Origin of the sequence: Citrobacter sp. On2M (assembly GCF_018035235.1) — a bacterium.
Taxonomy (GTDB): Bacteria; Pseudomonadota; Gammaproteobacteria; order Enterobacterales; family Enterobacteriaceae; genus Citrobacter; species Citrobacter meridianamericanus.
In genome coordinates this window covers 1-230,686 of sequence record NZ_WPCV01000001.1, presented here as the reverse complement: position 1 = coordinate 230,686, position 230,686 = coordinate 1, and the positions used below count along the sequence as shown (strand labels likewise).

The following is a 230,686-nucleotide window of genomic DNA, read 5'->3' as shown; positions in this document are numbered from 1 at the left end:
ATCAGACCACGTTCCTGCCAGGCCGAAAGCTGGCGGCATGTCTCTTCCAGCACCCAGTAACCTACCGTCACCATCAGACCACAGGACTCAATCCTGTCGATTAGCCCTTCAGGCAGTTCCCAGCTTCCGTCCGGCTGCTGCATGCGCAATAAAGCCTCTGCGCTCAATATTTTACCGCTGGACATTTCCACCTGCGGCTGCATCCACAACGCAAACTGATGGTTATCCAGCGCGGTAAGAATATCGTTCTCTTCCGTCAAACGCTGCTGCGCTTCTTCCATCTGCAACGGATCAAAGAACTGAATCTGGTTTTTACCTTTATGACGCGACGTTAACACGGCTGAGAGCGCGCGGCGGTATAGCTGTTCTGCGGTCAAATCGCCATTAAACATCGCCACCCCAATGTTGCAGGTGGGACGGAGTTGAATCCCCTGAATCGGTAACCGCTCGTTAACGATAGTGAGTACTTGCTGACCTAACGTAATCGCGTGCCAGGGCTCCTTTACGCCATGTGCGATAATGGCAAAGTCATAGCCGCTCACCTGGGTAAGTACCATTCTGGGGGCCAATACTGATTTCAGTTTTTCAACCAGCGTAAGCAACAGGATTTCCCGCTGGGTCTCGGATAACACCCCCGCGGTATCACGCAGGGTTTCGCAGGTGACAATCATCAGCGCCGTCGTCTGCTGGCGGGTAACAACCTGCTCCAACAGCCCCATCAGGAACGACTTGTTGGGCAGTTCGGAAACCGGGAACCGCATTGAATAGTCGCTTTGTTCGTCAGTGTAGCGCTGAATCTGCTGCTGATTAAGGTTGTAGCTACGCACCAGCAGGCCAATCTCATCGTCCTGATGCAGGCGCGGCAACGCCAGCTGATAGCCAATCAGATCCTGCTGAGGGATATCGTTCAGCTCGCGAGCGATTTTACGTAATGGATGCAAAATCAATCGGTTAATGCACCATGAGATCGCCACCGTGAGTACCAACGATAAAAGTAAGTAAATGGTCACTAACGTTGAAAGCGTGCTCATTACGAACTTGTACATACGGTACGAATCCGCCTGCAGCACCAGATACGCCAGCGGTTGCGGGTTCGCTGAGCGCTCGAGGGAATATACCGGCAGCGAAATTTGCACCGGAAGTTCAAACAGGCGAGTTACCGTAACAGGAACTGGGCGCTCAGGAATAAAACTCATCCGTAGAGCCTGAAACTGATTGGGCAGCACCACATCGGCGCGGCTGACCACGCCTGCTGGCCGAATACTTTTTAAAATGGCTTCCGCTTCAGGAATATCCCCTTTCAAGATAGTGCCCGACAGAGGCTCACGGACGGAGCGAGCGATACTTTCCAGTTGCGTAGCCGTGTTATAGCGGTTCTGCTGTACCAGATGGAACAACAAAACGGTGCAAAAAATAAACACAAACACCATGACAACGGCCGCAACCATTGCCATCTGCTTAATTGTTAACGAGCGGCTGACACGCAAACTGACTCTCCACGGATAGACGAAACTGCCGTCAGAGTATACCCGATCGTAGCGGTATTAAGAGAGGCGGTATCTGAAAACTTCCCAACGTGCATTATCGCGACAGGATAGGCACGTGGCGACGAGATTTATCTGCATTTAAGCCGAAAAAGGCCGCAAGGTCGCCTCTTGCGGCCTGGTTCGGGCGCATGTTGCCGTTACGGCAGGCAGACGCCCGCAAAGTGCATTACTTCCTGGTATGCATCCTGCACGCTGGAAAGATTCTTGCCAGTTGGCAACATTCCTGCCGACAATTAATGCCAGCAGATACATAACTCATTGATATCTATTAGTTCACTTTCTGGCACAGCGATTGCTATTTGACTGTGAGCTGTTCTGTTCCGAATCAAAGGAGATATCATGTCTGACTGTCGTACTTACGGATTCAATACCCAGATCGTTCACGCGGGGCAACAACCCGACCCTTCAACTGGCGCGCTTAGTACGCCTATTTTCCAGACTTCAACGTTTGTATTTGACAGCGCCGAACAAGGTGCCGCCCGCTTTGCGCTCGAAGAGTCCGGGTACATTTACACCCGTTTAGGCAACCCCACCACCGATGCGCTGGAGAAAAAGCTGGCGGTGCTGGAAAGAGGTGAAGCCGGGCTGGCCACCGCGTCCGGTATTTCTGCCATCACCACCACGCTGCTGACGTTGTGCCAGCAGGGCGACCATATCGTTTCCGCCAGCGCGATTTACGGCTGCACCCACGCATTTCTGTCGCACAGCATGCCGAAGTTCGGCATTAACGTCAGCTTCGTCGACGCGGCAAAGCCTGAAGAAATCCGCGCCGCCATGCGTCCGGAAACCAAAGTGGTGTATATCGAAACGCCCGCCAACCCGACGCTGTCGCTGGTCGACATTGAAACGGTAGCCGGTATCGCCCATCAGCAAGGCGCACTGCTGGTCGTGGATAACACCTTTATGTCGCCCTACTGTCAGCAGCCTTTGCAACTGGGCGCGGATATTGTGGTGCACAGCGTCACCAAATATATCAACGGTCACGGGGATGTGATTGGCGGCATCATTGTTGGTAAGCAGGAGTTTATCGACCAGGCGCGGTTTGTTGGCCTGAAAGATATCACCGGCGGCTGCATGAGTCCTTTCAATGCGTGGTTGACGCTGCGCGGGGTTAAAACGCTGGGTATTCGAATGGAGCGCCACTGTGAAAACGCGTTGAAAATCGCCCGTTTTCTCGAAGGGCATCCGTCCATTACCCGCGTCTATTACCCTGGTCTGTCTTCGCACCCGCAGTATGAGCTGGGCCAGCGGCAGATGAGCCTGCCAGGAGGAATTATCAGCTTCGAAATCGCCGGCGGCCTCGATGCTGGCAGACGGATGATCAATTCTGTAGAATTGTGCCTCCTCGCGGTCAGTCTCGGTGATACCGAAACCCTCATTCAGCACCCAGCGTCTATGACACATTCGCCCGTTGCGCCAGAGGAACGGCTTAAAGCAGGTATTACCGACGGGCTTATCCGTCTTTCTGTGGGTCTTGAAGATCCAGAAGATATTATTAACGACCTTGAACACGCCATCAGAAAGGCAACATTCTGACCATTACGACCTGAACCGACGCCGATCGGTTCAGGTCGTTGAGAATCAAGGCACAACAGTCTGGCTATACGCACAATCCTCTTCCGGGGAGCGCGCGTATTTTGGGCAGGGGGTTCTATGCAGGACAACACAATACAATTAAGCAACAATACAGCAACCGCCGTACCATTCTCAAAAAAGATACCGTTTACGAAATACGATTTTGGCTGGGTATTACTGTGCATCGGCATGGCAATTGGTGCCGGAACGGTGCTAATGCCAGTACAAATTGGCTTAACTGGCATTTGGGTGTTTATCGTTGCCTTTATTATTGCCTATCCGGCAACCTATATTGTGCAAGATATTTATTTAAAAACATTATCAGAAAGTGAAACCTGTAATGACTATACCGATATTATCAGTCATTACCTAGGAAAGAACTGGGGCGTATTTCTTGGCGTCATCTATTTTCTGATGATTATTCACGGGATATTTATTTATTCCTTATCGGTGGTTTTTGACAGCGCCTCATATATCAAAACTTTTGGTTTGACCGATGCCGATCTTTCGCAGTCAATAATCTACAAAGTAGCCATTTTTGCAGTGCTGGTCGCCATTGCTTCCGGGGGAGAAAAATTGCTGTTCAAAATTTCCGGCCCGATGGTGGTGGTCAAAGTGGGTATCATCATCGTGTTTGGTTTTGCGATGATTCCGCACTGGAACTTCGCTAATATCAGCGCTTTCCCTGAAGCCTCTGTTTTCTTTCGCGACGTGCTGCTAACCATCCCGTTCTGCTTCTTCTCTGCGGTGTTTATTCAGGTGTTGAACCCTATGAACATCGCCTACCGCAAACGAGTGGCGGATCGAGTGCTGGCCACACGTATGGCTATACGCACGCATCGGATCAGTTACATTACGCTGATTGCGGTCATCCTGTTTTTCTCTTTTTCTTTTACCTTTTCCATTAGCCATGAAGAAGCCGTATCAGCCTTCGAACAAAATATTTCCGCATTGGCGCTGGCGGCACAAGTCATTCCCGGACAGATTATTCATATCACCTCAACGGTGCTAAATATCTTCGCCGTATTAACCGCGTTCTTTGGTATTTATTTGGGATTCCACGAGGCGATTAAAGGAATCATTCTTAACGTTCTGAGCCGCGTTATTGACGTGGAGAAAATTAATCCTCTGGTGCTTACGCTGGGTATTTGTACCTTTATTGTTATCACCCTGGTGATTTGGGTATCGTTTCGCGTATCGGTACTGGTGTTCTTCCAGTTAGGCAGCCCGCTATACGGGATTGTGTCGTGTATTATTCCGTTTTTCCTGATCTATAAAGTCACGCAGCTGGAAAAACTGCGCGGGCTGAAAACCTGGCTAATCCTGCTGTACGGGATCCTGCTGTGCCTGTCGCCGTTACTGAAGCTGATTGAATAATCCGTTTAGCGCCGTCAACACCTGGCGGCGCTTAGCTCACACTCTCCAGTTGATAGCTGCGAATTTTATTCAGAACCGTGGTATGTGACACCCCCAGCGCTTTGGCGATATGCCGCGACGAGACATTCTCCTCCACCATCTGTTCAATTAGCTGGCGTTCAGCACACAAAACCTGCTCTTTAAAAGGACGTTCTGTTGAGCCTTGCTCAACGACAGGTAGATTCAGCATCCCTAATTCTTCCCGCGTAATAACATCGGATTCCGCCATTAGCATCAGACGAATAATGGTATTTTCCAGTTCGCGCACGTTTCCCGGCCAGCTGTGATGGTGCAGGGCATCAAAACAAGCTTTATCCAGAATGATCCGCCGCTGGAATTCCTTTGCGTATTTCTGCACAAAGTGGCGAATCAACAGACTGATATCCTGCGGGCGCTCCCGCAAGGGTGGAATAGTCAGAGAAAGTACATTGATGCGGTAATAGAGATCGGCACGCAGCAGGCGTTGTTCCACCATATCTTCCAGATTGGCGTTGGTTGCCACAATAATGCGTACATTAACCGGAATAATTTGTGCCCCGCCAACGCGACGGATCCCGCCATCCTGCAGTACGCGCAATAATTTAGCCTGTAAACCCAGCGACATTTCACCAAATTCATCGAGAAAAAGGGTGCCTTTATCGGCCATTTCAAACAACCCTTTTTTACCTTTACAGTCCGCGCCGCTAAAAGCCCCTTTCTCATAGCCAAAGAATTCACTCTCCATCAACGACTCAGGAAGCGCAGAGCAGTTAACCGGAATAAACGGATAAAAACGCCGCTGCCCGGAATTATGGATAGCCCGGGCCAGCAGCTCTTTGCCTGTGCCCGTATCGCCACGGATCAGAACGGTATATTTGCTGTCAGCAATTTTTATCGCCTTTTCGATAAGCGAGTGCATGCTCTGGCTGCTGCAAATAATGTCAGAGAAATAGCGCGGGCGTTCCGGCTCAGACATCGACAACTCGCTTATCTCTTCGCACAGGTAAGCGACATTAATAATATCGGCACGCTGGCTTAAACAGGATTGCACGCAGGAAATATCCTGTAACTGGCGGCACCAGGATTTTATCAGGATCCGTCCAGGCGTGACTTTCATGGAGATGATATTGATATCGCAGCAGGAAAATTCCTTCAGGACATCCTCAACCATCGACAGACGATCAATTGTTTTAATATCCCAGCGTATCGTAACCACATTTGCTCCTGATAGTTAGCAACTGCGAAATAGATATTTCTGTGACGAGAGGAAATCTGACTACATTTTATACGCTGCGGAATAATGTTCTGCCATAGGACTCACATTGTGGACGGAAAAACAAAATATAAAAAAACCGGAGCACAAGGCTCCGGTTATTGGGTCATAACCCACGTTTATTGCTGTGGGTTTTCATCCTGGTCAACGGCGAAACAAGCTACCAATTGACCGCCATAGTCTTTTAACTGTGGCTGAAGCTGAGTACACGGACCAAAGCGACGACGGCAACGGGCGTTGAACGCGCAACCTGGTGGCGGATTCAGCGGGCTTGGCAGCTCACCGGTCAGCTTGATACGCTCGCGGCGATCGTCGGGGTTCAGACGCGGCGTTGCGGAGAGCAGCGCCTGAGTGTACGGATGCCGTGGATTATTGAAGATCTGATCCTTGGTTCCTTTTTCCACGCAGCGGCCTAAATACATCACCATCACTTCATCGGCAATGTGCTCTACCACCGACAGGTCGTGCGAGATAAAGACGTATGACAGCCCCAGTTCCTGTTGCAAGTCCATCATCAGGTTCAGCACCTGCGCACGTACGGAAACGTCCAGCGCCGAGACCGGTTCGTCGGCAATCACCACATCCGGGTCAAGCATCAAACCGCGGGCAATGGCGATACGCTGACGCTGGCCGCCGGAAAACATATGCGGATAGCGGTCGTAGTGCTCGGTTTTCAGCCCCACTTTCGCCATCATCGCCAGCGCTTTTTCACGACGCTCCTCTTTGCTGAGCGTGGAGTTGATCAGCAACGGCTCTTCCAGAATCTGCCCGACTTTCTTACGAGGGTTCAGGGAACCGTATGGGTTCTGGAACACTATCTGGATTTTCTGCCGACGCAGCTTCTGCGCCTGCGGGTCGTGCTTAAGCAAATCCTGTCCCTGGTAATACAGCTCACCGCCGGTCGGGATTTCAATCATCGTCAGCAGACGGCCAAGCGTGGATTTTCCACAGCCCGACTCACCTACCACCGCCAGCGTTTTACCGCGCTCCAGGGTAAAGGAAACACCATCCAGCGCTTTCACCAGGCGTTCCGGGGCGAACATGCCCTTCTTCACCGGGTAGTGTTTTTTCAGGTCAATTGCCTGCAACAGCGGCTGTTGCGCGGCGGCCTTTTGCGTACTCATAGCCCAGGCCTCCCGGCATCATCAAGTGGGTAGTGGCATTTCGACTGACGACCGCCTTCCAGCAGGTTCAGTTCAGGTTCTTCAGCGCGGCATTTGTCGGTCGCATAGGGACAGCGCGGGTTCAGTAAACAGCCGTTCGGACGGTCATATTTACCTGGTACCACGCCCGGCAACGAGGCCAGACGCGCTTTGTCCTGAGCAAACTCCGGCAACGCTCGCAGCAACGCCTGGGTATACGGATGGCGCGGCGCACGGAAAATATCCTGCGCGGCCCCGGTTTCCACGACCTGCCCGGCGTACATCACGATGATTTTGTGCGCCGCTTCGGCCACCAGCGCCAGATCGTGGGTAATCAAGACCAACGCCATGTTCTCTTTTTGCTGCAGTTCCAGCAGCAGCTCGATGATCTGCGCCTGAATAGTCACATCCAGCGCCGTTGTCGGTTCATCGGCAATCAGCAGCTTCGGACGACAGGCAATCGCCATGGCGATCATCACGCGCTGGCTCATCCCACCGGACAACTGGTGCGGATAGACATCCAGGCGCGAGGCCGGATCGGGGATCCCCACCAGCGTCAACAGGTCGATCGCCCGCTGAATACGCGTTTTTTTATTGCCACCCTGGTGCACCTTGATGGCTTCCATAATCTGGTAGCCAACGGTGTAGCACGGGTTAAGGCTGGTCATCGGGTCCTGGAAGATCATTGCCACTTCCGCCCCCACCAGCTGGCGGCGCTCATTCTCAGAGATGCGCTTCAGGTCGCGACCATTAAACTCCAGATTTTCAGCCATAACGCGGCCGGGGTAGTCAATCAGTCCCATAATTGCCAACGAGCTGACGGACTTACCAGAACCAGATTCCCCAACAATGCCAACCACTTCACCCTGGTTCACACTGTAGCTAATGCGGTCCACGGCACGGAATTCTGAACCCACATCACCGAAGTGCACCGATAATTTATCTACATTTAATAACGCCATCTCGAACCTCTTACTGCTTCAGTTTGGGATCGAGCGCGTCACGCAGACCGTCACCCATCAGGTTAAATGCCAGTACCGTCAGCAGGATCGCCAGCCCCGGGAAGGTCACGACCCACCAGGCACTTTGAGCGAACTGCAGCACGTCAGAGAGCATGGTGCCCCACTCCGGCGTCGGCGGCTGTGCGCCCATCCCCAGGAAGCCGAGGGCAGCCATATCGAGAATGGCGTTCGAGAAGCCAAGCGACGCCTGAACAATCAGCGGCGCAAGACAGTTAGGAAGAATGTTGACGAACATCTGGCGCATCGCACCGGCTCCCGCCACGCGGGATGCGGTGACATAGTCGCGGTTAACCTCCACCAGTACGGCAGCGCGCGTCAGACGCACATAGTGCGGCAATGCCACGAACGTCAGCGCCAGCGCGGCATTGCCAATCGAGGGACCAAATACCGCCACCAGCACCAGCGCCAGTAACAGGCTCGGCAGCGCCAGCATAATATCAACCACACGCATGATGACGTTATCGACAATCCCGCCAAAATAACCGGCGATAAGCCCGAGAACCACGCCCATCAGCAGGGAGAGCACCACCACCAGACAGCCAACCAGCAGCGACAGACGCGCACCGTACATCAGGCGGGACAGCACATCGCGGCCCACATCATCAGTACCAAACAGATGCGCCATGGAACCGCCTTCCTGCCATGCAGGCGGAGCCAGCAGCGTATCGCGGAACTGGTCGGCCGGGTTGTACGGCGCGAGGACGTTGGCAAAGACCGCAATCAGGATCATCACCACCACATACACCAGCCCAACAACCGCGCCTTTGTTGCGTTTAAAATAGTGCCAGAACTCCTGCAGCGGGGTCATGGGCACCGGTGCAGCAATAACTTTATTTTCAGTAACCTGTGACATGATGGCCCCTTACTTCTTATGCCGAATACGCGGGTTCACCACGCCGTACAGCAGGTCTACCAGTAGGTTGACGAGGATAATCATCGTCGCGACCAGTAATACCCCGCCCTGCACTACCGGATAATCGCGGCGTTGCAGCGCATCGATCAGCCAGCGCCCCAGACCCGGCCACGAGAAAATGGTCTCAGTCAGGATCGCCCCGGCCAGCAATGTACCGACCTGCAGGCCGATAACGGTCACAACGGGCAGCATGGCGTTGCGCAGAGCATGAATGATGATGACGCGCATTCGGGTCAGGCCCTTGGCGCGCGCGGTACGAATGTAATCCTCACCCAGCACTTCCAGCATCGATGAACGGGTCATACGCACAATGACCGCCAAAGGTATAGTGCCCAGTACCATTGCCGGCAGGACCATATGCGCCAGCGCATCGATGAAGTTGCCCTGTTCACCCCAGATAGCGGTGTCGATCAGCATAAAACCGGTCAGGGGGTTGGAATCATCAAGGAACACCATGTCGCTCACCCGACCGGAAACCGGCGTCAGGTTCCACTGTACGGAAACCAGCATGATCAGCATCATGCCCCACCAGAAGATCGGCATGGAGTAACCGGTCAGCGCAAGGCCAACGGCAGTATGATCGAAAATGGAGCCGCGCTTGACGGCAGCGAGAACACCCACCGGAATACCTACTGCGACGGCGAAAATCATCGCGCAGACGCCGAGTTCCAGCGTCGCTTTGAAGCGAGGTACGAACTCTTCCCACACCGGTAAGCGGCTTTTCAGCGAAATACCTAAATCACCATGCATAACCCCCCAGATATAGTGGAGGTACTGTTGCCACATCGGTTTGTCCAGACCGAGTTCAGCCAGCAGTTGAGCATGACGCTCAGGGGAGATTCCACGTTCACCCGCCATGATCATTACCGGATCGCCGGGGATCATATGGACAAAGGCAAAGGTGAGAAGAGTGATACCGATAAACGTGGGGATGACGAGTCCCAAACGTCGGAGAATGAACTGCAACATAACCCGGATTCTCTCTAATGACGCACGGCCTGGAACCGTGAGTCTGTATTGCTCACAAATCTTATCTCCCCCTCCAACGAGAGGGAGATAAAGCATTACTGTCAGGTGGCGCTACGGTGACCCGACTTAACGGTCCGTAGCGCTGCCTGGCTTGCTTTTAATTATTCGACAGAGACGTTTTCGAAGTGGTGTTTGCCTAATGGATCAACCACATAGCCTTTTACTTCTTTACGCACTGGTTCATACACGGTGGAGTGAGCAACAATCAGAGCCGGGGCCTGATCGTGCATAACAACCTGAGCTTGCTTGTACAGTTCAATACGTTTGTTGTGATCGTCGGTCGCTCGCGCCGGTTGGATCAGGTCTTCAAACGGCTTGTAGCACCAGCGAGAATAGTTAGAACCGTCTTTCGCTGCCGCACAGCTGAACAGGGTGGCGAAGAAGTTGTCCGGATCCCCGTTGTCACCGGTCCAGCCCATCATCACGGCCTGATGCTCACCCGCTTTGGCGCGTTTCAGGTACTCGCCCCACTCATAGGTCACAATCTTGGCCTGAACGCCAATTTTCGCCCAGTCAGCCTGAACCATTTCCGCCATACGGCGCGCGTTCGGGTTGTAAGGACGCTGTACCGGCATCGCCCACAGTTCAACGGTAAAGCCTTTGTCCTGACCGGCTTCCTTCAACAGCGCTTTGGCTTTCTCAGGATCGTAGGTGTAGTCCTTAACGTCGTCGTTATAGCCCCACATGGTCGGCGGGATCAGGTTCTTCGCGGCGACGCCAGCGCCCTGATAAACCGCTTTAATGATCGCTTCTTTGTTAACCGCGTAGGTCAGCGCCTGGCGGACTTTCACGTCATCAAACGGTTTCTTCTCGGTGTTGAAAGAGAGGTAGCCAACGTTCAGACCAGCCTGCTCCATCAGGTTGATATTTTTATCCTGCTTCATGCGCGCGATGTCAGCCGGGTTCGGGTACGGCATTACCTGGCACTCGTTCTTCTGCAGTTTTGCGTAACGCACGGAAGCGTCAGGCGTAATGGAGAAGACCAGACGGTCGATTTTAGGCTTAGTGCCCCAGTAACCTTCGAATGCTTTATACAGAATACGGGAGTCTTTCTGGTACTGCTGCAGCTGGAACGGACCGGTACCGATTGGGTTCAGATCCACTTTCTCCGGGGAACCGGCTTTCAGCATGTTGTCTGCATATTCTTTGGAAAGAATAGAAGCGAAGTCCATAGCCAGGTCAGCCAGGAATGGTGCTTCCGGGCGAGTCAGCACGAACTGAACCGTTTTATCATCCACTTTTTTCACTTCGGAGATCAGGTCTGGCAGCCCCATCCCTTCGAAGTATTCATAGCTGCCGCCAGACACTTTGTGGTACGGGTTCTGGGCATTTTTCTGACGATCGAAAGAGAACACCACGTCATCAGCGTTTAAATCGCGCGTCGGTTTAAAATCTTTGTTGTCCTGCCACTTCACGCCCTGACGCAGGTGGAAGGTATAGGTTTTACCGTCTTCGCTGATTTCCCACTTCTCAGCAAGGCCCGGGACCACTTCAGTTGTACCGGTTTTGAACTCGACCAGGCGATTATAGATCGGCACGGAGCTGGCATCATAGGTGGTACCAGAGGTGAAAAGCTGTGGGTTAAAGCCTTCAGGAGATCCTTCTGAACAATAAACCAGAGTTTTAGCCTGTACGCTTGCTGCGACGGTCATAGCCACCAGGCTCAGACCAAGCTTCAGCATCCCTGACTTCTTCAAGGAAATACTCATTCTTCTGCTCCAAATGTGATGTTTGTTGTTTTACCCTTTGCAGTGGGTTTGCACCGCCTGGCCTTTTTTGTTTTTTACCCGGCCGGGTCAGCGTTAAGAGGATGGGGATTCCGTTCACATAAGCGACTGAGTTGCAGTGCGGATTCTCCATGAAATGCCCCTCATGCCCTACAATCTGTCAACAGAATGTGAAAACGTCAATACAGGTAGCCGCGATTTGCACCAACGGTGAGAATTGGCAGACAAAGATTAAAAAAAGTGCAAGCGGGTATTTTCAGCAGGGAAATTTGTGCTACGCGCACTATGCCAGAATAAACATCTTCATACTTCTCAACATTTAGTGATTAACATTTATGCAATTTATTCAAATTTTCCCAATGAATGCTGCATATCTGAGCGATTAATGCCATGAACGTTAAAACGCACAGCGGAAAATGCCAGCGTCAGCCATAAGTAGCGCAAAAAAAGTTTCATGCAAACATAAAAAAAGGCAATGGAATATGTCACAGAATCGTTAACAGTCAGTGGGAAGTGGTGCACAATTTTTACAGATAAAAGGAAGGTCAATTTAGGTCGGTGAGAGCGGTACTTCTTCCCCCGGAGGTTCTCATCCTCTCGGGCTATAAAGCAAAAAACCCTGCTCGTTGAGCAGGGTTTCAAATTTGGTCGGTGATAGAGGATTCGAACCTCCGACCCCTTCGTCCCGAACGAAGTGCGCTACCAGGCTGCGCCAATCACCGAATGCGGGGCGCATCTTACTGCTCAGCCGCGCGCCCGTCAATCCCTTAGTAACAAAATGCCATTCGATCGGCGAGAAAGTCAGCAGGCCTGTTACTGGGCCGCTGCTTTCTCCCCATCCGGGATACGGCACCAGTTGTTATTCTCGTTAATACCGCCATTTGGCGAGGTATAACCGAGGCAACCCAGAACGGTATCGTACAGTTCCACATGACGACGCGGCACCTTCATCTCAGCTTCTTGCTTCAGGTGCGCAAACGCCTTCGCATGGTCAGGGTCTTCCAGATATTTGTCTGACATCCACACCATCATAGGAACGCGGAACTGCTCTGGCGGCGCCATTTTACGCGGTGTACCGTGCAGGTGCTCCCGTTCATTAATCGACTCGCCGTGATCGGCGGCGTAGAACACGACCGCTTTCTTATCGCGCAGCTGATCAAACACCTGAGTAATAAAGTGATCAACGTAGGTTACCGAGTTATCAAATGAGTTAATCATCTCCTCTTTCGAGCAGCCACTATCTACGTTGACACACTCCGGCTTCCACTGTGCATATTCACGGGTGTAACGCTGGGTGTAGTTAAAGTGCGAGCCTTTGGTGTGCAGAATAATCAGACGCTTTTCACCATCATCAGTCTTCTGTAAAGATTGCTGCATCTCATTAATCAGCAGCATATCGTCAACGTTTTTGCCACGGTTACGCGGCTCAGCGCCAATCTGCTCACGGTAGGCGATGTTCTCCGCCATGGTATTGCTGTAGAACCACATCTCACTTTGCATTGCGTAGAGGTCTGTCTTGAACCCTAACTGACCGAGCACGGAAAAGACGTTTTGTTCTTTCAGAGTACGCTGAGGGTTTTCTTCCGCCCCACCTTCGCGCACAAACATACAGCGCAGCGAAAGTTTGGTCGCAGTGTCACAAGAGTATCCACGGAATGCGGCCAGATTTTTCTCCTGGGCGAGCCTTGGCGTGGTATTTCGTTCATAACCAAAAATCCCCATATGATCCCAGCGAGTCGTTTCGCCGATAATAAAGACCACATAAGTGTCGTCGAGGTTTTTGGGCGCAACATACGTAAACTTCTTCGCCGGGTTCATCAACGATTTGTTGTCTGAAGATTCATCCACCTGTGCCCAGGCGTACAAACCCAGCGCAGAGAGCCAGTTAGACGGCAAATAGGAGTTCGCAACGACCCCACCGTAGCTGGGTAAATCAATGCCTGTTTCACGCTCAACGCTTTTCTGTTGCATGCTGAGCAGACGAATGGGCACCCACACCATCAGGCCAGCCAATAAAACCGCCGCCACGCTACGCCATCTCATGCCTGGCGTACGAATCTGCCTCATCAGGGTATAACGACAGCGGTTACTCCAAATCAGCACCAATGGGATAATACTGACTGAAACCAGCCACGCGATAAAATGCCAGCCGACAACTTCTTTTGATAAATCAATATCGGTAGTCATAACCGAGGCAATAATACCGTAGCCAATGACCACGTTCAGGAAGGTCATGTAATAGCTGGCACCGGCAGAACAGAGCACCACAAACGTTGCCAGTACACGCCAGACTCGTCGGCCAAATAAAGAGAGAATACGGAGTAAAAAGAAGGTCACCAGCACAGTGCCTGCTAATTCAACAACCGCAGAAAGTCCTTTCCAGACGGTAAACTCGTGCGCATATCCGCTAAAGCGGCGGAAAAACACAGCGCAATTCATAAAGAGACCGATATAGATCGCGAGCAAGAAACTCAGCTTCTGCTGCGTCATCGATTTGATATATCTCATGCAAACAAACCCTGGAACAAGGGATAAAAACACCCTGTGTAAAGGCCTGTCAGACCCTACAGGGGAAAAGTGCGACAAGTGCAGATAATAAGAAAATTCTACAGCGCAGGTAAGTAGACCACAGGAGGGAAGAAAAGTGCTTATAGAGAATGCAAAGGGCGCATATATTTTTGTAAATATATGCGCCGGGTATTAATCAAACCACTAATAGATTCAGGCGTGTGCCTCGGTATAGACGCTACGCTGCGGCTGACGAATAGTGGTAGAAAGCGCCAGCGAGATGATTAACAGCGCAAAGATAACGCAGAAGGTGACATAGAAACCGCCAAACAGCGAAGCGATAATCGAGCCACAAATACTGCCGATACCAAAACCAAGGTAGATAACACCGTAGTTTTTCGCCAGGTTATTCAACCCGAAGAACTCGCTGACCAGTGATGGGAACACGGTGATAGTGCCACCAAAGTTGAAGGCAACACAGGCAATTGCGGTAAAGAAGGTTATGTCATTCAGCGGCGCGAACAGCAGTGCGGCCATACCCACCAGCGAAACGACCTGACCAATAGTGATAACGCGAATACGGGAGATTTTATCGGACAGAATACCCAGAACCAGACGACCAGACAGGTTAGCGATAGAAATCACGGTCACCGCGTTTGCCGCCGTTGCCACATCCATATGTGCCAGACTTTGTGCGATATCTTTTGCCACGCCAATTACGTACAGCCCGCTCATACACGCCGTCAGAAACATCACGGCCAGCATCCAGTACTGCGGTTTACGCATGGACTGCGCCAACGTGTAGTCGTTCTCCATTACGCCATTTTTGGCCTTCACTTCCTGATTCGGCGCATCTTTCATCAGCGTGGAGCCAAAGACGATCATCACCAGCACAATCGCGCCCCAAATCATGAAAGTTTTTTCCAGACCCACGGTGCTCAAAAGTTGGCTGTCGATAAATTTAAAACCGAGGCTGCCAAGGCCATAAGAACCGATGGCGAACGCAGAAATCAGTCCCTTACGCTCCGGGAACCATTTTACGCAGTTGGAAAGTGTTAACAGATAGCCCGCACCATCCGCCAGACCAACCAGCACGCCGGCGCTCAACCACAGCATAATCAGGCTGTCAGAATGGGCGGTTAAGAAGAAGCCAACGCCGAGTAAAATACCGGACGCCATGGTGACGCGCTTCACGCCAAAACGTTCCTGCAACTTCCCGGCGACGGAAGAGGAAATCGCCAGCCCAAGGCTCAGCAAACCAAAGGAAAATGCTACCTGGCTCACTGGCGCATCAAGCTTAGAAGAGAGCGCACCGTTAAACAGGCTCCAGGTATAAACAGAACCTAAGGCAAATTGAGTAATGATGGTGCCGATCAGTGTCAGCCAGCGGGTACGCTGATAATCAGTAGTTTTCATGGCAGTCTTCCTGCATAAACAAAATGGGAAATTCTCTGCCAACAACCATACCGAAGCGCTTTTATAGCCAGGGGAAAATGGCATGAAATGCCGCCAGGATGGAATGAACTGCCTGGAATGCGGAATGAATGACGAGACAAAAAGTCCGGTTACTGAATTTTATCGCATGAGTTAGTACACACTATCGCTGAGATGCGTATAATTGTTGATATCAACATGTAATCAAGATGTTTATTTGATGATTTTTTCGCGTTAAAATTTGGCGCTTACTCCCATGGTGTACATATAGTCGCTGTTGTTGGCACTATTTTCCGCCTGCGAGAGCGCCGCGTAAGCCGCCATGTGCGGGTTCAACAGCATATCCGCACCCACAGTAACATCCACCCAGTTACCGTCCTGACCCACCGCCGTCATGCGGCTGAGGCCCGACTGCGCTTTCCAGATATTTTCGCCAAACTGCTGGTTATAGCTGATTTGCGCCCACGGTCGCACATCGCCGAACTGCGAATTGACGCGCCAGCCTAACGTGCTGACGCTGGCATGCCACAGCGGATCGGTCTGCGTTACCGACGTCGCACTATCGCCAAATTCATTATAAGTAGAGGTGGTCGAACCGTCATAATGCAGTGCCGCAACCGGACCGGTCGTAACTTGCCTTGAGAGCGGGAAGTTCCAGCCCATACTCATGCCGCTGGTTGCATCCATTGGCGTATCATCGACCAGATTCACCACGGGACCCGCCACGTTTTGAGTGGAGCGAATACGTTCTTCCAAAATATCGTTATAACGCGGTTGGTGATCGCTGTCCCATGTATAACGTTCAGCCGTATGTCCTGACATTGCATCAACGATATATTCTTGTTGCCAGCCATATGCTGTATTGATGGACAGCGCACAAACTACAACGCTCGCCAGAGTTAACCTCTGACGACCACTACTGTTTCTTATAAGCATCAACGCGACTCCAGAAAAGAGCCGAATTCGGCGATATTATTGTCATTGTGTGAAGTATTTGGGCCTGAAGGCCTTATATTAAATATTGTCTTTTTAGCTGGCGCGTCAAGGCGGGCCGAATGAAATTTTTACGCCAGTAAAAACAGCGAGGAAGAATATGCAGCGTTGCGGATGGGTCAGTCAGGATCCACTTTACATTGCCTACCACGACAAGGAATGGGGCGTCCCGGAAACCGATGGCAAAAAGCTGTTCGAAATGATCTGCCTCGAAGGCCAACAGGCAGGGCTATCGTGGATTACCGTACTGAAGAAACGGGAAAACTATCGCCACGCCTTTCACCATTTTGACCCGGAAAAAGTGGCGGCCATGACTGAAGAGGACGTGGAAAGGCTGGTACTGGATGCCGGCATAATTCGCCATCGCGGAAAAATTCAGGCCATTATTGGCAACGCGCGCGCTTACCAAACGATGACGCAAGACGGGGAGTCATTTAGCGAGTTCGTCTGGTCATTTGTTGATCACCAACCGCAAGTGACCCGCGCCGCCAACCTGAGCGATATTCCCACCTCAACGCCTGCGTCAGATGCGCTATCTAAGGCGTTAAAAAAACGGGGGTTTAAGTTTGTCGGCACCACCATCTGTTACTCCTTTATGCAGGCGTGCGGACTGGTCAACGACCATGTCACCAGCTGCATCTGTTACCCGGGAGAACAACATGATTCGTGAATCAAAGGCTGATGATCTACCGTCAATTCTGGCGCTGTGGATGGAAAGCACGATCCATGCTCATCCGTTTATCGAAGAACGTTACTGGCGCGAAAGTGAATCCATCGTGCGGGATGTTTACCTGCCCGCCGCACAAACCTGGGTGTGGGAAGAAGAAGGTGCGCTCAAAGGTTTTGTCAGCGTCATTGACGACCGCTTCCTCGGCGCCCTGTTTGTCGCACCTACCGCCATCAGAAGCGGGATCGGCAAAGCGCTGGTACACCATGTGCAGCAGCGCTTTTCGTTACTCAGCCTCGAGGTGTACCAGAAGAATCAGTCAGCGGTGAACTTCTACCATGCGCTCGGTTTTCGCATTGAAGACGGCGCATGGCAGGAGGAGACTCACCATCCTACGTGGATTATGGGCTGGCAGGCGGATCAAACGCAGTAAGCGCCAGGTTCGGTCCGCTGTATTTTTCGAGCCACACCAGCGCAGTGTTGCCCGCGCAGCCATTCCCCAGCTTCGAGCTGGGGAGATCTTTGGTCAGCACGTTGACGGCGCCATTTTTACAAATACCGTCAGCTGTCGGCTCCAAATCAGGCCAGGCACCTTCATGAATACAGATGACGCCAGGTTTGATGCCTTCCGTCACCACGGCCCCCGCCAGAACGTGTCCACGTTGATTCCACACCCTGACCGTGTCGCCATCCGCAATGCCGCGCGCGTTGGCATCCTGCGGATGAATCGTTACCGGCTCACGATCCGCTACTGCATACTGCTCACGCAACGCGCTGTAGTTAAGCTGGCTGTGCAAACGGTGCGCCGGATGCGCGGAAAGCAGCTGTAACTGATCCGGCTCGGCGTTACCGAACCATTCATCCGGCTCCAGCCACATCGGGTGGCCCGCACAATCCGCATAGCCGTAACCGGCAATCTTCGCGGAGTAGATTTCAATTTTGCCGCTGTCCGTTTTCAGCGGATGCGCCTGCGGGTCGCGGCGAAAATCCGCGAAACGGATAAACTGCGCGCTGGTGGCGTTTTCCGGCATTTCAATCAGCGCATTTTGCTGCCAAAACAAGGAGAATGGCGGCAACGTCACCTGCTGGCTGGCCCCACGCTGCCCGGCAATATTGTAAAACGTCTCCAGCCATTCCAGCTCGCTTTTGCCTTCGGTGAATCGCTCATAACCGCCCTCTTCCCAGCGTTCACTCAGTTCGGCAAAAACATCATAATCATTTCGCGCTTCATACTGCGGCGGGACGACCTGCTTCATCGGCACCAGGTGCTGGTTGCTGTAATCGCCAGTCATGGTCAAATCATTGCGCTCAAAAGAGGTGGTCGCTGGCAGCACGATATCGGCATGCTTCGCTGCGGCGGTCCAGAAACATTCCGAGATAACCACCAGCTCCGGTTTTTGCCAGGCGCGAATCAGACGGTTGGTATCCTGATGATGCGTGAAGTTGGCACCGCCCGCCCACCACAGCATCCGGATATCCGGGAAATGGCGATCCATACCGTTATGTTGGTAAAAACCACCCGGGTTTTCCAGCGCTTCGACTATCCGCGCCACCGGGATTTTATCCACTGCATCGGTGCCGCCTTTAACGCTGCCCAGCATTGAAGCCAGCACCGCAGCACGGCGCGTCGGGTTCCCGCCGTTGGCAAAATGGTACGATAGACCAAAACCACCGCCTGGCGTCCCAATCTGCCCAAGCATGGCGGCCAGGGTAACGATCATCCAGTGTTTCTGCTCGCCATACTGCTGACGCTGCATGCCCCATCCCGCCATCAGCATGGTAGTATTTTGATGAAATATCGCCGCGAGTTCACGTATTTTTGCTGCCGGAACACCACAAATTTTAGCCGCCCACTCCGCCGTTTTCGCAACATCGTCAGATTTACCCAGTAGATAATCCGAGAAAAGGTCATATCCCGTCGTACACCGGGCGAGAAAATCGACATCGTGCCAATCGTTTTCCACCAGCGTATGCGCGATGCCCAACATCAGCGCCACGTCGGTCCCCATATGCGGGGCAACCCATTCCATCTTATCGCCAAAGAATTCGACGCTTTCCGATCGCATCGGATCGATACAGATCAAACGTTTGCCGCTGTCGCGCAAAGCCTCAAAGTAAGTAAGACCCTGTTCGTCGGAGGCATTCCAGGCGATCTTCAGGGTATTCAGCGGATTAGCGCTCCATAACACCACCACCTCGCTGTTCTCCAATACCACAGGCCAGCTGGTTTGCTGCTGGTAAACTTCGTTACCGCCCACCACGTAAGGCATGATGGCCTGCGCAGCCCCCGTCGAATAATCCCCCAGATGCCCGGTATAACCGCCTGCCAGCGCCATATAACGCTGTAGCAGAGTTGCCGCTTTGTGTAACACGCCGTTAGAGCGCCAGCCATAGGAACCGGCAAAAATCGAGGCCGGGCCGTAGCTGTCACGGATACGTTTATGCTGCGTATGGATAAGATTCAGTGCCTCGTCCCAACTGATGCGAACAAATTCATCCTGCCCGCGCACGCCCTGCGGGTCCTCCGGCGAGGCGAGAAAGCCTTTACGCACCATTGGAAAACGTACCCGCGTTTTACTGTGCACCTGGTTATGCACCACGGTTTGCAAAGAGTTGGGATGGGAAGTGGGCAGCGCGCCACGCGAGGAGAAAACCGTCTCTCCATCGGTTTCGACGAGAACAGGTCCCCAGTGGGCGGCGGTTAACACCGAGTAATGTGCGGGTGAATTAGCCAAGATGGCGCTCCTGAATGCGATGTAACGGCTTATTTATTATGCCGTTCAATGTTACTTACAAATTTCAGAGTCTTCCCTGGAATTTTCTTCATGTTCACACGTCATAATCAACCGCCACGGTCGCTGTGGCAAAGAAGAAAAAGTCATTAAGGAATTAAGATGAAGAAACGTGTTTTTGTTATTGCTGCCATCGTGAGCGGCGCCCTGGCGGTTTCTGGCTGCACAACAAACCCTTACACCGGCGAACGTGAAGCGGGTAAATCCGGCATTGGCGCGGGTATTGGTTCTCTGGTCGGCGCGGGCATTGGCGCACTCTCTTCTTCGAAGAAAGATCGCGGCAAAGGCGCACTAATTGGCGCGGCGGCGGGTGCGGCCGTTGGCGGCGGTGTCGGTTATTACATGGACGTGCAGGAAGCCAAACTGCGCGACAAAATGCAGGGAACGGGCGTCAGCGTGACGCGTAGTGGCGATAACATCATTCTGAATATGCCGAATAACGTCACCTTCGACAGCAGCAGCGCCAACCTGAAACCTGCTGGTGCCAACACCCTGACCGGCGTGGCAATGGTACTGAAAGAGTACAATAAAACCGCCGTCAACGTGCTGGGCTTCACCGACAGCACTGGCAGCCAGGATCTGAATATGCGTCTGTCGCAGCAACGCGCGGACTCCGTGGCCAGCGCCCTGATCACTCAAGGAGTTGCAGCTAACCGTATCCGCACTCAGGGTATGGGTCCGTCAAATCCGATCGCCAGCAACAGCACGGCGGAAGGTAAAGCGCAGAACCGTCGCGTAGAGATTACCTTAAGCCCTCTCCAGTAACGTTTTGTGCCGGATACTGGCAGTGCCCAATCCGGCATGTAGCACTTGCCATCGTTGATTTTCGCGTTAAGGTGTTCACACCAAAGTCAGGGAAATCAGCGATGAGCAAATCAACAAGGGCAACCATCAGCGATGTGGCGAAAGCCGCAAAAACCGGCAAGACCAGCATTTCACGCTATCTCAACGGTGAAAAGCACCTGCTTTCCGACGCGCTATTGGCCCGCATTGAACAAGCTATTGCCGATCTCGATTATCGTCCCAGCCTGATGGCAAGAGGCCTTAAACACGGTCGTACCCGTCTGATTGGCCTGATCATCGCCGATATTACTAATCCCTACTCCGTCAACGTGCTAAGCGGTATTGAAGCCGCCTGTCGCGATAAAGGCTTTACTCCACTGGTGTGCAACACCAACAACGAAGTGGATCAGGAGTTGCATTATCTCGACCTGCTGCGCAGTTACCAGGTCGAAGGGATTGTGGTCAACGCCGTAGGGATGCGCGAAGAAGGGCTAAACCGCCTGCAGCAGTCTGCTCTGCCAATGGTGCTGATTGATCGCAAAATTCCGGATTTCGCCTGTGATATGGTCGGGCTGGATAACACCCAGGCGGCAACGGTTGCCACGGAACATCTGGTTGAGCAAGGTTTTGAAGCCATTTTGTTCCTCAGCGAACCGCTGGGCATGGTGAATACCCGCCGCGAGCGCCTGAGCGCTTTTCGCGCCACCCTCGCACAGTACCCCGGCGTTATCGCGCAAAATGCCGAAGTCCTACTAACGGACAATACACAACTGGATGACACACTGCGCCAGTTTCACCAGCAGCATCGGGGAATGCGCAAAGCCGTTATCTCAGCCAACGGCGCCCTCACGCTGCAGGTTGCCCGCGCCCTGAAGCGCATTGGCCTTAACTGGGGCAGCGATATCGGTCTACTCGGTTTTGACGAACTGGAATGGGCCGAACTGGCGGGCGTTGGTATTACCACGTTGAAACAACCCACATGGCAGATTGGCTACACCGCCGTTGAGCAGGTTGTACGCCGGATCGATGGCGGCTCTGCTGCCATTCAGGAACAGGTCTTCTCCGGCGAACTGATCGTTCGCGGCTCTACCGCCCGTTAAATTTCCTTCGTGATGGTGATCATAAATTCGACATCATTAACTTTTCTTTGGAACCGGTTCCATCTAGCGTTATAGCAAGAACGCTAGTCTGGAGTTTCCATGAAAAGAAAAATTATGGTGGTCACTGCCGCCTACGGCCACGACCAGGTACGGATCGCAGGCGGGCAAACGGCAATGTTGCCTATTATTGCCGAAGCCGGTGCTGACGGCGTCGAAATTCGCCGCGAGTTGCTGACCGATGCCGAGCTGCACACGCTGTCCACGATGGCCTCTGCTATCGAAATTTTCGGCCTGCTGGCCTGTTACTCAGCCCCTGAGTCACTGTTCCTTAAGGACGGTAGCCTCAATCCCCGACTTCCCGCGTTACTCGAAGAAGCGCAGACCCTTCAGGCGCTGTGGCTAAAAGTCTCCCTCGGTCATTTCTCCCATACCGAACAGTTCAACGTTTTACGTGAATGGCTGGACAACAGCGGAATGGAACTGGTTGTCGAAAACGATCAGACAACCTGCGGACGCCTGCAGCCGATGCAGCGCTTTAACCAGGCCTGCCAGACGCAGAATCTGCCGATATCTCTGACCTTCGATATGGGCAACTGGCTGTGGGTGGGCGACTCCCCGGAACTGGCGGCGCAGAAACTGGCGTCAACCGTTGGGTATATCCATGTCAAAGCCGCAGTGACGCATCGCGATAGCTACCGTGCCGTGCCGCCTGATGCAGCCGATCCGCGCTGGCTGGCGCTGTTGAAAACGCTGCCCGGCGATGTCCCACGCGGCATTGAGTTTCCCCTGGAAGGGCAGGATTTGACGGCGGTTACCCGCCATTACGTCGAGCTGTTACGCAAGGAGTAACGCATGAAAAATTCATTGGATGTGGTAACGATTGGTGAAGCGATGGCGATGTTTGTCGCCACGCAAACCGGCGAACTGGCGGATGTGGAGCAGTTTATCAAGCGCGTTGCTGGCGCTGAACTCAATGTGGCGACCGGTCTTGCCCGGCTGGGCCTGAAGGTCGGTTGGGTAAGCCGCGTTGGCAACGACAGTTTTGGCCGTTTTATCGTTAAGTCGCTGGAAAAAGAAGGGATTGATGCGCAGGGAGTCACCCGGGATGGCCGTTACGCTACCGGCTTTCAGCTTAAATCTAAGGTCGAAAATGGAACCGATCCCATTGTGGAATACTTCCGCAAAGGTTCTGCTGCCAGCCACCTCAGCATTGAGGATTATCACGAAGCTTACTTCGCCAGCGCACGCCACCTGCACCTGAGCGGCGTAGCGGCTGCGCTTTCTGCCAGCTCTTATGAACTGTTAGCCCATACCGCCCGCACACTGAAAGCGCAAGGGAAGAGCATCTCGTTCGACCCGAATTTACGCCCAGTGCTGTGGAAAAGCGAAGCTGAAATGGTGGAAAAACTGAACCGTTTGGCGTTCCAGGCTGACTGGGTTTTACCTGGGTTAAAAGAGGGCATGATTTTAACCGGTCAGCAGACGCCTGAAGCCATCTCCGACTTTTATCTGCGCCATGGGGTGAAGGCCGTGATTATCAAAACCGGGGCTGATGGTGCCTGGTACAAAACCGCCAGCGGCGAACAAGGCTGCGTCGCACCGGTAAAAGTCGACAACGTAGTCGATACGGTCGGCGCAGGCGATGGCTTTGCCGTTGGCGTTATCAGTGCCCTGCTGGAAGGGCGTTCGCTGCATCAGGCGGTGACTCGTGGCAATAAAATTGGCGCACTGGCCATTCAGGTTCAGGGCGACAGCGAAGGATTACCCACACGTGAACAATTAGGGGAATAAATTCCCGACCAACTCTGTCTCTGTACCCTACATTCAGAGGCGGCGTATCAGCATAACCAGAGGGCAGTCTATGAATAGCTCAACCAATGCAGCAAAACGCTGGTGGTACATCATGCCAATCGTGTTTATCACGTACAGCCTGGCGTACCTTGACCGCGCGAACTTCAGCTTCGCCTCCGCCGCCGGTATCAATGAAGATCTCGGCATTACTAAAGGGATCTCTTCCCTACTGGGCGCGCTGTTTTTCCTCGGCTATTTCTTCTTTCAGATCCCAGGCGCAATTTACGCCGAACGCCGCAGCGTGCGAAAACTGATTTTTATCTGTCTAATTCTCTGGGGCGCATGCGCATCGTTAACCGGCATGGTCAGCAATATTCCAATGCTTGCCGCCATCCGCTTTATTCTTGGTGTCGTTGAAGCCGCGGTCATGCCCGCAATGCTGATTTATATCAGTAACTGGTTTACGAAGTCCGAGCGTTCGCGTGCTAATACCTTTCTGATCCTCGGTAACCCAGTCACTGTCCTGTGGATGTCTGTGGTTTCCGGATATCTGATTCAGGCGCTGGGCTGGCGGGAAATGTTCATCATCGAGGGATTCCCGGCCATCATCTGGGCATTCTGCTGGTGGGTACTGGTAAAAGACAAACCGTCTCAGGTCGGCTGGCTGTCAGAGTCTGAAAAAGCCGCCCTTCAGGCACAGCTGGAAAAAGAGCAGCAAGGCATCAAAGCTGTGCGTAACTATAGCGAAGCCTTCCGCTCACGTAACGTGATCCTGCTGTGCATGCAGTATTTCGCCTGGAGTATTGGGGTCTATGGTTTTGTTCTGTGGCTGCCGTCCATTATCCGCAACGGCGGCGCAAATCTGGGGATGGTTGAGGTTGGCTGGCTGTCATCCGTACCTTATCTGGCGGCGACGGCAGCAATGATCCTCGTCTCCTGGGCCTCCGATAAACTGCAAAATCGTAAGCTGTTTGTCTGGCCACTGTTACTGATAGCTGCTTTCGCTTTTATCGGCTCTTGGGCCGTGGGTGCAGACCACTTCTGGATTTCTTACACCCTACTGGTGATTGCGGGCGCGGCCATGTATGCCCCTTATGGTCCTTTCTTTGCCATCATTCCTGAAATGCTGCCGCGTAACGTTGCCGGGGGTGCAATGGCGCTGATTAACAGTATGGGCGCGCTAGGCTCATTCTTTGGTTCATGGTTTGTCGGCTACCTCAATGGCGCAACCGGCAGCCCGTCCGCGTCGTACATTTTTATGGGGGTAGCGCTTTTTGTCTCAGTGTGGCTAACTTTGATCGTTAAGCCTGCTAATAATCAACAGCTACCTATTGGCGCACGCCACGCTTAAATTTTAACTTACGGAGATTCGCATGAAACCGTCCATTATTCTCTATAAAGCGTTACCTGACGATTTACTGCATCGCCTGGAAGAGCATTTTACTGTGACACGTGTGCCTAACCTGCGCCCGGAAACCGTCGCACAGCACGCCGAAGCTTTTGCCAATGCGGAAGGTCTACTGGGCTCCAGTGAAGCCGTCAATACCGCTCTACTGGAGAAAATGCCGAAACTGCGTGCGACCTCCACGATTTCCGTCGGCTATGACAACTTCGACGTCGAAGCTCTTAACACCCGTAAGGTGCTGCTGATGCACACGCCAACCGTACTGACGGAAACCGTCGCTGATACGGTGATGGCGCTGGTGTTAAGCACCGCTCGCCGCGTGGTGGAAGTGGCTGAACGGGTGAAAATTGGTGAATGGACCAAAAGTATCGGGCCGGACTGGTTTGGTACGGATGTGCACCACAAAACGCTGGGGATTGTTGGCATGGGCCGTATTGGGCTGGCGCTGGCGCAACGGGCGCATTTCGGCTTTAGCATGCCGATTCTCTATAACGCCCGCCGCCATCATCAGGAAGCGGAAGAGCGCTTCAACGCGCGCTACTGCGATCTTGATACGCTGTTGCAGGAGTCCGATTTTGTCTGCCTTATCCTGCCGTTAACCGAAGAAACGCATCATCTGTTCAGTCGCGAACAATTTGCCAAAATGAAGTCTTCCGCCATTTTCATAAACGCCGGACGCGGGCCGGTGGTCGATGAAAAAGCGTTGATTGCTGCCCTGCAAAACGGTGAAATTCATGCTGCTGGCCTGGATGTGTTTGAGCAGGAGCCATTACCGGCAGACTCACCGCTGCTGTCGTTGCCAAACGTGGTTGCCGTGCCGCACATTGGCTCAGCCACGCACGAAACACGCTATAACATGGCGGCCTGTGCGGTGGATAACTTAATCGATGCGCTGCAAGGACGCGTTGAGAAGAACTGCGTGAACCCGCAAGTCACGCGATAAACAAAAGGCCGGGTAGCACTTACGCTCACCCGGCCTTCCATATCTTACAGCTCTTACAGCGGCTTAATTACTGAGCGGCATTCACCGCAGCAGTCCAGGCCTGGTTAAATGCCTGATGTTGAGAAGCCAACGGGCCAATCAGCGTGTTGTACTGACTTGCCTGCTGCGACGTTGGGAACTGGATACCGTTGGCGACAAAGCTCACCTGCGTATCCTGCTGCGCCACAAAATCACCAACCTGCACTAACTGCTGCGTGAAGATTTGCGCGGCAGGGATCAGCGGCTGTAACGCCTCTGCAGGTACAGTGACAACTTTATTGTAAACCTGGTCAAAGACCGGCTTCAGATCCTCGCCCTGCTTCAGTGCGCCATGCGCAGCATCCGCCTGCAGTTTCGCATTCTGCAACTGTTGCCCTAACACGCCCAGCGCACCATTTGCCTGACGCAGCGGTTCACGCTGAGTCACATAATCCTGAGGAACACGAATCGCATTCACGCTATCAACCACCGGGCGCAGACCGGAGTCCATCGCCTGATTAACCTGCTGCGAATAGCCATACAGAATCGCGTAATCGGACACAAACGGGCCAAACTGTTTTTTCTGATCTGCGGTCAGCGTTGGTAAACGCTCTCCACTACGCATTGCAGTATTCTGCAGAAAATCGATAAACGCTTTGCGCTGATCGCCTTCTTTATCAAAACACCCACTCAGGCCAACTACCATTAAGAGCGCCAAAACAGGCGCAAACCAGCGAGAGCAGGACTTACCTGTCGCCATTTTAATACTCCTTTCACCCAAAAATGCGCACAACGACACCCGCGTGCCTGACGTTGACAAGGATAGTCCAGGTCAGCCCCGCAAGATACCCTTTCCGCGTAATCTTGTGGGGGAAAATAACCGTTCTGGCCATCCTGCGTTTTGCGAAACAATGCGCCATTCACTGCGCGTCATCATATTTTAGTCATCTTTACAATCGGGGTCGATCGTTCGAGATCCCGACCTTTATCAGTTTGTTAGCCTGCGAAAGATTGTTACCCACTACCTGCTGAAACGAATCCACCTCTCAAACCCCAAATCCGACTTCATTTTTTGCGACTACTCTTAATGAGCTTCGAGAAAATTCACGATCCCGCTGTGTGATTTATAGGAGTTCTCAATGGAATACAAAGATCCTATGTTTGAACTGCTAAGCAGTCTGGAGCAGATTGTTTTTAAAGATGTATCGCAGACCGTCGCTCTGACGCAAAAAACCAACCCTTTCACTGAATTTGAACAGCTACGACGAGGGACAGGTTTAAAAACAGACGATTTTGCCCGGGCAATGGGCGTGACGGTCGCGATGGTTCACGAATGGGAGTCTAAACGCGTTAAGCCTTCCAGTACCGAATTGAAGCTGATGCGTCTGATTCAGGCAGACCCGAGATTAAGTAAGCAATTGATGGATTGAACTATTTTTTAATTTTACTTCATAACGGTCCTGTAAAAGGGCCGTTCCCTTAAGAAGGTTATCCACAAAAAAGAAAATAGTAGTTGCATCCACATGCGTAAAATGAGTTAATGCCCTCAACGGTTTGACGTACAGACCATTACAGCAGTTAGTAAGGCAAGTCCCTTCAAGAGTTATCGTTGATACCCTCGTAGTGAGCATTTCCTTTACTGTTAAAAAATCTGTAAAGCACGCCATATCGCCGAAAGGCACACTTATTTTTTAAAAGGTAATACACTATGTCCGGTAAAATGACTGGTATCGTAAAATGGTTCAACGCTGACAAAGGTTTCGGCTTCATCACTCCTGACGATGGCTCTAAAGACGTGTTCGTACACTTCTCTGCTATCCAGAACGATGGCTACAAATCTCTGGACGAAGGTCAGAAAGTTTCCTTCACCATCGAAAGCGGCGCTAAAGGCCCGGCAGCTGGCAACGTAACCAGCCTGTAAGCTTAAAAAGCTCAAAATTCTGAATCCCTGCCGAACGGCGGGGATTTTTTTATTTATAGTTCGTACAACGCCTCGCCCACACGTCTTTGCATTACTTTACCCGTCGCCCCTTTGACCTTTCCCTAAGGGCAAGCTTTATAGTGAGCCAGTCTGTATTCCACAACGTTCACAAGGAATTGAAGCTATGTCGAAATCCTCATTGCTGCTGGCTTTAGGTTTACTCACCACCGGTAGCGTGTTCGCGGCAACTCCGGAAGCCACTTTTTTGGCGGAACACGGGCTCAGCGGAAAATCCGTCGAGCAAATCGTCGAGGCCATTGACCAGTCTCCCCAGAGCCGCCCGCTGCCGTACTCGGCATCCATCACCAGCACTGAACTGAAGCTCTCTTCGGGCGATCAGATCTATACCCTGCCACTCGGTGACAAGTTCTATCTGTCATTTGCCCCTTATGAATGGCAAACACATCCTTGCTTCAACCACAGCCTTTCCGGTTGCCAGGGCGAAATGCCGGAGCAGAAATTCAATGTCAAAGTCACGGATAACAAGGGTGATGTGGTGCTACAAAAAGAGATGAAGAGTGGTCGAAATGGCTTCGTCGGGGTTTGGCTACCGCGCAATATGGCAGGCACAATCGCAGTAAGCTACAACGGCAAAAAAGCGGAGTATCCCATTAAAACCATGGAAGACAGCCAGACCTGTCTGACTAAATTACAATTGCGCTAACAACAAAAAAAAGCCGGATGGCGCAATTGCTTATCCGGCATTTTCTAAGTCAGCTCAGGACCGTTACTGCAGCAGCGAAATATCCGCCACGCGCAGGAACAGTTCGCGCAGTTTTTCGAGCATGGATAGACGGTTAATACGCAGATCTTTATCTTCTACATTAACCATCACTTTTTCGAAGAACGCATCAACCGGTTCACGCAGTGCTGATAACTCAACCAGCGCTTCCTGGTAATGTCCAGCGGCGAAAACAGGCTCCAGCTTATCGCGCAGCACCACAACCTGCATCGCCAGCGCAATTTCTTCCGGCTCTTTCAGCGTTGCCGCATTCACACGGTCATTCAACGTTTCTTCAGACTTCGCCAGAATATTTGATACGCGCTTGTTCGCGGCAGCCAGCGCGGACGCAGCCTCCAGCGTACGGAAGTGCGAAACAGCCTTCATACGCGCATCGAAATCAGCCGGACGAGTCGGACGACGCGCCAGCACGGCCTGGATGGTATCGACGGTGTAACCTTCATCCTGATACCAGGCGCGGAAGCGACCGAGCATAAAGTCGATAACGTCATCCACCACGTTGGCGTTGGTCAGCTTGTCGCCATACAGACGAACAGCCTCTTCCGTCAGCGTTTGCAGATCCAGATTCAGGTTCTTCTCAACGATGATACGCAGCACGCCCAGCGCGGCACGACGCAGCGCAAACGGATCTTTGTCGCCTTTCGGATGCTGACCAATACCGAAGATACCCGCCAGGGTGTCCATCTTGTCAGCAATCGCCACGGCACAAGCCACCGGGTTAGACGGCAGGTCATCACCGGCAAAACGCGGCTGATACTGCTCGTTCAGCGCCACGGCAACATCTTCCGCTTCGCCATCGTGACGCGCGTAGTGCATTCCCATCACGCCCTGGGTGTCGGTGAACTCGAAGACCATGTTGGTCATCAGGTCGCACTTGGACAGCAGGCCAGCTCGCGTTGCGTGGTTAACGTCAGCGCCAATTTGACCAGCAATCCAGCCCGCCAGCGCCTGGATACGGTCAGTCTTGTCGCGCAGCGTACCCAGTTGCTGTTGGAACAGCACGGTTTGCAGACGCGGCAGATGGTCTTCCAGACGTTTTTTACGGTCGGTATTGAAGAAGAATTCGGCATCCGCCAGACGCGGACGAACCACTTTCTCGTTGCCAGAGATAATCTGGGTCGGATCTTTTGATTCGATGTTGGCCACAAAGATAAAGTTCGGCAACAATTTGCCGTCGTTCGCATAAACCGGGAAGTACTTCTGGTCACCTTTCATGGTGTGTACCAGCGCTTCAGACGGAACAGCGAGGAATTTATCTTCGAACTTCGCGGTCAGAACAACCGGCCATTCCACCAGTGAGGTGACCTCTTCCAGCAGGCTTTCACTCAGATCGGCGTTGCCGCCAATTTTACGAGCCGCCTCTTCAGCATCGGCTTTGATTTTCGCTTTACGTTCAGCGTAATCCGCAATCACTTTGCCGCGCTCACGCAGGATTTCCGGGTACTGATCGGCAGAATCGATGGTGAATTCCGGCTCGCCCATAAAACGATGGCCGCGGATCACGCGATCGGACTGGATACCCAGAATCGTTGCCGGGATGACTTTGTCGCCCAGCAGCAGGGTCACGGTGTGAACCGGACGCACGAAGTGAACGTCAGACGCGCCCCAGCGCATCAGTTTCGGGATCGGCAGTTTCGCCAGTGAGGTGGCGATCATGTTCGGCAACAGCGTTTCAGCGCTTTCGCCTTTCACATGCGCGCGATACAGCAGCCATTCGCCTTTGTCGGTGGCCAGACGCTCAGCCTGATCAACCGTGATACCGCAACCGCGCGCCCAACCTTCTGCCGCTTTGCTCGGTTTGCCTTCCGCGTCAAACGCCTGGGCAATGGCCGGGCCGCGTTTTTCAACTTCACGGTCCGGTTGAGATTCAGCAAGGGCAGCTACTTTCAGCGCCAGACGACGTGGAGCGGCGAACCACTCTACGTTGCCGTGTGCGAGGCCAGCGTTGTCCAGCTCCGCGGTAACGTTCGCAGCAAAGGACTCAGCCAGGCTGCGCAGTGCTTTTGGTGGCAGCTCTTCAGTGCCGATTTCCACCAGAAAAGTTTTCTCAGACATGGCCGCCTCTTATTTGTCTTTGTTGCACATCGGGAAGCCAAGGGCTTCACGGGAAGCGTAGTAAGCTTCTGCCACTGCTTTGGTCAGGGTGCGAATGCGCAGGATGTAGCGCTGACGCTCGGTGACGGAGATGGCTTTACGCGCATCCAGCAGGTTGAAGCTATGGGCGGCTTTCAGAATGCGCTCATACGCAGGCAGCGGCAGCGGGTTTTCCAACGCCAGAAGCTGCTGCGCTTCTTTCTCGTACTGCTCGAAGCAGGTGAACAGGAAGTCCACGTCAGCGTATTCAAAGTTGTAGGTGGATTGCTCCACTTCATTCTGATGGAACACGTCGCCGTAGGTGGTTTTACCCAGCGGGCCGTCGCTCCAGACCAGGTCGTAAACACTGTCTACGCCCTGAATGTACATGGCCAGACGTTCCAGACCGTAGGTAATTTCCCCGGTCACGGGTTTACATTCCAGACCACCAACCTGCTGGAAGTAGGTGAACTGCGTCACTTCCATGCCGTTCAGCCACACTTCCCAACCCAGACCCCAGGCACCCAGCGTCGGGTTTTCCCAGTTATCTTCCACGAAACGAATATCGTGAATGGTCGGGTCCATACCCAGCTCTTTCAGAGAACCCAGGTACAGCTCCTGAATGTTGTCCGGTGACGGCTTAATCACTACCTGGAACTGATAGTAGTGCTGTAAGCGGTTCGGGTTTTCGCCATAGCGGCCATCGGTCGGACGACGGGAAGGCTGCACATAAGCAGTCGCCATCGGTTCCGGCCCTAGCGCACGCAGGCAGGTCATTGGGTGAGATGTCCCCGCGCCGACTTCCATGTCCAATGGTTGAACAATGGTGCAGCCCTGGCGAGCCCAGTAATCCTGTAAGGTCAGGATCAAGCCCTGGAAGGTCCTGGTATCAAACTTTTGCATATTATTTCGTGCTGGATACGTGTGGATTTAAAGGAAGCGGTCAGTATACCCGCTGGCTGCAAGATATACAGTACGAAACGGGAAAAAGGGGGAACTTAGCGCATGGAAAGGTGCAAAAACTGCCCGTCTGCATCAAAAGAGCAGACAAAACTCTCTTTACGGAAGGTCGAACCCCGCATCTCATAGCTGCCCTGGAATTGTTCCAGGCCGGAGATATCAATTTTCAGCGCGTCAGTGTTATAAATCTGTGCCGCCTCATTTTTGCACAGTGACTCCATATCCAGCGAGCGCGTTGCATTGACCTTAACCTTTTGCGCCTTCTGCGCGGGCGGCGGTGTGTCGGCGCACGCCACCAGCAAAAGGGTCGCGAACGCGGGAAAGAAATACTTCATCATCATTTTATTACCGCCTGGTTTGCTGGTCAGTCTTATTATTAGTGTCTGGAAACGGATCCTATTTTCAGAATCTCATCAGACCATCTCAAGCTTTAGCGTAAGAACTCGGATTATTCCAGTGAGCTACGCATGCAAAATTTCGGTCAGACTTTTTTTAATGGATACAGAGGAACTGATGCAGCCCAAAATTTACTGGATTGATAATCTGCGCGGGATCGCCTGTCTTATGGTCGTGATGATCCACACCACGACCTGGTATATCACTAATGCGCAAAGCGTCAGCCTGTTGAATTGGGATCTGGCCAACGTGCTCAATTCCGCCTCTCGCGTCAGCGTCCCGCTGTTCTTTATGATTTCGGGCTATCTGTTTTTTGGCGAGCGCAGCGCCAAACCGCGCCATTTCACGCGCATCGCGCTCTGCATTTTGTTTTACAGCAGCGTGGCGTTGGCCTATATCCTGCTGTTTACCTCGATCAACGCTGAGCTGTCGCTGAAAAACTTGTTGCAAAAGCCGGTGTTCTATCACCTGTGGTTTTTCTTCGCGATCGCCGTTATCTACCTGATTTCGCCGCTGATACAGGTAAAAAACATCAGCGGCAAGATGCTGCTGGCACTCATGGTGGTGATAGGTGTGATTGCCAATCCCAACACCGTCTCGCAAAAAATTGGCGGCTTTGAGTGGCTTCCGGTCAACCTGTACATCAGCGGCGACACTTTCTACTACATCGTGTACGGCATGCTGGGCCGGGCGATTGGCATGATGGATACGCAAAAGCGCGCGCTCACCTGGCTCTGTGCGGCGTTATTCATCACCGCCGTGTTTATTATTTCTCGAGGCACGTTGCATGAACTGCGCTGGCGAGGCAATTTTGCCGATACCTGGTACCTCTACTGCGGCCCGGCAGTGTTTATTTGTGCAGCCTCACTCCTGACACTGGTCAAAAATACGCTCAGCACGCGCACTCTGCCGGTACTGGGCCTTATTTCCCGCCACTCATTAGGAATTTATGGCTTTCATGCGCTGATCATTCACGCGTTGCGCACCAACGGTATAGAATTCAAGAACTGGCCACCGCTGGATATGCTGTGGATTTTCAGCGCCACGCTGGCAGGAAGTTTACTGTTGTCCATATTGTTGCAGCGCATCGATACGCGCAGGTTGGTAAGTTAATCCCCCATATATTGCAGACGCAGCAACAAAACTTGCCCCAGTAGACATATGATGAATGCCACCGGGTACAGCCCCTTTTCGAGGGACGATACCGGGGCATTCCATACGCCCACCAGCAACAATCCAATCGTTATGAGCGCCACCATCTGACACACGGAAGCGAAGCGTTCGTCGTTCTGATTGAGATTTACAGCACGTTGATAAGCGTAGGTCACAAACATTCCCGTCATCAGCACGCCGAAAAAATAGCCTTTGCCGCTCAATAACGGGCACGCCCGCCATAGGCCAATAACGTAAATCAGTGCGCCAGAGAGGAATAGTATCCATGGCAACAGCCTTGTCGTCTTCATTGGGATCTCCTTATCCATCAGAGATACAATATGAATAACCCACTACAGACAACACAGAAAAATGCCACTACGCCGGACTTTCAGAATAAATTCATGCGTGATGGTTATTTGTTTGATTGAAATATACATTTGATAAATCCCCTCTGTTTACCAGAGGGGATTTAGGGTCAGGACATCAGCGGCTGTAATTGCTGATAGATTCGGCGGAAGGTTTCCCGACGCTGTTGGTACAGCGCGTGGCGCCCGGCGTCAGGATAATGCGCCTGCTCCAGCGTAAGCTGAGGCAGTAGGTCTGATAAAGGCCGCTGCGTATTCATGGCAATTTGCGCCAGTCGCGCCGCGCCGAGTGCAGGGCCGACATCGCCGCCGGTACGGTAATCCAGCTGCAATCCACTGATGTCAGACAGCATCTGACGCCAGTACTCACTGCGTGCCCCGCCGCCAATCAGCGTAATACTGGCAGGCTGCACGCCGCAGGCATGTACCACGTCCATACCGTCAGCCAGCGCAAAACCCACGCCTTCCAGCACCGCCTGAGCCAGTTCCGCCGGACCATGCTGATGCGTCAGACCAAAAAATACACCCTTCGCCTGAGGGTTGTTGTGTGGCGTACGTTCGCCGGACAGATAGGGTAAAAACCAGACCGGCTCAGCGTGTTCATCCGCCTGTTGCGCTGCGGCAATCAACGCAGGAACGCTCGCCAGCCCGGTTAATTTTGCCGCCCAGTCCAGGCAGGATGCCGCACTTAGCATCACGGACATCAGGTGCCATCTTTCAGGTAAAGCATGGCAAAAACTATGGACCGCGCTTTCCGGTTTGCTGAGAAAACCATCACTGACCGCAAAATAGACCCCTGAAGTCCCCAGCGATAACATTGCCTGACCGGCATTCATCATGCCGACGCCAACCGCTCCCGCCGCGTTATCACCGCCTCCGGCAACCACCGCAACCTCCTGCATTCCCCAGGCCCTGGCGACCTCCGGCAACAATGTTCCGGTAATCTCACTACCTTCATAAAGCTCAGGCATATGCGCACGGGTCAGTTGACAGGCGGCCAGCATGACATCACTCCAGTCACGCTTCGCGACATCCAACCACATGGTACCTGCCGCATCGGACATATCGCTGGCGAAATCGCCGGTCATACGCAGGCGCAGATAATCTTTCGGTAGCAGGACTTTATCAACCCGGCTGAAAATCTCCGGTTCGTGGCGCTGCACCCACAGCAGCTTTGGCGCGGTAAAGCCAGGCATCATCAGGTTACCGGTGATGCCACGCGATTGCGGAACCCGCTCCTCAAGCATGACGCACTCTTCAGCACAGCGACCATCGTTCCACAGAATAGCCGGACGCAATATCTTCTGTTGCTCATCCAGTAGCGTCGCACCGTGCATCTGTCCGGCAATCCCCAGTGCTTTCACCTCGCGAAGTGAATGCTGGTGACCCAATGCTTTCACAGCCCGATCCGTTGCCAACCACCACTGCTCAGGGTCTTGTTCAGACCATAATGGATGCGGGCGCGAAACGGTGAGTTTCTCCGTGTGCGAAGCGACCACATCCCCCAGCTCGTTAAGCAGAATGGCCTTTACGCCTGATGTGCCAAGATCTATCCCGATATACATAAGGCATCGTTCCTTAAAGAAAGGCCCGGTAGCGCGAGCTTACCGGGCTTACGGACGCTCTCAGAGACCCGTTATTTATCGAACAAATAATGGTTCACCAGATTTTCCAGCAATTCCTGATGACCGCTCTGGTGCACTGGCGCCAGGTTATGTTGTTCAGCGTACTGCGCAATTTCCGTCAGCGTCATCTGCCCTTTCAGAATTTGCTGGCCCAGCTCACCATTCCAACCGGCATAACGTTTTGCCACGCGCTGGTCCAGACCACCGTCTTCAATCATGCGCGCTGCAATTTTCAGCGACAGTGCCATGGTATCCATCGCGCCAATATGACCATAGAACAGATCGTATTTATCGGTACTCTGACGACGCACTTTGGCATCGAAGTTCAGGCCACCGGTGGTGAAACCGCCCGCTTTCAGGATTTCGTACATCACCAGCGCATTCTCTTCTACGCTGTTCGGGAACTGGTCAGTGTCCCAGCCCAGCTGCGCGTCACCACGGTTGGCATCGACAGAGCCAAACAGACCCAACGCAATAGCGGTGGCGATTTCGTGATGGAACGAGTGGCCCGCCAGCGTGGCATGGTTAGCTTCAATATTCAGTTTGATCTCTTTTTCCAGACCGAACTGCTTGAGGAAGCCGTAGACGGTCGCCGCATCGTAATCGTACTGGTGCTTGGTCGGTTCCTGCGGCTTCGGTTCGATAAGCAAGGTACCCTGGAAACCGGTTTTGTGTTTGTGTTCCACCACCAGTTGCATGAAGCGACCAATTTGCTCACGCTCCTGACGCAGATCGGTATTCAGCAACGTCTCATAGCCTTCACGACCGCCCCACAGGACATAGTTTTCGCCACCTAACTTATGTGTGGCATCCATGGCCGTAACCACCTGCGTGGCGGCCCAGCTGAATACTTCCGGATCCGGATTCGTTGCCGCGCCCGCGCCGTAGCGTGGGTTGGTGAAGCAGTTTGCCGTTCCCCACAGCAGCTTCACGCCGCTCTGTTCCTGTTTTGCCGCCAGCACATCAACCATCTGCGCAAAGTTGTTTTTGTACTCTTTCAGTGAAGCCCCTTCAGGCGAGACATCCACGTCATGGAAGCAGTAGTAAGGCACATTCAGCTTGTGAAAGAACTCAAATGCCACATCCGCTTTGCGTTTCGCCAGCGCCAGTGCTTCACCAGGCTGCTGCCACGGACGATCGAAAGCGCCCATGCCGAACATATCCGCACCGTTCCAGCAGAAGGTATGCCAGTAGCAGGCAGCAAAACGCAGATGATCTTCCATGCGTTTGCCCAACACGATTTCGTCAGGATTGTAATGGCGAAATGCGAGCGGGTTAGTAGATTTAGTCCCTTCGAAACGAACGCGATCGAGTTGGTCAAAATAAGCCGGCATAATAAGCTCCATAATCAGGTAATACGGTAAGTAAACTGCGATATGGCTATACTGGAATTTCCTGATTTATTGCTCAATTACGTTATTTCACACCGCTATTAAGAGAATACCCAAACGTGCGCTGGCTCCCAAAAAAACGCGATGAAAGAAGAAATAAAAAAGCGATCGCGATCGAAGGTTAGCCATTAAACAAAAAACCGTAATGCGTAGATTAAAAATGACAATTGCCTTCCCGCTGGCTGTATGTAAATTTTGCCTGGCCTCAGGCAATCAGGAAATTTGTCACGCTTCATCAAGCAGTCGTACCGGCGGTTTTGCTAGTATCGACAGGCCCACGTTAACCTTTCCAGGACAGGTTCTTATGTTTGATAAACGTCACCGCATCACTCTGTTATTTAATGCCAATAAAGCCTATGACCGCCAGGTGGTAGAAGGAGTGGGTGAATATTTACAGGCATCGCAATCCGAGTGGGATATATTCATTGAGGAAGATTTCCGCGCCCGTATTGATAATATTAAAGACTGGCTCGGCGATGGCGTTATTGCCGATTATGACGATGATGACATTGCACAATTACTTGCCGATGTCGATGTTCCAATCATCGGCGTTGGGGGTTCCTACCATCGGGAGCAAGATTATCCCCCGGTACATTACATTGCTACCGACAATCACGCGCTGGTAGAAAGTGCTTTCCTGCATCTGAAAGAAAAAGGGGTAAACCGCTTTGCGTTTTACGGCCTGCCTTCGTCAAGCGGTAAACGCTGGGCCGCGGAACGTGAATATGCGTTTTGCCAGTTGGTGGCAAAAGAAAAGTACCGCGGCGTCGTCTACCAGGGGCTGGAAACTGCGCCGGAAAACTGGCAGCACGCGCAAAATCGTCTGGCAGACTGGCTACAAACGTTGCCGCCTCAAACCGGCATTATCGCGGTCACCGACGCGCGGGCACGACACGTCCTGCAAGTCTGCGAGCACCTGCATATTCCGGTACCAGAAAAGCTGTGTGTGATAGGAATAGACAACGAAGAACTGACCCGTTACCTGTCGCGGGTAGCGCTGTCATCCGTGGCTCAGGGAGCCAGGCAGATGGGCTACCAGGCCGCAAAACTCCTGCACCGCTTGCTGGCGAATGAAGTGCTGCCTCTACAACGCATTCTGGTTCCTCCAGTGCGCGTGGTAGAGCGGCGCTCAACCGATTACCGCTCCTTGACCGATCCTGCCGTAATTCAGGCCATGCACTTTATTCGCAATCATGCCTGTAAAGGGATTAAGGTTGAACAAGTGCTGGATGCAGTGGGAATTTCACGTTCGAATCTGGAGAAGCGCTTTAAAGAAGAGGTCGGAGAGACCATCCACGCCGTGATTCATGCCGAAAAGCTGGAAAAAGCGCGCAGTCTGCTCGTTTCTACCACGCTTTCGATCAACGAAATTTCACAGATGTGCGGCTATCCGTCGCTGCAGTATTTCTATTCAGTCTTTAAGAAAGAGTACGATACGACGCCAAAAGAGTATCGCGATGTGAACAGTGAAGTGTTGCTATAGAGGGAATTGCCGGATGGCTACCTGGTCTGATCCGGCCTACAAGGTGATTTGTAGACCGGATTAGCACACGAAATTACATATGTGCGGCGATTAAGCGTTGGTTATCCTGATACATGGCGAACAGATAGTTGTTGTAGCTCTGTCCTTTCGTGGAATACCCCTTCAGCTTATGGATCATCGCGGTAGCGGTGACTTCCTGATCGGCCTTACGCAACTGCGCGCGTGACTTACGGAAAGAAGAGTAAGCCGGGTGCGTGTTCAGGTTAATGACGTAGGCATTTACCGACTCTTTCACCGATTCAAACTGTGAATAGCCTTTCACCTTACCCGGTGCGTTATTGCAACTACCTTTGCCACATTTCATGCCAAACAGGTTGTTGTTGCTACGCGCCAGCTTCGACGTCCCCCAGCCGCTTTCGGCCGCAGCCATGGTTGCAACCATGCTAGTCGGGATAATGTCTACGCGCTCAAGCAGCGTATTCCACGGAATTTTACGCGTGTTGCCAGACCAGCTCACCTTGTAGCGCTTCGCGATGTCTTTCATACGCGTGCGCTCAGTGGGTGACCAGCGGTTCTGGTACTGTTTTGAAATCAACCAGTTACGATCCGCCGTAATGGCAGCATTTTGGCTGGTAATATAAGGCATAACCGTCCGGAGAAACGCTTTTTTCCTTGGTGTTCCGGAAGGGTATTTTCGCAAATCAGGAAGTGAACTACTCTTTGCACTATTGCGAGAATACTCTTGTTTACTGCTTACCTGTTTATTACTTGCCTTGATTACCTGAGGCTTGTGACTCGTTGTCGCCGTGTGTGTCTTTGCCAGCGCCTCACCCGAAAATACCACGGTGAGTAACATAAGAATCATTGCCCCATATCGTCGAATGGGAGTCAATATCATTAGGTCTCCTGGTCGGATTTATGCATTCCAACACCTTATATTTTTCACAAAAATGAGAGATGAATCTCAAATCATATCAAAAATAGCCGTCAAGAGCACCCAAAGGAATAGTCCAATTCTGAAACTATGTCACGCATTAACGGTTCAGGGCGCCATTAATTCGAAGAAAATGTGGAGGTTATCGCAAAATCAGTTCATTTTTTGAACGCGTTAGCTCCCCCTCACTTCTCCTCCTGGCGGAATCGACTCAAAGGAGGAGTTTCCGGCCTGATTTCACTGGCAAACTGGCGAAAATCGCAGCATCAAGGACAGCATTATGAAACTTGCCGCCGTTGCGCTGGCGCTGATACCCGGCTTTGCCATCGCCTCATCATGGACTTCTCCAGAACTTCCCACCTTCGAAGCGGAAGGTACGGGTAAATTCGTCAGCCATGCAGCGTTGACGAAGGGTACTCGCCCTTTGATTCTGAATTTTGACCAACAGTGCTGGCAGCCTGCCGATGCGATAAAACTCAACCAGATGCTATCGCTAAAACCGTGTGAAGGCGCGCCGCCGCAGTGGCGTTTATTCAAAGACGGCGATTACACGCTGGAAGTCGATACCCGGTCCGGCACACCGACGCTAATGCTCTCGGTCAAAAACACCGTAGGGCCCGCCACCGTCCAGATTCGCCAGTGCCCAAAATGGGATGGTTCGCCGTTAACGCTGGACGTGAGCCAGACCTTCCCGGAAGGTGCCGTGGTGCGCGATTTCTACAGCCAGCAAACGGCAACAGTAAAAAACGGGTCGATTACCTTACAACCCGCCGCAACCAGTAACGGACTGTTGCTGCTGGAACGGGCAGAAACCGATGCCCCCGCCGCTTTCGACTGGCATAACGCCACGGTATATTTCGTCCTGACGGACCGCTTTGTGAATGGAGATCCGAGCAACGACCACAGCTACGGACGTCGCAACGACGGCATGCAGGAAATTGGCACTTTCCACGGTGGCGATTTGCGCGGCCTCACCAGTAAACTCGACTACCTGCAACAACTGGGCGTCAACGCCCTGTGGATCAGCGCACCGTTTGAGCAAATCCACGGCTGGGTTGGGGGCGGCGCCAAAGGAGATTTTCCCCACTACGCATACCACGGCTACTACACCCAGGACTGGACCACGCTTGACGCCAACATGGGTAATGAAGCGGATCTGCGTGCGCTGGTTGATGGCGCACACCAGCGCGGCATCCGTGTCCTGTTGGATGTGGTGATGAACCATACCGGCTACGCCACGTTGGCGGATATGCAGGAGTATCAGTTTGGGGCACTGTACCTATCGGGCGATGAGCTGAAAAAAACGCTCGGGGAACGCTGGACGGACTGGAAGCCCGCTGCCGGACAGAGCTGGCACAGTTTTAATGATTACATCAACTTCAGCAATAAAGCCGGCTGGGAAAAATGGTGGGGGAAAAACTGGATCCGCACCGATATTGGCGATTACGACAATCCTGGCTTTGATGACCTGACCATGTCGCTGGCGTTCCTGCCCGATCTGAAAACCGAATCCACCACACCTTCCGGGCTGCCAAACTTTTATCAGCACAAGCCGGATACGCGCGCCAAAGCCATTGCTGGTTACACCCCCCGGGATTATCTGACCCACTGGCTCAGCCAGTGGGTGCGAGATTATGGGATTGACGGCTTTCGGGTCGATACCGCCAAACACGTCGAGCTTCCCGCCTGGCAGCAGCTAAAAACACAGGCCAGCGCGGCACTGCTCGAATGGAAGAAAGCCAACCCGGACAAAGCGCTGGATGATAAACCCTTCTGGATGACCGGCGAAGCCTGGGGTCACGGCGTAATGCAGAGCGATTATTACCGTCACGGCTTCGATGCGATGATCAATTTTGACTATCAGGAACAGGCGGCAAAGGCCGTCGATTGTCTGGCAAACATGGATCTCATCTGGCAGCAGATGGCGGATAAACTGCAGGACTTCAACGTCCTGAGTTATCTCTCCTCGCACGATACGCGGTTGTTCCGCGAAGGTGGAGACAAAGCCGCCGAGCTATTGCTGCTGGCGCCGGGCGCGGTACAGCTCTTTTATGGCGACGAGTCGGCCCGACCTTTTGGCCCAACCGGCTCTGACCCATTACAGGGTACACGCTCAGAGATGAACTGGCAGGAGGTGACCGGCAAATCTGCCACCAGCGTCGCGCACTGGCAGCGTATCAGTCAGTTCAGGGCCAGACATTCCGCTATTGGCGCCGGTCAACAAACCACGCTGGCTTTGAAGCAGGGATACGGATTTATCCGCGAACATGGCGATGATAAAGTCATGGTGGTGTGGGCTGGCCAGCATTAACCAGGCTAGCGTCCGGTGTCGTCATCTGGCCGGACGCAGATCAAAACAATTCACCAGCCTGATACGTTTAGGCAGCATAAAACATCAATCCAGCCTGATACCCCTGATTTGCACCCTGCTATGGGTAGCGCTATGGTTAGCCACTTTATTACTCAGTTCGACAGACCACCAGCTATGACATTCTCACTTTTTGGCGACAAATTTACCCGCCATTCAGGCATCACACGCCTGATGGAGGACCTCAACGACGGTTTACGCACCCCTGGCGCCATCATGCTCGGCGGCGGCAATCCAGCGCAAATTCCAGAGATGCAAAATTACTTTCATTCTCTGCTGGCAGATATGCTGGAAAACGGCAAAGCCACTGATGCGCTTTGTAATTATGACGGTCCACAAGGTAAAACCGAGCTACTGTCTGAGCTGGCGAAACTGCTACGTGAGAATCTGGGTTGGGATATTGAGCCACAAAATATTGCACTGACAAATGGCAGTCAGAGCGCGTTTTTCTACTTATTCAACCTCTTCGCCGGACGTCGCGCCGATGGAACCACCCGAAAAGTGTTGTTCCCATTGGCACCGGAATACATTGGCTATGCCGATTCCGGGCTGGAAGAAGATCTCTTTGTCTCCGCGCGTCCGAACATCGAACTGTTGCCGGAAGGTCAGTTTAAGTATCACGTTGATTTTGAACACCTGCACATCGGTGAAGAGACAGGCATGATCTGCGTGTCACGTCCGACCAATCCGACAGGTAACGTGATCACCGATGACGAGCTGATGAAGCTGGATCGGCTGGCCAACCAGCATGGGATCCCGTTGGTGATTGATAATGCCTATGGCGTACCGTTCCCTGGCATCATCTTTAGCGAAGCACGCCCGTTGTGGAACCCCAACATTGTGCTGTGCATGAGTCTTTCGAAGCTGGGTCTGCCGGGTTCCCGCTGTGGCATCATTATCGCCAATGAAAAAATCATCACAGCTATCACCAATATGAACGGCATCATCAGCCTTGCACCTGGCGGAATGGGTCCGGCAATGATGTGCGAAATGATTAAGCGCAACGACCTCTTGCGTCTGTCCGAGACGGTTATCAAACCGTTTTATTACCAGCGCGTACAGGAGACAATTGCGATCATTCGCCGCTATTTACCTGAAGATCGCTGCCTGATTCATAAACCAGAGGGCGCGATTTTCCTGTGGCTGTGGTTCAAAGATTTACCCATCACTACTGAACTGCTGTATCAGCGCCTGAAAGCGCGTGGCGTGCTGATGGTTCCCGGCGACTACTTCTTCCCAGGGCTGGATAAACCCTGGCCGCATACGCATCAGTGCATGCGGATGAACTACGTGCCAGAGCCGGAGAAAATCGAAGCGGGAGTGAAGATTCTGGCTGAAGAGATCGAACGCGCCTGGCTGGAAGGCTGATGATAAACCCGACCCAGGCACGGGTCGGGCTACTTTCACAGCGGCTGGGAACGTAGACGCTGTTTCTGGACGCTGACCGCATCTATACACTGCAACGCGCTGGTCGGGCAGGCTTCGACACACGCGGGTCCCGCCTCACGGTGCCAGCACAAATCGCATTTTATCGCCTGCACCCGTGACGAGCGGGCGACGACATTCATTGCCCCAAACGGACAAGCCAGCATACAGCTTTTACAGCCAATACAACGCGCCTGTTCAACGAAGATATGTCCATGTTCACGACGAATAGCGTGCGTTGGGCAAACATTCGCGCAAGGAGCATCTTCACATTGATGACAAGCGACCGCCGTCGTAAAGGCGTCATCTTTAATCACGCGGATCCGCGGAGTAAACGCAGTGGAAGAGACCGACGCACAATCCTGGTTTTGCTGATGCGCGACGACACAGGCCACTTCGCAGGTACGACACCCAATACATTTTGCCGCATCCGCCATAATAAACGCGTTCATTTTCCCCTCCCTCTGCGTGAAAAACACAGAGTGCCAGAGAGGTCACCCTTGTCGCTTTGATCGGACAGGGGAAACGGTTAAATTTTGTCAGGTGCCTGAACGACGCCAGGCATGCGCCTAATCGCGAACGGTAAAGCCCAGCTCATTGGAAATGGCCTGCGCGGTTTCCCGCAGCGGCTTGAGTAAATTCTTTTCTCCGACCTGCTTCAGGCGCGAGGTAGAGAGTGAAATCGATACTGAGTACGGCACCCGCCCATGAATATCAAACACCGGCACGGCAATGCAGGAAACCCCCAGCTCGTTCTCTTCCCGATCCATTGCCATGCTGCTTTCGCGAATCTGTGCCAGCTCATCGTACATGGCCGGTAAACCAGTAATCGTATTGCGGGTCAGCGGCTGAATCAGATCCTGGTGGCTCTGCCAGTAAGATTCCACATAGTCCGGATGACCAAACGCCATATAAATTTTGCCCATCGCTGAGCAATACAGCGGCATATGCTGACCGATATAAGCGCGGGTACGCAGCATGCCCGTTGTCGGTTCCAGCTTATAAATCAAAATCGCATGGTCGTCTTCACGACTGGAGAAGTTGATGGTTTCACCGGTGGCGATATTCAGCGCTTCAAGGTGCGGCGCAGCAACATGGATGATATTCAGTGACGACAGTGCCTTCTGACCCACGGCAATAAATTTGGTGGTCAGGCGATAACTCCCCGCCGCTGGCGCGGGAGTGACATATCCGCAGGATTGCAGCCCTTGCAGCAGTCGATGCACGGTACTTTTGTTCAGCCCTGCCAGTTCAGACAAATGCGCCAACGGGCAACCATTCGGATAGTTGCTCAAAATCTCAATCAACATCAAACCACGGAACAGGCTCTGACTTCCGGCTGGCCTCTCTTTGTCTTGCGTCATTTCACTCTCTTTAGTGCCCATCGCTTCCGCTCCCCTTTTCGTCGCGCTCTGATGGTAGCGCAAAGTGTGTTTCAGTTCACGATCTGAACCGAAAAAACACAACCGTTTGATTTTGATGATTTTAAAAAACAAGCCGCCCCGTTGATCTGTCAAAATTTGATCGCTATATTTGAAATCAGATTTCGCATAGTGAAATTTAGAGATAAAAAAGCGATCAAATTTAAACAAGGAAACAGGAATGAAAGTCACTTTTGAGCAGTTGAAAGAAGCGTTCAATCGGGTACTGCTGGCACGCGGTATCGCCGTTGAAACCGCCGATGCCTGTGCCGAAATGTTTGCCCGTACCACCGAATCCGGCGTGTATTCGCACGGCGTGAACCGTTTTCCCCGTTTCATTCAGCAACTGGATAACGGTGACATCATTCCTGAAGCCAAACCGCAGCGCATTACCAGCCTGGGGGCGATTGAGCAGTGGGATGCCCAACGTTCGATCGGCAATTTGACGGCGAAAAAGATGATGGACCGAGCCATCGAACTGGCCTCCGATCACGGTATTGGCCTGGTCGCGCTACGTAACGCCAACCATTGGATGCGCGGCGGCAGCTATGGCTGGCAAGCAGCGGAGAAAGGCTACATTGGTATCTGCTGGACCAACTCCATTGCCGTGATGCCTGCATGGGGTTCTAAAGAGTGCTGCATAGGCACTAACCCGCTGATTGTTGCCATCCCCTCCACGCCGATCACCATGGTCGATATGTCGATGTCGATGTTCTCCTACGGCATGCTGGAAGTGAATCGCCTGGCCGGTCGTGAACTGCCGGTGGACGGCGGGTTCGACGATGAAGGTAACCTCACCAGAGAACCTGGCGTTATCGAGAAAAACCGCCGTATTTTACCAATGGGTTACTGGAAAGGTTCTGGCCTGTCGATTGTGCTGGATATGATCGCCACCCTGCTTTCAGACGGTTCTTCCGTGGCCGAAGTCACCCAGGACAACAGTGATGAATATGGCGTTTCACAGATTTTCATCGCCATCGAAGTAGACAAGCTGATCGATGGCGCATCCCGCGACGCCAAACTGCAGCGGATTATGGATTTCATCACCTCCGCCGAACGCGCCGATGAAAACACACCTGTTCGTCTACCAGGTCACGAGTTTACAAAGTTGCTGGATGAAAACCGCCGCAACGGTATCACCGTTGATGACAGCGTCTGGGCCAAAATTCAGGCGTTGTAAGGAGTCAGAGTATGATCTTTGGACATATCGCTCAGCCTAACCCGTGTCGTTTACCCGCGGCGATTGAAAGAGCGCTCGACTTTCTGCGCAGCACAGACTTCCGCAAACTGGAACCGGGCGTAGTGGAAATCGACGGTAAAAACATCTTTGCGCAAATTATCGATTTAACCACGCGTGATGTTGCCGAAAATCGCCCGGAAGTGCATCGCCGCTACCTGGATATTCAATTTCTGGCCTGGGGTGAAGAAAAAATCGGTATCGCGATTGATACCGGGAATAACCAAATCAGTGAATCGTTATTAGAACAGCGCGATATTATTTTTTATCACGCCAGCGAACATGAATCTTTCATCGAAATGATTCCGGGAAGCTATGCCATATTTTTCCCGCAGGATGTTCACCGTCCTGCATGTCATAAAACTGTCGCCACACCGATCCGCAAAATAGTTGTGAAGGTTGCTATTTCAGTTTTATAAAAGGAGCACAACATGAGCGTTAATAATGCCGGTTATATAATCGGTGCGTACCCCTGTGCACCCTCATTTCACCAAAAGAGTGAAGAGGAAGAGAAGGAATTCTGGCGACAGCTCGCCGATACCCCGGATATTCGAGGGCTGGAGCAGCCCTGCCTTGAACATCTTCACCCGTTAGGCGACGAATGGTTATTGCGCCATACGCCGGGCGACTGGCAAATCGTGGTCACCGCCATTATGGAAACCATGCGCCGTCGTGGCGCAAACAGCGGTTTCGGATTGGCTTCCAGCGACGAAGATCAGCGTAAAGCCTGCGTGGCGCATTACCGTCATCTGCAGCAGAAAATCAACCATATCAATACGGCCCACGCCGGAAAAGTGATTGCGCTGCAACTACATGCCGCTCCCAATGCCAGCAATCCAAATGTTGCGCAGGCCACCGACGCACTCGCCCGTTCGCTTAAAGAGATAGCCAATTGGGACTGGTCATGCGATCTGGTGCTGGAACATTGTGATGCTATGACCGGCATTGCGCCGCGCAAAGGCTTTCTGCCGTTAGACAATGTGTTGGAGGTCATTGCCGGGTATGACATCAGCGTGTGCATTAACTGGGCGCGATCGGCCATTGAAGGGCAAAATCCCGCCCTGGCGTTGACCCACACGCAGCAGACCAAACAGGCTGGAAAATTGGGGGCGCTGATGTTCTCCGGCACCACAATAACGGGAGACTACGGCGAGTGGCAGGACTTGCACGCCCCGTTTGCTCCGTTCTGCTCACAAAGTCTGATGACCATCGACCATGCCCGCGAATTATTCGCCTGCGCAGAAGCCAAACCATTGCAATTTGCTGGTATTAAATTGCTGGAAATAAACGCCAATGCAGATGTGAACCATCGCGTAGCGATATTGCGTGACGGTATCGCGACGTTAAATAAAGCAAAAATATAAAAATAAAATACTACTCTACGAGAATATTAATATGAACATGACCTCTCGCCCTACACTAAAAGATATACCCCGTCAGCGCTGGCTGCGAATTATCCCACCTATTTTAATCGCCTGTATTATTTCTTATATGGACCGCGTCAATATCGCCTTTGCGATGCCGGGGGGTATGGATGCCGAATTAGGTATTTCCGCCACCATGGCAGGACTGGCTGGCGGTATTTTCTTTATCGGTTATCTGTTTTTACAGGTTCCCGGCGGAAAAATTGCCGTTCACGGTAGCGGCAAGAAATTTATCGGCTGGTCACTGGTTGCCTGGGCAGTGATATCCGTCCTTACGGGGTTGATCACTAATCAATATCAACTGCTGGTTTTGCGCTTTTTACTCGGTGTAGCCGAAGGCGGCATGCTGCCGGTGGTGCTGACGATGATCAGTAACTGGTTCCCCGACGCCGAGCGTGGTCGTGCCAATGCGATCGTGATTATGTTTGTGCCGATTGCCGGAATCATTACTGCCCCGCTCTCGGGTTGGATTATCACCATTCTCGACTGGCGCTGGCTGTTCATCATTGAAGGTTTGCTTTCCGTCGTTGTACTGGTGTTGTGGGCCTATACCGTTTACGACCGTCCGCAGGAGGCACGCTGGATCTCTGAGGCCGAGAAAAATTATCTGGTCGAAACACTGGCTGCCGAGCAAAAAGCCATTGCCGGAACGGAAGTCAAAAACGCCTCGCTGGGCGCGGTGCTTTCCGATAAAACCATGTGGCAGCTCATCGCGCTGAACTTCTTCTATCAGACCGGGATTTACGGTTACACCCTGTGGCTGCCGACCATCCTCAAAGAGTTGACGCACAGCAGCATGGGACAGGTCGGTATGCTCGCCATTCTGCCGTACGTCGGGGCCATTGCCGGGATGTTCCTGTTCTCTTCTCTCTCTGACCGCACCGGTAAACGCAAGCTGTTCGTCTGCCTGCCGTTGATTGGCTTTGCCCTGTGCATGTTCCTTTCCGTGGCGCTGAAAAATAACGTCTGGCTGGCTTATGCCGCGCTGGTCGGCTGCGGCTTCTTCCTGCAATCGGCAGCGGGCGTGTTCTGGACCATTCCGGCGCGTTTGTTCAGTGCGGAAATGGCCGGTGGCGCACGCGGGGTCATCAACGCGCTGGGCAACCTCGGCGGCTTCTGCGGTCCTTATGCGGTCGGCGTACTCATCACCCTGTATAGCAAAGATGCGGGGGTTTACTGCCTGGCTATCTCACTGGCTCTGGCCGCGCTGATGGCGCTGCTGCTGCCAGCCAAATGCGACGCCGGTGCCGCTCCGCTAAAGACACTGAATCCACATAAACGTACAGCGTAAAACAATGCCCGGTGGCGCTAGCACAGCGCCATCCGGCAAAAATGAGATAACAAGATGAGTGAGAAAAAGACCTTCTGGCTGGGTATTGATTGTGGCGGTACGTATCTGAAAGCCGGGTTGTATGACGCCAAAGGTCATGAGCATGGCATTAATCGGCAATCGTTACAGACCGCATCGCCATTGCCCGGTTACGCCGAACGCGATATGCACCAGTTGTGGCAACAGTGTGTAGCCACGATCGCCGGGCTGTTAGCGCGCACCGGCGTCTGCGGAGATCAAATCAAAGGTATCGGTATTTCCGCTCAGGGCAAAGGCCTGTTCCTCCTCGATAAGCAGGATAAACCGCTGGGCAATGCCATCCTCTCTTCCGACCGCCGGGCGATGGAAATCGTCCAGCGCTGGCAGCAGGATGGAATTCCCGAGCAGCTCTACCCGATCACCCGCCAGACGTTTTGGACCGGGCATCCGGCATCATTGCTGCGCTGGGTGAAAGAGAATCAACCCCATCGTTACGCGCAAATTGGCTGCGTCATGATGGGCCATGACTATCTGCGCTGGTGCTTAACCGGCGTCAAAGGCTGCGAAGAGAGCAATATTTCCGAGTCGAACCTCTACAACATGACTTCGGGTCAGTACGACTCGCGCCTGACCCAGTGGCTGGGCATCAGCGAGATCGACAATGCACTACCGCCGATTGTCGGCTCAGCAGAAATATGCGGGGAAATCACCGCTCAGACAGCCGCCCTAACCGGTCTGGCGGCGGGCACACCCGTCGTCGGCGGACTGTTTGATGTGGTTTCCACCGCACTCTGCGCCGGTATCGAAGATGAACACACCCTCAACGCAGTGATGGGAACCTGGGCCGTCACCAGCGGGATCGCCCACGGCCTGCGCGACCACGAAGCTCATCCCTACGTTTATGGCCGCTATGTCAATGACGGGCAGTACATCGTTCACGAAGCCAGCCCGACCTCTTCCGGCAATCTGGAATGGTTTACCGCCCAGTGGGGCGAACTCTCTTTTGCTGAGATCAATCAGGCCGTTGCCAGCTTACCGAAAGCCGGTAGCGAGCTGTTCTTTCTCCCATTTTTGTACGGCAGCAACGCCGGGCTGGAGATGACCAGCGGCTTTTATGGCATGCAGGCGATACACACTCGCGCCCACTTATTGCAGGCCATCTACGAAGGCGTGGTTTTCAGCCACATGACCCACCTCAATCGCATGCGCGAACGCTTTACGAAGGCGCATACCCTGCGCGTCACCGGCGGTCCGGCGCACTCCGACATCTGGATGCAGATGCTGGCAGACGTCAGCGGTTTACGTATCGAATTGCCGCAGATTGAAGAGACCGGCTGCTTTGGCGCTGCGCTCGCCGCCCGCGTCGGCACCGGCGTTTATTCCAACTTCAGCGACGCCCAGCGCAGCCTGGAGCACCCGGTGCGCACGCTGTTGCCGGACGCCGCCGCACAGGCGAGCTACCAGCGTAAATACCGCCAATATCTGGATTTAATTACCGCACTACAGGGCTACCACGCCCGCATTAAGGAGCACGAATGATGAGTCGACCATTACTGCAACTGGCGCTCGACCACACCAGCCTTGAAGCCGCACAACGCGACGTCGCGCTGCTACAAGAGAGCGTCGATATCGTTGAGGCGGGGACGATTCTCTGCTTAACCGAAGGGCTGAGCGCCGTGAAAGCCCTGCGCGCCCAGTGCCCGAATAAAATCATCGTCGCCGACTGGAAAGTGGCCGATGCGGGCGAAACCCTCGCGCTCCAAGCCTTTGGAGCAGGTGCAAACTGGATGACCATCATCTGTGCCGCGCCGCTGGCGACGGTAGAGAAAGGTCATGACGTCGCGCAGTCCTGCGGCGGTGAAATTCAGATGGAGCTGTTCGGCAACTGGACGCTGGATGATGCCCGCGACTGGTATCGCGTTGGCGTTCGCCAGGCGATTTACCATCGCGGACGCGATGCTCAGGCCAGCGGACAACAGTGGGGAGAAGCAGACCTGGCACGCATGAAGGCGCTTTCTGATATCGGTCTGGAACTGTCGATTACCGGTGGGATCACGCCCGCCGATCTGCCGTTGTTCCGCGACATTAACGTCAAAGCCTTTATCGCCGGGCGCGCGCTGGCGGGGGCGCAAAACCCAGCGCAGGTTGCTGGCGAATTCCATGCGCAAATCGAGACCATCTGGGGAACACTGCATGCGTAACCATCCATTAGGTATCTATGAAAAAGCACTGGCCAAAGACCTTTCCTGGCCGGAACGGCTGGTGCTGGCGAAAAGCTGCGGTTTTGATTTCGTCGAGATGTCGGTGGATGAAACCGACGAACGCCTGGCGCGTCTCGACTGGAGTCCAGCTCAGCGCGCCTCGCTGGTTAGCGCGATGCTGGAAACCGGCGTGGCAATCCCGTCAATGTGCCTGTCAGCCCACCGTCGTTTTCCCTTTGGCAGCCGCGATGAAGCCATGCGTGAGCGGGCGCGAGAAATTATGAGCAAAGCCATTCGCCTGGCGCGCGATTTAGGCATTCGCACCATTCAACTGGCAGGCTACGACGTCTATTACGAAGAACATGACGCAGGCACGCAGCAGCGCTTTGCCGAAGGACTGGCATGGGCAGTGGAGCAGGCTGCCGCTGCGCAGGTGATGCTGGCGGTAGAAATCATGGATACCGCATTTATGAACTCGATCAGCAAGTGGAAAAAGTGGGATGAAATGCTGTCATCGCCGTGGTTCACCGTCTATCCAGACGTGGGCAACCTCAGCGCCTGGGGGAACGACGTCACTGCTGAATTGACGCTGGGCATTGACCGCATCGCTGCTATCCACCTGAAAGACACGCTGCCGGTAACCGAAACGCATCCGGGCCAGTTTCGCGATGTACCGTTTGGCGAAGGGTGCGTGGACTTTGTTGGTATCTTCAAAACGTTGCATCAACTGAACTATCGCGGGTCGTTTCTGATTGAAATGTGGACTGAAAAAGCGAAAGAGCCGGTACTGGAAATTATCCAGGCACGGCGCTGGATAGAAGCACGCATGCAGGAAGGAGGATTTCCATGTTAAAACAACTGAAAGCCGAGGTGCTGGCGGCAAACCTGGCGCTTCCGGCTCATGGCTTAGTTACCTTTACCTGGGGCAACGTCAGCGCAGTGGATGAAACACGTAAACTGATGGTGATTAAGCCATCCGGCGTGGAATATGACGTGATGACCGCCGACGACATGGTGGTGGTGGATATTGCCAGCGGCAACGTGGTGGAAGGCAACAAAAAACCGTCGTCCGACACGCCAACCCATCTGGCGCTGTATCGTCGTTATCCACAGATCGGCGGGATCGTCCATACCCATTCTCGCCACGCGACGATCTGGTCGCAGGCGGGTCTGGATCTCCCGGCATGGGGCACCACACATGCCGATTATTTCTATGGTTCTATTCCATGTACGCGTCTGATGACCGCTGAAGAGATCAACGGCGAATATGAATATCAAACCGGAGAGGTGATCATTCAGACCTTCGAGCAACGCGATCTCAATCCGCTGCAGGTTCCGGCGGTATTGGTGCACTCCCACGGACCGTTCGCCTGGGGTAAAGACGCGGCAGACGCGGTGCATAACGCCGTGGTGCTCGAAGAGTGCGCATACATGGGGTTGTTCTCTCGCCAGTTAGCCCCGCAGTTGCCGGATATGCAGTCTGAGTTGCTGGATAAACATTATCTGCGCAAACACGGGGCAAATGCGTATTACGGGCAATAACGGGTCAGGCGCTATTGATATGTTCTTTGCAATAGCGCCGTTTCCACGCCGCGGGCGTCAGGCTGGTGTGTTTGCGGAAGATTTTGCGAAAATAGCCCACGTCATTAAACCCACATTTCATTGCCACTTCAGTAAGCGATAGCGAATCACTGATCAGCAGTTTTTCTGCCGCCCTCACCCGCTGGCGATGCAACGCTTCGGTTAACGTCAGACGAAAAGCGCCACGAAAAACGCGCCCCAGATAGTCCGCATTGCAATGCAGTTCTTTCGCCAACGTTGAGGCGGAAATCGGCAGGTGAAACCGGGTGTGAATGATTTGCTGTGCTTTCCAGGCCAGGGCATTCCCGGGGCTGTCGACGGGTTGCTCGCTGGCGGCTGCGGATATTTGCTGCAAAATCAGCAGTAGAATCAGTTCCAGCGCCATGCTGCGATGAATATTTTCCTGTTCACGTAAGAACTGGCGAAACAACGAAATAATATATTGTGGCTCACCCACCCGGGAATGCTGAGGTATAGCAAGTAACGATCCTGCTATTGATGCTTCATTTTCTGCTGTGACCTCAAAGTGCAACCAGTAAAATTTCAAATCAGCCGGAAATTGCCCAACGCCAATATGCGATCGCTGTGGCCACAGCAGCAAACTTTCTCCGGCATTCACGCAAAAAACTGTCTGGCCTTCGCGAATCGTTAATGTCCCTTTTTCAACAAAGATAATTTCCCAGGATTGCAATCGTCGCGCAGGATGACTGCCCACGCCCCGGGAAATAAATAGCCCACCATTTTGCACTTTAATCGGAAGAGACATGGATAATTCGAGCATATATATTCAAATTCCCGCTTTTTACATTATTTAAAATGCTATTTATCATTGATTATTCACGATAAATTTTGTTTCTGCTGGATCGAAATCACATTTTTATAATGAAGTCGGAATTGTCATCTTTTTATACTTTTCTCTTCCCTTGTTGACCCAAACATTTCGTGCAGAATAAATAACGTATTTTGCAAATTACAAACAAATAACCCGCAACGTAGCGGGAAACTTTCTGAACATCCTCTCCGGGAGTTATTTATGACTTCGGCTCCGATTACAACATCTGATTTGGCACAGCGTGCCCAGGACGACAAATTATCCCTGCGTGAAAAAATTGGTTATGGGCTAGGCGATGCTGGCGGGACGGTAATTACCTGCCTGATCATGAACTTCCTGACATTTTTCTACACCGATGTCTTCGGGTTAACGCCTGCGCTGGTCGGCACATTATTTATTGCCCTGCGTATATTTGACGCCATTTCCGATCCCGTCATGGGCGTGCTGGCCGACCGTACGCAAAGCCGCTGGGGGCGCTTTCGCCCGTGGCAACTGTGGGTTGCGATTCCGATTGGTATTATTGGCGTACTGACTTTTACCGTCCCGGACGCCAGCATGGGCGTCAAAATCGCCTGGGCGTTCGGCACCTATCTGCTACTCTCCGTCAGCTATACCGCCATCAACGTGCCGTACTGTGCGCTGATCAATACGATGACGACTCGCCACAATGAAGTGATCGCCTGCCAGTCCTGGCGCTTCGTGCTGTGCGGTGTAGCGGGATTCCTGGTCTCTGTTGGCCTGCCGTGGATGGTGGATGTCCTGGGTCAGGGCAATGCCGCGCAGGGTTATCAGTTTGGCGTGGGCATCCTGTGTGCCATTGCGGTGGTGATGTTCCTGTGCTGCTTCTTCTGGGTGCGCGAGCGTGTGCCACTGGCAATGATGGGAAAATTTACCCTGCGTGAGCACATTGGCGGACTGCGCAAAAACGATCAGCTATTGTTGATGTTGGTAATGTCTTTCCTGCTGATCAACGTCTTTAATATTCGCGGCGGCGGGTACATGTATTTTATTACCTACGTGCTGGAAGGCAGCACCGCCTATACGTCGCTGTTTTTCACCATGGTCACCTTCGCGTCCATCATCGGGTCAGTGATCGTCAGCCCCCTGACCCGCCGCATTGATACCGTCAAACTCTATTACTACACCAACCTGGTGCTGACGGCCCTGGCGATACTGATGTGGTTCCTGCCAACCGGCCCGGCTTATCAGACACTGTGGCTGGCAGTCATCCTCGGTAACGGCATTATTTTAGGCTTCACGCTGCCGCTGCACTTCTCACTGATGGCCTTCGCCGACGATTACGGCGAGTGGAAAACCGGCGTGCGTTCCTCCGGCATGAATTTCGCCTTCAATCTGTTTTTCATCAAGCTGGCCTGGGCCTCAAGTGCAGGGATCATCAGCCTGCTATTTATTTTTGTCGCCTATCAGCCAGGCGCCGGTAACCAAACCGCCAGTTCGCTGCAAGGGATTACCGCAATGGAAACGCTGCTGCCCGCGCTATTCCACCTGCTGCTGGCGCTGTCAATCCGCATCTGCAAACTCAATAACCCGATGATGTCGCGCATTGCCACCGATCTGCGTCAGCGTCATGTACAGCCTTAAGGAGCACGAAATGAACGTACTGGAAGTCGACCTGCATAAGCTCACAGTCAGCGATCCGTTCCTCGGACAATATCAGCAGTTGGTGCGCGACGTGGTGATTCCCTATCAGTGGGATGCGCTCAATGACCGCATTGCAGAGGCGGAACCCAGCCATGCGATAGAGAATTTCCGTATCGCCGCAGGTCTGCAGGATGGTGAGTTTTACGGGATGGTTTTTCAGGATAGCGACGTGGCGAAATGGCTGGAGGCCGTTGCCTGGTCGCTGTGTCAGAAACCCGATGCGGAACTTGAGAAAACGGCCGATGAAGTCATTGAACTGGTGGCCGCAGCGCAGTGTGAAGATGGCTATCTCAATACTTACTTCACGGTGAAAGCCCCGAATGAACGCTGGACCAACCTCGCCGAATGTCATGAGCTGTACTGTGCCGGTCATTTAATTGAAGCGGGTGTCGCGTTCTTCCAGGCAACGGGAAAGCGCCGTCTGTTAGAGGTGGTGTGTCGCCTGGCGGATCACATCGACAGCGTGTTTGGACTCGGGGAGAATCAACTGCACGGCTACCCCGGACACCCGGAAATCGAGCTGGCGCTGATGCGCTTGTACGAAGTGACCCAGCAACCTCGCTATATGGCGCTGGTAAATTACTTTGTTGAACAGCGCGGCACACAGCCTCATTTCTATGACGAAGAGTACAAGAAACGCGGCCAAACCTCTTACTGGCACACCTACGGCCCGGCGTGGATGGTGAAAGATAAGCCCTATAGCCAGGCACACCAACCGATTTCAGAGCAGCAAAAGGCTATTGGTCACGCGGTACGCTTTGTCTACCTGATGACCGGCGTGGCGCATCTGGCACGCTTAAGCCAGGACGAAGGCAAGCGCAAGGATTGCCTGCGTCTGTGGAAAAACATGGCCCAGCGCCAGTTGTACATTACCGGCGGGATCGGCTCGCAAAGCAGTGGCGAAGCGTTTAGCAGCGATTACGATCTGCCTAACGACTCAGTGTACGCAGAAAGCTGCGCCTCAATAGGCCTGATGATGTTCGCCCGTAGAATGCTGGAAATGGAGGCCGACAGTCAGTATGCCGACGTGATGGAACGCGCCCTGTATAATACGGTGCTGGGAGGTATGGCGCTCGACGGCAAGCATTTCTTCTACGTTAATCCGCTGGAAGTACACCCTAAATCATTAAAATTCAATCATATTTATGACCACGTGAAGCCCGTTCGCCAGCGCTGGTTCGGCTGCGCCTGCTGTCCACCGAATATCGCCCGCGTGTTAACCTCAATTGGTCATTACCTCTACACGCCACGTCAGGATGCGCTGTATATCAATATGTACGTGGGCAATAGCATGGAGGTCCCTGTTGCAAATGGCTCGCTTAAGCTACGTATTAGCGGGGATTACCCATGGCATGAACAGGTAAAAATCGCCATCGAATCACCGCAATCGGTGTATCACACCCTCGCTCTGCGCCTGCCAGACTGGTGCTCCGCGCCGCAGGTTTTGTTGAATGGTCAGCCGGTTGCGCAGGATATTCGCAAAGGCTATTTGCACATCAGCCGAACCTGGCAGGAAGGCGATACGCTCAGTTTGACCCTGCCGATGCCGGTACGTCGGGTGTACGGAAATCCACTGATGCGCCATGTGGCAGGGAAGGTCGCCATTCAACGTGGGCCGCTGGTGTATTGCCTGGAACAGGCCGACAACGGTGAGGAGCTACATAATTTGTGGCTGCCGAAAGAGAGTGAATTCCGGGTATTCGAAGGTAAAGGTTTATTCAGCCATAAGGTGCTAATTCAGGCTGAAGGTGTGAAGCAAAGTAGTGCCAACGCCTCACAGCAATCCTTGTGGCACTACGATGTTTCACCGGCTTTGCGTCAGGCGCATACGCTGACGTTTATTCCGTGGTTTAGCTGGGCGAATCGTGGTGAAGGCGAAATGCGTATTTGGGTGAATGAGCTGTAATTGAAAACGTGCCGGATAATGACGCTTCGCGCTTTATCCGGCCTAGCGCACTGAAAAGATTGCCCTCCTCCCTGAGGACAAACGGGTGAGAATCAGAAACGCCAGGTTAACCCGGTCAGGAATGTGAAGCTGTCGTCACGATCAACCATCGGGCTATTTTTGATGTCATCCGGCAACGCACTGTAGTTGGCGCTGGCCAGCAGCGTCAGGTTGCTGGTCAAAGCGTATTTCGCGGTCAGTGCAACATACGGTGTCCAGCTGTCGCCAGGGGAGTAGCTTGATAACCCACTACGGCGGGATTCATTGCCAGAGATACCGTAATAATATTGGTTGAAGTTTTCGTCATAGTAGAGCACGCCAATCGCCGGCGTCAGCGTCAGCTTGCCCATCGGCATTTGGCGGAACAGAGATAATTCCCCGACCCAACCGTTGCTGTTATCCAGCACATCCGCTGCGGCGGAGACTTTCACGCTGCCCCATCTTTCATGGTGATACCATGCTGCACCTGCCATCGCGGTAGCGTCACGCTTATCCAGCATTTTCATCGCATGGTCGTCGTTATCGCCTGGATCAAACTCAAGCGGCATATATGAGGCAGTAATACTAAATTCATTACTTTCGTTTTTTGAAAGAATATAACCTAACGTTGTTTGCCTAAAATAAAAGGATTCACTTTCATAACTGGCAAGCGGTGCAACGTGAACATTATCATTATATCCACGATAAGGTGATTCATTATATACAGCGCCACCGCCAAGAGAAAATTCTGCGGCTGATGCACTCGCCATAAAAGAAAAAGCAATTAGCGCCACAACATTGCGTTTAATTAACATGCCAACTTTCCATTTTAAAATAAGCTACAAAGCGCGTGCATAATAATGCTTACAATTTCATCGATGCAACATTCATATTTATATAGTAATATATAAAATCATATATATATTGGGCTTTGCGATGAATAAATTACAACTCAAACACCGGGAATTGAAGATTATCTCGGTAATCGCTGCCAGTGAGAACATCAGCCACGCAGCGACCATCCTCGGCATTGCGCAAGCCAACGTCAGCAAATATCTTGCTGATTTTGAATCAAAAGTAGGGTTAAAAGTTTTCGACAGAACCACCCGACAACTCACCCTTACTCCGTTTGGCAAGGCACTGCTTCCCTACATCAACGACATGCTGGACAGAACCGAACAGCTGAATAATTTCATTGCTGATTATAAGCATGAAAAAAGCGGGCGAGTCACAGTTTATGCGCCAACTGGGATAATTTCTTACTTATCACAAAAAGTTATTGCAGAAATAAAAAACATTGGCGGTATTTCTCTTACACTAAAAACATGTAATCTGGAACGTAAAGCATTTTATGAAGGCGTTGATTTTCCGGATGATTGTGATGTTTTAATTACCTACGCTCGTCCAAAAGATGAGTCATTGGTTGCGAGTTTCATAACGAAATATGCAGTGATGGCTTTTGCCAGTCCGGAGTATCTCAGAAACCATCCTATTAACTGCCCCGAAGACCTTGAACACCACTCCTGTATCTTGATTGATTCAATGATGATTGACGATGCAAATATTTGGCGATTCACCACTCTCGAAAGTAAGGAGATGCGCGACTATCGTGTGACAGGGAATTACGTTTGCGATAATACGCAGTCCGCACTGGCACTGGCACGTAACCATCTTGGTATTGTTTTTGCGCCAAATACCAGCGTACAGCAAGATATTGAAGCCGGACTGCTGGTTCCGTGCTTCACTGAACAATATGAATGGTGGCTGGATCTGGTGGCCATTTTCCGCAAACGCGAATACCAGCCCTGGCGAGTACAGTTTATTCTTGATGAGATGTTGGGGGAAATTCGCCGGCAGCTTACTCAGTCGCAGAAACAGCAGACTGAGTAAGCAAAATAGCCTGATTTTAATGATCGAGATACAGGTAATGCACCCAACTGGTCATGCGCAACAAGACCTTGCGCATGACTGACACATGTTCGAAGTGGTCTGAATAAACGGCGACCTGCGCGTAAATCCCATCAGGTAACGCGCTAACCTCCGCATTATCATTCAGCTCAATCGTGGCAATCACACCTTCCGAACCGGGCGTGGAATTTAAAGATTGCAGCGCCCCGTTCGACTGGTATGTGCCGCCCGGCACTGCCGGACTAATCGCAGCCAGTTTACCGCGAAATACCTTACCCGGCAGCGCGTTAAACACCACTTCAGCTTCATCACCTGGTTCCAGACGCAGCAGCGAGTTTTGACGGAACTGGGCGATAATTTGCCGTTTTTGATCCGGGATAAACACCATCACCGGACGCATCGGTAACGCAGCGGCATAGGTTCCGGGACGCATCAGCACCTGCGTAACGTAACCATCGCTGGGCGCACGAACCACGGTTTGATCCAGATTGAATTCCGCCTCAGCCAGTTGTGCCTTCAGGCTGGCAATTTGCGAATTCTCACCCATTATCAGGCTGTCTAACTGGCTTTGTATTTGCTGCTGCTCTGCGACAGAGGATTTCACCGACGCTTCCTGCGCCAGATAGTTTTGCCGCGCCGCATCGATATCGCGTTCAGAAAAAGGATTCACCTTCGCCTGACTCCCCTGCACATAACGCTGGTAATCTTTCGCCAGCTTGTCACGGGTAGCCTTAGCCCGCTGCGTGTTGGCTTTCATTTCGTCCAACTGCGCCACCAGTGCCTGCTCTTTATGTTGTGCTGTAACAATATCGGCTTTCAGGCGATCAACCCGTGCCTGATAACGCCCCGGATTAAGCTTGAACAGAACTTCGCCTTTTTTAATCAGCGTATTCTTCTTATCCGTCACTTCTGTTACTACACCCGTTACCTGCGGCACTACGGGAATAGAAATTACCGCCTTTTGCGCCTTATAGGTATACGGATGGTTATAATTCATCAGTAGTATCAGTCCACAAACAATGAATATACCGCCCAATACCGCAGTGGGCACGGTCCATTTGTTGACAGGTATTTTAAATATTTTAAATATTGACCACGCACACGCCACATAGGTCAAAACGATCAGTAAATCCATCGATATTACTCCGCCGGAGAGGTCTTAACCTCACCCAGTTTCTTTTCCAGATCAGCTACCCGTTCCTGCAGTTGAATAAGGGAAGAATCAGCGCTCTGCATCCCCCAGCCTCGCTCCGGGCGATACAGTGTTGCCCAGATCCACAAAAAAGGCCAAATAACATGTAAGGTGAACAAACTCACCCAGCCCGCAACATGTATTGCGTCGGCATGAGGATGGTTACGTTTTTTTGCAATCAGGTAGGGAATATCATGCAGAATAATAACCCCATAAAAAATGACCAGGAATACAAAAACAAGCACTCCTAATGCAAAATAATCAAGAAACATATTTGCCTCAGAGATTGAAATAACAAATAAGAATTCTATTTAGATTAACAAATAGATTGAATGATAGTAGATGAGTATGTATATGAAGTGCAATTATCTTATTTATATAACGACATATGGGTTTATATATAACTGAAGAATAAAGATATGCCCGGCGCAAAACCGGGCAATAAGTGATGAGAAATTAAAACAGCCCCAGCGGTTTATCCGAGTAGCTCACCAGCAGGCACTTGGTTTGCTGATAATGCTCAAGCATCATCTTATGCGTCTCGCGTCCGATGCCCGATTGCTTATAACCGCCGAACGCCGCATGTGCCGGGTAAGCGTGGTAGCAGTTGGTCCATACACGCCCCGCCTGAATCCCACGGCCCATCTTGTACGCCAAATTACCGTTACGGCTCCAGACGCCAGCGCCTAGCCCATATTGAGTGTCATTGGCGATTTCCAGCGCCTCTTCCATGGTTTTGAAGGTCGTGACGGCCAGCACCGGTCCGAAGATCTCTTCCTGGAAAACTCGCATGTTATTCTTGCCAAACAGAATGGTCGGTTCGAGGTAGTAACCCTCTTTTAACTCGCCATCGAGGAGCTTGCGCCGCCCACCGGTGAGAACATCTGCCCCTTCTTTCTTACCAATGTCGATGTAATTCAGTATAGTTTCCAGTTGACCATGCGACACCTGCGCACCCATCTGCGTCACACTGTCTAACGGATTACCGCTACGAATACTCTCCACGCGGCGAATGGCTCTTTCCATAAAACGTTCGTAAATGGATTCCTGTACCAGCGCACGGCTCGGACAGGTACACACTTCGCCCTGGTTGAAGGCAAACAGCGCAAAACCTTCCAGCGCTTTGTCAAAAAACGCATCTTCTTCATCCATCACGTCAGCGAAGAAGATGTTGGGTGATTTCCCACCCAGCTCCAGCGTCACAGGGATAATGTTCTGCGTGGCGTACTGCATGATCTGCTGCCCAACTTCCGTTGAGCCGGTAAACGCCACTTTCGCAATGCGTTTAGACGTCGCCAGATACTCACCAATTTCCCCACCCGCGCCGTTTACCACGTTCACCACGCCAGGTGGGAGCAGATCGCCGATAACGTCCATCAGCAGCAGTACGGACAGTGGCGTCAGGCGGGCAGGTTTAAGCACTACGCAGTTACCCGCTGCCAGCGCAGGCGCCATCTTCCAACTGGCCATCAGCAAGGGGAAGTTCCACGGAATAATTTGTCCTACCACACCGAGAGGTTCATGGAAGTGATAAGCCACGGTCTCGCTATCAACTTCGCTTATTCCCCCTTCCTGCGCACGAATACAGGAAGCGAAATAGCGGAAATGATCAATCGCCAGCGGCACGTCTGCCGCGCTGGTTTCACGGATGGGTTTACCGTTATCCCAGGTTTCTGCCGTCGCCAACAGTTCCAGGTTTTGCTCCATACGGTCGGCGATTTTGAACAGAATCGCCGCCCTGCCCTGCACGGATGTTTGCGCCCACTTGTCTTTTACTTTGTGCGCGGCATCCAGTGCCAGATCGATATCCTTTTTGCCGGAAGAGGCCACTTCGCACAGTAATTGCCCGGTTACCGGCGTCAGGTTTTGGTAATACTCGCCGTCCACAGGGGCGACCCAGTCACCACCGATAAAGTTATCGTATCGGGCTTTTAACTTCAGAGGGTAACCATACTCGCCGGGATAAATACGCGTTGAAGGGGGGTTGTTGGTCATGACCGTCTCCTTGCTGTAGGGGTACTACAAGGGTAGACGGGGCTGGCGAATTATTCGCCAGCCATTTACTGCTTTACGACAGGTATCACGAATTACATGGCAGCGCGATAAATCGCCATGATTTCTTCATGAGTCGCCTGAATCGGGTTAGTGAAGCCGCAGGCATCTTTCAGGGCATTGGTCGCCAGTACGGCAATATCCTCTTCCTTCACGTTCAGCTCACGCAAACCAGCCGGAATATTCACTTTCTGCGCCAGTTCGCGGATCGCCGTAATGCAGGCTTCTGCCCCTTGCTCTGCGCTCAAACCAGCAACGTTCACGCCCATTGCCCCTGCGCAATCGCGCAGGCGAGCGGCAGCTACTTTGCTGTTGAAGACCTGCACATATGGCAGCAACACAGCATTACATACGCCGTGCGGCAGATCGTAGAAGCCACCCAACTGGTGCGCCATAGCGTGTACGTAACCCAGAGAGGCATTGTTAAAGGCCATGCCCGCGAGAAACTGCGCGTAAGCCATGGCTTCACGCGCCTGAGCATTGCTGCCCTCTTCAACGGCGACCGGCAGGTTTTGTGTAATCATGGTGACCGCTTTCAGCGCACACGCATCGGTAATTGGCGTGGCGGCAATTGACACGTAGGCTTCGATAGCGTGGGTCAACGCATCCATACCGGTAGCCGCCGTCAGAGACTTCGGCATGCCGACCATCAGCGAGGAGTCATTAACCGACAGCAGCGGCGTAACGTGCTTATCGACAATCGCCATTTTAATGTGGCGTACTTCATCCGTAATGATACAGAAACGGGTCATTTCTGATGCCGTGCCCGCGGTGGTGTTAATGGCGATCATCGGCAACTGCGGTTTTGCAGAACGGTCTACACCTTCGTAATCGCGAATATCGCCGCCGTTAGCGGCCACCAGAGCGATACCTTTCGCACAATCGTGCGGAGAACCGCCGCCGAGAGAAATAACGCTATCACATTCGTTTTCTGTCAACATTTGCAGGCCAGCGGCAACGTTGCTGGTCGTGGGATTAGGATGCGTACCGTCGTAAATTACGCTGAAAATATCACGTTCCTGTAATGCCTTTTGAATCTCGCCAGCCATACCTAATTTCGTCAGCATGGCATCCGTGACAATCAGCGTACGGCGAAAACCATATTCCGCCATTGTATTCATTGCGTCTTTTAATGAATCAGCGCCAATTACATTCACGGAAGGAATAAAAAATGTTGAAGCAGCCATTGTACGATCCTTAATTACTCTAAAGAGTCAGGAAGCATACGAGTGAAATATCCAACAAAATATGATCGTGGTTGTTATTTTAATAACACCCACAATTAAAAAGCACATTAGGTTCATAATCTAATGTGCTTATTTCTTTCAATATCTATTTTGTATTAATTCATTTAATTCCTGAATTAATTGTTTCATTACTTTTCAGGGAACAGTAATGCATCGCGTAATAAATGATCATTTCCCCGACGACGCGTAAAACCAATGCGGTCAAAATATTCCAGAATCTGAATAGCCAATTTTCGTCCAACGTTAAGCCTGTCGCGAAAATCGGCAGCACAGGTCGATCCTTTCTCCTGATCCAGCTCGCGGATCATACTGGCAAAGGCCACAATCCGATCGTTACGGTAATAGCGATCTTTAACGATCGCGGTGATGATGCCTTGCTGCGCCGCTTGCCGTAACGCCATACGCATTATCTGCTCATCCGTACCGGTCTGTTTTGCCAGATCGCGTACCCACCATGGCTCATCACCAAAAAGTGATTCTACTTTTTGCCAGATAGCCTGCTGCTCATCGCTAAAACCGGCCTTATGATCGGGCAAATGCAGCCAGCCATGATGACTATGGATGACGCCGCTCTCACGCATCTTTTCAATCAGCAGCAGCACCAGTGCTTCGTCTTCCATTGGTAAAGCCATCCGGCGCAGGCGTTCGCGCCCAGGTCCTGGCTCATCACGGTGCTGGTCGTGGTAAGTCGCCAGCGTATCGAGGATTTTGCGCTGCCAGCGTGCGGCAACGGTGGCATCCAACAGACTGTATCCCGCCTGAATAAAGCCATGCTGCTCAATCAACGGACGCATGCCGTTACCGTTGAGCTGACGCGCCCATGCGAAGTCGGGAATATTCACCGCTCCACGCGTCAGATGTAGAGCCAGGGCGTCACCGTCACTTTGCGACTTCTCCAGCGCCGCCAGCCATTGTAAATACTCCGGCTTACGCTTCCCGCGACGCGGCGGATTGAGCGTTACCACGCGGGCGCCAGCCAGCGTCGTGCGGGCCGAAATATCGCGCAGCACCAGACGATCGTTATCGGCGAGCCAGAGCGGCGTATCAAACACCAGTTCCGCCAGCGTCCCTTCAAGCAGCGAGATTCTCCCGGTAACGTGGCTGGCAGCGTGGTGAATATGCAGAGGTTGCCACTGCATCAGCGGTGCCGCATGTTCTAAAGAGACAATCACGCGGGTAAACGCCTCTGGCGGCGCATCAGAAAGCAGCCAGTCGCCGCGGTTAAGTTCTTCTTTTTGCGCATCACCGGCAATATTCAGCGCAATACGTTGCCCCGCCTGTGCGCGATCGGTGGCGTGATTTTGCGCATGCAGACTACGTACGCGCATCGGTTTGTTGACGCCGGTGAGCCACAACGTGTCACCGACATTCACTTCACCGCTAAGCGCCGTCCCGGTCACCACCAGCCCCGCACCTTTGACCGTAAAGGCACGGTCAATCGCCAGGCGAAAGCTGCGATCGCAGGCATGCTCACGCGACGTCAATTGCAGCAAATGATCGCGTAGTTCTTCGATTCCACGGCCTTCACTGGCGGCCGTCACAAACAGAACCGCATCCGCGAAGCCATAGTTCTCAAGTGTGGTGTGCACCTCGGCACGCACCGCCTTGATGCGAGCTTCATCCACGCGATCGGCCTTGGTGAGCGCCACGGTGATCTGAGGATTGCCCGTCAACTGCAGAATTTGCAAATGCTCACGCGTTTGCGCCATCACGCCGTCATCACACGCCACCACCAGCAGCGCATGGTCGATGCCGCCAACACCCGCCAGCATGTTAGACAGAAACTTTTCGTGTCCGGGCACATCGATAAATCCCAGTATCCGCCCGTCCGGCTGCGGCCAGTAGGCATAGCCGAGATCGATGGTCATGCCGCGTTTTTTTTCTTCCGGCAGACGGTCGGCGTTCACGCCGGTAATCGCCTGTAATAACGTTGTTTTTCCGTGGTCAACGTGTCCGGCGGTTGCAATAATCATTTCAGCATCATCTCCATAAACCGGGTCTCGTCTTCAAGGCAGCGCAGATCCAGCCACATACGGCCATCATAAATTCGGCCAATGATCGGCACGGGCAGCGCACGCCAGCGGGCGGCCAGTGCGTCGAGGCGGCTACCGCGCCCGTCATGGGGGGTAAAGGTTAATGCTGCGCTGGGCAGCCTATCAACCGGTAGCGAGCCGCTGCCAATTTGCGACAGGCAAGGCATGACGTTCAAGGCAAATTCATCGCCGTAATGCTCAGCAAGCCGCGCCTGTAATTGTTGTGCCTGCGCGTGGACAGCCTCCTGCGAGCGAGTGAGTTGGCGTAACGTCGGCAACTTCTGCGCCAGCGCTTCCGGGTGCAGGTAGAGCCGCAGCGTCGCTTCCAGCGCTGCCAGCGTCATTTTATCAGCCCGTAATGCGCGTTTCAGCGGATGACTCTGTAAACGAGCGATCATCTCTTTTTTACCGACGATAATCCCGGCCTGCGGCCCGCCCAGCAGTTTATCCCCAGAGAAGCTCACCAGACTCACTCCAGCGGCAATCAGCTGTTGCGGCATCGGTTCCTGTGGCAATCCATACTGGCTGAGATCGACCAGCGAGCCGCTGCCGAGATCCGCCACTACCGGCACATCCAGTTCCTGACCAATGGCGGCCAGCTCAGCCTCATCCACCGACTTCGTAAAGCCTTCTATGCTGTAATTACTGGTATGGACTTTCATCAGCAGACCGGTGTTTTCATTCACCGCCTGACGGTAATCTTTCTCATGGGTCCGGTTGGTAGTACCGACTTCGCGCAGAACACATCCGGCCTGACACATCACATCCGGAATACGAAACGCGCCGCCAATTTCCACCAGCTCACCGCGCGAAACGACCACCTCTTTACCGTTAGCCGTGGCGGCCAGCATCAGTAAAACCGCTGCCGCATTGTTATTGACGATACAGGCATCCTCCGCCCCCGTCAGACGGCAGAGTAGATCCGCCAGCGCCCGATCCCGATGTCCACGTCCGGCATCATCCAGGCTATATTCCAGCGTCACCGGCGTGCGCATTGCTTGCACCACCGCCTCGATCGCATCTTCGGCCTGCGACGCGCGCCCAAGATTGGTATGCAGCACCGTTCCAGTGAGATTAATCACCGGACGCAACGCGCTTCGCGATTCTCGTTCCAGACGGGCGCTGGCTTCTTGCGCCCAGTCCTCACACCATGCCGGGAGCGCGTGCGTGTCGCGAATCGCTTCTCGGGCTTCGTCGAGCATATGACGCAGCAGGTCAACCACCCGGGTATGACCGTGAGACTCACGTAAGGCTGGGAAGGCGCTATCGCGCAATAAACGATCGATAGCGGGAAGCTGGCTGTAGAGTGAACGCATGTCGGTTGTCATGAAAGGGCCTGGCTGTTGGTGGCCCTCTCCACCGTGGAGAGGGCTATCGATATAGGGAGGATTGTACCGTGACTTTGCTCAGGCGGACATACATGCACATCAAGCCTTTGGCGGTTCTGTGCGGGCAAAACTTTCGCGTTGAAAGAGCGTTTCCACCAGTTTGACCAGACGCGGGCGGTCCACACACCAGCCGGGTGCGATCCGACGGAAATTGAGATAACCGACGGCACAAGCAATCGCGATGGTAGCCAGGTTAACCGTATCCGTTTTCAGCGTACCGTCCGCCAGATAGCCTTCCAGCATATCCAGACTACGGGTAATTTTCTCTCGCTGGCGTAACAGTTCGGTTTCTGACTGCTGCGCGGCGGGGCGAGCCTGCTCGCGTACCGAGACTAACCCCGCATCCATAATACCGTCGGCCAGCGCTTCCAGTTGACGAACTTTGAGTGCCGCTAACGGTTCACGCGGCAGCATGGCTGGCGCAATATCCAGCAGCTCTATGTATTCTGCGATGATCGGAGAGTCAAACCAGTACTCACCCTCATCGGTGACTAACGCGGGCACTTTTCCTAGCGGGTTATAACGCGCCACGCCGCTATCCGCGTTATAAGGAAGTTCATTCACAAATTCGAAGGTGATACCCTTTTCCAGTAACAGAATAGAAATTTTACGCACAAAAGGGCTGGTATAGCTGCCAATGAGTTTCATGCCGGGTCCTTTTTGCCAACAAAAATATCAGTATGGCTCAGGTCGCCGTAAATGGCAGGTGATGACGATCTCAATGATCCAAATAAAGGTAATGCATCCAGCTGGTCATGCGCAGCAGCACTTTACGCATCACTGAAACGTGAGCGAAATGGTCGGAATAGACCGCCACCTGAGCATAGATACCGTCCGGCAGCGCATCCACATCGCCATTGGGATCCAGCTCAATCGTGGCCAGCACGCCATCGGTACCCGGCACCACAGTCAGAGACTGCAATGCTCCCTGGGCCTGATAAGAACCGCCCGGCACAACCGGCAGAATGCTGGTGAGCTTGCCGGAGAATACCTGGCCTGGCAGCGCGTTGAAGACCACTTCCGCTTCATCACCCGGTTTAAGACGCAACAACGAATTCTGACGGAATTGCGCCACGATTTGCCGCTTCTGTTCCGGAATAAACACCATCACCGGGCGAAGAGGCAGCGCGGCGGCGTAGGTCCCGGGCCGAATCAGCACCTGCGTAACATAGCCGTTGCTGGGGGCACGGACGATAGTCTGCTCAAGATTGTATTTGGCTTCAGCGAGCTGAGCGCGCAGAGACGCAACCTGAGATTGCTCCCCGTTGACCATACTGTCTAACTGGCTCTGAATCTGCGTCTGCTCGGCAACGGAGCCTTTTACCAGCGCATCCTGTGCCAGGTAGTTCTGCCGCGCGTTGTCGATATCGCTTTCAGAGAAGGGATTAACCTTCGCCTGGCTGCCCTTCAAATAGCGTTGATAATCTTTATACAGACGATCGCGTTCAGCGGAAACGCGGGTAGTATTGGCGACGGCTTCAGAAAGTTGGGCTTTCAAATTGTCGATGTTGTGCGTGGCGGTAACAAGATCAGCCTGCAGTCGATCCACTCGCGCTTGATAACGCACGGGATCGAGTTTAAATAACACCTCGCCTTTTTTAATTAGCTGATTATTTTTATCTGTCACCTCACTCACAATTCCAGTGACCTGCGGGGTTAGAGGAATTGAAATAACCGCCTTTTGCGCCGTAAAGGTATACGGATGGTTATAGTTCATTAATAAGATGAGTCCCGCCACAATAAACACTCCACCTAATGCGGCGGTGGCAAGCGTCCATTGGTTTACAGGAATACGGAATATTTTAAAGATGGCCCAGGCAAATGCCACGTAAGTCAGGACAATCAACAAATCCATGATCAAATCTCCGGAAAGGTGGAGTTATCGTCTTTTTTCTCCCCATCCAGTCTTTTTTCCAACTGGGTGATGCGCGTAGCCAGCGCGGCAACTTCAGGGTCAGGTTCCTTTCCGGTTGGCGTAATGTGTGACTGCATCCCCCAGCCTCGTTCTGGCTGATAGAGCGTGGCCCAAATCCACAGGAACGGCCAAATCACATGCAGTGTAAAAAGGCTCACCCAGCCCGCCGTATGAATGGCATCGGCATGGGGATGATTGCGCTTCTTAGCCATGTTATAGGGAATATCATGGATAGCGATGATTCCGTAAAACAGAACCAGAAAAACGAAGATCAGCACACCTAACGCGAAATAGTTTAGAAACATACCCGCCTCGTATTCACGCTAATCAGAGCTTTCAATTGCAGGCAGCCGAAAGGAGTCATGGCTGGTAATTTGAACATAATTGCAGTTAGTCATTTTCGCCATCCCATCAGGGTAAAAATTTGCAGGTTGACGGCTCGCGAGGTAGCAACAAGAAATGGATGATGAAACAGAATCCGCGCCAGATCACACCAGGAGAAATCCAGGCAAATATTTATTGCGAAGCAGATCACAAATACTCAACAAACAGCCAAAGCAAAAACGTGAACAAGTTCACATTTAAGTGTCTTTTTCAGCGCATTCTTGCGTAATGATGTTTTTTTATACTGGTAATTTGTGATCAAAATCACATTAAGTAATACCGTAAACCCTATATTTACGTGACATTGATCACACTAAAAGTCGTCGACTGGACAGTTGAACGATTCAGTGCCAGATTTCGCAGTATCTACAGGGTCCGGCTACCTCCTGCCGCTACATTAACAAACCTCGGGCTTTTAGCCTGCGCGACAGCAAACATAAGAAGGGGTGTTTTTATGTCATCCGATATTAAGATCAAGGTGCAAAGCTTTGGTCGATTCCTCAGCAACATGGTGATGCCAAATATCGGCGCGTTTATCGCGTGGGGTATTATCACCGCATTATTCATTCCGACAGGGTGGTTGCCGAACGAAACGCTGGCGAAGCTGGTCGGCCCAATGATCACCTATCTGCTGCCGCTGTTGATCGGTTATACCGGTGGTAAGCTGGTTGGCGGCGAGCGTGGCGGTGTGGTCGGTGCTATCACCACCATGGGCGTTATCGTCGGTGCGGATATGCCGATGTTCCTCGGCGCGATGATCGCAGGTCCGCTGGGCGGCTGGGCTATCAAACATTTCGATGGCTGGGTAGACGGTAAGATCAAGTCCGGTTTCGAAATGCTGGTGAATAACTTCTCCGCTGGCATCATCGGGATGATCCTCGCCATTCTGGCATTCCTTGGCATTGGCCCATTGGTTGAAGCACTGTCCAAAATCCTGGCGGCAGGCGTTAACTTCATGGTTGTCCATGACATGCTGCCGCTGGCGTCAATCTTCGTTGAACCGGCGAAAATCCTGTTCCTCAACAACGCCATCAACCACGGTATTTTCTCACCGTTGGGTATTCAGCAGTCCCATGAGATGGGCAAATCCATCTTCTTCCTGATTGAAGCTAACCCGGGTCCGGGTATGGGCGTTCTGCTGGCATACATGTTCTTCGGTCGCGGCAGCGCTAAACAGTCTGCAGGCGGCGCGGCTATCATCCACTTCCTGGGTGGTATCCACGAAATTTACTTCCCGTACGTGCTGATGAACCCGCGTCTGATCCTGGCCGTTATTCTCGGCGGTATGACTGGCGTATTTACACTGACTATCCTGAACGGCGGTCTGGTATCTCCGGCCTCTCCGGGTTCTATTCTGGCTGTACTGGCAATGACGCCGAAGGGCGCATACTTCGCTAACATCGCAGCTATCTGTGCTGCAATGGCGGTCTCCTTTGTGGTCTCAGCCATTCTGCTGAAAACCAGCAAAGTGAAAGAAGAAGATGACATTGAAGCCGCAACCCGTCGTATGAACGACATGAAAGCGGAATCCAAAGGCGCATCTCAGCTGGCAGCGGGTGACGTTACCAACGACCTGAGCCATGTGCGTAAAATCATTGTTGCCTGCGATGCCGGCATGGGTTCCAGCGCCATGGGTGCGGGCGTACTGCGTAAGAAAGTGCAGGATGCCGGTCTGTCTCAGATTTCCGTCACCAATAGCGCGATCAACAATCTGCCGCCGGATGTGGATCTGGTCATTACCCACCGTGACCTGACCGAACGCGCTATGCGCCAGGTTCCGCAGGCACAGCACATTTCACTGACCAACTTCCTCGACAGCGGTCTGTACTCCAATCTGACCGAACGTTTGGTCGCTGCGCAGCGCCACAACGTGAACGAAGAGAAAGTCCGCGATCACCTGAAAGACAGCTTTGAAGAGGGTGATACCCACCTGTTCAAACTGGGTGCGGAGAATATCTTCCTTGGCCGTAAAGCCACCAACAAAGAAGAAGCGATTCGCTTTGCCGGTGAGCAATTGGTGAAAGGCGGCTACGTTGAGCCAGAGTACGTCGAGGCGATGCTGGACCGCGAAAAACTGACCCCAACTTACCTCGGCGAGTCCATCGCTGTACCGCACGGTACGGTTGAAGCCAAAGACCGCGTGCTGAAAACCGGCGTGGTATTCTGCCAGTATCCAGAAGGCGTACGTTTCGGTGAAGAAGAAGACGATATCGCCCGCCTGGTCATTGGTATCGCTGCACGTAACAACGAGCACATCCAGGTGATCACCAGTCTGACTAACGCGCTGGATGACGAATCCGTGATCGAACGTCTGGCCCATACCACCAGCGTGGATGAAGTTCTGGAGCTGCTGGCTGGTCGTAAGTAAACCCCGTTGCCCGATGGCGCTACGCTAATCGGGCCTACGGTTTCCTCTCCCGCAAGGGAGAGGGTTTGGGTGAGGGGAAATCTATGCAGTCCCTCACCCCAGCCCTCTTGGGTAAAAAACATTAATGAAGGTTAATACTATGAAAGCATTACATTTTGGCGCAGGTAATATCGGTCGTGGCTTTATCGGCAAACTGCTGGCGGACGCGGGGATACAGCTGACGTTCGCGGATGTAAACCAGGTCGTGCTCGATGCCCTGAATGCCCGTCATAGCTATCAGGTTCATGTGGTCGGTGAAAACGAGCAGGTTGATACCGTTTCCGGCGTCAACGCCGTAAGCAGTATCGGCGATGATGTCGTCGACCTGATTGCTCAGGTAGATTTAATCACCACCGCCGTCGGTCCGGTCGTGCTTGAGCGTATCGCTCCGGCCATCGCCAAAGGGCTGGTGAAACGCAAAGCGCAGGGTATCGTGGCTCCGCTGAATATCATCGCCTGTGAGAACATGGTGCGCGGAACAACCCAGTTGAAAGGCCACGTCATGAACGCGCTGGCAGATGAAGACAAAGCCTGGGTTGAAGAACATGTAGGCTTCGTCGATTCCGCCGTAGATCGCATCGTTCCCCCTTCAGCTTCTGCAACCAACGATCCGCTGGAAGTCACCGTCGAAACCTTCAGTGAGTGGATTGTCGACAAAACGCAATTCAAAGGCGAACTGCCAAACATCCCGGGAATGGAATTAACTGATAACCTGATGGCATTTGTCGAACGTAAACTCTTCACGCTGAACACCGGGCATGCTATAACCGCGTACCTCGGAAAATTGACCGGTCATCAGACCATCCGTGACGCGATTCTCGACGAGAAAATCCGTGCAGTGGTTAAAGGTGCGATGGAAGAGAGCGGCGCGGTACTGATCAAACGCTATGGCTTTGATGCGGCAAAACATGCAGCATATATTCAGAAAATCCTCGGTCGCTTTGAAAACCCGTATCTGAAAGATGACGTTGAGCGCGTTGGCCGTCAGCCACTGCGTAAACTGAGCGCGGGCGATCGTCTGATTAAACCGCTGCTGGGCACGCTGGAGTACGGCCTGCCGCACGCGAATCTGGTCACCGGTATTGCAGCAGCGATGCATTATCGCAGTGAAGAAGATCCGCAGGCACAGGAACTGGCCGCGCTGATTGACGAAAAAGGTCCGCAGGCCGCGCTGGCGCAGGTTTCCGGTCTGGATGCCAATAGTGATGTGGTGGCGGAGGCGGTTAACGCATATAACGCGACCAAATGATTGAGAATGTGGCGCAGGTCAGCCTGCGCCCAAATGACAGATTGTCAGATATGCAGGCAATAATGGAACAAACGCAGGCCTTTGAAAATCGTGTGCTTGAGCGTCTGAATGCTGGCAAAACCGTACGCAGCTTCCTCATCACCGCCGTAGAACTGCTCACCGAGGCGGTGAATATCCTTGTGCTTCAGGTATTTCGCAAAGATGACTATGCGGTAAAATATGCTGTAGAACCGTTGCTTGACGGCGATGGACCGCTGGGCGATCTTTCCGTTCGTCTGAAACTCATTTACGGTCTGGGCGTACTCAGCCGCCCGGAGTATGAAGATGCGGAACTGCTGATGGCGCTGCGGGAAGAGTTAAACCATGACGGCAATGAATACGCGTTCACCGACGACGAGATTCTTGGTCCGTTTGGCGAACTTCACTGCGTGGCGGCACTCCCGCCGCCGCCACAGTTTGATACCTCAGACTCAGGTTTGCACGCTATGCAGATCCAGCGCTACCAGCAAATGGTGCGCTCCACGATGGTACTTTCCCTGACCGAGCTGATTTCTAAAATCAGCTTAAAAAAAGCCTTTCAAAAATAAGAGCCTGCCGGCTTACTTCTCTTCCTGCTGCGGTCGATACAGCTGCCGATAGTACGCCAGACGTTGCAGATACAGCTGCGCGTTCTCCTGTGGTATTTCAGAAGGGACTACGTCGCGCGGCGGTGTTTTATTCAAATATTCGCGAAAAGCCTGGCTAGAAGCCATAAAATCGACCGTCTTATCAATTAAAGCCGAAACGTTCTCACCTATTTTCGCCATAATCTTCCCTCCTCCATGTATTAACCGCACCCAGCCTGTGCGGTTGCTCATTTAAGTTTAGGATCGGTTGGGCGATTATATTGAGGAAAACGTGCTTCGCTATAAACCTGCCAACAAAAAGCGCCATGGCCAATCTTATCGCTTAAAGTTCCTTATTAATCAAAAAAGTAGCATTACCATTAGCTGAATAATACTTACAGCATTTGATTATTTATCTTCGATGAGTTGTGAATAATCCCGCTCTGCGCGCATACTATAGGATATTCATCCTATTTTTATCAGAAGCTATCCTATGAAAGAAGTCGAAAAAAACGAAATTAAACGCCTGAGCGATCGTCTTGACGCAATCCGCCACCAGCAGGCTGACCTGTCCCTGGTTGAAGCCGCCGACAAATATGCCGAGCTTGAGCAAGAGAAAGAAACACTGGAAACTGAGATCGCACGACTGCGTGAAGTGCACGGTCAGAAGCTGAGCAAAGAAGCGCAAAAGCTCAGCAAACTCCCGTTCCGTCGTGCCATCACCAAAAAAGAACAGGCCGACATGGGCAAGCTGAAGAAGAGCGTGCGCGGCCTGATCGTCGTTCACCCGATGACCGAACTTGGCCGTGAAATGGGCCTGAAAGAGATGACGGGCTTCGCGAAAAACGAGTTCTAGTCTGCCACCGGGCAACACTCGCTTGCCCGGTTCTTCGCTTCCCCTCGCAATTGGCCCTACCAATTTCAGTCAGATCCTACCAACACCTCACATTTCATTAAAATGTGCGTACATTACCGTTGCCAACAAATAACATTTGATTAACCATTCATTGTCATTACCCCTACACAACAATATTGGCAGGGCCACTTTTACACATAATGTGACGAAGAGATGAGCACAGACTCATTGCATTATGTCAGCGGCCCCCAGGAGACCTGCAATGAATCTCTGGCAACAAAACTACGACCCGGCCGGTAACATCTGGCTTTCAAGCCTGATTGCCTCGCTACCTATTCTGTTCTTTTTCTTCGCGCTGATTAAGCTCAAGCTGAAAGGCTATATTGCGGCATCGTGGACGGTGGTGATCGCGTTGTCGGTCGCCTTATTGTTCTACAAAATGCCGGTCGATCACGCGCTGGCTTCTGTGGTGTACGGTTTCTTCTATGGTCTGTGGCCGATTGCCTGGATCATTATCGCCGCGGTATTCGTCTATAAAATCTCGGTAAAAACCGGGCAGTTCGACATTATCCGTTCGTCGATTCTCTCCATCACTCCTGACCAACGTCTGCAAATGATCATCGTGGGCTTCTGTTTTGGGGCGTTTCTGGAAGGTGCCGCTGGCTTTGGTGCGCCCGTCGCAATTACCGCTGCGTTGCTGGTTGGCCTCGGCTTTAACCCGCTGTATGCGGCAGGGTTATGCCTGATTGTGAACACCGCGCCGGTGGCGTTTGGTGCAATGGGTATTCCAATTCTGGTTGCCGGTCAGGTCACCGGGCTGGACAGCTTTGAAATCGGCCAGATGGTGGGTCGCCAGTTGCCGTTCCTGACGATTATCGTACTGTTCTGGATCATGGCGATTATGGACGGCTGGCGCGGCGTGAAAGAGACCTGGCCTGCGGTAATGGTCGCTGGTGGTTCGTTTGCTATCGCGCAGTACCTCAGCTCGAACTTTATCGGGCCGGAACTGCCGGACATCATCTCTTCTCTGGTTTCTCTGGTCTGCCTGACGCTGTTCCTGAAACGCTGGCAGCCAGTGCGCATCTTCCGCTTTGGCGACATGGGCGCTTCCCAGGTTGATCAGACGCTGACTCGCACCCGTTATACCGTTGGACAGGTGGTTCGCGCCTGGTCTCCATTCCTGTTCCTGACCGCCACCGTCACACTGTGGAGCATCCCGCCGTTTAAAGCGCTGTTTGCCCCTGGCGGCACGATGTACCACTGGGTGGTCAATATTCCGGTGCCATTCCTCGACAAACTGGTAGCCCGCATGCCGCCGGTGGTACACGAAGCCACAGCCTACGCGGCGGTGTACAAGTTCGACTGGTTCTCGGCAACCGGTACCGCCATTCTGTTTGCCGCGCTGCTGTCAATCGTCTGGCTGAAAATGAAGCCGTCTGCCGCTCTGCAAACCTTTGGCAGCACGCTAAAAGAGCTGGCGCTGCCCATCTACTCCATCGGAATGGTACTGGCATTCGCGTTTATCTCTAACTACTCGGGGCTGTCTTCAACGCTGGCATTGGCGCTGGCGCACACCGGCCACGCCTTTACCTTCTTCTCGCCGTTCCTCGGCTGGCTGGGGGTATTCCTGACCGGTTCAGACACCTCATCAAACGCACTGTTCGCGGCTCTGCAGGCAACGGCAGCTCAGCAAATTGGCGTCTCTGATGTACTGCTGGTTGCGGCGAATACCACCGGTGGCGTGACCGGTAAGATGATCTCCCCGCAGTCAATCGCCATCGCCTGTGCGGCCGTGGGGCTGGTGGGTAAAGAATCTGACCTGTTCCGCTTTACCGTGAAACACAGCCTTATTTTCACCTGTATGGTGGGTGTGATCACCACGCTGCAGGCCTATGTCTTAACCTGGATGATTCCATGATAGTGATGCCCAGACGCCTGTCAGACGAGGTCGCATCTCGTGTGCGGGCGCTGATTAAAGAACAACAGCTGGAGGCGGGCATGAAATTGCCCGCTGAGCGCCAACTGGCCATACAGCTCGGCGTATCCCGTAACTCACTGCGCGAGGCGTTAGCCAAGCTGGTAAGTGAAGGCGTGCTGATTAGCCGTCGTGGCGGCGGGACGTTTATCCGTTGGCAGCATGAACCGTGGTCCGAACAAAACATTGTCCAGCCACTGAAAAGCCTGATGGCGGACGACCCTGATTACAGCTTCGATATTCTCGAAGCCCGCCACGCCATCGAGGCCAGCACCGCCTGGCACGCCGCCATGCGCGCCACGGCCGCCGACAAAGAGAAAATCAGGCTCTGTTTCGAGGCCACACAAAGTGAAGATCCGGATCTCGCTTCACAAGCAGACGTTCGCTTTCACCTTGCCATCGCTGAAGCCTCGCATAACGTGGTGTTGCTACAAACCATGCGTGGTTTCTTCGACGTATTGCAGTCTTCGGTAAAACAGAGTCGCCAACGTATGTACCTGGTGCCGCCGGTGTTTTCACAGCTCACAGAACAACACCTTGCTGTGCTGGACGCGATTGTCGCTGGGGACGCCGACGGCGCGCGAAAGGCAATGATGGCGCATCTCAGTTTTGTCCATACCACCATTAAACGCTTTGATGAAGACCAGGCCCGCCAGGCGCGTATCACCCGTCTGCCCGGTGACCATAATGAAATTAGCAGGGAGAACAACACATGATTATTTCAGCAGCCAGCGATTATCGCGCCGCAGCCCAGCGCATTCTGCCTCCTTTCCTGTTCCACTACATTGACGGTGGGGCGTACGCGGAGCATACCCTGCGCCGTAACGTGGAAGATTTATCAGAGGTGGCACTACGCCAGCGCGTGCTGAAGAACATGTCAGATCTTAGTCTGGAAACCACCCTGTTTAACGAAAAACTGTCGATGCCAGTAGCCCTCGCGCCTGTCGGTTTGTGCGGCATGTACGCACGCAGGGGCGAAGTTCAGGCTGCCGCCGCCGCTGATGCCAAAGGCATACCATTTACGCTTTCGACGGTATCCGTCTGCCCAATTGAAGAAGTCGCCCCGACCATCAAGCGTCCGATGTGGTTCCAGCTTTACGTCCTGCGCGATCGCGGCTTTATGCGTAACGCCCTGGAACGCGCCAAAGCCGCAGGCTGCTCCACGCTGGTTTTTACCGTCGATATGCCCACGCCCGGCGCACGCTATCGTGACGCTCATTCAGGTATGAGCGGACCAAATGCGGCACTCCGTCGTTACTGGCAGGCAGTTACCCATCCACAATGGGCATGGGACGTTGGCCTGAACGGTCGGCCGCATGATTTAGGCAATATTTCGACGTATCTTGGCAAGCCCACCGGCCTTGAGGATTACATCGGTTGGCTGGCGAATAACTTCGATCCGTCCATCTCCTGGAAAGACCTCGAGTGGATCCGTGAGTTCTGGGATGGCCCGATGGTGATCAAAGGGATCCTCGATCCAGAAGATGCCCGCGACGCCGTGCGCTTTGGCGCCGACGGGATTGTGGTTTCCAACCACGGTGGGCGCCAGCTAGATGGCGTGCTTTCTTCCGCCCGCGCGCTGCCCGCCATTGCCGATGCGGTAAAAGGCGATATCGCGATTCTGGCCGACAGCGGGATCCGCAACGGTCTGGACGTGGTGCGCATGATTGCGCTGGGTGCGGATAGCGTGCTGCTGGGCCGTGCTTACCTGTACGCGCTGGCAACCCACGGCCAGGCCGGTGTGGCGAATCTGCTGAACCTGATCGAGAAAGAGATGAAGGTAGCAATGACCCTGACCGGTGCGAAATCCATTAGCGAAATCAGCCGCGATTCACTGGTACAGGAACTGGGCAAGAGCCTGCCTGCCGCATTGGCTCCTCTGGTCCAGGGTGATGCCGCGTGAGGGTGAATTAAATATCTGTTATTCTGCCCCCCGTTATTAAGGGGGCAGTATGCTTAACATCGTTTTGTTCGAACCAGAAATCCCGCCAAATACCGGCAATATTATCCGTCTTTGCGCCAATACCGGCTTTCGTCTGCATATTATTGAGCCAATGGGCTTTACCTGGGACGACAAGCGCCTGCGTCGCGCAGGGCTGGATTACCATGAATTTACCGCCGTGCTGCGCCACCCTGATTATGCCACTTTCGTCGCCGCAGAAAATCCGCAACGTCTGTTTGCCCTGACCACCAAAGGTACGCCAGCGCATAGCGCAGTAAACTATCAGGATGGCGATTATCTGATGTTTGGCCCGGAAACACGCGGTCTGCCAGCCAGCATTCTCGACGCGTTACCAGCCGAACAAAAAATTCGTATTCCGATGATGCCGGACAGTCGCAGCATGAACCTGTCTAACGCGGTGTCGGTAGTGGTGTATGAAGCCTGGCGCCAGTTAGGTTATCCTGGCGCGGTATTGCGTAGTTGATTTGTGTCGGGTGCGGCTAACGCCTTATCCGACCTACGGCAGAATTTAACGTTTACTTTTCGAGCGTTATCGGCGCAGTCAGGTTGAACATGGACTGCGCGCAGTACGTGAGGATGGCGAGCACAGTCCTGGTTCAAGATGACAAGTAAGATAGCTCGAAATCAGATGCCATCGCCATACTCAAACGTATGATGTATCCCGTTGAAATGCTGATCCATATCCATAGACGGCTTATCGCTGTCAGGCTTGCCGACGATGCGCGCCGGAACGCCTGCGGCAGTAGTATGCGGGGGAACAGGCTGTAAAACGACGGAACCTGCGCCAATCTTCGCGCCACGCCCGACTTCAATATTGCCGAGAATTTTTGCTCCCGCACCAATCATCACACCTTCACGAATTTTAGGATGACGGTCACCGCCGGATTTACCGGTCCCGCCAAGCGTGACAGATTGCAAAATAGAGACGTCGTTTTCAATCACCGCAGTTTCACCGACCACAATACCGGTGGCGTGATCGAGCATAATCCCCCGGCCAATTTTTGCCGCCGGGTGAATGTCTACCTGAAAGCTAACGGACACCTGATTTTGCAGAAAGATCGCCAGCGCCTGACGCCCCTGGTGCCACAGCCAGTGACCGATACGATAGGCCTGAAGCGCGTGAAAACCCTTCAGATAAAGAAGTGGGGTGGAATATTTATCGACGGCCGGGTCACGCGTGCGCACCGCCTGAATATCACAAGCCGCCGAAGCAATCATTTCAGGATCGGCCGCGTAGGCCTCTTCCACGACTTCTCGAATCGCAATGGCAGGCATGATCGGAGAAGCGAGTTTATTCGCCAGCATATAACTCAGCGCACTGCCGAGGTTTTCATGCTTGAGCAGCGTTGCGTGGTAAAAACTGGCTAGCATTGGCTCACATTCCGCCAGTGCCCGGGCTTCCGCTTTAATGTTTTTCCAGACGATATCCAGTTCTTCACACGGCATTGCATACTCCAGAAGGTAGCAAAACGACCAACCCGTTCTACGCGGGTCGGGTCGTTAGATTGAAACGGTTCCTTACGGCTAGTGGCTGCTTCGCTCGTCCTTGCGCGCACGACCTAATAACGTCAATGCTGCCTCGCGCGCATTTTTTCCGCAATACAATACTTGATAAATTTCCTCGGTTATTGGCATCTCAACACCAAAACGGTGCGCCAATTCACGAACTTCTTTCGTATTGCGGTAGCCTTCAACCACCTGACCAATCTTGTCCTGCGCGCCCTGCACGTCCATACCCTGGCCGAGCATCATGCCAAAACGACGGTTACGCGACTGGTTGTCGGTACAGGTCAGCACCAGATCGCCTAAACCCGCCATCCCCATAAAGGTGGCAGGATCGGCACCCAGCGCCGCGCCAAGGCGAGACATTTCGGTCAGTCCGCGGGTGATCAATGCGGTTCGCGCATTCGCGCCGAAGCCGATGCCGTCAGACATCCCCGCGCCAATAGCAATAACGTTTTTCACCGCGCCGCCAAGCTGCACGCCAATGAAATCCGGGTTGCTGTAAACGCGGAAGCTTTTACCGCAGTGCAGCAACTGCTGGAGATCGTCAGCAAAGGTGTCGTCCGTCGAGGCCAGAGAGATCGCCGTCGGCATACCTGCTGCCAGCTCTTTGGCGAACGTCGGACCGGAGATGACCGCCAGTGGAATAGCATCCCCCAGCGCTTCGCGTGCGACGTCCTGCAGCAGACGTCCCGTTTCCGCTTCCAGACCTTTTGTCGCCCAGACCAGCCTCGCGTCAGGACGCATCAGCGGTTTGATGTTACGCAGCACTTCGCCAAAGACGTGGCTCGGCACCACCACCAGGATATTACGACTGGCGGCCAGCGCAGTGGCTAAATCACTTTCCAGGCGCAGCGTTTCGGGAAAAGGCACATCAGGGAGGAACGCGACGTTGCAGCGATCGTGCTCAAGGGTCGCGATATGTTTCGGATCATGGCCCCACAGGACAACCTGATGGCCATTTCTTGCCAGGGTGATGGCAAGAGCGGTGCCGTACGAGCCGGCACCAATCACAGTCATTGAAGCATTACTTTGGTTCATCAGGCATCCTGATGTTCTTCAGTACCTTCGCCAGCCTGCTGCTGTAAATAGTTCATGAACAGCGCATCAAAGTTGACCGGCGCAAGGTTCAGTTGCGGGAATGTACCGCGTGAAACCAGGCTGGTGATGCATTCACGAGCATACGGGAACAGAATGTTCGGGCAGTATGCGCCAAGGCAATGCGCCATCTGAGTCCCTTCAATACCACTGATGGAGAAAATACCGCCCTGCTGAACTTCGCACAGGAACGCAGTTTCTTCACCCAGGGAAGCCGTTACGGTGACACGCAGCACTACTTCATACACATCATCTGCCAGTTGGGTAGAGGCGGTATCAAGATCAAGTTTAACCTCTGGCTGCCAATCTTTCTGGAAAACATGCGGTGCATTTGGCGCTTCGAAAGATACATCCTTGGTATAAATACGTTGGATCTGGAAAGCCATTTCAGTGTTATTTTGTTCTGACATGTTGAGAAAACCCTTTAGTGTTGTCCTTTAAATACTATCCGTACGCCTTAACGCAGCAGGGGATCAAGTCCACCACGCGCATCCAACGCATACAAGTCGTCACAACCACCAATGTGCTGTGCATCAATAAAAATCTGTGGAACCGTTGTACGGCCACTGCGCTTGATCATCTCTTCACGCTTCACGGCATCGCCGTCAATCGGAAGTTCCTGGAAACTCACCCCCTTGCTGTTCAACAGCGCTTTTGCACGATGGCAAAACGGGCAGGTTGCTTTGGTATAGATCTCAATATTGGCCATGACTTATCTCCAGTGTTCTTTTACCCTGCAGGATAAAAACGGCGGGTAAATTACTTGCCGCGAACCAGTGGCAGATTCTCACCACTCCAGCCCGCTACGCCGTCTTTCAGTACAGATACCTGCTCAAAACCGGCTTTAATCAGCGCAGTTGCTGAATCCTGGCACTGCATACCAGAGCCATCAACCACAATAACAGGTTTGTTTTTGTGTTTTTCCAGCTCGCCAAAATTGTTGGCTTTGATTTCGCTCGGCAGCAGGTTAGTAGAGCCTGCGATATGACCTTTGCGGAAGTCGTCGCGCTGACGTAAATCGACGATAACGGCGTCTTCTTTATTGATGAGACGTGTAGCTTCGCCGCGCGTAATCACCTTCACTTTTGAGGTCAGGCTCTTAAACGTGGTAAACAATACAGCCGCCAGTAACGCAATCCAGGCGATACTCAAGACAGGGTGGCGACTAACAAATTGCATAATTTCTTGCATGGGGGGTAACAACTCCCGACTCAGTGATTAAAAAAACCAGGAAAGGAGTATACCTGCGCGTTGGCGCAAATACAGCCAGAGCGTGCATTGGATTGCATTTTTGCGGGGCGCTACGGAAAAAAAAATGTAAATCAGTGTTCACCCTGGCACGCGATCCCCCATTATTTGATCTTCGGGGGCTACTTTATCGATTCAGCTGTAGTAAAATTATGCAATTATTTTTTATCTATTGAGTGTGAGGTTGTCGCAATGTCGGTTTCTAAAAAACCTATGGTACTGGTGATTCTGGATGGCTATGGCTATCGTGAAGACAGCCAGGATAACGCCATCTTTAATGCCAAAACCCCGGTAATGGATGCTCTGTGGGCAAAACGTCCGCATACCTTGATTGATGCGTCTGGTCTGGAAGTCGGTCTGCCCGATCGCCAGATGGGCAACTCCGAAGTGGGTCACGTCAACCTGGGCGCGGGCCGCATCGTTTATCAGGACCTGACCCGTCTGGATGTTGAAATCAAAGAACGTACATTCTTCGCCAACCCGGTGCTGACCGATGCGGTCGACCAGGCAAAAAATAGCGGTAAAGCGGTACACATCATGGGTCTGCTCTCTGCTGGCGGCGTTCACAGCCACGAAGATCACATCATGGCGATGGTAGAAATGGCCGCTGAACGCGGTGCTGAGAAAATCTATCTGCACGCTTTCCTTGATGGCCGTGATACCCCGCCGCGCAGCGCTGAACATTCCCTGCAGAAATTCGAAGAGAAATTTGCCGCACTGGGCAAAGGTCGCGTAGCGTCCATCATTGGCCGTTACTATGCCATGGACCGCGACAACCGTTGGGATCGCGTGGAGCAGGCTTATGACCTGATGACGCTGGCAAAAGGCGAATTCCAGTTCGCTACAGCTGTTGAAGGTCTGCAGGCGGCTTATGCCCGTGACGAAAACGACGAATTCGTTAAAGCCACCGTGATCCGTGCTGAAGGCCAGGCTGAAGCTGCTATGGAAGACGGTGATACGCTGATTTTCATGAACTTCCGTGCTGACCGTGCGCGTGAAATCACCCGTGCGTTTGTTAACGCTGACTTCGACGGCTTCGCCCGTAAGAAAGTCGTTAACCTCAACTTTGTGATGCTGACCGAATACGCGGCCGACATCAAAACTGCGGTTGCTTACCCACCAGCATCTCTGGCCAACACCCTTGGCGAGTGGATGGCGAAGAACGACAAAACGCAGTTGCGTATTTCCGAAACCGAAAAATACGCGCACGTGACCTTCTTCTTTAACGGCGGTGTAGAAGAGCCGTTCAAAGGCGAAGACCGTATTCTGATCAACTCACCGAAAGTCGCGACCTACGATCTGCAGCCGGAAATGAGCTCTGCTGAGCTGACCGAAAAACTGGTTGCTGCGATTGAGAGTGGGAAATACGACACCATCATTTGTAACTACCCGAACGGCGATATGGTGGGTCACACCGGGGTGATGGAAGCAGCGGTTAAAGCGGTTGAAGCGCTGGATCACTGCGTTGAGCAGGTGGCTAAAGCGGTTGAATCCGTTGGCGGCCAGTTGTTGATCACTGCAGACCATGGTAACGCAGAGCAAATGCGCGATCCGTCCACCGGTCAGGCGCATACTGCGCACACCAACCTGCCCGTTCCGCTGATTTATGTCGGTGGCAAAAACGTCAAAGCAGTTGAAGGCGGCAAACTTTCTGATATCGCCCCGACCATGCTGACGCTGATGGGTATGGAAATCCCGCAAGAGATGACTGGTAAGCCGCTGTTCATCGTGGAATAATCCCTCCCCATGAGGGGAAAGGCGATTAATACCATCACCCGGGCCGTGAAACTGCGTAAGTTTTCAGTCAGGCCCTTGTTCTACGCCAGCGCGCTTAGCGCTGGCGTATTGCTGTGCGCCTTTACCGCCCACGCGGACGAACGCGATCAGCTTAAATCTATTCAGGCTGATATCGCGGCAAAAGAACGCGCGGTACGCCAACAGCAACAACAACGCTCCACCCTCCTCGCTCAACTAAAAGCTCAGGAACAGGCTATCGCCGTGGCCGCAAGGCAACTGCGCGAAACACAAAACTCACTGGCGCAGTTGAATGCGCAAATCGCTGAGATGAACGCCGCACTCGCGAAGCTGGAAAAACAGCGGGCCGCACAAGAACGCAGCCTGGCAGCCCAGCTCGATGCAGCATTTCGTCAGGGCGAACACACCGGCATTCAGCTCATCCTAAGCGGTGAAGAGAGCCAGCGCGGGCAACGTCTACAGGCCTATTTCGGCTACCTGAACCAGGCGAGGCAAGAAACTATCGCGCAACTGAAACAAACCCGCGAAGAGGTCGACTCGCAAAAAGCCGAGCTTGAAGATAAGCAAAGCGAACAGCAGACGTTACTGTACGAACAGCGCGCCCAGCAGGCTAAACTGGAGCAGGCGCGTAATGAACGCCAGAAAACGCTCTCGGGTCTGGAATCATCGATTCAACAAGGTCAGCAGCAACTGGGCGAAATGCGCGCCAACGAATCACGCCTGCGCAACAGCATTGCTCGCGCCGAAGCCGCAGCCAAAGCACGCGCAGAACGTGAAGCCCGCGAGGCGCAAGCCGTACGCGATAAGCAGCAGGATGCGTCACGAAAAGGCTCAACCTACAAGCCAACCGAAAGCGAAAAATCTCTGATGTCGCGTACCGGTGGTTTAGGTTCGCCGCGCGGCCAGGCATTCTGGCCCGTTCGTGGTCCAACGCTACATCGCTATGGCGAACAGCTGCAGGGTGAGCTACGTTGGAAGGGGATGGTTATTGGCGCATCCGAAGGCACCGAAGTTAAAGCTATTGCCGATGGTCGCGTCATTCTCGCGGACTGGCTGCAGGGCTATGGCCTGGTGGTGGTCGTTGAGCACGGTAAAGGCGATATGAGCCTGTACGGTTATAACCAGAGCGCGCTGGTCAGCGTCGGTACACAGGTTCGCGCCGGGCAACCTATTGCACTTGTGGGTAGCAGCGGCGGTCAGGGCAGGCCAGCACTCTATTTCGAAATTCGTCGCCAGGGTCAGGCGGTCAATCCACAGCCGTGGTTGGGAAGATAAGTTTTGCCTCATTTTCGTCGTCTGGTACTCTCTCTCGCCAGCCTGCTGGCCTTCGCAACACCTGTATTTGCTGGCAAACTCGCCATCGTCATTGATGATTTCGGCTACCGTCCGCACACTGAAAATCAGGTGCTGGCGATGCCTTCCACAGTCTCTGTTGCCGTTCTGCCAAACGCGCCACATGCGCGTGAAATGGCGACTAAAGCGCATAACAGCGGGCATGAAGTGTTGATCCACCTGCCGATGGCGCCACTGAGCAAGCAGCCATTAGAGAAAGATACTTTGCGCCCGGAAATGAGCAGCGAAGAGATTGAGCGGATTATTCGCGACGCGGTCAGCAAAGTACCGAATGCGGTCGGACTGAACAACCATATGGGCAGCGCGATGACCTCCAGCCTGTTCGGCATGCAGAAGGTGATGCAGGCACTGGAGCGCTACGATCTCTACTTTCTGGACAGCATGACCATCGGCAACAGTCAGGCAATGCGCGCAGCATCAGGAACTGGCGTGAAGGTCATCAAACGCAAAGTCTTCCTCGATGATACGCAAAACGAAGCCGACATTCGCCGTCAGTTCAATCGTGCCGTCGAGCTTGCGCGCCGCAACGGCTCAGCAATTGCCATTGGGCACCCACACCCTTCGACGGTTCGTGTTCTGCAGCAGATGCTTTATAACTTGCCAGCGGACATCACACTGGTTCGCCCAAGCAGCCTGCTCAATGAACCACAGGTGGATACGTCCAGACCAAACTTCACATCGCCGAAGAACGGTACGCCAGATACGCCGCGTAACCCTTTCCGCGGTGTAAATTTGTGCAAACCGAAGAAACCGATAGAGCCGGTTTACAACAGCCGCTTCTTCAGTGTGCTCGGTGAAAGCATCACCCAAAGCACGCTGGTGCAGTACATGCGCCTGCAGTGGCAGGGCTGGCAATAATTAGTCTTTAATATCCAGCGTTAAATGGGCCAGGCGGCGCGGCGTCAGTGATTTATCGCGCCACTGACTAAAGCGGATGGCCCACAATAGCACCTGATAACCCAGCTTAACGCTGCAAATATTGCTCACCATGCGCTTGAACATACCCGACACGAAAACCTCGGCAATCATACGCTGGCGGATTTTTTCATCCGGCTCTTTTCGGATGCAATGACAAACGCGTAGCGCTTCATAAATCACCTGCTGTTTGAACTCGGGGTAAATGGGAATGCGTCCGGCGTAATCATGATTCATCTTATCCAGCAGACGGGTAATTTTGATGTAGTGGCGCTGGTAAGCCAGGTTCTTCTCTCCGGTACGCGGCAGACGACTGACGGACGCACCGTGCAGGAAGTATTTGTAAAGCGGGATTTCCGTGTAACGCGCACGTTTGGCGTTAAACATAAACTCCGTCGTCCAGATAATATCCTGGTGGTGCAGACCGGACAGGAAAGTCAGTCCGGCGTCGCGAATGGTCTGATGACGGTATACGCCCATCCAGACAACGTGCCGCCAACGGCGACTGGCTAACGCTTTGCGTAACCAGTCCGGCCCGGTCATCACGCCGGTAGAACGAATTCGATCGGTAGGAATAGATGCCCATGTGTGGCCGGTTTCCGCAATACACCAATCAGCATTGCACTGCGCAACGTCCAGATTATCTTTCAACGCCATATTCATCAGCGTTTCATACATTTCCGGATAGGCAATATCATCGCCGTCTACGTATGCGATGTACTCGCCCCTGGCGACTTCCATACCGGTATTACGCGCCGCAGATACCCCACCATTGCGCTGGTGCAACAGATGCACGTGCGGATAACGATCCGCATAAGACTGAGCAAGCTCCGCTGAGTTATCCGTAGAACCATCATTCACAATGATGATCTCGAGGTTCTTCCAGGTTTGCGCAATCAGCGAATCCATACACGCAATGAACGGTTCACCCGTGTTGTACAGGGGCATAATGACGCTCAGGAGACCAGGGGTATAGGTCATATCAAATCCAGCCAGACAATAGAGTAATCGGCACTTTTTAGCATATTAAGCGGCAGATTTTCAGAAAAAAATATTAATTCTTTAGCGAAAAATGCGCCGGGCGGGAAGGCTCATGCAAGCAAAAAAAGCCCCGGATGTTAATGATAATCAACATCCGGGGACAACACTCAGAATCCACTGACTGGATAGGGTTAATCCCAGCTCAGGATCACTTTCCCTGACTGGCCTGAACGCATAGCGTCAAAGCCCTGTTGGAATTCATCGATGGAGAATCGATGGGTGATGATCGGCGACAAATCCAAACCAGACTGGATCAATGCAGCCATTTTGTACCAGGTTTCAAACATCTCGCGACCGTAGATACCCTTAATAAACAAACCTTTAAAGATAACCTTTGTCCAGTCAATAGACATGTCGGATGGTGGAATGCCCAGCATAGCAATGCGGCCACCGTGGTTCATAGTGTCCAGCATGGCGCGAAACGCGGGCGGCGCACCGGACATCTCCAGGCCCACATCAAATCCTTCAGTCATACCCAGTTCAGCCATCACGTCGGTCAGATTCTCTTTCGATACGTTGACCGCACGAGTGATGCCCATTTTACGCGCCAGCTCAAGGCGATACTCATTAACATCGGTAATCACCACGTGACGCGCGCCAACGTGCTTCGCAACCGCCGCAGCCATAATACCGATTGGACCCGCGCCGGAAACCAGCACATCTTCCCCAACCAGATCGAATGACAGCGCCGTGTGCACCGCATTACCAAACGGATCGAAAATAGACGCCAGGTCGTCGGAGATGTTGTCCGGGATTTTAAACGCATTAAACGCCGGGATCACCAGGTATTCCGCAAAGCAGCCAGGACGGTTTACGCCGACGCCGGTGGTATTGCGGCACAGGTGAGTCCGCCCACCGCGGCAGTTACGGCAATGTCCGCAGGTGATATGACCCTCACCGGAAACACGATCGCCGATTTTAAAGCCTTTAACTTCCTGACCGATGCCAACAACTTCGCCGACATATTCATGCCCAACGACCATCGGTACCGGGATGGTTTTTTGCGACCATTCATCCCAGTTATAAATGTGAACGTCAGTCCCGCAGATGGCTGTTTTACGGATTTTAATCAGCAAATCGTTATGGCCGACTTCCGGTTCAGGAACGTCGGTCATCCAAATGCCCTCTTCCGCTTTCAGTTTGGATAACGCTTTCATTTCACATCCTCAGGCAATAACGCCCAGTTGTTTACCAATGCGTGTGAACGCCTCAACAGCACGCGTAATCTGCTCAGGGGTATGCGCCGCAGACATCTGGGTACGGATACGCGCCTGACCTTTCGGAACCACCGGATAGAAGAACCCGGTAACGTAAATCCCCTCTTTTTGCAGTTCACGAGCAAAGTCCTGCGCGATCACCGCATCCCCCAACATCACCGGGATAATCGCGTGATCGGCACCGGCCAGCGTAAAGCCAGCGGCAGACATTTGCTCACGGAACTGACGTGCGTTCGCCCACAATCGGTCACGCAGTTCAGCTCCGGATTCCACCATCTCCAGTACCTTAATGGACGCAGCAACAATCGCCGGAGCCAGTGAGTTGGAAAACAGATACGGACGAGAACGCTGACGCAACCACTCAACCACTTCTTTGCGCGCTGCAGTGTAACCTCCGGATGCGCCACCGAGTGCTTTACCCAGTGTCCCGGTGATGATGTCCACACGGCCCATTACGTCACAATATTCATGGGAGCCACGACCATTCTCACCGACAAAACCGACGGCATGAGAGTCATCAACCATGACCAGCGCGTCGTATTTATCTGCCAGGTCACAAACGCCTTTCAGGTTAGCAATCACGCCGTCCATAGAGAACACGCCATCGGTGGCGATCAGGATATGACGAGCACCCGCTTCACGCGCTTCTTTCAGGCGCGCTTCCAGCTCGACCATATCGTTGTTGGCGTAACGGAAACGCTTTGCTTTACACAAACGAACGCCGTCAATGATAGAAGCATGGTTCAGGGCATCAGAGATAATGGCATCTTCCGCACCCAACAGCGTTTCAAACAGGCCGCCGTTGGCATCAAAACAGGAAGAGTAAAGGATGGCATCTTCCATACCGAGGAATGCCGCCAGTTTTTGCTCCAGTTGCTTATGGCTGTCCTGGGTACCGCAAATAAAGCGTACCGAAGCCATGCCAAATCCGTGAGAATCCATACCCACTTTTGCCGCCGCAATCAGCTCCGGGTGGTTAGCCAGCCCCAGATAGTTGTTTGCACAAAAGTTAATAACGTGGCTTCCGTCCGCCACGGTGATATCCGCCTGCTGGGCAGATGTAATAATGCGCTCTTCTTTAAACAATCCTTCCGCACGTGCGGTGTCGAGATCGTTCGTTAACTGTTTGTAAAAATCCCCACGCATTTCAATTCTCCAGACTGGGCAAATTTCAGCACATATTACCCAAAGCTATACGTTGATACGAGATGACGCATCACCACTTCTTCAAAATGAAGCATAAATCACGTGTACCCGCACGGCTTATCGGTGAATGGCTGAAGCCTGGGCCATGTAGTGATATGATAGAAAGTATTCGTGTCTGAGATTGTCTCTGACTCCATAATTCGAAGGTTACATTTATGATCATCGTTACCGGCGGCGCGGGCTTTATCGGCAGCAACATCGTTAAGTCCCTGAATGATAAAGGCATCACCGACATTCTGGTGGTGGACAACCTGAAAGACGGCACCAAGTTTGTTAACCTGGTGGATCTGAATATTGCTGACTACATGGACAAGGAAGACTTCCTGATCCAGATTATGGCCGGGGAAGATTTCGGCGATATCGAAGCGATTTTCCACGAAGGCGCATGCTCTTCCACCACCGAGTGGGACGGCAAGTATATGATGGATAACAACTATCAATACTCTAAAGAGCTGCTGCACTACTGCCTGGAGCGTGAAATCCCGTTCCTGTACGCGTCCTCCGCCGCCACCTATGGCGGTCGCACTTCTGATTTCATCGAATCCCGTGAATACGAGAAACCACTGAACGTTTACGGCTACTCAAAATTCCTGTTCGACGAGTACGTTCGTCAGATCCTGCCGGAAGCCAATTCTCAGATTGTTGGCTTCCGCTATTTCAACGTCTACGGACCGCGTGAAGGCCATAAAGGCAGCATGGCGAGCGTCGCTTTCCACCTGAATACCCAGCTCAACAATGGCGAAACGCCAAAACTGTTCGAAGGCAGCGAAAACTTCAAACGTGATTTCGTTTACGTTGGCGATGTGGCTGCAGTGAACCTGTGGTTCCTGGAAAACGGGGTTTCCGGCATCTTTAACCTCGGTACCGGTCGTGCGGAATCTTTCCAGGCCGTTGCTGATGCTACGCTTGCGTACCACAAAAAAGGCAGCATTGAGTACATTCCATTCCCGGAAAAACTGAAAGGCCGCTACCAGGCGTTTACCCAGGCAGACCTGACTAACCTGCGCGCAGCGGGCTATGACAAGCCGTTTAAGACCGTTGCCGAAGGCGTAACGGAATATATGGCCTGGCTGAACCGCGACGCGTAAGAAGTTAGCATGAAAATACTGGTGATCGGCCCGTCATGGGTGGGCGACATGATGATGTCGCAAAGTCTCTATCGCACGCTTAAGGCGCGCTATCCCCAGGCGATAATCGACGTGATGGCACCGGCATGGTGCCGTCCGCTGCTGTCGCGTATGCCTGAAGTCAACGAAGCCATCGCCATGCCGCTGGGACACGGCGCGCTGGAGATTGGCGAACGCCGCAAACTCGGTCACAGCCTGCGTGAGAAACGCTATGACCGCGCTTATGTGCTGCCTAACTCGTTTAAATCCGCGCTGGTGCCTTTTTTTGCAGGCATCCCGCATCGCACCGGTTGGCGTGGCGAAATGCGCTACGGCCTGCTCAACGATGCGCGCGTGCTGGATAAAGACGCATGGCCGCTGATGGTCGAACGCTATGTAGCCCTGGCCTACGATAAAGGCGTGATGCTGTCGGCTAAAGATTTGCCGCAGCCTCTGCTATGGCCACAGTTGCAGGTCAGCGAAGGTGAAAAGTCTCTGACTTGTAGTCAGTTCTCCCTTTCTGCCGAACGCCCCATCATCGGTTTTTGCCCAGGTGCGGAATTTGGTCCGGCGAAACGCTGGCCACACTACCATTACGCAGAACTGGCTAAGCAACTGATCGACGAAGGTCATCAGATTGTGCTGTTTGGCTCAGCAAAAGACCATGAAGCCGGAAATGAAATCCTGGCAACGCTAAGCGTTGAGCAGCAGGCATGGTGCCGTAATCTGGCGGGCGAAACGCAGCTTGAGCAGGCCGTCATTCTGCTCGCCGCCTGCAAAGCGGTCGTCACCAACGACTCTGGATTAATGCACGTTGCCGCAGCGTTGAATCGACCTCTGGTAGCGTTGTATGGCCCAAGTAGTCCGGACTTTACTCCGCCGTTGTCGCACAAAGCACGGGTTATTCGTCTGATTACGGGCTATCACAAAGTGCGCAAGGGCGATGCGGCAGAAGGCTATCACCAAAGTCTGATTGACATCACTCCCCAGCGCGTACTGGAAGAACTCAATGACCTGTTGTTACAAGAGGAAGCCTGACGGATGCGGGTTCTGATCGTTAAAACGTCTTCTATGGGCGATGTACTGCATACGTTGCCCGCATTAACCGATGCGCAACAGGCCATTGCGAATATTCAATTTGATTGGGTGGTCGAGGAAGGATTCGCCCAGATCCCTTCCTGGCATGCAGCCGTTGACCGGGTCATCCCCGTCGCGATTCGCCGCTGGCGTAAAGCCTGGTTTTCAGCGCCGATTAAAGCCGAGCGTGAAGCATTTCGCGACGCGGTGCGTTTGCAGCAGTATGACGCAATAATTGATGCGCAGGGTCTGGTTAAAAGCGCTGCATTGGTGACACGTCTGGCGCGGGGCGTCAAGCATGGTATGGACTGGAGTACGGCCCGCGAGCCGTTGGCTAGCCTGTTTTATAATCGCAAACATCACATTGCCAAACAGCAGCACGCGGTAGAACGTACGCGTGAATTGTTCGCCAAAAGTCTGGGATATGCCAAACCGCAGTCGCAAGGTGATTACGCTATCGCTCAGCATTTTGTAAATCGATGCAATGCTGATACAGGCAAATATGCCGTATTTCTGCATGCCACAACGCGCGATGATAAGCACTGGCCGGAAGCCAACTGGCGGGAGCTAATTGGCCTGTTAAATAACGCAGGCATACGTATTAAACTGCCCTGGGGCTCCCCCCATGAAGAAGCGCGAGCCAAAAGGTTGGCAGAAGGTTTTCCTTACGTCGATGTCCTGCCGCGGATGAGTCTGGAAGAGGTTGCTCGCATCCTGGCGAGGGCAAAATTTGTGGTGTCGGTTGATACAGGCCTAAGTCATTTAACCGCCGCGCTGGATCGCCCTAATATCACGTTATACGGCCCAACAGACCCAGGATTGATTGGTGGGTATGGAAAGAATCAATACACACAGCAGAGCCATTCCGGAAAATTGCAGGATCTGGACGCAAGCTTAGTCAACGTATCGCTAATTGATAATAATTTGCTTTAACTTTAAGAGACGATCTATGCTTCGCCAACATACGCTTTCTCGTTTTGCTTGTAGTATCAAAAATAATCCTTTCGATTTTATATACGTCTTATTTTATGCTGGGATCCTGGTAACTCTTGCGATGCTACTGGTCAATCCAGATGAAGCATTGAAGGTATTTATTTTCTCCACGGCTTTGTCTCTGCCGATTATAGGAAAAAATATAAAGTATGTGTGCAGTAACAAACAAAACCTGGTTTTGCCTTTTATGTTGCTGCTCTTCGGTTTGCTCCAGATTATTTGGGTAGAAGTATTTAAACAACCAGGCTCAGCCTTTACCGGCGCCTATCGTTCATACCAGAACGGTGGAAAAGTGATGATTTTCACCGCACTGGTTATGACAGCTCTGACATCGCGAGAGCCGTGTGCCGATAAAACTCGCATTACCAGTATCTGGACGCTCCTCACAGCAATCGGCTTGTATCTTTTCGCGGGCTACCAACTTGCTGGAGCTGCTGAACCTTTAAATTACCGTGTTGCACTGGGTTTTGAACATCAAACAAGCACAGCCTATGCACTTACGTTAATTGCGTTACTGGCGTCACAAGCCATTATTAATCTACGTCTGAAACGCACCGTTTTATTCTATCTGTTACATTTTTTGATATCGCTGGCGGTGATCATCTCAACGCAGACCCGAGCAGCGATCTTAGTGTATCCGATCCTGAGTATCGGATTATTTTTCATGCACTACCGCCACAACCACACTATGTTATTAAAAGCATTACTGGCCTTTGTGGTGCTGGTCGGGCTGGCGGCAATTCCGTTAAAACCAGTCATTGAAAGTCGCTATCAGAACTTCCTGGTCGATCTGCACTCTTATAATCAAAACAATAGCAATACCTCTATTGGCGCGAGACTTGCGATGCAACGGGCAGGTATCGAATCCGGGAAAGCTCATGACTGGGGACAGTCACTTGAACAACGCGGCGCAGAAATTCAGCGACTTGCGGTGCAAGATACTTCCCTACAAGGAGCTCTTGAGTTCATTAACGTCCATCTGCATAACGAAATCATTGATACCTTTTCGCTAAAGGGCATCCCTGGGGTTGTTGTGCTACTCTTGCTCTATATCGCCATGTTTTTAACAGCTTACTGGCAACGTAGCCCCTTGTTGTTCGTTATCTCAGGCGCAATCGCTATCTATGGCTTGAGTGATTTATTATTATATGCCAAAGGTGAAGCTCTGAGCTGCGTACTGGCGTTATGTCTAGCAGCGATGCTGAGCACGAATCTAATGAGAGAACGATGCCATGATTAACGCATCAGGTTATTTACTGAGCATTATTATACCTGCGTACAACAATGCTGAATTTATCACAGCGACGTTGGCGTCTATTCACCAAAACATCACTGATGATGTGGAGATAATCATTGTTAACGATGGCTCAACAGATTTAACTGAAGAGCGCATCAAGGCATTTTATCGTGAGCAGAATTGCAATAACGTCAAGTACATAAGTCATAAAAACCAAGGAGTTGCTATCACCCGTAACGTTGGGCTTACCCATGCGACGGGGAAATATATTGGCTTTGTTGACAGTGATGATATTGTCTGCCCAGATTATTTCACAATCCTTCTCCCTAAATTGAGAGCGGGTAAGTATGATATTGTGGAGTTCAACTTAACCAGAGATATCCATAATTTGTATCACCACAAACCTGATACGGAAGACTCTCTGGTGCAACACGAAATCATTTTAACAAACGATAACTACGCGCCGCTGATACCAACTTTTCGTGCCGGACAATGGCATCTCGTGACGAAAATCTTCCATCGTGACGTGATTGGTATGGATCGATTTGAAGAATATCGCCGCTATGAAGATGTTATTTTTTGTCCGTTCCAATATTTCAAATGCCATACTATTTTAAAAATAGAGCAAAAACTATATTTTTACCGAGTAAATGATAAAAGTATTACCGAGAACATTATTGATAGTGATGCGGATAGTATCTTTTTTGCTATGCGTAAAATGTATAACCATATAAATAGTAATAGCGCAAAGCGTACTGTTGCCACATTTATGATCATCAACTGTTTTCTGGAAGGACGCAAACTGTTACGCAAGAAAAAAGGTTATTATCGCTACAGCGAAAGCATGCTGAATGACATTCAGAATGCACTAGCATGCTGTGACACAAAAATCGTTAAGAAAAAAATAATTCTTAAAATGAAATACCCCCATATTGATCGTTCGGTTTCTGAAATAAGATATAGAACAATATCTGCTTTTAAGAACTTATTTTTTCGAAAGGGATTTTAACATGTTTGAAAAAATTGACCGAGTTCTTATTTGCAAGCTCAAATTTTATGGAGATGTTCTGTTAACAACGCCGGTCATTGCCAGCATTCGGGCTCGTTATCCACATGCCAAGATCGATCTGCTCCTTTATAAAGATACCAAAGCAATCTTAGCAGCCCACAAAGACATCAATGCATTTTATCTCATTGAGAAAAAACAGGGCCTGCTGGCAACAGCAAAAAATTATCTCTCAGTACGTCAACAACTGAAGAAAAATCACTATGATCTGATTGTTAACCTTACCGAGCAATGGCCAATTGGTGCACTTATCGCCTCTTTACGCCGTCCTTCAATTGCCTTCCTGCGCGAGAAAGATCATTGGAACCGACTTTTTACGCGAGTAACCCCCTCCATTGGGACACATATTGTTGAACAAAACCTATCGATTCTAAAAGGCATTGGTTTTAGCGAAGCAGAATTAAAGAAAGAGATGTCACTGAGTTATCGTCAGGACGATTATCAACATCTGGTATCCCTGTTACCCACGTTGCCTGCGCAGAAATATGTCGTTATTCAGCCCACTGCCAGGCAAGAGTTTAAATGCTGGGATGATGAGAAGTTCGCGCATGTTATAGACCACCTGCATCAGCGTGGTTTGCATGTTTATCTTACCTGTGGGCCAGCATTAAGTGAGCAGCAACAGGTTCAGCGCATTGCTGAACTGTGCCAATCTCCCCCCGACCTGACGCTGGCAGGTAAAACGACCTTCCTGCAACTGGCTGCGTTGATCGACCATGCTGTTTTGTACATTGGTGTCGATTCTGCACCGATGCATATGGCAGCAGCGCTAAAGACACCGCAAGTTTGCCTGTTTGGTGCCACCAATTTTCAACAATGGAAGCCGTGGTCTGATAAAGCCATTTTAATTTGGGCTGGCGAATACCATCCGATGCCTTCGCGGGATGAACTTGACCGGTCAAAAAAATATCTGACATGGATACCGGAACAGGCCGTGGTTGACGCTATCGATACGGTACTTCATGATAATGACAATGTTCAAGGTAATGAGAAAGCATAAATGGACAACAAAAATAACATTATTAATATCGCTTACTGTACAGATGCTAATTATCTGGAATATGTAGCAGTGTCCATTATGTCTGTCATAATGAATAACCCGGAACAGGACCTGTCATTTTTTGTCTTTGTTTATGATGTTACTGACGAAGAAATCAATAAACTGCGTTCTACTAGTGATAAAATTCAGGTTATCAGTATCGATAAAGAAGAGATTGAAAAGTATAATAATGACTTTGCAATCAAACATCTGAACCGTTCAATCTATATGAGGTTGGCCGTACCTCGCCTACTTAAAGATAAAGTAGAGTACTTTATCTATTTAGATGCAGATACTCTTTGCTTCGACAAAATTCATGATATTAATAGCATTGATATTAGCGAGGTAATTTGTGCTGCCAGTCATGACTCGTTAAATAACACTGATATCAAAAATGCCAACCGCTTAAAGCTTAATACTTCCTCTTATTTTAACTCCGGATTTCTTTATATTAACATAAAAAATTGGCTTAAAAATGATATTGAAAAAAAAGCCAATCAGATTCTATTTGATCGGGGAGAAAGCCTCCCCTACCCTGATCAAGATGCCTTGAATATTGCAATCGATGGCAATGTCAAATTCATTGATAATCGATGGAATTTTTTATTTAACTGGTTTAATGACCAACAAAAAGATATTTTCTTCTATCAAAAAGAGACACTGCCGCGAATTATTCATTTCACTGGCGGAAGAAAGCCCTGGTATAAAGAACATACAGGGCTTTCACAGCAACTCTATCTTTTCTACCATCATTTTACACCATGGCAGAACACAGAAATGCGCTCTTATGCTCCACGTATGAGGCCTACTGATTATAGGGTTTACTCGCGTCAGGAAGCCAAAAGGGGAAATTACCTCAGTTCTATCAAATGGTATCTGAAATATCTCAATACAAAACTGCGCTAAGTAAAAACTCCCTTACGGGAGTTTTTACTTATTTTGTAACTTTGCACGTAAATAGCCGATATAGCTAATTACTGAAGCACAATATTTTCCTTGCAGCCTTTCATGTCGTGATTTCTTCTTATATTGCTTTGGCGTTCTGGCTGGTAACAACGGAATATCAGCCCATGGTGAAACCTTCCACGCTTGTACAAAGTACTGCGCCGAAGGATAATTTGCCCAAGAGTTCCACGGTTTAGTCACGCCAACATAGTGGATTAGAATAGTATCAGGTTTTATGTAATCTTTATATTTTGTAACATCTTTGCTTTTTAACTCTTGTTTAATACCATAAATAGCATTAAACCTTCTTTCCAGAAAGATCACTTTCTTTAAGAAGAGAATATTCAAAACATCCTGATCTGGGAATGAAAGCTTATTGTTTTTATCCAATAAAATATCAAAAGCAGAATTGATGTAATTTTGTTTTTTCCACTTTTTAAGATTTGCATAAATTACACCAGAATTGAAATAATCTCTATTTTCCTCAATATCTCTGGCAGGGCTATCATCAACATCAGTGATTACCGCCGCAACATGATCCCTAAGATCAGTTTGCGTAAGTTCGAAAAGGGAACCCTTACATATTACATCCGCATCAATGTATAGCAGCGTATCAATTTCCTCACCAAGATACTCAAAGGCTATAAATCTGAAATACATTGCGTGCGACCACGCGTGGCCACTTGGTAATACTTTTAACCCATTAGCATCCATAACATAAATTGTGATGTTTGTAGAAAATTGCTCTGCTAATTTTGCAACCCGCTGCTTGTAATCATCATCAATGTAGTCGGTAAAAAGATGAAAATGGATATTTAAATCTTTATTATTCAACAGTACCGATGTCATCGAGATTGCGGCACCAAACATAAAATTTCTGTCAACACCCCAAGCGATGTTAAGTTGTGCTTGTTGTCCAGATGGTGCTTGATTAAAATCAAGGATATTTTTTATAGACTGATGACAATCAAAATTCATTCGCTACACCTATTTAATTTATTACCAACAAGTTATTTTTATACTCAATATGTTTTTGTATTGTGTAACTTATTTTTTATGTACATAACATGACTTAGCACAGAGCGGATATATTTCCGCTGCACTCTCTCATGCCGTGACTTTCGTTTATACAATTTTGCTGTATTTGCATTTAATAAGGATTTTTCCGCCCATGCGGATTTTTTATATGCGTCGATGAAAAATTTAGCCACTGGATATTTTGCCCATGTATGCCATGGTTTAGTGACACCGACATAATGTATTAAAACAGTATCATCTGTAATATAATTCTGGTAAATTTTATCGTTTTTATTTTTTAGTTCCTGATCTACACCATAAATGCAGTTAAAATCTCGTCTCAGGAAAATCACATTACCAACGAATAATATATTCAGAACATCCTGGTCAAAATAAAGCAGTTCTTTTTGGCGTTCATCTAAGATAGAAAATGCCTTTGTCAATAACTGCTGCTCACGCCAAACTTCAAGATTCGCAAACACCACTCCGGAGTTAAAGTATCCATTACTCAGTTCAGGAATACCGAGCCTGTTGCCGGATTTAGTACGTACTTCATCAACATCATTGATAACAGCAGCATATTCCCCACAGAAGTTAATCTCGGTAAGTTCTCGTAAAGAACCTTTGCAAATGACATCGGCATCAAGATACAGTACCGAACTTAACTCAGTACTTAAATATTCAAATGCGAAATAACGATAGTACATTGCATAAGTCCATGCTTTCGTACTCGGCAACTCACGAAATGCCGCGTTATCGAACACAAGGACAGTGACTGTCGTACTGTACATTTGCGTCAGGCGTTTTACGCTCTCCAGATAATCATCATCGATATAGTCTGTTGCTATATAAAAGTGAATATCAATATCAGGATTATTCACTAATACTGAGGTCATAGAAATGCCGGAACCAAACAAAAAATTACGATCGACGCCATACGCAACACTTAATTTTTTACTCTTATCATGCGAGGAGCTGTCGATAACATGTTTTTGAATGATTAGCTTCTGGAAATCAATGTTCATAATAAAATGGCCTCAAACTTCATGTGTTATTTATAGCGCTTTTCTAATTGTTCTTTGTCTTATTTTTTGCGCTTTTGTGACAGCCTGTTCAAACAACCTGACTTCCTGACGAAAGATTTCACGTAGTGGCATCGAAAAATAGACACGTAAAAAACGATAGATATCTCTGGGCGTCAACCCGATCTCAAGTGAAGAGAAATAGAGTCCAATCAGATCCTTATCCCGCCAGCGACGTGGTACATGCTGGCGTATTTGTGCACGATGCAAATCAATTACGGAAAGTTTGATGTTCGCAACGTCTGCCGGCATCGGCTGCTGGAGCAGGAAATGGCAGATATAGCAATCCCGGTGATTTACCCCGCCCCGATGCATTTTACCCACCATTTCTGCCACGCGGGTAATAATTGTCCGTTTTAATACAAAATCAGGGCGCTCAACTTTCCACCTTGCACAAAAATCTTCAAGGCTTATGGCAGGAGAGAGATCTTCAGTGATGATAAATGAGGTTCGCTCTAAAGGATTCAGTCCTTTCTGCCCAAATGCAACACCGGTCATTGTGTCAACATTCAGTTCCTGTAAGCGATGAATTGCCAACCACTCACGGTCTGCGCCAAGTACAGGCATACGTAAAGAAATAAGGTTCTTAACCACTTCTTTAAGCGTGGTTCCATGATGATATTTAAGGAAATACCCTTTACCCATCATCTCAAAACGCAGGGTTCGCCGTGTTTCCAGAGCGCGAAAAACTTCACCATCCAACTTAGTGACTTCCGTAAACGGGTCTTTTCCTTGCCATTGCGTGGCAAATGGTTCTTTTAACTCAATCATTATCAAGACCTAAAATGATATCCGCAGCCTTATCTGCCAGGCTGTAGAGATCTTCTGTATCAGCAAAATGCCGCGCGTTCCTGACCCAATAACTTCTCTGCTCATTATTTTGCAGCGCATCGAAAAGTGCTGTATTCAGATTTTCCTGTTCAAAAGGTTCAGGAATCACCACCCCACACTGGGCGGCATTAATATAACCCGCATAGCCGCATACTTCAGTGGTTAATACTGGCAGCCCGGCAACTACAGCCTCCAACAAGACAATACCAGCAGCTTCCTGAACAGCCGGGTGAAGCAATAAATCGGCCGCAGACATCAATTCAGCGACATCATCCCGCCCCGAGAAGAACTGCACTTGTTCTTCAATACCCAATTGACGAGCCTGAGTGCGGTAACGATCGGCCTTATCCTGACCAACAACCATCAATCGCGTACGGTGACGTATAGCCTCAGGTAAAGAAGCCAACGCCTGCAATGTTCTTGGCACGCCTTTGCGTTTGAAATCAGAACCTACCTGCAGGAGTAGAAACTGATCGAGACCAATACCGTTTTTTTCTCTGACAATCTGCCTGCTGTTTTCAGGTTGCTGGCTGTACTTTCTGTCAGGGTATATTCCTGGTGGCAGAATACGAAAACGCTGGCTCTCAGTTTGGTAATGATGTTTGAAATCACCAATTTGTTTATCAGTTAACATCAATAGCGTGGTACCAGCACCTTGCTGAAATGCCGCTTTTTCAAAAGCGGAGTAATGCCGGTACCGACGCGTCAACTTGTAGAAAAAGCCTTTCTCACGGGCGACTTTCTCCGCGTAGCAAACGTCGGCTGCGTAATACACATCCAAGCCAGGCATTTTGTTAAACCCGACGACACGATCGACGGGATGCTGACGTAAATAATCCTGAACCCACTGATAATATTGCTCATTTTTCCCGTGATTGGTTCTGGATGAGACGGGGACAAGTATAATCTCCAGTTCATCCGGACGCTCGCCCTGCCATGACTGGGTAAACACCTGAACATGATGACCACGCGCAGCAACCGTAAGTGCTACCCGCAAGAAATCACGCTGTAGCCCACCATAGGGAAAATATTTGTACAAACAAAAAGCAATATTCATGCATCAATATCCGCATCGCGTCGCCAGACATACCGAGTCGGAAACATCAGAGTCGTGTAATCCAAGCCTGAACCATTAAAAGATTACCTCTCATGTTTTCGAAACGTCCCTGCCCGCTAGCTACCTGAAATTGTGCAGTAGTATATCATTTATTGCCACGCATTCCGAAATGAATATTTTTTGAACAAAAAACAAAATAATCTATTAAAAACATAAAGATATAAATTAAAATAGCTCACCAGAAAACCCACGCCGCACAAGACGTTAAGTCATGTAAATGCGGTCCTATGCATTTTTGAAATAACCACCTGTTAAAATAATGCTTCACCAATTCCATCGTTTTGAGACAACCTGGATAAAAATGATGGTAAAGCCATAGTTAAATACATAGAATCCCCAGCACATTCATAAGTCAGCTACCATTATGCTCGAATTGCTTTACACCGCCCTTTTCTACCTTATTCAGCCTTTGATCTGGATACGGCTTTGGGTGCGCGGACGTAAGGCTCCGGCCTACCGTAAACGCTGGGGTGAACGCTACGGCTTTTACCGCCGTCCGCTAAAGCCAGGCGGCATCATGCTTCATTCGGTATCTGTGGGTGAGACGCTGGCAGCGATCCCTTTGGTCCGCGCTCTGCGACATCGTTACCCTGACTTGCCAATCACGGTTACCACCATGACGCCAACTGGCTCAGAGCGTGTCCAGTCTGCGTTTGGTGCTGACGTTCAGCACGTCTATTTACCTTACGATTTACCTGACGCACTCAATCGTTTCCTGAATAAAGTTGACCCCAAGCTGGTGTTAATTATGGAAACTGAGCTATGGCCAAATCTCATTGCAGCACTGCACAAACGCCATATTCCTCTGGTTATCGCCAACGCCCGGCTTTCAGCTCGCTCGGCTGCTGGCTACGGGAAATTGGGTAAATTTGTTGGCAGATTGCTACGTCGCATTACGCTCATTGCTGCGCAAAATGAAGAAGATGGCGCGCGTTTTATTGCGCTTGGCGCCAGAAGCAATCAGGTCACCGTTACTGGTAGCCTGAAGTTTGATATTTCCGTCACGCCACAACTGGCTGCAAAAGCGGTTACATTGCGTCGGCAATGGGCGCCTCACCGCCCGGTATGGATCGCAACAAGCACCCACGACGGTGAAGAAAGCATTATCATTGCCGCCCATCAGGCGTTATTAAACCAGTTCCCTAATCTATTACTGATTCTGGTACCCAGACATCCTGAACGATTCCCGGATGCCATCAACCTCGTACGCCAGGCTGGACTAAGCTATACGACACGCTCTTCGGGCGAAGTTCCGTCATCAGGTACTCAGGTCGTGATTGGCGACACCATGGGCGAGCTGATGTTGTTGTACGGTATTGCCGATCTTGCTTTTGTCGGCGGTTCACTGGTCGAACGTGGTGGGCACAACCCACTTGAAGCGGCAGCGCATGCCATTCCGGTACTGATGGGGCCACATACGTTTAATTTTAAAGATATTTGCGCCCGCCTTGAACAGGCAAGCGGACTGATCACCGTCACCGACGCAAGCACGCTGGCGAAAGAAGTCTCTTCTTTACTGACCGATGCAGATTATCGTAATTTTTATGGCCGTCATGCAGTTGAAGTTCTGTATCAAAATCAGGGCGCGCTTCAGCGTCTGCTGCAGCTGCTGGAACCTTATCTGCCACCCAAAACGCATTGAGGCAAGCCATGCAAAAACGGGCGATTTATCCAGGAACCTTTGATCCCATAACTAACGGCCATCTTGATATCGTGACGCGTGCGACCAGCATGTTCGATCACGTAATCCTGGCAATTGCCGCAAGTCCCAGTAAAAAACCGATGTTTACCCTTGAAGAGCGCGTTGAGCTGGCACAACAGGCAACGGCGCATCTCGGCAATGTGGAAGTTCTGGGCTTCAGCGATCTGATGGCAAACTTTGCCCGCGATAATCAGGCTAACATTCTGATCCGTGGCCTACGTGCGGTGGCTGATTTTGAGTATGAAATGCAGCTGGCCCATATGAACCGTCATCTCATGCCGCAACTGGAAAGCGTCTTTCTGATGCCGTCTAAAGAGTGGTCATTTATCTCCTCGACACTGGTGAAAGAAGTTGCCCGCCACCAGGGTGACGTGACGCACTTTCTGCCAGAAAACGTCCATCAGGCGTTAATGAGTAAGTTGAAGTAATGTGCCTGGCCGGATGCTGCATCCGGCCAGCAATGACACTATTTCTGACAGCACCTGCAGTAGAACGTTGTGCGCTGGGCGTGTTTTGTCGCAATGACTGGCGCGCCGCATACGCGACAGGGTTCGCCTTCTCTCCCATAGACCTGCAGCTCCTGGGCAAAATAGCCCGGCTTACCGTCACTTTGCAGAAAGTCCTTCAGCGTCGTCCCGCCCTGCTCGATAGAACGCAGCAAAACCGCCTTGATAACGCGCACCAGCAGTTCACACTCATCCTGCGACAGCGATGATGCCAGACGGTCAGGATGGATACCCGCCGCAAACAACGACTCGCTGGCATAGATGTTTCCCACCCCCACCACCAGCTTGTTATCCATCAGCCAGGGTTTAATCGCGGTTTTCTTCTTCGCACATTTCTGCTGCAGGTAACCGGCATTGAAATCGTCGCTCAGCGGCTCGGGGCCAAGATGGGCGAAGACATTATGCCCATCCAGTTCTTTAGTCCACAGCCAGGCACCAAAACGACGCGGATCGGTATAACGCAGGACTTTGCCGTTACTCATCACCAAGTCGACGTGGTCATGCTTTTCTGCCGGAAGCTCTTCAGGAAGGATACGCAAACTACCCGACATCCCCAGATGAATGATTACCCAGCCATCCGACAGCTCCAGAAGCAGGTATTTCGCACGCCGCTGTACGCTCAGAACAGGCTTATAACTCAGACGATAGATTTCCTCTGATACCGGCCAACGCAAACGACCGTTACGCACAGTCGCGTGCATAATCGTTGCTCCCACCAGATGCGGCTCAATCCCGCGACGACTGGTTTCGACTTCAGGTAATTCAGGCATAGTATCTCCGGCGGTGTATCAGGTCTCATTAATATGGGGACGGCCAGAAAACAAAAAACCCCGCCGAGGCGAGGTTTTTTGCTACATCGAAACTAAAATTATTTGATTTTAGCTTCTTTGTACAGTACGTGCTGGCGTACAACTGGATCGAATTTTTTCAGTTCCAGTTTTTCCGGCTTAGTACGTTTGTTCTTCGTGGTGGTGTAGAAGTGACCTGTACCAGCAGAAGAAACCAGCTTGATTTTCTCGCGAATACCTTTAGCCATGATTTATTTCCTCTTTAAGTACTTAGTACTTTTCGCCACGGGCACGCAGTTCAGACAGAACTGTATCGATGCCTTTCTTATCGATTACACGCATACCTTTAGCAGATACGCGCAGGGTGACAAAACGCTTCTCGCTCTCAACCCAGAAACGGTGAGAGTGCAGGTTCGGCAGGAAACGGCGTTTAGTCGCGTTCAGTGCGTGGGAACGGTTGTTACCGGTCACCGGACGCTTGCCAGTAACTTGGCAGACTCGGGACATGTCTATTCTCCAAAAATCAAATTAGCTCGAGCTTCGTATGGGGTATCGGCGCCTCGTCAGGCTTTACAGCCCGGTCATCGCATAGTTCTAAGTGAACTCTCGATTGCCAGGCCCAAATGCCAAACCCGAGATTCTCAAAGGTGGCGTAGTATACGCTGACCCGGCGTTATGCTCAAGTCCCGAACAGACAAAGATCCCGATGGATCGCGTAAAGTGCATTAAATCCAACCGCGTTCCGCAAAAGAAACGCACTCTCCGCGCCCAATGACCAGATGATCAAGCACCCGGATATCCATGAACTGACAGCATTTCACAACACGCTCGGTGATGAGTTTATCTGCTTTGCTCGGCTCTGCACACCCTGAAGGGTGATTATGCGCAAGGATCACTGCGGAAGCATTCATTTTTATCGCTTCGCGGACAATTTCTCGCGGATGTACCTCGACGTGGCTAATCGTACCGGAAAAAAGCTTACTGTGTTTAATCACGCGATGTTGGGAATCCATAAAGATCACAAAAAAGATCTCGCGTTCCTCTTGTGAGAGCTGACTTTGCAGAAATTCACGCGCCATTTCCGGGCTAAGTATTGCGCGCTCCTCAATCACCCGTACGTTGTAGTAACGCCTTGCCAGCTCCGCTATTCCCTTCAGCTGCGCATACTTCGCGATACCGATGCCCTGAACATAGCTGAAATCCATGTAATCAGCAGACAACAGGCCATACAGCGAATCAAAATGCTGAAGCATCTCTTTCGCCAGCGTAAGCACATCTTTACCCAGCATCCCGGTGCGTAAAAAAAGAGCCAGTAGCTCAACGTCGCTCAGCGAGCTAGCGCCCTGCGCCAACAGCTTTTCCCGAGGCATTATACGTCCTGTATTTTCCATGCTTTTCCCCTCATTTCGCATCCGCATAGTGGCATAACGCCAGCGGAGAATCGACGCGCTGTTATCACTTCTTCGTAGCGCCTCGCAAACTGGATCGCGGGCAAAAGCACGACACATTGCGGATTGTGATAAAATATCCGCCTTCTGGTGAAACCCAACAGGAAAGATCATGATGAGCCTGGCCGGTAAAAAAATCGTACTTGCCGTCAGTGGCGGTATTGCTGCGTACAAAACCCCTGAGCTGGTGCGTCGTTTACGGGAACGCGGCGCTGACGTCCGCGTGGCGATGACCGAAGCGGCAAAAGCGTTTATTGCTCCTCTGAGCTTACAGGCAGTTTCGGGTTATCCCGTTTCCGACAGCCTGCTTGACCCCGCAGCCGAAGCTGCGATGGGCCACATTGAGCTGGGGAAATGGGCCGATTTGGTTATCCTGGCCCCTGCGACGGCAGACCTGATTGCCCGCGTTGCCGCCGGTATGGCCAACGATCTGGTGTCTACGATTTGTCTGGCAACTCCAGCGCCTGTTGCCGTGCTGCCGGCCATGAACCAGCAGATGTACCGCGCTGCCGCTACCCAGCACAATCTGGGCGTTCTTGCCTCACGCGGTTTGCTCATTTGGGGCCCTGACAGCGGTAGCCAGGCATGTGGCGATGTCGGTCCTGGACGTATGCTGGATCCATTAACGATTGTGGATATGGCGGCAGAACATTTTTCACCTGTCAAAGATCTGCAACATCTCAACATCATGATTACAGCGGGTCCGACGCGTGAACCGCTTGATCCCGTAAGGTATATTTCCAACCACAGTTCCGGGAAGATGGGATTTGCTATCGCAGCCGCTGCAGCAAAACGCGGGGCAAACGTCACGCTGGTATCAGGTCCGGTTTCGTTAACCACACCGCAATTTGTCCAGCGCGTTGATGTAATGACCGCGCTGGAAATGGAAGCCGCCGTGCAATCTGCGGTACAACAACAGCATATTTTTATCGGCTGCGCCGCAGTCGCTGATTACCGCGCTGAAACTGTCGCCCACGAAAAAATCAAAAAGCAGGCGACGCAGGGTGATGAATTAACAGTAAAAATGGTCAAAAATCCGGACATCATCGCCGGTGTTGCCGCACTGGATGCTAACCGACCTTTTGTCGTTGGGTTTGCCGCCGAAACAAATAATGTGGAAGAATATGCCCGGCAAAAACGCATCCGCAAGAACCTTGATGTGATCTGTGCGAACGACGTTTCGCTGTCTACTCAAGGATTTAACAGTGACAGCAACGCATTACACCTTTTTTGGCAGGATGGAGATAAAGTCTTACCGCTTGAGCGCAAAGAACTCCTGGGCCAATTATTACTCGACGAGATCGTGACCCGTTATGATGAAAAAAATCGACGTTAAGATTCTGGACCCGCGCGTAGGGCAACAATTTCCGCTCCCGACGTACGCCACTTCTGGTTCTGCCGGACTTGACCTGCGTGCTTGTCTTGATGACGCCGTAGAACTGGCACCGGGCGCAACAACGCTGGTGCCAACCGGGTTAGCTATCCACATTGCCGATCCTTCTCTGGCAGCGGTGATGCTCCCGCGCTCCGGATTGGGCCATAAGCACGGTATCGTGCTGGGCAATCTGGTTGGTTTGATTGATTCCGACTACCAGGGCCAACTGATGGTGTCCATCTGGAACCGTGGTCAGGACAGCTTCACTATTGAGCCGGGCGAACGCATCGCGCAGATGGTATTTGTACCGGTCGTGCAGGCTGAATTTAATCTGGTGGAAGAGTTTGAAGCCACCGATCGTGGCGAAGGTGGCTTCGGCCATTCCGGGCGCAAGTAACCCGCAGAAAAGTATCCCACAGCGTAATAACGCAATAACATACCGCAAACAACCGTTTGCGGTCGCTGTGTGGATGCCTGCCTGGCAAGAGCTTATTTTCAGGGGTATTTTGTAACATGGTAGAAAAGCAAACTGCGAAAAGGAATCGTCGCGAAGAAATACTTCAGTCTCTGGCGCTGATGCTTGAGTCCAGCGATGGTAGCCAACGCATCACCACAGCAAAGCTGGCAGCCTCAGTTGGCGTATCCGAAGCGGCATTGTATCGCCATTTTCCCAGCAAGACTCGCATGTTCGATAGCCTGATTGAGTTTATCGAAGACAGTCTGATTACGCGTATCAATCTGATTCTGAAAGATGAAAAGGATACTAACGCGCGCTTGCGTCTAATCGTCCTGCTGATTTTAGGGTTCGGTGAACGTAATCCCGGCCTGACGCGCATTCTGACCGGACACGCGTTGATGTTCGAGCAAGACCGTCTGCAAGGCCGCATTAACCAGCTGTTTGAGCGAATTGAGTCGCAGCTACGCCAGGTTCTGCGAGAAAAAAGAATGCGTGAAGGTGAAGGCTACACCGTGGATGAAACGCTGCTGGCCAGCCAGTTACTGGCTTTCTGCGAAGGTATGCTGTCTCGGTTTGTACGTAGCGAATTTAAATATCGTCCAACGGATGATTTCGACACCCGCTGGCCGTTAGTTGCCGCTCAATTGCAGTAACACAGTTGCCCGGTAAGCTTAACGCTACCGGGCGATGACTTACACCCCAAACTCTTCGCGATACGCCCGGACTGCGGCCAGGTGCTCTGCCATTTCAGGTTTTTCTTCCAGATAGGCAATTAGATCTTTCAGGGTAATGATAGAAATCACCTTGCACCCATAATCGCGTTCCACTTCCTGAATCGCTGAAATCTCGCCGCGACCGCGTTCCTGACGATCGAGAGAAATCAGTACCCCTGCCAACGTCGCACCATTTGCCTGGATTATCTCCATGGATTCACGAATCGCAGTACCGGCAGTGATCACGTCATCCACCAGCATCACGCGCCCCTCAAGTGCGCTACCAACCAGATTGCCACCTTCACCGTGGGTCTTCGCCTCTTTACGGTTAAAGCAGTACGGCAAATCTTTATCGTGGTGTTCAGCCAGCGCAACGGCCGTTGTAGTGGCAATCGGAATACCTTTGTACGCTGGGCCAAACAGCAAATCGAACTCAATACCGGAATCCACCAGCGCTTCGGCGTAAAAACGGCCTAACAGAGCCAGGTCGCGCCCGGTATTAAACAGTCCGGCGTTGAAGAAATAGGGGCTTTTACGCCCGGATTTCAGCGTAAACTCGCCAAACTTTAGTACCTGCTTGCTAAGCGCAAACTCAATAAACTGGCGCTGATACGGTTTCATGGATTCGCTCCTCATCTCACTTTATTACAGACAAAAAAAAAGGCGACTCATCAGTCGCCTTTAAAATCAATTTTCTAACGCCGCCTTCTGCGTCGCTACAATGGATTCGATTCCCCCTCGGGCCAACGCCAGTAGGGTGAGAAGTTCTTCATGGCTGAATGGCTCACCTTCCGCCGTGCCTTGTACTTCAATAATACGACCGTCTTCAGTCATCACCACATTCATGTCGGTTTCTGCGGCAGAGTCTTCAACGTACTCGAGGTCACAGAGCGCCTCACCGTTAACAATACCCACGGAAACCGCAGCGACCATCCCTTTCATCGGGTTAGTTTTCAGTTTACCGCTCGCGACCAACTTGTTCAGCGCATCAGCCAACGCAACACATGCACCGGTAATGGATGCGGTGCGCGTACCACCATCAGCCTGGATAACATCGCAGTCCAGCGTAATAGTGAACTCGCCTAGCGTCTTCAGATCAACAGCGGCGCGCAACGCGCGAGCGATCAGACGCTGGATTTCCATAGTACGACCGCCCTGCTTACCTTTTGCCGCTTCACGGGCGTTACGGGTGTGCGTAGCGCGTGGCAGCATGCCATATTCTGCGGTGATCCAACCCTGGCCCTGACCTTTCAGAAAACGCGGTACGCCTTCATCAATAGAAGCGGTACATAGCACTTTGGTATCACCAAATTCGACCAGCACGGAGCCTTCAGCGTGTTTTGTATAATTACGGGTCAGGGTGACGGGACGCACCTGATTGGCACTACGACCTGCTGGACGCATGATAAAATCTCCGGCTTGAAACGAATGTGGCTGCGCATTATACGGACTTCCGACTGTTATTCCTATCCTGACAAGACGTGGATGGCTATAATCCTCCCATCTCATCTTTAAAAACAGGAACGTCTATGATCCGCAGCATGACCGCTTACGCCCGGCGTGAAATCAAGGGTGAATGGGGTAGCGCTACCTGGGAAATGCGCTCGGTAAACCAGCGTTATCTGGAAACTTATTTTCGCCTGCCGGAGCAGTTCCGTAGTCTCGAACCCGTAGTTCGCGAACGTATTCGCACGCGTCTGACGCGCGGTAAAGTCGAATGTACGCTGCGTTTTGAGCCTGATGCCAGTGCACAAGGCGAGCTGATTCTGAATGAAAAACTCGCTAAACAGCTCGTTAGCGCTGCTAACTGGGTCAAAATGCAGAGTGATGAAGGTGAAATTAACCCGGTTGACATCCTGCGTTGGCCTGGCGTAATGGCAGCCCAGGAGCAAGATCTGGACGCCATTGCCGCCGAAATCCTCGCCGCACTTGACGGTACGCTGGATGACTTCATCGTCGCGCGTGAAACCGAAGGCCAGGCGCTGAAAGCGCTGATTGAGCAGCGTCTGGAAGGCGTCAGCGCCGAAGTAACGAAGGTACGTGCGCATATGCCGGAAATCCTGCAATGGCAGCGCGAGCGTCTGGTAGCCAAACTGGAAGATGCTCAGGTGCAGCTGGAAAATAACCGCCTTGAGCAAGAACTGGTGCTGATGGCACAGCGTATCGACGTGGCTGAAGAACTGGATCGCCTGGAAGCTCACGTCAAAGAAACCTACAACATTCTGAAGAAAAAAGAGGCGGTTGGCCGTCGTCTGGACTTCATGATGCAGGAATTCAACCGTGAGTCGAATACTCTGGCATCGAAGTCTATCAATGCCGAAGTGACTAACTCCGCAATTGAACTGAAGGTATTGATCGAGCAAATGCGCGAGCAAATTCAGAATATCGAGTAATTTTGAATATCATCCCTATGCTATCGTAACGTACTAGATAGCCTGCTCAATGCAGGCTATCCGTACCGCCAGTAAGTGCTGACTTATATAAAATTGAATACTTATTTATCTGGCATATATTTGTCGTTATAAATACTCTTCAGAATATCAATCCGAACAGCATTACTGCTGTTCATATTCACGACTGTCAGTACTTCATCGGATCCCCTGAGACGCCAGCATTCTGCCTCAACATCACATTTTACCTGTTTTTCATAGCCCGCCATTGAGAGATATTTACTAATCCTCCCAGTATCCCTGGTATCATGGAACGTAACACTCCATACATCAGCCTTAGGACCAGAAATGTTCGTATAATTAAAGTCATACACTTGGGATATTCTCGGCATTTTTTTTAAAACTTGAGGAGTGTAATAATCATATTTGGCTTTATCAAACTCTGTATATTGTGCGTTACCTGCAAGTCTCATTTTAATATTAGGCCAGAAATAAGAGCTGCATATAGCTATTATCATCAGCACTATTATGACTGCCTGTTTCATATGTTTCCCTTTTTTACCAGTTAACGACCGTTCCATCTCTTGAAACTATTTTAACGTTATCAGAACTAAAGTCGCTGTAAGGTATCACTGTTCTCATGAATGAGGGTAAAACACCTTTTACAGGAAGAACTAAAGCTGATTTCATCGGATCGGGAAATAATATCGGTTGGAATGAGGTGTTTTTAAAAGAGCCGATTGGACCATAATAATCCCAACGCCTGAGGGCTTCCTCTTTGCTGACGGGCTGCAATAGCGGGAATGGGTTACTATATGAGACTACGCGGTAGAACCCCAGCAAATCGGATACTAAATCCTCACCACTGAAACCGCTGTCGGTGTAAAGATAAAAGGGGAAATTTGACTGTAAACCTTCAAAACGATGAGCAAGCGCCATCATCATGGAAAGTGCTATACTATATCGTTCAAATAAACTTCGCCCTTTTCTAATTCTCCATCTGATGAACTTCCCAATTGTGAGCCCTCCTCTTCCCATACTTTGAGTGTATTTTACATCGTAATAATCCTTTCCTGAATGCTCGCCTTGGTGCATATCCGAGAGTAACTTTCTGACATCATCTCCTCGAGCATGTCCCATATCTATCCACCCCAAAACTTCGGTGTAGATTATCCCACTTCTTAAATGTCCAGCCTCTCTGCCATCCTGAATTTCCTCTCTTACGCTCATGTCTATCACTCCGACTGACTAAATGCTGAAGATTTTGCTGTATATGTGTCTATACGCATAGAAGCGATAGCTGAGGGGGGCATTTTTCAGAATAGAGGCCGCTGAATATCAGAGTTTACTTAGGATGACTTCTCTAATGGCTTCTGGAGTGTCAACTTGTCCAATGGTCGGGGGGATAGTTTTGTTGAAATATCATACGTGGCTCGCCAGTAAACGGCGGCGCTACGTGCTTTTCCGATGGGCATGTTTATAACCTCTCACTACGCATTATATTTTCTCATCACTTATCACCATAACTAATATCGTTATGCGCACAACATATGGCATTTTCTTCAAACAAGCATTAGCTGTAGTTATTAGAATCACTTCACCTTAGAAAATCTCAATCGTGACAGTGCGCACAAATCGTTAGGCTTAGCCCCCAGCAAATCAGGGGGAATACATGCTGTTACACGTTTTATACTTAATTGGTATTACTGCCGAAGCCATGACCGGTGCGCTTGCGGCTGGGCGTCGTCGTATGGATACATTTGGCGTCATTATCATTGCCACCGCGACAGCCATTGGCGGTGGTTCAGTACGCGATATTCTTCTCGGCCATTATCCGCTCGGCTGGGTAAAGCACCCTGAATACGTCATTATCGTGGCGACCGCTGCGGTACTCACGACCATTATTGCTCCCGTCATGCCCTACCTGCGTAAAATATTCCTCGTACTGGATGCGCTGGGCCTGGTAGTGTTTTCTATCATTGGCGCTCAGGTGGCGCTGGATATGGGCCATGGACCGATTATCGCCGTGGTCGCTGCGGTCACGACCGGGGTTTTCGGCGGCGTATTACGTGATATGTTCTGTAAACGCATCCCACTGGTGTTCCAGAAAGAACTGTATGCCGGCGTATCATTTGCCGCTGCCGTGCTGTACATCGTGCTGCAGCATTATGTCTCCAGCCACGATGTGGTGGTTATCTCCACCCTACTTTTCGGCTTTACCGCCCGACTACTGGCGCTGCGCCTGAAGTTAGGTCTGCCTGTATTTTACTATCGCCATGAAGGCCATTAAGGCATAAAGCCCGCGATCCGCTGAGCAGCTAACCAGTTGCTCAGCGCTGTGACCTCTCCATCCTCCAGCCACTGGATCACCTGCCGAGCCCGCCGCTCCCCCATAAAAGGAAGCTGCCGCCAGCTTTGTTCACTACGCACGTGTAACTGCGACCATGAACCATCCCGACTGGCATTCAGCGTAGCCTGTGTTATCGGTATTCCCATAGCAATCAGCCAGCGCGTGAACGGAAGATCGCGCGACAAGTTGAACTGATGCCATAACTTCTTCCCTTTGCTTACACCAAATGTGGACTGTAGTTGTTCCTGAGTTAGCCCAAGCCAGGAAAAGATATGCTCAAAACGATATGCCTGATTGAGCTCCCGCCATCCCGCCTCGCCGATACCTTCCAGCCCCAATACCTCTTTGGTACCCAGCCAGACCAGCCTGGCAACAAACTGCTCATAACACTCCGGGGTAGCATAAAAACAGGTTAATGAATTAAAGCGACCCTCAGGTGGAGCTGGTTTAGTACGCTGAGTACTCCGCCAGACGACTTCGTCTATACGGGGGATCCCCTGCCCGGCAAGGCTTATCAGAATCTGATCGCCAGGCGCAATATCCCATTCATTCCAGCGTCGGACAGAGCCAATATTGACGCGCTGCACTCGTTTATCATCCAACATGACGGGGGCCAGCGATGCCACCACCGCAATTTTCCCGCTTTTGCCAACGGAGAACTGAATACCCGTTACCTCAGACACCCTGGCCACGGGAGGATATTTCCACGCTGCCAGCCAGTCTCCCTGTCCGGGTAGCCAGTATCGCGCCTGCGGCTCTTTTCCCGTTCGCACAACTACGCCATCCGTCACAAAAGGTAATGCTGAAGTCCACCAACTGGCGCGTGCCTGCTCGACATCATCTGCACTCTTCACGGCCCTGGTAAAATGTTGCGTGAAACTGAACCCGGCAGCAGTGAGTTGTTCCAGTCTTTCAGACATGACCGCAGGACCATCGGGCCAGGCCCAGATAAAAATAGCCAGCGAGCCTAATAATTCCGGATTGCTCTGGCGCATCATCAATCCAGCAACCTTCGAGCGGGCGTTCATTCCCCCTCTCTGCTTCTGAATATGCCCCTCTTGCTGCAAAAAAATCTCACCCTGCAACGTACTGTTAGCGAGATTCCCCTTGGTGGAATGTGGTACGGAAGGAATCTGAAGAACCTTTTGCGTCCAGTCTTCGCCTTTCAGGCCATTACCACGGCTAATCGCCCGTACCAGATTGCCATTGCGATAGACTAACGTCACTGCCACGCCATCCACCTTCGGTTGCACCCAGAGATCGCTGCGCGCGTGCATCCATTGCTGTAGAGCTTGCTTATCGGCAAGTTTTCGAACTCCCGTGTGGGGAACGGGGTGCGATACTGTGCCACCCATTGGTGGCGCAGACAGATCTGGTGGAGCTTCATCACCAAAACAGCGCTGCCATTGAATTAGTTGCGCATTGAGCTGGTCATAAACGCCGTCATCTACGGCACTTTCACCCTGTTTCCAGTAACTGTCATTCCACTGTGTTATCTGCTGCTGTAGTCGTGAAATTTCCTCATTTGCCCGGGCAGGCGACCAGACGGGGCAAACCGCCCATACAGGTAAATTCCAGACCAGTAGAACCAGCCCTATGCATTTGCATAATCCCATGCTACCTCCGCTGAACACTGCAATTCCAGGCAGATATAGCGCGAAATAATAGGGAAACAGAGTGGCAAAAAAGCATCCTGCGAGCACCGTTCCTGACATTTGCACGTATTGCTGCAAATCATCGATAAAACAGGAAACTGATACGCAAAACGCAATAAACATGCGCAAAAAGTGTGACAAGGGCTACGTCACATAGCGGCTACGTGTATAATAAGCCCGTATGTAGGCTCTCTTTCGACAATCACATACATTAAGATACTCATGGCTCAAGGCACGCTTTATATTGTTTCTGCCCCCAGTGGCGCGGGTAAATCCAGCCTGATTCAGGCTTTATTAAAGACCCAACCGTTGTATGACACCCAGGTTTCTGTTTCGCACACCACGCGCGCACCGCGCCCGGGGGAAGTGCACGGTGAACATTATTTCTTTGTGAACCATGATGAATTCAGAGCCATGATTGGCAGAGACGCGTTCCTGGAACACGCTGAGGTATTCGGTAATTATTACGGCACTTCGCGTGAGACCATTGAGCAAGTACTGGCATCCGGCGTAGACGTCTTTTTAGATATCGATTGGCAAGGTGCGCAGCAAATTCGTGAAAAAATGCCGCATGCGCGCAGTATTTTTATTTTGCCGCCATCTAAGATTGAGCTGGACCGACGTCTTCGTGGCCGCGGTCAAGATAGCGAAGACGTGATCGCAAAACGTATGGCGCAAGCTGTTGCAGAAATGAGCCATTACGCCGAATATGATTATCTTATTGTGAATGATGATTTCGATACCGCCCTGGGCGATTTGAAAACCATCATTCGCGCCGAACGTCTGCGCATGAGCCGCCAAAAGCAGCGTCATGACGCTTTAATCAGCAAACTGTTGGCAGACTGAACCCACATTCAGTATCATGCCCAGTCATTTCTTCACCTGTGGAGCATTTTAAGTATGGCACGCGTAACTGTTCAGGACGCTGTAGAGAAAATTGGTAACCGTTTTGACCTGGTACTGGTCGCCGCGCGTCGCGCTCGTCAGATGCAGGTAGGCGGAAAGGATCCGCTCGTACCGGAAGAAAACGATAAAACTACCGTTATCGCGCTGCGCGAAATCGAAGAAGGTCTGATCAACAACCAGATCCTCGACGTGCGTGAGCGCCAGGAACAGCAAGAGCAGGAAGCCGCTGAATTACAAGCCGTTACCGCTATTGCTGAAGGTCGTCGTTAATCACAAAGCGGGTCGCCCTTGTATCTGTTTGAAAGCCTGAATCAACTGATTCAAAACTACCTGCCGGAAGACCAGATTAAGCGTCTTCGGCAGGCGTATCTCGTTGCACGTGACGCTCACGAGGGCCAGACACGTTCAAGCGGTGAACCCTATATCACGCACCCGGTAGCGGTAGCCTGCATTCTGGCCGAGATGAAACTCGACTATGAAACGCTGATGGCTGCGCTACTGCATGACGTGATTGAAGATACCCCAGCCACCTACCAGGACATGGAGCAGCTTTTTGGTAAAAGCGTTGCAGAGCTGGTAGAAGGGGTATCAAAGCTTGATAAGCTTAAGTTTCGCGATAAGAAAGAGGCGCAAGCTGAAAACTTTCGCAAGATGATTATGGCGATGGTGCAGGATATCCGCGTCATTCTCATCAAACTTGCTGACCGTACCCACAATATGCGCACGCTGGGCTCATTACGCCCGGACAAGCGTCGCCGCATCGCCCGTGAAACCCTCGAAATTTATAGTCCGCTGGCACACCGTTTAGGTATTCATCACATTAAAACCGAGCTGGAAGAGCTGGGTTTTGAAGCGCTGTACCCGAACCGCTATCGCGTGATTAAAGAAGTGGTTAAAGCCGCTCGCGGCAACCGCAAAGAGATGATCCAAAAAATCCTCTCAGAAATCGAAGGGCGTTTGCAGGAGGCAGGTATTCCGTGTCGCGTGAGCGGGCGCGAGAAGCACCTGTACTCTATCTACTGCAAAATGGTGCTCAAAGAGCAGCGTTTTCACTCCATCATGGATATCTACGCTTTTCGCGTTATCGTTCATGATTCCGATACCTGCTATCGCGTACTCGGCCAGATGCATAGCCTGTACAAACCACGTCCTGGTCGCGTGAAAGACTATATCGCCATTCCAAAAGCGAACGGATATCAGTCTTTGCATACCTCAATGATCGGCCCTCACGGCGTTCCGGTTGAAGTACAAATTCGTACTGAAGACATGGATCAGATGGCGGAAATGGGTGTGGCAGCGCACTGGGCTTACAAAGAGCACGGTGGCGAAAGCAGCACCACCGCACAAATCCGCGCTCAGCGCTGGATGCAAAGCCTGCTGGAACTGCAGCAGAGCGCCGGTAGCTCGTTTGAATTTATTGAAAGCGTCAAATCTGATCTCTTCCCGGATGAGATTTATGTTTTCACACCGGAAGGGCGTATTGTTGAACTGCCTGCCGGTGCTACACCTGTCGACTTCGCCTACGCCGTACATACCGATATCGGTCACGCCTGCGTCGGCGCACGTGTCGACAGACAGCCTTACCCGCTTTCACAACCGCTGTTTAGCGGTCAGACCGTTGAGATTATTACCGCGCCGGGCGCACGTCCGAATGCAGCATGGCTCAACTTCGTCGTTAGTTCGAAAGCACGAGCAAAAATTCGCCAGTTGCTGAAAAACCTCAAGCGCGATGATTCCGTCAGCCTGGGGCGTCGACTGCTCAACCATGCCCTGGGTGGTAGCCGTAAACTGGCTGAGATCCCGCCAGAAAGCATCCAGCGTGAGCTTGAGCGCATGAAGCTCGCCACGCTTGACGATCTGCTCGCAGAAATTGGTTTGGGTAACGCCATGAGCGTGGTGGTTGCGAAAAACCTCCAGCAGGGCGAAGCAACGGCAAACGTCCCAGCGCAATCTGGTCACGGTCATCTGCCGATTAAAGGCGCAGACGGCGTGCTGATCACCTTCGCGAAATGCTGTCGTCCGATTCCAGGTGATCCCATCATTGCCCACGTCAGCCCGGGTAAAGGTCTGGTGATTCACCATGAATCCTGCCGTAACATTCGTGGCTACCAGAAAGAGCCTGAGAAGTTTATGGCGGTGGAATGGGATAAGGAGACGGAGCAGGAGTTCATCACTGAGATTAAGGTGGATATGTTTAACCACCAGGGTGCTCTGGCGAACCTGACGGCGGCAATTAACACGACCACCTCCAATATTCAAAGTCTGAATACGGAAGAGAAAGATGGCCGCGTCTATAGCGCCTTTATTCGCCTGACCGCCCGCGACCGTGTGCACCTGGCGAATATCATGCGCAAAATCCGCGTCATGCCGGACGTGATTAAAGTCACCCGTAACCGTAACTAGAACACGTTTTATGAATGAACAGCGCTATGCACGTATCCGCGAGATGCTCGCACGTCGTCAGCCCGATCTGACCGTCTGCATGGAAGAGGTCCACAAGCCTCATAACGTTTCAGCTATCATTCGTACTGCAGATGCGGTCGGCGTGCATGAAGTCCACGCCGTCTGGCCGGGTAGCCGTATGCGTACCATGGCCTCTTCTGCCGCAGGCAGCAATAGCTGGGTGCAGGTTAAAACGCACCGCACCATTAGCGATGCGGTCACACATTTAAAAAACCGGGGTATGCAGGTTCTGGCAACCCATCTGTCAGATAAAGCTGTGGATTTTCGCGAGATTGATTACACACGCCCCACCTGCATCCTGATGGGCCAGGAAAAAACCGGCATTACTCAGGAAGCGTTGGATCTGGCGGATCAGGATATCATCATTCCCATGACTGGCATGGTGCAGTCACTGAACGTCTCAGTCGCCTCCGCGCTGATTCTGTACGAAGCGCAGCGTCAGCGGCAAAACGCCGGCATGTACCGCCGAGAAAACAGTATGCTGCCGCAAGATGAGCAGCAGCGTTTGCTGTTTGAAGGCGGTTATCCTGTGCTGGCGAATGTCGCTAAGCGCAAAGGTCTTCCCTACCCTCACGTAAACACGCAGGGCGAAATTGAAGCCGATGCAACGTGGTGGGCCACTATGCAGTCTGCGAGATAAACGCGATGAAAGGCCGTTTACTGGATGCCATCCCACTCAACTCTCTGACCGGCGTTGGCGCAGCGCAAAGCAGTAAACTGGCGAAAATTGGCCTGCACACCGTGCAGGACCTCCTGCTACACCTCCCCCTGCGTTACGAAGACCGCACGCATCTGTACCCTATTGGCGAACTGCTGCCGGGCGTCTATGCCACCGTTGAAGGCGAAGTGCTGAACTGCAATATCACCTTTGGCGGTCGCCGGATGATGACCTGTCAGATCAGCGATGGCTCGGGCATTCTCACCATGCGCTTTTTCAACTTCAGCGCAGCAATGAAAAACAGTCTCGCCACCGGGCGTCGGGTACTGGCCTATGGCGAAGCCAAACGCGGGAAATACGGCGCTGAGATGATCCACCCGGAATACCGCGTGCAGGGCGATCTCAGCACGCCGGAATTACAGGAAACGCTCACGCCGGTGTATCCAACTACCGAAGGTGTTAAACAGGCTACGCTGCGTAAACTGACCGATCAGGCGCTGGATTTGCTTGATACTTGTGCCATTGCCGAACTGCTACCACCGGAATTACTGCAAGGCATGATGAGCCTGCCAGAAGCCCTGCGCACTTTGCACCGTCCACCGCCGTCACTGCAGTTGAGCGATCTGGAAACCGGTCAGCATCCGGCGCAGCGACGTCTCATTCTGGAAGAGCTGCTGGCGCATAACCTCAGTATGCTGGCATTACGCGCCGGGGCGCAGCGTTTTCATGCCCAGCCGCTGAGCGTAAACAACGCGCTGAAAGATAAGCTGCTGGCGGCGCTACCGTTTAAACCGACTGGCGCACAGGCCCGCGTTACCGCTGAGATCGAACGTGATATGGCACTGGATGTCCCGATGATGCGCCTGGTACAGGGCGATGTCGGCTCCGGTAAGACCCTGGTCGCGGCGTTAGCCGCCCTGCGCGCTATCGCACATGGTAAGCAGGTTGCGCTGATGGCACCCACCGAACTGCTTGCTGAACAGCATGCGAATAACTTCCGTAACTGGTTTGCGCCGCTGGGCGTTGAAGTGGGCTGGCTGGCAGGTAAACAGAAAGGTAAAGCGCGCCAGGCGCAGCAGGAAGCTATCGCCAGCGGTCAGGTGCAGATGATTGTCGGCACGCACGCAATTTTCCAGGAACAGGTGCAGTTCAACGGACTGGCGCTGGTTATCATCGATGAACAGCATCGTTTTGGCGTGCATCAGCGTCTGGCGTTATGGGAGAAAGGCCAGCAGCAGGGTTTCCATCCGCACCAGCTAATCATGACTGCCACGCCAATCCCGCGCACGCTGGCGATGACCGCTTATGCCGATCTCGACACATCGGTCATTGATGAGCTCCCACCAGGACGTACGCCCGTCACTACGGTGGCGATTCCGGACACCCGCCGCAGCGACATCATTGATCGCGTACGCAACGCCTGTACCCACGAGGGGCGCCAGGCATACTGGGTCTGTACGCTGATTGAAGAGTCTGATCTGTTAGAAGCTCAGGCAGCAGAAGCGACGTGGGAAGAGCTTAAAATTGCGCTGCCAGAACTCCATATTGGCCTGGTACACGGCCGAATGAAGCCCGCCGAGAAACAGTCGGTAATGGCGGGATTTAAGCAGGGTGAACTGCATCTGCTGGTTGCTACCACGGTGATTGAAGTGGGTGTGGACGTGCCCAACGCCAGCCTGATGATAATTGAAAACCCGGAGCGCCTGGGCCTGGCCCAGTTGCATCAGCTACGTGGCCGTGTAGGTCGTGGCGCGGTGGCCTCCCACTGCGTCCTGCTCTACAAATCACCGCTGTCAAAAACCGCGCAAAAACGCCTGCAGGTTCTGCGCGACAGCAACGACGGGTTCGTTATTGCGCAAAAAGATTTGGAGATTCGCGGTCCCGGTGAGCTCTTGGGTACTCGCCAGACTGGAACGGCAGAATTTAAAGTCGCGGATTTACTGCGCGATCAGGCTATTATCCCGGAAGTTCAGCGCATTGCTCGCCATATTCACGAACGATATCCGCAACAGGCCGTAGCGCTAATAGAGCGCTGGATGCCGGAAACCGAACGCTACTCCAACGCATAGTCAATTCGGAGTGTCGGCGGATGTTACTCCGCCGCACAACCATTATTGCGCAAAAATCGGCAACAACAGATACAGCTTAATCACCAGCGCATTGACGATATCGATGAAGAACGCGCCCACCATCGGCACCACCAGAAACGCCATATGGGATGGCCCAAAACGTTCGGTAATTGCCTGCATGTTGGCAATCGCCGTTGGCGTCGCGCCGAGGCCAAAACCGCAGTGCCCGGCTGCCAGCACAGCGGCATCGTAGTTCTTACCCATCATGCGCCAGGTGACGAATATTGCGTACAGCGCCATGAAAATGGCCTGAACAACCAGAATTGCAAGCATCGGCAGGGCCAGAGAAGCCAGTTCCCACAGCTTCAGACTCATCAGCGCCATCGCCAGGAACAACGACAAACTTACGTTACCCAGCACCGAAACCGCACGCTCGAACACCCGATAAAAGCCCAGTAATGCCAGACCGTTACTGAGGATCACCCCAACAAACAGCACGCAGACAAAGGTCGGCAGTTCCAGCACCGTTCCGACCAGCATTTGCGCAACGATTTTTCCCACCGTCAAACAGATAGCGATCAGCGCGATGGTTTCAATCAACACCAGCGAAGTGATCATGCGCCCGACATCCGGCTTTTCAAACGCGGTCGGCACGGCCTGATCATCCGGTATGCCATCTGGCGTAGTGGAGTGTTTGACCAGATAGCGCGCCACCGGACCGCCAATCAGTCCACCTAGCACCAGGCCGAACGTTGCGCAAGCCATCGCCACTTCAGTCGCATTGGCGAAACCATAGCGCTCAATAAACAGTTTGCTCCACGCGGCTCCGGTTCCGTGTCCGCCTGAGAGGGTTATCGAACCGGCGATCAGACCCATCAGCGGATCCAAACCCAGCAGGGTCGCCATACCAATACCGATAGCGTTTTGCATCAGCAGCAGGCCAACAACCACAATCAGAAAGATACCCACCACGCGGCCACCTGCGCGCAGGCTGGCGATATTGGCGTTCAAGCCGATGGTAGCGAAGAACGCCAGCATCAACGGATCGCGCAGGGTCATGTCGAAGTTCACTTCCCAGCCCATGCTTTTTTTCAACACCAGCAGCGCAATCGCCACCAGCAACCCACCAGCGACAGGTTCAGGAATAGTGTATTTTTTCAGAAATGAGACAGACTGGACGAGCTTACGTCCGAGCAGCAACACAAGGGTTGCCGCAACCAGTGTTGATAACGTATCGAGATAAAACATTTACAGCTCCATTAGTGCGTTTAGCACAATCACGCACGATGCATTTCAGACCGATTTTTAGCTCTTATTGAGTTTTCGGGGTGGATTTTAAGCAGAAAATGATGAAAAGTTATATAAAAATGTTTGTTTATCCGTTTTAAATATTAAGAATACCCACTAGCAAACGTTTGCTTTTCAGCCCTGGTCAGATAAAATCACCGCTTTTCCACCATGGGATTGCCTCTGATGTCCGTTAACGCCGTAGAGTCAACAAATGCGCAACCGGTTGCGCAGACTCACAACAGTGAACTGATTTACCGTCTTGAAGATCGCCCCCCGCTAGCCCAGACCCTGTTTGCCGCCTGTCAGCACCTGCTGGCCATGTTCGTCGCGGTGATCACCCCTGCTCTGTTAATTTGCCAGGCGCTCGGTTTACCGGCTCAGGATACTCAACACATTATCAGTATGTCGCTGTTCGCTTCCGGCGTAGCCTCTATCATTCAGATCAAAGCCTGGGGGCCGGTCGGCTCGGGACTGTTATCCATTCAGGGCACCAGCTTTAACTTTGTTGCTCCACTGATTATGGGTGGTACGGCGCTAAAAACCGGTGGCGCAGATGTTCCAACCATGATGGCGGCGCTGTTCGGTACGCTGATGCTGGCAAGTTGCACTGAGATGGTTATCTCACGCGTACTGCATCTGGCACGTCGTATTATTACTCCGCTGGTCTCAGGCGTGGTGGTGATGATTATCGGCCTGTCGCTGATTCAGGTAGGTTTGACGTCGATTGGCGGCGGCTATGCCGCAATGAGCGACAACACCTTTGGCGCACCGAAGAATTTACTGCTGGCTGGCGTGGTGCTGGCACTAATCATCCTGCTTAACCGTCAACGCAACCCTTACCTGCGTGTTGCGTCATTGGTGATTGCGATGGCGGCAGGGTATCTGCTGGCCTGGTTTATGGACATGCTGCCGCAAAATACCGCGCCGGTAAGTCAGGACCTGCTGATGGTGCCAACACCGCTGTATTACGGCCTGGGCATTGACTGGAGCTTACTGCTGCCGCTGATGCTGGTCTTTATGATTACCTCGCTGGAAACCATCGGTGATATTACGGCTACCTCCGATGTCTCCGAGCAGCCGGTTTCTGGTCCGCTATACATGAAACGCCTGAAAGGCGGCGTACTAGCGAACGGTCTGAACTCATTTGTTTCCGCCGTGTTCAATACCTTCCCAAACTCCTGTTTTGGTCAGAACAACGGGGTTATTCAGTTAACGGGCGTTGCCAGCCGCTATGTTGGTTTTGTGGTGGCGCTGATGCTGATCGCGCTGGGTCTGTTCCCGGCGGTCAGCGGTTTTGTACAGCATATTCCTGAGCCAGTACTGGGCGGGGCAACGCTGGTAATGTTCGGTACTATCGCCGCATCCGGCGTGCGTATTGTGTCCCGCGAACCGCTAAACCGTCGTGCGATTCTGATTATCGCGCTGTCGCTGGCCGTCGGTCTGGGCGTTTCCCAGCAGCCGTTGATCCTGCAGTTCGCCCCGGACTGGGTGAAAAACTTGCTCTCTTCCGGCATTGCTGCAGGCGGTATTACCGCTATCGTTCTGAACCTGATATTCCCTCCAGAGAAGCAATAAGCAAAATGCGGCGTTGATTCTGAATCGACGCCGCTGTAACGCTCTTTCACCATTCCCGCCTTGAGCATTCCATCTAAATCGTGCATAACTTGATTATGTGCACTTCGCAGGATGGAAGACCATGAAATTTATTGGAAAGCTGCTTCTTTACGTGCTGATCGCCCTTGCAGTGGCGATCCTCGGCCTTTATTTTCTACTGCAAACACGCTGGGGCGCAGAGCGCGTCAGCGCCTGGGTTTCACAGAACAGCAGCTACCATCTGGCATTTGATGCCATCGATCACCGGTTTTCTTCCCCTTCCCATATTCTGCTGGAAAACGTCACCTTTGGCCGGGATGGTCAGCCCGCCACGCTGGTCGCCAAAACGGTCGATATCGGACTGAGCAGCCGCCAAATCACCGACCCGCTGCATGTCGACACCATTTTGTTGCAAAACGGCACGCTGAATTTGTCCCAACAAACCGCACCGATGTCGTTCCAGGCCGATCGCCTGCAGTTACAGGATATGGCGCTTAACAGCCCCGGCAGCGAATGGACCCTGAGCGCACAGCGCGTTAACGGCGGCGTCATGCCCTGGAGCCCTGAGGCGGGTAAAATTCTCGGCAGCAAAGCGCAAATTCAGCTTAGCGCCAGTTCATTGACGCTGAACGACGTCCCGACGACCAACGTATTGATTGAAGGCAGCATCGACCATGACCGGGTGACGCTAAGCAATATTGGCGCGGACGTGGCGCGTGGGGCATTAACCGGTGTAGCGCAGCGCAATGCCGACGGTAGCTGGGTAGTGGAGAATCTGCGTCTGAACGATATTCGGTTGCAAAGCGACAAATCGTTGGCCGATTTTTTTGCCCCGTTAAGCACCATTCCTTCCCTGCAAATTGGTCGTCTGGAAGTGACGGATGCCCGTCTGCAAGGCCCTGACTGGGCGGTTACGGATCTCGACCTGAGCTTGCGCAACATGACCTTCAGCAAGGACGACTGGCAAACTCAGGAAGGAAAATTGTCAATGAACGCCAGTGAGTTTATCTACGGCTCGTTGCACTTCTTCGATCCGATTCTGAACGCTGAGTTCTCGCCGCAAGGTATTGCGCTGCGCCAGTTCACTACCCGCTGGGAAGGCGGTATGGTCAGAACGTCGGGTAACTGGCTGCGCAACAACAAAGCGCTGATCCTCAATGATGCCGCCATCGCCGGTCTGGAATACACGCTGCCGGAAAACTGGAAACAGCTGTGGATGAAACCCCTACCCGCCTGGCTAAATAGCCTGACGCTGAAGAAATTCAGCGCCAGCCGTAATCTGGTGATTGATATCGATCCGGACTTCCCATGGCAGCTCACCGCGCTGGACGGCTATGGTGCCAACCTCGGGCTGGTACAAAACAATCAGTGGGGGATCTGGAGCGGCAGCGCCACCCTCAACGCCGCGGCCGCCACGTTCAACCGCACTGACGTGCGTCGTCCTTCGCTGGCGCTGACGGCGAACAATAGCACCATCAATATCAGCGAACTGAGCGCCTATACCGAAAAAGGGCTGCTGGAGGCCACCGCCAGCATTTCGCAGTTGCCTCAGCGCCAGGCTCAGATCAGCCTGAACGGGCGCGGCGTGCCAATGACGATTCTGCAACAATGGGGATGGCCCGCACTGCCCCTTTCCGGCGACGGTAATATTCAGCTTACCGCCAGCGGCAATTTTCAGGCCGATGCGCCACTCAAGCCAACGGTCAACGGCCAACTGCATGCAGTGAACGTGGAGAAACAGGAAGTAACGCAGCAGATGCAGGGTGGTGTGGTTTCAGGGAGTGAAGTCACAACACCACCACCTGCGCAATGATTTATTGCCCGGTCATACACTTCGCTTGCCGGGCCTCCCCCCACTCATAAACGCGCATATTCACTGCACAGCAGCCATTTCGCCGGCTCGTCCTCTTCTATCACAGGGAAGCGACCGCCCGGTTCAAGAAAGTGGTTGTCGTGCAGGTCGTCATTGACCATTGAGATTTCCCAGCCCAGCACGAACGCTTTCTCCGCCCAAAAGCGATGATACAGCCGCGGCGGCAGACACACCCCCTGCCCCGGTTTCAACACCAGTGTCTCACCGGGTTTCACACTATGCCGCTGACCATCGACGCTAACTTCAACAATATGCCGTGCGTCATACCCGTCATCAGGCGTGGCCCATGCCAGCTGCATACATAAGTCACCGCCGCCGCGATTCACGATATCCTCGATTTTATGGCGATGAAAATGCCATGGCGTTTGCTGATCCTGCTGAATTTGCAGCATCTTTTCGGCGTACGGTTTAGGATAACCCGCTGACCTTGGCTGACCATTACGCAACGTCAGTAACGTCAGCCCCGTTTGCGCAAAATCTCCACGGCCAAAGTCGGTAATGTCCCAGCCCAGTTTCAGATCGAGCACTTCGCGCCATAGAGCCAGCTCCTGTTGCCGCCAGACGTCAGCCGTAAAATACGCAAAGTCAGGCAGACAAACCCGAAAGGTCTCAGCGATGGCATGCGCCTTATCAACGGCATAATTAATATGTGAACGCTTCATTATTTACTGTTCTCCCTGTTTGGGCGGCAAGCCACGCAGCTCCCCGCATTCCGCTGCTATCACCGTAGTGCGCTTTAACTATGGGGGTTGAGAAAAAATCGGTAAAAACGAAAGGGGCAACCTCAGCGTCCAGATTGGCAACCAACAGATCGACATTAGATAGCCCACCGCCGATCACTATCACGCCAGGGTCGAGAATATTAACAATCGTCGCCAATGTTCTGGCAAGCTGCTGGCGAAACAGCCCCACCAGCTGTACGGCATGCGGTTCATTCTGCTGTGCCAGAGCAACAATGGCGCTTGCGGAGAGCGATTGCCTTGTGAGCATGCGGTAGCGCTCGCTTATCCCGGTTCCAGAAACAAACGACTCTACGCAGTTTTGCTTACCACAATAACAAGCGACTGACGGGCCATCATCGTGCTCACAGTATCCCGGCAACGTGATGTGACCACACTCAGCCGCATTCCCCCACGCGCCGACAAAAGGCTGTCGATTAATAGCAATGCCACCGCCACACCCGGTGCCCAGCGTAATACCAAACACGACGCCATACTTCTGGCCCGCACCATCACAGGCTTCCGACAACGCAAAGCAGTTGCCATCATTCGCCATAACCACCGGCTGCCCTAACCTGTGCTGAAGATCCGACTGCAATGCCCGTCCATTGATCACTTGAATATTGGCATTTTTAATCATCCCGCTAAGCGGTGAGATACTGCCAGGTAACGCAATTCCCGTCATCATGGGACGCTGAATATCGCTGCGGATCTCGTCAATAAAGGCCACAACGGCTGCCACAAACTGCGAATAGCTCTCTTTCTGCGTTGGGCAACGATAGCGCTTAACCTCCTGTCCGGACGCATCCATTACCACTGCCGCAATTTTTGTTCCCCCGATATCCAGCCCCAGATAGTGCATATATTTTTCCTCACTCACGAAAGAGGCGGGTCACCCCGCCAGCACGCCGTTAGTACAGTGATGCTTTGCCAGTTGAGCCGAACAGTTTCATTTTGTGACGGATCACTTCCCGCGCGGCATCGATCGCGTCCGGATAGATCACGTTCGGATCCCACCAGGTTTCTTTCGCCAGGATTTCACGGACTTTCTGGAAGTAGGCATACTTCATATCACTGGAAATGTTAATTTTGCCCACGCCCAGCGTAACGGATTCGGCAATTTCCGCATCCGGATTCGCTGAACCACCGTGCAACACCAGCGGAATGTCTACACGCCCGGCGATATCACGCAGGATGTTCATTTGCAGCTCTGGCTGCATCCCTTTCGGGTAGATCCCGTGTGCCGTACCAATCGCCACCGCCAGCGTGTCTGCGCCGGTACGGGCGATAAAATCCTGTGCCTGAACTGGATCGGTATAGGTGATCTTCGATACGCCGCCTTCCACTGACGTTCCGGTCTGGCCAATCGTGCCCAGTTCCCCCTCAACCGAGACACCTACCGCATGCGCCAGTTTGACCACTTCGCGGGTCAGCGCCACGTTCTCTTCATACGGCAGCAGCGATCCATCAATCATCACCGAGGTAAACCCACACTGAATCGCCCGCAGGACATGCTCCACTGAAGCGCCGTGGTCCAGATGCAGAGTAAACGGCACCCGGCTACGCATCGTGATATCACGGACGTAGCTAAAAAACGCATCGCCGACAAAATCATGTTCGCTGGGGTGAATGGAGATAATCGCCGGGGTGTTGGTCGCTTCCGCTTCTTCCACGACAGCACGTACAAAGCAGCTGTCCGCCACGTTGAATGCGCCGATGGCAAAACCGTGCTGACGGGTAGGTTGCAGTAATTCTTTCATCGAAACTAACATGTTAATTCTCCAGTTTCAGGGTGTAGAAAGCCCTGCCAGTGCGTCATCGCAGAGGCATAGAAGGCGTTACAGAAAACAAATCAGGCTTTATTGATAGCGCCGCTGGCCTGTAGATACGGAATAATGGCTTCCTCGCAGGCCTGCTCCATCAGGGCCAGGGTATCAACGAGCTCACCGGATGTGTCATGACACAGGGTATGCAGCAGCGCGGCCTTTCCGGCTTCAAAGACCGCTGCGCCAACGTTTATCTTGGCGACGCCAAACATCGGACAGCGCTGCAACTGATCAAACGGCGTCCCGCTGCCGCCATGCAGCGCCAGAGGTACCGTTGATAACCGGGCAATTTCCTCCAGCCGCTGGAAATGAATGGCTGGCGTAACGCCCGGCGCGTACATGCCGTGCGCCGTACCGACCGATACTGCCAGTAAGTCGATCCCGGTTTGTTGGATAAACGGTGCCACATCAGCAGCCTGAGTCATCAAATCCATGTTAGTCGCATGGTCATAGCGCGGAGCATCGGCCAGATGGCCCAGCTCGCCTTCCACACACAGAGAAACGCTGGCTGCGAGCTCAACCACTGCACGGGTCTGGCGAATATTCTCCTCCAGCGCAAAGGCGGAGGCATCGATCATTAACCCGCTGAATCCGGCGCGAAAAGCCTGGCGAATGCGTACAGGATCCTTTCCATGATCCAGTGCCAGCGCGACCGGTACCGAGGCTTCCTCTGCCAGCGTTTTGACGACCGCCGCCGCTATCGGGGCCGGAAAATGCTCCAGATGCCCCTGATACAGATTCAGAATGATGGGCGCACGGTGTTTCTCGGCCACCCGAACCGCTGCGCGGGCGCTTTCCAGGTTCATGCAGTTGATGGCCAGCAGCGCGTACTGCTCGCGCCAGGCTTTCGTCACCATGCTTTTCATATCGGCAAACATACGGCCTCCGGTTATTCCAGGGTGAAGGTGATCTCTTCGTCTTTCAATTTTTGATCGCTGAGTTCATCAAACTCTTCGTCACGCTCGGTCACCGGTTTCTTCCACAGCGACAACATGACACCGCAAATCACCGTGCCGATCCCCAGCGCCAGACAAAACAACAGCGGATGCGTAAAGAGCGGGACCACAAACATACCGCCGTGCGGTACCGGGCTTTCAACACCCCACACCATAATCAGGCCGCCCGCTACCGCCGAGGCCACCACACAGGAGCCCACCACGCGCAGCAGGTCGCGCGCCGCAATCGGAATAACCCCTTCGGTAATCATGCAGATCCCCATCGGGAATGCCGCTTTCAGCGCCTCGCGCTCCGCGCGGGTGTACTTGTGACGCGTCAGTAGGAAGGAGAGCGTAATGCCGAATGGAGGGATCATTGAACCGACAAACTTCACCGCTTCCGGACCATAAACGCCGCTGACCAGCATGCCGTCAGCAAACAGCGACATGGTTTTATTCACCGGCCCGCCGAAGTCGAATGTCGCCATTGCGCCGAGGATGGCGCCCATCAGGAACCGTGACCCGCACTGCATAGACTCCAGCAGATGAATCAACGCGTCCTGCAGCCAGGCTATCGGCTTGCCAATCAGCGTCATCATCAACAGGCCGCCAATCACGGTACTCAGTACCGGCAACACCATGATGGGCATCAGCCCCTGCATCGACTGTGGCAAACGGATATAGCGCTTAAGTAGAAGGACGGTATAACCGACCAGGAACCCGCCCAGCATCCCGCCGATAAAACCGGTATGAATTTCACCGCAGACAAAGCCGACAATCAGACCTGGCGCGAATCCAGGACGGTCGGCAATGGAGTACGCAATCGCCGCACTAATCAGCGGTACGATTAACCCCATCCCCCAGCCGCCAATCTGGTTGAGCATCCAGGGTATGGTTCCTGTTTTTTCACCCACGTTAGTGCCGCCAAGTATTTGTCCGAGAGCAATACAGATCCCGGCGGCGACAATTAACGGGATCATCCACGAAATCCCCGTTAATAAATGTCTCTTTATTTCCTGAGATAGCGGAATTTTATTTTCACTCATGTGAAATCCCTCCAGAATGAGGATCGCTACTGGTTGTTATTAACTAATGATTTTTCGACCTTTTCAAGAAACTGAATCGGCGACTTTATAACTATTTCGGTTTTTACTCGCACAATAGGTTTATTTGAAAATCGCTCCTCCCCTTTTATTTTTACATCGACAGCGAGAATCACGACATCAGCTGCAGAAATATCTTCTGTGAGTAATTCGTTTTCCGTGCCAATGGTTCCTTGGGTTTCAACTTTTATATTATGACCAAGCGCTTTAGCACCTTTAATTAACTTTTCACGGGCAATATAGGTGTGCGCAATACCCGCCGTACAGGCGGCAACACAAACAATATTCATAACGTGCTCCACTTTTTATTTAGCAGACATTGGATTCAGCATATTGGCTAAAAAGCTCAATAATTTTCTGTGGACTACTTTCGACTAACAGCTGTTCAATAATATCGTCATCCGCCAACGCTCCGGCAACCTGCGAGAGCAAACGAATATGGGTGGTGTTTTGATCCTCAAGGCGTACCGCAAACAGAATAATGCAGCGCACATTGCTGCCGTCCAGGGTTTCCCAGGGAATGTCCTGGCGGGTACGCCCAATTGCCAGCGTGGTATTGACCACTGCCGAGGATTTCCCATGCGGAATAGCAATATGGTTTTCGAAACCGGTCGAGCCTTCTGATTCACGCTGCCAGACATCCTGAATAAACGTTTCCCGACAGCTAATTGCCCCATCTTTTTGCAGAATATCCGTCAGTTCCTCAATAACCTCCGTTTTGTTTGTGGCCCTCATGTCCAAAATAACGCGATTTGTATTGAGTATTTTCGTGATGTCCATCAATCATACCTCATGGAGTTCAGACATTAATTTTCAACGACCAGCGATGTCGCCCGATGTAATTTTTCCGTAATAACCGTTTCTGTTACCCGCTTAATATCCACATCATTGAAAAAGGCGGTGACATACACAACCGGCATGGCAACAACGGGTAAATTAATTGTCGATACCACCAGTTCAATATCGTCCGTCAGTATAGAAGGCAAGCTACTAACCGACACCACGCCAACGATGGTCCAGTCCGGAAATGCGCGTAGAATGCGGCTTTTAAGTAAGTGGGAAGTGCCGATACCGGTTGAGCAGACCAGCAGCACGCGCTTACGCGCGATCTGCCGCTCCATTGCGGCCTGAAAATGTACGGTTAGATATCCCACCTCATCTTCCGACACGGCTCGCTCGCCCCAGCCGCTAAACACCCGATTCACCGCGCACTGGGTCAGACGCCACACGTCCTGCAACTCGCCTTTAATATCCTCCAGCAACGGATTGCGAATGCGGATCTGGTAGTTCAGGCGGTTAATCAGCGGCTTAATATGGATCAGCAATCCGTCATACAGCGCAGTATCCTGGCTAAGATCGCTGTCGACCATTTCAGCGAAGGTGGCAATCAGCCGCTGGGTAATCAAGCGCGCTTCGTCGCTGGAGAGCATGTGGCCAATCACGCTCACGTCGTTATGCTCTTCAATTACCACGCCGGAAGAGATAATGTATTGATAAATAAACCAGACTTCGTCTTCCGGCAGCGGGTGGGCAATGCGTTTTTCAATATGCTGAATCATACGACTGGCAATGGAAAAGATGTTTTCATCACAGGTAGTGATGCTCTCTTCTTTTCTCGGCAGCGCATTGCCCCGCGTGATGCGATACATCATGATCAGAATATGAGTAAAGATATTGACGTAGTAAGGCTCGCCCAACGACCAGCACAGATCGTTCTCCATTTCCTGTAACAGCGTCTGGACAAATAAAACGTCTTCTTCGCCGAAGTAATGTACTAACGCTTTATAGCTGCCCTGATCAAGACGTGAATAAATTACGCTGCCAGGTTCATTATGGTTAATCACACCGTTAATCAGAGACGCCATTGCCTGGCGCACACCGCTCTCACTGCCTTCTATGTGTGTACCGCTCTGGCTGCGAATCAGCGACAGGCCCAGCGGGGTAATCCAGGATTCAATCACTTTCAGATCGTTAACAATCGATGCGCTACTAATAAAATAACGTTCAGATAATTTGCTGATCGACGTTTCATGCGGCGTTTCGCTTAGTAATTGCGAAGCTATTTTAACCCGCCGTGAATTATTCATCATGCCGTCAGCTTCATCACCTTCCGTACCTAATAACTGATCCAGATATAAAAGGTCAGTAATATTATCGGCACTTAATAACACGCCCGCCCCAGCGCGTTTATCAACAGATATTTTCCATTCAGATAGCCATTGTTCCAGTAACCGCAGATCGCGCTGCACTGTTTTCTCTGAAACAGATAAATACTCGGCAATTTTCAGAAGCGTGACATATTCCTTCCGGGACAGAAGAAACTTTAATAATCTGTTTTGTCGCGAGGTAATCATTTGCATTATTTACCCTTATCACACACCAGATTAAATAGCTAAAGAAGCGCTTACGCTCCACGTGTAATCCGTGATGGTAAATATAAGAGGACTACGATGTGGCAACAATACTAAATCGTGTCCTGTATTCCGGACAGAAATAAGACAAAAAGAGGAAATAGTGAGATATTTACGGCACAGATCACATTTTTCGTGGTAATTAGAGTGACCGCGCTCGCAAATATAGGGTGATGAAATGTTAAGTCAGGATATTTTTGATTTTCAGATCTGGAACGCTGCCCGCAGCGTGGTGCCGGATAAAACGCATCCGGCACCACGTCGACACATGCTTACAAGGTAATCGTCAGCTCACTGCCCTGTGGAATAATGACTACACCGTGCTCGCTGCCCATATGCGACCCGCATTTAATGCCGCCAACTTTCTGAATATTACGCAGGCACAGCGTCCAGTTACGTGCCTCACCATTCCCTTGCACGGTGACGGTATTACCTACACGCTTTGCCTTCAGCGTGAAGATAACCGAGCCGTCCATCGCAGGCACTTCACACACCGCTTCCCGGCCCTCCTGCAGATGGAACAGCTGGAACGCGGTGCCTTCATGCCAGGCGTAGTTCGGCAGCTGGTTATTGTTGCCCAGCGCCAGCAGGGTGTTGTCGCGCACATACACCGGCAGGCTCATAAAGTCGTGCTGCTGCTTATGCCAGCGGCTGCCCTGCACCTCGTCGTTGTGCCAGAGATGCGTCCAGCGACCTTCCGGCAGGTAGAACTGTACATCGCCCGCTTCGGTGAACACCGGCGCCACCGCCAGGGAATCTCCCAGCATGTACTGACGGTCAAGGTAGTCGCACGCCGGATCGTCAGGGAACTCCAGCATCATGGCGCGCAGCATCGGCGTGCCCTGCTCGTTCGCCAGTGCCGCCTGACGGTACAGGTACGGCATCATGCGGCACTTCATTTCGGTGAAGTAGCGCACCACGTCGCAGGACTCTTCGTCATACGCCCATGGCACACGATAGGATTTGCTGCCGTGCAGGCGGCTGTGGCTGGAGAACAGGCCAAAGGCGCACCAGCGCTTGTAGACATCCGCCGGCGCGGTGTTTTCGAAGCCGCCGATATCGTGGCTCCAGAAGCCAAATCCGGACAGACCAATCGACAGGCCGCCGCGCAGGCTTTCCGCCATCGATTCATAGTTGGCGTAGCAGTCACCGCCCCAGTGTACCGGAAACTGCTGTGCGCCCACCGAAGCTGAACGAGCAAACAGGACAGCCTCTTCTTCACCGACGGTGTCTTTCAGCACGTTCCACACCAGTTCATTGTAGATGTACGCATAATGGTTGTGCATTTTCTGTGGATCAGAACCGTCAAACCACTGCACATCCGTGGGAATGCGTTCGCCAAAGTCGGTTTTGAAGCAATCCACACCGATATCCACCAGACCTTTCAGCTTGTTGGCATACCACTCACAGGCTTGAGGATTGGTGAAGTCATAAATCGCCAGGCCCGGCTGCCATTTATCCCATTGCCACAGGGAACCATCCGGCCGCTTGAGCAGATACCCCTTCTCTTTCAGTTCGTTGAAAATCGGTGATTTTTGCCCGATGTACGGGTTGATCCACACGCACACCTTCAGCCCTTTCTCTTTCAGGCGGCGGATCATACCTTCCGGATCCGGGAAGGTCACAGAATCCCACTCAAAATCGCACCACTGGAAGGCTTTCATCCAGAAGCAGTCAAAGTGAAAAACGTGCAGCGGCAAGTTGCGCTCGGCCATGCCGTCGATAAAGCTGTTGACCGTCGCTTCGTCATAATTGGTGGTGAACGACGTGGTCAGCCACAGGCCGAACGACCAGGCTGGCGGCAACGCGGGACGGCCAGTGAATTGGGTATAACGGTTCAACACGTCCTTCGGCGTTGGGCCGTCAATAACGAAGTATTCCAGATACTCGCTTTCCACGCTGAACTGCACTTTCGACACTTTCTCAGAGCCGATTTCAAACGACACACACTGCGGATGGTTCACCAGTACGCCGTAACCGCGGTTGGTGAGATAAAACGGGATGTTCTTGTAAGACTGCTCGGTACTAGTGCCACCATCGCGGTTCCAGGTTTCTACCGTCTGGCCGTTGCGCACCAGCGCGGTAAAGCGTTCGCCCAGGCCATATACCGTTTCCCCGACACCGAGATCCAGGCGCTCAAACATATAGTTACGCCCGCTGTGGGCATCCTGCACGTAGCCGTTATTTTTCAGCTGACTGCCGGTAATACGCTCGCCATTACGCAGGAAATCCAGCGACCAGAACTCCCCTTTGGTGACGCGCACGCTTAAGTTGCCGCTCTTCAGCTCGGCAAACTCAACGGTGTTCTGCATCTCAACGTTAACGTCTTTCAGCACGTTCAGTGGGTAATGCGGGCCGGTATCCAGCGCACCCTGGAAGTGTTCCATACGTACGCCCACCACCCCTTCCTGCGGAGAGAAAAAACGCAGGGTAAACAATGGGGTATCCAGTTGCCAGGTACGTTCACGCACGTCGCGCGGCGCAACGTAGACAATCATCTCATTGCCCTGCTGTTCAACCTCGAACACCTGAATCGGGTTAATCACGTTCAGACCGGGTTGAATCAGCCAGTTTCCATCGCTTATTTTCATTGCTGGTTCCTTAGTTCTGTAATTCTTTCGTCGTGAAATCCTGCTGATTACGACGCGCCCCCTGAGACAGTTGACTCATGATTTCAGTCAGATACGGGGTTTTCAGGGTGTAGAAGCGCTTGGCAATCACGGCACTCAGCAGGTAGCAAATAGCCGGGACAATGGTGAACAGTGCGATGATGATACTAATGGTGGCGCTGTTCTGGGTTTTCGCTGCGGCGTCGTAGCCCCCACCTGCCAGCATCCAGCCAATCAGTGCCCCACCGAACGCCAGGCCCAGCTTGAGCACAAACAATGTGCCCGCAAAGCTGATCCCCGTCAGGCGTTTACCGTTGCACCATTCGCCGTAATCAACGGTGTCGGACATCATCACCCACTGGATTGGCGTTACGAGCTGGTGCAGTACACCAATCACGAAGATAAAGGCGAACATGGTGATGCTGGCGTGCATCGGCACAAAGAACATCGCCAGGCTCGCCACCGCCAGCGCGGCGTTGGTCCACCAGAAGACGCTGACTTTGCATTTCCAGTCGGTGAGCGGCTTCGCCAGCGCAGAGCCGATCAGGTTACCAACGCAATAGGTGGTGAGGAAGGCGACAAATACCTCCGGCGTACCCAAAATCCAGGTGACGTAATACATCATCGCCCCGCCGCGAACACAGACGGCCAGGATGTTGAGGATGGTCAGCAGGCCAACGATGCGCCATTGATCGTTTTGCCAGATGTCGCGCAGGTCTTCACGCATCGAGGTGGTGCTCGGCGGCGCTTCCACGCGTTCTTTGGTAGTGAAAAAACAAAATGCCAGCATCAGGAAGGCCACCACCGAGAGCACGGCAATCCCGCCCTGAAAGCCGAACGCTTTATCCTCGCCGCCAATCAGATTCACCAGCGGCATCATCAGCACGGTGGAGAGCATGCCGCCCGCCGTCGCCAGCACGAAGCGCCATGATTGCAGGGAGATACGCTGCGTTGGGTCATTGGTGATGACACCGCCCAAAGCACAGTAGGGGATGTTCACTACGGTGTAGAGCAGAGTCAGCAGGGTGTAAGTGATGGCAGCATAAATCATTTTACCGTTCAGGCTGAGATCTGGCGTACTGTAGGCCAGCACGCAAACCAGGCCAAACGGCAGTGCGCCAAACAGTACCCACGGACGAAATTTCCCCCAGCGCGACCGTGTACGGTCGGCAAGCAGCCCCATGCAAGGGTCTGAGATGGCGTCCAGCGCGCGCGCCAGCAAAAACATGGTGCCGACAAATCCGGCCGGAATACCAAAAATATCGGTGTAGAAGAACATCATATATAACATGACGTTATCGAAGATAATGTGGCTCGCCGCATCCCCCATCCCGTAGCCAATCTTCTCTTTAACAGACAGAATCTCACTTTTCATTACGCATCCTTGTTAGCACTTTCACACGCCCTGATACCGGTTACAGTTCTTGTAAACCATCCCTGTGAGCGCGGGTATTCCGATTTCTCGTTATCAAATTATGATTCTTGTTTTCTGTGATCAGGGTAGCGTCGAAAAATATGATGAAATGTAACTAACGGATTTATTGAGGATTTATATGAAATCGATCATAGCAAGACAAAAGGGAAGTTAAAAAAGTGAGTGAGGGGGTGTGGAAACCCCAGGAAGTAGCTATAATGCGCCCCGCCTCCATGTAGCAATCGAGGCGCGGAAGATCGTCATCTCCGGTGAGGTGGCTGGACTTCAAATCCAGTTGGGGACGCCAGCGTTCCCGGGCAGGTTCGACTCCTGTGATCTTCCGCCAATTAGACTCTCCTGAACTCTCCCGAAGTCAATAAATCCCTTCTAATCCCTTATATATCAGGCATTCCTTGTATCCCGAGAGCAATCGACTTCAACCAGTTTCAAACGGTTTTTGGGGTATAAACTTGAAAAGTTCATATTTTTCAATTTATTGATGTATTTGTTCTAATCCCTTCGCCCTCCACGACCTATTTCTTATTGACTCTCATGATTCAATTATTCTTCGTAATTTCAATGTGTTTCTTTGTTTAACGGTCACTTACTGCACGAAGATAAAAGCTAAACCGATTGTGGGAGACGATCGGCGGATTTCGATACCACTTTCGGGAGATACCTCATATGAAACTAACAATCTACAGGAGCCAAAAAGATATCTTTGACGCACTCGGATAGTACGGTCTTGTAAAGGCTGGTTAATCCTTCCAATTCGCGATACCGGTGTCCTAAATATCACTTTTGTATCCGTCTGGTACAAAAAATTAATGTTCAATAAATTGGATTTATTTTAATAAATTGCAAGGGATATGTTAGAGTGCTTGTCTGAAAATATACCAGTAAAAATAAAAGTCACGTAATTAATTTTTAGAATATAATTCCATAGTTATCTTTTTTTGAATACAATATAAGATTTTTCATCCTGCATAAATAAAGTAGTCTTTTTACAAGTCAATTTTCTCTTATAGGCAGTAACATCTTTTAAATAATTTAGATTTGGTCTGATTTAAAAAAGGTACTTATTTATTTTGTTAAAAATATCTTAAGGATCTTGATCATTATCGATAATTTATTAAGGTGACTAGTTTTAGTCTCATTATCCGATCAAAACTTATGTAGATACAAAAAACATATGAATTAGTTTAGTATTTATACCATTTTTAATACTTGCTATGCTGAGTAGTTCGTGAGCCTTATGTATATTATGTCACGCTTGCTGAAAAACATGAAAAATATAGTTAGATAGACTTGAGTTGTACTGATTAAAATATAACACGAGATAGCTAAGAATTTAAACGTAAAGACACGGGTGACAATTCAGCCAAGGTACCTTTAACCTCGGTATGTATGCTGTAAGTTTGTAAGAAAATGTTTCTGTGTGTTTTGAGAATTTTCTCATTTTGAATAAAAGATGAAAGTGCGTTTTCACAAGTAGCGCTAAAAATACACCAATAATCGCATTAAAATTCCGATATTCATTAGTAATTCAAATCTAAGAATGAATGATTGATAGTTTTTAGCTATGAATGGCGAGGGGTTGATATCACATCCTTGTTGTGTAAAAGTTCATCTCATGCACTTAACAATATTAATAAAATCAATTACTCGATTGTTAGGTATTTTTTAGAGGGTAGATGTGCTTAAAAGTACACACTTACCTTTCCATGGATGAAATAGAGTTGTTCGAGGTTATGGAGGCTTCATGAAGTATCAACATTTCTGGCCACCAAATGATATTTACTTTGGAGTTGGTGTCGCTAGTGTTATTGATGAAATGTCACTGATTACAAACGAAAGAAATTATTTATTTGTGAATCTTAATCAATACAGCTTACATAGCACCTTGGTTTTTTTCTCACGGAATAAAAATATCAATAAAATCATAATCATCATTTCAAGTTCACGGTTGATGCCTTTGGCTCTTTTTTGGCTGGATAATATCAAAAATGTTATTGCTGTTTTCGATACCTCAACACCTGTGTCGGAGATGATTAAGAAAATAAGCCTATATCGAAATGGTGACAAGATAACAGCAGGGCGAAGGGAATGTAACTTTAAGATTAGCAACAAAGATATCATGAAGATGAAGTACTTCTTAACCGAAAGCGGTATGGAGGAGCTTCAGGATAGATTCATGAACTCGCCGTCAACATTGTATCGTTGGAGAAAAGAAATCGCCCATAAATTCGGCGTGCGGGACCCTCGATATCTTCTATTGCCAGAATAAGCAGATATGCGTTATCTCAATAAGAATTACAATTAAAGCTCCGATCTTTAATTGTTGTTTTAGAACTGATACTGCATACGACCTCCATTTAACTAAAATTAGAAAATATAACATTTCTAGCCTTCCTTAGACTAGAAACTGTCGTAATTTCGATAAGAATAGATACGCTGGCTTAGATCGTCAGGGGCGGTAGCGTTCCAGAAAATATCTGGAATTTATTTAAAGTGAATAATTATTAAATAAGGGATTTATCAGTAATGATCAGCAAAGATGATGTGAAAATTGCCATTATTGGACTCGGGTATGTTGGTTTGCCATTAGCTGCTGAATTTGGGAAAATTCGTCAGGTGGTTGGTTTTGATGTTAATCAGAAACGTATACTTGAGCTAAAAGAAGGGATCGATGTCAATCTCGAAACCACAGAAGAAGAGCTACGTGATGCTCGCCATCTGACGTTTACCTCATCAATTGATGAAATCAGAGAATGCAATTTTTACATCATTACCGTCCCGACACCGATCAACGATTATAAGCAGCCAGATCTCACCCCTTTGATTATGGCAAGTGAAACTGTTGGTAAAGTACTGAGACCAGGCGATATTGTGGTCTATGAATCTACGGTATATCCAGGATGTACTGAAGAAGAATGCGTGCCGATCCTTGAGCGTATGTCCGCGATGACGTTTAACAAAGATTTCTTCGTCGGATATAGCCCAGAGCGTATCAATCCCGGCGATAAAAAATACCGTCTGACAACTATTAAGAAAATTACCTCTGGCTCAACTGCAGAAACGGCCTGTCTGGTTGATGAGATCTATCAACAGATCATCACGGCAGGAACGTACAAAACGGAAAGCATTAAGATCGCGGAAGCGGCAAAGGTGATTGAAAATACCCAACGCGATCTCAATATCGCGCTGGTAAATGAATTGGCGATAATCTTTAACCGATTAGAGATTGACACTGAAGCCGTGCTGCGAGCCGCGGGAAGTAAGTGGAACTTCCTGCCATTCCGTCCGGGACTGGTTGGTGGTCACTGCATTGGCGTCGATCCCTATTATCTGACTCATAAATCTCAGGGCATCGGTTACTATCCGGAAATTATCCTCGCGGGTCGTCGACTGAACGATAATATGGGTAACTATGTTTCGGGACAGTTGATCAAAGCCATGATCAAAAAAGGGATTAATGTTGAGGGTTCTAACGTTCTGATTCTGGGGTTCACCTTTAAGGAAAACTGCCCGGATATCAGAAATACCCGCATTATCGATGTTGTAAAAGAATTGGGCAATTACAGCTGTAATGTTGATATTTTTGACCCTTGGGTGGATGCTGAGGAAGTCGAAGAGGAATACGGGATTGTACCTGTATCGGAAATCAAGGCAGCTTCTTATGATGCTATTATTGTCGCCGTTGGCCATGAGCAGTTTAAGAAGATGGGGAGTAATGATATTCGTGGCTTTGGAAAAGATAAACACGTACTTTATGATTTGAAGTATATCCTTTCACCTGAGCAGTCAGATGTGAGGTTATAATCATGACAGCTTATGATGAATTAAAAATACAACTCGTTCTTGAACCAAAACGTTGGCTTATTACTGGCGTAGCAGGTTTTATCGGCTCTGGATTGTTAGAAGAATTACTGTTTTTAAATCAAACTGTAGTTGGGTTGGATAACTTTTCAACTGGCTATCAACATAATTTAGAGGATGTGCGTGCCGCTGTCAGTGAAGAACAATGGTCCCGGTTTACCTTTGTTCATGGGGATATCCGATCGTTTGCCGATTGCCAGGCTGTTTGTGAGAACGTCGATTACGTTTTACATCAGGCCGCTTTGGGAAGCGTGCCACGTTCCTTGAAGGATCCTATCACGACAAATAGCGCTAATATTGATGGTTTTTTAAATATGTTGACGGCGGCGAGAGATGCACATGTATCTGGTTTCACCTATGCCGCAAGCAGTAGTACTTATGGTGACCATCCCGATTTACCTAAAATTGAGGAACGGATCGGCCGGCCATTAAGCCCGTATGCGGTGACAAAATACGTCAATGAATTGTACGCCGAGGTATTTGCTCGCAGCTATGATTTTAATGCTATTGGCCTACGCTACTTTAATGTATTTGGTCGCCGCCAAAACCCTAACGGAGCATACTCTGCAGTCATTCCTCGCTGGATACTATCGCTTCTTAAAGATGAACCAATTTATATCAATGGCGATGGCTCAACAAGTCGGGATTTTTGCTATATAGAGAATGTGATTCAAGCCAATCTATTATCAGCAACGACTAATGATTTAGCCTCAAAAAATAAAGTCTATAATGTGGCTGTTGGAGATAGAACTTCGTTAAATGAACTTTATTATCTCATTCGCGATGGGCTGAATTTATGGCGGGACGAACAAAGTAGAGCTGAACCAATTTATAAAGATTTTCGCGACGGTGACGTTAAACATAGCCAGGCAGATATTACCAGAATAAAAACATTTCTTTCATATGAACCTGAATTTGATATCAAAGAAGGACTTAAGCAGACTCTAAAATGGTATATCGATAAACAGACTGCTTTGTATTCCTGAGTATAACTACTCACTTTCCTTTCACGTGGATGAATTTAATGAAATCGTCAGGGATGTTTACGCTAACAGCCATTGGTAGTTGCCGTATTGTGAGTCCGGTAAAACGAGCTCAGCCTTATTTTAATTTTCAGGCTAACTTTAAAAAAGTATATGGTTTTACTCATACGAGCAGCGAGGCATTACAGCAGGTACGTTTTATTTTGGGCTTGATAGATATTCCAGAAAAGGTCCGGCCTTTTATTTTTAGACCTGCCGTAAACTATTCAAACACCGATATTCATAGTCGTTCTGATTTCTATATCGTCGAGATTTCAAGTCAGAAGAAGATTATGGCCTATGGTTTCTGCTTACAAATAAATTATTTAACTCGTCATTTCTATGAGTTTTTTAGCCAAACAGAGCGGGCGCGTGTGTACTGGTCGCTGGCCACGCAAGGAAATCAACATAAACTGCTGGCCTATCTCAAAGACGATCCCTGTTTTGCCGGAATGTCGGAAGACGATCGTGCCTTATTAAGCAATATCAATGTCGAGCAGATGGATGAGCATGCTATCGAACAGGATATGATCGAAATCGTTCAGCTTCTTGGTCACGATCGCGTTATGTTTATGACTCATGTTGATGCCGTGACTCGTGCCGGAACCGTCATTCAGTCCCGCAGTCGGTTAATTAAAAATGTCGACGCTATCGCCGCCAGAATGGGTATTCCTTGCGTTAACCCGACAAATTTGATGGAAAAGTGGGGGCAGAAACGTGCCCTGGAAAAAAATGGCGACGATCTTACTCATTATACCGACATGTTTGGTGACGCGATCGTTGCGGCTATTTTTAAGGGAGTGATCAACAATACTAATCATCATCTTGATGAGGGGCGGCAAGAGAAACAAGATAAAATACGTGAGATTACCTTATCGATCACTAAGCAGCTTGCAGATGGCGACATTATTGCTGCATCACAGCAACTTTTTGCCGCATTAAGAAATCAGCAGCAAGAGCCTGTTCTGATCCAACTTCGGTCCGTAATTTTCAGCCGTTTAGGTTATTATGAACAGGCTTATCAGGATATTAGTGATGTTGAGAAAATTATCGGTACGACGGACAGTACATTACGTTGTCGACTGAGGTCTCTACATGGATTAGCGCGTTGGCGGGAAGCCTTATCGACAGCCGAAATGATGCTTTCCAATGAAATTGAAGATGAAGAAGTACTTACTGTTGCCGCCGGCTCAGCCGATGCTTTACAACTGTTTGATAAGTCATATCAATACTGGAAACGTGTGCTGTTATTGAATCCTGAAACCCAAAGCGGATGGGTTAATTTCCTGAGCAGCACGCAATATTTCAATGATGGCACTGCATTCTCCGAAGCTTTCCATGCCGGCATTCAATCGCAGTGCCTAAATGATGCGTTTATGGAAACAGCGTTATCTTTGGCAATCAAATTTAGTGATGAATTGATTTTCATGCATGCGCTCGAGCAGCTACTCCGCCATGAGTCAGAATTTGCGCTGACGGTATTGTCGACGATTCATGATACCGGTCTCGTCATTCGCACAGCTTTCTGCATCAAAAATATGAGCTATCATCAGGCGCTTAGCACCTCGTATAAAGATAAACTCCACGACGTTTTTGAGGCATGGAACAATACCGCGCTGTCGCTACATTCGGTTGATAATTTTGTCTCACTGAGTACTTCGCTGGTGTACAGCTACTCTGCATTTATGGTTTATCCCCATGCACGTATTTCACGCTTTAATAATGAAGTTAAAACGGCATGGCGCGAGAAATTAAGAGAAATGTATGAGCGCGGGGATTATGAAAATATCCTGACAGGGGCGAAAATTGTGTGGCCACTTCTGGAGTTCGATCCCATTAGCACCGTATATTGTGCAAGAACTCTGGTGAATCTTGGTGCCTGGAAAGAAGCGTGCACGTTGGCACACATGACCTTGATTCGTAACTCGAACATTACCAGCCTGCAGTCGATTATGTTACGCAGCATACGTCATATTAACAACATTCCGTTCCTCATTGATTTGATTGCTAACGTCATGAGTATTTCTCCATCATTCCAGAATGCCTCGATGAACGAGTTGTTTGAGAAAGAGTGTCGCAATGTTGCAACCAGAGCACTTAAATATGTACGTCAAAAGAAAAGTGAAGGTCGTCTGGATGAAGCATTATCTGTATTGATTAGCCTGAAACGAATTGATCCTGATGCTTCTCGCCTGATGCGTGAATTTAAGCAAATTATCAGGTTATTTAATGAGTCACTGAAGGATGGCGGCAGTACTATCGCATCTTATGAACATCTAGATTATGCGAAAAAATTACTCGTTTTTGATAGCGAAAATGCTTATGCCTTGAAATATGCTGCATTAAATGCAATGCATTTACGCGACTACAACCAGGCTTTGCAGTATTGGCAGCGACTGGAGAAAGTGAATGGGCCAACGGATCCAGTGGCCAAGCAGATCTCGACCTGCATAACCGCATTACAAAAAAATACATCAGGGAAGTCGTAATGATTACGCAGGAAGAAAAGATAGCTGTGCTAGGTAAAACACTTTCAACATTGAAAAAAGAGAGGAAGCTTGAGCAAGCTATTACGTTAATTGACAATGAATTACCGGCTGAAGCTTTAACTTCATTAGCTATGCTAAAAAAAGCCGAATTTCTTCATGATTTCAATGAAACGGAGCGTGCATACGCGCTCTACGAAACGCTGATTGCGCAAAATAATGATGAAGCACGTTATGAGTATGCACGGCGTTTATATAATACGGGGCTAGCCAAAGATGCGCAGCTAATTCTTAAAAAGGTTAGCAACAACGTACAGAAAAAATATAACAATTATTTAGGCAAAATAAATAAGATCTGCGATTTGCTTGAACGTCTTGAAGGGGAAACGATCCCTGTGGGGACCAACACCCGTATTATTGCAATGAAGCATGCCATCTTGTTCTACCGAAATCGTCAACCTCGACAGCTTCCCGTCGGGTCTTTCGGTCGTCTTGCGCTCTGTACTGGTTCGCTAGGTAGCGGTGGTGCAGAACGTCAGATTTCCAGGCTGGCTATCGAGATCGCCAGAAAGTATCGGCAACAGGGGAAAATTGGCGACCTGAAAGTAGAAGAACCGGTAGAGCTCATTATTCGCTCCCTGACACCGGAACTCAGGCAAGATTTTTTCCTGAAAGAAGTGCTGGAAGAACAGGTCGAGGTGCTTGAGATCGCGAAGATTACCGGAAACTTCTTTGATGATGCGACAATAGAATCTCCGGAGTTGCGCTTATTGTTATCTCATCTGCCGCCGGTGTGTAATTACGGCATCAAGCATCTGGTCCCCCACTTATGCGAGCGCAAGCCGGATTATCTCTCCGTTTGGCAGGATGGCGCTTGTCTGATGATTGCGCTTGCAGCGTTGATTGCTGGCGTGCCCAGAATTCAACTGGGATTACGTGGGTTACCGCCGGTAGTGAGAAAGCGTCTGTTCAAGCCGGAATACGAGCCTCTCTACCAGGCACTGGCGGTTGTGCCTGGCGTTGATTTTATGAGTAACAACCATTGTGTGACCCGCCATTATGCCGACTGGCTGAAGTTGGAGGCGAAGCACTTCCAGGTTGTATATAACGGCGTCTTACCGCCATCTACCGAACCCTCTTCTGAGGTGCCACATAAAATCTGGCAGCAGTTTACGCAAAAAACACAGGATGCGGACACGACTATCGGCGGCGTTTTCCGCTTTGTCGGCGATAAGAACCCTCTTGCATGGATTGATTTTGCAGCACGCTATTTACAGCACCACCCCGCCACGCGCTTTGTGTTGGTAGGCGATGGGGATATGCGCGCTGAAGCACAGCAACGCGCTGAACAGTTGGGGATTCTGGAAAGAGTACTATTTGTTGGCGTTTCGCGTGACGTGGGATATTGGCTGCAAAAAATGAATGTATTCATTTTGTTTTCGCGTTATGAAGGGCTACCCAATGTGCTCATTGAAGCACAAATGGTCGGAGTGCCGGTGATTTCAACCCCTGCTGGTGGATCGGCAGAATGCTTTATAGAAGGTGTTTCAGGTTTCATTCTTGATGATGCACTGACGGTCAATCTTGACCAGGCTTGCCGCTATGCAGAACAGTTGGTCAATTTATGGCGCAGCAGAACCGGTATTTGCGAACAGACGCGGTCATTTTTACAAGAACGCTTCACCGTGGAACATATGGTGAGAACGTTTGTACAAACCATTTCCTCTCAGCCTCGTTAATTAATGGGCAGCATTTTTTCAGTTATTTCATTTATAAAATAAGCCATGAAAAAAATTATTATATTGTTAACGACGTTTTTCCTGCTTTCGGGATGTACTATTCCCAGGGCGGTATTTAAATCCAGCCTGATTAATCAGGACGATCCTCGTTATAATCTGGTCGAAGTCACTCCGACATTAAAAATGAGTGATACCGATACTGTGCCGAAAACTATTGTCGATCCGGTCTTTGTCGCAAATAACTGGCACTGGACATCTTTGGCTAAAGGCGATGTGCTGCATATCACTATTTTATCCTCGGGCGGGGCGGGGTATTTATCCAATAACGCGAGCGGCGACCGTGCGGATTTTGAAAATATTCTTGTGGCTGACGGTAATACCGTTCAGGTGCCTTATGCCGGGACAATCCCGGTTACTGGATTGGATGTGACGCAACTGGCTGATGAGATCAGACAGCGACTTGCGCGCGTTGTCCTGAATCCCCAGGTGCTAGTGACACTTACCGCCCGCACCGGGGCCATGGTGACGATCGAGGGCAGCGGGAAAACGGGTCGTTACCCTCTCGAACAGAGTATGAATCGTCTGAGTCATTTTTTGGCAACGGCAGTGGCAGTAGAAAATACCAGCGCAGATATGATGGAAGTTCACGTGACGCGCCAGCAGCATTATTTCACTGCGCGACTGTCAGATATTTATCAGTATCCCGAGCTGGATATTGCCTTACAGCCGGATGACCGTATCACTCTACGTCAAGTGACCGAGTATGTTAATGTGCTCGGCGCAGCGGGTGTTCAGGGGAAACATGCTCTGGTTCAGCGTCATTCCAGCGTGGTGGATGCTTTGGCACTGGCGAAAGGATTAAATGACAATCTTGCCGATCCGCAGGCGGTTTTTCTGTACAAGCATAACGAAGCGGAACAGGCGAAACAGCAGATGCGTAAGCTGAATATCTATCATGTCGATATGAGCCAACCTGACTCGGTGTTTTTAGCACAGGCCATGCGAGTGGAAAACGGCGATGTTATCTATATCTCGAACGCCTCTTTGACTGATTTCGCTAAGGTGAAAGCCGCATTCGATAGCTTTTTGATCCGCGGCTCAAACTCTTTCTAACGTCGCCATATGAATATTTTGAAAAATAATACTTATTATTTTATGAAACTCATTACTGTCTGTGAGTTAATCATTTTGTTAATGTCACGCGATATCAAAACACGCTATAACGGTAATTTGCTAAACTATATGATGGTGCTGGCCGTACCACTGGTATGGATAACCATTACCGTTATTTCTTTTCAATATTTAAATCGCACGGTGCCAATATTCACTGACGATATCAGCTTTGTTATTGCAGGTATATTACCGTATCTGTTATTTCGTTATACCATTACCGCAACTATGCGCACCCGTTCATTCTTTACATCGTTGGCGGTTGTCTCGCAGGTTAAGAAAAGGCATGTAATTTTTGCTCTTGCCGCAGTCGAATTTGTTAATGCGGTTATCATTTATATTATTGTTTCATTGATTAACTTTCTTATATTTTCTCGTTGGGAAGCCCAGAAACCGATCCTGATTTTTGAAGGGATGGTTATCGCATGGCTTCTGGGGTTATCGTTTGGTTACTTTTGTGATGCCCTGTCTGAACGGTTCCCGCTGGTCTACAAAGCCGTTCCTGTGGTGCTAAGACCTATGTTTTTGATTTCGGCTGTCTTTTATACGGCGAATGAATTGCCCTATTCATTATTAAGCATATTCAGCTGGAACCCTCTACTTCATGCTAATGAGATAGTCAGAGAAGGAATGTTTGAGGGGTATCACTCCTTGTACCTTGAACCTCTTTACCCTCTGGCATTTTCCGCAACGTTATTCCTCGCGGGCATCATTTTTCACCTGATCTGTGACGCTGAAAATCAATGACTTTTGCTTCAGGAGAGACGCGTTCGTGTTCGGTTTATTAGGTTGTACACGCTATTTTGAGTCTGATAAGGGCCCGCGGGTGGTCCTTGATAAAACAGATTTTGTCATGGATTACCATGAGCACATCGGTATTCTGGCGGCCCCTGGTTCAGGCAAAACGACGCTAACTCGATTGCTGTGCGGCATAGATGCTCCTGATGAAGGGGATTTTATTGGGTTACGGGGCGATGCGCTCCCGCTGGGGGCAAATGCTTTTGTTCTGCCAGGGTTAACCGGCGAAGAAAATGCGCGCATGATGGCAAGTCTTTATGGCCTGGATGGCGATGAGTTTTCACATTTCTGCTATCAATTGACCCAGCTTGAACAGCGTTATACCGACAGGGTGAGTGAATATTCTGTCACGATGAAAGCGCATCTGGCATTTGCCATTAATTTACTGCTTCCCTGCCGCCTTTATATTGCCGATGACAAGCTGTACACCGGGGATAATGTCTCACAGTTGCGTATGCAGGCGGCGCTAGCGCTTGAGCTGCAACAGAAAGGATTGATTGTACTAACGCGCAACCCTCGGCTTATTAAAGAACACTGTCATGCGTTTGGCGTTTTGCTACATGGAAAAATTACGATGTGTGAAGATTTAGCACAGGCATCTGCGCTTTTTGAACAAAATCAGTCAAATCAGGCGACGATTCAAGCTGATGATTATTCCTTTGATATATAGATAGAAAATATACGGATAGCGTGTGGAAAATTCAGAACGTATTAAAAAATGGAAAGAGGAAAGGGCGAAGGTAGCAGAAGAAAGCCGGGCCTCGCGACTGCAACAAAAAGAGGATGAACGCGCCCTTAGCCAGACGGAAAAAAAGGCAGATTCGAAAAGTCATCATCGACCAGACGCCGGATGGTCCGCGACGGATGCTGATTCTGTCCGTAGAGCGTCATTGGTTATTAAAGAGCGACGTGTTCAGCAAGCCAAACAATCGCTACGTCGGCTCTTTCTTTATATTGCTTTGCCGCTGCTGGTTATTATGCTTATATCGTGGCTATTAACCTCGCGTTTTTATAGCGCGGATGCCACCTTTATTGTGCAAACGGATGCCAGCCAGGATAATTTTTCTGGAACAGCTTTCTTTGGCGCAGGCAATGAGATGTCGGAAAGCTTTCAGGTTCGCGAGTTTATACTTTCGAAAGAAATGATGGAGCGGATGGAAAAAGAGCTTGGCTTTTTATCTTATTTCGCGCAAGACGATATCGCATTATTTTCCCGCTACCATGCACCTCTGGGTATTAATAATGATCCTTACCGTTACTATTTATCGAAAGTCTCGGTTGCTGTCGATATTCAACAGGGCATGCTGCGTTTAAACGTGAAGGCGCGGAGTGCGAAACAGGCTGAATTTTTTGCCCAGCGTATTCTGGCTTTTGCTGAACAGCACGTTAATACCGTTTCAGCGCGGATGCAGCAGGAACGGATTTTATGGCTGGAAAACGATGTTAAATCGGCCCAGGAAAATCTGGGGGCAGTTCGGCTAGAATTGCTAAAAATACAGCATATACAAAAAGATATTGAACCGCAGGAAACCGTGACCGCGATTTATCAATTAATTGCTGGCTTTGAAACGCAGTTGGCGGAAGCGAAAGCAGAGTACGCGCAATTAATGGCTAATGGTTTGGATCAGAACCCCCTTATTCCTCGCCTGTCGGCCAAAATCAAGGTACTGGAAAAGCAGATCGGCGAACAGCGTAACCGCCTGTCAAATAAGTTAGGGTCGCAAGGCTCTTCAGAAAGCCTGTCCTTGTTTGAAGATCTTCGCCTGCAGAACGAGATCGCCAAAACACGCTGGGAATCTGCCTTACAGACCTTACAGCAAGGGAAGCTTCAAGCTTTACGTGAGAGACGGTATTTGCTGATTATTTCTCAACCGATGACGGTGTCTGACACCACTCGCTATGCCGATGGAACAAAGTGGTTACTGTTCTTCGTGTTGCTGGGCATCGCGTACCTGGTGACTTCTCTCCTGATAACCATCAGGCGGATGCGTGAATAAGGCAGAGTAAGGAAATACGATGAACTTGCACTCTACATGTGAAAAAATATCGCCAACCACCCTGCTCAAACGAGAGGATTGGGAGGGGCTATGCCACTATTTCGGTCAGCATCCCGAAAAAGTGCGAGATAGTGCTGGAAATGAGCAAAACATTATTCTCTTCGCTATCGCGTGTTTGCGTAGAGATGAAACAGATGTCGGGCTAACTTTGTTGTCTGACCGTGTTCTGACTGCAAAGAATGGCCGTGATTTATTGCGACGCTGGGTTATTTCGCCGCTGGCATCACATCGTCGGGATGCTGTACTACAGGTGGTTAATAAACTGCTGGCGGTGAATGTGTGCCAGTCGGAGGATGTCCTGCTGGTCGCAAGCGTGCTGCTTAAGAGTAAACAATATGCGACTGTTGCTGACTTAGCCGAGCGGGCATGGCTCGCTTTTTCGGGCAATAGCAAAATTTTTGCCCTCCATTTGCGCAGCCTGGCGCTGGTGGATAAAGAGTCACAGGCAATCTCATTGGCCAGAACACAGGCGCAGGAATTTCCCCCGCGGGGAGATATGATTGCAACCTGTCTCAGTTTCTTAAATAAAAGCCGCCGACAAGAAGATCATGACCTGGCTCGTGCATTGCTCCCTTTCTTCGCGTTAGAAAGTCAGGAGTCGGCGGGGCTGGCGGTTGATACGCTGTGCGCTGCCCGTAAATACCAGGAAGCCATTCAGACTGGGGAGTCCGCAATAGCCCGTGGGTTGGATGGTGCAACGCTGCGTCGTAGTCTGGGACTTGCCTACTATCAATTCGGTCGTGGCCGGGAAGCGAAGCTTCAGGCCGCTGAGCATTGGTCTCACGCCCTGCATTTTAATCCTGATAATTTACGTATCGTGACCCTGTATACCGATGCCTTAATCAGAACGGGTCAGAATGAGAAAGCCATTCCGTTACTGCAGCAGTCGCTCGCGACTCATCCTGACCTTCCTTATGTCAGAGCGATGTATGCCCGAGCACTGCGTCAGGTTGGGCAATACGCTGCTGCCAGCGATGAGTTTGTACAACTTGCAAAGGAAAAAGGGGCAACGAGTAAATGGAACCGTTATGCCGCGGCGGCGTTGTTACAGGCGGGGAAAACAAGCAAAGCGGAAGACGTCTTTGAGCACTATATTCAGGCCAGAGCGAGCCATCTGCCTCAGTCATTCGAAGAGGGGCTGCTGGCGCTTGATGGGCAAATATCTGCCGTTAACCTACCACCTGAGCGCCTTGACTGGGCATGGGAAATTGCTGGCAGGCAGTCCGGTATCGAGCGCCATGAATGGGAACGCCGGGCGAAGTGGGGATATCTTGCAGATAATTATCTCCTCGACTGGCTTGAATGCCGTGGAGAGCAGGCCGACGAACCGATGTACCGATTGGCCGATATATCGCATGTCGAGCAATTTTTCCAACGACTGCAGCTTGATCAACGTGGTTGCATTGTTGTATCGGCTCATCTGGGCGCAATGTATGCCGGGCCGATGATCCTGTCCTTGCTGGAAATGAACAGCAAGTGGGTGGCTTCCACACCTGGCGTGCTCAAAGGGGGCTACGGTGAGCGGTTGATTTCGGTTAGCGATAAAAGCGAAGCGGACGTAGTCAGGGCCTGCATACAGACTTTACATAGTGGGCAGTCGCTTGTTGTGGCGATAGACGGCGCGCTGAATTTGAGCGCGCCGACTATCGACTTTTTTGGCCAGCAGATTACCTACTCCACCTTTTGCTCTCGTCTTGCCTGGAAGATGCACTTACCCACCGTATTTGGTGTTCCGGTGTGGCGAGATGGGCGCATCCATTTTGTTTTGGAGAAAATGGTCGATCCGCAGAGGTTCGAAAGCCAGTCTTCTTTCATTACACGCTGGAAAGACAATTACCTGAATTGTGTGACCGAAATCCTGAAAAGCGGTCCGGAAAATCTGAGACTTTCGGGGGGGATTTGGCGAAACATCACGCGCAAGGATGAATCATCTTTGGGCTGAAAAGACGTTTGCCCTGCAATGCCTTTGGCGCACCAGGCGATGCAGCCGCCAAGTAAAACTAAGTTATTCTATTTAGAAAGCATCCGTTCATTAACGTTCGGGTGTTTTTTCGTTCTAACGATATGAAAAATGGAGAATTATACAATAATTACGTTATACCTGATTGTAGTTCTGTTTGTCGGAGGGTTACCAGAAGACAGTATCCTGAAGTCCTCCCTCAGATAGGTTAAATAGGGCATCGAAATCCGCTTTTACGTCAAGCGTTCTTTTCCCTATGCAAATCTCTACAGCGATATCAGATCATGACGCTTTAGTTATTGAAGCGCGGGGTGGTAATAGTGTGCCGTTATTGCGTTATCTTGAGGGTCAGGGAAAGCAAAGCGCGCTAACGACAAATCAGGTTGCCGACTGGCGGCAAGTTTCCATCTGAGTTGATCACAACGACATCGCCACTATTGAAATCTGGCAGCGCTATCGTGGGCAAATGCTCGCTACAATCAACAAGCTCTTACTGAAGCGAATAAATGGTTGCAGGCACATCCGGGTGCTGACGCCAATGCGCAACTTGCCTATGTATATCACTCTCAGGGGAAAAACTGGGACGCGCTGTTAGTTGCTAGCCAGGCGGAGGGAGTACCTACGGCAGACCCAGTGAAGCGCTGATTGCTGAGGTAGCTCAGGATGTAGTGCATACCTCTGCCTACCTCTGCAGCCCCTGGCATCGTCATAAGAGATCACTCATTCTCCTCTCACGCGATAATGCTCCTTAGGTTCACACCAGTATGCCTGCCCCTCTCCCCATGTCACATACTTCCAGGCGTCCCTGAGGATTTCAAAGACATTCCAGACCTCACGATGCTTCTTTTACCTGTAACAGTGATGACGATGAGCCGCAGCCATTAACACTCCGCATGCTGACTGAGTCTGCAAAAGCGGGTAAATGGCTTTATGAATGAGCCTTATTGATGGATGCCGTTTATCCGACCTACCGCTTCGCGAATAAAAAAGCCGCCGATCGATTAATCAGCGGCTTTTCCCTTACCTGCAACTACGTCAGAAGTTATATTTCACGCCCAGCATACCGCGGGTATCGCTGTAGCCTTTGTCGCCGATCTGTTGGGCCACGTTGCTCCACACGTTGAGGCGCGGAGTGATTTGCCCTTCTACACCGACTTTCAGCTCGCCGATGTTCTTCGTGCCGCGCATATCGTTGTTCACATCATCCATCTTCACGCGAGTCGTCTGCGTGTTGTGGATCCAGTTGGCTTCGACAAACGGCTGGAATTCGCGAGATTTACCGTCGTCGATGGCGTTGTGACCGTTGATAAAGGCTTTCACACCCAGGCGGGTCATCAGGTTGCCATCGGTGTCATCCTTCACGCGGGTACCGTTCACTTCGCGATGACTGTCGGCCTGCACGTCCATCCACACCACTTGCGCTTTCGGTTGCAGCCAGTAACTGTTGCGCTCGTTTTCACCCAGTTTGAAGCTATAACCCGCTTCAACAGAAGCAGTTACCCCGCTGGATTTGTATTTCTCTGTCGCCTGCTCCTGGCCCATCACTTTGTTATCAAACCAGTTGTACAGCATCCAGGTGTCTACGTAAGTGCCGGTCTTGTCTGCGTCATTGGCATACCAGGTGCCGTACAGCCCTACGCTGTAACCGGTGACCTGACCACGTGAATGGTAGCCAGTCAGGCTGGACTGCGTGCGGTTCTGGCTGTTGGCGTAACCTGCCATTGCGCCGATGTGCCAACGGTCAAGGCCGTCTCTACTCCACTGCGCCAAATCGCCGCCTAACTGCAGCACATAGCTGTTGCTTTGGGTTTTCAACTGCCCGCTACCGTCTTTAAAGCGGGTATGCGCCCCGACGTTACGCATCCACATACTGGTGACTTTTTTCTCGCCCGTCAGCATGTCGATGTACTGCGTCTCTCCCAGACGATCGTGCAGTCGGGTCATAAACAGCGTGTTTGCGGCGTAGTTATTCGCCAGATAACTACCCGCTTCCGGACGATACTGCTGCTCGGTGACCGGAGGTGCGACAGGTATTTCCGGTTCAGGGATTATCGGGTCAACAGGATCTACCGGGTCTGGATCGACAGGACCGGGGTCAATAGGATCAACCGGATCCGGGTCGATGGGATCTACCGGGTCCGGGTCTTCCGGATCCGGCGGAGCTGGAATAAAGCTGGTCAGATACCAGTTGCTGCCCTTTTGCACCAGGTTATAGTCGTACGCACCGGCAACAATACGACCCGCTTTCTCAAAAGTACCGTCAGAATTACCGGCCACTTCGATAATCTCAATACCTTCAACAGTCTGCGCCCCGGTTCCGCCAATGTTGTTCACTGCCACAAACGCGTTACCCGTGGTGTTGCCGAGCACTTTCAGCTTGTCGGTTTCGGAGGCATCGTCATTCAGGACGGTATTGAAAACCAGTTTGCCGCCGTTGCCGATGAAATCTTCATTAATGGTAAGCGTCTGCCACGGTTCGCCGTCAGCATGCCCAAAGTTCACCACTGACCCGCCGTTCAGCGTCAGGTCGGTGAGCGTTGAGCTGTTGGTCATATTCCAGGTCGCATCGCTCATTTGCAGCGAGATAACCCCCGTTCCTGCCGTGACGCTGGTGATGTATGACGCCCCACTCCACAGCGAGTTGTCGGTCATGTTGAGCGTAATGGTACTGTTTTGCTGCGGCAGGCTGCTGGTTGCAGCAGTCGCGCCAGCGGCATGAAGATCGCCGTCGATAAGGAAGCGCCCGCCAGCGGAGCCATCTACGGAGCCGCCCGTTTCGGTGCTGATAGCATAACTTTCATTGCTGTGATTGCCCGCCATGGTAATGGCAGCACCGCCAGCCAGATTTATTGCCCCGCGTGAAGTCGCATACAGGCCGCGTGGCGCTTTGCTGTTGTATGACGCTGCTTTCGCCGAATTGTTTACGTTGATCGTCGCGTTTTCACCGAGATTCACCGTCGCATTGGTGGAATAGACCGCATGGGCGCTGGCGCCGCTCACCGAAATGGTAGCGTTATTGCCCAGTTCGGTTTTGGACGATGTAGCGGCGTAGACCCCTATTGAGGAAGTGCCCGATGTCTCAATAGTGGCATCATTACCAAGGCGGATCGAGGACCCACTCTGCCCGGTGCGAAGACCTTCTGAACTGTCACCTATCGTCACAATGTGTGCCCGGTCACCGACGACAATCGTATTTTTGGCCTGCGTGGCATCTTTCATTGCGTTTGCAGTGATACCACGCCCCTGATTACCGGTGGTTTGAATATACAGATCGTCGCCAACATAAATGTTGGCTGAACCTTTCCAACCCTGGCTATAGGAGTTGTAACCGGCGTTAATACCGTCACCATCCTGACCGTCCACATAAATGCTGGTGCGATCTCCGGTGATGATAAAGACCGGGTTATCCGGCGTATTAGCCCCGTGCGTGCGAATACCGTCAACATCTTTACCATTGTTGGCGGCATTCTTCGACTGCGTGCGGATCGTCAGGTCGTCACCAAAAATAACGCCCGGGCTACCCGTCGCGCTATTCTGAATAACGGTAATGGAGTGTTCGAAGGCTTCTGCTCCTGGTCCATTGAGCGTTAACCCATGACCATAAACGGGAATAGTGCCGGCACTCCACTGATAAACATAATTCGGTGTAGCGCTGGTTTTAGCGAAATTGGCATTCGCCTGTGGAGGAAATAAAGCCTGCAACTCCGGAGAAAGGCTGCTCACCAGTCCACTGGAAGGCAGACTGTCAATATCAATCCAGGCCGCGTGGGTTGAAAATACCATTGACGTTAACGCGGTCGATACCGCGATAGCAATGCGTGAATAATGCTTAGGTTTTTTCATAATAGCCTCCTGCTTTCGGGCGTAGGGCGTCCACCACATCGCGATGATGTGGAAATAATAAAAATGAGAATCAGCTATAAAATGTTAGAGAGTATTTTATGAATACTCAGGCCTAACTTATCTTCAAGTCGAAGTTTGTAGACATATATTCTCTTAACATCAATATTATCTATTCTGGTGATTTGCTGAATACTTATCCCTGAAATAAATCGCTTGAGTAATATCATTTCCGTATAATTTAATGAACGCCCACGTTTGCTGTTGGCGAGATGCCCCCGGAATAAGCGACGTATTTTCTGATGTTGAACTTCATCACTATCATTGGAATAAATAATCCCTTGAATTTTATTGCTTTTCGATAACCAGTAATTGGCTAACGGTGCCAGGATCCGGTCCGCTATCAATACGATATGCATACCACTCTGCGTCAGGCGATCCACCCATTGCGGGTCGGTGAACAAGCGCAAGTTCGGGAATGAAAAATCGATAAAAATAAATCCATGGGATAAATGGTTATGATTATTAAGTAAAAGTTTTTCAATAATACCTTTTTTCAAATAATCATTACCCTCTGGCCAGACAGCAAAAGCGGCTCGGTGGCAATACTGTGCACGTACGGCAGCATCCGGAAATAATTCACAGGATAATTCACAGCTTATGCAACGAACACTCTGTAGCGGCTTTCTCTTCATCAACTATGCCCCTGTTATTTTCCATAAATATTTCATCGGTAAATAAATGTGTCAATCCGACACGTGGTGAAATCCGTTTCTGCTAATAACAGTCGAGTGGTGAACTTGTTATAAAATCCTATAGAAAAACAATCTCCACCTGTAAATGTCGTTATGTTGATAAGTATTACGAAGCTTTCTCTCAGACTAACAGCCAATATATTAGGAGTTTTATACACAAATCCAGACATCACGATAGACGTAAATACAGCACTATTTGCTAAAACAAAACCTTACAAAATGATTTTAGTAAATCTCAAGATTCCTAAAAACCAGAAACCTTTGTGATGTTATGGGATAAATATAATAACTAATCAGATAAACCTGTAATTAATTCTCATTATTTAACCTTAGTTAATTACCACCTAAGATATCATCAACATAACTCATTGTATTAAAAGGATTTAATAGTTGCACACAAAATTCTTATCTTTGATCAAGTACAAAGGTAGAGGCGTCTTATCCATTTCGATGTAATATTAAATGGGTATGTTAATGCAACATATGAGACATTTTCGTTACTAAGGGGCGGGCATTGTACCTTATCAACCAGTTGGTCGAATTTAATCCTGATAACAAAAGCCTGGTCAATCGACAGACAGGACGAACAATTCAACTGCAACTCCCTGCCTCGCTCTGTTTTCTCTATTTAATTACTCACGCAAGTGACATTGTTTCTCAGAACACGCTGCTCAAAGTAGGTTGGGGAGAAAGAAACAATGTGACCACAACCAATACTTTTTACCAGGCAATTTTGACGTTGCGCAATGCACTGGCGGATGTCGGATTGCCCCGTGATACCGTCAAAACTATTTCCCGGCGTGGACTCAGATTAAATGAGAATACGCATGTGGAGACGATCACACATTCCCAAATCGAGCCCCCCTTAGCACCATTTATTAAGGAAAACAAGGTTCCAGAGGTAATACCCTCTCCACCGCAAGTAGCAACGTCGACTCCCTGGTGGAACATTTTCTTAACCACCGGAGTGATTATTACTACTCTGATTATCTGGCTGGTGTGGTATCAGACTCGCCCTGTCATGCCGTTTAGTAAATTCGTGTCGGTTTCTATGCAAATTCCCTCACAGGAAAACTGTAAAATTTATTACTCACCGAATGAACACAATCTGGAAAGCTATTTCAGCCTGATGCAATCGCATCCCGATCTTTGTGAAGATAATAAACATGTATTTCTTTCAGGTTACCGTAAGGCACAAAGGATGGTGGCCTTTGTATGCGATAAGGATGCGCGGATAGATGTTCACGCGTTTTGTTCTACTCATTATTACTGGATGCGCGGGAAATGAACAAAATACACAATCTTATCTTGCTGGCGATCGGGGTGGTATTGATGCTGGGTTCAGGAGCCTGGTTATGGTATTCACGCTACGCCGACAGACCGTTGAACTGCGTCGGTAACGTGGAGTGGAACATTGGCAGCAACCGCTTTACCGGTACGGTGTCGTACCGACTGTACGACCATCAGGGACTGGCAACCTTAACCGGAAAACTGTACGGACGTCACGTCACAGGTATTAGCAGAAACATCTATTTTACCTATACCCAGCACCACGACGCGCGCGTGCTGCAGTCGACGCAACTGGTAAAAACCTTCTCGGACTCTGCCGATAAAGACGATATCAACGAGACTTTGCCCAGTTTTTATCGCGAAACCGGACAGCGTCTGAGTCTGGTCATGGAGGAGTATAAAGGGGCGTGGATAGTAGCGACTTCCACTGTTCCTTCGCTGTACTGCCGCAAAAGGTAATGTCATATCCAGATACAAAAAGCGCCCCCTCTCGTTGGAATTCATATATTCCATCATCAACTTACGCGACATGGGTCACTGAATCCTCTAATAACCCATTGCTATTCTTCATCCCGAATCAGGAAACATCCTGAATATCACGATATCTATTGCGTAATAATTAAGCGAAATGGGCGTTTTATTTTGCCCAGAAGACTTCAATCTACGGATGGATATTTAGAGAAGGCGTGGGCAGGGGCGTTTATCTCTCTCGCGAGCAATGTCTGAGGGTTCAGACGTTATCGCATTTCAGGAAACGGTATGTTTCCGGTGTATTTTTGGCGTACATATGAGGGATACGTAATGTTTACTTTTAAAAAGTGCCTGATTGCACTTTCTATAAATTTAGCCGTTGTTTCATCAGGTTTTGCTTGTACGACCCTGCTGGTCGGTAATGAAGCATCAGCGGACGGCTCCATGCTGGTAGCACGTAGCGCTGACAGCGATGCCCTGAAAGCGCAGCATTTTGTCATTCACCCGGCAAAACAGAATCAGACCGGGGTATACAGCACCAAAGCACATAACGGCGCGAATGACTTTACCTGGCCGCTACCCAAAAACTCGCTGCGTTATACCACTGTTCCAAACTGGAAAACCCAGTTGCACGGCGCGACCGGATTTAACGAACTGGGCGTCGGTGTGAGCGGTACAGAATCTATTTTTGCCTCACCAAAAGCGCTGGCCGCCGACCCGTATGTTGAGGATAAGGGGATTACCGAAGACGATATCCCGGATATTCTGCTGTCGCAAAGTAAAACCGCGCGTGAAGCCGTGGCGCTGCTGGGCCATATCGTTGAGACCGTCGGTGCGGGTGAAGGCTTTGGCGTTGCCGTCGTCGATGATAACGAGATCTGGTACCTCGAAACCGGCAGCGGCCACCAGTGGATGGCACAACGCCTGCCGAATAACCAGTATTTTGCCACCGGCAATCAGGGCCGTTTACAGGATTACGATCCGAAAAACCCTGACATGATGGCGTCAAAAAACCTGATTCAATTTGCGACCGAAAAAGGTCTGTACGAACCTGCAAAAGACGGTAAATTCAACTTCTCCAAAGCCTATACCCGTGATGACGAACGTGACCGTACGTATAACGACCCTCGCGTATGGACCATCCAGAAAGAGTTCAATCCTTCCGTAAACCAGGATATGGCCAAAGGACGTGAATTCCCGGTCTTCATGACGCCAGAGAAGAAAATGACGCTGGACGATGTGAAGGCCGTACTGCGTAACCATTACGAAGGCACCAGCCATGATCCCTACACCAACGGTCTGAACGGTAAAGAGCCATGGCGTCCGATCAGCGTCTTCCGCACCTATGAGGCGCACGTTATGCAGGTTCGCCCGTGGTTGCCAAAAGAAATTGGTGAAACGACCTATATTGGTCTGGGTATGGCCGACCTCACCGCCTTTGTTCCGTACTACAGCGGCCTGAAAGCGTATCCGGCTAATTACACGATGGGTAGCGATAAAGCGGACGATCAATCCATTTACTGGAAATACCGTAAATTACAGACGCTGACCATGACCGATTATCCGAAGCTCGCGCCAATCGTCAAAAAGGCCTACAAAGCGTGGGAAGACAAAGTAGCGAAGGAGCAAAAAGAGGTCGAAGCAGAGTATCTGAAGATGGCGAAAACCGATAAACCTGCCGCCGATAAGATGCTGAATGACTTCAACCTTCGCATCATGGCTGACGCCGAGAAGCTGACGGAAGATCTGACTAATCAGCTGTTTACCATCCGCACTAAAGACATTCAGTCTGATATTTTCTTTGCCAACGCAGCGAAAAAAGACTGAGTAACGACACGATAATATCCTGGCACAAAGTCAACATCAGAACTTTGTGCCAGCAGTATACTTACATTTCTTTCCAGGGTAGTTGATCAAGAACCGGGCTTCTAAGATGCGAGTTGGCCCAGCAGGCGGCCTGTGTTCGGTTATTCACAGAGATTTTTTTAAAAATATTATAAATATGCGTTCTCACTGTATTTTCACTGATAAAAAATGCGTTAGCAATTTCAACATTTGATGCCCCTTTCGACAACTCAGTCAGAATTTCATATTCTCTTTCGGTTAAACCTCCGTTGTCACTATCGGATGGCGTGAGGTTTATATTTTTTTGCGGCGGTGACAGTGAGCGTGGTGGACGAGAGGTTTTACGCCCCTCTTTAAGAAGCGTTAATAAATGTTCAATAGAGCAATTATTTGGTACGATTGACTCAAAATTTGGCCATAGCATGTTCTCATAGAGCGGGAGCGAACGCAGGCAATTAATAATATAAACACGCAAACCACATGCGCTTTCATTAAGTAATTTTGACCAGATATTTTTTAATTTACGACTAGATGCCTGAATATCATAGAGGATGATACTTTCCTCAGCGATAAAAGACATATCCGGTCTGCTAATGTTAACAAAATCAACCAGTATATCGCTTTGCTTATTGAGATAATCCAGCAACAGCTGCGTCTGTATTGATTGGTTACTAATCAGTATTATCTTACTGTCCATGTTAAGCATATGTGGCCTTCATTCAAATGAGGATTGACAATATTCCCTATTGTTATTGCATGGAAAACCAATAACAAGTCATTACTTAAGATTAAAGATAATCTGATTGAATTATGGAAATTTAGCTAATTGTGCAATACGATCATTCGCTTTTTCCGAATACAAAGTTCGATTTTTGTTTGCGACTTTTTGAAAATTTCAAAAGTGACAACTTAACATATTGTATTTTATATGTTTTAACATCACCCGTTGAGTTAAGAAGTATCTTAACCTCAATCATCTTACAGATGATAACAATTCATTAAGGCTCATATTTAACGATCATTGTTAATATCATAGGATGAGTGAAATACGTCCAATCTACGATGTACAACAATAATTTATCTAACATAATTGATAGCGGGCGACAGCCTTATAGGGCGCAAGACAAAATGTGCCCGGACAATGTTACTGATAATAGGGACGATCTATCTCTCAATGAGGAACGCATTATGAGTAAACTATCAATTATTACTTTAATTAGCTGTGCCATCGTAATTCCTTCCGCCATGGCAGATTTCGGACATGGCCCTAACCCGGGTCCAAAAGGGAAAGTTAACTTCACCGGTCACGTTTATGCCAATTCGTGCATAATTGAAACCGGAGATCAAGATAAACAGGTAAAATTAAACCCGGTTCTCAATACATTAGTTAACAAATCTCATGCAACACAACTCCAATCATTCAGTATTAGAGTGAAAAATTGTTATATTAATGAAAACGCAACTCCAAAGTTATCCTGGAATGGTAATTCCCATTTAACTAAAGAGGGATATCTCAAAAATATGACAAGTAGTGGAGACAAAAATGTAGCGCTAGTTATCACGGATAATAAACAAAACAGTATTGATCTGAATAAAAACAGCAACCGATTTGGTCCTGAGAAAGGTTATCTCCGACATGACAATGGTAGCCAAATTTTAACTTATAAATTCAATGTAGGTTACATTATATCGAAAGATAATAATTCATCATACGTTAAGCCGGGTCCTGTAAGCGCCCAGGCAAACTATAGCATTACTTATCTCTAAATACACAATGCTATAGCCTTCTGCGCTATAGCATTTATTTTAATAGAGGTCTCATGAAAATCTTTATTTATTTATTAGCTCTATTTTCGCTCTCGACTGCGCACGCAAACAATATCATTGTTAATGGTACCCGATTTATTTACGCTGAGGATTCTGCGGAAATAACGATACAAATGACCAATACAGGAAAATCCCCTTCGCTGGCCCAGATATGGTTAGATGAAGGAGACCCAGAAAAATTACCAGAAGAAATTACCACTCCATTTATTATTTCCCCGCCCATTGCTCGCATTGACGCAGGTAATGGGCAATCACTCAGAATAAAAAAAGTCGCTGATAAACATATTGTCGCTACTGACAGAGAGTCTATGTGGTGGCTAAACATACTGGACATTCCTGCCGTAGATAAGAATAACATCACGGAAAATTCAGCCATGCTCAATTTGGCTATTCGCTCGCGCTTCAAATTTTTCTGGCGACCCAGTGGGTTAGGTGACCGTCAGAATGCGGAAAGCAAGGTACAAATTCTGGCAAACCAACGAGACATAACACTGGTAAACCCTACCCCGTTCTTCATCACTGTTGCAGATGTTGTGACGTCATCAGGCCATGGACTCATAAACGAGGGTGTCTTGATCGCCCCGAAAAGCAAAACCACTCTCAGTGCAAAACAACAAATTAGCCGGGGCGAGTCTGTTGTTTTACAAGCAATTACTGATTACGGCGGAATTGTGGAACACAAAACAACCGTTAATTAATAAAAAGGGATAAAAGGAATTAACAATGGGTTTATGTAAAAGGATCCTCACCATACCCTGTTTCGTTATTTTTCATGGTTCATTATTTTCAGTTGGACTTCACGCAGAAGACAGGTCTCGCTACGAGTTTGATAATGCCATCTTGATGGGCAATGCTTCGCTTAACGATTTACAATCATTCAATGCCGCTGGTTTATTACCAGGAACATATATTGTAGATATTTATATTAATGATAGTTGGCGCGGACGTCGTGAGCTCTCATTCAAAAAAGATAATCATGGAGAGTTAGTCAGTTGTTACTCTGAAGCCTTCCTCACAGGTATGGGTATTAACCCAGGGAAAATGAATCAAACGCTGGCACACCAACCAAAGGAGTGCCAACGTCTGGCTGATTGGGATACCAGCGGTAAAACAACTGAGAAGCTCAATACCAGCCAACTTGAACTGCACATCACCGTCCCCCAGGCCTATCTCGACAATATAGAAACTAATTATATCCAACCTGAATTATGGCAACCGGGAGTTCCGGCGATTAATTTCGGCTACAACGCAGATTATTACAGTACTCAGCAACGCGGTAGCAATCGCTCAAGTACGGACAGCGCCTGGCTGGGAATGGATATCCGCAGCTCCGCTGGCGGGTGGCTAATTGAACATTTTGGTAGCCAAAATTGGGACAGCAAAATGGGCAGCCATTACACGAATAATCGTACAACGCTAAAGCGGCCAATCACTAGTTGGAAATCCATGTTCAGCGCTGGCAAGTTCTATACTGACAGCCAGATGTTCGACAGTATTGCTATTCTTGGGATGGGGTTGGCTTCTGAGGATTTAATGCGCCCGGACAGCACGCTAAATTGGGCGCCAATCATTCGTGGCGTAGCAGAGACCAACGCCCGCATCACCGTTACCCAGGATGGCCAAACTATTCATCAGTCTTCGGTTCCAGCTGGGCCATTCTCGATTGAATCAGTGTTGCCCGCGAATACTGGCGGCGAATTGCTGGTCACGATTCAGGAATCAGACGGACGTATCCGCCGTTTTACCGTTCCATACTCTTCAGTACCACAACTACTAAAACCCGGCGTTTCGCGCTATGGCATCACCCTTGGGACCGTCAATGAAGATAATTATGATAAAGATCCGTTTGCCGCACAGGCCTACTGGCAGTATGGCCTGAACAACTATTTAACGTTGTATACGGGGGCATCCGGATTCGAGCGCTATCAGTCAGCCCTCATCGGTAGCGGGCTCAATTCCCAGCTTGGCGCATTCGCCCTTGATGTCACCCAATCTCGCCTGAATCTTGAGGACGATCGCCAGCAAGGACAACAATATCGTCTGACATGGAATCGAACTCTCCCTTGGTCAGAAACCTCGCTCTGGCTGGAAGCTAAATACAGTTCACATCACTTTTACGGTCAACGCGATGCGCTGGATGCCCTGGATACACAAGCATCCGTCAACCAATACCTCTCATTACGCGAAAAGCAGTCGTTTAGCGCCAGTATTAATCAGCCGTTATCCGACACCTGGGGCTCATTCTATTTATCTGGCTCTCTTAAGAAATTCTGGGATCAACAGGATAACTATCGCCAGTATGCCGTGGGTTATACCAATGCCTGGGGCAACTTGACCTGGAGCATATCCGCCCAGCGTTTCTGGAATGAGGATCAACAGGGCTCCGTCACCAAAGACGACCAAATCATGCTCTCATTCAGCTATTTCCTGCCCCGGGATAACGCCGGTTTTACACAAATCTCCTCTGATAGCTACAGCAATAACGGCAAAGCGAGCAATACACGCCTCGGCTTCACGACGTCGTCTGATGAAGAAAATAATATCGTTTGGGGCGTAAATACTGGCTATGCCCGTGGTGGTGATGTGGAATGGGGGACAAACGGCATGATACGTACGCCTTATACCTCTCTGAGCGGAACGTGGAGCCAGAGCAACTCATGGCACCAGGTCAGCGGGGGAATGAGTGGAATGCTGGTTGGCCACTCGGGGGGAATAACGTTCTCTCCAGAGCGCTCAGATACCGTCGCATTAGTCCATGCGCCTGATGCGCATGGCGCGCATCTTGATGGTGTGCCTGGAACCCGCTTCGATAAAAATGGCTACGCTATTCTGCCCTGGCTTCGTCCATGGCGCGTAAACGACGTCACTATCGATCCAAAAGGTTCAACTGAAGGCCTGAATTTTACCAAAACCCAGGCCAAGATTGCGCCGTATGAAGGTAATGTCATTCCAGTCACTTTTGAAACGATACTAAGAAAACAGAATATTATTTATCCTCGTCTGCAGGGTCAGCAGAAAATGCCATTCGGCGCCATCATCCGCGACAAAGCTAATAATCATGTCGGCTACGTTGGGCAAGGTGGTGCGCTTTATATTGATGAAACTACCTCACCAGAAGTGTTCGTTTCACTGGAAACGGGGAAATGCACGATCGTGTTAAAAAATCAGGAGGCCACATGTCAATAATACGTGTCGTTCTAATTCTGGGGTGTGTAATGGGCATTCATCAGACAGCCAGTGCTGCATGTACCCTGAACACACAAAAGATTATCTTGTCACCGGAAATCGTTAACGATAAACAGTCAATCCAGTCCGGAGGGGTTATTCAGACGCGCACACTTTCCCTACAGAATATTCAGTCGTCAGGTTGTAATGACAGCCATCCTTTTTCTGCCCAGATTATTGGGGATCTGTCCGCAATGAAACAGCCCGGTATTATGCGTAGCAATGTGAGCGGTATTGGCATTAAAGTCACCCTGGAAACCTCAACCGGACGAAAGATCCAGTGGCCATCAGATTTTAAAGCGACGGCAGATGAGTTCAGAAACAGCAAAATTAATATTGAGCTAATCAAGCTGGATAATCAGCTTGCGGCCGGGTCTGCTGCGGGTGCGATCAACCTGCAAATCAGAAGTGCCACTCAATCGTTGCCCGTGGTGGATATTATTGTGCCGGCAAAATATATTACTATGCTCAACCGGTCATGCACGATCAAAGGTAACCGTACAATCAACGTAAAACTCCCCAGTGTAGCACTTGAGCAGTTTAGCGGCCTTGGCAGCACTGCAGGAAGAAAACCATTTACTATCGACCTTTTTTGTAAAAGTGATTTTACAACACCTTCTCAGATTATTCTAAGCTGGAGCGGCATAGAGAATAATCACAGCAGTAATAGTGGTGTACTACAGAATATCCACCCCAAAGGTGCGGTTGGCATAGGTATTCAGGTTTTGGATCAACAACAAAGAGTTATCAACTTAAAAAATACCACGTATATCCATTTAGCGCATCAGAATAATGGAAACCACTCTATCCCGTTTTATGCACAATATTATCAAACAACTAACAAAGTTAGTCCTGGAATTGTGCGCTCAGTCTTGTATTTCAATGCTGAATACCAATAATCGTTCCTAATTTAGGCGTACTGCGAAGTCTTTGCTCCACGTAAGTGGAGCTTTTTTACATTACATATCAATGGGAATGTAATGTTCACAGGTAATTGTTTTATTGTTAATATCTTCTTGATTATATTTAAATATTTCAATATCATAACCTGTTTTTCTTTTTAATTTACTCTCTGGCAGTATTTTCAAATAAATATATCTTGAATAGAATGGATAGTCCTTTTTCTTAAACCGGAATGAAAAACAGGCATAAACCCCCGAAGGACAGTCATAACGATTATAGATATTTGGCGAATGATGCGTTTTATTGCCAATGATACTCTTTACTTTCAATCGCATCATTGAGTTTGGATTGGAAGAGAAATCGGTTAATGCCCACACATTTTGTTTTGAACTGGTAAGTTGCTCAAATATCAAATTTAATCGATGCAGATGCGAATCACTGGCGGGTGGGATTGGTGTATCATAGTTATACTGAAATCCGTAAACGGTATCAGCAGGCAAGGTACGAAGTTGTAATTCGCTGACAACAACATCACAGCGCTGTACAAATGATAGTAATGGTGCGAGATCCCAACTGGAATTTTTCCGATATTCTGTGGGAGTATAACCTGTTAGTTTTTTAAATTCACGACAGAAAGATTGCTGGGAATCGAATCCTACCCGCACTGAAATATCAATAATATCCATATGGGTAAGACGTAACAAGTTTGCCGCTTTGGTTACGCGTCGCTTACGAATATACAGCCCCACGGGCATATTAATTCGTTGTTTTAAAACACTCTGAATATGCCTTCGACTATATCCAGAAAACCGTGAAATATCATCAATATCGATGCCCGAAACAAAATTATCTTCTATATAATACAACACATCATTTATAGTCTTTGACTTCAATGTCCCCTCTCCTACCCAATAACAATAAAAACCGTAATAACAAAAATCGTCAGTCCATTTAACAATTAGGTAAAGAAATAGTTATATAGTAGAGTGATTATTTCTTATATCGTAGCAACAGCATGTCGTCAAATCTATTTTGATAAATATACAATTCATTTAACCAATGACCGGGAATTTATTAACCAGCATATTATAAATTCCTCATTAATTAAAAGAATAATATTTATCGAGGTTACTATAATCAAGAGTAATTAGCATTAAACTGATCGGAGTTCCGATCAGTTTAATGCTAAAAATAGAGAGTAGCTATTATTTATGCGTATCGATAAAAAAATAATACGCCTTCAGTTAGACACTTCCTGGGGAAATGCTCAGCACCTCACACCGTGATTTCACTGCGTCGTGCAGCAAACGGACCGCCGTTGAAAGCTGCTGCCGATGCGGGCAAATCATATTCAGCGGGACTGTCTCTCCCTGATAATCCGGCATCAGCAGTTGTAATCGACCGTCACGAACATCCTCGCTGACATCCAGCCACGACTTGTACGCCACGCCCTCGCCGGCAATCGCCAGGCGCCGGATCACTTCCGCATCATCGCTCATAATGGTGCCGTTAACCTGCACGATGCTGACCTCACCGTTTCGCGTAAACGTCCAACGATCGTGCACGCGTCCACGTAATACGAAGGTCATGGCGTTAAGCTGCGCCAAGTCCCCCGGACTTTGCGGAGCACCGTTTTGCGTCACCCATTCCGGTGAGGCCACCAGCACGCGTCGGTTTCCAGGTGCAACAGGCAGTGCAACGTAAGACGCGTCCTCGTTGTTGCCATAGCGAAACGCAACATCGACGGGATCTTTAAAGACATCCGTCACCTGGTCGGAGAAAAATATCCGTAGTCGCAGCGCCGGATAGCGGCGTCGAAACGACTGAAACACTGGCAGCAGCAGGTTACGCCCGAGATCGGAAGGTACGGCAATTTGCAGCGTGCCCGAAACTTCATCTTCCGGGGTCTGTATTTTTTGCAGCCCAGCATGCATCACGTCCAGCATCTGGCGGGCATAGGGTAGCCAGACCTCGCCTTCCGGCGTGAGGCGCAGGCTGCGCGTGGAGCGGGCGAACAAACGGATAGCCAACGTCGACTCCAGGCGCTTGATGGCAGAGCTAACCTGAGCAGGCTGAACGCCGACTTCGCGCGCGGCATCGCTAAAACTATTCAGCGCCGCGGCGCGGACAAACAACGTGAGATCTTCAAGCCGGAACATTTTCACTCCCCGAGTATAAGTCCTGTCGCCGTGGAGCTATTTTTCCCGTTCTGCTGCCGCTTTACCATCGAATTATTCAACAGAGATAAGGTTTCTGAACCGGAGAGATTATGAAAGCCATCGCTATTACCCGCGCCGCGACCGACGGCAATAACATTGAATTTTTACAAGAGATTGACCTGCCCGTGCCGGTTGCCGCCGGGCACGATCTGCTGGTTGAAGTGAAGGCCATTTCCGTCAACCCCGTTGATACCAAGGTTCGCGAAGGTTTTAACGCTGATATCCCGCGCGTTCTGGGCTGGGATGCCGTGGGCGTGGTGAAATCCGTCGGTGAAGCAGTCACCCTGTTCTCACCGGGCGATGAAGTCTGGTACGCCGGTGCGCTGGGGCGTGCTGGCAGTAACAGTGAATTTCAGTTGGTTGATGAACGTATTACCGCGCTGAAACCGCAATCACTGGATAACGCTTCTGCGGCGGCGCTGCCGCTGACTGCGATCACCGCCTGGGAAATGCTGTTTGACCGTCTGGGGGTTGAGGAAAACGGCAATGAAAATGATGTGTTACTGATCGTTGGCGCAGCTGGCGGCGTCGGTTCTATCCTGACGCAACTGGCCAGTAAGCTGACCAGAATGACCGTCATCGGCACTGCATCACGTCCGCAAAGCCAGAAATGGGTACGTGATGCAGGCGCTCATCATGTCATTGACCACAGCAAGCCGCTGACGGATGAGCTGTTACGGATAGGGGTTAAGGAAGTGACGCACGTTGCCAGCCTGAACAATACCGAGCAGCATTATCAACAAATTATTGCCGCACTGGCACCACAGGGCAAACTGGCGCTGATTGACGACCCTGAATTCCTCGATGCCCGTCCGCTGAAGGCTAAAAGTATTTCGCTGCACTGGGAATTTATGTTTACCCGTTCGATGTTTACCACTCACGATATCATCGCGCAGCACCAGCTATTAACCCGTGTGGCGCAATTGATCGACGACAACACCCTCCGCACTACGCTGGGCGAGCATTTTGGCGCTATCAACGCGGCGAACCTGCAAAAAGCCCATGCGCAAATTGAAACTGGTCGTTCGGTCGGCAAGATTGTGCTGGAGGGGTTTTAACATGTCTGATTCAGAAGTGATTTCAATTATTGCGGTCTTGAAAGCCAAACCAGGGAAGATCGACGCACTGAAACAAGCGCTGCAGAACCTGCTGTTACCCACTCGCCGGGAGCCGGGCAATATTGAATATGCTCTGTTCCAGTTACGCGACACACCGGATGTATTCTACGTACGCGAATCCTGGCGCGGTCAGGCCAGTCTGGATGAACATATCACTCTGCCACATTTCCAGGCATTTATTCTGCAAATGAACGATCTACTCGCCGAACCGCTACGGCTGGATTATCTGACGCCGATTGCGCCATAAAATAACTGCCGAAGCCTCCCTACTGCGCGAGGGGGGCTGCACCAGTCATGTCTTACTGACTTCGATATCTCTGCTATGATGCCTGCACACAAATAAGACAAAACAACATGCAGAGGGAAAGATGAGTTCCACCAGAAGAGGGATGATGAACGTCCTGATTGCCGCCGTATTGTGGGGAAGTTCGGGCGTGTGTGCGCAGTACATCATGGAGCAAAGTCAGATGTCGTCACAATTTCTGACCATGACGCGCCTGATATTCGCCGGGCTGATTCTGCTGATGCTCTCTTTCGTTCACGGCGATAAAGTCTTCTCCATTATCAAAAACCGCAAAGATGCCATCAGTCTGCTGATTTTTTCCGTAGCCGGAGCGCTCACCGTACAACTCACCTTCCTGCTGACGATTGAAAAATCTAACGCCGCCACGGCAACGGTACTGCAATTTTTGTCACCGACCATTATCGTGGCGTGGTTTTCCGTGGTTCGCAAAGCACGACCGGGAATATTAGTGTTGACCGCGATTTTCACCTCGCTCATTGGCACCTTCTTACTGGTCACCCACGGTAACCCAACGTCGCTGTCTATTTCACCTGCCGCGCTGTTCTGGGGAATTGCTTCGGCGTTTGCCGCCGCGTTCTACACCACTTACCCCTCTACGCTTATCGCGCGCTACGGTACGCTGCCGATCGTCGGCTGGAGCATGTTGATAGGTGGCCTGATCCTGCTCCCGTTCTATGCCGGAGAGGGAACAAACTTCGTGGTTAATGGCAGTTTAATTCTGGCGTTTTTCTATCTGGTGGTCATCGGCACGTCACTCACGTTTAGCCTGTACCTGAAAGGCGCGCAGATGATTGGTGGGCCGAAGGCGAGCATTTTAAGCTGCGCGGAACCCTTGAGCAGCGCATTGCTGTCCCTGCTGCTGTTAGGCATTACATTTACCCTGCCTGACTGGCTGGGCACGCTTTTGATCCTCTCATCGGTCGTACTGATCTCAATGGACTCACGTCGCCGCGCCAGAGCGGTTTAATCCCAATCGGCGCGGCAACAGGTCACGATTACCAGCCCGGAACCGCGCCGCCGTTAAAGATAGTTTCTGCCGCCTTTGCCACTTCCGGTGACTGATAAGATTGCAGGAATTCCTTCACATTCTCGGCATCTTTATTGTCTTCTCGCGCCACCAGGATGTTCACGTACGGTGAGTTTTTGTCTTCGATAAATACACTGTCATGTACCGGAGAAAGTCCGGTTTGCTGGATGTAGGTGGTACTGATAATCGCTACATCCACTTTCTGATCGTCCAATACGCGCGGCAACTGCGCGCCTTCCAGTTCCATAATTTTCAGATGTCGCGGATTATCAGTAATATCCAGCGCTGTGGGTAGCAAGCCTGTATTTGCTTTCAGCGTAATTAACTTCTCTTTTTGCAGCAGCAACAGCGCCCGCCCGAGGTTAGTAGGATCGTTAGGTATCGCAATCGTCGCACCATCTTTAAGCTCCGCAACGGTTTTGATTTTCTTCGAATAACCGGCCATCGGGAACACAAAGGTATTGCCCACCGCAACCAGCTTATAGTCGTGTGCTTTATTATCTTGTTCGAGGAACGGACGATGCTGGAAGACGTTGGCATCCAGCTCACCCTGATTGGTGGCATCGTTGGGCAGCAAAGAACCGCTAAACCCAATTAACTCCACCTCCAGGCCATATTTTTCTTTAGCAACTCTCTTCGCGACCTCCGCCACATCCTGCTCTGCGCCGTTAATCACCCCCACTTTGATATGCTTTGCATCACTGCTCTGCTGATCGCATCCTGCCAGCAATAATCCTGCCAGTAATACCGCCGTCCCAGCCCTGAAATAAGGTATCTTCAACTTCACGTTTTATCCTTTAGTAATAACCGCCTGATGAGTAATGAAATGACTATAGCGGCAAGGCCGCTGCGGTTTAAAAAACGAAAAAGCATCAGCAAGAAGAAAAAAGAATAAAGCAGACATATGTACAAAAATGCCCGGTGGCACCTAACGCTTACCGGGCATTTATTGTGTGCCATCCGGCGATAGCAACATCACACCAGGGTTTTGACTATCTCCATCAATCTGGCGACATCTTCAGGCCGGGTATTGCCGGTTTGCGAGTCGATAATCGAGCTGTACACATGCGGCATGACCCGCGGTACGCCCGCCTCAAGACAAGTTCGCAGGATAATGCCGAAGTTATCCAGATCGATACCGCCGGTCGGCTCAATCAACGTCATGCCGTTGCGCGCCGCGGTCGTCGCCAGCGCGTAAAGCTCAGGCAACGATTTCTCACCGCCCATCGGGAAGAACTTCGCCGCATGCGCGCCAGAGTCCAGCATCATGCGCACTGCCGCATCACAAGAAACGCGGGCCGGCGTACCCCGACTGCTGCTGACGCCAGTGGAGATCAGCACCTCGCCAGGCGTTCCGGTCGGGCTGACCAGGGCGTTGATGTGGGTCTGCTCGCCACCCGTTGCAGCCAGCGCGCCTGCCGCAAAACCACAACCGGTAAAAGTCTGGTTGACGTGTGCCGGATGGACCTGTGAGGCAATCATTGCCGCTTTGTAATACTGCGCCGGATCGCCCGCCCCCAGCCCTACGGAAATTGACGGCACTTCAGCCATCCAGCGCTTCACTTCCACAACGCCTTCCTCAACCGAGGCAAACTGCGCGGAAAGGATGCCGATCGCCGCATGGCCTTCGGCGGCGTCATAGATTTCCCGGGCGTTGGCGATATCTTTTGCCAGCACGTTAATGGCCACTTTATTACGATAAAAATTAATGTGCTGCATGTTCTGCAATCTCCTTTAATCGCGCCACGATCAGCGCCATTTCCCCTTCTGCGACCGTACGCGGGTCGAGACTAAAGACACCCTGGTGAAGGTTATAACGACGCGCGTAAATCGCGATATCGCCCCCGCGCAGCTGTGCTTCTACGGCGTAGGCATCCAGCCCCAACTCCTGTGCATTAACCTGAATACGAACCCGCCAGATGGCGCGCCCGGCTTCGTCCTGCTCAATATCCGCCTTCAATCCGTGAATCGCTGAAATCGCCTGCGCCACAGGTTGCAGTTCTTCAGCGGTGACCACGGTTTGCCCCTGATGATAGTTTTCCAGGGCATACACCAGCCCGACCATATTCTCTTTGCCGATCTTCATCGCCCGGGCAATACCGTGGTGCTGCGCTTTACACGCGGCTATCCACTGTTTCTTTCCGGTGATAAACCCGGAGGTCGGCGCGTTAAAGGCTTTTGCCCCGCTGTAGATCACCATATCCGCCCCGCTCGCCACCCAGGCGTGTAAGTCTTCCTCGGCGGCGGCATCAACAATCAGCGGCAGGTTGTGAACCTGCGCAACCTGCACGAAGTCCGCAATGTCTAACATACCTTTCTGCACGCAGTGATGAGATTTCACATACAGTAGCGCGGCGGTGTTGTCGGTAATCGCACTCTCCAGCTGCCAGCGGGCCGCCAGATTACTTGAGCCAACCTCCACCACGCGTCCGCCGCCCAGGCGAATCGCACTGGTGATGGGCGCCCCGTAATCCACGTTATGTCCACGCAGCATAACCACTTCATTGGCCATACCTGCGCTATCTGGCATCAACGTGACTCGCGCCTGATCACCGCGGGTAATGGCAGCGGCAACGGCAATCGCAATACCCGCCGAGGCGCACGAAGTAACATAGCTGTCCTCCGCGCCGGTGTAGCGGGAAACCAATTGACCGGTACGGTCCACCAGCCGGTCAATTTCAACAAAGGCCGCAGCTGCCCGCGCGGTGGCTTGCATCACCTCCGGCGCGACGCTGGAAACGCCAAGAATCGTCATCTTGCCGCAGGCGTTAATCACCTGTTTTAGCCCCAGTTGTTGATAGATATTCTGTGTCATGGCTTACAACACTCCCAGCAGCGAACAGACCACGCTGAGCGCGACAATTGACAGCAAAATCGTGGTGTAACGCGGCCCTTTCTTCACCAGATAGAAGTAAATGGCGAACACCGCCGCCAGCGGCAACAGGCCGGGGGCAATAGAGTCGAGGATTTGCTGGACCACCACTTCAGAGCCTTTCAGGGCACTGAGTTTTAACGGTGTGGTGATCTTGACGTAGCTTGCCGACAGCGCGCCCATCATGATCAGGCCCAACACGTTCGCGCCGTAGATCAGTTCCTTAATTCGCCCTCCCTGCAGCAGACCGATAATCGAGTCACGCCCCAGCGTGTACCCTTTGTGCACCATACCGTAGCTGATTGCTAACGTAATGGCCGGGTAGAGGATTAACGGTACAATTCCGCCCATCGCGCTGCCATTGGCGGCAAATGGGATGAAAATGGCAATCAACAGCGGCATCACGGCGGCCCAGATGATCGAATCTCCCATCCCGGCCAGCGGCCCCATCAAACCCGTTTTTATCCCGGTGATGGATGTGTCGCTGATCGGCTCACCGCGCGTTTTTTGCTCCTCCATCGCAATGGAGATCCCCTGAATTACCGCCCCGAACGTCTGCTCTGAGTTGAAGAAGTTCAGATGGCGTTTCAGCGCTTCTACCTGTTCCTCTTTTTGCGGGTAAAGCTTTTTGATGATCGGCGTCATCGAGGCGCAGAAAATCAGGCTTTGCAAACGCTCATAGGAGCTGGAAACTTCCGCGCCCAGCCAGTAGATAAACCAGGCTTTGGTGATATCGGCTTTGGTCAGCGTGCCGCTTTCACGCGCACGCTCCACCAGTTCGTGTTGCATTACGTCGCTGCTCATCATGCTGCTCCTTCATTTTTTGCCAGACCTTTAATCAGGAAGGCCACGCAGGTTCCAAAGATTGCCATCGCCATGATGTCCACCTTCAGGTACAGCACCGCGAAGAATCCGCCGATAAACCACGGCAGCAAGCTCTTTTTACCGATCACCATAATGGTGATGGCGAAGCCCAGCGCTGGCAGAATGCCCCCCATAATTTCAAAAGAGTGCGTCAGCCAGTGCGGCATCAGCTTAAGGAAGCTTTCCACCACGTCCTGACCAAAATAGTTGGCGGCAAAAACCACCGGGAAACGTAGTACCAGGCCAAGCAACGCCGGGTAGAGGAACGCACAGCGCATAATGCCCGCCATGTTGGCCGTTTCCGCATGCTTGTCGGCCATATGCACCCAGGCCGCGTTTAACGTGCGGCGCAGCTGGTCGAGAAACACGCCGATGACGCCAAACGGGATCGCCAGCGCGATAGCCAGGTTCGGGTCCATTCCGGCCTTCACGGCGATAGGAATTGAAATACAGGCGGCCAGCGCCGGATCCGACGGGACGTTACCGCCCGGCGTGGAGGTCACGCCGAGGTAAACCAGCTGCATACCTGCGCCAATGATCATCGCCGTTTCCATATTGCCTAACAGCAGGCCAACGAATACGGCAATGACCACCGGTTGCAGCAGCATAGCGGAGAAGGTGTAGCCAAGGCGTAAGCGGGCAAACCAGTAATACAACCCCATCAGGCTTGCAAAGACTAAAGTATCCATAATTAGTTACCCTGTTATCAAAGAGTTAGAATTTTTTCAGGATATCGTCCAGCGACTGCGGCTTATCCTCCGGGATGGTCTGGAAGAACACCTGAATCCCACGATTTTTCAGGTCGCTCAGAATGCCGACGTCTTTTTCATCCAGCGTAATGTTCTGGAATACCGCTTTGCGGTTTGGCCCACCGCCCAGCCCACCGACCTGAATGGTAGTGACGTCAAACCCCAACTGGACCGCTTCCTGAACCGCCGCCAGAGAAGGGAACAGCACCAGCACTTTGCCGTCACCAAGCTGGTTTTCTTTCCAGGCGGCCGCAAAACTTTGGTTACCGAAACAATCCACTTTGATGTTCGGCGGCGCGGCCATCAGGTAGATGTTTTTCATAAACGGATCGGCATCCAGTTCATCGCTGACCACCGCAATCCGGTTGGCCTGAGATTGTCCAACCCACTTGGTCACCACTTGTCCATGAATCAGACGGCTATCGATACGACATAAGACGATGTTTGCCATGATGTTTATTCCTTATTGTGATTGTTGTAATTGACGCACGTGGGCAACAACGTCCAGGCAACTGCTACGCCCGGCTTCGACCAGTTCAGCCACGCAGCGGGTCAACTGGCCATGCTCGCGTTTGTCGAGCGCCTCCAGTAGCAAAGAGGCATTGAGCCCGGAAATCACTGCTACCGGGTAATCGGCACTCAGCCGCGCCGCCACGTTAGAAGTGGTGCCGCCAATAAAATCAGTCAGGATCAGTGAACCTTCCGGCATCGTTTTCACCACGACTTCAACGCGCTGGTAAAACTCGCCGAGCGTATCAACGGGCATCAGCGCAATTTCCATCACGCCTTTGATTTCACCCATCACCATGCGCAGGCTGTTGCAAAGCTGTTGCCCCCAGCCGCCATGGGTCAGCAGCAGGATCTGGGGCAAGGATTCAGTGGTAGTCAAAATGGCCTCCTGGCTCGATTACATAGACATAGGTAAACAGAGCAAAGGCTGTGCCAGAATTTGTGTCACGCGGGGAGGAGAGGAGCGCTGGCGAGGCAGAAAGCCGCGCCAGTAAAGGAATTAGCTATACAGCAGTTCGTAAATATAAAAATATTCCGCGTCCGATAAGCGAATGGCATAGGCCTCTTCGATCGGCAGGAAAGCGGATTTAATGACACTAAACGCGCGATTATCCAGATCCGGCTTGTTCTCCAGCGCCATCTGTAACGGTTTGCGGTTAATCACGATACGCTCGACCATACAGCAGCAGTGGATCAGGAAGCGCAGTGTCACCTGACGGCTCGGTTTGAGCGAAAGCGCGGTGGTCAGATGATTCAGCACGCCTTCCATCTCTTTGAGAATTCGCTGCGGGTTGAGCACCGAAATATGGTTAATGATGCTCTCCATAGTCAACGCGCTGATAAAGCGCATCGCGCTGCGCTCCATCTCCAGACGGCGTTCGCTGCTGGAGAGATCTGGCGTCAGCAGGCTGAGTACCAGCTCGGGGCCTTGCTCAGAGAACAGCTCCTCGAGCGAGATAAACGGAATATCCGGCAGTCCTGGCTGGAAAGTGCCCACTATTCCCGCCAGGCGTTCACTGGCGTTAATCGCCTGCTGAACACGCTCCAGGCTGCGAACTTCGTTGTAATCGAGGATCACCATCCGCGTATCCTGCGACATCAACTCACCGAAGCTCTCCTCCAGCACCTTTTTGATTTTCTCTGCCGTTCCCATCCCGGTGATGCAGGAGATAACCAGCACTTTACCGCTGTTTTCCTGCTGCGGAGTACAGAGCTGACAGGGAATATTTTTGCTCTGCATCAACGCCGCCAGCTGCGGCAAGTCGCTGGTTTCGTAGCTTAAATCCAGCCCAATCTCCAGCAGGCTGGTGAGCGTGATATTGGGCATTAGCAGTACGTCTATCTGGAATAACTTACTGATCGTGCTGCCAAAATGGACCAGTGAGCCAATATCCACCATCAGGATCAATCGGCGATATTGCCGGGTCTGGATCATCTGCGTCAGGGCTTCCAGCGTGTCATGCACCGACTGCTCGAAAGGCATATCGATAGCGCTGAACACCTCGCGCTCCAGCACGCGATTCACGTACTGCGCCTGACTTGTGGCGGTCGTCGCACCGTGGGCAATCAAAATCACTCCGCAGTCCGGACTGGCGTCAATCCGTTGGCGGTAATGGCGACACTCTTTGAGGAACAGGCACAACCAGACCACTTCCGTCGCCGGACACTGAATATGCAACAGTTCATTGATTTTCCGGCATAACAGCGTGGCGTTGTCATATTCATCTTTACAGCGATCGAGGATCAAGTTGGAAGAATAAAGCTGGGGAATAAGCCCGCGCTGCACATAGCCAATCAGCGCCAGGAAGTGTTTACGCAGCGGGTTAATCAGATTCTCCGGCAGCGTGAAACCGAGCACCTGCTCAACGCAGCCGATCAGCAGCGTGACGCGCTCTTCTATCTGATCGCCATAGCGTGGCGGATGCCCCACGCTGTCACGGCTGTAGAGACCATATTCAAAAATGGAACTGAGTTTGTTTTTGAGGATCGCCAGCGTTTCGGCTGGCGGTACGTTGCTGTTACGCAGATTGATATATTCCCGGGTCAGGAAGCTGTAGAAGAGATCGCTCTCTTCTATTTCGGCTCCGGTCGCCAGTGAATTTTTCAGCGCGGGCAGCGTGCGGGCATCGATGCTTAAATGCTCTTTGCCTTCGAACAGCGCGCCAACCAGCAAACGCTGTTCCGGCGTGGCATTAAATGAAATCTCCGCCAGGCGTTTATCCAGCTGTAGCGTGTCGCTGTGCTCGGTCATCCCTGAGGCCCAGGCCTGGGCGCAGAGAAACTGAATGTCGCTCTTAAGCTGACCAATGTTACCTTCCAGCGGCTTGTTCAGTAGCCAGAGCAGTAAGGTGCGGTCGATACTTATCGTACGCTCGATTTTGCGGCTCTCACGCTGTAAGAAGCCAACGATCAGTTCAACCTGCTCTTCCACTGAACGCTGGCGGATGCCGGGCAAATCGATACACACCTGAATACGTCGCTGGAAGGTACGCAACAATGCCGAACTTACCGGTTCGGTGGTGGCGCAAATCAGACGCACCGAAATAGACCGCGCCACGGCGTTGGAACCCAGCGGCCGGTATTCGCCTTTGTCGAGAATAGAAAATAGCTTTTCCTGACCTTCATACGGCAGACGATGCACTTCGTCGAGCAGCAGATAGCCACCGTCGGCTTGCTCGACCAGACCGGGTTTATTTTCATTTGCGCCGGTAAATGCCCCCTGTCGATGACCAAACAGGTGCGAAGAAAGCAGCTCCGGGTTATGGGCGTATTCCGCGCAGTTAAAGTAAACCAGCGGCGGCGACGCTCCCACTGCGCGTTCGCAGGCAAAACGGTGCATCAGTTCGGCAAAAAAGGTTTTGCCGACGCCGGAGGGACCGGTCAGCAGAACGTGCAGCCCGTGGGGATACAGCACCGCCGCGCGGCCTTTTTCCACCGCGTCGCGCAGGCTGCGATCGTAACCAATCAGGCCAGAAAAGGGATCCTCTGTCGCCTGGTTTTCCTGAACAGGTAACAGGTCGGCAACTGTTTGCACTTCGCGCTCGGACTCATCGAGTTTGCGTCCCAGCAGCGTTTCAATCGCCTGACGATGCAGAAAGAATACCGGGCGTCCGCGGCTTTTAATCGCCAGGCCGTCGTTCCAGAGCTGATTGAGATCTTTACTGACCGAGTTGCGCGCCAGTCCGAGGTTAAAGCCGATAGCTTCTGCTGTGAACGCTGTTTCCTGCGCCAGATGGGCAAGATTCAGTCCTCGCGTCAGCCGTTCCAGCTCCCCCAGTATTATCTCAATCCGTCTCATCTCTTTACCGCTTAAGAAATAAATGATTGTTCAGAACATACACTATTCTGCTGCGCAAGAAAGTGAGGCGGCGTCCAGACCTTCCGGTCATCAAAACGTTTTCGACAAATAATGCCGCGCAGAGCCGGTTTCCGGAAAGTTATCGAGGGTCATTTGCAGCTGATAACCGTTTTTCTGATAAAACGGCAGCGCCTGGAAACTCATCGTGTCCACCAGCGCATGCAGGCATCCTCTCTCATGCGCTGTCTGTTCGGCAGCCTGCATCAATTTTGTGCCGTAACCACCTTTACGCAGCGAATCATGCATCCACAGGAAATCTATACACAGCCATTCCCCTTTAATTTTGCCAATCAACCCGCCCAGAATTTCATTGCTTTCATCGCGCCAGTACACCGCCAGGTCGCCAAAGTTGGTGGTTCGCAGGAACTGGCGGTTGTAGGCGCGCAATCCGGCAAGCAGGGCATTTTGATCGTCTTCGGTAATGGTATCTGTAATCTGTATTTGCATCCTATCCTCCTGAAAAAGTACAACTTCTGGCTGATTTTTTGTTTGGAAATTAACACAGGCTGATGAGTGAGACGCATGCCGTCTACACTTACTCTTGAGATGATGCGCATCGACAACAAGGATTATTATCATGAAACGAGCCGCTTTACCGCTTATTGCCATTCTTTTCACGCTGCCGGGTTTTGCGCAGGCCGATTCGGCTTATGGCTCTCTACAGTCCGTTCATGAAAAAAACACCGTATTAAAGGACTTACGCAAGATTTGCACCCCACAGGGATCACCCTCCGATGATGTGTGGGAAAAAACGATTATGTCTGATACACGTAATCAGCAGCATATCCGCGAGGCTATTCTGGCAATACAAAGAAATAACCAGAACAACTACTGGGAAGCGTTGGGCAAAGTTGAATGCCCGGATTTGTAACTATCGTATTGAAAAACGAGCGCTGTAACCGGTTTCTGCGTAGCAAAATCGCCTATTGTGTAGGGAAGTGAAATACATCAAGGAGCAAGATAATGCGATACCGTTTTCCTGATAACTTTTGGTGGGGGAGTGCCTGCTCGGCGCTGCAAACCGAAGGGGATAGCCTGAATGGCGGCAAAAGCCAGACAACATGGGACGTGTGGTTCGACCGTCAGCCTGGGCGTTTCCACCAAGGGGTTGGCCCGGCGAACACCTCAACGTTTTATCAGCACTGGAAACAGGACATCGCACTGCTCAAACAGCTGAAACATAACAGCTTCCGCACCTCAATCAGTTGGTCACGCCTGATTCCGGACGGTACTGGCGAGATTAATCCTGAGGCCGTCGATTTCTATAACAACGTCATCGACGAGCTGTTGGCGCAAGGTATTACACCGTTTATCACCCTGTTTCACTTCGACATGCCGATGGTGATGCAGGAGAAAGGCGGCTGGGAAAACCGTGACGTGGTTGAGGCGTTTGGACGCTACGCGCAGACCTGTTTTAAATTATTCGGCAACCGGGTTAAACACTGGTTCACCTTTAATGAACCGATTGTCCCGGTGGAAGGCGGCTATTTGTATGACTTCCATTACCCTAACGTAGTGGATTTCAAACGCGCGGCCACCGTGGCGTATCACACTGTGCTGGCGCATTCCAAGGCGGTGCGAACGTATCGCGCCGGAAACTACGGCGGTGAAATCGGTGTGATCCTAAATCTGACGCCCTCTTATCCACGCTCGCAGCACCCGGCGGATGTAAAAGCCGCGCACCATGCGGATCTGCTGTTTAACCGCAGCTTTCTTGACCCGGTACTAAAAGGGGAATATCCGGCGGATCTGGTCGAACTGCTGACAGAGTACGATCAGCTACCAGCCTGTCAGCCAGGCGACTGTCAGCTCATCGCCGAGGGGAAAATCGACCTGCTTGGTATCAATTATTATCAGCCGCGCCGCGTGAAATGTCGTGATACTGCCGTTAATCCAAACGCGCCGTTTATGCCAGAGTGGCTGTTTGATTATTACGAAATGCCGGGGCGTAAAATGAACCCTTACCGTGGCTGGGAAATTTATGAGCCAGGTATTTACGATATTATTACTAATCTGCGTGATAATTACGGCAACCCGCGCTGCTTTATTTCTGAAAACGGTATGGGTGTGGAAAATGAGCAACGTTTCGTTGAGCATGACCAGATCAACGACAGCTACCGCATTGAATTTGTTTCCGGGCATCTTAAATGGCTACATAAAGGCATTAGCGAAGGTTGCAATTGTCTTGGCTACCATATGTGGACTTTTATTGATAACTGGTCCTGGCTCAATGGATATAAAAACCGCTACGGTTTTGTCCAGTTAGATTTAGACACGCAAAAACGTACGGTGAAGAAAAGCGGCGAATGGTTTGCCCATACCGCCGAAAACAAGGGTTTTAATTAAAAATAACCAGGATGCCGGATAGCGATCCGGCATACCGAGCTTAGTTTATTGCATACCCTTTATGCGAACTTTTGCTGCCACCAGAAGCGCCGTCAGCAGCATCAGGCTGCCGGAAAGCATCAGGGGCGACAGCAATCCGAGGTTATCGAGCGCATAGCCTCCTACTGCGGCCCCACAGGTATTGGCAAGCTGGATCACGGCGACCTGGATGGATCCGGCTTTTTCTGCCTGATCGGCAAGTGAGCGCGTGATCCACGTCGACCAGCCTACCGGTACCAGCGCAAACGCCAGTCCCCAGATAATCGCAATGCCAGTCGCAACAACTTTGTCGCTGCCCCACAGGATCAGGACCAACGCACTGAACGCCAACACCAGTGGCGCGCCGGCTAACGCAAGTTTGACCGAGCGCTTCAGAATCACCGACGAAAGCGACGTACCAACAAAGCTGGCAATACCGAAACTGAGCAGCACCAGCGTCAGACCATCAACGTCAAAGCCCGCCAGATTCATATAGATCGGGCGAATATAGGTAAAGAAGGCGAACTGCCCGGCAAAGGACATAAAGATGGCAATCATCCCGGCCATCACCCCCGGACGTTGCAGCAGACTGAACATATTTTGTTTTTGGTGCGAAGGCTCACCGGGCAGCGATGGCAGCGCTCTCACCACCCAAATCGTACACAGCACGCCCATGACCGCCGCCGCATTAAACACATTACGCCAACCGATAATGCCGCCCAAAAAACTTCCCAGCGGGGCGGCAATCACCAGCGCGATGGAGACTGCGCCAAAAATAACCGACAGCGCTTTCGGCACCGTACGAGCGGGAACCAAACGCATGGTCAGCGACGCCGACATCGCCCAGAATCCGCCAAGCGCCAGACCGAGGCAAGCGCGGCCAACGAGCAACAGCGAAAAAGAGTTGGCAAAGGAAACAAGCAGGCAGGAGAGCGTCAGCAGCACCGAAAACAGGATCACCACGTAGCGACGATCGGTCGCCTGGATGATTTGCGTCACAAACAGGCTGGCAAACATAGCGACAAATGCCGTCACTGTCACCGATTGTCCGGCAACACCTTCCGAAATACCCAGATCCTGTGCCATCGGCGTTAGCAGGCTCACGGGAAGAAACTCAACGGTTATCAGGCAGGCAACGCAGAACGCCACGGCGAATACCGCCGACCAGTTAGGTCGGGTATTCACTTCAGCGCGGGATTTTTGTTCAACAGCTTCACTCATTTTGTTACCTGCGTGGGATTATTGTAGAAAAGTTACGCAGTGTAACATTAAATTTGTGACCTATTTAACGTTTCAACAACTTTCACGGCTGAATGGCGATGTGGCTTATTCCATCTACGGCAGGGCCCTTTTGTCGGCCTGATAAGCGTAATGCCATCAGGCATTAATTACTGTCAGTGCAGCCAGTGCACGCCATCTTCGGGCTGGAAAAAGGCGTTATAGCGCATTTGAAACGCATTAAGCTCCTGCATATCCGGCTCCATTTCGCGCAGAAATCCGAGCGCCAGACGCACTTGCGCGTCGGTAATCGGCGCAGCCAGCCGAGCTTTTTGCAGCCAACGGTGCCACTGCAGCAGATTCGGCTCACTGCTGTCGACAATCACGATTTGCCAGATCAACAGCACCTGGGCAGCATTTTGCAGATGCGATTCGTCAGGCCGGTGCAGGTACTGTAAAAACGCCTCGCCCTGCACTTTTCCCATCTGATCGATCATCGATTCTACCGGCACGACATCAATATTCAGTCGCTCGCTCAGACGGCGAATTGCGCGTCGTGAACCGGACGTCAGCACCCGAAATCCCACCACAAAAACAACCACCAGGGTGGTCAGCATTATCCAAATCATGCGCACATCCATTACCAGACAGGATGCCCATCATAGCGGCAAATTTATCGCTGTCGATGGATGAACGCCACGGCATAAAAAAGCCCGCCATTAAGGCGGGCAAAAGTTACCAATGCACACTTAACTTAAGCGACTTTCAGTTGTTGAATCTTTTTCTCGCGACGAATTTTACGTTCTTCGAATACAGCCACGATGGCCATCAGGCAGATACAGCCGATGGCGGCGGTGTCCAGCGCGGCGAAGGTTCCTGCCCAGCCGGTGAGGCCGAAAATCGGCGTACCGTCGGCAATCATCCCCAGGCCCAGCTTGGCGAAGCTGTCACCAATCAGATAGGCGAAAGTACCTTTAATCCCGTCGGCTGCGCCGATCGCTTTTTTCGGCACAAATCCGACTGCCGCCACGCCGATTAACAGCTGTGGACCAAACACCAGGAAGCCCAGCGCAAACAGCGACGCCAGATAGACATACTGATTGCTGGCATGCTGATAAACGCCTAACGTGGCGATGATTAATGCCAGCGCTATACAGGCCACCAGGGCACGACGACCGTTCGCCAGATCAGAGAGCCAGCCCCACAGCAGCGTGCCGACCAGCGCGCCGACTTCAAACAGAGTAAAGCCCTGAATCGCCACTTCTTTGGAGAGCTTCAGCTCCTGGAAAGCGTAGACGGTGGACCACTGGTCAATACCGATACGCACCACGTACAGGAAGATGTTCGAGAAACATAACAACCAAATCACTTTGTTTTTCAGCACGTACTCAACAAAGATCTGCCATTTGGTCATTTCGTTTTCTTCGGTCTCTTTGTCCTCTTCGCTGATCTCTTCACCGAACAGCTCTTCCGCTTTGCCGAGGCCGTAAGATTCCGGGGAGTCGCTGCCGTAGCGCAGGCCGATAAAACCGACAATCAGGGCGATAATCGACGGGAAGATAAACATCCCAATGACATGGCCGTCGAACAGATAGTTGGCGCCAAACAGCGCCACGCCCGCCGCGCCCGCACCGCCGAGGTTGTGGGAGATGTTCCACATACCGAGATACGATCCACGCTTACGACGCGGCGTCCATTTGGTGATGGTGGAATAGCTACACGAGCCGCCGGTACTCTGGAAGAAGCCGCTCAGCGCGTAAAAGGCGATCATCAGAAACAGGCTGGTCGAACCCGCGCCCATGCTGGCGCTGAAGCCGAGCATACAGATGGCGGAGAGGATCAGCATAAACGGCAGGAACTGCTTGGTGTTTTTACCGTCCGCGTAGTAGGAAACCAGCGTTTTACCCACGCCGTAGGTGATGGAGAAGCCCAGGCCAATCATCCCCAGTTGCGTCATGCTCAGCCCGTAGGTGGAGATCATGTCGTTCTGCGCGATGTTGAAGTTTTTGCGGATCAGGTACATGGTCAGGTAGCCGATGAAAACCACCAGATAAGACTGCATGAACGGTTTGAACCACATTTTGCGCCGCACATCGAGCGGCAGATCCAGGGTCGGCTTGCGCACCTGGTTGAGAAAGGCCAGCATTTGACACTCCCGAGCTAATTTTTATACCTGCGAATGGCAGGCATTGTAAAAATCAGTCGGGAGACACGCCTGAGACAGCGTCCAGGTGAAACCGGGAAAATTTCTTAGTTTTGCCCTACTCGGGGAAAAAAGGTGAGGTGCATCACGCTTCGCTGACGTCGCGCGGCGCCTGGGCGTTTAAAAAAGGCAGCAACAGCAGCGCGGAAATCCCCGCCGCAATGGCAATCACCACGAAAAATCCGGTCCAGTGCCAGACTTCCATTACCTTAGCCAGCGGCCATCCGGAAAGCGACGCGCCCAGATAAGCAAACAGTCCGACAAACCCGGTCGCCGCGCCTGCGGCCTCTTTGTGCGAGCACTCCGCCGCCGCCATGCCGATCAGCATTTGCGGGCCGAAAACGAAGAATCCGGTGGTGAAGAAGCACGCCGCCTGCATCACGTAACTGGCAAACGGCATCAGCCACAGCGAGCCCACCGAGAGCAAAATCCCGGCGGCGAAGATCAAGTTCATTGGGCCACGGTTGCCGTTGAACAGTTTATCCGATCCCCAGCCCGCCACCAGCGCGCCGATAAATCCACCCAGTTCGAACATCGTCACGGCAGTATTGGCGGTCACCAGATCAACGCCCAGCGTCTCCGACATGTACAGATTGCCCCAGTCATTGATCGCCGCACGCACCACGTACACCAGCACGTAACACAGCGAAAGCAGCCAGATATACGGGTTCAGCAGCACGTATTTAGTGAGGATCTCTTTGCGGCTCAGGCCTGCGCCTTCCTGCTGCTGGGCGATTTCCAGCTCATCATGCCGCCAGTCGCCAATCGGCGGCAGACCAATCGCCTGTGGTCTGTCGCGCAGCCGCCAGCAGAGGAAAATACCGACCACAATCGCCACCATCCCGGCAATCATCATCCCGGCACGCCAGCCATAATGCAGTGCGGCTGCCGCCATCACCATTGGGATTAATGCTCCACCAACATTATGTGCGGTATTCCACAGCGCCCACCAGCCGCCGCGTTCGGTACGCGAATACCACGCGGTCAATAAACGCGCGCAAACCGGCGACCCCCAGCCCTGGAAGAACGCATTGAGCGCCCACAGCACCGCAAAGGCCCATAGCGAGGTGGAGAAGCCAAACAGAATGTTCACCACCCCGGTAGCAATCAGCCCAATCCCCATAAAATAGCGGGCGTTGGAGCGGTCGCTGACGATACCAGACACAAACTTCGACAGCCCGTAAGTGATGTAAAACAGCGTGGCCAGCAGGCCAATGTCGCTGCGGGTCAGCACGCCGCTGGTGAGGATATCCGGCACGGCGGCGTTGAAACTCTTGCGTGTGAAATAGAACAGCGCGTAGCCGAGCCAGATGGTGATCAGAATATGCCGCCGCCAGTAGCGATAGCGGGTATCCACCTCGTGTTTATCGGTGATGAGCGGCGCGTTGGCCGGAGCTTTTAAAAACGCAAACATGGCCGCTCCTTACACATAACGTTGAGGCAGTGACACGCTGACCCGCGTGCCGTGGGTGCAGGAAATCGACAACGCCCCCCCGAGGGCGGTAATGCGTTCACGCATTCCGGTCAGGCCAAATCCCTGCTGATTCGACCCAGGTGGCAAGCCGCTGCCGTCGTCCTCAATCACCAACATCAGCCGCTCATCTTGTTGCCAGCCTTGTAACGTCACCGCGCTGGCGTTGGCGTGCTTCACAATATTGTTTAACCCTTCCTGGCAGACGCGGAACAGCGTCACGCGCTGGCTTTCGCTGAGAGCCGATTCATCAATATGCCAGTCAAGATGGCTGACGATGCCGCGGCTTTCCAGCTCCATTTCACGCATCAATGAGCGGATGGCCTGCTCCAGCGTGAGATCATCCAGTTGGCGAGGACGCAGACGACCCAGAAGGCGGCGCACCGAGTCGTAGACACCCAGCGAGAGCTGCTCAATATGCTTCCCGCTCTGCTTCACGCCCGCATTCTCCGGAGCCAGGCGCTGGACGATGCCCGCTTGCGTACGAATGGCGGTGATGGTTTGGCCGATATCATCGTGCAGCTCGCGCGCCACGTCGCGACGCACGCTCTCTTCGGTCTCCAGCAGGCGTTCAGCCAACCGATGGTTACGCGCTAACTCGTTTTGCAGCGACTGATTCAGCTCGCGCAGGCGTTGGATCCCTGCGCCGAGCAGCAACCCGGTCAGGCTTTGCGCCAACAGCGAGAGCAGTAAATCAACGGGGTGATCGTGCCAGGTCTGGCTGGCAATCAGCGCAATGGCGTTCATCAACGTCGCAATCAGTGCCCCCTGCCAGCCGTAGTGCCAGGCCAATGCGATGATTGGTAAGGCAAGGCAGAACGGCGTAAAGCGCGAAAGCTCGGCGGGTAATCCCAGCTGGAGCCACAGGCTGATGCTAAACAGCAGTAGATACCAGACCAGATGCCGCCCGCGCCAGTTCACCGGCTGAGACACCACCGCCGGACCGAGTGGCAGCCAGGTTGTACTGGTCAGATAGTGCCAGAACACCAGGCAAATTGGGGCCAGCGTTAATCCACCGGTGAGGGTCAGCAGCAGTGCATTCCACGCAGCTTCCCCCTGCCCCAGCCACGGCAGCGACTGTAACAGCGCCGCCGCCGTCAGCGCCGCGCCCTGCAACAGCAAGGTACGCCAGTCGCGCTGATGGCGATAACGGGAGATCAGCGTCACCGGCAGCAGTGTGAGGAAGCTACCGATCATCAAAAGGGGCAAATGTTCTAGCGCCACTTCCTGCGTCAGCCAGAAAAGAAGCAGCCATTCCGCACCCAGCAACACCGGCCAGTAGCCGCGCGGACATTGCAGCATCAGCCCCAGACGCAGGCCAAATGGAAACAACAGAACCGCCAGCTCCGGGCGCTCAACCAGATGCAGGCTGATGCTCCACAGGCAGAACCACGCGGCAGAGAAGATAAAGAAGCAGGCAACAACGGTGATTAACCGGGAACAGAGCGTGTTCATTACCAGCCGTCAAACATCCGGCGGGCCAGTTCGACGTCGTTGCTGACACCCAGCTTTTCCATCAGGTTGGCGCGGTGGACGTGCACCGTTTTCGGCGACAGGCCCAGTTCGGCGGCAATTTCTTTGACCGCCATGCCTTGCGCCAGTTTTTCCGCCACCTGACGTTCGCGTTTAGTCAGCGGATCCTGACGACCGGCCGCCAGCTTGACGGCGATGTCCGGCGTCAAATAACAGCCGCCGGTCGCCACGGTATGCACCGCCGCGATCAGCTCATCCGGGCTACAGCGTTTGGAAAGGAAACCACGCGCGCCCGCGTTGAGCGCCTGCTCCACCAGCGCTGGACTGTCATGGACAGAGAGCATGATAATCGCCATTCCCTTTGGCAACTGGCTTAACAGTTCAAGGCCGGAGATGTCTGGCATCGAGATATCACAGATACAGACCTGCACGCCGCGCCCCGGTAATCCCGCCAGCGCCTCGCTGCCTGAGCCAAACTCAGCCACAACCTGCAAATCAGGCTCCAGACCGAGCAGTTGGGCAAAGCCGGAGCGGACGATAGTGTGGTCGTCGATAAGGGCAACGGTGATCATGGGTTCATCCTGGCGCTAAGACATGCCTGATGGCGCTGCGCTTATCAGGCCTACGGGCGGGTGCCGTTGTAGGCCGGATAAGGCATTAATACCGCCATCCGGCAAAAGCGCTTACCTTAACGATAAGTGCTTTGCTGTTCAAGCCTTGAGCGATCAGGCTATGCCCGTTGTGACGGTAAATGTGCGGGTGTTTTTCGGTTCTATCTGAATCAACGTCCCGTTTCGCTCCGCCGCCAGGAAGCCTTCAGGGCGACAGGTCGCGGGTAGTGCGAAGGCTGCCACCTGCTGATCGCCGTTATAAAGGATCCAACGGGTGACATAATTCAGCTCCGCGCTGGAGAAACGCGTCACGAACGTGGTGCCATCAGGTGCGATCATGCTAAATTCAGGCTTATCCGTGTATCTGTCCAGTTGGTCAGCGAAGAAAACGATTTCCGGATCGTAAAAATCGGGTTCATTAAGGCGCGCCAGCGAGGCCTCACCCTGAATAATTCGCTGATTAAACGCCAGCCACTGCTCGGTAGGCTTAACATGTGCGGGTACCGACTCACGCAGCGTTATGGCTTCATCCGGGATATTCTGGCTGAAGGTCGCTTCCGGGACGTAGGCATAGTTCATATGGCACATGTACTGCAACGGCATTGCCACTGAGGCGAGGTTAGTGACCGCCATCTGAATATCAAACAGCGCGCTCGCCTTGCGCATGACCACCGCCGGATGCGCCTGATAATGATGACCGAATCCCATCACATACTCGTAGCGTCCGCTTACGCGCAAATTCTCGCCTTCCAGTTCCAGCCAGGCCTCATCCATCGCGGCACAGGCCATTTCACCATGCAGCGGGTGAGAATCTTCTGGCGACGGGCAGCCATTAGCCAATAACCCCGAGTGGAAAGCAAAGCAGCCGTAGGTCGCGACCACTTCTGCAGCCGGTTTTGGCTGACTAAACATGTTGCGCATGGTCAGATCATGCCCGTCAAACTGAGCATCCCAGATCATCTGCCCCATCCAGGGCAGAATAACCAGATGTCCACGACTGTTTTCTACCTTCAGCCCTTCCACACCGCTGGCATAACGAAACGCGGTAACCGTGAAATCGCTATTTTTCAGTAAGATTCGCGGATGCTCGGCAAAGAGTTCCCGCCACAGCGGGATACGTGTTGTCATGATCGTTCTCCTAAGGAAACCGTCGCTTCAGCCAGATTATTGCGTACTTTGCTCTCACGCCAGAAGTAGATTCCGACGTACACGAAGCACAACATGGAGACCAGGAAAGAGAGTTGCAGCGAGTGGAACATATCGGCCACATAGCCCTGAATTGCCGGAACTACCGCAGCACCGACAATTGCCATGACAATCACAGCTCCCGCCATTTCAGTATGCTCGTTATCCACGGTATCCAGCGTACCGGCGTAGATTGTCGCCCAACAGGGTCCAAACAGGACGCTCACCAGCACGGCGACGTACACGGCACTGAAGCTGGGCGCCAGCGCAACATAGATGAGAAACAGTGCGCCAATGATGGAGTAGAGGATCAGCACTTTTTCCGGATTAAAGCGCGTCATCAATATGTTGGCGATAAACTTGCCGATAAAGAAGCAGGCAAAGCTATAGACCATGAAGGTTGAAGCGTCACGCTCGTTGATATCACCCAATTCCAGTGCCAGACGGATAGTGAATGACCACACCGCAACCTGCATCCCCACATACAGGAACTGCGCCACAATCCCACGGCGGAAACGGGCATTGTTGGCCAGATAACGCAGCGTGTCCATCGCTGACGGGCGCTTATGACTCGCCGTTTGCGCGACTTTGCAGGTCGGGAAGCGGGTCAGCAGGAACAACACCATCACCACAACCAGCACCATAATCATGTACTTGTAAGGTTCAAGGGTATTTTCCAGCATCAACACTTTAAAGTTGTGGATCTGTTCCGCGTTCATCCCAGCCATCTGTTTTTCCAGACTCTCACCTTCAGAGAAGACCAGATATTTGCCCAGCAGAATACCGGCAGCTGCGCCAATGGGGTAAAAGGTCTGGCTGATGTTCAGGCGCAAGGTGGCATACGCTTTTGGGCCTATCATGGAGCTGTAAGTATTAGCTGCCGTTTCCAGGAAGCTCAGGCCAATCGCAATCGCAAAAATTGCCGCGAGGAACATGGTGTAGGTGGCCATGTGCGATGCCGGGAAAAAGAGCGTACAGCCAACAATATAAAGCGTCAGTCCCATTAAGATGGCGATTTTATAGCTGGTCTTTTTAATCACCAATGATGCTGGAATCGCAATTAAAAAATACCCGCCATAAAAGGCACTCTGCACTAATGCCGAAGCAAAGTTGCTGAGTGAAAATACGCTTTTGAATTGCGTAATCAGAATATCATTTAATGCGGCTGCGCATCCCCATAATGGGAATAAACAGGATAACAAAATAAACTGGAACAGAGGTGTCTTATTCAGATAGCCGTCAGGCATCTGAATGATGTTTTTATCGTTCATAGTGCTACCTTTTACAATGCAGGAGTATTATTCGTTTAAGGTAAGAAACTCATTAAATTGTTCGATGCTTGGATAAGATGATTGAGTGCCTTTCCCGGTAACGCTAAATGCAGCGAAGAGAACGGCTTTTTTCATGGCGGCTTCGACATCACCGCTTTGAACGTAATAGTGGGCAAAACAACCGATAAAAGCGTCACCTGCGCCACTGGTATCGACAGCGTTCACTTTAAAGGCCGGCACATGGACTTCCTGGTCACGCGTCATCCACAGTGCACCTTTCTCACCCATGGTGACGATAATATTGTTCAGACCTTTATCAACCAGCGAACGTGCCGCAGCACGAATATGGTCATAGGTATCCACCGGCATACCGGTTAATATTTCAAGCTCGGTTTCATTCGGCACGAAGAAATCGCATTTACAGGCATAAGACATATCTAATTCCCGTAATGCTGGCGCGGGATTTAGTAACACTTCAATACCGTGTTTTTTACCAAATTCAATCGCGTGATAAACCGTTTCCAACTGAACTTCAAGCTGCAGGACAATAAGTTGACACTTTTTCAGATCTTCAGCGGCGCGATCGATATCCTCCGGAGAGAGAAATTTGTTGGCGCCTTTGATGATCAGAATGCTGTTGCTGGAATTTGCATTAACAAAGATCGGCGCAACGCCGCTACTGGTACAAGGTACCTTTTCGACATAGGTCGTATTAATCCCCCAGGATTCGAGATTACGAATGGTGTTATCCGCAAAAATATCATCACCAACTTTCGTCAGCATCAGTACTTTGGAATTGAGCTTAGCGGCCGCAACGGCCTGATTTGCCCCTTTACCGCCACAACCAATTTTGAACGCGGGCGCTTCCAGCGTTTCCCCTTCTTTGGGCATCTGGTTGATGTAGGTGATGAGATCCACCATGTTGGAGCCAATAACCGCGATATCCATTTTACTACCTCTCAGAAACAATCACACAACAATGATATTAAAATAACATTATCATGTTACTTTCGTATCATTTGTGACTAGGATCGCGATTGGAGGATCATTTTATTGTTTATTTATTCCGCTAAGTGTTGCACTTCTATCACATTCAAAATGATTAACTTGCTTACAATTGGCTAAAAATAAGCTGCATGTAATCAATAAAACGTGAAAAAACACGCTTTTATTTCACAATAGTCAGACGTATAGTAATGCAGCAATGTCATGTTCTCAGAAACACACAAATGTTACTGAAGGAACATGAGAACATGATTCGTGGAGAGTATGCATGGAAACCAAGCAAAAAGAACGTATTCGACGTCTGATGGAATTGTTGAAGAAGACCGACAGAATCCATCTGAAAGAGGCGGCGCGAATGCTGGAGGTTTCCGTGATGACCATTCGTCGGGATCTCAGCCAGGATGACGAGCCGTTACCGCTTACGCTGCTCGGTGGTTACATTGTGATGGTGAACAAGCCCGCCGCCAACGTTAATGCCCCAGTGCCTGCGCAAAAACAGTATCATCGCGACGACTTACCGGTTGCCATTCTGGCCGCGGGACTGGTAAGTGAAAACGATCTGGTCTTTTTTGATAATGGTGCGGAAATGCCATTAGTCGTCAGCATGATCCCGGATGATATTTCCTTTACCGGAATTTGCTACTCGCACCGGGTATTCGTGGCGCTGAATGAAAAACCCAATGCCACGGTGATTCTTTGCGGAGGCACCTATCGGGCGAAAAGTGACGCCTTTTACGATACCAGCACACCCTCTCCCCTGGATGCGCTCAACCCACGAAAAGTATTCATCTCCGCCAGCGGCGTCCATGAGCACTTCGGCGTTAGCTGGTTCAACCCGGACGATCTGGCCACCAAACGCAAAGCGATGGAACGCGGATTACGCAAAATTCTGCTGACGCGCCACGCCCTGTTTGATGAGGTCGCCCCCGCCAGCATTGGTCCGCTCTCCACTTTTGATGTACTGATAAGCGATCGTCCGTTACCGGCAGATTACGCAACCCACTGCCGGAACGGCTCTGTCAAAGTCATCACTCCGGACTCAGACGGCGACTAACTCACTCAAAGAAAACCGTGATTTTGTTAAACATCGACGGGTCGGACTGGTTGCGGGTCACCTTCACCACATCTTCCAGCTTGTCGATCTGGCTTATCATCTGCTCCAGACGTTGATCGTCGTTGACCAATAGCCAGATGCGGCTTTTATCGCTGCCCTGAATCGGTAGACAGAGAATGCCTTCCACGTTGAACGCGCGACGGGCGAACAGGCCGCAAACGTGAGTCATTACGCCGGGGTGGTTACGCACGGTGAGTTCCAGGATTACGTTGTCATGAGTCTGCTGTTGCATGGCTTATTCCCCCACCATCTCTGTGTTTGCCGCACCCGGCGGCACCATCGGGTATACTTTTTCATCGGCATCGATGCGTACGTGGATCAGCGCCGGGCCGGGACGATTGATAATGGCCTGCAATGCTGCCTGTGGGTCCGCTTCGTTATTCAAATCGCAGGTTTCGAGCCCAAACCCGGCGGCAATCTGCATAAAGTTAATCATTCCCGGATAGGTGGCGGCAAAAACGCCCTGCTTATAAAACAGGCTCTGCTGCTGATACACCAGACCCAACGCTTCGTTATTCATCAGAATGATTTTAATATCCAGCTGATTTTCGCTGGCTGTCGCCATTTCCTGAATGTTCATCATCAGGCTGCCGTCACCAGAGAAGCACAGCACTTTTTTATCCGGGTTCGCCAGCGCCGCGCCAATCGCCGCTGGCAGGCCAAAGCCCATGGTTCCCAGACCGCCGGAGGTCAGCCACTGACGTGGGCGGTTCAGCGGATAAGCCTGCGCCGCCCACATCTGATGCTGACCGACGTCGGTGGTAATGATCGCGCTGTCGTCCACGCAGGCGGCAACGGCGTTAATCAGCCCGTAATGGCTGAGCGGATTTTTTTCCTGCGGGATCGTGCATGGAAATTCTTGCTGCAGGTCAGACACCAGCTGATGCCACTCTTCACGCGGTTGCGCTTCAATCAATGGGATCAATTGCGCCAGAACCTCATCGACATCCGCCTGGATCGCCACGTGCGGCTGTTTGATTTTACCCAACTCTGCGCGGTCAATATCCACGTGGATGATTTTGGCATTCGGGCAGAACTGTTCGGTTTTACCAATCGCCCGGTCATCAAAACGTGCGCCAAGAACAATCAGTAAATCAGACTCTTGCAGAATAAAATTGGTGCTGCGCGCGCCGTGCATACCCAGCATGCCTAACGACAGCGGATGCGCTTTTGGCAACATGCCGAGCGCCATCAACGTCATGGTGGTAGGCAATTTTGCTTTTTCGGCCAGCTCACGAACGCGCCCCGGCGCGTTAATCACGCCGCCGCCGAGGTACAGCACCGGGCGTTTGGCGGCGTTAATCATAGCTGCAGCATCACGAATACTGTCCTGGCTGAATTCCGGCGCCGCCATTTTCTGCGCAGGCTCCGGCATTTCTTCAATGTCAAAAACAGCGGTTTGAATATCCTTAGGAATGTCTATCCACACCGGGCCTGGGCGTCCGGACTGCGCAATGCGGAACGCATCGCTCATGACCTGCGGTAATTCATTGATATGACGGACCAGATAGTTGTGTTTGGTGATGGGGATAGAGATGCCGTAGGTGTCAACTTCCTGGAAGGCGTCAGTGCCAATCATCGAGGCCGGAACCTGTCCGGTGATACACACCAGCGGGATGGAATCCAGACGCGCGTCGGCAATGGCAGTCACCAGGTTGGTTGCGCCCGGTCCGCTACAAGCCATACAGACGGCGGGCTTGCCATCGGTTCTCGCCATCCCCTGCGCGATAAACCCCGCGCCCTGCTCGTGGCGCGCCAGGATATGACGGATTTGCGTACTTTGGCTTAAGGCGTCATAAACGGGAAGAATCGAGCCGCCTGGAATACCGGTGACGACCTGAATCCCCTGGCGCTCCAGGAAATGAACGATGAATTCTGCGCCCGTAAAACGCGTACGCTTGGATGTTATGCCCGAACTTGCCATGCTCCAGTCCTTTTATTCTGGGCCTTTGCTCCGGGCAGGTCTCTGAAACGAAAAACCCCGCCCGGTTTGCGCCGGCGGGGTTTTGGAATCGTGTGTTGTTCCGGACCCTACGGCGCATTGCCGACGACCACCACCACACGCACGACGACCGCTGCGCGAGATGGCGCAGTTTTTAGTAGGGTCGCAGTCAGCATAGAAGGGTTCATTAGGGACCTGTTTGTTTGTTGATTAACTGGATTCATACAAACACAGGTTTTTCAGTGTGACAATGGAAAAATTTTCATCTGCACAAAAATGCGTCAAGGATCACATTTCGCTGTGCCCAGTTGAAAAACAAAAAACCCCGCCGGAGCGAGGTTTTTTTTCAGCGCGGCGCGGTTGGTAGCCGCCGAACACACTGTGTTATGTCAACAAAAAAAGTATACGCGTTCTGCGAAGAACACGCAATTTCGGCACGAATTTTGATGGTTTTGAGTATGGAACATGAATAGCATAACGTCCACAAAATACTGTTAATTTATACAGTATTTATCTATAATGTCTCGGTACGCAATGTGTTATGCGGGGGCCGCAGAGTAAACCGGCGCAACAAAGTCCTGGCTGAAACGGGTGGTGCCGTCAGCGCCTTAACCCCGTGTGAGCACACTGTGTTATGTCAACAAAGGTGCTGGCAACAGGCAGCGGCGAGGTACGCCAGCACCGTGCTCCTTGTACCAAAAGGAGAGCGTATGAGCCTCGTGGATATCGCTATTCTTATCCTCAAACTCATTGTTGCAGCACTGCAACTCCTTGATGCTGTTCTGAAATACGTTAAGTAACTCAGATTCAAGTCGCACCGAAGGGGGGCGGGTAACACTCCGCTCCCCTTTCACCTTCTCCCTGGTGCTTGTGTCGTACCAATGTGTTACGTTTTTATGACATTCTCAGGGAAGAATTCCACTATGACGCTTTCTGTTTTCTGCATTTTGCTGTTCGCCGCACTGCTGCATGCCAGCTGGAATGCCATTGTAAAAGCGGGAAACGACAAGCTGTACTCGGCGATCAGCGTCAGCGGAACCGCTGCGATTATGGCGCTGATTTGTTTACCCTTTGCGCCGCAACCCTCTGCCGCCAGCCTGCCGTTTTTAGCTGTCTCAACCGCATTACAGGTGGTCTATACCGTTCTGGTCGCTAAAACCTATCAGGTTTCAGATATGAGCCAGACCTATCCTCTGATGCGCGGCACAGCGCCGCTGCTGGTCGCAATTATCAGCGTCCTGTTCCTTGGCGATAGCCTCTCGTTACTCGCCTGGGTAGGGATTGCCACCATCTGTCTGGCTATTCTCGGGATGGCATTTAACGGACGTAGCGGTTCGCAACGCGGGATTATCCTGGCGCTCGTTAACGCCTGCTTTATCGCCGGTTATACGCTGGTTGATGGCACTGGCGTCAGGCTTTCAGAAACCGCGCTGGGCTACACGCTATGGACCTTCTTTCTGAACGGCTCTTGCCTGCTGAGCTGGGCGATGTTCGCCCGACGCCGGGAAGCGTCACGTTATCTGGTACAGCAGTGGAAAAAAGGTATTCTTGGCGGGATTGGTACGATGGGATCTTACGGCCTGGCGCTGTGGGCCATGACCCAGGCTCCGCTGGCGGTGGTCGCTGCGCTGCGTGAAACGTCGATCCTGTTTGGCGCGCTGCTCGCGTGGCTGCTGCTGAAAGAAAAGGTTGCCGGAATACGTCTTGTTGCAGCCGCAGGCATTGCTGTAGGCGCAGTTTTACTCCGCTTATCATGATCGCGTTGTAAACCCGATGCAATCCGGCAACATTTGTTGCCGCTTTTTGTTTACATTTCCTGCCGTCTATCACGTAAACTTTCCAGCCCACTATCTGGCCTTCTTTTTCTGTTGTGGTAGATTCCACGCGCATTTACGGGAAAGTGCAGCACCTTATTCTTCTTTTTTCTCTTTTTTAAAAGTAATCAGCGAAATGAAAAGGCATAGAAGCGTCAATTTGTTGTTGATGTTGGTATTACTGGTGGCGGTAGGTCAGATGGCGCAAACCATTTATATCCCCGCGATTGCTGATATGGCGCGTGAACTGAACGTTCGCGAAGGGGCGGTACAAAGCGTGATGGCCGCCTATCTGCTGACCTACGGCGTGTCGCAACTGGTTTACGGTCCCCTTTCTGACCGCGTAGGGCGCCGCCCGGTGATCCTCGCCGGAATGTCTATTTTTATGCTGGCCACGCTTGTCGCGATTACCACCCATAGCCTGACGGTACTGATTATCGCCAGCGCCATCCAGGGGATGGGAACGGGCGTCGGCGGTGTGATGGCGCGAACGTTACCGCGCGATCTGTACGAAGGCACGCAACTGCGCCACGCCAATAGTCTGTTAAACATGGGGATCCTGGTCAGTCCGCTGTTAGCTCCGCTGATTGGTGGTGTGCTGGACACAGTGTGGAACTGGCGCGCCTGCTATATTTTCCTGTTGATTCTGTGTGCGGGCGTGACGTTTAGCATGGCACGCTGGATGCCGGAAACGCGCCCTGCGGATGCGCCGCGTCCACGACTGATCGCCAGCTACAAAACCTTGTTTGGTAATAGCGCTTTCACCTGTTACGTGCTGATGTTGATCGGTGGTCTGGCGGGTGTTGCGGTCTTTGAGGCCTGCTCCGGGGTGTTGTTGGGCGCACGACTCGGTCTGAGCAGCATGGTGGTCAGTATCCTGTTTATTCTGCCCATCCCGGCGGCATTTTTCGGTGCATGGTTTGCCGGTCGTCAGAATAAGCGTTTCTCGACGCTAATGTGGCAGTCGGTGACCTGCTGTCTGGTAGCGGGTTTAATGATGTGGATCCCAGGGCTGTTTGACGTGATGAACGTCTGGACGCTGCTGGTTCCTGCCGCACTGTTTTTCTTCGGTGCCGGAATGTTGTTTCCTCTGGCAACCAGCGGCGCAATGGAGCCTTTCCCGTTCCTGGCAGGCACGGCTGGCGCGCTGGTTGGAGGATTACAGAACATTGGTTCCGGCGTGCTGGCATGGTTCTCTGCCATGCTGCCGCAAACCGGGCAAGCCAGTCTGGGTCTGCTGATGACCCTTATGGGGCTGTTGATTTTTGTTTGCTGGCTTCCGCTGGCGTCACGCGTATCGCATCAGGGACAGGCGGTTTAAGCGTATGATGGCCCGGCATATCGCCGGGCTTTTCGCATTCTGGCGCGATCATCGTCGTCAGCAACGGCTCCAGCGCCGGACGCCAGGCCCCCTCCTCACCATCATAGAACTGCGTATCCGCATTGATAGCATAGGGAATTTTCGCTTTTTTCAGCTCGCACGCCATAAAGCGTGCAAACGCCATTTGCGAAGCAGAAGGCGGGTTTCTGATGGTCTCTCCTGGCGACCAGCCTCCAACCCAACTGAGATGACCTGTTTTCTGCTGCCAATGAATGGCGGTATTGATACGCGCGCGAATGGCGGCCTTTTCTGCCGCAGTCCCTGATGTCCACGGATATTTGCCGTTATTTTTCATCGGTCCCCACGGAAAAATATGCCATTGGGCCAGCACGGTATTCTGACTTTGCGGCGGCAGCTTTAGATTGGCCAAATCTTCCGGAGCGGCATGCAGTTTCGGCGCGATAAAAATCATTCGCTGTGGATCGATGGCATGGATGGTTCGAATGGTTTTGTCATACACGCGATTGAGCGATGCCTGATTATGGTAGAGCTTATCAGAGGGGTCATATATCAGGTCAAAACCCAGCAACGGCGAGCGTTGACCAAAATAATGCGCCACTGCCACCCACCAGTTAACCACCTCTTTTTCGTTACCGGCACTGGGGTCTTTTTTATATTCATCAGCCTGATAGGCAATGATCGGGATCACGCCATACTGCTCGCAGGCTTCTACCAGCTTGCGCAGATGAATCAGCCGCGATTCTGTGGGCTCTCCCGCCACACGAATGCGTACGTGGGCCAACCCTTTCGCCTTGTAGTCCCGCACCACCAGCGGATCAAATTCTCGGATACCCCGATCGGTGCGTGCCCAGTCTACGTCCATCCCAACGCCAAGCTGCTGCGCATATTGCGCCGCCGTCAGCGCAGGTTGCGCGGCACACACGGTGGCGCTGGCTAACAGTAAAAGGGAAACTATCGGCTTTAACACAGTCGTCCTTACGCAAATCATCAGGAGTGATATCACGTATTTAGCATGCTTTTTGACTTTCCGTGTAGTGAGAACGCGTAAAAATATTCGCAGTCCGCTTATTTAACCTGCTCCTGAAGCCAGCTGATAAATGCCTCAATTTTCGGCCATTGCCTGCCTGGCAATGTGGTGATGTAGTAATGCTGATGGCATTTCAGCGCCATATCGCCAAAAGGCGCGACCAGTTCTCCGCTGTCGAGACGTTTTTGAACCAACCGCTTTCGGCCCATCGCCACGCCGATATGGTTCATGGCGGCAATTACCGCTAAATCAGAGCGATCGAAACCAATCCCCGACGATGTCGGCAGATTCGCCGCAAAATGTTGTGCCCAACTGTGCCACTCATCGGTTCCTGAGTCGTTACTCCATGCCTGTCTGTCGTGCAGCAAGGTGCAGTGCGGCAAATTCACCAGCGAACCCGTAAGGTCATGGCGGCGAGCGTAGTCCGGGCTGCATACTGGCAGGATCTCTTCATCCATCAGGAAGTGGTGTGTAAGCTGCGCAGAGGGTGCATCGTCAAAATAGATAGCCAGATCGACACCGGCGCGCTGCAGATTGACGTTGTCGTTTCCGGTTAGCACGGTCAGCGAAATCGACGGATAGCGACGCGTAAAGTCGCCGAGTGCCGGAACCAGCCAGCACTGAGCGATAGAGGGCCGTGAGTAGACAGTGAGCGTCCCGGACAGCTCCTGATTTTTAATATCAAGAATCTCTTGGTTGAGCGTATCCAGCGACGATTTCAGCGCCCAGAACACCCGCTTACCCTCGTGGGTGAGTTCCACTTTACGGTGCGAACGGACAAACAACTGAATGCCCAGTTCCTCTTCCAGCTGATTAATGCGATGGCTAACGGCGCTGGGGCTTAACGATAACTCATCTGCCGCCAACGCAAACGATTGATGCCGGGCCGCCACTTCAAAGGTATACAGTTTTGACAGCTGCCAACCGTTGAGCAGCCGGTTTCTGACCTCGCGTAGGGGATCCAAACTCACCTCCTGTCCTCCTGATTCATTCGCCGGAGTGTAAAAAAGTTCGCTGTAAAAATCAGCATAAAGATGAATCAAGGTGAACCATATCGCATAAATGCAGCGTAATTAGACGCAAATCACTCATTTGATGCAACCTGGCTCATGTGAAAGGAGATTTATATCGTTTGTCAGACCGTGCCTTATTTTTGTCCAATAACCCTATATTAATCACAGGGCAAGGTGAGCTATGCACTCTCAAATCTGGGTTGTGAGCACGCTGCTAATAAGCATCGTGTTAATCGTTTTGACCATCGTGAAGTTCAAATTCCACCCGTTTCTGGCGCTGCTGTTAGCCAGTTTCTTCGTGGGTACGATGATGGGGATGGGGCCGCTGGATATGGTCAATGCCATTGAGAGTGGTATTGGCGGTACGCTGGGCTTCCTCGCGGCGGTTATTGGTCTAGGGACCATTTTGGGCAAAATGATGGAAGTGTCCGGCGCGGCCGAACGCATCGGCCTCACGCTGCAGCGCTGCCGTTGGCTTTCCGCGGACGTCATTATGGTGCTGGTCGGGCTGATTTGCGGTATCACGCTGTTCGTTGAAGTCGGCGTGGTGCTGTTGATTCCACTGGCCTTTTCGATTGCTAAAAAAACCAATACCTCATTACTGAAGCTGGCGATTCCGCTGTGTACGGCGCTGATGGCGGTACACTGCGTCGTACCTCCGCATCCGGCCGCCCTGTTCGTGGCGAATAAGTTGGGCGCGGATATTGGCACCGTAATTGTCTACGGCTTACTGGTGGGTTTAATGGCTTCGCTTGTCGGTGGGCCGCTGTACCTGAAATTCCTCGGTAACCGTCTGCCGTTTAAACCGGTACCGGCTGAGTTTTCCGACCTGAAAGTGCGCGACGAAAGTACGCTGCCGTCGCTGGGCGCTACGCTGTTTACCGTACTCCTGCCGATTGGCCTGATGCTGGTCAAAACCGTCGCTGAGCTGAACATGGCGAAAGGCAGTACGTTGTATACGCTGCTGGAGTTTATCGGTAACCCGATCACCGCGATGTTTATTGCCGTTTTCGTGGCCTATTACATTCTCGGTCTGCGTCAGCACATTGGCATGGGGACGCTGCTGACCCACACCGAAAACGGTTTTGGCTCGATTGCTAACATTCTGCTGATTATCGGTGCAGGCGGCGCATTCAACGCTATCCTCAAGAGCAGCGGGCTGGCGGATACTCTGGCTCTGATCCTCTCAAACATGCATATGCACCCGATTCTGCTGGCGTGGCTGGTCGCACTGATTCTGCATGCGGCGGTAGGCTCTGCCACCGTTGCGATGATGGGCGCGACGGCAATCGTGGCACCGATGCTGCCACTCTACCCTAACGTGAGCCCAGAGATCATCGCTATTGCCATCGGTTCCGGCGCTATTGGCTGCACGATCGTCACCGATTCCCTGTTCTGGCTGGTGAAGCAGTACTGCGGCGCCACCCTCAATGAAACGTTCAAATACTATACGACCGCGACATTTATCGCGTCCGTTATTGCACTGGCTTGCACATTCCTGCTTTCCTTTATTATCTAAGCGCGAAGAGACTGACTATGGAAAACATTCAAACACTTATCGCCCAGCATCCTTTAGTGGAAGATCTGGTGGCTCTGAAAGAGACAACCTGGTTTAACCCTGGCACCACCTCTCTTGCGGAAGGTTTACCCTATGTTGGCCTGACAGCACACGACGTTGAGGATGCCCACGCGCGTCTGACGCGCTTCGCACCGTATCTGGCGCAGGCCTTCCCGGAAACTGCCGCTACCGGAGGCATTATCGAATCTGAGCTGGCCGCAATCCCGGCCATGCAAAAACGGCTGGAAAAAGAGTTCGGGCAGCACATTAACGGCGAACTCCTGCTGAAAAAAGACAGCCATCTGCCGATTTCCGGTTCAATCAAAGCGCGCGGCGGCATTTATGAAGTACTGACCCATGCGGAAAAACTGGCGCTGGAAGCCGGTCTGCTGACCACCAAAGACGATTACCGCATTCTGCTTTCGCCGGAGTTTAAACAGTTCTTCAGCCAGTACAGCATCGCAGTCGGTTCCACCGGCAACCTCGGGATGTCGATTGGCATCATGAGCGCCCGGATCGGCTTTAACGTTACGGTTCATATGTCTGCCGATGCCCGCGCGTGGAAAAAAGCCAAGCTGCGCAGCCACGGCGTGACGGTAGTGGAGTACGAAGAAGATTACGGAGTGGCGGTTGAACAAGGTCGTAAGGCGGCACAGTCCGATCCAAACTGCTTCTTTATCGATGATGAAAATTCCCGCACGCTGTTCTTAGGCTACGCGGTCGCCGGTCAGCGTCTGAAAGCGCAGTTTGCCCAGCAGGGGCGCGTAGTGGATGCCGAGCATCCGTTATTTGTCTATCTGCCGTGCGGCGTCGGCGGCGGCCCTGGCGGCGTGGCGTTTGGCCTCAAGCTGGCGTTTGGCGATAACGTGCACTGTTTCTTCGCGGAACCAACCCACTCCCCGTGCATGCTGCTGGGGATTTATACCGGGCTACACGATACCATCTCCGTACAGGACATCGGTATCGACAACCTGACGGCAGCGGACGGGCTGGCGGTCGGTCGCGCCTCGGGCTTTGTTGGCCGGGCGATGGAACGTCTGCTCGACGGTCTGTATACCCTGGACGATCAGACCCTGTACGACATGCTGGGCTGGTTGGCGCAGGAAGAAGGCATTCGCCTTGAGCCGTCGGCGCTGGCGGGGATGACCGGTCCGCAGCACGTTTGCGCCTCCACTGACTATCAGCACATGCACGGATTTAGCGCAGCGCAGCTCAATAACGCCACACACCTCGTGTGGGCGACCGGCGGCGGTATGGTGCCGGAAGCCGAAATGGCGCAGTACCTGGCGAAAGGGCGCTAATCTCAGCGCAGCATCGCCATCAGCTCCGCGGGTGAACGATGCTGCTTAATGAGATCACGCATTACGCGCATATGCGGCGCGGTATGGTTGAAAAAAGCGCTGTATCCGCCGCAAATCGCACTCTTTCCATTTCTGCCACGGTGCTTAGGGCAGTCGCCGTGGCAAAAACGCAGCAGCGAACACGCCTGACATTCCGCGCTCAGCGTGGTTCTCTTAGCCTGACCAAACTCCGCAGCCCGAGAGCTGGCATTGAGCTCACTCAGCGAGGTGTGATGAATATTACCCAGGCGATAATCAGGGTAGACATAGTGATCGCACTGATACAAATCGCCATTCGCTTCCAGGGCAAAAGCATGCCCGCAGGTGGAGCTTAGCGAACACATCTGCGCCGGATGCCCGCACCATACCCCGAGGGTTGAATCAAATAGCTGGACGAATACGCGACCAATATCTTCTCTGACCCAGATATCAAAGACGGAATTCAGAAAGGTTCCCCACGCCTGCGGCGGGACGGAGTCGGCGGTAAGCTCGCCTTTTTCATCATATTCAACCAACGGAATAAACTGCAGAAAGGGCGTGCCGCGCTGGCGAAGATAACGATACATTTGTTCGGGCTGCTGGCTGTTCAGGCGGTTAATCACCACCAACAGATTGAACTCCACCTGATACTCACGAAGTTTAGCAATAGCCTCTATCACCTTATGATGCGTCGGTTTTCCGCTGCGGTTAACGCGATAAGCATCGTGCAACTCGGCCGGGCCATCCAGAGAGATCCCAACCAGCCAGCCGTTATCGCGTAAAAACTGACACCATTCGTCATTGAGCAAAATTCCGTTGGTCTGGAAAGCGTTATGGATTTGCTTCCCTTCTCCGTACTGTTTTTGCAACGTCACAACGCGGCGAAAAAAGTCTACGCCACAAAGAGTTGGCTCGCCCCCCTGCCAGGCGAACATCACTTCGGGCCCCGGCTGCGCAGCGATATGTTGGCGAATAAACGTCTCTAAGGTAGCGTCATCCATTGCGGGTTGAGTGGGTTTCTCAATGTAAAAACAGTAGCGACAATCGAGATTACAACGAGAGCTGGCCGGCTTGGCCATGACCTGACATCCTGTCATGCTAAATTCCCGATAAATGCCATAAGTTGGCGGACATGCGTTACAGCAAACAGTATTGCGAGGGATAACACCGCGAGGGAGATCATAAATTTGTCACGCACCGCGCGAGATTCAGAAAAATCGCTATGACTGACATCCATCAGGTTGCGACTGCGGGTATAGCGCCAAAGAACAATCGCCACCAGCGTCAGCACTACAATTGAAACCCAAAACAGGAAACCCGCCTGATGCCAGTTGTGCTTCAGCGCCAGCGCCATTAACGCGCCATAGCCCAACAACGTGCGAAACCAGGCCAGCGAGGTACGTTCCGGTTGTAAACCAGGATCGGCGATCCGTCGCGATTTACGGCTATCCGGCATACAGCACCAGCGCCATCACAATCACCGCAACTACCGTTAAAATCAGGCTGATGATTAACAGGCTATGAGTGTACGGCAAGTCCTCTTTCAGGCGCATTGCCTTTTCATTGCGCAACCAGCGCAGGTAGCCATAAATCGCCAGACCGCCGGCAAACAGACACAACAACAGTGCCAGCAGTTCACGAATCACCGGCGTGGCAAAATCCGGAGCCAATTGGTCAAGACCCACACCCGCCGCCAGAAACCCCAGCGAGGTGCGGATCCACGCCAGAAAAGTGCGTTCATTTGCCAACGAGAAGCGGTAATCCGGCGCTTCACCCAGGCGGGAAATCTTCATCCAAACTCCTCTGGTTGTCATTGCCGGATGGTGGCTAGCGCCTTATCCGGCCTACAAGTAAGTTGCAAATAAGGATATTTGCGCCAACTGGCATTGTAGTCAGAACTTCTGCTTTTTCTCTTCCACTTTTACGCCCTGGGTCGGTAAACCGGTGTCGTAATCACGTACCACCGGAGAATAGCCGTCTTCAGGGCGCGGGCGGAAAGCCCCCATCCAGCGCGGTATGGCATCAGCACGCCACGGACGCAAACTCCACTGATAGGTGCGAAACGGATCGCGGATTTTATCCATGTAGTCCAGCAGCGCGTCGTGCATCTGGCAGCGAACATCGGCCAATTGCGGCGAATCTATCAGGTTGTGTAGTTCATCTGGATCGTTACGCCTGTCGTAAAGCTCATCGCTGGTAAACAGATTTAATACCAGTTTCCAGTCGTCCGTCACCCAGCAGCGTACCGGGATAAATCCGCCAAAACTGTCATGTTCAATTTCATAACGGTTGAACTCCACCATCACACCGCGCGGCTTTTCAACGGCAAGAATGTTTTCACCTGGCAGGATTTGCGGCTTCTCAATACCCGCCAGCACCATCATCGTCGGCAGCAGATCAATATGGCTGACCGGTGTGTCTACCTGTATAGGCTCCCCTTGCGGCGGGCGCATAATCAGCGGAATTCGTGTGATGTCGTCATACATCGCGGCCCCTTTACTGATGAGTTTATGCGCGCCCATCATCTCACCGTGGTCGGAGGTATAAATGACCCAGGTATTCTCTCGCTGCTGCGGCGTCAAGGCATTGATCACCCGACCTATCTGATCATCAACAAAGTCGTTGCAGGCAAAATAGAGCGGATGGTGGTAGCGCCCGTCATCGCTAACCGGGGATGGCATGGCTTGCGACCACAGACGATGGTGCTCGGGCTTATCGAGTAAAGAGTCATGCGCTTTCGCACCGAGATCGTAATAAAAGTCCTGATATTTCTGCAGATACTCGACCGGACAGGTAAACGGATGGTGCGGCTCGTCATAGGAAACCACCATCAGAAACGGTTCCTCGGCACGCGCAGGCTGATGGAGAAAATCGACCGCCCGGTTACTGATACGATGCGCCCAGGTGAACGTCTCATCAATGTTATTGGCCTGCAAATCTTCCACGCTATTGAGTCCATTACGCCACAAACCGATCTCTTTATCCGTCAGTTCTGCGAGATAATTTGCCCCGTCATACCAGTAATCAGCATCCCACTCTGGCGGACATTCGCCGGTCCCAAAGTAGTCATGTCCGTCGAGATGCCACTTGCCGATATAACAGGTGTGGTAGCCCGCATCTTTAAAGTAGCGCCCCATAGTGGAAATGTTTTTCCCCGGCGCGACGTTATTGGTCCACGGCCCGGACTGGTTGGCATAAATCCCGGTAAACAGCCCTGCGCGGGCCGGCGTACACACTGGTGAACAGGTATAGGCCGAGTTAAAGCGAATACCTTCCGCTGCCAGACTATCAATATTATTGGTGTTCAGCGGCTTACCGCTGTAGCAGCCGACCATATTGGTCGCCTGGGTATCGGTCATAATGAACAGAAAATTGGGCCGGGTCATGCTTCATCCTTAGCGTCAGGGACACATTGTGCAGTCGCGTTACGCCGCGTCTGCCAACTGCTGTACATCAAATACATCATCACTGCCGCCGTAGTTGAGTAGCAGAGAATGGTCAGCCATTGCGTGTTGTACCCGCCGAACTGTGCGAGCCCGGCATAGACGCCGATCATCGCAGTCAGGATACCGACAGAGGCAAGTTTGGCGTTTTTCCACGGTTTCATATCTACCGCGAAAGCATCATGGAATTTAAACGGCATGGCACGCGGCTTGATAACACCGATGACCAGCATGACCACCACGTTGATGCAGAAGGTACAGGCCAGTACGTAAAGGAAGTGAAAGTCGAATTTCACCAGATAGTTGATGGTGATGTAGCTGACAATACCGAGTCCCATGGCGACTTTTGCTGCCAGCGCGGGAATGCGCGGGAAAAAGAATCCCATAATGATGATGGTCACCAGCGGCACGTTATAAATACCGTTGAGCTGTTTCATCCAGCTGTAGAGCCCTTCTGGCGCATTAGCGATCCAAGGCGCTACCAGCACGGAAATTACCGCGATAAAAAAACCAAATTTACGACCAACGCGAACCAGCTGTTCCGGTTGTGCATGTTGATTAATAATTCGCCGGTATATGCCCATACTAAATAAGGTACTGGCGCTGTTTAAAAATCCATTGAACGTACTGATTACCGCGCCGAATAAAACCGCGCCGAAAAACCCCACTAAAGGAACAGGCAGCACGTTATTCACCAGTGTCGGATAGGCCATATCCGCCTTTGGCAGATCCTGGTACAGATGAAAAGCAATTAAGCCCGGTAATACCAGTACCAGCGGATCGAGCATTTTCAATACCGCTGTGAGCAATGCCCCTTTCTGTCCTTCAGCGAGGCTTTTGGAGGCCAGCGTACGCTGCACGATGCCCTGATTGGTACACCAGTAGAAAGTATTCACCAGAATCAAACCGGTAAAGGCCGCACCAATCGGCAGCGGATCGTTCGCTCCGCCGATTGAGTTTAATTTCTCCGCATGCACGGTGGTCAGTTGCTCGATACCTTGTAAAAAACTGCCTTTGCCCATCGCAATCAAGCCAAACACGGGTACCATCAGTCCGCCAATCACCAGGCCAATACCATTGATGGAGTCAGCCACCGCCATTGCGCGCAAGCCGCCGATCACCGCATAAATAATTCCGGCAATGCCCAGCAAAATAACCAGTAACCAGATTGCGGCACCCTGAGAAATATTGAGTGATTCACCGATGTGAAAAAGACTGTTCAGCGCCAGCGCCCCTGAATAAAGCACAATCGGCAGGAAGCAGACGCCAGTGGCAATAAGAAAGCAAAAGTCGATAATAATCCGTGTTGTTTTATCGTAGCGTTCTTCAAGAAAATCCGGGATCGTAGCGATACCACGTTGCAGATAGCGAGGCAGAAAGATCAGCGCCAGAAAGATAAGCGTCACCGCAGAGGTAACTTCCCAGCCCATGACCGACATTCCGCTTTTGTAAGCCTGACCAGACAGACCAACCAACTGCTCGGTCGAAAGGTTAGTTAACATCAGTGACGCCGCAATCACTGGTGCTTTCAAGGAACGCCCGGCAAGAAAATACCCTTGTTGCGATCCGGTATCCGTCTTGCGTACCTTCCACCAGGTGATTACCGCCACCAGCAGCGTAAAGCCCACAAAGCTTAAAATTTGTAGCGTATTCATCTCATAGCCCTTTTTTTCATTATGTCCCGGTAGCTGTAGGGTGTAACAGGAGGTATTGCGCACCGGGTCAGGCAGTCAGATTTCATAAAATAAAAACGTCATATCCCTGAACGGATTTTTTCTGTTAAGTTCAGGTTGTGGGCATAATTCTCCGGCGGGAAATTAAAATGAATGGAAAGATGCAAAGTTCGCATGTAAAAAACGAAACTACATACAATATTCCCCTGTTGATTAACGAAAATGTGATCTCAAGCGGAATTTCATTGATCTCGCTGTGGCACACCTATGCCGATGAACATTACCGGGTTATTTGGCCGCGCGATAAGAAAAAGCCACTGATAGCTAATTCTTGGGTTGCCGTCTATACCGTCCAGGGCTGTGGAAAAATCCTGCTAAAAGGCGGCGAACAGATTACTCTCAACGGGAACTGTATAATCTTTTTAAAACCGACCGATATACAGTCTTATCATTGCGAAGGGTTAGTATGGGAACAATACTGGATGGAGTTCACACCAACCAGCGTAATGGATATTCCGCTAGGCCAACAAAATATTATTTATAATGGTGACATTTATAATCAGGAGCTGGCTGAAGTTTCACGATTAATTACTTCTTCAGACTCAATGAAAAATAATCTGGCCGTCGCTTTTCTTACAAAAATGATTTATCAATGGATTTGTCTTATTTACGCTGAAGGTAAAAAAGACCCGCAGCGGATGCAAATTGAAAAACTGATTGCCACTCTACATGCCAGCCTACAAAAACGATGGAACGTAGCGGAGATGGCAGCAACTATTCCCTGTAGCGAAGCCTGGCTACGTCGTCTTTTTTTACGTTATACCGGCAAAACGCCGAAGGAATATTATCTGGATGCCCGGCTGGAACTGGCGCTGTCACTGCTAAAACAGGAGGGAAATACGGTCGGACAGGTGGCGGATATGCTTAACTTCTTTGACTCGTTTCATTTCAGCAAAGCGTTTAAACACAAGTTTGGCTATGCACCGTCGGCGGTATTGAAACATGCGGACCGGCACCCAAAGGATGCCGGTCAACAGGATTAGTGCAATTCCGGCCAGTACGCTTTGTTGGCCTCGATCAGATCATCAAGAATCGCTTTTGCCACAGATGCGCTCGGTACGGTTTTCGACAAGGTGATAGCCTGCCACAAACGCTGATAAGAACGGTGCTCCCAGGCATCAACCACCAACTTCTCAACCGCTACCTGCTGGCTCATCAGCCCTTTCTGGAACTGAGGTATATCACCCACCGTCAACGGTTCCGGGCCGTTATGCCCTACCAGGCATGGGATCTCGACCATCGCTTCATCGTCAAAGTTATGAATGGCCCCGTTGTTCGGCACAATCAGCAACATTCTTTCCTGAGTATTAAAGGCAATAGCCGCCGCCAGATCGACAATGTAAGAAGCATGTTCGTCAATCTCCAGCTCACCAGCGGCAGAATTGCCCGCCTCAATGATTGCGCGGCAGGAACCGAACACCTGTTTTTCACGGTGGTCCATCACCTCATTGGCGCGCGTGCGCTGCGGATCAGAGTGCTGCACCACGTAATCCGGGAATAGATAGTATTTCAGATATGTATTCGGCATGGTATCTGGATCCAGCGCCTGTACATCTTTTGCCTTCGCAAAGGTATCGTTCCAGCTTGCTTCTGTGTGCGGGTCGTTTGACGGAGGAACATAACCATACTGCGCCACATATTCGCGCAGCTTCGGCATCAGATCGTTCCCCTGCAGATCTTCAATCGATGTCCACCAGCCGAAGTGGTTCAGTCCATAGTAACGCACACGCATCTGTTTGCGGTCTTTAAGGCCAACGATCTGCGCCATCCGCCCTTCAATACCGATAGGCATATCGCAAATATTGAGGATTTTCGCATTTGGACGCAGCCGACGCGTGGCTTCAGCAACAATTGCCGCCGGATTGGAATAGTTAAGCATCCAGGCATTTGGTGAATATTTTTCCATATAATCCACCAGTTCCAGCACGCCGCCAATAGAACGCATTCCGTAGGCAATCCCACCCGGCCCGCAAGTTTCCTGACCTAACACCCCGTGACGTAATGGGATTTTTTCATCTTGTTCGCGCATTGGGTATTTACCCACTCGGATATGCGCCATCACGAAATCGACATCGGTAAATGCTGCTTTAGGATCGGTGGTGTAACTAAACTCAATTTCCGGTGCCTTTTCTTTGAGGATGATTTTACACGCCTCAGCAATCACTTCCTGGCGCGCGCCATCGTTGTCATAAAATTTCAGCGCACGAAGCGGGAAACGGTCCTGATTTGCCAGCAACATCAGCACGATGCCCGGCGTAAAGGTACTACCGCCACCTGCGATAACCACTGAGAATTTTTTCATGATACTGCCTCCGTCATGGGGATCTGTTCGTTTGATAAAGAAGATTTCATTAGCGTTTCGAGCTGCTCGCGTACCTGAGGAACGTGCAAACCAACAATGACCTGAATACCGTTGCCGCGGCGCACAACACCGTGCGCGCCCAACGCTTTGAAAACGTCATCGCTTTGCGTTTGCGCCATGTCGTGAAGCGCAATACGCAGGCGAGTAGCGCAGTTATTAATACTCTCGATATTGCCTGCGCCGCCTAACGCCTGTAGAAAACCCGCAGCCTGACCCAGTTTGGTCTCCGGCGATGCGGCGGTGGTTTGCCCACGAGCAGCTTTGTAATCAGCTTTGGTATAGAGTTTGATTTCGCTGTCTTCTCGCCCTGGCGTTTTCAGGTTGAAGCGCAGGATCAGGGTGCGGAAGATGGCGAAATAGAGCACGGTAAAGGCCAGACCAATCGCTATCTGGGTGAACATCATTCCGGCATGGTTGTGGAACATTGGGATCCAGTTTTGCGGTAAGAACTGATCAAGCAGACCGCCGCCCATGTTGCCTACCACGCCGCAGAGATACATTACCGTCGCCATGGAAGCCGCCAGCACGGCATGTACAGCAAACAATAAGGGAGAGATAAACAGGAAGGTAAACTCCAGCGGTTCGGTAATCCCAACCAGCACAGCCGTTAGCGTAGCGGGGATCAATAGTCCGGCCACCTTCACCCGGTTTTCCGGGGAGGCGGTGAAGTAGAGCGCCAGAGCAATGCCTAATGAACCAAAGATTTTCGAGTTGCCGTGCAGGGCAAACCCACCTTCAGGGAACAGCGTTTTCAACGACTCAGTACTTTGGCTGAATTCCTGCAAATGTTGCGCCCAATAGACCTGGATGCCGCCTTCCACCGCGGCAGGGCCGAAAATAAATGGCCCATAGACGAAATGATGCAGCCCGGTCGGAATTAAAATACGCTCCAGGAAGGTATACACCCATACCCCCAGCGCACCTGCAGAACGCAGAAAAGCTTGCAGAGATTCAATCCCCATTTGCACCTTTGGCCAACCCAGCAGCGTCAGCCAGGCGCAGGGTATCATCACCAGGAAGGCAATGATCACCACAAACGATGTCCCCTGAAAAATACCGAGAAATACTGGCAAGGGTTTATCGAAATAACGGTTATGTAGAGCAGTAACAATACCGGGAATGACAATTGCACCGATGATGCTGGTATCAAGCGTTTTAATTCCAGCCATCATCGTTAAACCACTGCCAGCAGTCGGGTCTGCGCTAAAATCCACGCCGAAGAAATGTCCCCATGTCATACCCATGGCATTGATGAAGTAATTCCACGTCAGAAAACTGACCAATACCGCCAGACAAGCGCGGCCCTGAGCCTGTTTTGCCAGACCAATAGGCAGACCAACGGCGAAAATCAGCGGCATATTACGAAATACCGTCCAGCCACCTTCTTCGATGATATGAACGATTTGGGCGAACAAACTGTTGGGATCGGTAAGCGCTTCGCCCACAAAGAGCGGGTTGCGCAACATGATAGCGATACCCACGACGATACCAGCAAAGGGAAACAGCAGCACCGGGGTGAACATCGCGCCGCCAAAGCGTTGTATTTGACTGAGCATTTTTACATCCTCATAGAACAACCAGTAGGGGGAGAGGCCTTTTTTTTCGTCATTGCTGGCCTGATACGAGAATAGAAAGTTGCGATCCTCCGGACATGGTATGCCGCTACGATTCGTGATCGCTTTCATGGTTTTAATTTCGACAATGAGGTCTACTTTTCACGTAAAAGTTAGACATCAAAAGGTCTATGGTGCGGTGATTAAAAGAAAAAAGAGGTCTGGTAGTGATCTACAAATCAATTGCGGAACGACTACGAATTCGCCTGAATTCTTCTGATTACAACATCGGTAGCCCGCTACCTGGCGAAAAAAAACTTGCCGAAGAGTTTGCGGTGTCACGAATGACGATCCGTAAAGCAATTGATATGTTAATTGGCTGGGGATTGGTCGTACGCCGTCATGGAAGTGGAACTTATGTAGCACGCAAAGATGTCCATCATGAAACCACCAATCTAACCGGACTGGCGGAAGTGCTGAAGAGACAGGGAAAAGAAGTCACCAGTGAGGTACTGGTTTTTGAAGTGATGCCCGCACCACCGGCAATTGCCAGTCAGCTGCGTATCCAGATTAATGAACGTATCCACTTCTCACGCCGTGTTCGCTATGTGGATGGCAAACCGCTGATGCTTGAAGACAGCTACATGCCGGTAAAATTATTCCGTAATCTGTCACTGGCACATCTGGAAGGGTCAAAATTCGATTACATTGAGAAAGAGTGCGGGATAACAATCAGCGGCAACTATGAAAGTCTGACCCCCGTTCTTGCCGATAAGCAGCTCTCCGCACAGATGAACGTACCTGAACAGACGCCGTTATTACGCATTACCTCGTTGTCATACAGTGATAGCGGGGAATTTCTAAATTATTCAGTCATGTTCAGAAACGCCAGCGAATACCAGGTGGACTACCACTTACGGCGCGTCCACCCGGACCCGTCCTGACGCTAACCCATTCCCCAGAAGATCACCGCCAACAGTTGCGGGGTGATAATCCTCAGGAACATGACCAGCGGATAAACGGTGGCGTAGGAGAGCGCTGCCGCCCCGCTGGTGGCATGCAGGTTGTTAGCAAACGCCAGCGCAGGAGGATCGGTCATTGAGCCGGCCAACATGCCACACAGCGTCAGGTAGTTCATTTTGGTGAGAAGGCGCGCCAGCAGGCCAACGGTAATCAGCGGAATCGCGGTGATAAAAATACCGTAACCCACCCAGCTCAGGCCATCGCCTTGCGTCAGGGTATGAACAAAATCACCGCCTGACTTCAGACCAACCACCGCGAGAAACAGCACGATACCCAACTCTCGCAGCGCGAGGTTAGCGCTGGGAGGCATAAACCAGTACAGCTTACCGATGCTGCCAATACGTCCAAGAATCAAAGCCATAATCAGCGGCCCACCGGCCAGCCCCAGCTTTAACGCCACCGGAAAACCCGGAATGAACAGCGGGATTGACCCCAGCAGAACACCCAGTCCGATACCGATAAATACCGGCAGCATCTGCACCTGCTGCAGTTTTTGCTGCGCGTTACCGACAACATTGGCAACAGCATCAATCGACGAAGGCCGCCCTACCAGATTGAGAATGTCCCCGAATTGCAGACTGGCATCGCTGCTGGCTACCAGTTCAACCCCCGCACGGTTCAGGCGGGAGATCACCACGTCGTAACGTTCTTTAAAGTGCAGATCGCGGATACGTTTACCCAGCACTTGTTCGTTGGTGACCACCACGCGCTCAACGCGTAAATCAGTCCCGCGCGTCGACAACGATGTGTCCACCTCCTGACCAATCACCACCTGCGCGTTGTGCAGATCGGCTGGCTGCCCGACCAGGTGCAGCAGGTCCCCCATCTGGATAACCGTTCCCGGCGATGGCACCATCAATGTTTCTTCACGTTTCAGTCGCGAGCAGATGATTTTATCGCTGTTCAGGATCGGAACATCCTGAATGGCCATATTGTTGAGGTTCGGGTTTTCCACGCGGATATTCATCGTCTGAATTAGCGCGTGTCCGTTGGTCAGTGTGGACTCATGCTGCCTGGCTTCAGCATCGACGTTAACGCGAAAAATCATGCGCATCAGCCACATGGTGAGCAAAATACCGCAAATACCAAATGGATAAGCCATGGCATAGCTCATCCCCATTTGGTCTACCACATCGCCAGACGTACCCAAATCGCGCAGAATTTGCTGCCCGGCCCCCAACGCCGGGGTATTGGTGACCGCTCCGGAGAATATACCCAGCACCACGGGAAGAGGAATGGCAAAAAGCTTATGCAGAATAGCGGTGACCAGGCCACCCATGATGACAATCAGCACGGCAAACAGATTCAGCCGCAGGCCCGAAACGCGCAATGACGCAAAAAAGCCCGGTCCGACCTGGATACCGATGGTGTAGACGAACAAGATCAGGCCAAATTCCTGAATAAAATGCAGCATATCGCCGCTAAGGGTCATCCCTGCCTGATCGACAAAATGCCCGACAATAATACCGCCGAACAGTACACCTCCGATGCCAAAACCCACACCACGTATTTTTACGTTGCCGATCCATAATCCGACAACCGCCACTAATGCCAGAACGCTGACCGTCAATGCTATATCACTCATTATCCTGTTCCCTGTGAATAACATCATTAAGTAAATGGATTCTCGCAGAGTACAGTCGCAATGTATGGGTGGTAAAGCACAAAAAAGCCCCGTCATTTCTGGCGGGGCAAAGGCATGGAGCTATTTAACTATTTAATGCGGGACGTTCGCTGATAGCGATACGTTGTGGAGCAATGGCTTCAGGTTCATTACGGGTCAAATCGATATGCAGCAAGCCGTTAGTGAAGCTTGCGCCGGAGACCTCCATATTTTCAGCCAGCGTAAAGCTCAGGCTGAACGGCTGAGTGACCAGCCCCTGGTGCAACCATTTAGTCTCTTTTTCTGGCTGCTGCGGCGTCCCTTTCACGGTCAGACGCGTGCCTTCCAGTTGAATATCCAAATCTTCCTGGCGGAAACCGGCTAACGCAAGCGTAATGCGATAGTGGTTATCATCGCTCTTTTCGATGTTATAAGGAGGAAAGCTCTGGCTTTCACCGGTGTTTTGTAAGGCGTTGGCCAGTTTGTCAAAACCGATCCATTGACGCAGCAGTGGGGATAAATCGTAGTTACGCATAATAATCTCCTTCTAAGAAGCGAGTAGGTACATGTCGGCTCCCTGACGGCAAGCCGATGATTTAACAAGGCCGCCCGAAGCGGCCCACAGAATTAGTTGATTTCGATGCGGCGCGGCTTATTCGCTTCGGGAATTACGCGCTCGAGATCGATATACAGCAGACCATTCACCAGGTTTGCGCCGCGAACATGAATGTTCTCCGCTAACTGGAACTTACGTTCAAAGTTGCGCTCGGCAATGCCCTGATACAGGTAAGTACGTTCTTTTTGATCGTCCGCATGGGCGCCTTTCACCACCAGCAGATTGTCCTGGGCAGTGATTTCCAGTTCGCTTTCAGCAAAACCGGCAACGGCTATCGCAATGCGGTAATGGTTTTCGTCTACCAGCTCAACGTTGTACGGAGGGTAGCCGCCATTGCTCTGGCCCTGGTTGTTTTCCAGCAGGTTAAACAGGCGATCAAAACCAATAGCAGAACGGTACAGTGGGGATAAATCAAAGTTACGCATAATCAATAGCTCCTGAAATCAGCGAGGATAATGGACCTTCCATCATGGACAGGTCAGGTAGCCAGGACACCCATCAGGCATGCCCTTCATTTGCCTACATCCTAAAAGTGGGTCTTAAACCAAACTTTTCAAGCGTATTCATCTGACTTTTTTTGCAGTTTGTTGTCTATTGCATACACTGGGGGGAGCAGTTGTTATCGTTAAATCGCGATAGCCGCCACAGTGCGACGAAATGGTGATGTTATTTTCGCAACGGATCGCTTTAACTCACCATGCAAACACGATAAATACAGATGAATAAATGATGATAAAAAAAATGTTGGTAACACTGACAATGTGCAGCGGGATGGCGTTTGTGAGCGGCTGTTCCAGCATTATGTCGCATACCGGCGGCAAGGAAGGGACGTATCCCGGCACGCGCGCCAGTGCCACAATGATTAGCGAAAGTGATACAAACTGGGGAACCAAGTCGCTGGCGATTCTGGATATGCCGTTTACCGTTGTCCTGGATACGGTATTGCTTCCGTGGGACCTCTTTCGCAAAGATAGCTCGGTGAGATCCCGTGTAGAAAAGAGCGAGGAGAGGACGCAGGCCACAAACGCCGTTATCCCTCCGGCAAAAATGCCAGCACCTTAAGTTAACGCCCGGTTTCTGTCACCCACAGTTGGCGGAAACCCTCGACGTCTTCCATCCACGCAACCTGTTGACCATCAGGAGAGAAGACGATCGCATCGCCCGACGGCGGGTTGCCGTGACGCTCCGTTAAAAAATCAATATCTCCCGTCTGAGCATCACAACAAGCGATTCTGTTCTGCAGTACAAATCCCAGCCATTTTCCCGACGGATGCCAGTTGAATGCCGACTGGATATCCGTGTCGCAGCGGGTAAGCTGACGTGGTTCTCCTCCCTGTGGGGAAATCAACCATAGCTGCACTATACCGCCGTCATCACGCATTAAAAACGCAATCTCAGACGCCTGTGGATTACTGCGCACCCAGTGGCGCGGCTGATTCACCAGCCCAGGGAAAGCACGGTTATGGGTAAACGTCAGACGACACTGAACAACGCCAGACGGAGGCGCAGGCATTGTCGCCTCAGAACCCTCCAGCGGTGCCTCGCCCGGCTTTTTCCAGCCGTTTTCATCCCGTGGCAAATCGACGATAAACAGCTCGGGAACCTTCTCGCCATTTGCCGACAAGGTATCACCGATAAATGCCAGCGCATGATCCCCCACCCAGCCTTCTTCATAAGCGCGGTTAATCTCATCACTACCTGGTTTTGGCGTTGGTGTCGTCTGGCTCACCAGCACGCACCAAGAGTTCCCGCTGTATTCACGGGGATGCTGCGCGGATACCTTCACCGGACCATACGGCGCAGCCACACCGACATTGCGTAAATCCAGCGCCGGTGAACGCTCATGCAGCACATGATCGTTATAGGTGAAACTGACAAACTCGCCGTTTGGGCTAAAAACATGCACATGACTACCACCGCGCAGCGCGCCCGGCGTGTAAGGCGCAGTAATATCCATCGCATCCAGATTCTTCACTTCTGCCTGCGTAGCAATCACTCCACGCCGATGATGGAAGTCGTAATGCCATGATTCATCTGGATTTTCAGGTCCATGAATAAATACATACTTTTCCGACTTTGGATGAACGGTCACTACGCCAACATGCGATCCCTGTGTCGCGCGATAAATCACCTCCAGCTCGCCGGTGTGAATATTGATGCGTTCAATCGTCTCTCCGGTAAACGATGCGCCGGAAGGACGTACATCAAAAACCAGCCACTGGCTGTCCGGTGTCCAGGTGTTGATATTGGTAAGCTGATGATTACGCGGCGTAAAGGTGATTTGCTTCATGGAATGCCCTGATACAAGACGATTTCAGCAATCATACTTCACAAGCACTTCACTTTCAGGCTTTAGCGTATCGTCATCTTCATTTTTGCGGACAGAAAGATGGAACATTTTGACGTAGCGATTATCGGATTAGGCCCGGCAGGCGCAGCGCTGGCGCGGCAGTTGAGCGGAAAAATGCGCGTGATCGCGTTGGATAAAAAACGTCAGTGCGGCAACGAAGGTTTCACTAAACCCTGTGGCGGCCTGCTGGCCCCGGATGCCCAGCGTTCGTTTATCCGCGATGGGATAACCTTACCCGTTGATGTCATCGCCAATCCACAGATATTTAGCGTTAAAACGGTTGATGTTGCAGCCTCTTTGACGCGTAACTACCAGCGAAGTTACATAAACATCAACCGCCATGCCTTTGATTTATGGCTTAAATCTCTCATTCCCGACGATGTACAGGTGTATCACGACAGCTTGTGTCGGAAAATCTGGCGCGAGGGCGATAAATGGCATGTTATCTTCCGCGCCGACGGTTGGGAGCAACAGATCACCGCACGTTATCTGGTCGGGGCCGACGGCGCGAATTCACTGGTGCGCCGTCATCTCTACCCCCAGCATCAAATTCGTAAATATGTCGCTATTCAACAATGGTTTGCAGAAAAACATCCTGTGCCGTTCTATTCCTGTATTTTTGATAACGACGCAACCGACTGTTATTCCTGGAGTATCAGCAAAGACGGCTATTTTATCTTTGGCGGCGCCTACCCGATGAAGGACGGCCAGTCACGCTTTGACGCGCTGAAAACGAAGATGGAAGCGTTCCAGTTTCAATTCGGCAACCCGGTGAAAAGCGAAAAATGTACGGTGCTATTCCCCTCACGCTGGAAAGACTTCGTCTGTGGTGAGGAAAACGCATTTTTGATTGGCGAAGCGGCCGGTTTTATCAGCGCCAGCTCGCTGGAGGGGATTAGCTATGCGCTGGACAGCGCGGAGATTCTCAAATCTGTACTACTGCGGGATGCGCCAGATATGAATCTCGCTTACCGCAAAGCTACCCGTAAAATACGTCTCAAACTGTATGGTAAAATCCTTAAAAGCCGGGCACTTACGTCAGCGTTTTCCCGTAAATGGATAATGCGCAGCGGCGTGGCACATATTCCTCAGGATGACAATTCAGCGCCACAAATCATGGCTGAAACAGGGCAAATACGGCGAAGCATTTGCCCATAACATCTTAATTCAGCGCAAACTTCTCAATGGCATACGCGACGCCATCTTCGAGGTTAGATTTGGTCACGAAGTTGGCGATTTCTTTGACTGATGGAATAGCGTTGTCCATGGCAACGCCCACACCTGCGTATTCAATCATCGCGATGTCGTTTTCCTGATCGCCAATAGCCATCACCTCTTCGGCTTTAATTCCTAACGCGTCGGCCAGCGATTTTACGCCAGTACCTTTATTGACGCGTTTATCGAGAATTTCGAGGAAATACGGCGCACTTTTCAGTACGGTGTACTTCTCTTTAACTTCTGCTGGGATGCGCGAGATGGCTTTATCGAGGATCTCCGGTTCGTCAATCATCATCACTTTCAGGAACTGGGTTGCGGGATCCATTTTCTCGGCTTCACAGAACACCAGCGGGATGGTCGCGACAAACGATTCATGCACCGTGTAGTAGCTGATATCGCGATTAGCGGTATACAGCGTGTTGCGATCGAGAGCGTGGAAATGCGAGCCGACTTCCCGGGAAAGTTGCTCCAGATAGCGATAATCGTCATAGCTTAGCGCAGTTTGCGCTACGGTACTGCCATCCCCGGCTTTCTGCACCAGCGCTCCATTGTAGGTAATGCAGTAGTCACCGGGCTGTTCCATATGTAGTTCTTTCAGATAGCTGTGGACGCCGGCATAGGGGCGCCCCGTGGTCAGCACCACATTTACGCCACGCGCTCGCGCTGCGGCAATCGCCGTTTTGACCGCAGGTGAAATGGTGTGATCGGGCAGCAGAAGTGTGCCATCCATGTCGATAGCAATAAGTTTGATAGCCATGAGTTCCCCGGATTAAATGAGTCCATCCTCATGCTAACGCGATTCCGCTCAAAAAACAGCTACGAAAAGGGGCTGAATAACGACAAAGCAATCCTCATTACCGTTTACGCACACGCGTTAACCGACAAAGTTAATCATTAACATTGTGTATGATTATTAAAATTAAATCGACAATAGATATTAAATCACAAACTCCGCCAACTTCCAGACAATAGACACGTTAACATTTTATTTTAAATAAAACGGTATCAGTAGATAAACCATCACAAACTTCAATATTAAAAATCTATTATTTAATGTTTTTTATTCACAATAATTATGCATATTCCATTGCTTTCACATAATAATTATTTTTCCTTTCAGGAGTCATGAATAACACGATGAAAAACAAGGAAAAAACAACATATCACATTCATTTTTTTATACACAAAATATTTTGTGTATTTCTTTGCTTCATGTAAGTGTGAATTTCCTCACGGAAATTAATATCATTTTTGAGTCTTATGCATACAAAACAGCGTTTCATTTTTATAGATTCACTGTTTCTTAAAATCATTAACTGTATACATGAGACCAACAATGAAAATTAAGAATTTGCGATGGTATATCATCGTCCTTGTGATGCTGGGCACCATTACCAACTATCTCGCAAGAAGCACCCTCGGGGTAGCTGCTCCTGAGATGATGAAAACATTAGGGCTGTCGAGCGAGCAGTATTCCTGGATTGTCTCTGTCTTCCCCTTCACTTATGCGATTGGCGGCATCGCATGCGGCTTTATTATCGATAAATTCGGTTTGCGATTAAGTTTTGCTCTACTGGCGGCCCTGTGGTCAATCTTTAATATGCTCACAGGCCTATGTAGCACCTGGTTGCCAATGGCATGGCTGCGCGGTGGTTTAGGGTTAACGGAGGCCGCCTTTAACCCGGCGGGTATGAAAGTTACCGCCGAGTGGTTTCCAGCAAAGGAAAGAGGATTAGCCTGTGGCGTTTATAGTCTGGGAACCTCCGTCGGTGCGATGCTGGCGCCGCCGTTAGTCGTGTGGGCGATCGTTAATTACAACTGGGAAATGTCATTTGTCGTTACTGGTGCAATAGGAATTGTATGGGCGGTAATCTGGTACATTTTCTATCGCTCACCAGAACAACATCCTGCACTGATCAAAGCGGAACATGATGCAGTCCTTGCCGACCAAATCGAAGTGGTAAAAGAAAAAGCGACGCTTCGTTCTATTATCACTAACCGCAATTTATGGGCTATCTCATTACCCCGCTTTATGGCCGATCCTGCATGGGGAACGCTGCATTACTGGATGCCGCTGTATCTTGTCACCGTTCGCCATATGGATATGGCACATATCGCAATGTTCGCCTGGCTCCCCTTTCTGACGGCTGATTTCGGCTGTATCTTTGCGGGTTATCTGTCTCGCATACTGGTTAATCGAGGTTTCTGTGTACTGAATGCAAAACGGATCACCTTCACGTTCGCCTCTATTTTGATGTTATCGATGGCAGCCGTTGGCTTTGTTACCGATGTTTATATTGCGATTGCCCTATTCTGTGTTGCGGGCTTCGCCCACCAGTGCCTGTCTATCACGGTCATCAGTATGTCTTCCGATCTGTTTCCTAAACAGGAAGTAGGGACTGCAACAGGCTTTGCCGCATTTACCGGTAGTATGGGTAATTTCTTATTTGGTTTGTTCCTCGGCGCCATGGTTACTGTTATCGGTTATAACGCCTTTTTCGTAGGATTGGGCGTTTTCGATTTAATCGGCGCACTTTTCCTGTGGACCCTAATAAAAACACCTAAAAAAACCACACAAGCCATCACGGCATAAATTATCGGCAAGGAAAACTTTTTATGAAAAAAACAGCTTTATTGCTGGCGGCTTGCTGCTGCCCTATCGTCGGCCACGCCATGACATTTGATATGCGTGGCGGCTATAAAGAGGCCAGCCATAGTTACGAGTCTCGCTTTAAAATGAGCCAAAGTTTTAAATCCGGTTACTGGCTGAGTATGGAAACCGATAATAAGCAAGGTAACGATAACCTCGATCAATCCACGATCAGTTACAATGAAATTGAAGGGAACTATAAATATAAACTAAGCCCAATGGTGGCAATACAGCCGGGGATAGTTTATCACTGGAGCACCGATGGCGCACAAGTTCGCCCTTACGTCAAAATAATCTGGAATATGACTGATACGGTCTACTCTGGAGTTCGTTTTCGTTATGACTGGAATCAGTATGACTCAAAAGATCTTTCGGGTACTCAGGATAAAGGAAGCGTTGAACGACTGGATTTATATCTCGGCTGGCAGAATGAATACTTTAGTATTCAGGATAACCCCGTGTTCTATCGCTATGTGAATGATTTCCATTATAACAATGGCAAGAAAAGTGCCTATGAAAATGATCTGGTCATTAAATATAAACTCAACAAAACATTTCAACCTTATGTTGAGTGGGATTATATGGAGCAACAAGGAAAATATAATAGTGAGTCAGGATTAACAGAAAACCGCTTCCGCATCGGATTAACCATCAACTTCGAATAAACAGGCTAAAAAAGATGAAATGTAAAATACATTTTCTGGCATTAATTGTCAGCGGGGTTTTCTGTTCACAAAATACTATCCTGGCCGCTCAACATGACCCTTGCCTGACTTATGATTGTGAACAAATGTTGAGCATCAAGCAAAGCATTAGTCAACACGATGTCCAATACACACCAGCCTGGCAAGCACTGTTGCAACAGGCTGACATGGCGCTCACTCATTCCGTGTATTCGGTCATGGACAAAACCTTAACGCCGGTTTCTGGAAATAAACATGACTACTACAGCTTTGGTCCCTACTGGTGGCCAAATCCTGATAGTAAAAATGGCATGCCCTATATCCGTAAAGATGGACAAATAAACCCGGATTCTAAAACGAACGGTACCGACAGTAAGCGCATGGTGCAATTCTCCGATGATGTTCGGGCGCTGGCGCTGGCGTGGTTTTACAGTGGCGAGGATAAATATGCGAAAAAAGCGCAGCAATTGTTACAGGCCTGGTTTCTCGACAGTAAAACCCGAATGAACCCTAACTTAAACTATGCACAGGCGATCCCCGGAAAAGTCGACGGACGTGGAATTGGGATTATCGATACCCGCGTTTTGATCGATGTGGCTGACAGCATTGTTTTGCTGGAAAACTCGGGTCATATCCCCTCGCAGGCGCTGAAAGGGTATAAAAAATGGTATGCAGACTATACACAATGGTTGTTAACGAGTCACAACGGCTTTGAAGAGTCGAACTGGTATAACAATCACGGCGCATGGTATGACGCGCAGGTTACAGCATTTTCTCTGTTTACCGATCAACAGCAGCAAGCATCACGGCAGGTGGAAATTTTCAAATTGCGCCACCTGATTTCTCAGGTAAACGCTGCCGGGGAAATCACATCTGAAACCGAGCGCACACGCTCGTTCCATTACACTAATTTTGCACTATCCGCTTATGCACACATGGGACGCTATGGCGAGAAAGCGCAAAATGATGTCTGGGGTTTCGAATTGGATAACCGCACGATGAAAAAAGCCTTTTTGCTAATAAGCGAACAAACCGGCAAGCCGCAGACAGCCTGGGGGCATGAAGATATCCGCTATACGCCTTCTGAAGCAACAGGACCATTACTCGCGGCTGCAAGAGCGTATCAGGATATGAGCTTCATTAAAAATGCAGCCATTATGACAAAGGAAAACCCTAAGGATATCAATATCCTGATCCCAGGATCGGTGCTGGTGAAATAACGAGGACGATATGAAGCAGTTTACACAAAAGCAAGTACTGCAGGCCCGTGAACTCGCCAGGCCAGAGATGATAAACGCGCTGAGAGCAAGCAACAGCGATGTTATCAATAATCCGGTTCTGGTTCCTGAAACGGGATGCGCGACCTGGAACCACTACTTTTTTTGCCCGGAGCACAGCGTACGTTTAATGTGGGATCGCCATTCGCCAGAAGTGCATCGCTGCCCCGTGGATGGTACAACATTTTCCGGTGAGCCTTATGATGGCGCATGGTGGCGCTGGCTTAATGGCTTAAATGCAAAAGCGTGTTATGAACTGGCGGTACTGTGGTTGCTGACCGATGAGGCCCGTTATCTCAGCAAAGTGCGGGATATTCTGATGCTTTACGCCAGATATTATCCGGATTATCAGGAGCACGGCGGAATTCCCTACAATGGCCCCGGAAAAGCAAATGCACAGACATTATGCGAGGCCAACTGCCATTCCGATTTTGCCAGAGGCTTCGACATTATCCGCAATAAACTCACCGCAGAGGAAGACCTGTATATCGCTGAACGTCTCTTACGTGCGGGAGCAGATTTCCTTATGCAACATCGCTGTAATCAGATCCACAACCATGAAGTCAAAATCAGCGCTGCAATCGGCATTATTGGGGCTGTGCTAGATGATAAAACGTATCTCGAATTTGCGGTTAACAGCCAGTACGGGCTTCGATACCAGTTAGAACATGCCTTAATGCCTGACGGTTTGTGGTTTGAAGGTTCTCTGCATTACCATTTTTACGCGCTGCAGGGATTTTTCGCCTATGAAAAAGTCGCCCGTGGTTCGGACTACAGTTTGCTGGAAACCGCCTGGTATCCAAAAATGTTGAGCGTACCACTGACGCAGTTAATGCCAGATATGACGCTGCCGAAAATTAACGACTGTGTGAACGGCCAGGAAAAACTGACGCATAGCGATATTTATGAGTTTGCCTGGTGGTATTACGACACACCAGAATATGGACAGCTATTAAAACAGATTTACAGCCAGCACCCTCGAAACAGTATTGATGCAGTATTTTACGGGAAAACGCTCCCTTCACAGGCTCTTTTACCACCACAGGAGACGCTGCATACAGCAGAAAGCGGTCTGACGATTATCCGGAATAAACTTGGGCGTGCTATTTGTGTCAAACACACACCTTATGGCGGCGAGCACGATCACTATGATCGACTGGGGTTAACCGTGTTTAATAATGGCCGGGCAATTTTTCCGGACCTTGGTACCACAGGCTACGGCGCACCGCTGCATTACGGTTACTTTAAGAACTCTTTTTCACATAACACACTCTGTATTAATGGGAAAAACCAGGCACCGGCAAATCCCAGCGTGGTGCTATACCGTGAAGAAAATGGCACGGTACAACTGGTTACCGAAGTCGAGTGGCAAAGTATGCCAATGCTCCCTGACAGTAAAACCCGCGTCGAATGGGATGCAGAGGCCTACAAAGACGTGGTTTTTCGTCGAAACATCACCACAAGTAGCGACTTATTAATTGATATTATTACAGTTGATAACCCGCACAATCAGGAGATTAATACCAGTTACCTGATTAATGCTGAACCGCTCTGCACCAGGCACACCGTCACGCTCTTCCCGCACATTATGGCTGTTGATGCCGTTAATCTGGATACCCCCGTAAAATTGCGCTGGCAGTCGCCGGATAAGTTCACGGTTTATTGCTTATCGGCAGGTAATAGCGTGCTCTTCCACGGCAAAGGGCCAAACAATCCCTCAATATCAGAGCTGACGTATCTCACGATGCGTTCAACAGAAAAGCGGGTCATTCATATCACTGTCACCGACTTTTCAGGAGATGATGATATCCAAATAAATATTGAAAATGAGAACCTTATCGTTACGGTGAATAATATAGTCGCTCACTGCATTCCTTTTGGCCGGCAGATTATCTAATCACCTTCAGACAGACCATAAAAAAACGCCTGAACAAATTCAGGCGTTTTCGTCAGGATCGTAATGTTCAAAACGACTTAGATATCGATATTCGCCGCTTTCAGGGCATTCTCTTCGATAAACGCGCGACGCGGTTCAACGGCATCGCCCATCAGCGTGGTGAATAGCTGGTCAGCGGCAATCGCATCTTTCACGGTAACGCGCAGCATGCGACGGCTTTCCGGATCCATGGTAGTTTCCCACAGCTGTTCCGGATTCATCTCGCCCAGACCTTTATAACGCTGGATAGCGAGGCCGCGACGTGATTCTTTCTGCAACCATTCCAACGCCTGCTCGAAGCTGGCAACCGGCTGACGGCGCTCGCCACGTTCGATAAACGCATCGTCTTCGATAAGACCGCGCAGCTTCTCGCCGAGCGTACAAATACGACGATATTCGCCACCGGTCACAAATTCATGCTCCAGCGGATAATCGGTATCAACGCCGTGGGTACGCACGCGGATCACCGGCTCGAACAGGTTCAGTTCAGCGTCTTTACGCACAAAGCTGTTCCAGGTGCTGCCGTGAACTTCGTTTTCATTCAGCACGTTAACCAGCTGGGACACCCAGGTAGTGACTTTCGCTTCATCAGCGAGATCGGCTTCAGCCAGCGTCGGTTGATAAACCAGTTCTTTCAACAGCGCTTTCGGGAAACGACGTTCCATACGGCCAATCATTTTCTGGGTCGCGTTGTATTCAGAAACCAGTTTTTCCAGTGCATCACCCGCCAGCGCCGGAGCGTGGGCATTGGTGTGCAGCGTGGCACCATCAAGGGCGATAGAGATCTGGTACTGATCCATCGCTTCATCGTCTTTGATGTACTGTTCCTGCTTGCCTTTCTTCACTTTGTACAGCGGTGGCTGTGCAATGTAAACGTGGCCGCGCTCAACGATTTCCGGCATCTGACGATAGAAGAAGGTCAACAGCAGCGTACGGATGTGCGAACCATCGACGTCCGCATCGGTCATGATGATGATGCTGTGATAACGCAGTTTGTCCGGGTTGTACTCGTCGCGACCGATGCCGCAACCCAGCGCGGTGATCAGCGTCGCCACTTCCTGAGAAGAGAGCATCTTGTCGAAGCGCGCCTTCTCAACGTTAAGAATTTTACCCTTAAGCGGCAGAATCGCCTGGTTCTTACGGTTACGCCCCTGCTTCGCAGAGCCGCCCGCTGAGTCCCCTTCCACCAGGTACAGTTCAGAGTGAGCCGGGTCGCGTTCCTGACAGTCCGCCAGCTTGCCCGGCAGACCCGCTAAGTCCAGCGCACCTTTACGGCGGGTCATTTCACGCGCGCGACGAGCAGCTTCACGAGCACGCGCAGCATCAATGATTTTGCCGACGACGATTTTCGCGTCAGACGGGTTTTCCAGCAGGTATTCGCTCAGCAGTTCGTTCATCTGCTGTTCTACCGCCGATTTCACCTCAGAAGAGACCAGCTTGTCTTTGGTCTGAGAGGAGAATTTCGGATCCGGCACCTTCACGGAAACAACGGCAATCAGGCCTTCACGGGCATCGTCACCGGTGGCACTGACTTTGGCTTTTTTGCTGTAGCCTTCTTTGTCCATGTAGGCGTTCAGGGTACGGGTCATCGCCGCACGGAAACCTGCAAGGTGAGTACCGCCGTCACGCTGCGGAATGTTGTTGGTGAAGCAGTAGATGTTTTCCTGGAAACCATCGTTCCACTGCAGCGCAACTTCAACGCCGATACCGTCTTTTTCAGTGGAGAAGTAGAAGATATTCGGATGGATCGGCGTTTTGTTTTTGTTGAGGTATTCAACAAACGCCTTGATGCCGCCTTCGTAGTGGAAATGGTCTTCTTTGCCGTCGCGCTTGTCGCGCAGACGAATAGACACGCCGGAGTTCAGGAATGACAGCTCGCGCAGACGCTTAGCCAGAATGTCGTATTCGAACTCAACGACGTTGGTAAAGGTTTCGTGGCTTGGCCAGAAACGTACCTGAGTCCCCGTCACTTCGGTTTCGCCAGTGACCGCCAGCGGCGCCTGCGGCACACCGTGCATGTAAGTTTGCTGATGCACTTTGCCTTCACGACGAATCACCAGCTCCAGTTTCTGCGACAGGGCGTTAACGACGGAAACACCTACGCCGTGCAGACCACCGGAAACTTTATAGGAGTTATCATCAAATTTACCGCCTGCGTGCAGAACGGTCATGATAACCTCCGCCGCCGAAACGCCCTCTTCCGGGTGAATACCGGTTGGGATACCACGGCCATCATCGGTAACGGACACGGAGTTATCAGCGTGAATCGTTACCACGATATCTTTACAGTGACCCGCGAGCGCTTCGTCGATAGCGTTATCTACCACCTCGAATACCATGTGGTGCAGACCGGTGCCGTCATCCGTGTCGCCGATATACATACCCGGGCGCTTACGCACCGCATCCAGTCCTTTCAGGACTTTGATACTGGAGGAGTCATAAGAATTCGACATCAACGTTTCTCGCTCATTTTATCTTGGGTTAATCCGTTATTTTACCCTTTTCCACGGTAAACATCTTCGAATTTTCATCGGACATGTCTATAACGTGTTCAGCGCTGATTGCGCTGACAAAGACTTGAGATTGCGTAGCTTTTAAGCGGCTGGCCAGCAGCCCACGACGCGCATCATCCAGTTCAGAGGCAAAATCATCTATCAGGTACAGGCAGCGCCGTCCGCTTTCGCGGGTCAGGAACTCCCCTTGCGCCAGACGTAAGGCGCACATCAGCAGCTTGAGCTGCCCACGCGACAACGTGTCTTCCACCGGCGCGCCGTCGGCACGAATGCGAAAATCCGCCTTATGCGGACCGTGCGCGGTGTAGGTCAACATGCGATCGCGTTCAAAACTGCGTTCCAGCACTTCGGCGTAATCTGTCTCTTTCTCCCAGCCGCGCTGGAATGAGAAGGAGAGAGAGAACTCGGGAAGAAACTGCTGGCAGGTATCCGCCATATCTTGCGCGATACCGGCGCTGTACTCCGCGCGCCAGGCGCTGATTTGTTCCGCCAACGGGATCAGTTCTTTATCCCACGGGCGCAGTTGCTCATAACGACTTACCTGGCGCAGTGCCGCATTGCGCTGCTTGAGCAGCCGCTTCAGATTGCTCCAGGCAGTGAAAAAGCCGGCTTCATTGTGAAAGCATCCCCAGTCAAGGAATGCTCTTCTGTATTTGGGGCCGCCATTGAGTAAAGTAAACCCTTCAGGCGTTATCAGTTGCATCGGCATCAGGTGCGCCAGCTCGGCGACCTTGTGCCCGTCAGTGCCGTCAATGCGCACTTTGCTGTCGCCCAGTTTGTCTTTCGTTAGACCAATCGACGTCTCACGCTCATCACCCTGCAAACGCCCGTGTAAAACAAACGATTCTTGTTCGTGGCGAATCACGCGGCCAATTTGCAAACTACGAAACGCCCGGCCGTGGCCGAGCGTATAGATAGCTTCCAGCACGCTGGTTTTGCCGCTGCCGTTAGCGCCTACCAGGAAGTTAAAGCCGGGAGATAAAGCGAGATCCGCATTTTCAATATTGCGGAAATCTTTAATCAGGAGTCGGGATAGCGACATATCAACTCATAACCAGGGCGTTATCGTCGCAGTTAGTCTGGTTACGGCCAGCGCACAGCAACCGGAGCGTACTGAAGTACGTGAGGATTGCGAGCACTGCCCGGAGCCAGAATAACAAGTAAGATAGCCCGATATTCTTTACAAGCGCATAGGCATGACGACATAGGCTGCAGATTGTGACGCTGCATCTTCAATCTGTACGCTCGATACGGAATCGGTCAGCAGAATACGCACATTCTCGCACTTCAGCGCGTTCAGAACGTCCAGCACGTAGCTAACGTTAAACCCGATTTCCAGTTCAGTACCCGGATAGGAGACATCCAGAATTTCTTCGGCTTCTTCCTGCTCCGGGTTATTAGCGGTGATTTTCAGCTGGTTTTCGCTGACATACAGACGCACGCCGCGGAATTTCTCGTTAGAGAGGATCGCCGCACGAGCAAACGCCTGCTTGAGGATATCGCAACCGGCTTCCAGATGTTTGTCCGGATTCTTCGGCAGTACGCGGCGATAATCCGGGAAACGACCGTCAACCAGCTTGGAGGTAAAAATGAAATCCCCCACGTGCGCACGAATATTGTTGCTGCCAATCTGCACGCGCAGCGGGTTGTCACCGCCGTCAAGCATACGCATCAGCTCAATCACACCTTTACGCGGTACGATCACCGAATGGCTGGGCAACGGCTGACCGACAGGCATTGAACAAACCGCCAGACGGTGACCGTCGGTCGCCACAGTACGCAGCTCTTCCCCTTCGGTTTCAAACAGCATGCCGTTTAAGTAGTAACGCACATCCTGATGCGCCATCGAAAACTGCGTGGCTTCAATCAGGCGCTTCATCGTGGCCTGCGGCAGGGTGAATTCGACTTCGCTCTGCCAGTCATCCAGATTAGGGAAGTCGGCGGCAGGCAGCGTGGACAGCGAGAAACGGCTGCGACCAGAGCGTACCAGCATGCGGTCGCCTTCCAGTTGAACGGCTATTTCCGCGCCTTCCGGCAACCCGCGGCAAATGTCGAAGAATTTACGTGCCGGAACGGTGGTCGCACCAGGTTCATGGGGCTGGATCAACGCCACGCGCGCCACCATCTCCATTTCGAGATCGGTACCGGTCAGAGAAAGCGCACCGTCAGCGACCTGCAGCAGCAGGTTTCCGAGGATCGGCAGTGTAGGACGTCCACCCAGCGGGCCGCTGACCTGCTGAAGCGGTTTTAATAAATGTTCACGTTCAACGGTAAATTTCATAGCGTCACGAAGATAATGTTCTGATTAAATTGGAGAAATCTTCTTTAATATCATGGCTTTCTTCACGCAACTGCTCAATCTTGCGGCAGGCATGAAGCACGGTAGTATGGTCACGCCCACCAAACGCGTCGCCAATTTCCGGCAGACTGTGGTTGGTGAGCTCTTTTGCCAGCGCCATCGCCATCTGGCGCGGACGAGCTACCGAGCGAGATCGACGCTTAGAAAGCAGATCCGCAATTTTGATTTTGTAATACTCCGCCACCGTCTTTTGAATATTGTCGATGGTGACCAGCTTTTCCTGCAAAGCCAGCAGATCGCGCAGCGCTTCACGCACGAAATCGATAGTAATCGCCCGGCCAGTAAAGTTAGCGTTGGCGATCACGCGGTTCAGTGCGCCTTCCAGTTCACGCACGTTAGAGCGTAGACGCTTGGCGATAAAGAACGCCACTTCACCCGGCAGACGAATGTCGTTTTCGTCTGCCTTTTTCATCAGGATCGCGACGCGTGTTTCCAGTTCAGGCGGTTCGATCGCGACAGTCAGTCCCCAGCCGAAGCGGGATTTCAGACGATCTTCAACGCCATTGATCTCCTTCGGATAGCGATCCGAGGTCAGGATGATCTGCTGATTACCTTCCAGCAAGGCGTTGAAGGTGTGGAAAAACTCTTCCTGCGATCGTTCTTTATTGGCAAAGAATTGGATATCGTCAATCAGCAGCGCGTCAACGGAACGGTAGTAGCGTTTAAACTCTTCGATCGCATTGTTTTGCAGGGCTTTAACCATGTCCTGCACAAAACGCTCGGAGTGCATATACACCACTTTGGCGTTTGGCTTACGCGCCATAATGCCGTTACCGACAGCGTGCAACAGGTGAGTTTTACCCAGACCCGTACCGCCATAAAGGAATAACGGATTGTAGGCGCCGCCTGGATTGTCCGCCACCTGACGTGCCGCCGCGCGCGCCAGTTGGTTAGATTTACCTTCAACGAAGTTATCAAACGTGTGTTTGACGTTGACGTTAGAACGATAGGTAGGTTCAGCCGGAGCCGGGACGTTATCCCAGCCAGAACGCGCTGCCGGAGCGGCACGTTGCGGTTGCACTTGCTGGGTCACGTGGGCGGGCGCCACAACGTTGTTGACCGGCGTTTTCAGCGTTTGCGTGACGGGTTTAGTACCGACTTCAAAGCGCAGCTGTGGGGCATCCGCTCCGCAGAAATTATTGAGTAATCCATTAATATTATTGAGGTATTTATCCCTTACCCAATCGAGCACGAAACGGTTTGGCGCATACAAAGCCAGCGTGTTATCGCTCAATTCCGCCTGCAACGGGCGTATCCACATACTGAATTCTGTGGCTGGTAACTCATCCTGCAATCGGGCAAGACACTGCTGCCAAAGCGAAAGTGACAC

Annotated in this window: 205 protein-coding genes, 2 tRNA genes, 3 pseudogenes and 1 other annotated feature (1 of these 211 cut by a window edge); of the genes and pseudogenes, 99 read left to right on the top strand and 111 right to left on the bottom strand. The window is 51.2% G+C overall.

Annotation, left to right across the window (positions count from 1 at the left end; genetic code table 11):
• On the bottom strand, positions 1 to 1,487 hold the 5' portion of the coding sequence (gene hmsP / locus On2M_RS01045; protein ID WP_151216923.1) for a biofilm formation regulator HmsP. Its footprint begins 520 nt before the window's first position; 1,487 of the gene's 2,007 nt are visible here — the first part of the coding sequence; it begins with the start codon at positions 1,485 to 1,487; its stop codon lies beyond the left edge, outside the window.
• Between the two features lie 399 nt (positions 1,488 to 1,886).
• On the opposite strand from hmsP, the gene megL reads away from it, so the two are divergent.
• Positions 1,887 to 3,083, top strand: a complete 1,197-nt coding sequence (megL, locus tag On2M_RS01040; protein WP_151223977.1) for a methionine gamma-lyase — start codon at positions 1,887 to 1,889, stop codon at positions 3,081 to 3,083.
• A 117-nt stretch (positions 3,084 to 3,200) separates the two neighbouring features.
• Positions 3,201 to 4,499, top strand: coding sequence for a transporter (locus tag On2M_RS01035; protein ID WP_210904170.1), 1,299 nt, complete (start codon positions 3,201 to 3,203; stop codon positions 4,497 to 4,499).
• A 31-nt stretch (positions 4,500 to 4,530) separates the two neighbouring features.
• On the opposite strand, the gene On2M_RS01030 is transcribed toward On2M_RS01035, so the two are convergent.
• The 11 genes from On2M_RS01030 to On2M_RS00980 form a co-directional block, all read right to left on the bottom strand.
• Positions 4,531 to 5,733: a sigma 54-interacting transcriptional regulator gene (locus On2M_RS01030; protein ID WP_187253841.1), complete on the bottom strand. Its 1,203-nt coding sequence runs from the start codon at positions 5,731 to 5,733 to the stop codon at positions 4,531 to 4,533.
• A gap of 176 nt (positions 5,734 to 5,909) precedes the next feature.
• On the bottom strand, positions 5,910 to 6,914 hold the full coding sequence (gene dppF / locus On2M_RS01025; protein WP_003024319.1) for a dipeptide ABC transporter ATP-binding subunit DppF: 1,005 nt from the start codon (positions 6,912 to 6,914) through the stop codon (positions 5,910 to 5,912).
• On the bottom strand, positions 6,911 to 7,894 hold the full coding sequence (gene dppD, locus On2M_RS01020) for a dipeptide ABC transporter ATP-binding protein (RefSeq protein WP_187253842.1): 984 nt from the start codon (positions 7,892 to 7,894) through the stop codon (positions 6,911 to 6,913). Before dppD ends, dppF begins: the two co-directional genes overlap by 4 nt.
• Positions 7,895 to 7,904: 10 nt before the next feature.
• On the bottom strand, positions 7,905 to 8,807 hold the full coding sequence (dppC, locus tag On2M_RS01015) for a dipeptide ABC transporter permease DppC (protein ID WP_003837734.1): 903 nt from the start codon (positions 8,805 to 8,807) through the stop codon (positions 7,905 to 7,907).
• Positions 8,808 to 8,816: 9 nt separating this feature from the next.
• Positions 8,817 to 9,836: a dipeptide ABC transporter permease DppB gene (gene dppB, locus On2M_RS01010; protein WP_151216926.1), complete on the bottom strand. Its 1,020-nt coding sequence runs from the start codon at positions 9,834 to 9,836 to the stop codon at positions 8,817 to 8,819.
• 161 nt (positions 9,837 to 9,997) lie between these two features.
• The gene (dppA, locus tag On2M_RS01005; protein ID WP_151216927.1) at positions 9,998 to 11,605 is read right to left on the bottom strand and encodes a dipeptide ABC transporter periplasmic-binding protein DppA; all 1,608 of its coding nucleotides are present in this window, start codon (positions 11,603 to 11,605) and stop codon (positions 9,998 to 10,000) included.
• Positions 11,520 to 11,756 carry a hypothetical protein gene (locus On2M_RS01000; protein ID WP_127674029.1) on the bottom strand — a complete coding sequence of 79 codons (237 nt, stop codon included), beginning with the start codon at positions 11,754 to 11,756 and terminating at the stop codon, positions 11,520 to 11,522. Before On2M_RS01000 ends, dppA begins: the two co-directional genes overlap by 86 nt.
• 512 nt (positions 11,757 to 12,268) lie before the next feature.
• Positions 12,269 to 12,345, bottom strand: a tRNA-Pro gene (locus On2M_RS00995).
• A gap of 91 nt (positions 12,346 to 12,436) precedes the next feature.
• Positions 12,437 to 14,131: a kdo(2)-lipid A phosphoethanolamine 7''-transferase gene (gene eptB, locus On2M_RS00990; protein ID WP_151216928.1), complete on the bottom strand. Its 1,695-nt coding sequence runs from the start codon at positions 14,129 to 14,131 to the stop codon at positions 12,437 to 12,439.
• A gap of 213 nt (positions 14,132 to 14,344) precedes the next feature.
• Positions 14,345 to 15,547, bottom strand: a complete 1,203-nt coding sequence (locus On2M_RS00985) for an MFS transporter (RefSeq protein ID WP_210904168.1) — start codon at positions 15,545 to 15,547, stop codon at positions 14,345 to 14,347.
• Between the two features lie 252 nt (positions 15,548 to 15,799).
• Positions 15,800 to 16,501: an autotransporter outer membrane beta-barrel domain-containing protein gene (locus tag On2M_RS00980; protein ID WP_151223981.1), complete on the bottom strand. Its 702-nt coding sequence runs from the start codon at positions 16,499 to 16,501 to the stop codon at positions 15,800 to 15,802.
• A 157-nt stretch (positions 16,502 to 16,658) separates the two neighbouring features.
• Here On2M_RS00980 and tag point away from each other — a divergent pair, with 157 nt between their 5' ends.
• Both tag and On2M_RS00970 read left to right on the top strand, forming a co-directional pair.
• A complete protein-coding gene (tag, locus tag On2M_RS00975) occupies positions 16,659 to 17,228 on the top strand; it encodes a DNA-3-methyladenine glycosylase I (RefSeq protein ID WP_151216931.1) in 570 nt (189 codons plus the stop codon).
• Entirely contained in the window at positions 17,218 to 17,658 is a 441-nt protein-coding gene (locus tag On2M_RS00970) for an N-acetyltransferase (RefSeq protein WP_151216932.1), read from the top strand. The genes tag and On2M_RS00970 overlap by 11 nt, the downstream gene beginning before the upstream one ends.
• On the opposite strand, the gene On2M_RS00965 is transcribed toward On2M_RS00970, so the two are convergent.
• Positions 17,627 to 19,960 (bottom strand): molybdopterin guanine dinucleotide-containing S/N-oxide reductase, encoded by a 2,334-nt coding sequence (locus tag On2M_RS00965; RefSeq protein ID WP_210904166.1) that lies wholly within the window; start codon positions 19,958 to 19,960, stop codon positions 17,627 to 17,629. The two genes, On2M_RS00970 and On2M_RS00965, sit on opposite strands and share 32 nt — an antisense overlap.
• 159 nt (positions 19,961 to 20,119) lie before the next feature.
• On the opposite strand from On2M_RS00965, the gene On2M_RS00960 reads away from it, so the two are divergent.
• The 6 genes from On2M_RS00960 to ghrB all read left to right on the top strand — a co-directional run bounded on the left by On2M_RS00960 (position 20,120) and on the right by ghrB (position 26,039).
• Positions 20,120 to 20,782: an OmpA family lipoprotein gene (locus tag On2M_RS00960; RefSeq protein WP_151216934.1), complete on the top strand. Its 663-nt coding sequence runs from the start codon at positions 20,120 to 20,122 to the stop codon at positions 20,780 to 20,782.
• 101 nt (positions 20,783 to 20,883) lie between these two features.
• The gene (locus On2M_RS00955; RefSeq protein WP_210904164.1) at positions 20,884 to 21,900 is read left to right on the top strand and encodes a LacI family DNA-binding transcriptional regulator; all 1,017 of its coding nucleotides are present in this window, start codon (positions 20,884 to 20,886) and stop codon (positions 21,898 to 21,900) included.
• Positions 21,901 to 21,999: 99 nt separating this feature from the next.
• Complete coding sequence (locus tag On2M_RS00950; protein WP_187259792.1) at positions 22,000 to 22,749, top strand: sugar phosphate isomerase/epimerase; 750 nt, start codon at positions 22,000 to 22,002, stop codon at positions 22,747 to 22,749.
• A gap of 3 nt (positions 22,750 to 22,752) precedes the next feature.
• Positions 22,753 to 23,691, top strand: a complete 939-nt coding sequence (locus tag On2M_RS00945) for a sugar kinase (protein ID WP_210904162.1) — start codon at positions 22,753 to 22,755, stop codon at positions 23,689 to 23,691.
• A 70-nt stretch (positions 23,692 to 23,761) separates the two neighbouring features.
• The gene (locus On2M_RS00940; RefSeq protein ID WP_151216936.1) at positions 23,762 to 25,042 is read left to right on the top strand and encodes an MFS transporter; all 1,281 of its coding nucleotides are present in this window, start codon (positions 23,762 to 23,764) and stop codon (positions 25,040 to 25,042) included.
• A 22-nt stretch (positions 25,043 to 25,064) separates the two neighbouring features.
• Entirely contained in the window at positions 25,065 to 26,039 is a 975-nt protein-coding gene (ghrB, locus tag On2M_RS00935; RefSeq protein ID WP_151223985.1) for a glyoxylate/hydroxypyruvate reductase GhrB, read from the top strand.
• Between the two features lie 67 nt (positions 26,040 to 26,106).
• Here the strand turns inward: ghrB and On2M_RS00930 are convergent, their stop codons facing one another.
• Positions 26,107 to 26,817, bottom strand: a complete 711-nt coding sequence (locus On2M_RS00930) for a DUF3053 domain-containing protein (protein WP_003837709.1) — start codon at positions 26,815 to 26,817, stop codon at positions 26,107 to 26,109.
• 379 nt (positions 26,818 to 27,196) lie between these two features.
• Between On2M_RS00930 and On2M_RS00925 the strand changes: the two genes are divergently transcribed.
• The 3 genes from On2M_RS00925 (at position 27,197) to cueP (ending at position 28,702) form a co-directional block, all read left to right on the top strand.
• Positions 27,197 to 27,487: an HTH-type transcriptional regulator gene (locus On2M_RS00925; protein ID WP_151216938.1), complete on the top strand. Its 291-nt coding sequence runs from the start codon at positions 27,197 to 27,199 to the stop codon at positions 27,485 to 27,487.
• A gap of 278 nt (positions 27,488 to 27,765) precedes the next feature.
• The gene (gene cspA, locus On2M_RS00920; protein ID WP_000014594.1) at positions 27,766 to 27,978 is read left to right on the top strand and encodes an RNA chaperone/antiterminator CspA; all 213 of its coding nucleotides are present in this window, start codon (positions 27,766 to 27,768) and stop codon (positions 27,976 to 27,978) included.
• Positions 27,979 to 28,162: 184 nt separating this feature from the next.
• Positions 28,163 to 28,702, top strand: coding sequence for a copper-binding periplasmic metallochaperone CueP (gene cueP, locus On2M_RS00915; RefSeq protein ID WP_210904160.1), 540 nt, complete (start codon positions 28,163 to 28,165; stop codon positions 28,700 to 28,702).
• Between the two features lie 63 nt (positions 28,703 to 28,765).
• Here the strand turns inward: cueP and glyS are convergent, their stop codons facing one another.
• The 3 genes from glyS to On2M_RS00900 all read right to left on the bottom strand — a co-directional run bounded on the left by glyS (position 28,766) and on the right by On2M_RS00900 (position 32,154).
• On the bottom strand, positions 28,766 to 30,835 hold the full coding sequence (glyS, locus tag On2M_RS00910) for a glycine--tRNA ligase subunit beta (RefSeq protein WP_210904159.1): 2,070 nt from the start codon (positions 30,833 to 30,835) through the stop codon (positions 28,766 to 28,768).
• A 9-nt stretch (positions 30,836 to 30,844) separates the two neighbouring features.
• Positions 30,845 to 31,756, bottom strand: a complete 912-nt coding sequence (glyQ, locus tag On2M_RS00905) for a glycine--tRNA ligase subunit alpha (protein WP_001168551.1) — start codon at positions 31,754 to 31,756, stop codon at positions 30,845 to 30,847.
• 95 nt (positions 31,757 to 31,851) lie between these two features.
• Positions 31,852 to 32,154: a YsaB family lipoprotein gene (locus tag On2M_RS00900; RefSeq protein ID WP_151223986.1), complete on the bottom strand. Its 303-nt coding sequence runs from the start codon at positions 32,152 to 32,154 to the stop codon at positions 31,852 to 31,854.
• A 172-nt stretch (positions 32,155 to 32,326) separates the two neighbouring features.
• On the opposite strand from On2M_RS00900, the gene On2M_RS00895 reads away from it, so the two are divergent.
• Positions 32,327 to 33,322, top strand: a complete 996-nt coding sequence (locus On2M_RS00895) for an acyltransferase (RefSeq protein ID WP_210904157.1) — start codon at positions 32,327 to 32,329, stop codon at positions 33,320 to 33,322.
• On the opposite strand, the gene yiaB is transcribed toward On2M_RS00895, so the two are convergent.
• The 3 genes from yiaB to xylA all read right to left on the bottom strand — a co-directional run bounded on the left by yiaB (position 33,319) and on the right by xylA (position 36,688).
• A complete protein-coding gene (gene yiaB / locus On2M_RS00890; protein ID WP_151223988.1) occupies positions 33,319 to 33,672 on the bottom strand; it encodes an inner membrane protein YiaB in 354 nt (117 codons plus the stop codon). The two genes, On2M_RS00895 and yiaB, sit on opposite strands and share 4 nt — an antisense overlap.
• Before the next feature lie 167 nt (positions 33,673 to 33,839).
• On the bottom strand, positions 33,840 to 35,294 hold the full coding sequence (gene xylB / locus On2M_RS00885; protein WP_151216943.1) for a xylulokinase: 1,455 nt from the start codon (positions 35,292 to 35,294) through the stop codon (positions 33,840 to 33,842).
• 71 nt (positions 35,295 to 35,365) lie between these two features.
• A complete protein-coding gene (gene xylA, locus On2M_RS00880) occupies positions 35,366 to 36,688 on the bottom strand; it encodes a xylose isomerase (protein WP_151216944.1) in 1,323 nt (440 codons plus the stop codon).
• Positions 36,689 to 37,049: 361 nt separating this feature from the next.
• On the opposite strand from xylA, the gene xylR reads away from it, so the two are divergent.
• A complete protein-coding gene (gene xylR / locus On2M_RS00875) occupies positions 37,050 to 38,228 on the top strand; it encodes a D-xylose utilization transcriptional activator XylR (protein ID WP_210904155.1) in 1,179 nt (392 codons plus the stop codon).
• 73 nt (positions 38,229 to 38,301) lie between these two features.
• On the opposite strand, the gene On2M_RS00870 is transcribed toward xylR, so the two are convergent.
• Positions 38,302 to 39,126, bottom strand: coding sequence for a protein bax (locus tag On2M_RS00870; protein WP_151216947.1), 825 nt, complete (start codon positions 39,124 to 39,126; stop codon positions 38,302 to 38,304).
• A 316-nt stretch (positions 39,127 to 39,442) separates the two neighbouring features.
• Here On2M_RS00870 and malS point away from each other — a divergent pair, with 316 nt between their 5' ends.
• On the top strand, positions 39,443 to 41,473 hold the full coding sequence (malS, locus tag On2M_RS00865) for an alpha-amylase (RefSeq protein WP_210904153.1): 2,031 nt from the start codon (positions 39,443 to 39,445) through the stop codon (positions 41,471 to 41,473).
• 132 nt (positions 41,474 to 41,605) lie between these two features.
• A complete protein-coding gene (gene avtA, locus On2M_RS00860) occupies positions 41,606 to 42,898 on the top strand; it encodes a valine--pyruvate transaminase (RefSeq protein WP_247604898.1) in 1,293 nt (430 codons plus the stop codon).
• 35 nt (positions 42,899 to 42,933) lie between these two features.
• On the opposite strand, the gene On2M_RS00855 is transcribed toward avtA, so the two are convergent.
• On the bottom strand, positions 42,934 to 43,407 hold the full coding sequence (locus tag On2M_RS00855; protein ID WP_005120516.1) for a 4Fe-4S dicluster domain-containing protein: 474 nt from the start codon (positions 43,405 to 43,407) through the stop codon (positions 42,934 to 42,936).
• A gap of 117 nt (positions 43,408 to 43,524) precedes the next feature.
• The gene (gene yiaJ, locus On2M_RS00850; RefSeq protein WP_048213806.1) at positions 43,525 to 44,340 is read right to left on the bottom strand and encodes an IclR family transcriptional regulator YiaJ; all 816 of its coding nucleotides are present in this window, start codon (positions 44,338 to 44,340) and stop codon (positions 43,525 to 43,527) included.
• Positions 44,341 to 44,557: 217 nt separating this feature from the next.
• Between yiaJ and yiaK the strand changes: the two genes are divergently transcribed.
• The 8 genes from yiaK to araD are packed head-to-tail and all read left to right on the top strand — an operon-like array spanning position 44,558 to position 52,089.
• Positions 44,558 to 45,556 carry a 3-dehydro-L-gulonate 2-dehydrogenase gene (gene yiaK / locus On2M_RS00845; protein ID WP_151216954.1) on the top strand — a complete coding sequence of 333 codons (999 nt, stop codon included), beginning with the start codon at positions 44,558 to 44,560 and terminating at the stop codon, positions 45,554 to 45,556.
• Between the two features lie 11 nt (positions 45,557 to 45,567).
• On the top strand, positions 45,568 to 46,032 hold the full coding sequence (locus On2M_RS00840; protein WP_151216956.1) for a YhcH/YjgK/YiaL family protein: 465 nt from the start codon (positions 45,568 to 45,570) through the stop codon (positions 46,030 to 46,032).
• A gap of 12 nt (positions 46,033 to 46,044) precedes the next feature.
• Positions 46,045 to 46,977 carry a DUF4862 family protein gene (locus tag On2M_RS00835; protein WP_210904151.1) on the top strand — a complete coding sequence of 311 codons (933 nt, stop codon included), beginning with the start codon at positions 46,045 to 46,047 and terminating at the stop codon, positions 46,975 to 46,977.
• Positions 46,978 to 47,008: 31 nt separating this feature from the next.
• The gene (locus On2M_RS00830; RefSeq protein WP_187253856.1) at positions 47,009 to 48,328 is read left to right on the top strand and encodes an MFS transporter; all 1,320 of its coding nucleotides are present in this window, start codon (positions 47,009 to 47,011) and stop codon (positions 48,326 to 48,328) included.
• 54 nt (positions 48,329 to 48,382) lie between these two features.
• Positions 48,383 to 49,885, top strand: a complete 1,503-nt coding sequence (locus On2M_RS00825; RefSeq protein ID WP_151216961.1) for an FGGY-family carbohydrate kinase — start codon at positions 48,383 to 48,385, stop codon at positions 49,883 to 49,885.
• Positions 49,885 to 50,547 (top strand): 3-keto-L-gulonate-6-phosphate decarboxylase UlaD, encoded by a 663-nt coding sequence (gene ulaD / locus On2M_RS00820; protein WP_151217214.1) that lies wholly within the window; start codon positions 49,885 to 49,887, stop codon positions 50,545 to 50,547. Before On2M_RS00825 ends, ulaD begins: the two co-directional genes overlap by 1 nt.
• Positions 50,540 to 51,400, top strand: coding sequence for an L-ribulose-5-phosphate 3-epimerase (locus On2M_RS00815; protein WP_151223993.1), 861 nt, complete (start codon positions 50,540 to 50,542; stop codon positions 51,398 to 51,400). Before ulaD ends, On2M_RS00815 begins: the two co-directional genes overlap by 8 nt.
• A complete protein-coding gene (gene araD, locus On2M_RS00810) occupies positions 51,394 to 52,089 on the top strand; it encodes an L-ribulose-5-phosphate 4-epimerase (RefSeq protein ID WP_151223994.1) in 696 nt (231 codons plus the stop codon). The genes On2M_RS00815 and araD overlap by 7 nt, the downstream gene beginning before the upstream one ends.
• Positions 52,090 to 52,093: 4 nt before the next feature.
• Here the strand turns inward: araD and On2M_RS00805 are convergent, their stop codons facing one another.
• A complete protein-coding gene (locus tag On2M_RS00805; protein WP_187253858.1) occupies positions 52,094 to 52,909 on the bottom strand; it encodes a helix-turn-helix domain-containing protein in 816 nt (271 codons plus the stop codon).
• A gap of 252 nt (positions 52,910 to 53,161) precedes the next feature.
• Between On2M_RS00805 and On2M_RS00800 the strand changes: the two genes are divergently transcribed.
• Positions 53,162 to 54,562, top strand: a complete 1,401-nt coding sequence (locus On2M_RS00800) for an MFS transporter (RefSeq protein WP_210904149.1) — start codon at positions 53,162 to 53,164, stop codon at positions 54,560 to 54,562.
• 10 nt (positions 54,563 to 54,572) lie between these two features.
• Positions 54,573 to 56,528, top strand: coding sequence for a glycoside hydrolase family 127 protein (locus tag On2M_RS00795; protein WP_210904147.1), 1,956 nt, complete (start codon positions 54,573 to 54,575; stop codon positions 56,526 to 56,528).
• Between the two features lie 92 nt (positions 56,529 to 56,620).
• Here the strand turns inward: On2M_RS00795 and On2M_RS00790 are convergent, their stop codons facing one another.
• Positions 56,621 to 57,361, bottom strand: coding sequence for a MipA/OmpV family protein (locus On2M_RS00790; protein ID WP_151216970.1), 741 nt, complete (start codon positions 57,359 to 57,361; stop codon positions 56,621 to 56,623).
• Positions 57,362 to 57,482: 121 nt separating this feature from the next.
• On the opposite strand from On2M_RS00790, the gene On2M_RS00785 reads away from it, so the two are divergent.
• On the top strand, positions 57,483 to 58,436 hold the full coding sequence (locus On2M_RS00785) for a LysR family transcriptional regulator (protein WP_151216971.1): 954 nt from the start codon (positions 57,483 to 57,485) through the stop codon (positions 58,434 to 58,436).
• Positions 58,437 to 58,452: 16 nt separating this feature from the next.
• Here On2M_RS00785 and On2M_RS00780 read toward each other — a convergent pair whose 3' ends face one another.
• The 9 genes from On2M_RS00780 to On2M_RS00740 all read right to left on the bottom strand — a co-directional run bounded on the left by On2M_RS00780 (position 58,453) and on the right by On2M_RS00740 (position 68,586).
• A complete protein-coding gene (locus On2M_RS00780) occupies positions 58,453 to 59,589 on the bottom strand; it encodes an HlyD family secretion protein (RefSeq protein WP_187253860.1) in 1,137 nt (378 codons plus the stop codon).
• A 5-nt stretch (positions 59,590 to 59,594) separates the two neighbouring features.
• Positions 59,595 to 59,918 carry a DUF3302 domain-containing protein gene (locus tag On2M_RS00775; RefSeq protein ID WP_187253861.1) on the bottom strand — a complete coding sequence of 108 codons (324 nt, stop codon included), beginning with the start codon at positions 59,916 to 59,918 and terminating at the stop codon, positions 59,595 to 59,597.
• A gap of 184 nt (positions 59,919 to 60,102) precedes the next feature.
• Positions 60,103 to 61,641, bottom strand: a complete 1,539-nt coding sequence (gene aldB, locus On2M_RS00770; protein WP_210904145.1) for an aldehyde dehydrogenase family protein — start codon at positions 61,639 to 61,641, stop codon at positions 60,103 to 60,105.
• A gap of 92 nt (positions 61,642 to 61,733) precedes the next feature.
• A complete protein-coding gene (gene yiaY / locus On2M_RS00765; RefSeq protein WP_210904143.1) occupies positions 61,734 to 62,885 on the bottom strand; it encodes an L-threonine dehydrogenase in 1,152 nt (383 codons plus the stop codon).
• Positions 62,886 to 63,073: 188 nt separating this feature from the next.
• On the bottom strand, positions 63,074 to 64,918 hold the full coding sequence (selB, locus tag On2M_RS00760) for a selenocysteine-specific translation elongation factor (RefSeq protein WP_210904141.1): 1,845 nt from the start codon (positions 64,916 to 64,918) through the stop codon (positions 63,074 to 63,076).
• Positions 64,915 to 66,306 carry an L-seryl-tRNA(Sec) selenium transferase gene (gene selA / locus On2M_RS00755; RefSeq protein ID WP_151216980.1) on the bottom strand — a complete coding sequence of 464 codons (1,392 nt, stop codon included), beginning with the start codon at positions 66,304 to 66,306 and terminating at the stop codon, positions 64,915 to 64,917. Before selA ends, selB begins: the two co-directional genes overlap by 4 nt.
• Positions 66,307 to 66,405: 99 nt before the next feature.
• Positions 66,406 to 67,014 carry a glutathione S-transferase gene (locus On2M_RS00750; protein ID WP_151216982.1) on the bottom strand — a complete coding sequence of 203 codons (609 nt, stop codon included), beginning with the start codon at positions 67,012 to 67,014 and terminating at the stop codon, positions 66,406 to 66,408.
• 70 nt (positions 67,015 to 67,084) lie between these two features.
• Entirely contained in the window at positions 67,085 to 68,221 is a 1,137-nt protein-coding gene (locus tag On2M_RS00745; RefSeq protein WP_151216984.1) for an HlyD family secretion protein, read from the bottom strand.
• Between the two features lie 2 nt (positions 68,222 to 68,223).
• A complete protein-coding gene (locus On2M_RS00740) occupies positions 68,224 to 68,586 on the bottom strand; it encodes a DUF3302 domain-containing protein (protein WP_151216985.1) in 363 nt (120 codons plus the stop codon).
• A gap of 533 nt (positions 68,587 to 69,119) precedes the next feature.
• On the opposite strand from On2M_RS00740, the gene mtlA reads away from it, so the two are divergent.
• The 3 genes from mtlA to mtlR all read left to right on the top strand — a co-directional run bounded on the left by mtlA (position 69,120) and on the right by mtlR (position 72,908).
• Complete coding sequence (gene mtlA / locus On2M_RS00735) at positions 69,120 to 71,033, top strand: PTS mannitol transporter subunit IICBA (protein ID WP_151216986.1); 1,914 nt, start codon at positions 69,120 to 69,122, stop codon at positions 71,031 to 71,033.
• Positions 71,034 to 71,172: 139 nt separating this feature from the next.
• Positions 71,173 to 72,321 carry a mannitol-1-phosphate 5-dehydrogenase gene (gene mtlD, locus On2M_RS00730; RefSeq protein WP_210904139.1) on the top strand — a complete coding sequence of 383 codons (1,149 nt, stop codon included), beginning with the start codon at positions 71,173 to 71,175 and terminating at the stop codon, positions 72,319 to 72,321.
• Positions 72,318 to 72,908, top strand: coding sequence for a mannitol operon repressor MtlR (gene mtlR, locus On2M_RS00725; protein WP_151216987.1), 591 nt, complete (start codon positions 72,318 to 72,320; stop codon positions 72,906 to 72,908). Before mtlD ends, mtlR begins: the two co-directional genes overlap by 4 nt.
• A 12-nt stretch (positions 72,909 to 72,920) precedes the next feature.
• On the opposite strand, the gene On2M_RS00720 is transcribed toward mtlR, so the two are convergent.
• Positions 72,921 to 73,127, bottom strand: a complete 207-nt coding sequence (locus tag On2M_RS00720; RefSeq protein ID WP_151216988.1) for a hypothetical protein — start codon at positions 73,125 to 73,127, stop codon at positions 72,921 to 72,923.
• A 292-nt stretch (positions 73,128 to 73,419) separates the two neighbouring features.
• Here On2M_RS00720 and On2M_RS00715 point away from each other — a divergent pair, with 292 nt between their 5' ends.
• The 5 genes from On2M_RS00715 to trmL all read left to right on the top strand — a co-directional run bounded on the left by On2M_RS00715 (position 73,420) and on the right by trmL (position 78,183).
• Positions 73,420 to 73,782, top strand: a complete 363-nt coding sequence (locus On2M_RS00715) for a YibL family ribosome-associated protein (RefSeq protein WP_151216990.1) — start codon at positions 73,420 to 73,422, stop codon at positions 73,780 to 73,782.
• 262 nt (positions 73,783 to 74,044) lie between these two features.
• Positions 74,045 to 75,700, top strand: a complete 1,656-nt coding sequence (lldP, locus tag On2M_RS00710; protein WP_151224000.1) for an L-lactate permease — start codon at positions 74,045 to 74,047, stop codon at positions 75,698 to 75,700.
• Complete coding sequence (gene lldR, locus On2M_RS00705; protein WP_151216993.1) at positions 75,697 to 76,473, top strand: transcriptional regulator LldR; 777 nt, start codon at positions 75,697 to 75,699, stop codon at positions 76,471 to 76,473. Before lldP ends, lldR begins: the two co-directional genes overlap by 4 nt.
• Positions 76,470 to 77,660 (top strand): quinone-dependent L-lactate dehydrogenase, encoded by a 1,191-nt coding sequence (gene lldD / locus On2M_RS00700; RefSeq protein ID WP_151216995.1) that lies wholly within the window; start codon positions 76,470 to 76,472, stop codon positions 77,658 to 77,660. The genes lldR and lldD overlap by 4 nt, the downstream gene beginning before the upstream one ends.
• Before the next feature lie 49 nt (positions 77,661 to 77,709).
• Positions 77,710 to 78,183 (top strand): tRNA (uridine(34)/cytosine(34)/5-carboxymethylaminomethyluridine(34)-2'-O)-methyltransferase TrmL, encoded by a 474-nt coding sequence (gene trmL / locus On2M_RS00695; protein WP_151216997.1) that lies wholly within the window; start codon positions 77,710 to 77,712, stop codon positions 78,181 to 78,183.
• Between the two features lie 161 nt (positions 78,184 to 78,344).
• Here trmL and cysE read toward each other — a convergent pair whose 3' ends face one another.
• The 5 genes from cysE to On2M_RS00670 form a co-directional block, all read right to left on the bottom strand.
• Complete coding sequence (gene cysE / locus On2M_RS00690) at positions 78,345 to 79,166, bottom strand: serine O-acetyltransferase (protein WP_151216999.1); 822 nt, start codon at positions 79,164 to 79,166, stop codon at positions 78,345 to 78,347.
• 78 nt (positions 79,167 to 79,244) lie between these two features.
• Positions 79,245 to 80,264: an NAD(P)H-dependent glycerol-3-phosphate dehydrogenase gene (gene gpsA, locus On2M_RS00685; RefSeq protein ID WP_187259813.1), complete on the bottom strand. Its 1,020-nt coding sequence runs from the start codon at positions 80,262 to 80,264 to the stop codon at positions 79,245 to 79,247.
• Positions 80,264 to 80,731, bottom strand: a complete 468-nt coding sequence (secB, locus tag On2M_RS00680) for a protein-export chaperone SecB (RefSeq protein ID WP_003024155.1) — start codon at positions 80,729 to 80,731, stop codon at positions 80,264 to 80,266. The genes gpsA and secB overlap by 1 nt, the downstream gene beginning before the upstream one ends.
• 47 nt (positions 80,732 to 80,778) lie before the next feature.
• The gene (gene grxC, locus On2M_RS00675; RefSeq protein WP_003024152.1) at positions 80,779 to 81,030 is read right to left on the bottom strand and encodes a glutaredoxin 3; all 252 of its coding nucleotides are present in this window, start codon (positions 81,028 to 81,030) and stop codon (positions 80,779 to 80,781) included.
• 50 nt (positions 81,031 to 81,080) lie between these two features.
• Positions 81,081 to 81,512 (bottom strand): rhodanese-like domain-containing protein, encoded by a 432-nt coding sequence (locus On2M_RS00670; RefSeq protein WP_005120473.1) that lies wholly within the window; start codon positions 81,510 to 81,512, stop codon positions 81,081 to 81,083.
• 249 nt (positions 81,513 to 81,761) lie between these two features.
• Here On2M_RS00670 and gpmM point away from each other — a divergent pair, with 249 nt between their 5' ends.
• From gpmM to On2M_RS00655, 3 genes are read left to right on the top strand one after another with little or no spacing between them, the layout of a single operon-like run.
• The gene (gene gpmM, locus On2M_RS00665) at positions 81,762 to 83,306 is read left to right on the top strand and encodes a 2,3-bisphosphoglycerate-independent phosphoglycerate mutase (protein WP_040231588.1); all 1,545 of its coding nucleotides are present in this window, start codon (positions 81,762 to 81,764) and stop codon (positions 83,304 to 83,306) included.
• Between the two features lie 33 nt (positions 83,307 to 83,339).
• Entirely contained in the window at positions 83,340 to 84,599 is a 1,260-nt protein-coding gene (gene envC / locus On2M_RS00660) for a murein hydrolase activator EnvC (RefSeq protein ID WP_252838613.1), read from the top strand.
• A gap of 3 nt (positions 84,600 to 84,602) precedes the next feature.
• Complete coding sequence (locus On2M_RS00655) at positions 84,603 to 85,535, top strand: divergent polysaccharide deacetylase family protein (protein WP_151217005.1); 933 nt, start codon at positions 84,603 to 84,605, stop codon at positions 85,533 to 85,535.
• On the opposite strand, the gene On2M_RS00650 is transcribed toward On2M_RS00655, so the two are convergent.
• From On2M_RS00650 to kbl, 3 genes are all read right to left on the bottom strand, one after another.
• Positions 85,536 to 86,573, bottom strand: a complete 1,038-nt coding sequence (locus On2M_RS00650) for a glycosyltransferase (RefSeq protein WP_210904137.1) — start codon at positions 86,571 to 86,573, stop codon at positions 85,536 to 85,538.
• A gap of 191 nt (positions 86,574 to 86,764) precedes the next feature.
• Positions 86,765 to 87,790, bottom strand: coding sequence for an L-threonine 3-dehydrogenase (tdh, locus tag On2M_RS00645; protein ID WP_003024132.1), 1,026 nt, complete (start codon positions 87,788 to 87,790; stop codon positions 86,765 to 86,767).
• Between the two features lie 9 nt (positions 87,791 to 87,799).
• Positions 87,800 to 88,996: a glycine C-acetyltransferase gene (gene kbl / locus On2M_RS00640; protein ID WP_210904135.1), complete on the bottom strand. Its 1,197-nt coding sequence runs from the start codon at positions 88,994 to 88,996 to the stop codon at positions 87,800 to 87,802.
• Positions 88,997 to 89,211: 215 nt separating this feature from the next.
• On the opposite strand from kbl, the gene rfaD reads away from it, so the two are divergent.
• From rfaD to On2M_RS00605, 7 genes are read left to right on the top strand one after another with little or no spacing between them, the layout of a single operon-like run.
• A complete protein-coding gene (gene rfaD / locus On2M_RS00635; RefSeq protein WP_003827312.1) occupies positions 89,212 to 90,144 on the top strand; it encodes an ADP-glyceromanno-heptose 6-epimerase in 933 nt (310 codons plus the stop codon).
• 9 nt (positions 90,145 to 90,153) lie between these two features.
• A complete protein-coding gene (gene rfaF, locus On2M_RS00630) occupies positions 90,154 to 91,200 on the top strand; it encodes an ADP-heptose--LPS heptosyltransferase RfaF (protein ID WP_071685699.1) in 1,047 nt (348 codons plus the stop codon).
• A 3-nt stretch (positions 91,201 to 91,203) separates the two neighbouring features.
• Complete coding sequence (gene rfaC, locus On2M_RS00625) at positions 91,204 to 92,172, top strand: lipopolysaccharide heptosyltransferase RfaC (RefSeq protein WP_151217009.1); 969 nt, start codon at positions 91,204 to 91,206, stop codon at positions 92,170 to 92,172.
• A gap of 16 nt (positions 92,173 to 92,188) precedes the next feature.
• The gene (locus On2M_RS00620) at positions 92,189 to 93,472 is read left to right on the top strand and encodes an O-antigen ligase family protein (protein ID WP_210904133.1); all 1,284 of its coding nucleotides are present in this window, start codon (positions 92,189 to 92,191) and stop codon (positions 93,470 to 93,472) included.
• Positions 93,465 to 94,478: a glycosyltransferase family 2 protein gene (locus On2M_RS00615; RefSeq protein WP_210904131.1), complete on the top strand. Its 1,014-nt coding sequence runs from the start codon at positions 93,465 to 93,467 to the stop codon at positions 94,476 to 94,478. Before On2M_RS00620 ends, On2M_RS00615 begins: the two co-directional genes overlap by 8 nt.
• Before the next feature lies 1 nt (position 94,479).
• Entirely contained in the window at positions 94,480 to 95,535 is a 1,056-nt protein-coding gene (gene rfaQ / locus On2M_RS00610; protein WP_210904130.1) for a lipopolysaccharide core heptosyltransferase RfaQ, read from the top strand.
• Positions 95,536 to 96,480, top strand: a complete 945-nt coding sequence (locus tag On2M_RS00605; RefSeq protein WP_210904128.1) for a glycosyltransferase — start codon at positions 95,536 to 95,538, stop codon at positions 96,478 to 96,480.
• Between the two features lie 24 nt (positions 96,481 to 96,504).
• On the opposite strand, the gene On2M_RS00600 is transcribed toward On2M_RS00605, so the two are convergent.
• From On2M_RS00600 to On2M_RS00585, 4 genes are read right to left on the bottom strand one after another with little or no spacing between them, the layout of a single operon-like run.
• Entirely contained in the window at positions 96,505 to 97,497 is a 993-nt protein-coding gene (locus On2M_RS00600; protein ID WP_210904126.1) for a glycosyltransferase, read from the bottom strand.
• Between the two features lie 44 nt (positions 97,498 to 97,541).
• Positions 97,542 to 98,561, bottom strand: coding sequence for a glycosyltransferase (locus tag On2M_RS00595; RefSeq protein ID WP_210904125.1), 1,020 nt, complete (start codon positions 98,559 to 98,561; stop codon positions 97,542 to 97,544).
• 30 nt (positions 98,562 to 98,591) lie between these two features.
• Positions 98,592 to 99,389: a lipopolysaccharide core heptose(I) kinase RfaP gene (rfaP, locus tag On2M_RS00590; RefSeq protein WP_151217019.1), complete on the bottom strand. Its 798-nt coding sequence runs from the start codon at positions 99,387 to 99,389 to the stop codon at positions 98,592 to 98,594.
• Complete coding sequence (locus tag On2M_RS00585) at positions 99,382 to 100,506, bottom strand: glycosyltransferase family 4 protein (RefSeq protein ID WP_151217020.1); 1,125 nt, start codon at positions 100,504 to 100,506, stop codon at positions 99,382 to 99,384. The genes rfaP and On2M_RS00585 overlap by 8 nt, the downstream gene beginning before the upstream one ends.
• A gap of 424 nt (positions 100,507 to 100,930) precedes the next feature.
• Here On2M_RS00585 and waaA point away from each other — a divergent pair, with 424 nt between their 5' ends.
• Complete coding sequence (gene waaA, locus On2M_RS00580; RefSeq protein ID WP_187253873.1) at positions 100,931 to 102,208, top strand: lipid IV(A) 3-deoxy-D-manno-octulosonic acid transferase; 1,278 nt, start codon at positions 100,931 to 100,933, stop codon at positions 102,206 to 102,208.
• A gap of 8 nt (positions 102,209 to 102,216) precedes the next feature.
• Positions 102,217 to 102,696, top strand: a complete 480-nt coding sequence (coaD, locus tag On2M_RS00575; protein ID WP_210904124.1) for a pantetheine-phosphate adenylyltransferase — start codon at positions 102,217 to 102,219, stop codon at positions 102,694 to 102,696.
• Positions 102,697 to 102,734: 38 nt separating this feature from the next.
• On the opposite strand, the gene mutM is transcribed toward coaD, so the two are convergent.
• The 4 genes from mutM to radC all read right to left on the bottom strand — a co-directional run bounded on the left by mutM (position 102,735) and on the right by radC (position 104,953).
• The gene (gene mutM / locus On2M_RS00570) at positions 102,735 to 103,544 is read right to left on the bottom strand and encodes a bifunctional DNA-formamidopyrimidine glycosylase/DNA-(apurinic or apyrimidinic site) lyase (RefSeq protein WP_210904123.1); all 810 of its coding nucleotides are present in this window, start codon (positions 103,542 to 103,544) and stop codon (positions 102,735 to 102,737) included.
• Between the two features lie 98 nt (positions 103,545 to 103,642).
• A complete protein-coding gene (rpmG, locus tag On2M_RS00565; protein ID WP_003024094.1) occupies positions 103,643 to 103,810 on the bottom strand; it encodes a 50S ribosomal protein L33 in 168 nt (55 codons plus the stop codon).
• Between the two features lie 22 nt (positions 103,811 to 103,832).
• Complete coding sequence (gene rpmB, locus On2M_RS00560; RefSeq protein WP_002436699.1) at positions 103,833 to 104,069, bottom strand: 50S ribosomal protein L28; 237 nt, start codon at positions 104,067 to 104,069, stop codon at positions 103,833 to 103,835.
• 218 nt (positions 104,070 to 104,287) lie between these two features.
• A complete protein-coding gene (gene radC / locus On2M_RS00555) occupies positions 104,288 to 104,953 on the bottom strand; it encodes a DNA repair protein RadC (protein WP_151217024.1) in 666 nt (221 codons plus the stop codon).
• A 172-nt stretch (positions 104,954 to 105,125) separates the two neighbouring features.
• Here radC and coaBC point away from each other — a divergent pair, with 172 nt between their 5' ends.
• The 3 genes from coaBC to slmA all read left to right on the top strand — a co-directional run bounded on the left by coaBC (position 105,126) and on the right by slmA (position 107,495).
• Positions 105,126 to 106,346, top strand: coding sequence for a bifunctional phosphopantothenoylcysteine decarboxylase/phosphopantothenate--cysteine ligase CoaBC (gene coaBC / locus On2M_RS00550; protein WP_210904238.1), 1,221 nt, complete (start codon positions 105,126 to 105,128; stop codon positions 106,344 to 106,346).
• A complete protein-coding gene (gene dut / locus On2M_RS00545) occupies positions 106,324 to 106,782 on the top strand; it encodes a dUTP diphosphatase (protein WP_006687626.1) in 459 nt (152 codons plus the stop codon). The genes coaBC and dut overlap by 23 nt, the downstream gene beginning before the upstream one ends.
• A gap of 116 nt (positions 106,783 to 106,898) precedes the next feature.
• Positions 106,899 to 107,495, top strand: coding sequence for a nucleoid occlusion factor SlmA (gene slmA / locus On2M_RS00540; RefSeq protein WP_005122608.1), 597 nt, complete (start codon positions 106,899 to 106,901; stop codon positions 107,493 to 107,495).
• Positions 107,496 to 107,534: 39 nt separating this feature from the next.
• Here the strand turns inward: slmA and pyrE are convergent, their stop codons facing one another.
• Both pyrE and rph read right to left on the bottom strand, forming a co-directional pair.
• On the bottom strand, positions 107,535 to 108,176 hold the full coding sequence (gene pyrE / locus On2M_RS00535; RefSeq protein ID WP_061066836.1) for an orotate phosphoribosyltransferase: 642 nt from the start codon (positions 108,174 to 108,176) through the stop codon (positions 107,535 to 107,537).
• Between the two features lie 66 nt (positions 108,177 to 108,242).
• Entirely contained in the window at positions 108,243 to 108,959 is a 717-nt protein-coding gene (gene rph, locus On2M_RS00530) for a ribonuclease PH (protein WP_003024054.1), read from the bottom strand.
• A 125-nt stretch (positions 108,960 to 109,084) separates the two neighbouring features.
• Between rph and On2M_RS00525 the strand changes: the two genes are divergently transcribed.
• Entirely contained in the window at positions 109,085 to 109,948 is an 864-nt protein-coding gene (locus tag On2M_RS00525; protein ID WP_003024052.1) for a YicC/YloC family endoribonuclease, read from the top strand.
• A 101-nt stretch (positions 109,949 to 110,049) separates the two neighbouring features.
• Here the strand turns inward: On2M_RS00525 and On2M_RS00520 are convergent, their stop codons facing one another.
• Both On2M_RS00520 and On2M_RS00515 read right to left on the bottom strand, forming a co-directional pair.
• A complete protein-coding gene (locus On2M_RS00520) occupies positions 110,050 to 110,490 on the bottom strand; it encodes a hypothetical protein (RefSeq protein WP_048213724.1) in 441 nt (146 codons plus the stop codon).
• Between the two features lie 13 nt (positions 110,491 to 110,503).
• Positions 110,504 to 111,175: a hypothetical protein gene (locus On2M_RS00515; RefSeq protein ID WP_210904122.1), complete on the bottom strand. Its 672-nt coding sequence runs from the start codon at positions 111,173 to 111,175 to the stop codon at positions 110,504 to 110,506.
• A gap of 442 nt (positions 111,176 to 111,617) precedes the next feature.
• Between On2M_RS00515 and On2M_RS00510 the strand changes: the two genes are divergently transcribed.
• A complete protein-coding gene (locus On2M_RS00510) occupies positions 111,618 to 112,235 on the top strand; it encodes a trimeric intracellular cation channel family protein (protein ID WP_003024049.1) in 618 nt (205 codons plus the stop codon).
• On the opposite strand, the gene ligB is transcribed toward On2M_RS00510, so the two are convergent.
• Entirely contained in the window at positions 112,232 to 113,911 is a 1,680-nt protein-coding gene (gene ligB / locus On2M_RS00505; RefSeq protein WP_187253877.1) for an NAD-dependent DNA ligase LigB, read from the bottom strand. The genes On2M_RS00510 and ligB overlap by 4 nt on opposite strands.
• A gap of 261 nt (positions 113,912 to 114,172) precedes the next feature.
• Between ligB and gmk the strand changes: the two genes are divergently transcribed.
• The 5 genes from gmk to recG are packed head-to-tail and all read left to right on the top strand — an operon-like array spanning position 114,173 to position 120,046.
• A complete protein-coding gene (gene gmk / locus On2M_RS00500; protein ID WP_151217029.1) occupies positions 114,173 to 114,796 on the top strand; it encodes a guanylate kinase in 624 nt (207 codons plus the stop codon).
• A gap of 54 nt (positions 114,797 to 114,850) precedes the next feature.
• Positions 114,851 to 115,126 (top strand): DNA-directed RNA polymerase subunit omega, encoded by a 276-nt coding sequence (gene rpoZ, locus On2M_RS00495; RefSeq protein WP_000135058.1) that lies wholly within the window; start codon positions 114,851 to 114,853, stop codon positions 115,124 to 115,126.
• Positions 115,127 to 115,144: 18 nt separating this feature from the next.
• Entirely contained in the window at positions 115,145 to 117,259 is a 2,115-nt protein-coding gene (gene spoT, locus On2M_RS00490; RefSeq protein ID WP_003024038.1) for a bifunctional GTP diphosphokinase/guanosine-3',5'-bis pyrophosphate 3'-pyrophosphohydrolase, read from the top strand.
• Positions 117,260 to 117,269: 10 nt separating this feature from the next.
• Complete coding sequence (trmH, locus tag On2M_RS00485; protein WP_151217031.1) at positions 117,270 to 117,959, top strand: tRNA (guanosine(18)-2'-O)-methyltransferase TrmH; 690 nt, start codon at positions 117,270 to 117,272, stop codon at positions 117,957 to 117,959.
• A gap of 5 nt (positions 117,960 to 117,964) precedes the next feature.
• A complete protein-coding gene (gene recG / locus On2M_RS00480) occupies positions 117,965 to 120,046 on the top strand; it encodes an ATP-dependent DNA helicase RecG (RefSeq protein WP_151217033.1) in 2,082 nt (693 codons plus the stop codon).
• A gap of 42 nt (positions 120,047 to 120,088) precedes the next feature.
• Here recG and gltS read toward each other — a convergent pair whose 3' ends face one another.
• A complete protein-coding gene (gene gltS / locus On2M_RS00475) occupies positions 120,089 to 121,294 on the bottom strand; it encodes a sodium/glutamate symporter (protein WP_151217035.1) in 1,206 nt (401 codons plus the stop codon).
• Between the two features lie 225 nt (positions 121,295 to 121,519).
• Here gltS and xanP point away from each other — a divergent pair, with 225 nt between their 5' ends.
• Positions 121,520 to 122,911, top strand: a complete 1,392-nt coding sequence (xanP, locus tag On2M_RS00470; RefSeq protein ID WP_137376861.1) for a xanthine/proton symporter XanP — start codon at positions 121,520 to 121,522, stop codon at positions 122,909 to 122,911.
• Between the two features lie 121 nt (positions 122,912 to 123,032).
• Positions 123,033 to 124,742 carry an AsmA family protein gene (locus tag On2M_RS00465; protein WP_210904121.1) on the top strand — a complete coding sequence of 570 codons (1,710 nt, stop codon included), beginning with the start codon at positions 123,033 to 123,035 and terminating at the stop codon, positions 124,740 to 124,742.
• Positions 124,743 to 124,786: 44 nt separating this feature from the next.
• On the opposite strand, the gene On2M_RS00460 is transcribed toward On2M_RS00465, so the two are convergent.
• The 10 genes from On2M_RS00460 to On2M_RS00415 form a co-directional block, all read right to left on the bottom strand.
• Positions 124,787 to 125,464 (bottom strand): D-lyxose/D-mannose family sugar isomerase, encoded by a 678-nt coding sequence (locus On2M_RS00460; protein WP_210904119.1) that lies wholly within the window; start codon positions 125,462 to 125,464, stop codon positions 124,787 to 124,789.
• Positions 125,445 to 126,383 (bottom strand): ROK family protein, encoded by a 939-nt coding sequence (locus tag On2M_RS00455; protein ID WP_210904117.1) that lies wholly within the window; start codon positions 126,381 to 126,383, stop codon positions 125,445 to 125,447. Before On2M_RS00455 ends, On2M_RS00460 begins: the two co-directional genes overlap by 20 nt.
• Before the next feature lie 49 nt (positions 126,384 to 126,432).
• Positions 126,433 to 127,293, bottom strand: coding sequence for a ketose-bisphosphate aldolase (locus On2M_RS00450; protein ID WP_210904115.1), 861 nt, complete (start codon positions 127,291 to 127,293; stop codon positions 126,433 to 126,435).
• 80 nt (positions 127,294 to 127,373) lie between these two features.
• Positions 127,374 to 128,225 carry a class II fructose-bisphosphate aldolase gene (locus On2M_RS00445; RefSeq protein WP_210904113.1) on the bottom strand — a complete coding sequence of 284 codons (852 nt, stop codon included), beginning with the start codon at positions 128,223 to 128,225 and terminating at the stop codon, positions 127,374 to 127,376.
• Positions 128,226 to 128,236: 11 nt separating this feature from the next.
• On the bottom strand, positions 128,237 to 129,328 hold the full coding sequence (locus On2M_RS00440; protein WP_210904111.1) for a PTS fructose transporter subunit IIC: 1,092 nt from the start codon (positions 129,326 to 129,328) through the stop codon (positions 128,237 to 128,239).
• A gap of 26 nt (positions 129,329 to 129,354) precedes the next feature.
• The gene (locus On2M_RS00435; protein WP_210904109.1) at positions 129,355 to 129,675 is read right to left on the bottom strand and encodes a PTS fructose transporter subunit IIB; all 321 of its coding nucleotides are present in this window, start codon (positions 129,673 to 129,675) and stop codon (positions 129,355 to 129,357) included.
• A 19-nt stretch (positions 129,676 to 129,694) separates the two neighbouring features.
• A complete protein-coding gene (locus On2M_RS00430; protein WP_210904107.1) occupies positions 129,695 to 130,165 on the bottom strand; it encodes a fructose PTS transporter subunit IIA in 471 nt (156 codons plus the stop codon).
• 26 nt (positions 130,166 to 130,191) lie between these two features.
• On the bottom strand, positions 130,192 to 131,745 hold the full coding sequence (locus On2M_RS00425) for a transcription antiterminator (protein ID WP_210904106.1): 1,554 nt from the start codon (positions 131,743 to 131,745) through the stop codon (positions 130,192 to 130,194).
• 323 nt (positions 131,746 to 132,068) lie between these two features.
• Positions 132,069 to 134,387 (bottom strand): alpha-xylosidase, encoded by a 2,319-nt coding sequence (gene yicI, locus On2M_RS00420; protein ID WP_210904104.1) that lies wholly within the window; start codon positions 134,385 to 134,387, stop codon positions 132,069 to 132,071.
• 10 nt (positions 134,388 to 134,397) lie between these two features.
• Positions 134,398 to 135,780 (bottom strand): glycoside-pentoside-hexuronide family transporter, encoded by a 1,383-nt coding sequence (locus tag On2M_RS00415; protein ID WP_151224013.1) that lies wholly within the window; start codon positions 135,778 to 135,780, stop codon positions 134,398 to 134,400.
• 290 nt (positions 135,781 to 136,070) lie between these two features.
• Between On2M_RS00415 and On2M_RS00410 the strand changes: the two genes are divergently transcribed.
• The 13 genes and pseudogenes from On2M_RS00410 to On2M_RS24130 form a co-directional block, all read left to right on the top strand.
• Positions 136,071 to 136,165, top strand: a tRNA-Sec gene (locus On2M_RS00410).
• Positions 136,166 to 137,581: 1,416 nt separating this feature from the next.
• Entirely contained in the window at positions 137,582 to 138,106 is a 525-nt protein-coding gene (locus tag On2M_RS00405) for a Vi polysaccharide biosynthesis protein TviA (RefSeq protein WP_187253888.1), read from the top strand.
• A 257-nt stretch (positions 138,107 to 138,363) separates the two neighbouring features.
• Positions 138,364 to 139,641 (top strand): Vi polysaccharide biosynthesis UDP-N-acetylglucosamine C-6 dehydrogenase TviB, encoded by a 1,278-nt coding sequence (gene tviB, locus On2M_RS00400; RefSeq protein ID WP_151217050.1) that lies wholly within the window; start codon positions 138,364 to 138,366, stop codon positions 139,639 to 139,641.
• 2 nt (positions 139,642 to 139,643) lie between these two features.
• Positions 139,644 to 140,684: a Vi polysaccharide biosynthesis UDP-N-acetylglucosaminuronic acid C-4 epimerase TviC gene (gene tviC / locus On2M_RS00395; protein ID WP_151224014.1), complete on the top strand. Its 1,041-nt coding sequence runs from the start codon at positions 139,644 to 139,646 to the stop codon at positions 140,682 to 140,684.
• A gap of 29 nt (positions 140,685 to 140,713) precedes the next feature.
• The gene (gene tviD, locus On2M_RS00390; RefSeq protein ID WP_210904102.1) at positions 140,714 to 143,209 is read left to right on the top strand and encodes a Vi polysaccharide biosynthesis protein TviD; all 2,496 of its coding nucleotides are present in this window, start codon (positions 140,714 to 140,716) and stop codon (positions 143,207 to 143,209) included.
• Positions 143,209 to 144,945, top strand: coding sequence for a Vi polysaccharide biosynthesis glycosyltransferase TviE (gene tviE / locus On2M_RS00385; protein ID WP_210904100.1), 1,737 nt, complete (start codon positions 143,209 to 143,211; stop codon positions 144,943 to 144,945). Before tviD ends, tviE begins: the two co-directional genes overlap by 1 nt.
• A gap of 45 nt (positions 144,946 to 144,990) precedes the next feature.
• A complete protein-coding gene (gene vexA / locus On2M_RS00380; protein ID WP_151217055.1) occupies positions 144,991 to 146,058 on the top strand; it encodes a Vi polysaccharide ABC transporter protein VexA in 1,068 nt (355 codons plus the stop codon).
• Between the two features lie 9 nt (positions 146,059 to 146,067).
• Entirely contained in the window at positions 146,068 to 146,862 is a 795-nt protein-coding gene (gene vexB / locus On2M_RS00375; protein ID WP_210904098.1) for a Vi polysaccharide ABC transporter inner membrane protein VexB, read from the top strand.
• Between the two features lie 25 nt (positions 146,863 to 146,887).
• Complete coding sequence (gene vexC / locus On2M_RS00370) at positions 146,888 to 147,583, top strand: Vi polysaccharide ABC transporter ATP-binding protein VexC (RefSeq protein ID WP_210904236.1); 696 nt, start codon at positions 146,888 to 146,890, stop codon at positions 147,581 to 147,583.
• A 22-nt stretch (positions 147,584 to 147,605) separates the two neighbouring features.
• Complete coding sequence (gene vexD / locus On2M_RS00365) at positions 147,606 to 148,910, top strand: Vi polysaccharide ABC transporter inner membrane protein VexD (RefSeq protein WP_210904096.1); 1,305 nt, start codon at positions 147,606 to 147,608, stop codon at positions 148,908 to 148,910.
• Between the two features lie 19 nt (positions 148,911 to 148,929).
• Positions 148,930 to 150,912, top strand: coding sequence for a Vi polysaccharide transport protein VexE (gene vexE / locus On2M_RS00360; RefSeq protein ID WP_187253893.1), 1,983 nt, complete (start codon positions 148,930 to 148,932; stop codon positions 150,910 to 150,912).
• A 250-nt stretch (positions 150,913 to 151,162) separates the two neighbouring features.
• A pseudogene (hmsH, locus tag On2M_RS24395) lies at positions 151,163 to 151,548 on the top strand (poly-beta-1,6 N-acetyl-D-glucosamine export porin PgaA); the annotation flags it as partial.
• A 248-nt stretch (positions 151,549 to 151,796) separates the two neighbouring features.
• A pseudogene (locus On2M_RS24130) lies at positions 151,797 to 151,868 on the top strand (DUF1493 family protein); the annotation flags it as partial.
• Between the two features lie 97 nt (positions 151,869 to 151,965).
• On the opposite strand, the gene misL reads toward On2M_RS24130, so the two are convergent.
• Positions 151,966 to 154,773 (bottom strand): intestinal colonization autotransporter adhesin MisL, encoded by a 2,808-nt coding sequence (misL, locus tag On2M_RS00350; protein WP_210904094.1) that lies wholly within the window; start codon positions 154,771 to 154,773, stop codon positions 151,966 to 151,968.
• A gap of 74 nt (positions 154,774 to 154,847) precedes the next feature.
• A complete protein-coding gene (locus tag On2M_RS00345) occupies positions 154,848 to 155,465 on the bottom strand; it encodes a helix-turn-helix transcriptional regulator (RefSeq protein WP_151217063.1) in 618 nt (205 codons plus the stop codon).
• A gap of 574 nt (positions 155,466 to 156,039) precedes the next feature.
• Between On2M_RS00345 and On2M_RS00340 the strand changes: the two genes are divergently transcribed.
• From On2M_RS00340 to On2M_RS00330, 3 genes are all read left to right on the top strand, one after another.
• Positions 156,040 to 156,813 carry a winged helix-turn-helix domain-containing protein gene (locus tag On2M_RS00340; RefSeq protein WP_151224017.1) on the top strand — a complete coding sequence of 258 codons (774 nt, stop codon included), beginning with the start codon at positions 156,040 to 156,042 and terminating at the stop codon, positions 156,811 to 156,813.
• Complete coding sequence (locus On2M_RS00335; RefSeq protein ID WP_151217068.1) at positions 156,810 to 157,274, top strand: hypothetical protein; 465 nt, start codon at positions 156,810 to 156,812, stop codon at positions 157,272 to 157,274. Before On2M_RS00340 ends, On2M_RS00335 begins: the two co-directional genes overlap by 4 nt.
• Positions 157,275 to 157,616: 342 nt before the next feature.
• Positions 157,617 to 159,113 (top strand): C69 family dipeptidase, encoded by a 1,497-nt coding sequence (locus On2M_RS00330; protein ID WP_187253895.1) that lies wholly within the window; start codon positions 157,617 to 157,619, stop codon positions 159,111 to 159,113.
• A 61-nt stretch (positions 159,114 to 159,174) separates the two neighbouring features.
• Here the strand turns inward: On2M_RS00330 and On2M_RS00325 are convergent, their stop codons facing one another.
• Positions 159,175 to 159,837, bottom strand: coding sequence for a LuxR C-terminal-related transcriptional regulator (locus On2M_RS00325; protein ID WP_187253896.1), 663 nt, complete (start codon positions 159,835 to 159,837; stop codon positions 159,175 to 159,177).
• 482 nt (positions 159,838 to 160,319) lie between these two features.
• Here On2M_RS00325 and On2M_RS00320 point away from each other — a divergent pair, with 482 nt between their 5' ends.
• From On2M_RS00320 to On2M_RS00305, 4 genes are read left to right on the top strand one after another with little or no spacing between them, the layout of a single operon-like run.
• A complete protein-coding gene (locus tag On2M_RS00320; protein ID WP_210904092.1) occupies positions 160,320 to 160,898 on the top strand; it encodes a fimbrial protein in 579 nt (192 codons plus the stop codon).
• A 53-nt stretch (positions 160,899 to 160,951) separates the two neighbouring features.
• Positions 160,952 to 161,656, top strand: coding sequence for a molecular chaperone (locus tag On2M_RS00315; protein ID WP_210904090.1), 705 nt, complete (start codon positions 160,952 to 160,954; stop codon positions 161,654 to 161,656).
• 25 nt (positions 161,657 to 161,681) lie between these two features.
• Positions 161,682 to 164,144, top strand: a complete 2,463-nt coding sequence (locus tag On2M_RS00310) for a fimbria/pilus outer membrane usher protein (RefSeq protein WP_210904088.1) — start codon at positions 161,682 to 161,684, stop codon at positions 164,142 to 164,144.
• Positions 164,135 to 165,082 carry a fimbrial protein gene (locus On2M_RS00305; protein WP_210904086.1) on the top strand — a complete coding sequence of 316 codons (948 nt, stop codon included), beginning with the start codon at positions 164,135 to 164,137 and terminating at the stop codon, positions 165,080 to 165,082. Before On2M_RS00310 ends, On2M_RS00305 begins: the two co-directional genes overlap by 10 nt.
• A 60-nt stretch (positions 165,083 to 165,142) precedes the next feature.
• Here On2M_RS00305 and On2M_RS00300 read toward each other — a convergent pair whose 3' ends face one another.
• Positions 165,143 to 165,979: a helix-turn-helix domain-containing protein gene (locus On2M_RS00300; RefSeq protein WP_151224020.1), complete on the bottom strand. Its 837-nt coding sequence runs from the start codon at positions 165,977 to 165,979 to the stop codon at positions 165,143 to 165,145.
• 351 nt (positions 165,980 to 166,330) lie between these two features.
• Complete coding sequence (locus On2M_RS00295; protein ID WP_210904084.1) at positions 166,331 to 167,245, bottom strand: LysR family transcriptional regulator; 915 nt, start codon at positions 167,243 to 167,245, stop codon at positions 166,331 to 166,333.
• Positions 167,246 to 167,355: 110 nt separating this feature from the next.
• Between On2M_RS00295 and On2M_RS00290 the strand changes: the two genes are divergently transcribed.
• From On2M_RS00290 to On2M_RS00280, 3 genes are all read left to right on the top strand, one after another.
• Positions 167,356 to 168,363: a zinc-binding alcohol dehydrogenase family protein gene (locus tag On2M_RS00290; RefSeq protein ID WP_187253901.1), complete on the top strand. Its 1,008-nt coding sequence runs from the start codon at positions 167,356 to 167,358 to the stop codon at positions 168,361 to 168,363.
• Position 168,364: 1 nt separating this feature from the next.
• Positions 168,365 to 168,670: a putative quinol monooxygenase gene (locus On2M_RS00285; RefSeq protein ID WP_151217080.1), complete on the top strand. Its 306-nt coding sequence runs from the start codon at positions 168,365 to 168,367 to the stop codon at positions 168,668 to 168,670.
• 121 nt (positions 168,671 to 168,791) lie between these two features.
• Positions 168,792 to 169,694 carry a carboxylate/amino acid/amine transporter gene (locus On2M_RS00280; RefSeq protein ID WP_187253902.1) on the top strand — a complete coding sequence of 301 codons (903 nt, stop codon included), beginning with the start codon at positions 168,792 to 168,794 and terminating at the stop codon, positions 169,692 to 169,694.
• Positions 169,695 to 169,722: 28 nt separating this feature from the next.
• Here the strand turns inward: On2M_RS00280 and nlpA are convergent, their stop codons facing one another.
• From nlpA to On2M_RS00235, 9 genes are all read right to left on the bottom strand, one after another.
• Entirely contained in the window at positions 169,723 to 170,541 is an 819-nt protein-coding gene (gene nlpA, locus On2M_RS00275; RefSeq protein WP_151217081.1) for a lipoprotein NlpA, read from the bottom strand.
• A gap of 188 nt (positions 170,542 to 170,729) precedes the next feature.
• The gene (locus On2M_RS00270; protein ID WP_151217083.1) at positions 170,730 to 171,473 is read right to left on the bottom strand and encodes a 2-dehydro-3-deoxy-phosphogluconate aldolase; all 744 of its coding nucleotides are present in this window, start codon (positions 171,471 to 171,473) and stop codon (positions 170,730 to 170,732) included.
• Positions 171,460 to 172,569: a D-glucosaminate-6-phosphate ammonia lyase gene (gene dgaE, locus On2M_RS00265; protein ID WP_151217085.1), complete on the bottom strand. Its 1,110-nt coding sequence runs from the start codon at positions 172,567 to 172,569 to the stop codon at positions 171,460 to 171,462. The genes On2M_RS00270 and dgaE overlap by 14 nt, the downstream gene beginning before the upstream one ends.
• Positions 172,570 to 172,572: 3 nt before the next feature.
• Positions 172,573 to 173,433 carry a PTS system mannose/fructose/sorbose family transporter subunit IID gene (locus tag On2M_RS00260; protein WP_210904083.1) on the bottom strand — a complete coding sequence of 287 codons (861 nt, stop codon included), beginning with the start codon at positions 173,431 to 173,433 and terminating at the stop codon, positions 172,573 to 172,575.
• Positions 173,430 to 174,179: a PTS sugar transporter subunit IIC gene (locus tag On2M_RS00255; protein WP_003023960.1), complete on the bottom strand. Its 750-nt coding sequence runs from the start codon at positions 174,177 to 174,179 to the stop codon at positions 173,430 to 173,432. Before On2M_RS00255 ends, On2M_RS00260 begins: the two co-directional genes overlap by 4 nt.
• Before the next feature lie 25 nt (positions 174,180 to 174,204).
• Positions 174,205 to 174,690: a PTS system mannose/fructose/N-acetylgalactosamine-transporter subunit IIB gene (locus On2M_RS00250; protein WP_003023959.1), complete on the bottom strand. Its 486-nt coding sequence runs from the start codon at positions 174,688 to 174,690 to the stop codon at positions 174,205 to 174,207.
• A 12-nt stretch (positions 174,691 to 174,702) separates the two neighbouring features.
• Positions 174,703 to 175,128 carry a PTS sugar transporter subunit IIA gene (locus On2M_RS00245; protein ID WP_151217087.1) on the bottom strand — a complete coding sequence of 142 codons (426 nt, stop codon included), beginning with the start codon at positions 175,126 to 175,128 and terminating at the stop codon, positions 174,703 to 174,705.
• 120 nt (positions 175,129 to 175,248) lie between these two features.
• Positions 175,249 to 178,047 (bottom strand): sigma-54-dependent transcriptional regulator, encoded by a 2,799-nt coding sequence (gene dagR / locus On2M_RS00240; protein ID WP_210904081.1) that lies wholly within the window; start codon positions 178,045 to 178,047, stop codon positions 175,249 to 175,251.
• A gap of 90 nt (positions 178,048 to 178,137) precedes the next feature.
• Positions 178,138 to 178,554: a GNAT family N-acetyltransferase gene (locus On2M_RS00235; RefSeq protein WP_210904079.1), complete on the bottom strand. Its 417-nt coding sequence runs from the start codon at positions 178,552 to 178,554 to the stop codon at positions 178,138 to 178,140.
• A 130-nt stretch (positions 178,555 to 178,684) separates the two neighbouring features.
• On the opposite strand from On2M_RS00235, the gene On2M_RS00230 reads away from it, so the two are divergent.
• A complete protein-coding gene (locus tag On2M_RS00230) occupies positions 178,685 to 178,978 on the top strand; it encodes a YicS family protein (RefSeq protein ID WP_210904077.1) in 294 nt (97 codons plus the stop codon).
• Positions 178,979 to 179,070: 92 nt separating this feature from the next.
• On the top strand, positions 179,071 to 180,453 hold the full coding sequence (locus tag On2M_RS00225; RefSeq protein ID WP_210904076.1) for a glycoside hydrolase family 1 protein: 1,383 nt from the start codon (positions 179,071 to 179,073) through the stop codon (positions 180,451 to 180,453).
• A 45-nt stretch (positions 180,454 to 180,498) separates the two neighbouring features.
• Here the strand turns inward: On2M_RS00225 and nepI are convergent, their stop codons facing one another.
• The 9 genes from nepI to rbsK form a co-directional block, all read right to left on the bottom strand.
• Positions 180,499 to 181,692 (bottom strand): purine ribonucleoside efflux pump NepI, encoded by a 1,194-nt coding sequence (nepI, locus tag On2M_RS00220; RefSeq protein ID WP_210904075.1) that lies wholly within the window; start codon positions 181,690 to 181,692, stop codon positions 180,499 to 180,501.
• 173 nt (positions 181,693 to 181,865) lie between these two features.
• The gene (locus On2M_RS00215) at positions 181,866 to 182,318 is read right to left on the bottom strand and encodes a DUF1198 family protein (protein ID WP_151217091.1); all 453 of its coding nucleotides are present in this window, start codon (positions 182,316 to 182,318) and stop codon (positions 181,866 to 181,868) included.
• A gap of 125 nt (positions 182,319 to 182,443) precedes the next feature.
• Positions 182,444 to 183,835: a hexose-6-phosphate:phosphate antiporter gene (uhpT, locus tag On2M_RS00210; protein ID WP_210904074.1), complete on the bottom strand. Its 1,392-nt coding sequence runs from the start codon at positions 183,833 to 183,835 to the stop codon at positions 182,444 to 182,446.
• A gap of 142 nt (positions 183,836 to 183,977) precedes the next feature.
• Entirely contained in the window at positions 183,978 to 185,306 is a 1,329-nt protein-coding gene (locus tag On2M_RS00205; protein WP_151217093.1) for an MFS transporter, read from the bottom strand.
• Between the two features lie 9 nt (positions 185,307 to 185,315).
• Positions 185,316 to 186,818 carry a signal transduction histidine-protein kinase/phosphatase UhpB gene (gene uhpB, locus On2M_RS00200; RefSeq protein ID WP_187253910.1) on the bottom strand — a complete coding sequence of 501 codons (1,503 nt, stop codon included), beginning with the start codon at positions 186,816 to 186,818 and terminating at the stop codon, positions 185,316 to 185,318.
• The gene (gene uhpA, locus On2M_RS00195; RefSeq protein ID WP_151217095.1) at positions 186,818 to 187,408 is read right to left on the bottom strand and encodes a transcriptional regulator UhpA; all 591 of its coding nucleotides are present in this window, start codon (positions 187,406 to 187,408) and stop codon (positions 186,818 to 186,820) included. Before uhpA ends, uhpB begins: the two co-directional genes overlap by 1 nt.
• Positions 187,409 to 187,561: 153 nt before the next feature.
• Positions 187,562 to 188,575, bottom strand: coding sequence for an aldose 1-epimerase family protein (locus On2M_RS00190; protein ID WP_210904073.1), 1,014 nt, complete (start codon positions 188,573 to 188,575; stop codon positions 187,562 to 187,564).
• A complete protein-coding gene (gene fucP, locus On2M_RS00185; protein WP_210904072.1) occupies positions 188,572 to 189,903 on the bottom strand; it encodes an L-fucose:H+ symporter permease in 1,332 nt (443 codons plus the stop codon). The genes On2M_RS00190 and fucP overlap by 4 nt, the downstream gene beginning before the upstream one ends.
• A 27-nt stretch (positions 189,904 to 189,930) precedes the next feature.
• Entirely contained in the window at positions 189,931 to 190,851 is a 921-nt protein-coding gene (gene rbsK / locus On2M_RS00180) for a ribokinase (protein WP_003844463.1), read from the bottom strand.
• 325 nt (positions 190,852 to 191,176) lie between these two features.
• Here rbsK and On2M_RS00175 point away from each other — a divergent pair, with 325 nt between their 5' ends.
• On the top strand, positions 191,177 to 191,962 hold the full coding sequence (locus On2M_RS00175; protein ID WP_210904070.1) for a DeoR family transcriptional regulator: 786 nt from the start codon (positions 191,177 to 191,179) through the stop codon (positions 191,960 to 191,962).
• Between the two features lies 1 nt (position 191,963).
• Here the strand turns inward: On2M_RS00175 and ilvN are convergent, their stop codons facing one another.
• The 3 genes from ilvN to ivbL form a co-directional block, all read right to left on the bottom strand.
• Complete coding sequence (ilvN, locus tag On2M_RS00170) at positions 191,964 to 192,254, bottom strand: acetolactate synthase small subunit (protein ID WP_151224031.1); 291 nt, start codon at positions 192,252 to 192,254, stop codon at positions 191,964 to 191,966.
• A gap of 3 nt (positions 192,255 to 192,257) precedes the next feature.
• On the bottom strand, positions 192,258 to 193,946 hold the full coding sequence (ilvB, locus tag On2M_RS00165; protein ID WP_187253912.1) for an acetolactate synthase large subunit: 1,689 nt from the start codon (positions 193,944 to 193,946) through the stop codon (positions 192,258 to 192,260).
• A 107-nt stretch (positions 193,947 to 194,053) separates the two neighbouring features.
• Positions 194,054 to 194,152 carry an ilvB operon leader peptide IvbL gene (gene ivbL, locus On2M_RS00160; RefSeq protein WP_003827118.1) on the bottom strand — a complete coding sequence of 33 codons (99 nt, stop codon included), beginning with the start codon at positions 194,150 to 194,152 and terminating at the stop codon, positions 194,054 to 194,056.
• 522 nt (positions 194,153 to 194,674) lie between these two features.
• Here ivbL and tisB point away from each other — a divergent pair.
• The 3 genes from tisB to emrD all read left to right on the top strand — a co-directional run bounded on the left by tisB (position 194,675) and on the right by emrD (position 197,099).
• A complete protein-coding gene (tisB, locus tag On2M_RS00155; RefSeq protein ID WP_003023909.1) occupies positions 194,675 to 194,764 on the top strand; it encodes a type I toxin-antitoxin system toxin TisB in 90 nt (29 codons plus the stop codon).
• Positions 194,765 to 194,887: 123 nt separating this feature from the next.
• The gene (locus tag On2M_RS00150) at positions 194,888 to 195,721 is read left to right on the top strand and encodes a DMT family transporter (protein WP_151217106.1); all 834 of its coding nucleotides are present in this window, start codon (positions 194,888 to 194,890) and stop codon (positions 195,719 to 195,721) included.
• 193 nt (positions 195,722 to 195,914) lie between these two features.
• Positions 195,915 to 197,099: a multidrug efflux MFS transporter EmrD gene (emrD, locus tag On2M_RS00145; protein WP_187253913.1), complete on the top strand. Its 1,185-nt coding sequence runs from the start codon at positions 195,915 to 195,917 to the stop codon at positions 197,097 to 197,099.
• On the opposite strand, the gene On2M_RS00140 is transcribed toward emrD, so the two are convergent.
• Together On2M_RS00140 and dsdC are read right to left on the bottom strand one after the other, a co-directional pair.
• Complete coding sequence (locus On2M_RS00140) at positions 197,026 to 198,108, bottom strand: cellulase family glycosylhydrolase (RefSeq protein WP_151217110.1); 1,083 nt, start codon at positions 198,106 to 198,108, stop codon at positions 197,026 to 197,028. The genes emrD and On2M_RS00140 overlap by 74 nt on opposite strands.
• Positions 198,109 to 198,185: 77 nt before the next feature.
• The gene (gene dsdC / locus On2M_RS00135; protein WP_151217220.1) at positions 198,186 to 199,112 is read right to left on the bottom strand and encodes a DNA-binding transcriptional regulator DsdC; all 927 of its coding nucleotides are present in this window, start codon (positions 199,110 to 199,112) and stop codon (positions 198,186 to 198,188) included.
• 229 nt (positions 199,113 to 199,341) lie between these two features.
• Between dsdC and dsdX the strand changes: the two genes are divergently transcribed.
• Positions 199,342 to 200,679, top strand: coding sequence for a D-serine transporter DsdX (gene dsdX, locus On2M_RS00130; protein ID WP_151217111.1), 1,338 nt, complete (start codon positions 199,342 to 199,344; stop codon positions 200,677 to 200,679).
• A gap of 17 nt (positions 200,680 to 200,696) precedes the next feature.
• Entirely contained in the window at positions 200,697 to 202,019 is a 1,323-nt protein-coding gene (dsdA, locus tag On2M_RS00125; protein ID WP_187253915.1) for a D-serine ammonia-lyase, read from the top strand.
• Positions 202,020 to 202,021: 2 nt separating this feature from the next.
• Here dsdA and On2M_RS00120 read toward each other — a convergent pair whose 3' ends face one another.
• The 5 genes from On2M_RS00120 to On2M_RS00100 form a co-directional block, all read right to left on the bottom strand.
• On the bottom strand, positions 202,022 to 203,134 hold the full coding sequence (locus On2M_RS00120) for an anaerobic sulfatase maturase (protein ID WP_187259910.1): 1,113 nt from the start codon (positions 203,132 to 203,134) through the stop codon (positions 202,022 to 202,024).
• Entirely contained in the window at positions 203,131 to 203,493 is a 363-nt protein-coding gene (locus tag On2M_RS00115; RefSeq protein WP_151217117.1) for a DUF202 domain-containing protein, read from the bottom strand. Before On2M_RS00115 ends, On2M_RS00120 begins: the two co-directional genes overlap by 4 nt.
• A complete protein-coding gene (locus On2M_RS00110; protein ID WP_057101861.1) occupies positions 203,483 to 203,830 on the bottom strand; it encodes a YidH family protein in 348 nt (115 codons plus the stop codon). Before On2M_RS00110 ends, On2M_RS00115 begins: the two co-directional genes overlap by 11 nt.
• A 99-nt stretch (positions 203,831 to 203,929) precedes the next feature.
• Entirely contained in the window at positions 203,930 to 205,423 is a 1,494-nt protein-coding gene (locus On2M_RS00105) for a sulfatase-like hydrolase/transferase (protein WP_210904068.1), read from the bottom strand.
• Positions 205,420 to 207,135 (bottom strand): solute:sodium symporter family transporter, encoded by a 1,716-nt coding sequence (locus On2M_RS00100; RefSeq protein ID WP_210904066.1) that lies wholly within the window; start codon positions 207,133 to 207,135, stop codon positions 205,420 to 205,422. Before On2M_RS00100 ends, On2M_RS00105 begins: the two co-directional genes overlap by 4 nt.
• A 167-nt stretch (positions 207,136 to 207,302) precedes the next feature.
• Between On2M_RS00100 and On2M_RS00095 the strand changes: the two genes are divergently transcribed.
• Entirely contained in the window at positions 207,303 to 208,196 is an 894-nt protein-coding gene (locus On2M_RS00095) for an AraC family transcriptional regulator (RefSeq protein ID WP_187259912.1), read from the top strand.
• Here On2M_RS00095 and On2M_RS00090 read toward each other — a convergent pair.
• Positions 208,193 to 209,515, bottom strand: a complete 1,323-nt coding sequence (locus tag On2M_RS00090) for a 6-phospho-alpha-glucosidase (RefSeq protein WP_151217121.1) — start codon at positions 209,513 to 209,515, stop codon at positions 208,193 to 208,195. The genes On2M_RS00095 and On2M_RS00090 overlap by 4 nt on opposite strands.
• A complete protein-coding gene (locus On2M_RS00085) occupies positions 209,512 to 211,131 on the bottom strand; it encodes an alpha-glucoside-specific PTS transporter subunit IIBC (protein ID WP_210904065.1) in 1,620 nt (539 codons plus the stop codon). The genes On2M_RS00090 and On2M_RS00085 overlap by 4 nt, the downstream gene beginning before the upstream one ends.
• Before the next feature lie 224 nt (positions 211,132 to 211,355).
• On the opposite strand from On2M_RS00085, the pseudogene On2M_RS00080 reads away from it, so the two are divergent.
• Positions 211,356 to 212,069 (top strand): annotated as a pseudogene (locus On2M_RS00080) (GntR family transcriptional regulator); the annotation flags it as partial.
• A 5-nt stretch (positions 212,070 to 212,074) separates the two neighbouring features.
• Here the strand turns inward: On2M_RS00080 and On2M_RS00075 are convergent.
• From On2M_RS00075 to ibpA, 3 genes are all read right to left on the bottom strand, one after another.
• Positions 212,075 to 213,736: a putative transporter gene (locus tag On2M_RS00075; protein WP_151217125.1), complete on the bottom strand. Its 1,662-nt coding sequence runs from the start codon at positions 213,734 to 213,736 to the stop codon at positions 212,075 to 212,077.
• 124 nt (positions 213,737 to 213,860) lie between these two features.
• Positions 213,861 to 214,289, bottom strand: a complete 429-nt coding sequence (gene ibpB, locus On2M_RS00070; RefSeq protein ID WP_151217127.1) for a small heat shock chaperone IbpB — start codon at positions 214,287 to 214,289, stop codon at positions 213,861 to 213,863.
• Between the two features lie 92 nt (positions 214,290 to 214,381).
• On the bottom strand, positions 214,382 to 214,795 hold the full coding sequence (gene ibpA / locus On2M_RS00065) for a small heat shock chaperone IbpA (RefSeq protein WP_003023882.1): 414 nt from the start codon (positions 214,793 to 214,795) through the stop codon (positions 214,382 to 214,384).
• Positions 214,789 to 214,861 (bottom strand) — a sequence feature (ROSE (Repression Of Heat Shock gene Expression) occurs in the 5'-region of heat shock genes and acts as an RNA thermometer to modulate expression.). It overlaps the preceding gene by 7 nt.
• 238 nt (positions 214,862 to 215,099) lie before the next feature.
• On the opposite strand from ibpA, the gene On2M_RS00060 reads away from it, so the two are divergent.
• Entirely contained in the window at positions 215,100 to 215,432 is a 333-nt protein-coding gene (locus tag On2M_RS00060; protein WP_187253952.1) for a YceK/YidQ family lipoprotein, read from the top strand.
• 1 nt (position 215,433) lies between these two features.
• Here the strand turns inward: On2M_RS00060 and On2M_RS00055 are convergent, their stop codons facing one another.
• Complete coding sequence (locus On2M_RS00055; RefSeq protein WP_210904064.1) at positions 215,434 to 216,660, bottom strand: DUF3748 domain-containing protein; 1,227 nt, start codon at positions 216,658 to 216,660, stop codon at positions 215,434 to 215,436.
• 99 nt (positions 216,661 to 216,759) lie between these two features.
• Here On2M_RS00055 and cbrA point away from each other — a divergent pair, with 99 nt between their 5' ends.
• Positions 216,760 to 217,878: a colicin M resistance lipid reductase CbrA gene (cbrA, locus tag On2M_RS00050; RefSeq protein ID WP_210904063.1), complete on the top strand. Its 1,119-nt coding sequence runs from the start codon at positions 216,760 to 216,762 to the stop codon at positions 217,876 to 217,878.
• Positions 217,879 to 217,882: 4 nt separating this feature from the next.
• Here cbrA and yidA read toward each other — a convergent pair whose 3' ends face one another.
• Positions 217,883 to 218,695: a sugar-phosphatase gene (gene yidA, locus On2M_RS00045; protein ID WP_003023871.1), complete on the bottom strand. Its 813-nt coding sequence runs from the start codon at positions 218,693 to 218,695 to the stop codon at positions 217,883 to 217,885.
• Between the two features lie 579 nt (positions 218,696 to 219,274).
• On the opposite strand from yidA, the gene On2M_RS00040 reads away from it, so the two are divergent.
• From On2M_RS00040 to On2M_RS00025, 4 genes are read left to right on the top strand one after another with little or no spacing between them, the layout of a single operon-like run.
• Positions 219,275 to 220,531, top strand: coding sequence for an MFS transporter (locus On2M_RS00040; protein ID WP_187253925.1), 1,257 nt, complete (start codon positions 219,275 to 219,277; stop codon positions 220,529 to 220,531).
• A gap of 23 nt (positions 220,532 to 220,554) precedes the next feature.
• A complete protein-coding gene (locus On2M_RS00035) occupies positions 220,555 to 221,253 on the top strand; it encodes an oligogalacturonate-specific porin KdgM family protein (RefSeq protein ID WP_210904062.1) in 699 nt (232 codons plus the stop codon).
• 14 nt (positions 221,254 to 221,267) lie between these two features.
• On the top strand, positions 221,268 to 222,491 hold the full coding sequence (locus tag On2M_RS00030) for an alginate lyase family protein (RefSeq protein WP_210904061.1): 1,224 nt from the start codon (positions 221,268 to 221,270) through the stop codon (positions 222,489 to 222,491).
• A gap of 10 nt (positions 222,492 to 222,501) precedes the next feature.
• The gene (locus On2M_RS00025) at positions 222,502 to 224,445 is read left to right on the top strand and encodes a heparinase II/III family protein (protein WP_210904060.1); all 1,944 of its coding nucleotides are present in this window, start codon (positions 222,502 to 222,504) and stop codon (positions 224,443 to 224,445) included.
• Between the two features lie 77 nt (positions 224,446 to 224,522).
• Here the strand turns inward: On2M_RS00025 and gyrB are convergent, their stop codons facing one another.
• The 4 genes from gyrB to dnaA all read right to left on the bottom strand — a co-directional run.
• Positions 224,523 to 226,937 (bottom strand): DNA topoisomerase (ATP-hydrolyzing) subunit B, encoded by a 2,415-nt coding sequence (gene gyrB, locus On2M_RS00020; RefSeq protein ID WP_187253929.1) that lies wholly within the window; start codon positions 226,935 to 226,937, stop codon positions 224,523 to 224,525.
• Between the two features lie 28 nt (positions 226,938 to 226,965).
• A complete protein-coding gene (gene recF, locus On2M_RS00015; RefSeq protein WP_151224039.1) occupies positions 226,966 to 228,039 on the bottom strand; it encodes a DNA replication/repair protein RecF in 1,074 nt (357 codons plus the stop codon).
• A gap of 138 nt (positions 228,040 to 228,177) precedes the next feature.
• Entirely contained in the window at positions 228,178 to 229,278 is a 1,101-nt protein-coding gene (dnaN, locus tag On2M_RS00010; RefSeq protein WP_005121477.1) for a DNA polymerase III subunit beta, read from the bottom strand.
• A gap of 4 nt (positions 229,279 to 229,282) precedes the next feature.
• A partial coding sequence (gene dnaA, locus On2M_RS00005; protein ID WP_247604897.1) for a chromosomal replication initiator protein DnaA occupies positions 229,283 to 230,686 on the bottom strand: 1,404 nt, incomplete at its 5' end.

Excerpts from the sequence above, each read along its gene's own strand:
- On2M_RS00235 (WP_210904079.1), bottom strand. The coding sequence starts at position 178,554 with ATGCAAATACAGATTACAGATACCATTACCGAAGACGATCAAAATGCC.
- On2M_RS00215 (WP_151217091.1), bottom strand. The coding sequence starts at position 182,318 with ATGATTTGGATAATGCTGACCACCCTGGTGGTTGTTTTTGTGGTGGGA.
- gyrB (WP_187253929.1), bottom strand. The coding sequence starts at position 226,937 with ATGTCGAATTCTTATGACTCCTCCAGTATCAAAGTCCTGAAAGGACTG.
- On2M_RS00055 (WP_210904064.1), bottom strand. The coding sequence starts at position 216,660 with ATGAAGCAAATCACCTTTACGCCGCGTAATCATCAGCTTACCAATATC.
- On2M_RS00175 (WP_210904070.1), top strand. The coding sequence starts at position 191,177 with ATGGAAACCAAGCAAAAAGAACGTATTCGACGTCTGATGGAATTGTTG.
- eptB (WP_151216928.1), bottom strand. The coding sequence starts at position 14,131 with ATGAGATATATCAAATCGATGACGCAGCAGAAGCTGAGTTTCTTGCTC.
- ghrB (WP_151223985.1), top strand. The coding sequence starts at position 25,065 with ATGAAACCGTCCATTATTCTCTATAAAGCGTTACCTGACGATTTACTG.
- On2M_RS00945 (WP_210904162.1), top strand. The coding sequence starts at position 22,753 with ATGAAAAATTCATTGGATGTGGTAACGATTGGTGAAGCGATGGCGATG.
- ivbL (WP_003827118.1), bottom strand. The coding sequence starts at position 194,152 with ATGAACCCTTCTATGCTGACTGCGACCCTACTAAAAACTGCGCCATCT.
- lldR (WP_151216993.1), top strand. The coding sequence starts at position 75,697 with ATGATAGTGATGCCCAGACGCCTGTCAGACGAGGTCGCATCTCGTGTG.
- grxC (WP_003024152.1), bottom strand. The coding sequence starts at position 81,030 with ATGGCCAATATTGAGATCTATACCAAAGCAACCTGCCCGTTTTGCCAT.
- On2M_RS00720 (WP_151216988.1), bottom strand. The coding sequence starts at position 73,127 with ATGGCGAAAATAGGTGAGAACGTTTCGGCTTTAATTGATAAGACGGTC.
- On2M_RS01000 (WP_127674029.1), bottom strand. The coding sequence starts at position 11,756 with ATGGAGAATCCGCACTGCAACTCAGTCGCTTATGTGAACGGAATCCCC.
- On2M_RS00460 (WP_210904119.1), bottom strand. The coding sequence starts at position 125,464 with ATGAAGCGTTCACATATTAATTATGCCGTTGATAAGGCGCATGCCATC.
- On2M_RS00960 (WP_151216934.1), top strand. The coding sequence starts at position 20,120 with ATGAAGAAACGTGTTTTTGTTATTGCTGCCATCGTGAGCGGCGCCCTG.
- On2M_RS00310 (WP_210904088.1), top strand. The coding sequence starts at position 161,682 with ATGGGTTTATGTAAAAGGATCCTCACCATACCCTGTTTCGTTATTTTT.
- On2M_RS00830 (WP_187253856.1), top strand. The coding sequence starts at position 47,009 with ATGAACATGACCTCTCGCCCTACACTAAAAGATATACCCCGTCAGCGC.
- On2M_RS00260 (WP_210904083.1), bottom strand. The coding sequence starts at position 173,433 with ATGATGAGCAGCGACGTAATGCAACACGAACTGGTGGAGCGTGCGCGT.
- On2M_RS00110 (WP_057101861.1), bottom strand. The coding sequence starts at position 203,830 with ATGAAGATTTCCCGCCTGGGTGAAGCGCCGGATTACCGCTTCTCGTTG.
- On2M_RS00930 (WP_003837709.1), bottom strand. The coding sequence starts at position 26,817 with ATGGCGACAGGTAAGTCCTGCTCTCGCTGGTTTGCGCCTGTTTTGGCG.
- On2M_RS00435 (WP_210904109.1), bottom strand. The coding sequence starts at position 129,675 with ATGAATATTGTTTGTGTTGCCGCCTGTACGGCGGGTATTGCGCACACC.
- cbrA (WP_210904063.1), top strand. The coding sequence starts at position 216,760 with ATGGAACATTTTGACGTAGCGATTATCGGATTAGGCCCGGCAGGCGCA.
- On2M_RS00255 (WP_003023960.1), bottom strand. The coding sequence starts at position 174,179 with ATGGATACTTTAGTCTTTGCAAGCCTGATGGGGTTGTATTACTGGTTT.
- vexE (WP_187253893.1), top strand. The coding sequence starts at position 148,930 with ATGAACTTGCACTCTACATGTGAAAAAATATCGCCAACCACCCTGCTC.
- On2M_RS00190 (WP_210904073.1), bottom strand. The coding sequence starts at position 188,575 with ATGACAACACGTATCCCGCTGTGGCGGGAACTCTTTGCCGAGCATCCG.
- vexA (WP_151217055.1), top strand. The coding sequence starts at position 144,991 with ATGAAAAAAATTATTATATTGTTAACGACGTTTTTCCTGCTTTCGGGA.
- On2M_RS00585 (WP_151217020.1), bottom strand. The coding sequence starts at position 100,506 with ATGAATATTGCTTTTTGTTTGTACAAATATTTTCCCTATGGTGGGCTA.
- gpmM (WP_040231588.1), top strand. The coding sequence starts at position 81,762 with ATGTCGGTTTCTAAAAAACCTATGGTACTGGTGATTCTGGATGGCTAT.
- On2M_RS00650 (WP_210904137.1), bottom strand. The coding sequence starts at position 86,573 with ATGACCTATACCCCTGGTCTCCTGAGCGTCATTATGCCCCTGTACAAC.
- On2M_RS00950 (WP_187259792.1), top strand. The coding sequence starts at position 22,000 with ATGAAAAGAAAAATTATGGTGGTCACTGCCGCCTACGGCCACGACCAG.
- tviC (WP_151224014.1), top strand. The coding sequence starts at position 139,644 with ATGACAGCTTATGATGAATTAAAAATACAACTCGTTCTTGAACCAAAA.
- ilvN (WP_151224031.1), bottom strand. The coding sequence starts at position 192,254 with ATGCAACAGCAGACTCATGACAACGTAATCCTGGAACTCACCGTGCGT.
- dppF (WP_003024319.1), bottom strand. The coding sequence starts at position 6,914 with ATGAGTACGCAAAAGGCCGCCGCGCAACAGCCGCTGTTGCAGGCAATT.
- On2M_RS00825 (WP_151216961.1), top strand. The coding sequence starts at position 48,383 with ATGAGTGAGAAAAAGACCTTCTGGCTGGGTATTGATTGTGGCGGTACG.
- waaA (WP_187253873.1), top strand. The coding sequence starts at position 100,931 with ATGCTCGAATTGCTTTACACCGCCCTTTTCTACCTTATTCAGCCTTTG.
- On2M_RS00670 (WP_005120473.1), bottom strand. The coding sequence starts at position 81,512 with ATGCAAGAAATTATGCAATTTGTTAGTCGCCACCCTGTCTTGAGTATC.
- On2M_RS00115 (WP_151217117.1), bottom strand. The coding sequence starts at position 203,493 with ATGCCGGATAGCCGTAAATCGCGACGGATCGCCGATCCTGGTTTACAA.
- On2M_RS00445 (WP_210904113.1), bottom strand. The coding sequence starts at position 128,225 with ATGTTTGCCGATATGAAAAGCATGGTGACGAAAGCCTGGCGCGAGCAG.
- xylB (WP_151216943.1), bottom strand. The coding sequence starts at position 35,294 with ATGTATATCGGGATAGATCTTGGCACATCAGGCGTAAAGGCCATTCTG.
- On2M_RS00600 (WP_210904126.1), bottom strand. The coding sequence starts at position 97,497 with ATGAATTTTGATTGTCATCAGTCTATAAAAAATATCCTTGATTTTAAT.
- tdh (WP_003024132.1), bottom strand. The coding sequence starts at position 87,790 with ATGAAAGCGTTATCCAAACTGAAAGCGGAAGAGGGCATTTGGATGACC.
- On2M_RS00510 (WP_003024049.1), top strand. The coding sequence starts at position 111,618 with ATGCTGTTACACGTTTTATACTTAATTGGTATTACTGCCGAAGCCATG.
- mutM (WP_210904123.1), bottom strand. The coding sequence starts at position 103,544 with ATGCCTGAATTACCTGAAGTCGAAACCAGTCGTCGCGGGATTGAGCCG.
- uhpA (WP_151217095.1), bottom strand. The coding sequence starts at position 187,408 with ATGATCACCGTTGCCCTTATCGACGACCACACTATCGTCCGCTCCGGC.
- On2M_RS00105 (WP_210904068.1), bottom strand. The coding sequence starts at position 205,423 with ATGACCCGGCCCAATTTTCTGTTCATTATGACCGATACCCAGGCGACC.
- On2M_RS00780 (WP_187253860.1), bottom strand. The coding sequence starts at position 59,589 with ATGGATTTACTGATCGTTTTGACCTATGTGGCGTGTGCGTGGTCAATA.
- gpsA (WP_187259813.1), bottom strand. The coding sequence starts at position 80,264 with ATGAACCAAAGTAATGCTTCAATGACTGTGATTGGTGCCGGCTCGTAC.
- On2M_RS00140 (WP_151217110.1), bottom strand. The coding sequence starts at position 198,108 with ATGATTTGCGTAAGGACGACTGTGTTAAAGCCGATAGTTTCCCTTTTA.
- cueP (WP_210904160.1), top strand. The coding sequence starts at position 28,163 with ATGTCGAAATCCTCATTGCTGCTGGCTTTAGGTTTACTCACCACCGGT.
- On2M_RS00790 (WP_151216970.1), bottom strand. The coding sequence starts at position 57,361 with ATGTTAATTAAACGCAATGTTGTGGCGCTAATTGCTTTTTCTTTTATG.
- On2M_RS00250 (WP_003023959.1), bottom strand. The coding sequence starts at position 174,690 with ATGGCAAACATCGTCTTATGTCGTATCGATAGCCGTCTGATTCATGGA.
- tviB (WP_151217050.1), top strand. The coding sequence starts at position 138,364 with ATGATCAGCAAAGATGATGTGAAAATTGCCATTATTGGACTCGGGTAT.
- dppC (WP_003837734.1), bottom strand. The coding sequence starts at position 8,807 with ATGTCACAGGTTACTGAAAATAAAGTTATTGCTGCACCGGTGCCCATG.
- On2M_RS00455 (WP_210904117.1), bottom strand. The coding sequence starts at position 126,383 with ATGCACTATCTGGGGCTGGATATCGGGGGAACAAAAATTGCGGCAGTG.
- On2M_RS00440 (WP_210904111.1), bottom strand. The coding sequence starts at position 129,328 with ATGAGTGAAAATAAAATTCCGCTATCTCAGGAAATAAAGAGACATTTA.
- On2M_RS00345 (WP_151217063.1), bottom strand. The coding sequence starts at position 155,465 with ATGAAGAGAAAGCCGCTACAGAGTGTTCGTTGCATAAGCTGTGAATTA.
- On2M_RS00425 (WP_210904106.1), bottom strand. The coding sequence starts at position 131,745 with ATGCAAATGATTACCTCGCGACAAAACAGATTATTAAAGTTTCTTCTG.
- On2M_RS00775 (WP_187253861.1), bottom strand. The coding sequence starts at position 59,918 with ATGTTTCTTGATTATTTTGCATTAGGAGTGCTTGTTTTTGTATTCCTG.
- On2M_RS00280 (WP_187253902.1), top strand. The coding sequence starts at position 168,792 with ATGAGTTCCACCAGAAGAGGGATGATGAACGTCCTGATTGCCGCCGTA.
- xylA (WP_151216944.1), bottom strand. The coding sequence starts at position 36,688 with ATGCCGGCTTATTTTGACCAACTCGATCGCGTTCGTTTCGAAGGGACT.
- gmk (WP_151217029.1), top strand. The coding sequence starts at position 114,173 with ATGGCTCAAGGCACGCTTTATATTGTTTCTGCCCCCAGTGGCGCGGGT.
- dppD (WP_187253842.1), bottom strand. The coding sequence starts at position 7,894 with ATGGCGTTATTAAATGTAGATAAATTATCGGTGCACTTCGGTGATGTG.
- On2M_RS00095 (WP_187259912.1), top strand. The coding sequence starts at position 207,303 with ATGAATGGAAAGATGCAAAGTTCGCATGTAAAAAACGAAACTACATAC.
- On2M_RS00615 (WP_210904131.1), top strand. The coding sequence starts at position 93,465 with ATGATTAACGCATCAGGTTATTTACTGAGCATTATTATACCTGCGTAC.
- On2M_RS00795 (WP_210904147.1), top strand. The coding sequence starts at position 54,573 with ATGAACGTACTGGAAGTCGACCTGCATAAGCTCACAGTCAGCGATCCG.
- On2M_RS00970 (WP_151216932.1), top strand. The coding sequence starts at position 17,218 with ATGATTCGTGAATCAAAGGCTGATGATCTACCGTCAATTCTGGCGCTG.
- On2M_RS00605 (WP_210904128.1), top strand. The coding sequence starts at position 95,536 with ATGGACAACAAAAATAACATTATTAATATCGCTTACTGTACAGATGCT.
- On2M_RS01035 (WP_210904170.1), top strand. The coding sequence starts at position 3,201 with ATGCAGGACAACACAATACAATTAAGCAACAATACAGCAACCGCCGTA.
- rfaP (WP_151217019.1), bottom strand. The coding sequence starts at position 99,389 with ATGATTGAGTTAAAAGAACCATTTGCCACGCAATGGCAAGGAAAAGAC.
- selB (WP_210904141.1), bottom strand. The coding sequence starts at position 64,918 with ATGATTATTGCAACCGCCGGACACGTTGACCACGGAAAAACAACGTTA.
- On2M_RS00090 (WP_151217121.1), bottom strand. The coding sequence starts at position 209,515 with ATGAAAAAATTCTCAGTGGTTATCGCAGGTGGCGGTAGTACCTTTACG.
- yiaK (WP_151216954.1), top strand. The coding sequence starts at position 44,558 with ATGAAAGTCACTTTTGAGCAGTTGAAAGAAGCGTTCAATCGGGTACTG.
- secB (WP_003024155.1), bottom strand. The coding sequence starts at position 80,731 with ATGTCAGAACAAAATAACACTGAAATGGCTTTCCAGATCCAACGTATT.
- tviE (WP_210904100.1), top strand. The coding sequence starts at position 143,209 with ATGATTACGCAGGAAGAAAAGATAGCTGTGCTAGGTAAAACACTTTCA.
- dsdA (WP_187253915.1), top strand. The coding sequence starts at position 200,697 with ATGGAAAACATTCAAACACTTATCGCCCAGCATCCTTTAGTGGAAGAT.
- cspA (WP_000014594.1), top strand. The coding sequence starts at position 27,766 with ATGTCCGGTAAAATGACTGGTATCGTAAAATGGTTCAACGCTGACAAA.
- coaBC (WP_210904238.1), top strand. The coding sequence starts at position 105,126 with ATGAGCCTGGCCGGTAAAAAAATCGTACTTGCCGTCAGTGGCGGTATT.
- On2M_RS00895 (WP_210904157.1), top strand. The coding sequence starts at position 32,327 with ATGCAGCCCAAAATTTACTGGATTGATAATCTGCGCGGGATCGCCTGT.
- lldP (WP_151224000.1), top strand. The coding sequence starts at position 74,045 with ATGAATCTCTGGCAACAAAACTACGACCCGGCCGGTAACATCTGGCTT.
- On2M_RS00325 (WP_187253896.1), bottom strand. The coding sequence starts at position 159,837 with ATGCTTAACATGGACAGTAAGATAATACTGATTAGTAACCAATCAATA.
- rpmB (WP_002436699.1), bottom strand. The coding sequence starts at position 104,069 with ATGTCCCGAGTCTGCCAAGTTACTGGCAAGCGTCCGGTGACCGGTAAC.
- uhpT (WP_210904074.1), bottom strand. The coding sequence starts at position 183,835 with ATGCTGGCCTTTCTCAACCAGGTGCGCAAGCCGACCCTGGATCTGCCG.
- On2M_RS00595 (WP_210904125.1), bottom strand. The coding sequence starts at position 98,561 with ATGAACATTGATTTCCAGAAGCTAATCATTCAAAAACATGTTATCGAC.
- xanP (WP_137376861.1), top strand. The coding sequence starts at position 121,520 with ATGTCCGTTAACGCCGTAGAGTCAACAAATGCGCAACCGGTTGCGCAG.
- On2M_RS00085 (WP_210904065.1), bottom strand. The coding sequence starts at position 211,131 with ATGCTCAGTCAAATACAACGCTTTGGCGGCGCGATGTTCACCCCGGTG.
- On2M_RS00230 (WP_210904077.1), top strand. The coding sequence starts at position 178,685 with ATGAAACGAGCCGCTTTACCGCTTATTGCCATTCTTTTCACGCTGCCG.
- aldB (WP_210904145.1), bottom strand. The coding sequence starts at position 61,641 with ATGACCAACAACCCCCCTTCAACGCGTATTTATCCCGGCGAGTATGGT.
- rpmG (WP_003024094.1), bottom strand. The coding sequence starts at position 103,810 with ATGGCTAAAGGTATTCGCGAGAAAATCAAGCTGGTTTCTTCTGCTGGT.
- glyQ (WP_001168551.1), bottom strand. The coding sequence starts at position 31,756 with ATGCAAAAGTTTGATACCAGGACCTTCCAGGGCTTGATCCTGACCTTA.
- On2M_RS00805 (WP_187253858.1), bottom strand. The coding sequence starts at position 52,909 with ATGCTCGAATTATCCATGTCTCTTCCGATTAAAGTGCAAAATGGTGGG.
- megL (WP_151223977.1), top strand. The coding sequence starts at position 1,887 with ATGTCTGACTGTCGTACTTACGGATTCAATACCCAGATCGTTCACGCG.
- dsdX (WP_151217111.1), top strand. The coding sequence starts at position 199,342 with ATGCACTCTCAAATCTGGGTTGTGAGCACGCTGCTAATAAGCATCGTG.
- On2M_RS00870 (WP_151216947.1), bottom strand. The coding sequence starts at position 39,126 with ATGATATTGACTCCCATTCGACGATATGGGGCAATGATTCTTATGTTA.
- On2M_RS00925 (WP_151216938.1), top strand. The coding sequence starts at position 27,197 with ATGGAATACAAAGATCCTATGTTTGAACTGCTAAGCAGTCTGGAGCAG.
- On2M_RS00120 (WP_187259910.1), bottom strand. The coding sequence starts at position 203,134 with ATGACAGGATGTCAGGTCATGGCCAAGCCGGCCAGCTCTCGTTGTAAT.
- dppA (WP_151216927.1), bottom strand. The coding sequence starts at position 11,605 with ATGAGTATTTCCTTGAAGAAGTCAGGGATGCTGAAGCTTGGTCTGAGC.
- selA (WP_151216980.1), bottom strand. The coding sequence starts at position 66,306 with ATGACAACCGACATGCGTTCACTCTACAGCCAGCTTCCCGCTATCGAT.
- tviD (WP_210904102.1), top strand. The coding sequence starts at position 140,714 with ATGAATTTAATGAAATCGTCAGGGATGTTTACGCTAACAGCCATTGGT.
- On2M_RS00315 (WP_210904090.1), top strand. The coding sequence starts at position 160,952 with ATGAAAATCTTTATTTATTTATTAGCTCTATTTTCGCTCTCGACTGCG.
- On2M_RS00150 (WP_151217106.1), top strand. The coding sequence starts at position 194,888 with ATGACGCTTTCTGTTTTCTGCATTTTGCTGTTCGCCGCACTGCTGCAT.
- radC (WP_151217024.1), bottom strand. The coding sequence starts at position 104,953 with ATGGAAAATACAGGACGTATAATGCCTCGGGAAAAGCTGTTGGCGCAG.
- On2M_RS00515 (WP_210904122.1), bottom strand. The coding sequence starts at position 111,175 with ATGAGCGTAAGAGAGGAAATTCAGGATGGCAGAGAGGCTGGACATTTA.
- On2M_RS00075 (WP_151217125.1), bottom strand. The coding sequence starts at position 213,736 with ATGAGTGATATAGCATTGACGGTCAGCGTTCTGGCATTAGTGGCGGTT.
- cysE (WP_151216999.1), bottom strand. The coding sequence starts at position 79,166 with ATGCCGTGTGAAGAACTGGATATCGTCTGGAAAAACATTAAAGCGGAA.
- On2M_RS00320 (WP_210904092.1), top strand. The coding sequence starts at position 160,320 with ATGAGTAAACTATCAATTATTACTTTAATTAGCTGTGCCATCGTAATT.
- mtlR (WP_151216987.1), top strand. The coding sequence starts at position 72,318 with ATGATTGAGAATGTGGCGCAGGTCAGCCTGCGCCCAAATGACAGATTG.
- On2M_RS00980 (WP_151223981.1), bottom strand. The coding sequence starts at position 16,501 with ATGCTTATAAGAAACAGTAGTGGTCGTCAGAGGTTAACTCTGGCGAGC.
- tag (WP_151216931.1), top strand. The coding sequence starts at position 16,659 with ATGCAGCGTTGCGGATGGGTCAGTCAGGATCCACTTTACATTGCCTAC.
- On2M_RS00940 (WP_151216936.1), top strand. The coding sequence starts at position 23,762 with ATGAATAGCTCAACCAATGCAGCAAAACGCTGGTGGTACATCATGCCA.
- On2M_RS00955 (WP_210904164.1), top strand. The coding sequence starts at position 20,884 with ATGAGCAAATCAACAAGGGCAACCATCAGCGATGTGGCGAAAGCCGCA.
- On2M_RS00290 (WP_187253901.1), top strand. The coding sequence starts at position 167,356 with ATGAAAGCCATCGCTATTACCCGCGCCGCGACCGACGGCAATAACATT.
- On2M_RS00620 (WP_210904133.1), top strand. The coding sequence starts at position 92,189 with ATGCTTCGCCAACATACGCTTTCTCGTTTTGCTTGTAGTATCAAAAAT.
- trmL (WP_151216997.1), top strand. The coding sequence starts at position 77,710 with ATGCTTAACATCGTTTTGTTCGAACCAGAAATCCCGCCAAATACCGGC.
- ulaD (WP_151217214.1), top strand. The coding sequence starts at position 49,885 with ATGAGTCGACCATTACTGCAACTGGCGCTCGACCACACCAGCCTTGAA.
- misL (WP_210904094.1), bottom strand. The coding sequence starts at position 154,773 with ATGAAAAAACCTAAGCATTATTCACGCATTGCTATCGCGGTATCGACC.
- On2M_RS00800 (WP_210904149.1), top strand. The coding sequence starts at position 53,162 with ATGACTTCGGCTCCGATTACAACATCTGATTTGGCACAGCGTGCCCAG.
- On2M_RS00405 (WP_187253888.1), top strand. The coding sequence starts at position 137,582 with ATGAAGTATCAACATTTCTGGCCACCAAATGATATTTACTTTGGAGTT.
- emrD (WP_187253913.1), top strand. The coding sequence starts at position 195,915 with ATGAAAAGGCATAGAAGCGTCAATTTGTTGTTGATGTTGGTATTACTG.
- ibpB (WP_151217127.1), bottom strand. The coding sequence starts at position 214,289 with ATGCGTAACTACGATTTATCCCCACTGCTGCGTCAATGGATCGGTTTT.
- On2M_RS00285 (WP_151217080.1), top strand. The coding sequence starts at position 168,365 with ATGTCTGATTCAGAAGTGATTTCAATTATTGCGGTCTTGAAAGCCAAA.
- On2M_RS00025 (WP_210904060.1), top strand. The coding sequence starts at position 222,502 with ATGAAGCAGTTTACACAAAAGCAAGTACTGCAGGCCCGTGAACTCGCC.
- rph (WP_003024054.1), bottom strand. The coding sequence starts at position 108,959 with ATGCGTCCAGCAGGTCGTAGTGCCAATCAGGTGCGTCCCGTCACCCTG.
- mtlD (WP_210904139.1), top strand. The coding sequence starts at position 71,173 with ATGAAAGCATTACATTTTGGCGCAGGTAATATCGGTCGTGGCTTTATC.
- On2M_RS00855 (WP_005120516.1), bottom strand. The coding sequence starts at position 43,407 with ATGAACGCGTTTATTATGGCGGATGCGGCAAAATGTATTGGGTGTCGT.
- tisB (WP_003023909.1), top strand. The coding sequence starts at position 194,675 with ATGAGCCTCGTGGATATCGCTATTCTTATCCTCAAACTCATTGTTGCA.
- On2M_RS00415 (WP_151224013.1), bottom strand. The coding sequence starts at position 135,780 with ATGAAAAGTGAGATTCTGTCTGTTAAAGAGAAGATTGGCTACGGGATG.
- rfaF (WP_071685699.1), top strand. The coding sequence starts at position 90,154 with ATGAAAATACTGGTGATCGGCCCGTCATGGGTGGGCGACATGATGATG.
- vexB (WP_210904098.1), top strand. The coding sequence starts at position 146,068 with ATGAATATTTTGAAAAATAATACTTATTATTTTATGAAACTCATTACT.
- mtlA (WP_151216986.1), top strand. The coding sequence starts at position 69,120 with ATGTCATCCGATATTAAGATCAAGGTGCAAAGCTTTGGTCGATTCCTC.
- nepI (WP_210904075.1), bottom strand. The coding sequence starts at position 181,692 with ATGAGTGAAGCTGTTGAACAAAAATCCCGCGCTGAAGTGAATACCCGA.
- uhpB (WP_187253910.1), bottom strand. The coding sequence starts at position 186,818 with ATGAACACGCTCTGTTCCCGGTTAATCACCGTTGTTGCCTGCTTCTTT.
- ibpA (WP_003023882.1), bottom strand. The coding sequence starts at position 214,795 with ATGCGTAACTTTGATTTATCCCCACTGTACCGTTCTGCTATTGGTTTT.
- recF (WP_151224039.1), bottom strand. The coding sequence starts at position 228,039 with ATGTCGCTATCCCGACTCCTGATTAAAGATTTCCGCAATATTGAAAAT.
- On2M_RS00450 (WP_210904115.1), bottom strand. The coding sequence starts at position 127,293 with ATGTTAGTTTCGATGAAAGAATTACTGCAACCTACCCGTCAGCACGGT.
- On2M_RS00270 (WP_151217083.1), bottom strand. The coding sequence starts at position 171,473 with ATGCAGCACATTAATTTTTATCGTAATAAAGTGGCCATTAACGTGCTG.
- On2M_RS00205 (WP_151217093.1), bottom strand. The coding sequence starts at position 185,306 with ATGTTTGCGTTTTTAAAAGCTCCGGCCAACGCGCCGCTCATCACCGAT.
- recG (WP_151217033.1), top strand. The coding sequence starts at position 117,965 with ATGAAAGGCCGTTTACTGGATGCCATCCCACTCAACTCTCTGACCGGC.
- On2M_RS00225 (WP_210904076.1), top strand. The coding sequence starts at position 179,071 with ATGCGATACCGTTTTCCTGATAACTTTTGGTGGGGGAGTGCCTGCTCG.
- coaD (WP_210904124.1), top strand. The coding sequence starts at position 102,217 with ATGCAAAAACGGGCGATTTATCCAGGAACCTTTGATCCCATAACTAAC.
- xylR (WP_210904155.1), top strand. The coding sequence starts at position 37,050 with ATGTTTGATAAACGTCACCGCATCACTCTGTTATTTAATGCCAATAAA.
- On2M_RS00520 (WP_048213724.1), bottom strand. The coding sequence starts at position 110,490 with ATGAAACAGGCAGTCATAATAGTGCTGATGATAATAGCTATATGCAGC.
- avtA (WP_247604898.1), top strand. The coding sequence starts at position 41,606 with ATGGTTAGCCACTTTATTACTCAGTTCGACAGACCACCAGCTATGACA.
- On2M_RS00740 (WP_151216985.1), bottom strand. The coding sequence starts at position 68,586 with ATGTTTCTAAACTATTTCGCGTTAGGTGTGCTGATCTTCGTTTTTCTG.
- On2M_RS00035 (WP_210904062.1), top strand. The coding sequence starts at position 220,555 with ATGAAAAAAACAGCTTTATTGCTGGCGGCTTGCTGCTGCCCTATCGTC.
- fucP (WP_210904072.1), bottom strand. The coding sequence starts at position 189,903 with ATGAACGATAAAAACATCATTCAGATGCCTGACGGCTATCTGAATAAG.
- yiaB (WP_151223988.1), bottom strand. The coding sequence starts at position 33,672 with ATGAAGACGACAAGGCTGTTGCCATGGATACTATTCCTCTCTGGCGCA.
- malS (WP_210904153.1), top strand. The coding sequence starts at position 39,443 with ATGAAACTTGCCGCCGTTGCGCTGGCGCTGATACCCGGCTTTGCCATC.
- dppB (WP_151216926.1), bottom strand. The coding sequence starts at position 9,836 with ATGTTGCAGTTCATTCTCCGACGTTTGGGACTCGTCATCCCCACGTTT.
- rfaD (WP_003827312.1), top strand. The coding sequence starts at position 89,212 with ATGATCATCGTTACCGGCGGCGCGGGCTTTATCGGCAGCAACATCGTT.
- trmH (WP_151217031.1), top strand. The coding sequence starts at position 117,270 with ATGAATGAACAGCGCTATGCACGTATCCGCGAGATGCTCGCACGTCGT.
- araD (WP_151223994.1), top strand. The coding sequence starts at position 51,394 with ATGTTAAAACAACTGAAAGCCGAGGTGCTGGCGGCAAACCTGGCGCTT.
- rbsK (WP_003844463.1), bottom strand. The coding sequence starts at position 190,851 with ATGGATATCGCGGTTATTGGCTCCAACATGGTGGATCTCATCACCTAC.
- On2M_RS00030 (WP_210904061.1), top strand. The coding sequence starts at position 221,268 with ATGAAATGTAAAATACATTTTCTGGCATTAATTGTCAGCGGGGTTTTC.
- On2M_RS00840 (WP_151216956.1), top strand. The coding sequence starts at position 45,568 with ATGATCTTTGGACATATCGCTCAGCCTAACCCGTGTCGTTTACCCGCG.
- yidA (WP_003023871.1), bottom strand. The coding sequence starts at position 218,695 with ATGGCTATCAAACTTATTGCTATCGACATGGATGGCACACTTCTGCTG.
- ilvB (WP_187253912.1), bottom strand. The coding sequence starts at position 193,946 with ATGGCAAGTTCGGGCATAACATCCAAGCGTACGCGTTTTACGGGCGCA.
- rfaC (WP_151217009.1), top strand. The coding sequence starts at position 91,204 with ATGCGGGTTCTGATCGTTAAAACGTCTTCTATGGGCGATGTACTGCAT.
- On2M_RS00100 (WP_210904066.1), bottom strand. The coding sequence starts at position 207,135 with ATGAATACGCTACAAATTTTAAGCTTTGTGGGCTTTACGCTGCTGGTG.
- On2M_RS00305 (WP_210904086.1), top strand. The coding sequence starts at position 164,135 with ATGTCAATAATACGTGTCGTTCTAATTCTGGGGTGTGTAATGGGCATT.
- kbl (WP_210904135.1), bottom strand. The coding sequence starts at position 88,996 with ATGCGTGGGGATTTTTACAAACAGTTAACGAACGATCTCGACACCGCA.
- On2M_RS00430 (WP_210904107.1), bottom strand. The coding sequence starts at position 130,165 with ATGGACATCACGAAAATACTCAATACAAATCGCGTTATTTTGGACATG.
- yiaJ (WP_048213806.1), bottom strand. The coding sequence starts at position 44,340 with ATGGGCACTAAAGAGAGTGAAATGACGCAAGACAAAGAGAGGCCAGCC.
- On2M_RS00335 (WP_151217068.1), top strand. The coding sequence starts at position 156,810 with ATGAACAAAATACACAATCTTATCTTGCTGGCGATCGGGGTGGTATTG.
- On2M_RS00835 (WP_210904151.1), top strand. The coding sequence starts at position 46,045 with ATGAGCGTTAATAATGCCGGTTATATAATCGGTGCGTACCCCTGTGCA.
- dut (WP_006687626.1), top strand. The coding sequence starts at position 106,324 with ATGATGAAAAAAATCGACGTTAAGATTCTGGACCCGCGCGTAGGGCAA.
- rfaQ (WP_210904130.1), top strand. The coding sequence starts at position 94,480 with ATGTTTGAAAAAATTGACCGAGTTCTTATTTGCAAGCTCAAATTTTAT.
- yiaY (WP_210904143.1), bottom strand. The coding sequence starts at position 62,885 with ATGGCTGCTTCAACATTTTTTATTCCTTCCGTGAATGTAATTGGCGCT.
- On2M_RS00295 (WP_210904084.1), bottom strand. The coding sequence starts at position 167,245 with ATGTTCCGGCTTGAAGATCTCACGTTGTTTGTCCGCGCCGCGGCGCTG.
- lldD (WP_151216995.1), top strand. The coding sequence starts at position 76,470 with ATGATTATTTCAGCAGCCAGCGATTATCGCGCCGCAGCCCAGCGCATT.
- yicI (WP_210904104.1), bottom strand. The coding sequence starts at position 134,387 with ATGAAAATAAGCGATGGAAACTGGCTGATTCAACCCGGTCTGAACGTG.
- On2M_RS00525 (WP_003024052.1), top strand. The coding sequence starts at position 109,085 with ATGATCCGCAGCATGACCGCTTACGCCCGGCGTGAAATCAAGGGTGAA.
- On2M_RS00785 (WP_151216971.1), top strand. The coding sequence starts at position 57,483 with ATGAATAAATTACAACTCAAACACCGGGAATTGAAGATTATCTCGGTA.
- On2M_RS00040 (WP_187253925.1), top strand. The coding sequence starts at position 219,275 with ATGAAAATTAAGAATTTGCGATGGTATATCATCGTCCTTGTGATGCTG.
- On2M_RS00750 (WP_151216982.1), bottom strand. The coding sequence starts at position 67,014 with ATGAAACTCATTGGCAGCTATACCAGCCCTTTTGTGCGTAAAATTTCT.
- On2M_RS00060 (WP_187253952.1), top strand. The coding sequence starts at position 215,100 with ATGATAAAAAAAATGTTGGTAACACTGACAATGTGCAGCGGGATGGCG.
- On2M_RS00985 (WP_210904168.1), bottom strand. The coding sequence starts at position 15,547 with ATGAAAACTACTGATTATCAGCGTACCCGCTGGCTGACACTGATCGGC.
- dgaE (WP_151217085.1), bottom strand. The coding sequence starts at position 172,569 with ATGACACAGAATATCTATCAACAACTGGGGCTAAAACAGGTGATTAAC.
- On2M_RS00745 (WP_151216984.1), bottom strand. The coding sequence starts at position 68,221 with ATGGATTTGTTGATTGTCCTGACTTACGTGGCATTTGCCTGGGCCATC.
- pyrE (WP_061066836.1), bottom strand. The coding sequence starts at position 108,176 with ATGAAACCGTATCAGCGCCAGTTTATTGAGTTTGCGCTTAGCAAGCAG.
- ligB (WP_187253877.1), bottom strand. The coding sequence starts at position 113,911 with ATGGGATTATGCAAATGCATAGGGCTGGTTCTACTGGTCTGGAATTTA.
- dnaN (WP_005121477.1), bottom strand. The coding sequence starts at position 229,278 with ATGAAATTTACCGTTGAACGTGAACATTTATTAAAACCGCTTCAGCAG.
- On2M_RS00900 (WP_151223986.1), bottom strand. The coding sequence starts at position 32,154 with ATGATGATGAAGTATTTCTTTCCCGCGTTCGCGACCCTTTTGCTGGTG.
- rpoZ (WP_000135058.1), top strand. The coding sequence starts at position 114,851 with ATGGCACGCGTAACTGTTCAGGACGCTGTAGAGAAAATTGGTAACCGT.
- slmA (WP_005122608.1), top strand. The coding sequence starts at position 106,899 with ATGGTAGAAAAGCAAACTGCGAAAAGGAATCGTCGCGAAGAAATACTT.
- glyS (WP_210904159.1), bottom strand. The coding sequence starts at position 30,835 with ATGTCTGAGAAAACTTTTCTGGTGGAAATCGGCACTGAAGAGCTGCCA.
- On2M_RS00815 (WP_151223993.1), top strand. The coding sequence starts at position 50,540 with ATGCGTAACCATCCATTAGGTATCTATGAAAAAGCACTGGCCAAAGAC.
- On2M_RS00465 (WP_210904121.1), top strand. The coding sequence starts at position 123,033 with ATGAAATTTATTGGAAAGCTGCTTCTTTACGTGCTGATCGCCCTTGCA.
- On2M_RS00715 (WP_151216990.1), top strand. The coding sequence starts at position 73,420 with ATGAAAGAAGTCGAAAAAAACGAAATTAAACGCCTGAGCGATCGTCTT.
- dagR (WP_210904081.1), bottom strand. The coding sequence starts at position 178,047 with ATGAGACGGATTGAGATAATACTGGGGGAGCTGGAACGGCTGACGCGA.
- On2M_RS00330 (WP_187253895.1), top strand. The coding sequence starts at position 157,617 with ATGTTTACTTTTAAAAAGTGCCTGATTGCACTTTCTATAAATTTAGCC.
- gltS (WP_151217035.1), bottom strand. The coding sequence starts at position 121,294 with ATGTTTTATCTCGATACGTTATCAACACTGGTTGCGGCAACCCTTGTG.